Genomic DNA, 230686 nt, shown 5'->3' with positions numbered 1-230686 from the left:
ATTATCGTTTAGCAATGGTGTCGGCAATGCTCAATTAAGGCGTAACAGTGCAGGTAATGTCACTGTTGGTGTATCTGGATCTATTCCTACAGCGATCGCCTTCAATGATACGTTATGTAGCCATAATGGTGATGCTGGTCCATTTTCGACTAACAATTGCACCATCACTTTTGCTGACAGTGGTTTTATTTTGGATGTGCCGAATTCTTATGCCAATCAAACGGTAGCAGGAACCATTAAAGCGGTACGTAAAGACAATGTTTCGCAACAGTGTTTGCCTAGCTTCCAGAATGTACCGAAATCCGTTTCTTTTTGGAGTGATTACTTGAGTCCAAGTGCAGGGCAAGGTTTCACAGCTAACACCGTTGGAGTGAATAATGTTGCTGTAGGGCAATCATCAAATTCTTCGGTTCCGGTCACTCTCAATTTCAACCAAAATGGCGAGGCGAGCATTAGTGTCTCTTATCGTGACGCAGGTAGCCTCGCTTTAAATGCACGTTTTGATGGTAGTGGAGAAGAGCAGGATTTAACGCTCACAGGACAAGATAGTTTTGTTCGTGTCCCTCGTGCTTTAGTGCTCAGTGCAACTAATTATTATGGTGATGATGGAGCGTGTCCAAGTGCCGATATGAGCTGTAATATTTTTGCTAGGGCTGATGAAAACTTCAATCTGCACGTCAAGGCGGTAGCGGCTGAACCCGTTGAAGATAATGATTTCACCAATAATCTTGGTGTGACAAATTATCAGCAAACAAATATTGAGCTCTCGCATACACTAATAGAGCCGGCAACTGGCGTGCCGGGTAATCTTGGTGAAGTGGAATACAATCATCAATTGGGCAGTTCAACCACTGTGCTACAAAAAGTGAGTGAAGTTGGAGCATTTGATTTTTCTTTGCTGTCGCCGACTTCTTACCTTGGCGTTGATTTATTAGCGGAAAATTTACCAATTACTATGGTATCAACGGGGCCCGTTGGGCGTTTTATTCCCGCTTACTTTTCTCCAACCTCGGTTGTGGCAAGCCTAAAGGCTGAATGTAAGCTTACTTCTTCAAGCACGGAATCCTTTAGCTATTTAGGACAACCTTTTGGGTATCAAGAAAATCCTGGTGTCTACTTAAACCCAAGATCCGCGTTAGGCAGTAAAACGGTCAATTATTTTGACAGTACTTGGTGGCGTTATAACCAACAGTGGGATAATCGTGTCTATGAGGATACCGTGCATGATTTATCAATCAGCTTTGATAAAGATGCGACTAGCGTAAACCGAATTAACGCGGGGGATTCTCGTATTGAGCTTTTAGGCGAAGAGTTAATTTATCAAAAACCACCACAGGCGATTGTCCCTTTTAATAGCAAACTAGAGCTTACTCTCGCTGCGTCCGATCTTACTGATCTCGATGGTGTTTGTTATAGGGCGACGGCAAGCAGCCCTTGTATAGACTATACGATTGCCGATATTGATAACGAAATGAAACTGCGTTGGGGAAAACTGGTGATCCACGACACTTACGGCCCAGAAACCGCACCGTTATTGCAGCAGGTGGTGAGTGAATATTATTCGACAAATGGTTTTGTCATTAACAGTTTCGATAGTTGTACTCAGTTGCCAGACATTGCGAACTTCACTTTAACAGCGACGGATCTGACTTTAGGCTCGGGTGGGCCACCGGCTGTGGAGGCGACCTTAACGAATCGTACATTATCATCTGGTGTGACAACGATTAAATTTTCTGCTCCAGGTGCGGGGGAGCAAGGATTTATTGATACCTTACTCGATCTTGATGCCAATGGTTTACCCTGGTTACGCATCGATGAAAATCAAGATGGCAGTTTTGAAAACGACGTTTCGGGACGAGTTCAATTTGGTTTATACCGAGGTAGTGATCGCGTTATCTGGTGGCGCGAAAGAAATTAATCGAAGAATGAGTTCAATTTAGAGCGTTTTTTCCTACCTAAGTTAGGGATCTGTTAGAAATTACGGGTTTCGGTTCATGTTTATGTAGCAATGCCTTGCTGTGATGGCGAGGCATTGGTACATTTAGTGCAATTTTTTATCTTCTAATTCTTGCAGGACGAGCGAAGAATATGTTCAAAAAACTGCGTGGCATGTTTTCTAACGACCTATCGATCGATTTAGGTACCGCCAATACTCTTATTTACGTTAAAGGACAAGGTATTGTCCTCGACGAACCTTCCGTTGTTGCTATTCGTCAAGACAAAGGTCGTGGCGGTAAAAGCGTTGCTGCTGTCGGTCATGCGGCGAAGCAAATGCTAGGTCGTACACCGGGCAATATTTCTGCTATTCGTCCCATGAAAGACGGCGTTATTGCTGACTTCTATGTGACTGAAAAAATGCTGCAGCACTTTATCAAACAAGTGCATGACAACAGTGTCCTTAAACCAAGCCCTCGTGTTCTTGTGTGTGTACCTTGTGGTTCAACTCAAGTTGAGCGCCGTGCTATTCGTGAGTCTGCACTCGGTGCTGGTGCTCGTGAAGTTTATTTGATTGATGAGCCAATGGCGGCGGCAATCGGTGCTGGTCTACGCGTATCAGAGCCAACCGGTTCAATGGTGGTCGATATCGGTGGTGGTACGACCGAAGTTGCAGTTATCTCACTAAATGGTGTGGTTTACTCTTCTTCTGTACGGATCGGTGGTGACCGTTTTGACGAAGCTATCATCAACTATGTACGTCGTAACTACGGTAGTTTAATTGGTGAAGCAACAGCAGAAAAAATTAAGCATGAGATCGGTTCCGCTTACCCAGGTGATGAAGTAATGGAAATTGAAGTGCGTGGTCGTAACCTTGCTGAAGGTGTGCCGCGTAGCTTTACGTTGAATTCCAATGAGATCTTAGAAGCACTTCAAGAGCCTCTGAGCGGTATTGTTTCTGCAGTCATGGTTGCACTTGAGCAGTGTCCACCAGAGCTAGCTTCTGATATTTCAGAAAATGGTATGGTGCTGACTGGTGGTGGTGCACTACTGAAAGATATCGATCGTCTATTGATGGAAGAGACAGGTATTCCAGTGGTTGTCGCTGATGATCCTCTAACTTGTGTCGCCCTTGGTGGTGGTAAAGCGTTAGAAATGATCGACATGCACGGTGGCGACCTATTTAGCGAAGAATAATGGCTTTGAGAGCCATTGTGCTCTCATCATGAAATCTAGGATTTTTATAGAATGAAGCCAATATTTGGTCGAGGACCATCTCTTCAGCTACGTCTCTTTTTTGCTGTCATAATATCAGCCAGTTTAATGCTGGCTGATAGTCGTTTAGGCGCATTTTCTAACGTTCGGTTTTTTTTAAATAGTTTAGTTGCCCCCATTCAATATGCTGCCGACTTACCACGCAGTATGTTTGATGGCGTTTACGAGCGTTTTACGACACATCAACATCTTTTAGAATCCAATCAAAGACTGAAACGAGAAGCTTTGGGGCTGAAAAGTGATTTGATTTTATTTGACCAATACCGTGAAGAAAATCAGCGCTTGCGCAAACTACTTGGTTCTTCTTTTGTTCGTGATGAAAAGAAGGTCGTTACCGAAGTCATGGCGGTGGATACCTCACCTTATCGACATCAAGTTGTGATCGATAAGGGACGTATTGATGGTGTTTATGAAGGACAACCGGTTATCAACGATAAAGGCATTGTTGGGCAAGTTACGTTTGTTGCGGCACATAATAGCCGAGTGTTGCTGCTTACCGATTCCAATAGCGCAATTCCGGTGCAGATTATCCGCAACGACATACGGGTCATTGCTTCTGGTAATGGTCAGATTGACCGAATTCAGTTAGAGCACATACCAACTAGCACTGATGTTGAAGTGGGTGATTTATTAGTAACATCAGGTCTGGGTGGCGTTTATCCAGAAGGATACCCAGTGGCGCACGTTTCTGTTGTTGATAAAGACACGCAGCGCGAGTTTGCTTCCATCATTGCTGACCCTGTTGTCGATTTTGATCGGCTGCGGTACTTGTTACTTATTTGGCCTAATGAAGACCGCCAACATAAAGTATTACAAGCAACACCAGAGCAAATGTCAGAGGACGTAGAACATGGCCAATAGAGTATTTCGCGGTAAATTGGTTATTGGTGTTTCGTTTCTTTTCGCTCTGATTTTGCAAACTATTCCATGGCCTGGTGAATTAGATCTGATGCGCCCATCATGGTTATTGCTGGTTGCGTGTTATTGGGTGCTGGCTTTGCCGTATCGCATCAACGTCGGCACCGCATTAATCCTTGGTTTACTTTGGGATTTATTGCTCGGTTCTACACTCGGTATTCGCGGTATGATGATGGCGATCGTGATCTATTTGGTTGCGATCAACTTTTTAGTATTACGCAATATGGCGTTGTGGCAACAAGCGGTAGTGATTGGTTTGCTTTCGATGTTGCTAGATGTATTGATTTTCTGTGGTGAATATTTGATTCAAGATGTGACTTTCAATCCTCTTTCACTATGGAGTGGGTTGATTAACTGCATTTTATGGCCATGGATGTTTTTACTACTGCGTCGAGTTCGTCGCCATTGGCATGTGAAGTGATGAGTAAAAAAATTGTTTTAGCCTCTGGCTCGCCAAGACGCCGAGAATTGCTCGCCCAATTGGGTTATCAATTTGATATTAACGTACCGAATGTGGAAGAAACGCGACAAGCGAATGAAAGCCCGAGAGCTTACGTTGAGCGGCTCTCTCGTGATAAAGCGTTTGCTGGACTTAAACTGATTTCCTCAGATGCGATTGTTATCGGTTCAGATACCATCGTTGTGCAAGGTGATTCCGTACTGGAAAAACCTATTGATTTTAACCATGCTCAACAAATGTTACGCCATTTATCGGGGACAAAGCATCAAGTGATGACTGCTGTAACCGTAGCAACAAATGATCACTATAAATCCGTGGTTGTGACCACGGATGTTTGGTTTAAACCTCTGTCAGACAATGAAATAGAACAATATTGGCAGTCAGGAGAACCATGCGATAAAGCTGGCAGTTATGGCATTCAAGGATTGGGTGGACGATTTGTAACGAGGATCGAAGGCAGTTATTACGCCGTTGTAGGGTTACCGCTATTTGAAACTGACCAGCTCTTGCACGAATTCTTATAATTTAACATTGAGGTGTGCTCATGAGTGCAGAGTTGATACTAAATGTCACCCCGAGTGAAACTCGTGTGGCGATGATTGAAGGTGGAGTTCTTCAAGAGATCCATATTGAACGTGAAGCAAAGCGCGGTATTGTCGGTAATATTTACAAAGGTAAAGTCAGCCGGGTTTTACCTGGCATGCAAGCGGCTTTTGTTGATATTGGCTTAGATAAAGCCGCTTTCTTGCACGCATCCGACATCGTTCCTCATACCGAATGTGTTGCTGAAAACGAGAAACAGCAGTTTCAAGTACGTGATATTTCAGAGCTGGTTCGTCAAGGGCAAGATATTGTAGTACAAGTGGTGAAAGACCCTCTAGGTACCAAGGGCGCTCGTTTGACAACCGATATTACCATTCCTTCTCGCTATTTAGTGTTTATGCCCGGAGCGAGTCATGTGGGTGTTTCACAACGTATTGAAAGTGAATGTGAGCGTGAGCGGCTAAAAAAAGTAGTTTCACATTACTGTGATGAACATGGTGGCTTTATCATTCGCACGGCTGCGGAAGGGGCGGATGAAAAAGAGCTGTCGCAAGATGCTGCCTTTCTTAAACGCTTATGGTCGAAAGTGTTAGAACGACGTGTAAAGTACAAAACACGCACTACTTTGTACGGTGAATTAGGTCTATCTCAACGTATTTTACGAGATTTTGTCGGCACAGAACTGACTAAGATCCTCATTGACTCACGTCTTGAATTTGAAAACCTCAAAGAATTCACCTCTGAATACGTGCCAGAGCTTACCGAAAAGCTTGAACTATATGAAGGGGATAAACCAATTTTCGACATGTATGACACCGAAAATGAAATTCAACGCTCTCTAGAGAGAAAGGTTGAGCTTAAATCTGGTGGCTATCTGATCATTGATCAAACCGAAGCAATGACCACGGTTGATATTAATACCGGAGCATTTGTCGGTCGTCGTAACCTTGAAGAAACCATCTTTAACACCAACATTGAAGCAACCCAGGCGATCGCTCGTCAGCTTAGGTTACGTAATCTTGGTGGCATCATCATTATTGATTTTATCGATATGATGTCGGAAGAGCATCGTAAGCGGGTACTCGCTTCATTAGATGCTGCGTTATCTAAAGATCGTGTAAAAACCAACATCAACGGCTTTACGCAACTCGGATTGGTAGAGATGACGCGTAAACGCACACGCGAAAGTATTGAACATGTGCTCTGTTCTTCTTGTCCAACCTGTGAGGGTCGTGGCAGTGTGAAGACGGTTGAGACTGTTTGTTTTGAAATATTACGTGAAATTACACGCGTCAATCGCGCCTATGATTCGGATAAATTTGTGGTGTATGCATCGCCAGCTGTGGCAGAAAGTTTGCAAGGAGATGAGTCTCATGCTCTGGCTGAACTGGAAGTCTTTATTGGTAAAGAAGTGCGTATTCAGGCTGAGCCACTGTATGTTCAAGAGCAATTTGACGTTGTAATGATGTAGTAGGACCTTTGTGATATCACCTTTTACGCGCCTTTGGCGCATCGTGTTATGGCTACTAGTCAGTGCCATGGTGGTCTTAGCCATTGCTGTGACCACCTTGCGTGTTGCACTGCCACAAATGAATCGTTTTCAGGGCGAGATTCAGCATTGGATCAACCAAAACTCAGGCTTTGAATTTGAGCTCAGTGAGGTAAAGGGATTCTGGCGTAATACGCACCCTTCTATTGCCTTAAAAGGGCTACAAGCTAATTTACCCGATGGTTCGAAAATTTATTTTTCCGCCCAGCAAATTGATGTTGAGTTTGACCTTATTCAATCTCTGTTACAGTTACAGCCTGTCATTGCTGACCTAAGCGTACATCAACTCAAACTCGATATTCGTTCAGTAAATTGGTTAGAACTTAATAAAGATGATAATCCTCAAAATAACACTCAGAGCAGTGTCATTCATCGTTTAGATAACTTACTGCTACGGCAACTGGATGATTTTGCGTTGCTCGACTCCACTGTCTTTTATCAGTCGGTAGCGGGCGATATTCGTCAGTTGGATATAGAGCGTCTGCGTTGGCAAAATATTGGCGCTGAGCATAAAGCGGAAGGTGTGGTCAGTATTGCTGATACCAGTATCAACTCTTTGTTGGTGAGTGCTAACTTCGAAGACCATGGTTCATTGCTTGATATTTCCGGCAATTTCTATGTCAGTGCTGACAATATTAAAATCGGGCCTTGGTTAACACGTTACTTGAAAGATGAAACTGGGATTGAAAAAGGCAACATTAGCTTTGATGGTTGGCTAACGGCTCAACATAACCAGCCAGTCGATGGTTATGTTGAGCTAAAACCGTCAGAACTGGTGTGGCATGATGAACGTCAATATGATCTGCTATTAGAATCAGGAACGGTTAAGCTTTCTCCAGTGGATAACGGTTGGCAAGTAAATGCTTACTCACTGAAACTTCGTACGGATGATGATGCATGGCCAGATCTTGATGTCGCTTTTGATTGGCATCCTAGCCAATGGCGCTTAAACCTTTCTCAATTGGACATTAAAACACTGCTTCCGTTGGTCAAACTTGCACCTGATTCATCGAAAACCAACCAGCTTTTGCAACAGTTAAACTTGGGCGGCACACTGGAAGATATCCGGTTGAGTAAAGGCGAAACGCTAAATTCACTGAAATATTCTGCCAAATTGAATGACGGTTCAATGGCGCAATGGAAGTTATTGCCTGAAGTTCATCACCTGCAAGCTGCGATTTCTGGTAATACAGAACAAGCCAGAGCCAAGGTCACTTTAATTGACGATGTGTTACCGTATGGCGAAGTCTTCCAAGCGCCATTAAATATCCGCCAAGCTGAAGTTGATATTGTCTGGCAACAACAGGTTGACGGTTGGTCATTATGGGCCGATAAAGTCACTGCAGCAACGCCCGATCTACAAGTGCTTGGTGCATTTCGCCTCGATTTCCCTGAGCAAAAAAGCCCTTTGCTTTCCTTCTATGCGGAAGCGGATTTATACAACGCTGGTGAAACGTGGCGTTATTTACCAACGCTTGCGATGGGTCGTAGTTTAACCGATTATCTTTCAACGGCTATTCAAGCCGGTAAAGTCACTACTTCTAAACTACTGTGGTACGGTGAACTGGCAGATTTCCCTTACGATAAAAATAACGGCATGTTCCAGGCGTGGGTTGGATTAAAGCAAGCTAAGTTTAGTTTTGATACCGCATGGCCACCGATCACCGATTTGCAGCTTGATCTGTTATTTGAAAATGATGTGATGTATTTAGATTCACATTCTGCAACGTTAATGGATGTAGCAGCCAAAAGAATTACAGGTCGTATTCCCAAGCTTGCACCGGGTGGTCATATAGAAATTGAAGCCACGGCGATAGCGCAAGGCAACGCAGTTCGTGATTACATGACTTCCACACCGTTGGTTGATTCGGTTGGTGCGGCATTAACTGCTATTCAAGTGAGTGGGGAAGTTCAATCACAATTTCAGCTCAATATCCCTTTTGATCACGATAGAGAAGCCAGAGCGTGGGGTTGGGCTGACTTAAACAGTAACCATGTCCAAATTAATGCACCACCAATGACACTGGACGGGGTATCAGGACGAATTGAATTTGATAATGATGTCGTAACGGCGGCCGGTCTTTCCGCTGAACTGCTGACTCAGCCAATTTCTGTCGATTTTAAGGGTGAAAATGTCCCTCAAGGCTACTCAGTGAAGATTGATGCGCTAGGTGATTGGGACATAAAACCCTTGACCCCGTTTGTTGGTGAACGTTGGGTGAGTCGTTTAGGTGGTCATGCACCATGGCAAATGGGCGTTGATCTCCAGCTCAATGATATTGGTTTTACTTACCAAATTGATAGCACAGCAGATATGAAGATGATCGAAAGTGATTATCCATATCCATTGAAAAAAGCATCTAATGTGGCGGGTAAAGCGCGTTTGCAAGCCTCTGGAAATCAAGAGTCGATTACGGCTCGCTTACAATTGCCACAAGTTAAATACCAAGCGGAAATAGACATAACGCCTAATACACCAGTGCTTACCGCCACCAACCTAGTGGTTGGAAATGGAAATTTCAGAATTAGCCCTGTTGTGGGGCATCATGCTCAGATACGTAGTGATCAATTTGATTTTGATCAGTGGTTAAGTGTGGGCAGTGAGCCTCAGTCAAAAGCTGAAGCAGTGCTTGATAAAATGAACACGCCTACTATCCCCCAACCAGAAAAGATTAATGTTAACGTCAAGGAATTGATGTTAGCTGGGCTTGAATGGCACGATGTTGATTTTAGTGCAAGACGTAAAAACCTAGGGTGGTTGCTACAACTTGACAGTCAAGAAGTCAAAGGACAAGCCAGTTATATTGAGCCTTATGATTTGTCTGTCTCATTAGAACGTCTGCATGTTTACATTCCATCTTTAGATACTTTGTATGACGATAATAATAAAAACTTACTAGTGGATTCAGATCGTCAAGCCGAGCCTCTTATTTCTGATTTTGACCGCCAGTTTCATCAGTTGATGCCAAACTTAACCTTAGCTATCGATGATTTTTGGTTGCAAGGGTATAAAATTGGTCAGTTAAATATGGACTTCCAACGCCATGGTGACACGCTCGAATGGAAGAGCATTGACATCAATAGTGGTACTAACCAAGTCAATATAAATGGTACTTGGACGCTCAGCGAACAAACCAGTCACACTGTTTTTAACCTCAATATGAAAGGTGACAATAACAGTGATGTAATGGAACGTTTTGGTATTAGTTCCGGCATTCAGAGAGCACCTTTTGAATTGTCCTCTGAAAGTAATTGGGATGGCGCACCATGGTCAATGAAGATCAATACGCTACAAGGACAACTCAGAACTAAATTAGGAAAAGGTATCATTTCAGATGTAAGCGGCGCGGCGCGGTTACTTGGTTTGTTTAGTTTAGACTCGATCATCCGTAAGATGCAGCTCGATTTTAGCGACGTGTTTGATAAAGGTATGGCATTTAACTCGATTACCGGTAGCGGTGAAATTTCTCAAGGAGTATTTGTAACCAATGATATCGAGATGGATGCGGTCGCGGGTGACATGAAAATTAAAGGGTTAGCCAACCTTAATACACGGATTGTCGATGCTGAAGTTAACTTTGTGCCTGATATTACCTCTGGCATTCCAGTACTGACAGCATTTGCGGTAACGCCACAAACCGCGTTGTATGTATTGGCAATTACCACGGTCATTGCGCCCGTAGTGGAAGTGTTTAGCCAAGTGAACTATGAGGTTAAAGGGCCCATTAACGCTCCTGTCGTTAAAGAACTGTCACGTAGCAAAGGTGAATTCAAACTGCCCGAAAAACTGAGAAATATCGCAGAAAAATAAGGACACAAGCATGGATAGCGTAGGACTTATTCAAATGACTTCCGGTCCTTGGCCGGATTTGAATCTTGCTGATATCGAGCAACAAGTTAGTCAGTTGGCTGCTCAAGGCGCTCAATGGGTTGTCACACCAGAAAACTCAATTGTATTTGGTACTCGGCAAGATTATCACCAATATGCAGAGCCACTAGGGCAAGGTGATATTCAAGCTAAGTTAGCATCGATTGCGCGTCAGTATCGGGTCTGGTTGTTGGTTGGTAGTATGCCGATTAAGCAAGGTACTGCTGTGACGACAACATCGTTGCTGTTTGATGCGCAAGGCACACTTTGCGCACATTACGATAAGCTACATATGTTTGATGTTGATGTTACCGATGGCCATCAACGCTATCGAGAGTCTGAAACTTTTACCCCCGGCACAAAGCTGAATGTTGTTTCGACACCATTTGGTCAAATAGGTCTATCCATCTGTTATGATGTTCGCTTTCCTCATTTGTATTCTCAGCTTCGAAAACAAGGTGCGCAGATTTTAATAGTTCCCGCGGCTTTTACCGCTGTGACTGGACAAGCACATTGGGAAATTCTGCTGCGAGCGCGAGCGATAGAAAATCAGTGTTGGGTCGTTGCCGTCGGGCAAACGGGCGTTCATCCATGTGGGCGTGAAACTTGGGGGCATTCTATGGTTATCAATCCTTGGGGTGAAGTTGTCGCAAGCTTAGCCAACCAAGCTGATAACTTGGTGGTTGATATTGATTTAAGCATCGTTGAGCAGATTCGCCAACGTATGCCCATTGCCACACACACACGATTCACGAATCAATTTATAGATGATAAGAGCAAACTATGAGTATTAACCGCATTGAAGATGCACTATTAAAACCCGCTGGCTTAACTGAGCAAGATATTGCTGACACGCTAGCGAGCATTGCCACTCGCCAAATTGATTATGCCGATATCTATTTTCAATCTAGCTGGCATGAGTCATTGGTACTTGAAGACAGCATTATCAAAGATGGTTCATTTAATATCGACTGCGGTGTTGGCGTACGCGCTGTTACCGGAGAGAAAACGGGGTTTGCCTATTCAGACCAAATTCAACTTGAAGGGTTGAAACAAAGTGCTATGGCGGCGCGTGGTATTGCTCAGCAAGGTAAAAATGGCCGTGTTCAAGCATTTAAGCGAACCGATAACCAAGCCTTTTACTCTGCGGATAATCCATTAGAAAGCTGGCAAAAGCAGCAAAAAACAGATCTTCTCAAAGAGCTCGATGCTTACATCCGAACTAAAGAGCCAATGGTTCAGGAGGTGTCGGTTAGCTTAAGTGGTGTGCACGAACAAATGTTAGTCGCTGCCACTGATGGCACTTATGCTGGGGATATACGCCCATTGGTTCGTTTGTCTATCAGCGTATTGGCTCAAAAAGGTGACCGCCGTGAGCGCGGTAGTGCTGGTGGTGGTGGACGCTTTGGCTACGACTTTTTCTTGACTGAACAAGACGGAAGCAAAATTGCTTTCCAATTTGCAGATGAAGCGATTCGCCAAGCGTTAGTGAATTTAGAAGCGGTAGCCGCTCCCGCGGGCACTATGCCAGTGGTCTTGGGTTCTGGCTGGCCGGGTGTACTGCTTCACGAAGCGGTCGGACATGGTCTGGAAGGTGATTTCAACCGTAAAGGCTCATCGGTATTTTCCGGTAAGATCGGCCAAAAAGTGACGTCAGATCTTTGTACTATTGTTGATGATGGCACTTTGAAAGATTTGCGTGGTTCACTCAATGTTGATGATGAAGGGGTGAACGGCCAATACAATACCTTGATTGAAAAGGGCGTATTGAAAGGTTACATGCAAGATAAGCTTAATGCGCGCTTGATGGGCGTGAACCCGACCGGTAACGGTCGTCGTGAATCTTACGCACATTTGCCTATGCCGCGTATGACCAATACTTACATGTTGCCAGGTGAACACACACCAGAAGAGATCATTTCTACCGTTAAAAAAGGGGTGTATGCGCCTAACTTTGGCGGTGGTCAGGTCGATATTACATCTGGTAAGTTTGTTTTCTCAGCTTCAGAAGCTTACATGATTGAAAATGGTAAGATCACTCACCCAATTAAAGGTGCAACCTTGATTGGTTCAGGGATTGAAGCTATGCAGCAGGTGTCGATGGTCGGCAATGATCTAAGCATTGACCGTGGCGTTGGCGTGTGTGGTAAAGCAGGACAAAGTGTACCTGTGGGGGTCGGTCAGCCCACACTTAAACTTGATTCCTTGACGGTTGGCGGCACGGAATAAGCACTTTTGGGGTGGTTGAATTTACAAAAAGCGGCGATATGATTCGCCGCTTTTTTATGAGGCAATACTTACCAAGTTAGAAACGGTTAAATACCATCGCGTTCAATTGGGCAACTCATGCAGCGTGCTCCACCGCGACCGCGCCCAAGCTCATTTCCTGGAATAGTAAGTACTTCAATACCTGCTTTATCGTATTTTTCGTTGGTATACACATTGCGTTCGTAACCGATAACCACGCCTGGCTTTACTGTCAGTACGTTGTTAGCGTCATTCCACTGTTCACGCTCTGCTTCATAGCTGTCACCACCAGTGGTGATGATTTTAAGGTAATCAACCTCGAGGGCCGATTCAATGGCGTGAATATAACTGGGAACATTTTCTACCTGTATATCAGCATCGTTTTTTGGTGTTAAACGCCAGGTATCTAAGTCTTTACGCATAATTTCCGGATAGACAGAGAACGTATCAATATCCATATGTGTCATGACGGTATCTAGGTGCATGCAAGAGCGATGTTTGGGTAAATTCACCGCAATTACCTCTTTGGCTTGACCATGTTTGAATAGGTTCGCCGCTAAATTTTCTACACCTTGTGGTGTGGTTCGTTCTGAAATACCAATCAGAACCGCACCTTTACCAATCACCAGTACGTCACCACCCTCAATATTGGCATTATCGTAATGCAGATCTTCATCGCCAAAATATTTAATGAAATCTTGACCAGCAAAGACTGGGTGCCAGCGATAAATTGCACGCAGATGGTTAGTTTCACGTTGACGAGCCGGTTTCATCATTGGGTTGAGTGATACGCCACCGTATACCCAGCATGATGTATCACGAGTGAATAGGTGGTTGGGTAGAGGCTCAATCACAAAATCCAATGGTCTATGCATCTTTGGTAGCATCGATGATGAAGGTATCGGTAGTTCCGAATAGGCTAGCCCACCAAGTAAAATAGTGGCAAGGTGCTCGTTGTCCATCTCGGCTAGATAACGGCGAAGATCGCGAGCAAAGATCGGCCCGTAGCGAAAATCAGATATCTGAGTATCAAGTAGCCAGGTTTTTGCTTCTGCCACCGCTAATGTATCGACTAAAAGATCATGCAATAGCAATACTTCTACATCCTGCTTTCTTAGTGTATCAGCAAAAGCATCGTGCTCTTTTCCCGCATCTTCGACCGCGAGAACGTCATCAAACAGCAGTTCATGACAGTTCGAAGGGGTGAGATGGGTTAAGGCGCGTTCTGGTCGATTTAACAGTACTCTTCGTAAATGGCCTACTTCAGATCCCACGTACAACTTACTCATTTTGTATCCTTACTCTTATTCCTGAGGCTATTAATGACAAGCTTACCGTTAAGATGCAAGTTATCCTTCTGGCAATATAAACCAAAAAAATCAAAATGATTGGTTTTAAATTTTATTAATATTTACTTTAATGCTCATAAATTCCAATTTTGCATAAATAAGAGCTAGAATAGAAAATGCCTTATTATGCGCTTTTGCGTAAAATAGAAAGTAATCAAGCATGAACAATATATGCATAAAATTTCGCTTTTATGCGTTTTTTGTGAATAAAGGTCAGAGATTCTCGTAAGTTCTAATTTTCGAATATGCATGGATGATCGATAAATGGGCACTTTCAGGCGTAATTCACCAAAAACGATAGGCAGATAATCTGCTGAAGTGGTCAATTGAAAATAAATTGTTAAATTATGCTGTCTCGCCGCTTTACGAGAGTTTTAAGGTGAATGATCTTCTACAAAGATAACGATCTTAATGCTTTGTAGGTGGTAATTTTTAGCGATCCATGCCATATTTCGTCGCAATTCATTTAGATCTATTTTTGCCAAATCTGGAGCGCCTTATGTCTCAACCTCAACAAGATGATTACGTGTCCGTTGAAGAGTTAATTGAAATCCAAAAAGAGGATACTCGCGACATCATTCAAGCATTATTGGAAGATGGAAGTGATCCAGAAGCGTTATATGAGATTGAGCACCATCTGTTTGCTGAAGATTTTGACACGTTAGAAAAAGCGGTCGTTGAAGCATTTAAAATGGGTTTTGAAGTTCTTGAAGCTGAAGAAACTGAAGATGAAGATGGCAATAAATTACTGTGCTGTGATGCGACAATGCAGTCAACGCTTAATGCAGAAGCTATTGACGAACAAGCGGCTAAGCTTATCAATCTTGCTGAAAAATATGACATCATCTACGACGGATGGGGCACTTACTATGAAGGTGAAGATGCACTGTACGGTGACGACGACGAGGATGATGAAGAGTAATTCCTCAGTTAAAGAATGCCAGCCTTGTTGCTGGTATTTTTTTATCTGCAACTAGGGCAAGGTGCATTGATTTATCCAACATTTCATCTTTGCTTATCTTGGACTACAGAATAAATAGTTACCTGTAAGCGAACATTTGAGTGCTTTTTTTGTATATAATGCGACAAAATTGATCTGGCTCAAGTTTATTATGCAACTTTCTCTCGCTGGCTTTTGGCAGCTTTCACCGTTGACTGATTTGTCGATCCCTCAAGATGATCTGTGCTTTCCTGCTCCTCTTAGTCAAGTTTTGCCTGAAACAATGACAGAGCAGCAGATTGCCGAACAAGAATGGCACTTGATGCATGATATTGATGTCGATGAGTCTATGCTGGCGTTTGCCGCGGTAGATTTGGTATTGGAAGGGATCGATTTTTATGCCGAAATACGGTTAAACGGCGTGGCCCTTTTCGATTGTGATGGTAGCCAGTCTATCTATAAAAAAGATATTCGTCCTTTAATGCAGCTTGGGCGCAATCGTTTTGAGATTTTATTTCTCGAACAGGAAGAAGAGTGGTTGCTTGACGAAGAAGATGCGATTGAACTTTGTCCACTGGGCCATCATCAGGTTAAAAAGTACGATCAACGAATCGGTATTTGGCAGCAGCCGTATCTACAGTTTATTCGTCACGTTCGTTTAGAGCATGTGACCACTGAACAGATTTGGCACCACGGTGGTGGGTGTGAGTTTTTGGTCAATCTGCACTACAAAACCTACTCACCAGGTTTGGTGGCGGCGGTGGTTAAATTTAATGGTATGAGCTATCAGTTGCCGATCGATGTGCGCCAAGATCACATTAGCGCGCTATTTCAAGTTGAAGCCCCTAAATATGCTGATCTGAATAAGCTTGATCCGAGTGATCTTTACACGTTAACCGTGCAACTTGATGGACAGCAGCAATCATTTCATATCGCATTGAGTGAAGATTTATGTGTCACTCATTTTCCTTTGTAAGCCTTGCGCTGTGAAGTTGCTGATGGCGCTCAACTTTCCCAATTACCTTGTTTATAGCCATTGAGGGGCTTGTTTGCACCTCTACTGCAATTTCAAGACATTTTAGTGTGAATAATGGGCTGGGTGCCAAGTGGCTGCATGTTTGCGTTGCCAAAATTTCTCGTAGAAGTAGTAAGCACAAGTGTTAATACTTGGTTCGATCATCGCCATTACCCCACCAATTAAAAAGCTCCCTGTCATTAAGTAGGCGACCCCAAAGGCGACATTAAAATGTATGACAGCAAAACTGGTGGTTTTGATTGTGGCGGACTGAGCAAAGCGTTGCAACGGTGAATATTGAGCCCATAGCTTCTCATGGAAGTAAAAAGCAACTGTGTTGACCATAGGTTCAAGCATAGCAATCAAGCTACCGAGAATGATGTCACCGGTTAATAAATAAGCCACTGTAAACGCAATGCTAAAATGTATAGCTGCAAAGTTAAGTGTCTTTTTCATGTCGTATACCTATTGATTATCTATGGGATACAAACATTATTGATAACTATTCTCATAATTAAAAGGTGGAAATATCGATTAATGTGATAGTCGATTCCTAATGTAAAAAAGGCGCATTCAGCGCCTTTTTTCGGTGGGGATAAGGTTTTTAACCTTGTGGCTTTACAACCAACACGTTAATCGGTGAATGCTGCACGACTTTACTCGCCACTGAACCCAACATGACTTTATCGATCTTCGAACGTTTATGGCTTGGCATCACAATCAGATCCGCTCCGAGCTTTTCTGCATAATCTAAAATGGTCGCGTAGGTTTTACCTTCTGCTACGTGCAGTTTGTAAATAATTTCATCATCGATATGCTGATCAGCGAACTGTTTGAGCTGCTGCTTGACATCATTTTTCATTTTAGCTGCAGCATCTTTAGGGAAGTAAGTCGCGACCATCGACATGTGAATGCCAGGTAGTACATTTAATAGATGAATTTCAGCGTTTGAATATCTTGCATGCCAAACAGCAAGTTCAACGGCTTTATCTGCAAAGCCTTTATCGTTTAGGTCAACTGGAACAAGGATATGTTTATACATTATTGTTTATCTCATTGTGCGATATGGCGCTTTGGAGCACCTTGTTTCCGTTAAGTATATGCCTAGCTTTAGCTAGGCATATTGATTAAGCGCGTATTTTTTGTGTTCTGATGCGGCGTTTTTGATTCCATGCTAAAGCAATGACCAATAGTAGCGCAGGTAGGAATACCCACTCTTTCATTGGACGGTCACTATCAACCACGACTGAGCGAATTTCCCAATCGAAATCAATCCCTGATGCTTCTGCTGGACTACCAAATTCAATCATGTCGACAATCATACGGTTATTAATTTGCTTGAGTGTTAGCCCCATAGACTGAATACGCTCTTCAGCGCTTACTGCTTTATCATTAAAAGGTAGTAGTACCGTCTTTGAACGGAAATCTCCGTAAAGTGTTTCACCAGCAACGATCAGTTCAATAGACTCACCGACATTGAGCGCCTCAGTAATTTGAGCAATCTCAGTACCTGGGTGAATCTCGGTCGCTGGATAAATCATATCCCACCAAAAACCAGGGCGGAAGAATGAGAAAGTGAGCACCAGCAATAAGACGGTTTCCCACCATTTGCTGCGAGTAAACCACCACCCTTGAGTTGCTGCTGAGAAGAGTAGCATCGCCGTGATGGCTGAGAAGATGGTCAATGCTAAATGCCACCAAGTATCAATACCCATCAACAGTAGTTGTGTATTAAACACGAACATAAATGGCAAAATAGCGGTACGAATATCGTAGGCAAAACCTTGAATACCAGTACGAATCGGATCTGATTTGGCGATAGCCGCTGCGGCAAAGGCCGCGAGACCAACCGGTGGCGTATCATCTGCCAAAATACCGAAGTAGAACACAAATAGGTGGACTGCAATCAGTGGAATGATAAGGCCATGCGCCGCGCCTAAAGTAACAATCACCGGAGCCATTAACGTCGATACAACGATATAGTTAGCTGTTGTTGGTAGACCCATACCGAGGATCAGACTGATCACTGCGGTGAAGATCAACATCATGATCACGCTACCACCAGAGATGAACTCAACAAAGTCAGTCATGACGAGACCAATCCCCGTCAATGTGACGACACCGACGACAGTTCCTGCAGCCGCTGTTGCCACACCAATACCGATCATGTTGCGAGCGCCAGACACTAGGCTTTCACTTAAGTCGATAAAACCCGCTTTGATCTGGGTATTCACATCATTGGTTTTGTTAATGAGCGACATGAGAGGTCGTTGAGTGATCAAAATAAAGATCATAAACACGGTGGCCCAGAAGGCGGAAAGCCCTGGGGAAAAACGTTCTACCGTTAAGCACCAGACTAGAACCACAATTGGTAAGAGGTAATGAAGACCAGACTTTACCGTCGGACCCGGATCCGGAACTTCGGTCAGTTCGGCATCCATATCCATTGCCCCTTCAGCGGCATAGCTAGCAGAGATCTTAACTAAGGCGATATAGGTCAACAGTAATGCAATGGTAACGATAGGGGTTGCTGCTGCGCCGAATACGTCTTTAGTCCAGCCAATGCCGTAATAAACGACAGCGCTGATGACACACAGACCTAAAATTGTGCCGGTAAAAGAGAGCAAGCTGTGAAGCAAGGTCGGTGTATTACGACGAGGTAGTCCGGTCATACCGGCTTTACAGGCTTCTAAATGCACAATATAGATAAGCGCAATGTAAGAGATGAGTGCAGGCAGTAATGCGGCACGGATAACTTCAACGTACGAGATACCGACATATTCGACCATCAAAAATGCCGCCGCCCCCATGATTGGTGGCGTTAATTGTCCGTTGGTTGATGCCGCAACTTCTACCGCTCCGGCTTTAGTGCCCGGAAAGCCAACTCGTTTCATCAATGGAATGGTAAAGGTACCAGTTGTCACAACGTTGGCAATCGATGAGCCAGATACTAGGCCAGATAAACCTGATGCAACTACCGCGGCTTTTGCTGGACCACCACGCATATGGCCAAGCATTGAAAACGCGACTTTAATGAAATAAGCACCGGCTCCCGCACGCTCAAGCATGGCGCCAAATAAAACAAAGAGGAAGACAAAAGAAGTGGATACCCCTAACGCAACCCCAAATACCCCTTCGGTCGTTAGCCATAAATGCGACATTGCTTTATTTAAGCTTGCACCTTTATGAGCAATGACATCTGGCATGTATGGGCCGCCAAAGGTATAGAGCAAGAATATCGCAGCCACCATCATTAACGGTGGACCTAACGCTCTGCGTGTTGCTTCAAGAAGTAACACCATACCAATGACTGAAACGACGATGTCTAATATTGTCGGAGCTCCCGAACGCCCCGCCAACTCGGTATAAAAAAGGTAGATGTAGGCAGCCGAGAAACTTCCTGCTAGGGCCAATAGCCAGTCGATAAGAGGAATGCGATCTCGCGATGAACTCTTCATGGCGGGATAAGCGGTAAACGCGAGGAATACGGCAAAAGTAAGATGAATGGCTCGTGCTTGAGTATCGTTCAAGACAGCAAAATTGAAGATAAATGGTAGCGGTGATGCATACCAAAGTTGGAACAATGACCAACATAATGGAACAAACCATAGAATGCGCCCAGATAACCCACTTGGGTTTCTTGCGCCAGTATCGGATTGCGCCACCATTTCTTGCACATCGGTAGACTGAGTCGTTGTCTTCGTCATGTACGTTATCCTTATTATGTGATGGTCTGATCTGAAAAGTTTCCATACATCAGTGCATTCGGCATGAATGATTCATTGCCGTGAACAGATTAGTAGGGTTTTCAGGAATCGATCAAAGTTGGTTTTCTAATCATTGAAAACCAAAATACATCCCTAAGATATAGAGTTTTAACAGCTTGGCTAAACTCTAACGGTTTGGAATATATGAATGTGTTAATGAAAGGAGGCATGACACCTCCTTTCTGGTTCGCTAAGTTATGAGTTATCGCAGTGCGACATTATTTTAGCAGGCCAATTTCTTTGTAGTATTTTTCAGCGCCAGGGTGAAGAGGAATAGAGATCCCCGCTTTTACCATGTCTTCTTTTTTCAAGTTTGCGAAAGCAGGGTGTAGGCGTTTGAAGGTATCGAAATCTTCAAATACTGCTTTAGCTAAGTTGTAGGCAACATCGTCTGAAACGTCAGTGCTCGTCACTAATGTTGCCGCTACACCAAAGCTTTTCACATCTTGCTCTGTACCACGGTACATGCCAGCAGGTACTGTGCTGTACGCATAGTAAGGGTTACCTGCGACGATTTTTTCAATCTCAGGCCCTGTTGCAGAAACTAATTTCGCATCACAAGAAGTTGTTGCTTCTTTGATTGAACCATTTGGGTGCCCAACCATGTAGATGAAGGCATCAATTTTGTTATCACATAATGCTTGAGAACGCTCAGAACCTTTTAGTTCAGAGGCAAGTTTGAAGCTATCGTTAGTCCAACCCATCGCATCCATAACAACGCCCATGGTTGCGCGGTCACCAGAGCCTGGGTTACCAATGTTGACACGTTTACCTTTAAGGTCTGCTACGCCATTAATGCCAGAATCAGCACGCGCGATGATGTTAAAAGGTTCGGTATGAAGTGAGAAAACCGCGCGTAGTTTTTTGAATGGACCTTGCTCTTCAAATTTACTGGTACCATTGTAACCATGGTACTGCCAATCTGACTGAACGATACCGAAATCTAACTCACCAGCACGAATAGTGTTAACGTTGTAGATAGAGCCGCCAGTTGATTCTACAGAACAACGAATGTTGTGATCTTTACGTCCTTTGTTGACAAGTTTACAAATCGCACCGCCTGTTGGGTAGTAAACACCCGTCACCGAACCAGTACCAATTGTAATGAACTCTTGAGCATTGACCGCACCCGCGCCAATCACTGCAGCTGCAATCGCTCCAACTTTAATCAATTTATTCAATGCCATGAATTTTCCTTCCTTATCCATTATTAACCCCATAAATAATAGCAATATAGGGGGAGTTTCCTTAACTAGGAAACGTCGTCTTTTTCAATCCGTGTGTTGAAAAAGCGGCTAAATAATACCAAAAAATCGACACATAATTATAGGAATGTTAAAAAATATAGCGAAATAGGCTATATATTAGTGACTCCTTTAGTGTCAAATATATGACAATGGCTTGCCTATCAATGAGTTATTATCGCTTAATTAGTGATGTCTTATTTTTGAAGATGTGAACAGAGTCACGCCTCAATAAGCGGCACGACTCTGATAATGTTAGAAAATGAGCGGAGTTTGAGCTGAAGTTTAACCTGCGTATTCAAACAGATCGCAAACAGAATCAAATAGTTGCTTGGTTGTGACATTCAAAGTTGGGGTGATAAAAATCGTATCATCACCGGCTACTACGCCTAAAATACCTTCTGATTTCCCCAAAGAGTCGAGCAAGCGAGCAATAAGCTGCGCTGCGCCAGGGCCGGTATGGATCACAACCAGTGCAGCGTTATGGTCGATATCTAGCACCAGTTCGCGCAGTGAGCTTGATACAGTCGGAACCCCAAGCTCAGCAGGAAGGCAGTAAACCATTTCCATTTTTGCATTGCGAGTACGTACGGCACCAAACTTAGTGAGCATGCGAGAAACTTTAGATTGGTTGATATTCTCAAACCCTTCGTTACGCAGTGCATCAACGATGTCACCTTGAGAGCCGAATCGTTCTTCTTTTAGTAGGGCTTTAAAAGCACGAACTAGATTATCTTGCTTATCATTATTGCGCATAGTCATCGTCTTCGATTGAACATTTATTGCTGCATATTCTCGCATAGCTATGCAGTTATAGCCAAACTATCCTGCAAAAGTGTCTAAAAGGTCACTGTAAAGTTGACGTAAAACTTTGGTCGAATGGCTGCTTAAGCCTTTGTCAGTAAAGATAATAAGCGGCATAATCGCCACTGGTTTTGTGGCACGGTTTTTTGCGATTGCGCAAGGTCGCAAAGCTGACGTTAATTGATTGTAATCATATTGTGATTGCTATAGCGTTCTACCTTAAAAATACCCTACTAAAAACATTTATAAGAGATTAACTCTCAAGGAGAACTACGATGAAAGTAGCTGTTATTGGTGCCGCTGGTGGCATCGGTCAAGCCCTAGCACTTCTACTTAAAAACCGTCTTCCTGCTGGTTCAGATCTAGCATTATATGATATTGCACCAGTTACTCCTGGTGTTGCTGCTGATCTTAGCCATATCCCGACACCGGTATCGATCAAAGGTTATGCTGGAGAAGATCCAACACCAGCACTGGAAGGTGCGGATGTGGTTTTAGTTTCAGCAGGTGTTGCGCGTAAACCAGGTATGGATCGTGCTGATCTATTTAATGTTAACGCTGGCATTGTTAAAGCGTTGGCAGAAAAAATTGCTAAAGTGTGCCCTAAAGCTTGCGTTGGTATCATCACCAACCCAGTAAACACAACAGTGCCAATTGCGGCTGAAGTATTGAAAAAAGCGGGTGTGTACGACAAGCGTAAATTATTTGGTGTGACTACACTGGATGTTATTCGTTCTGAGACCTTTGTGGCAGCACTTAAAGATAAAGATCCAGGCCAGGTTCGTGTACCTGTTATTGGTGGTCACTCTGGTGTCACTATTTTGCCTCTTCTATCTCAAATTGAAGGCGTTGAGTTTAGCGCTGAAGAAGTCGAAGCTTTAACTAAGCGTATTCAAAACGCGGGTACTGAAGTGGTTGAAGCAAAAGCGGGTGGCGGTAGTGCGACACTTTCTATGGGACAAGCGGCTTGCCGTTTCGGTCTGTCTTTAGTGAAAGCACTGCAAGGTGAACCTGGTATTGTTGAGTGCGCTTACGTTGATGGTGGTAGCGAACATGCTTCTTTCTTTGCTCAACCAATCAAATTAGGCAAAGACGGCGTAGAAGAAGTATTAAGCTACGGTGTATTAAGTGCTTATGAGCAAGCTGCTTTAGACGGCATGCTTGAAACACTGCAAGGTGATATCGCTATTGGTGTTGAATTCGCTAAATAATCGCGAAATATCATTACGCTAAAAATGCTGCTCTTTTAAGAGCGGCATTTTTTATGGGCTAAATGTTTTCATAACAGCACTTTAATCGGTTTAGTATTTGTGTGTTTTAAGCGGTTTAATCGCTATATTTACCTATTTTTGTAATTAATTTTTAAGGCTAACTCAGTATTATTGTTTGAATTAATGCAACTTTTTATATTAAGACGCTTTTCTGTATGTAGAATGTGGAGTTTTTTACTGTTTGCATTGTTATTTTGATGATGAACTTACTATCTTTTTGATCCTCGGCAATGAAGTTGCCATCTTTATCACTATCTAGGTGATAAAGATCACTTTAGGGCTATGTCTTATCATATTGTTCTCTAAAATAGCGCCTTCTTCCTCGTATGTGTAGATACTCACAGGAACATCACCATGGATAATAAACTCGGTTTAGGCTCACTCACAGCGCTTGTCATTGGTTCAATGATTGGTGCTGGTGTATTTAGCCTGCCGCAAAATATGGCCTCTGTGGCTAGCCCTTTAGCCGTCATGATTGGATGGGGGATCACTGGTATAGGGATGATCTTTCTTGCGCTTTCTTTCCAACAATTAGCGATTCATAAGCCGCACATCAATAGCGGTGTGTTTGGTTTCGCCAGAGAGGGTTTTGGAGACTTTGCAGGTTTTTGTTCTGCTTGGGGTTATTGGTTTAGTGCCATGGTCGCCAATGTTTCTTACCTAGTCATCGTTTTTAGTACGTTAGGGATGTTTTTTGATAGCCCAGATAGCGTCATTTTCGGAGCAGGAAATACTTGGGTTTCTATTGCTAGTGCTTCGGTATTACTCTGGCTTGTGCATTTACTGGTGTTAAGGGGAGTGCAAACCGCAGCGTTTATTAACCTCATTACTACCTTTGCGAAAATGGTACCTTTAGTTCTGTTTATTCTTTGCGCTGCATTTGCCTTTAGTTGGGATAAATTTACGCTAGATTTTACTGGGCTCCATTTTGGCAGCGAACACGATCTGCTTACCCAAATTAAAAGCACAATGTTGATTACCGTATGGGTGTTCATTGGTATTGAAGGTGCTGTCGTCGTGTCTAGTCGAGCTCGTCATCGTGCTGATATTGGCAAAGCGACCATTCTCGGTTTGTTGACAGCTCTGACGATATATGTGCTGGTGACTTTGCTGTCAATGGGGGTAATTAAGCCGGTAGAACTGGCACAATATCAAAATCCATCAATGGCAAAAGTTCTGACCATGATTATTGGCCCATGGGGTGAGTACATCATTGGTATCGGTCTTATTATTTCTGTTTGTGGGGCATTTTTAAGCTGGACAGTGCTGGCATCTGAAGCGCCATTTTTATGTGCAAAAGATAAAGTGTTTCCTGCCATTTACGCTAAACAAAATGCAGCGGGCAGCCCGGTTAAGGCGTTGACGTTAACCAATATCTGTATCCAGTGTTCATTGATTTTAGTGATGTATGCAGGTAGTACCTATGACACATTGTTGATCTTTGCATCTGAAATGATCTTAGTGCCATATTTTTTGGTCGGTGCATTCACGCTTAAGCTGGCGATTGAACAGAAAAATCGTGGCAAGTTACTCATCATTGGTTTGTCGGCGACGATTTATGGGTTGTGGTTGCTGTACGCTTCTGGTTTGCATTATTTGATGCTCTCTGCATTGCTGTATCTGCCAGGGCTTTATTTCTACATCAAAGCTAAACGGGAGCAGGGCATTCATCCATTCCAAGGGAGAGAGAAGTTTGGCGCGTGTGCTTTGACCCTTGTTGCTGTTGTTGCTTGTGGGATGATTTGGCAAGGTGGGTTGTAGCTTAATGTTCAGTAGAATGATGAAGCGCCTTGATAGCAAGGCACTTCATCTCTGTTTGTCTAATGCTTGATTACTTGCGGGTAAAAAATAGAAGAACAAATCGCAAGTTATATCGAGCCATCATTATCGGTTACTTAGTGCGGTTCACTGCCATATGAGCCAGTGTAATCAACGCCTGCTTGTAATCGCTATCAGTAATTACAGCAAGTTCAGCTATCGCTTTATCGGCTTCTTGTTGCGCTTTTTGCGTTGTATATTCTAACGAACCTGTCTGCTTCATGACCGCTAGAATTTCATCTAAACGCTCCATGCCATTCGATTTTTCAATTGCCTCGCGGATCATGCTGGCTTGTTCTGGTGTACTATTTTGCATGGCATACAGCAGTGGTAAAGTGGGTTTACCTTCCGCTAGATCATCACCAACGTTCTTGCCCATCTCTTTTCCATCAGAGGTGTAATCCATCACGTCATCGATGAGCTGGAAAGCGGTGCCGAGGTATTTGCCGTAATTTTGTAAAGCTGTTTCGATCTCTTGAGGGGCATCGTTTAAGATAGCGCCAATTTGAGTTGCCGCTTCAAATAAACGTGCCGTTTTTGAGTAGATCACCTGCATATAACTTTCTTCGGTGGTGTCAGGATCATTACAGTTCATTAACTGCTGAACTTCACCTTCCGCAATGACGTTTACAGCATCGCTCATTAACTCGAGGATCCTTAATGATCCTAACTTAGTCATCATTTGGAATGAACGGGTGTAGATGAAGTCTCCGACCAACACGCTGGCGGCATTACCAAACGCGGCATTGGCAGTTGCTTTGCCACGACGCATGTCAGACTCATCGACGACATCATCGTGCAACAAGGTCGCAGTATGAATAAATTCGATAAATGCGGCTGCGGTTGTGTGCGCCTCTCCCTGATAACCGAGAGCACGAGCTGACAAGATGGCCAGCAGAGGGCGCAGGCGTTTACCTCCGCCACTGACAATATAAAACCCTAATTGGTTGATTAAAGATACATCAGAGTTGAGCTGAGCTTGAATTGTTTCATTCACTTTTGCCATGTCGTTGGCAGTAAGTGTTTGGATAGCGTTAAAATCCATGATTGATCCGGCTGAAGTTAGAACCTATAAGGTATTTTGTTCTTCTATAATTCTCGAATAATACACTAAAAAACGTTGATTAATACATGGCTTAAAGGCATGATTGCGGCACTTTTCATTGGCGATTAGCTTTTCGCCAATTTTTTCAAAATATGGCTTGTCTTAGGGTACTCATTCGCGTAGAATCTGCGCCCTATTGATGATTAGTTTAGCGCACACCCAAATTGCTCAAATAAAAAGCATACGGCTGTGCGGAAAGAGCGGAGTAAAATATGTACGCTGTTTTCCAATCTGGTGGTAAACAACACCGTGTAAGCGAAGGTCAAACTCTTCGTTTAGAGAAATTAGACGTTGAAACTGGTGCAACTGTTGAATTTGATAAAGTTCTTCTAGTTGCTAACGGTGAGGTTATCACTGTTGGTGCACCTCTTGTTGAAGGCGGTAAAATTACTGCTGAAGTAGTACAACACGGTCGTGGCGATAAAGTTAAAATCGTTAAGTTCCGTCGTCGTAAACACTCTCGTAAGCAGCAAGGCCACCGTCAGTGGTTCACTGAAGTGAAAATCACTGGCATCAACGCTTAAGTAATTTAGGAGAGTTTAACAATGGCACACAAAAAAGCTGGCGGTTCTACTCGTAACGGCCGCGATTCAGAAAGCAAACGTCTTGGTGTTAAGCGTTTCGGTGGTGAATCTGTTCTTGCAGGTAACATCATCGTTCGTCAACGTGGTACTAAGTTCCACGCAGGCACTAACGTTGGTATTGGTAAAGACCATACTCTTTTCGCTCTTACCGAAGGTAAAGTGAAGTTTGAGGTTAAAGGTTCTAAAAACCGTAAATTTGTTAGCATCGAAGCTGAATAAGTTTAGTACCTAGCTGAATTCAAAAGCCCTGCCGTTACGGTGGGGTTTTTTATTTATCAGTCGAACAGAAAAGAAGACACTCTAATCGCTAGAGTTTCTCCTTATGTGTTCCAATTGCAGGTGAAACAAAGGATGATCAAGGTCGATTCTGAGTCTGTATCTGCTAGAATTTATATCATTGTGTAACAGTGATATCGCAGCGCAAATAGTGCGGAGTAACAAATGAAATTCGTTGATGAAGCGGTAATTAAAGTCGAAGCGGGCGATGGCGGTAACGGTGTCGTTAGCTTTTGGCGTGAAAAATTCGTGGCGAAAGGTGGCCCTGACGGTGGCGATGGCGGTGATGGTGGTGACGTCTACATTCAAGCTGACGAAAACCTTAATACTCTAATTGACTACCGATTCCAGCGTTTCTACGCAGCTGAGCGTGGTAAAAATGGTAGTGGTGGTAACTGTACTGGTAAACGCGGTAAAGACATTACGCTAAAAGTCCCTGTCGGTACGCGTGCGGTTGATATCCATACCAATGAAGTGGTTGGTGAAGTTGCTGAGCATGGTAAAACCGTCATGGTCGCAAAAGGCGGTTGGCACGGTCTAGGAAACACTCGCTTTAAGTCCTCGGTTAACCGTGCTCCACGTCAAAAGACGATGGGTACTAAAGGTGAAGTCCGTGAGCTGCGTCTTGAGCTATTGCTGCTTGCTGATGTCGGTATGCTTGGTTTACCTAATGCGGGTAAGTCAACGTTCATTCGTTCTGTTTCCGCTGCAAAACCGAAAGTTGCCGATTATCCGTTTACAACCTTAATCCCAAGCTTAGGCGTGGTGAGTGTTGTCCCTGAGAAGAGTTTTGTGGTTGCCGATATTCCAGGCTTGATCGAAGGCGCTGCGGATGGTGCTGGCTTGGGTATTCGCTTCTTAAAACACCTAGAGCGTTGTCGCGTGTTGCTGCATATGATCGACATCATGCCGATTGATCAAAGTGATCCGGCGCAAAATGCACTAACTATCATTGATGAGCTCGAGCAATACAGCGAGAAAGTAGCACAAAAACCACGTTGGTTAGTGTTCAACAAAGTTGATCTTATGCTGGAAGAAGAAGCGGATGAAAAGATCCAAGAGATCTTGGAAGCATTGGCTTGGGAAGGTAAATACTTCAAAATTTCGGCTGTGAATAAGAAAGGCACCGCGGAGTTATGCCGTGAGCTGGCTGACTTTATGGAAACATTACCTCGTGAAAAAGAAGAGCTAAGCGAAGCGCAAAAAGTTGACTTCATGTGGGATGATTACCATAAAGATGCAATGAGTGGTCAGAACGTTATTACTGAAGATGACGATGATGATTGGGACGATTGGGATGACGAAGAAGATGACGGTCACGTTATCTATGTTCGTGATTAATTTTGTCCAAAGTATTGAGCCGCAATAGCAATTGCGGCTTTTTTGTGTCTAAATCAAATTTCAGATACTTATTTTCGTGCAAAATGTTGCACTTTTAGGACGTTAGGAAAGGAATCATGGCATCCAAACAGAGATCGGTTTCTCGATTAGTCGCCCAAGCAGGGCAGATGTTATTAGCGCATGGTGCTGAAAGCACTTTAGTGGGTGATATTATGCGTCGAATGGGCGCAGCCTGCGGAATGAGTGAAGTGGAAGTATCACTTTCCGCCAGTTCATTAGTGTTGACTACCGTTTATGATAGCCACTGTATTACGACCGCTCGTCGTTGCCCTGATCGTGGTATCAACATGCGAGTTGTGACTCAAGTGCAGCGCATTTGTATCATGATGGAGAAAGGAATTTTAGACTATTCTCTTGCGCAGAAGAAACTCAATCAAATAAGTCCAGAGCGCTATAATCGTTGGTTAGTGGTGGTGATGATCGGTCTTTCATGCGCGGCATTCGCTCGTTTGGCAGGCGGAGATTGGACCGTATTTGCAATGACTTTCATTGCTTCTGCTGTAGGCATGATCGTTCGCCAAGAAATAGGCCATCGCCACTTTAATCCGCTCGTCAACTTTGCGGTCACAGCATTTGTTACGTCTACCATTTCTACTCAAGCGGTCATTTACCAATTAGGTAATAAGCCGACCATTGTCATGGCTTCTTCGGTATTGATGTTAGTGCCTGGTTTTCCATTGATTAATGCGGTTGCTGATATGCTCAAAGGCTACATCAATATGGGCATTGCCCGTTTTGTCATGGCCAGCTTACTCACCTTGGCAACTAGTCTTGGGATTGTGGCTGCGATGAGTCTGACTGGCGTGTGGGGGTGGTAACATGGATTGGATGAATTTATTGATTGGCTTAGCTAATGATATGTTTTTTGCAGCGATTCCTGCGGTGGGTTTTGCTTTGGTATTCAATGTGCCCGTACCTGCGCTTAAGTACTGTGCTTTAGGTGGCGCGATTGGTCATGGCTCGCGTTATTTGATGATGCAATTTGGTATTCCAATTGAGTGGGCGACTTTTTTCGCCGCAACCATTGTTGGAATGGTGGGCGTTAATTGGTCGCATAAATTTTTGGCACACCCCAAAGTGTTCACTGTTGCGGCGTTAATCCCGATGGTACCTGGTGTCTTTGCTTTTAAAGCAATGATCGCCATGGTTGAAATTAACCATATTGGCTTCACCCCTGAACTGTTTTCGACGCTGATGGCTAATTTTCTGAAGGCAATGTTTATTATTGCCGGCTTAGCGGTTGGTCTCGCGGTACCAGGCTTGTTATTCTATCGCCGTAAACCCATTGTTTAGAACATTGAAAGCGGAATATCGTTTTCTCTCACTCCACTCTAGGATCTTATTTTATGATCATCAGTATGATTGCCGCGATGGCAGACAAGCGAGTTATTGGTAAAGATAATCAAATGCCATGGCATTTACCTGCTGATTTTGCGTGGTTTAAGCGCTGTACTTTAGGTAAACCTGTGATCATGGGGCGTAAAACCTATGAGTCGATTGGTCGTCCTCTACCTGGTCGCCATAATATCGTGATCAGCCGTGATGCTTCTCTGATGATTGAAGGAGTATGTGTTGCACCTTCCATAGATGAAGCAATCAAGGTTGCGGGTGATGTGGATGAAGTGATGATCATTGGTGGGGGTTCTATCTATCAAGCCTGTATGCCAAAAGCCAATAAGCTATATCTCACATTTATTGACTTAAATGTTGAGGGTGATACCCAATTTCCTGAATGGGGAAGTGAGTGGCAGGAAGTGCATCGTGAAGCGTATCAAGCGGATGAAAAAAATGCACACAACATGCAGTTTGTGATTTTCGATAAGAAATAACAGATTCCGGATCGCCATTAAGCGGTGATCCGGATGTTCTTATCCGCTAGCTTTTGTGTGCTAAAGCTGGCTGAATGAAATATTGTTGATCTTCCCAACGTAGCATGGTCAGAGTTCCTCCCCATACACAGCCAGTATCCAATCCAATGCAGTATTGACTGCGGTAGCCTTCCAATGCGGCCCAGTGACCAAATATGACGGTTTTATCTAAGGGAATTCGCTGAGGAACATCAAACCAAGGCACGAGTGCGTCATCGCTAACTTGTTGTGGCGGCAGCTTACACGCCATGTCTAGCCTTCCATCCGTAAAACAAAATCGCATACGGGTATAAGCATTGATGATGTAGCGATAACGCTCGATACCTTGCAGCTTGTGACTCCAGATATCGGGAGTGTTGCTATACATCTGCTCTATCAACCAGCGCCAGTTTTCACCTTGCAAAACAGCGGCGACTTCTTTTGCTGCTTCACGTGCTGTATTGAGATCCCACTGCGGTGAAATACCGGCATGACACATCACAAACTCGGGATGTTCAGCCATAAGTGGTTGATGGCGTAGCCACTCTAATAGTTCGTCAGCGTCATGAGCTTGAAGGATCGGCAGTGTTTTATCTCGAGATTTGGCCGGATGAATCCCAATAGATACCGCGAGTAAGTGAAGATCATGGTTACCTAACACGACGCGCGCTGAGTTACCTAGCGCTTTTACAAAGCGTAATGTTTCTAATGATTTTGGCCCCCGTGCGACTAAGTCACCCGCTAGCCAAAGCGTATCATGTTGTGGTTGAAATTTTACGGTAGCAAGCAGATGCTGAAGTTCATCAAAACAGCCTTGAATATCACCGACGATATAATTCGCCACGAGTACCTCATTAGTTTAAAACGTTAGGGATCGCGAGACGAAAAGGGGCTATCTCTACGATAAATTCATTCTGATCTTGATCAAGCATGACATAGTGACCTTGCATAACACCGACTGGTGTCTCTAAAGCCGTTCCACTGTGATAGGAGTATTCATCATTGGCTTGGATAATTGGTTGCTCTCCAACGACGCCATCGCCTTCAATCGACATTTGCTTACCATTAGAGTCAGTGATAAGCCAGCTGCGGCTCATAAGTTGAACTTGCTGTTTACTTAAGTTGGTGATGGTGATGAGGTAAGCGAATATATAGCGATGTAATTCAGGACTTGACTGTTCGGCAATGTATTTAGTTTGGACTTGGATTTTGATACAAGGTTGAGATACGTCCATGTTAACTCCTTGTTTTGATAGATGAGCGATAGACATTGAAAGTATATCGCTCAATCGTCATTAGGCGTGATTAGCGTCTAACCAGTTTGCCATAGCAACAAACTGTTCAAGTGTTAGGTTTTCTGGGCGCAAAGCAGGGTTAACACCAAGTTCTTCTAACGTTTCCGCTTCAATTAAACCTTTGTAGCAGTTACGTACCGTCTTACGACGTTGGTTAAAGCCATCACGACACACTCGTTCCAACCACTTCATATTGGTTGTTGGATGCGGCAGGACTTCATAAGGTACTAAACGTACAACGGCTGAATCTACTTTTGGTGGCGGTACAAATGCAGTGGGTGGTACTTCTAACACCGGTACCACTTTGCAGAAATACTGAGCCATAACGGTTAGACGACCGTATGCCTTGCTACCAGGGCCCGCAGCTAAACGATTAACCACTTCTTTTTGCAACATGAAGTGCATGTCTTGAATGTCTTTATGAAATTCAAATAAGTGGAACATTAACGGTGTTGAAATGTTATACGGCAAGTTGCCAAAAATACGCAGTTTATTATTTGGCTTCACTAATTGAGTGAAGTCGAAACGCATGGCATCGCCTTCATGAATTGTCAATTTACTTGATAATTCAGGGTGGTTACGGAGACGTTCGGCCAGGTCACGATCCAGCTCTATGACCGTAAATTTATCGACTTCACGGCCTACAGGTTCAGTGATGGCACCAAGACCAGGACCAATCTCAACCAGGTTTTGCCCTGGTAGTGGATTAATCGCAGAGACAATACCATCAATAATGTATGGATCGTTTAGGAAGTTTTGACCAAAACGTTTACGCGCTTTGTGTCCTAAGTGGACATCATTTCTCATAGTTTTCTCGAAATTAATTAGGTTTCTTTTCTACCAAGTCAATCGCGTAGGCGAGTGCTGTTCTAAAGCTCCCTGTATCCGCAACCCCTTTCCCTGCTAATTCGAGCGCGGTGCCATGATCGACCGATGTTCTTATAAAGGGTAGACCAAGAGTAATATTTACTGAACGACCAAAACCTTTGTATTTTAATACGGGTAAAACTTGGTCGTGATACATGCCTAAAACAGCGTCGGCATCTTGCAAGTATTTGTCGTTAAAGATGGTGTCGGCTGGTAGTGGGCCTATCAAATTAATGCCATCTTGTTGACGAATTTTTTCTAGTGTCGGCGTGATGGTTTCAATCTCTTCACGACCTAGGCAGCCATCTTCTCCTGCATGAGGATTTAATCCGCACACATAAATCTTCGGTTCTGTGATGGCAAATTTTTCCAGCAGATCCTTATGTAGGATCTCAATGATTTTTTCTAACCGCTCTTCTGTAACCGCTTTGGATACATACGCAAGTGGAATGTGAGTCGTCACCAGTGCCACTCTTAATCCTTCAGTTGCAAGCATCATCACGACTAATGGTGTATTTGACTTCTCAGCAAAAAACTCGGTGTGGCCACTAAAAGCAACGCCAGCACGGTTGATCACCCCTTTATGCACAGGGCCGGTGACAATAGCATCAAATTCATCATTCATACAGCCTAAAGCGGCTCTTTCTAATGTGTTTAATACATAATGACCGTTTGCTTCATCAAGCTTCCCCGCGACAACGGGGGTTGCGAGAGGAATGTGATCAACAACTAATGACCCCGCTTGTTGGGGAGTAGGTTCCGCACTTGAGTCATAATCTTCAAGTTTTACATTAATACCAAGCTGCTGCGCACGTTGTTCGAGTAACGTTTTATCAGCGCACACAATCAGTTGATGCGCCCAATTTTCTTTAGATAGCGCCAGTACTAAATCTGGACCAATACCTGCTGGCTCACCAGCCGTGACAACAATGCGCTTAATTGTCATCTTGCTCATCCTTTAAGATTTCCACAAATGCACTGGCGCGCATCTCTTGCAGCCAAGCACTTGCTTCTTCATTAAATTTGCGATTAAAAAGAATACGATAGGCTTTATTTTTAATTGCAGAATCGGTGCGGTCAACTTCACGGCGATCAAGTACTTCAACAATGTGCCAGCCATGCACTGTTTTAAAGGGCTCGCTGATTTGACCAACTGGCAAGATTTCAACTTGGTGTTTGAATTCTGGAACGTATAAGTCAGGTGTTTGGTAGCCTAATTCACCATTTTGCGCAGCTGAACCTGGGTCTTGGCTGTATTGTTGAGCGAGTTCGGCAAAGGTTGCTTCACCGGCATTAATGCGTCGGATGAAGTCATTTAGCTCTTTTTTAACTCCATCATCACTTAAAATAACCGTTGGTTTTATCAGAATATGACGCGCATTTACTTCGGTTACCGCAACGGTTTCTAAGCCTTTCACATCTTCGATTTTTAAAATATGAAAGCCAACACCACTACGAAATGGACCAATAATAGTGCCCTTATTTTGCATTTTGATTTGATCAGCAAAGATAGTTGGCATTTCTTCTTTACGCATCCAGCCCCAATCACCACCTTGCAGTGCCTTTGGACCTTTAGAGTAGGTATAAGCCATGGTACTAAAATCAGCACCTTGGTTTAGTTTTTCAGCTAATTCTTCGGCTTGTTTCTCAACAACGGTTTTATCTTGGTCATCACTAAAACGTAGCTGGATATGACCAATTTTATACTGAACGGTCGCATTGGTTTCTTGGGCAAGGATATCGGCTAGGTTATCGACTTCAGCAGGGAGAATATTGACTCGACGGCGTACAAGAGCATTGCGAGCTTCACTAGCAGCAATTTCTTTGCGCACTTGTTCGCGAAATTCTGCGTAAGTTAAATCTTCAGCGGCAACCGAAGTTGTCAGTTCGTCAATCGTTTGGTTGTTATTTTGAGCAATTTCATTGATGGCTTCATTAAGGCGATTATCATCGATCCGCACTCCAATACGCTCAGCTTCTTGTTGCTGAATGGTATCGATAACCAGCTTTTCTATCACTTGTTCGCGCAGGACCTTTTCATCAGGAAGTGTTTGGTTATTTTTCTTAGCATTGATGTACAGGGTTTTTATGGCGCTATTAATATCGCTTTGCAAAATAACGCCGCTATTGACGATAACGGCAACGCGATCAAGCTCAACGGGAGTCGCTGAAGCGGTTGCAATATTTAATGTTGCAACTAAGCCAATAAGGGTGTGTTTCCACAATTTCATTTGCAGTCCTATCAAAGATGAGAAAAGCCTACGTGATAGCATAGGCCAAATAAATTAGTTACTTAGAGTAAATGGGCGACCATAACCTAAAGCATTCCCAGCGTTATCAACTCCAGCTAAACCTGAACCTGCACCAATGGTGGTACCAAAGCCGACAATGCCGAAGTTTAGGCTAAAGTTATTTTCATAAACTGGGTCAGCATCCGGGTCAGTGATAAAGTTACCATTCCAACTTCTTAACTGATTGCTATAGGTAAAGCCGATATACCAACAATCAGAGGTATAGCTTAAGTTCGCCAGCCACTCCAAGCTTTCATCGGTCGTTAAATCGTAGAAGTACTGACCGCTCACATTCCATTTACGATTAATCTGGTAACCGCCTAATAAACCAGCCTGTGAAATGCCATCGACAGTAATTGAATTTACCGGAACGCTATCACCGACGGTGTTTTCGATATACTCTTTCGTTACATAACGATAGTTAGCTTGAATATATCCAGAGCCAGCACGGTACTCTAAGGTGCTGTTGGCGAGTTGCATCGCATTTGTATCAATGTCGTACTGAACGCCACCGTGGTAGAAAAGGTAATCGTCATAGTTGAAGTCCATTTCTACCGCCCAAGCTGAGTAGTTGGATTTAACCTCTTCCTTACTACTGCTATCCAGTCGGTTGCTTTTGTTAAGGTATAGAATTTGACCAAAAGAGATGTTCAAACGTTCTTTATATTGCTCATCAAAGAAGCGGGTTGATGCGCCGTAGCTAAATTGGTTTGCTGCCGCTATTTCATCAACACCACTGTATTTGCGGCTGCGGAAAAGCCCATAGTAATCGGTTTGCAGCAGCGTTGTATCGTATTTAGCAATGTTGTTTTGATTTTCTTTCGGTACATACAAGTACTGGAGTTGTGGTTCGAAAGTTTGTGTGTAGTCCTCGAAGATTGCGGTATTTCTTTCTAGGACAATTCCGGCATGAGAGCGAAATTCAGGTATAACGCGAGTGACGCTTTCTTCAAGATCTTTGTATTCACTTGCTGTAACACCATCGAGATCTTGCTGGTAATAAGTCCCTAACAGTCGGGCTTCAGTAGTCCAAGTCCCCCAGGTATTAGCTATAGGGATAGTAATGCCGGGTTCTATATGTACTCGTGTTGCGTCGGGCTTGCCCGTAGCGTCAGTTTCAAAGCGCGATATATGACTGATTAAGTCGAAGTCCATATAGGGCAGCAGCTCTGGTGCATAATAGTTAAACGCAAGCTGCGGCATTAAACGGTAAGGTTGATTGCCGTTATTTGTAAGAACTTGAAAGTCACGCACTAATATAGAGCCATCCCAGTTATTAGATCGATAGGTAGCTTGACCTTCTTGAATTAACTGCCCATCCTCACGGTTACCAATGTCAGAATCTAAATCGGAAAAGTAGCTAATGTCACTGACGCGAGAGTAATCAATATCAAATTTCCATACCTGGTTGAAAATACCGCTGTGTTCATATTGGAAACCCCAACGGTTTCCTTGTTCAGTGTATTTTTTATCGTCATGTAAATATTCAGATTTAATGCTACCGCTGCCGAAGTCACTCAGATAACGAAATTTGCTGTTTAACTGTGTGCCACGTTCTTGCATGTATTTTAACGTGGTTTCTAAGTCGTAGTTTGCTGCTAAGTTCCAATAAATAGGAACTTCGACTTCAAAGCCATCACTAGAGCCATAAGATACCGTTGGGTATAAAAAACCTGTCTTACGAGTGTCACCAATAGGGACGGTTAAATACGGCAGGTAAAAAATCGGCACATTTTGAATTTCAAAGCGAGGGTTGTAGAACGTTGCTTGTTCTTCGTTTTGGTCAACATCAATGCTCGATGCTTTCAAACGCCAAGCGTTATCGCCTTCGGGGCAAGAGGTAATCGAACCATCTTCAATTTCATAAACCGCTTTGCCTGTTTTTGAAACATAAACCGCTTCACCGCGTCCCGGTTCACACAAAAACTGATATTTTGTGTTTTCTAGCGTCATTAAGTCGGTATTAAGATCATTGGTCGCTTTGTCTGAAACGGTTTTTACTTCGCCATCACTAAAGTTTACATTGCCCTCAGCAACCACAATGTTTTCTTTTTGGTGAAGAGTCACTGTATCGGCCAAAATACGTTTTTTGCCTTGAACGACGACCACGTTACCTTTGTAGTTTGCGCGTTCGCCATTCACTGCTTCTAGCGTATCGGCTTCAACATTGATAGGCTGCTCATTAGCGCCTTCAGCTTCGGGTTCGTTGATCAAACATTGATCTATAGCGGGCAGTTCCTGCACACTATCGTCTAACATAGCTTCTGCTTGAGTCGGTGGCACAAAAAGAGCAGCGCTAATTGAAGCGGCTAGTATGGTGCGGGAAAAACATGACATCGAGTTGTACTATCCTGTTGAACTTGATTGATTCGGAATGTGAATGGCCGAATGTTAAATAAAACGTTTCCTATCATAAAGGAAATTGAAGCTCCCGGCACTATCAGACAGCTTCACTACTAAAAAATTCATAGATTGAGAGCACATAATGCATATTTTTGGCAAAATTCTTGGCGCTTTTTTTGGCTTCTTGTTTGGCGGGCCGTTTGGCGCAATGTTTGGTTTATTCCTCGGGCATCAATTTGATAAGGCTCGCCGCTTAAATCAAGCGGGTTTTAAAACTGGCGCATTTGGCTCTGGTCCAAGCCAAAGTGAGCGACAAGAAGAGTTTTTCAAAGCTGCATTTGCGGTTATGGGGCATGTAGCCAAAGCCAAAGGGCAGGTGACCAAAGAAGAGATTCAACTCGCCACAACGATGATGGAACGAATGAATCTGCATGGCGAGCAAAGAGCCGCAGCACAAGCAGCATTTCGTGATGGTAAAGAGCCACACTTTCCTCTTGATGAGGTACTTGAGCGAGTGCGCTTATCAACCGGTGGCCGTTTTGATTTGATGCAGTTTTTCCTTGAACTGCAAATATCCGCAGCGTTTGCTGATGGTTCTCTGCATCCGAGTGAACGTAGTGTACTGCACAAAATAGCCAACGGTTTGGGCTTTTCTTCAGCGCAATTAGAGCAACGTTTACGTATGCAAGAAGCGGCTTTCCGCTTTCAGCAAAATGGTGGTGGTTTTGGCGGACACCAAGGGCAGCAACAATCAGGTTCATGGCAGCAAGCTTCGCAAGGCGATCGCTTGTCAGACGCTTATGATGTTTTAGGAGTCGACGACAGCGCGGACTCCAAAGAAATTAAGCGAGCTTATCGCAAGCTGATGAATGAGCACCATCCAGATAAACTAATGGCCAAAGGCTTACCACCAGAAATGATGAATGTTGCGAAAGAAAAGTCACAACAAATCCAAAATGCTTATGACCTAATCAAAAAAGTGAAAGGTTTCAAATAAACTCGGTTTGAGTCGTAGATTTAAGAGTCAGTCGATACTGGCTCTTTTTTTATGATTCAGATATGAAAAAAGCCAAGTCATGCGACTTGGCTTTGGAAGGTGGCTCCCCCTGCAAGACTTGAACTTGCGACATACGGATTAACAGTCCGCCGTTCTACCGACTGAACTAAGGGGGAATTGATGCTTTTATCTCTCATCAAGAGAATGGTGCCGACTACCGGAATCGAACTGGTGACCTACTGATTACAAGTCAGTTGCTCTACCTACTGAGCTAAGTCGGCTCCGAATCAATAAGCTATGGCTCATTGATGAAAAGTGGCTCCCCCTGCAAGACTTGAACTTGCGACATACGGATTAACAGTCCGCCGTTCTACCGACTGAACTAAGGGGGAACAGGTTTTAAAGAATGGTGCCGACTACCGGAGTCGAACTGGTGACCTACTGATTACAAGTCAGTTGCTCTACCTACTGAGCTAAGTCGGCACATATTTTCTTTAATTTTATTGTCTGTGCTGAGCACCAACAATTTAGAAACTGTGGTGCCCGGAGGCGGAATCGAACCACCGACACGAGGATTTTCAATCCTCTGCTCTACCGACTGAGCTATCCGGGCGACGGGGTGTATTAAAAGGTTTTTCGCATTTAACGTCAACACTAAAATGCAAAAAAAATATCGTTTGTTGCTTTTCTATACTTAGTGACTCGTTTTTGCCCATTTAGGTTAAGAAATGGTAGCGGATTATGTAGGGATATGGATATCAGATAATAAAATAAGGCCATTTAATTAAAAGGAGAAAAAACAAAAGCACGTCGAAAACATGCTTTTGTTGAATTTGATGATGTGTGCTGAGCTATTGCTGTAATACAGAGAGCTAGTTTTTTATGGTGAATTTATTCACCCACAGTTCAAGTTCATTAGAGAGTGAAGTCAAAGTTTGGGTACTATTGTGACTTTCAGTAACCACCTGGCTAAGTTGTACACCACTTTCTTCGATCATATTAAGTCGCTTATACCCAAACAACTTCAAGTAGGAAGGGTAAAAAAACATCATCACCGACTTGGGTTTGTTTTGTCGCTATTCAATAAAGGGGGACGATAATATGGATGGTGGATATATGATGGGATGAAATCTATAGATACAAAAAAGCCAAGTCTTGCGACTTGGCTTTTAAAGTGGCTCCCCCTGCAAGACTTGAACTTGCGACATACGGATTAACAGTCCGCCGTTCTACCGACTGAACTAAGGGGGAATTATTCTTGTGTAAATGTCTTTATTAAACACTTGCACCAAATAATGGTGCCTCGAGGCGGAATCGAACCACCGACACGAGGATTTTCAATCCTCTGCTCTACCGACTGAGCTATCGAGGCAATAAATGGTGCCGACTACCGGAGTCGAACTGGTGACCTACTGATTACAAGTCAGTTGCTCTACCTACTGAGCTAAGTCGGCACACTTTATTTATTGCTTGCTGTTACTTAAGTTAAGCACCAACAATTTAATTTGTGGTGCCCGGAGGCGGAATCGAACCACCGACACGAGGATTTTCAATCCTCTGCTCTACCGACTGAGCTATCCGGGCAACGGAGCGCTATTAAACGGATTTTCCTCTCAATCGTCAACTGCTTTTTTAAAATATTTTCAAAAAAACGTTTGTTTGCTGTGAATTTAGACAAAAATACCTTTGCTAACCACTGGTGTTAAATTCCTTTTTAAACTTTGTTACTTTTTCTAAGTATCTTCTTGATTCTGAATTGGGGTGTTTTTTAGTGAGCGCCCAGTAAACTTGGTTGGGTTGCAGTGAGTTTAAGTCATTCATGGCTCGTTTTCTGTCTTTATTGAAGGTGTTGAGAACTCCGCCAGTGCCGCCGTTATAAGCCGAAATCATACTGTATTCGAGCGATGTTGGGTGCTTTACGTCCTTTAGGTAGCGATTTTTGAGGATATAAAAATAGGCTGTGCCGGTATCAATATTATTTTCTGGGTTAAATAGGTACTCAGGGCTAGGTTCACCTGGTTTCTTTTTCACCAAAGAAAAGACATCTCGGCCTGCTGTTTTAGGCACTACTTGCATTAAGCCGTAAGCATTGGCCCAACTGACAGCGTAAGGGTTAAAACTACTTTCTGTTTTGATGATCGCGTAGATCAAATCTTCGGGTATGTCATATTTCTTTGATGCTCGATGCACAATATCCGCGTACTTGTAGCTACGCTTTGATGCGTGGTCGACCACCATCGGAATTTGCACGTAATAGGCTTTTTTGAAATCTACATTTTTCGTTTTTAATTGATTTTCAATGAGATAATCAGCGTATCGATTAGCGCGCCAAGACCATTGGATTGGCTGTTTGTCTTGATCCAGAACTTGGTTGTACAAAAATGGCTGGCCTTTAAGTTCGATGTTTTGTGATGAAAAAAGGTCAACTTGGGCAGGATCATCAGGCGTCAATAAGGTGGTGATAATCGCATTACGCAGATGCTTTTTGGGGTCGGTCGGGGATACGGTTTCGACAATAATGATGCCATCAGAAAAGTTAACTTCAGAGCGGCTAAGGTAATTATCGATGTATTTTACATAGTTGCTTTTACCTGCAACTTTAATTTCTTTGCTACCCCAGCGTTTTTCGATGTTACCGGAGAAACTGCTAATTAACGCATCTAAGGCGGCGGTATCTTTGACAAACTGCCCAGGTAATTGCGCTAGGTTTTTCGCAAAGCGGTTGGTGGGCTCATAGTTAACGTCGTAAATACGTTCTATGAATTCTCGACTGCAGCCAGCCAGCAGCATTGCAATAAAAAAGTAAGTCAGCTTTCTCATTAGGTTCCCAATACAAAAATGACATCAGAGCGTCGACTATGATGTCATTGATTATCCTTGAAATAAATAAGGTTACTTTTATTTGCTTGGAGGCGTATAGCCTTCAATGTGGATTTCTTTTCCTTCAAATAGGAAATTGGTCATCTCGGTTTCGAGCAACTTACGATGTTCTGGATCCATCATATTGAGTTTTTTCTCGTTGATTAGCATGGTCTGTTTATGCTGCCATTGCGCCCATGCTTCTTTTGATATGTTATCAAAAATACGTTTACCCAATTCGCCTGGGTAAAGTTGAAAATCCAAACCGTCGGCTTCTTTATTTAGTCGAGCACAAAATACAGTGCGGCTCATAATGACTTCCTCTTAAGTTTTTAAGGGTTAATTTCAAATGGAAGGCTTTCTAATAGCTGCTTTACAGGGGCAGCTAAGCCGATTTGTTCTGGTTGCGATAAGTTATACCAAAGACCTTTGCTTCCTTCCATGATGATATTGGGTTGTTGAGACAGTTCAACCAATATTGGCGTAATGTCTAAGTGGTAGTGGCTAAATGTATGACGAAATGCGATCAAAGGACGAATTGAACGCACGGTACTTTCTTTTATTGCTCTGTGGTCAAGTTGATCTTCAATCGCGCTATTAGGGTTTTCTGGAAAGCAAAATAATCCCCCCCAAATACCGCTTTGAGGACGCTGTTCTAACCATACCTGATTATTATGATGGAGCATGATGAACCAAGTTTGCTTGGTTGGTTTTTCTGTTTTGGGTTTTTTACCCGGGTAATCGAGAGGGTTACCCTGCTTATTGGCGATACAAAAGGATTCAACTGGGCAGAGCGTGCACTTCGGTTTGCTACGAGTACAAACCATGGCTCCCATGTCCATCATAGCTTGGTTGTAGCTATCGACATCTTGACTGGGCGTATTGGTTTCGGCGTATTGCCACAATAAATTTTCGACTTTTTTCTGTCCCGGCCAGCCTTCTACAGCAAAACAGCGCGCTAATGTGCGTTTTACATTGCCATCTAAAATAGCGTGTGGCTGCTTATAAACCGAAGAGAGTACCGCTGCCGCTGTAGAGCGGCCAATACCCGGTAGAGCATTCATTTGCTCTATATCAAGGGGAAACTCTCCGCCATATTCACTCGCAACAATTTGAGCCGCTTTGTGAAGGTTACGCGCGCGCGCGTAATAACCAAGCCCTGTCCACAGATGCAAAACTTCGTCTTGCTCGGCGTTGGCTAAGTCAACCACGGTTGGAAAACGTTGCATAAAGCGTTCGAAATAGGGGATCACCGTGGTTACCTGGGTTTGCTGCAACATAATTTCAGACAGCCAAACGCTGTAAGCGGTTTTATTCTGTTGCCACGGTAAATGTTTGCGCCCATAGGCGTCATACCATTTTAAAATGGCTTTAGCGAAAGGTGTCACGACGTGCTCTTTAGTTTATAGTTTTGGTGGGGCAAAATTGCACCACATAAATGATGAGTTGTAAAACCGACAAACTGTGTGGGTTTATCCAGCAAGTTTATTTCGATAACACTTGCACCGAGAATGATTCTTTGGATAATCCCCGCTTTGATTAATCAATGTGCAGGCAAGATCAATGAGTGAAGTAACCACCAACGAATACACCGAAGAAGGCAAGATCCTACGCAGAATCCGTAGTTTTGTTCGTCGTGAAGGTCGATTAACTAAAGGCCAAGAAGCTGCGATGAATGAATGTTGGCCAACAATGGGTATTGATTACCAGCCACAATTACTTGATTGGAGCGCTGTTTTTGGCAATGACAATCCAGTAGTGTTGGAGATTGGTTTTGGTATGGGTGCCTCATTAGTTGAAATGGCTAAAAATGCACCTGAGAAAAATTTCTTTGGTATTGAAGTACACAGTCCAGGTGTTGGAGCGTGTTTAGCTTCTGCACGCGAAGCGGGTGTCACTAACTTACGTGTAATGTGTCATGATGCGGTTGAAGTTTTTGAGCACATGATCCCTGCGGGCAGCCTGCATACTTTGCAACTGTTCTTCCCAGACCCTTGGCATAAAAAGCGTCACCATAAACGCCGTATCGTACAGTTAGAATTTGCTGAAATGGTACGTCAAAAACTAAAAATGGAAGACGGTATCTTCCATATGGCGACAGACTGGGAAAATTATGCTGAGCATATGATTGAGATAATGAACCAAGCGCCAGGTTTTACCAATATTGCAACCGATGGTGACTATATTCCTCGCCCAGATGAACGACCACTGACTAAGTTTGAAGCGCGTGGACACCGTTTAGGTCATGGCGTGTGGGATATTAAATACAAGCGTATTGCATAAGGCGTGTTTGTATCACTACTACAAATGAAGTGCGTTTAGTCGTTATCCATTACCGCTAAGCATACTCGCTACAATAAACGATTAAATAAAAGCCAACATTATAGTAATGTTGGCTTTTTCGGCCTTAGCGCCCTACAAAACATCACCATTATAAAAATAGAGAAAGTACATTTCTCACCGAAGGTAAGGTCATCAATGAAACCGACACAAGCAATACTTGCGGACATCTTGGATGAGGTTCGCCCTCTTATCGGTCACGGCAAGGTCGCCAATTATATTCCTGCGTTGGCGAAAGTTTCGAATCAAAAACTGGCGATTGCGGTTTATACCAACCAAGGCGAAGTGATTAAAGCGGGAGATGCAGACCAAGGTTTTTCGATTCAGTCGATTTCAAAAGCACTGAGCTTAACATTGGCGATGATGTTGTATAAGCCAGAAGAGTTATGGATACGTGTTGGCAAAGAGCCCTCAGGCCAAGCGTTTAATTCGATGATTCAGCTTGAAATGGAACAGGGTATTCCTCGTAACCCTTTTATCAATGCAGGAGCAATAGTGGTAGCTGATATGCTGCATAGTCGCTTGTCTGCGCCTCGACAACGTTTACTTGAATTTGTGCGCCAGCTATCCGGTGAAGAGAGTATCGTGTACGACAAAGTGGTGGCTGCCTCTGAAATGATGCACAGTGACCGTAATGCCGCGATAGCCTACCTGATGCGCTCTTTTGGTAATTTTCACAACGAGGTTATTCCGGTTCTTCATAACTATTTTCACGCTTGTGCACTGAAAATGAGTTGTGTCCAGTTGGCGAAAACTTTTAGCTACCTAGCCAATAAAGGTGTGTCGGTACAGACGGGGGAAGCGATTGTGACGACCACTCAAAGCAAGCAAATTAATGCACTACTAGCCACATGTGGTTTGTACGATGGAGCGGGAGAGTTTGCTTATCGAGTGGGTATGCCGGGCAAGTCTGGCGTAGGCGGTGGTATTGTTGCCATTGTCCCGGGGGAAATGACGATTGCTGTATGGTCTCCAGAGCTCGATCCGTCGGGAAACTCTCTGGCTGGGACAAAAGCATTAGAGTTATTAGCAGAACGCATTGGCCGCTCTATCTTTTAATACATTGTTTTCGTTTGCAAACCGTTTTATACATTAATGACGCCCCTCTATGAGAGGCGTCTTAGCGTTACTCTTCATCAGCCATAAAGGCTTCTAACAAATCATTGAGGAACAATTTTCCTTTCTCGGTGATCTGCCAGTGTGTCGCGTTTTCACTTAAATATTGCTCTGCCAGTGCCCAATCAATGGTCGGCTTAATGATATCTAAACTTAAACCTGTGGTTTCGACAAAATCTTGTTTTGGGCAAGGCTCCATCAGTCGAAAACGGTTCATGAAAAATTCGAATGGGCGATCACTGTCAGCCACTTCCATTTCACTATCTAGATAAGGTTTAAGTAAGTTGAGATAGCCGCGAGGGTGTTTGACCTTGGTGGTACGTACAATTCGACCATCAGCAAAACTCAGTTTACCGTGAGCACCACAGCCAATACCGAGGTAGTCACCAAAGCGCCAGTAATTGAGGTTGTGCTGACATTGATAGCCGGGCTTGCTGTAGCCTGAAATTTCATATTGTACGTACCCAGCTGCCGCCAATTTTTGATGACCTAATTCAAAAATATCCCACAGTGCATCATCGTCAGGTAGTGTCGGTGGTTTGAAGTAGAACATGGTATTGGGCTCAATGGTTAGCTGATACCACGATAAGTGCGGAGGGTTAAGCTCTATCGCTTTGTCTAAATCTGCTAGTGCTTGTTCAGTGCTTTGATCCGGCAAACCATGCATCAAGTCAAGGTTAAAGCTATTGAGCCCAATTTGATGAGCTAAGTGGGCGGCATTGACGGCTTCTTGCTGACCATGGATACGACCTAGGCGCTCAAGTTTTTGTTGCTCAAAGCTTTGTACACCAATCGATATTCGGGTCACACCAGCTTGTCGGTAACCGACAAAGCGCTCGGCTTCTACCGTGCCAGGGTTCGCTTCCATAGTTATTTCAATATCAGGCTTAAACGCGATTCGTGCTTCAATGCCTTGCAGTAAGCGGGCAATACCTTGTGCGGAAAACAGGCTTGGTGTACCACCACCAATAAAAATAGAATGCAGTGGGCGAGGGGTGTCAGCCAGTTGATATTTGGCGATGTCGGTATCGAGATCTTCCAGTAACGCATCAATGTATTCACGCTCGGGAATATCATGTTTTAGCGCGTGTGAGTTAAAGTCACAATATGGGCATTTTTGTACACACCAAGGGATGTGTACATACAAGCTAAGTGCGGGTGGTTGCAGCATTATTATTTTTGCTCATTGATGGCTTGAAATAGCTTTTGCAGTGCTTTGCCGCGATGTGACAACTGCTTTTTACGCACAGGATCTAGTTCCGCTGAAGCACAGTTGTCTTCCGGTACAAAGAAGATTGGGTCATAGCCAAAACCATTGCTGCCATGTGCTTGATGGAGAATTCGCCCTTCCCATTTGCCATGGCAAACTAAAGGTGTTGGGTCGTTTTCGTGGCGCATTAAAACCAAAACACAATGAAAACGTGCGCAGCGTTGTTCATCTGGCACACCATCCATTGCTGCTAATAGTTTCTCTAAGTTTTGTTGGTCGCTTGCTTTCTCACCGGCGTAGCGAGCCGAGTAAATGCCCGGAGCACCTTGTAGGTAATCAACTTCTAAGCCTGAATCATCAGCGATCGCAGGTAAGCCTGTTTCTTTAGCGGCATGACGCGCTTTGATGATCGCATTTTCAATAAAAGTGGTGCCAGTTTCGGCGACTTCAGACACATTGAATTCGCTTTGCGCAACCACATCAAAGCCAAAATCAGAGAGGAGATCGGCCATTTCACGCACTTTGCCTTGGTTGCCGGTGGCTAAGACTATTTTTTTCATCTTCAATGTTTCTCTTTATTCTTCGACATAAAATTTTTGGGAAAATTTAAGTTTGCCAGCCCCTTTTAAGCCAGTATTAACATCAATATCAAAACTCAAATTTTCTTCATTGGTGATCGGGAATTGAGCAATGTAATAGATTGCATCTCCCTCTTTTACTTGTTTAAATTCTAGCTCACGTAAATTACCAATGAGGTTTTTGGCGTAACCGGTAATTTTCGCTTCGACCGCAGGTTTACCCAACGATGAGTTGTCCAGCACGCTGATGTTTAAAATCGCGGAATAGCCATTACGTTTGAGCTGGTAGCTGCGCGCCACTTGCGGTGTCAAAAAGGTGGAATTAAAGGCGGAGTAGTGCACTTCCACGTTTTTAATGGTCTTAAACTGCTCGGCTAGAGTGGGTAGTGAGAGGACTGCCATCAGTAGGGCGATAATCCATTTGCGCATGGTTTGCTCCTTATGCATGCAGGTTTACTAAATAAAAAGCCATCACAAGATGGCTTCAATAGGTGCTGGTATCACTTGTGGTGAATGGACTCTGACTTGTTTGTGACGGCCCAATTCTCCCTTTTCAATTTCTATTAAACTTTTAGCCACTTTAAATTGTTTGGCCAAAAACTTAGTTAAATGTGCATTAGCTTTACCATCGACCGGAGGTGCAGTGATGGCGACTTTCAGCTCCTCACCATGCAAGCCGACGATGCTATCGCGGCTTGCTTTAGGTTGAATGTAGAGCTTGAGAATTAAATCGTCGCCCTCTTGCCAAGCGGCAACTGACATTACAACTGGTGCCACACTGGGCCAATCAGATCGCCCATCAGGAAGTTGGCAAATTGAAGGCCAATAAAGAGCACTAATACGCTTAAATCAAAGCCACCCATTGCAGGTAAAATACGGCGAATAGGCGCCAGCATTGGTTCTGTCAATTGATGGAAAACGTATTCAATTGGACTACGGCCTTGGCTAACCCAGCTCAAAATAGCGCGGATCAACAATACCCAAAACAGTAAACCGCCCGCCGCTTTAATCAAAGATAGTAAGCCTAGGAATAAAAAGTCCACACTGAAGCTAACTGAACCGCCCGAGGCGATTAAGATCAATGCGACGAATTTAAGGACGCATAGTACATAAGCAAACAGTACGGTGGCTAAATCAAGACTGCCAATCGATGGGATTGCGCGGCGCAGTGGTCCCACAACTGGTTGTGTTGATTTAACGATAAATTGTGAAAATGGGTTATAGAAATCCGCACGCGCTGCTTGAAGCCAGATACGTAAGATCACAACCATGATATACAGATCAAACAGGGTGGATATCAAAAAACTCATTGAATTCATAAATGGCCCTTAATACGAGTAGTGTGTCGTTTGCGCTATAGCTTAGTGAAACGACACTAGGATTAAAACTGTTTTTCCATCTCTTGTGCACGTGCGACGGCTGCTTGCATCGCTCTTGCCACAATATCTGACAGCAGGTGGTCATTAAAAGTACGAATGGCTTCTGCGGTAGTGCCACCTTTGGAGGTTACCTGTTCACGCAGTGTGGATAGCTCAATATCTTGATTCGCTACCACCATTTCTGCGGCACCTAGCGCGGCTTGCTGAACCAACAAACGAGCGGTCGCTTGGTCAAAACCTTGTGCGATGGCTTCGGTTTGCATCGCTTCCATAAACAAGAAAAAATAGGCTGGCGCACTACCTGCAGCGGCGATTACTCCGTTAATACCCGACTCTTGTTCTACCCAACATACTTCGCCAACCGCTTGCATCAACTCAGCGGTAAAAGTTTTATCTTGCATAGAAACTCGTGGTGCTGCAAATAAGCCACTCATACCACGATTGACCAATGATGGTGTGTTCGGCATAACGCGCACGATGTTCAAATCGCTGGCTAGCATCTCGTTTAGGCGTGAAATTGAAACCCCTGCGGCAATCGAGATAACCAATTTGTTTGAAAAATCGATCACTTGTAATGGTTCACAAACGCTAGCCATCAGTTGTGGTTTCACCGACAGCACGACGACATCGGCTTGTTGCGCTGCACTCAAGTTGTCGCTAGTAGTCTGAATGCCATAATCGGCTTCAAGTGGCTTACGTCGAGTCTCTGATGGTGCAGTCGCGGTGATTTTATTCGCCGGATAACCACTAGCAACCAAGCCTGCAATGATGGCTTTCGCCATATTTCCCGCACCGATAAAAGCGATATTTTTGTGTTCCATTAAAAGATTCCTAACTTGTGATTGGTGCGCTCGTTACGATTGACTGTAGTCGCGTGCGCCAAAAATAGCGGTACCGATTCGTACCATGGTGCTGCCTGCTTCGATCGCGGCTTCCATGTCACCACTCATGCCCATCGATAACGTATCTAACCCTGAAAAACGTTCGGACAATTGTGCTTTTAACATGGCTAGTTTTTGGAATGCTGCCAGTTGAGAAGCATGGTCTGTCACATTTTCAGGTATTGACATTAACCCTCTTAACGTGAGGTTGGGTAGAGAGGATATCAACTCTGCCAGTTCAAATATTTCTTGTTCAGAAATACCTGATTTTGAGCTTTCACCGCTAGTGTTTACCTGAATTAACACCTGTAGTGGCGGCATGCTTGATGGGCGTTGGTCATTTAAACGTTGGGCAATTTTGTTTCTATCTACCGTGTGTACCCAGCTAAAATTTTCAGCGACTAAGCGTGATTTATTGGATTGAATCGGGCCAATAAAGTGCCATTCGAGGGCCAATTCAGGGTGCTGTGCAGCAAAGTATTGCACCTTATCGACCCCTTCTTGCACGTAATTTTCCCCGAATGCAGTCTGCCCAGCTTGCGCTGCTGCTAGAATGGCTTCGACAGGTTTGGTTTTACTGACTGCTAAAAGTTGCACTCTGTCTAGAGCGCGTCCACACTTTTGTTGTGCACTTTCAATTTGTGAAGTGATCTGTTCAATGTTTTGTTGAATACTACTCATAGCCTGACTTTACTAAGGAAATTAAATGGATATCGCTGAGCTACTGGATTTTAGTGTAAAGCACAACGCGTCAGATCTGCATCTTTCTGCAGGTGTTCCACCTATGGTACGTATAGATGGTGAAGTAAGAAAGCTTGGAGTGCCAGCTTTTACTCATGCAGATGTACATCGTTTGATTTTTGAGATCATGAACGATGCTCAACGTAGTGAATTTGAAGAGAAATTGGAAGTCGATTTTTCGTTTGAGTTACCCGATGTCGGGCGTTTTCGTGTCAACGCGTTTCATCAATCTCGCGGCTGCTCTGCTGTTTTTCGTACAATTCCAACCACAATTCCGACATTAGAAGAGCTGCAAACGCCAGATATTTTCAGCAAAATTGCCAACTACGAAAAGGGTTTGGTACTGGTAACTGGACCAACAGGGTCAGGTAAGTCAACCACGCTAGCGGCGATGGTCGATTACATTAATACTCATCACAACAAGCATATTTTGACGATTGAAGATCCGATTGAATTTGTGCATAGCAACAATAAATGTTTGGTCAATCAACGAGAAGTACACCGCGATACACACAGTTTCAAAGCGGCTTTGCGCTCGGCTCTGCGTGAAGACCCAGACGTTATTTTGGTCGGTGAATTACGTGACCAAGAAACCATTAGCTTAGCGTTAACTGCGGCGGAAACTGGCCACTTAGTGTTTGGCACTTTGCACACTAGCTCTGCGGCGAAAACCATTGATCGAATTATTGATGTGTTTCCCGGCAGCGATAAAGAGATGGTGCGTTCTATGCTGTCAGAGTCATTACGTGCGGTGATTGCGCAAAAACTGCTAAAAAGAATTGGTGGTGGCCGAGTTGCTTGTCATGAAATTATGTTGGGGACGCCTGCCATTCGTAACCTGATTCGCGAAGATAAAGTTGCTCAGATGTTTTCCATTATTCAGACTGGAGCGGCTCATGGGATGCAAACCATGGAACAAAATGCGAAGCAGCTCATTGCTCAAGGTATAGTTGACGCTGAAGAAGTGCAAACAAAGTTAGAATTGAACTCATCCCCGTTCTAAGAGACAACCCATGGAATTAAATCAATGCCTTGAGGGCATGTTAAATCAAAAAGCATCGGATCTTTATATTACGGTTGGTGCTCCGATTTTGTTTCGAGTTGATGGCGAATTGAGAGCGCAAGGTGAAAAGCTAACCACACCACAAGTGATTGATTTGCTCGATGCAATGATGGATAGCGAACGCCGTGAAGAGTTTAAGCACACTCATGAAGCTAACTTTGCGATTGTGCGTGATTTTGGGCGTTTTCGTGTCAGCGCCTTTTTTCAACGTGAATTACCGGGAGCGGTGATCCGTCGTATTGAAACCAATATTCCAACCTTTGATGACCTAAAGTTACCGGGAGTTTTACAGGATCTGTCGATTGCAAAGCGTGGTTTGGTTCTGGTCGTTGGGGCTACGGGGTCGGGTAAATCGACCACGATGGCTGCGATGACGGGGTATCGCAATACGCATCGAAGCGGGCATATTTTAACGGTGGAAGATCCGATCGAGTTTGTGCATGAGCATCAACGATGCATCGTCACGCAGCGTGAAGTTGGGTTAGATACCGAAAGCTACGAGGTGGCGCTGAAGAATTCACTTCGACAGGCGCCTGACATGATTTTGATTGGCGAAATACGTTCTCGAGAAACCATGCAGTATGCGATGACCTTTGCTGAAACGGGCCATTTATGCATGGCAACGTTACACGCTAATAATGCCAATCAAGCGTTAGAGCGAATTCTTCATTTGGTTCCTCAAGAGCAAAAAGATCAGCTTTTGTTTGATCTTTCAATGAACCTGAAAGGGGTGATTGGCCAGCAGTTGATCCGCGATAAAAACGGACAAGGGCGACATGGTGTGTTTGAGATCCTACTCAATAGTCCGCGCGTTTCTGATTTGATCCGCCGCGGTGAACTGCACGAACTGAAAGCCACCATGGGGAAATCACAACAGGTAGGTATGCAGACATTTGATCAAGCGCTTTACCAACTAGTGATTGATGGCAAGATCAGCGAGCAAGACGCACTTCATAGTGCCGATTCAGCCAATGATTTACGTTTGATGCTCAAAGCCAAACGCGGCGACCGTTATGGATCCGGCTCATTAGATAATGTTCAGATTGATATGGATTAACTTTTAGCTGCTGTAAAAAGAAAAATCCCAAAACTAGTTTGGGATTGGGTATTGGAGAGTGGTGCGATTATTCGCCCCACTGCGCCTCAAACCAACTCTCTAATATGACGACCGCCGATTGGCAGTCAACATTTCCTTTACTAAGCGCTTTGTAGCCACCCATCTCAAATAAGTCGGCGCGAGCTTCTCTGGTCGATAGGCGTTCATCGTGCATTTCAACTGGCAAGCCATAACGACCTTGTAGACGTTGAGCAAATTTTTTCGCTCTCGGCGTAATGGTTTCTAGTGCTTTGCCATGCAGATCAGTAGGGAGCCCAACTACGAGTAAGTTGGGCTGCCACTCTTTGATCAATTTTTCTATGTCATCCCAATTAGGGATGCCGTCATTGGCCTTAAAAGCCTTCAACGGTGAAGCCGTTCCTGTTACCTCTTGACCAATGGCACTGCCAATACTTTTGGTGCCAAAGTCAAAAGCCATAATGGTTCTTGAAGTCATAATTACGTTCTTGATCGGTTTACGCGTGTCCAGCCAGGCCAGACAGCTGTATCGGGTCGATGCCGAGTTTTTTAATCGCTTGGCTCCATTTATCATGGATTGGCGTATTAAAGATAACCTCAGGATCGGCTTCAATGGTCAGCCATGAATTTTCTGAAAGTTCCAGTTCGAGCTGACCAGGTTCCCACCCAGAATAGCCCAAGGCAACTAGATAGCTACTTGGTTCAGCATCAGTACCTAGTACGGATAGAATATCCTTCGAAGTGGTAACAGCAAGGTCATCACTCATACGAATACTCGACTCATAATGATCTTTTGGGCGATGCAAGATAAAACCGCGATCTTCTGCAACCGGTCCGCCATTTAAGACCGGCATTTTCAGGCTATCCACTTGGATTTGCGGATAACTTGGTTCGATGTTGACCTGCTTTAACATGCCCCCGACGGTGATATCTATCGGTGCATTGATCATTAGCCCCATCGCCCCTTCTTCATTATGTTCACAGATATAAATGACACTGTGCTTGAAGTAAGGATCTTGCATACTTGGCATGGCGACTAAAAAATGATTTGTAAGATTCATACTGCCTCCAACCCTTCCGCGAGTAATAGGGTAATGACTTACCCTATTAAACGTTACTTGTTGATACGACGCTCGATAGCATCCATCAACTTACCGGTAATTGAGATATCAAATGCCGCCTCAATCTCACGAATACAGGTTGGGCTTGTCACATTTATCTCAGTTAGCTTGTCGCCAATAACGTCAAGACCTACAAAAATTAAGCCTTTTTCTTTCAGTGTTGGAGCGATTGTCTGCGCAATTTTAATATCGGTTTCGCTCAGTGGACGAGCTTCACCACGACCACCAGCAGCTAGGTTACCGCGTGTTTCACCTTTCGCTGGGATACGAGCAAGGCAGTAAGGCATTGGTTCACCATCAACTACCAAAATACGTTTGTCGCCATTACTGATGTCTGGCACGAAGGTTTGCGCCATGCAGTAGTTTTGACCGTGGTTGGTCAATGTTTCAATGATCACCGAGACGTTAGGATCACCTTCTTTGACTCGGAATATTGAAGCGCCGCCCATTCCATCAAGTGGTTTTAAGATCACATCACCATGCTGCTCGCGGAAGGCTTTAATTTTCTCTGCTTTACGCGTAACAATTGTGGTTGGTGTCAGTTCTGGGAACCACGCAGTAAATAGCTTTTCATTACAGTCACGTAAGCTTTGTGGTTTGTTAACGATTAAAGTGCCTTCGTCTTCTGCGCGCTCTAAAATGTAGGTGGCGTAGATGTACTCGGTATCAAACGGAGGATCTTTACGCATCAATACTGCATCAAGTTCGGCTAATTTAATGGTTTGTTGTGATTTAAATTCATACCAGCCATTTGGATCTTCTTTCAGTTCGACGATTTTAGTATCGGCGACTGCGACGCCTTGATCTAAGTGTAGATCATTCATTTCCATATAGTGGATTTCATAACCACGGCGCTGTGCTTCAAGCAACATGGCAAAGCTGGAATCTTTTTTAATATTAATGGATGCAATGGGATCCATTACGATACCAAGTTTAATCATTGATTTTCTCCGGTTAGCCAAGGTCGCCGAAACGAACTTGAAGGGCAGTAATTGCAGTTAAGGCAGCCGTTTCAGTGCGAAGCACGCGTGGGCCTAACAGGGTTTCTTCAAATTGATATTCTTCCGTCATGCGGATCTCTTGTGCCGATAATCCGCCTTCAGGGCCAATCAATAAACGTACTTTAGTGACAGGCTCTGGCAAGGTGTTAATTGAATATTTAGCTCGTGGATGCAGGTTAAGTTTTAATGCATCACTTTGTTCTGCACACCAAGCTTCTAGCTGCATGATAGGACGAATCACCGGAACGGTGTTGCGGCCACATTGCTCACAGGCACTGATCGCAATTTTCTGCCACTGTTCGAGTTTTTTCTCGAATCGTTTAGCGTCAAGTTTAACGCCGCAACGTTCAGAAATCAGTGGTGTAATAGTATTCACCCCCAACTCAACCGATTTTTGGATGGTGAATTCCATTTTGTCACCACGAGAGATGACTTGTCCGAGGTGCAAATTTAATGGCGATTCACAGCTACTCTCTACGCGTTCTGCTGCTTCGACCAACACGCCTTTTTTCGTCACTTCGCTGATAGTTGCTGGAAATTCAGCGCCACTTCCATCAAATAGCAGCACTTCTTGACCAACTTGCATGCGTAACACTCGGCCAATATGTCCAGCCGCGTCATCACTTAACGCGATGGTGCCGAGCTGCGAAATTGGGGTCGGGTGATAAATTCTAGGGATGCGCATGGTAACTTCCTGCCTGACATTGAATAGCCACTAACATGGATGCTTTTAGCTGAAAAAACAAGGGGCAAGAATGAGTTTCAGCCATCAAGATTAAACGTTTCAACGGATTATGAACCACATTGCTTTTGAACAAATGGGTTGTGGTTGCCTTGTACTTTAGCAATGCGTTGGTCACGCTTACATTCCCATGAATCTGCCGGATATTGGCGATTCCATGCCTGCATTAGCTGAGTTTGTTGTTTTGATAGCTGAAAACCATATTCTTGGCTCATGTACAAGTAGGTACGAGCAATCGACCCGCGTGCTCTATCCGGTGGCATGACTTTACGTTGCTTGAAATTGACCTGCATTTCACAGCGACCATAGGTTTCACCATCCACTCCATTCCATTGACTGAAATTGTAGTTTGAGCGATCACCGTTAACTTCTCCGATTGCAGGGGTTAAGTTGTGTAGATCCGCCTCCATAGAACGAAAAGCGCTATCATTCTTGGTGCAATTTTTACGCCCGCCACTTTGCCAGCATTGACGCTGGTGACCAAATTGCCAAGCAGGAACCACATGCTCCCATTCAATACGGCTGGCGCGGGTTTGTTGTTTACGTACTTGATAGCCACAAGCTTGTAAGTCTGGTGTACCTTTACGACCTTGCCATTCAATGTCACAACCACAATAAAAACTAATTGGATGATCTTGATAGATCTTCAATGCTTCTTTCTTTGCTTTAGAAAATGAAGAGGGTGGTGCTGATAGTGCACTAAACGAGAGTAATGCTAAGAGCCCTGCGACAGACAATAAACGAAGATACGACATAATTTAGACTGATATAAGTGTGGTTTTTCTCAGTCTAACACTCAGGATGAGGAATTATAAATGATGTTTTTATCGTTATTTTTCGGGGATGGTCATCACGAAAAGCAGCGAATAGAACACTAATTTAAGAAAGCTGTACGCCTGTAAAGATCAGAGTTTGCGAACATTGTTGGCAGCGATAAGTGGCTTGATGGCGCAACACTTTGTTATGGCGACGAATAGTCAGAGGATAGCGAGTACAGTCGCAGCGATATTCAAAGGTTTTGCCTTGTACAGAAGAGACTTCAAACCGATGAGTGGTATTGGCGGGTAAATGAAAGACTTGATTCATCACACTCTGCCACTCTTTTCCGTGTGGACGGACTCGACCATAGCGTTGATAAGTAATGAGGTGAGCGATTTCATGTGCGATCACTTCATCTAAAAAAGCTTGTGTGTTTTCTGCAAATAAAATGGGATTTAAGCGAATTTCCCAACGTTGTAAGTAAGCTTTTCCAGCGACTTTGCCTCTGAGTTGGTAATTTAATGTTGGCAAAGGAAAGGGATGTCGAAAATGGTCGGATGCGATATCAATACATTGTTTAACTTTTGCTTGAGCGCGGTAATGTAACTCAAAGTTTTGCACGTATTTATTCCTAAAAAGCCCTTACTAAAAAGTAAGGGCTTGTGTATTTTTTATCTACAATGCAGTTGCTTATTTCAAGCCAGCGAATTCACGAAGAATAGCGGCTTTATCTGTTGCTTCCCAAGGGAATTCTTCACGACCAAAGTGGCCGTAAGCGGCAGTTTTCTTGTAGATTGGTTGTAGTAGGTTCAACATTTCTTGCAGGCCGTATGGGCGTAGGTCGAAGTGTTGACGTACTGCTTCGATAATGATCTCTTCTGAGACTTTTTCGGTACCAAATGTTTCAACCATGATAGATGTTGGATCAGCAACACCAATTGCATAAGAAAGTTGAATTTCACAACGGTCAGCAAGGCCTGCAGCGACGATGTTTTTCGCTACATAACGTGCTGCGTATGCTGCACTACGGTCTACTTTTGATGGATCTTTACCAGAGAATGCACCACCACCGTGACGCGCTGCGCCGCCGTAGGTGTCAACAATGATCTTACGACCAGTTAAACCACAGTCACCCATTGGTCCACCGATAACAAAACGGCCGGTTGGGTTAATAAAGAATTTGGTTTCTTTGCTGAGCCATTCTGTTGGCAATACTGGCTTGATGATCTCTTCCATTACCGCTTCGCGTAGGTCTGGTGTAGAGATAGAATCACAGTGTTGAGTTGAAAGAACGACTGCATCAATACCAACGATTTTTCCTTGGTCATATTGGAAAGTAACCTGAGATTTTGCATCAGGGCGTAACCAAGGAAGAGTACCGTTTTTACGAACTTCTGCTTGTCTTTGTACCAGACGATGAGAGTAGGTAATCGGTGCTGGCATTAGGATTTCTGTTTCGTTAGTTGCGTAACCAAACATGATACCTTGGTCACCAGCGCCTTGCTCTTTAGGATCGGCTTTATCAACACCTTGGTTGATGTCTGGAGACTGCTTACCGATAGTGTTCAATACGGCGCATGAGTTTGCATCGAAACCCATGTCTGAGTGCACATAACCGATTTCACGTACTGTTTGACGAGTTAATTCTTCAATATCAACCCATGCTGAAGTGGTCACTTCGCCACCAACCATCACCATGCCTGTTTTTACGTAAGTTTCACAAGCAACACGAGCTTTTGGATCTTGTTCTAAGATGGCGTCAAGGACAGCGTCAGAGATTTGGTCTGCAATTTTATCTGGATGACCTTCTGATACGGATTCAGAAGTAAACAGGTGCTTAGCCATGAGAGCTCCAATTTAAGTAGTTGGTCGGTGGCAAGTCGCTAGCAACTTACCACCTCAATTCATTAATTTATGTAGGTGTTTCTACATCTAGACGTCTATTCTAGTTTTGAATGGTCGAATTACAAGTAATTTTTTTCTGATCTGAAAGCCAAACGATTGCTTAAGTTTGCTCAAAATTTTTTGAATTTGGGTTAATATCCTAAAAATAAGCCACAAACAGCCGGATTTCCTCAGTAAAACGTTTGCAGTGATAAAAGTGCTTTGAGAGAATAGCCGCGCTGTTTTCAGCCCAATTTCGTTACTTTGAATTCGCTTAATGCACTCAGGAGCAGACATGTCTTCCCGTAACCTTCTTTCTAATAAAGAACTAGCCAATGCAATCCGCGCTCTTAGCATGGATGGTGTTCAACAAGCCAACTCTGGTCACCCAGGCGCACCAATGGGGATGGCTGATATCGCTGAAGTACTTTGGCGTTCTCACCTAAATCACAACCCACAAAACCCACAATGGGCAGACCGCGACCGTTTCGTTCTTTCCAACGGCCATGGCTCAATGTTGATTTACTCTTTGCTGCATCTAAGCGGTTACGAGTTATCGATTGATGATCTGAAAAACTTCCGTCAACTGCATTCAAAAACCCCGGGTCACCCAGAATATGGTTATGCACCGGGTGTTGAAACGACTACAGGTCCACTAGGCCAGGGCATTACCAACGCGGTTGGTATGGCAATGGCAGAGAAAGCACTAGCCGCACAATTTAATAAAGAAGGCCACGACATCGTCGACCACTTCACTTATGTATTCATGGGTGATGGCTGTTTGATGGAAGGTATTTCTCATGAAGCTTGTTCTTTAGCGGGTACGTTAGGTCTTGGCAAGCTGGTTGCTTTCTGGGATGACAACGGCATTTCTATTGATGGTCACGTTGAAGGTTGGTTCTCTGACGATACACCTAAACGTTTTGAAGCGTATGGTTGGCACGTTATTCCTGCGGTTGATGGCCACGATGCTGAAGCTATTAATGCGGCAATTGAAGCGGCGAAGGCTGAAACTGGTCGCCCAACTTTGATTTGTACTAAAACGATTATCGGTTTTGGTTCTCCAAATAAAGCGGGTTCACATGATTGTCATGGCGCGCCTCTTGGTGCGGAAGAAATTAAAGCTGCTCGTGAATTCCTAGGTTGGGAACACGGACCGTTTGAAATTCCTGCTGATATTTATGCACAGTGGGATGCAAAAGAAGCAGGTCAAGCAAAAGAATCCGCTTGGAACGACAAATTTAAAGCATACGCTGCGGCATACCCAGCGGAAGCGGCAGAACTGAAACGTCGTTTAAATGGTGATTTACCAGCACAGTGGGAAGAAAAAGCCAGCGCAATTATTGCCGACTTGCAAGCTAACCCTGCCAATATTGCATCACGTAAAGCGTCACAAAATGCGCTTGAAGCCTTTGGTGCAATGCTACCAGAATTTATGGGCGGCTCTGCTGACTTAGCACCTTCTAACCTTACTATGTGGTCTGGTTCTAAATCACTGACTGCGGAAGATTTCTCGGGTAACTACATTCACTACGGTGTGCGTGAATTCGGTATGACTGCCATCATGAACGGTATTGCACTTCATGGCGGTTTCGTTCCTTACGGCGCAACGTTCCTAATGTTTATGGAATACGCACGTAATGCAATGCGCATGGCCGCTCTGATGAAAATTCAGAACATTCAAGTGTACACGCACGACTCTATCGGTTTGGGTGAAGATGGCCCTACGCACCAACCGGTTGAGCAAATTGCTTCACTGCGTTTAACACCAAACATGAGCACATGGCGTCCATGTGACCAGGTGGAATCAGCGGTAGCTTGGAAACTGGCGATTGAGCGTAAAGATGGCCCATCTGCGCTTATCTTCTCTCGTCAGAACCTAGCACAGCAAGAGCGTACTGTTGAGCAAGTGGCTAACATTGCTAAGGGTGGTTACATCCTGAAAGACAGCGATGGTAAGCCTGAGCTAATCCTAATTGCGACAGGTTCAGAAGTTGAGCTAGCAGTGAAAGCCGCAGAGCAACTAACCGCAGAAGGTAAGAAAGTACGCGTGGTATCGATGCCTGCTACTGATGCATTCGATAAGCAAGATGCCGCTTACCGCGAAGCAGTATTGCCAGCAGACGTGACTAAGCGTATCGCGATTGAAGCGGGCATTGCAGATTTCTGGTACAAGTACGTTGGCTTTGGCGGCAAGATCATCGGTATGACCACCTTTGGTGAGTCAGCGCCTGCTGATCAGTTGTTCGAGATGTTTGGCTTCACTACTGAAAACGTAGTGAAAATAGCCAACGAGCTGCTTGCTTAATTGACTTTAGGCATACAATAAACAGAGCCTCGCTTGTTATAAGCGGGGCTTTTTTTATTGTCATCCCTAAACCACCGCCTTGGGCGGTGGTGATTGAACCTTGGGGCTATTGCCCGAATGAGTGCCCATGCTAGAAGTAAACCTCTTATTCACCATAAGTAAGAGGAAACTAAAAACATGGGCGATTATAGAAGTTCATCACATGTATATTGGCGTTGCAAATACCACATAGTTTGGACACCGAAATACAGATTTAAGATCTTGAAAGGGCGTTCAGTAATCCGCTTGTTTAACAAGTTCCCACATATAAGAAAGAAACCGTGGGGTAATCATTTTTGGGCAAGGGGATACTTTGTTGACACAGTTGGTGTGAATGAAGAAATCATCAGGCGTTACGTAAGGCACCAAGACAAGAAAGATCAAGAATATGAGGCGCAGTTAGAGTTGAAGATAAACTAGCAGCGCAGGGATGCCCCCTTATAGGGGGCTATAAACCAAAGCCGCCTTCTAAGAAGGCGGATTTTTACTTGCTCGACGTATCAACACTGTGAGTGAGAATCAAAGCGTTCAGGGAAATTCTATTTAACGTTTTATTAGGGTGTTGCTCTTAGCTGCTATCGGTTACTATTTGTGCCACTTAAAAAAGTTAAGATGATAGAAGAATGCTTAAAGTCGCAATCAATGGTTTTGGGCGTATCGGACGCAATGTATTACGTGCGATATATGAAAGTGGAAAGAATGAGCACATTAAAGTGGTTGCCGTGAACGAGTTGGCGCAGCCTGATGCGATGGCTCACCTTCTGCAATATGATACAAGTCATGGTCGATTTGGAAAAAAAATCAGCCATGATCAAGAGCACATCTATATCCACCATGACGCTTTGTCGCAAGCAAAGGGAAAATACGACTCGATTCGGATATTGCATCTTAGCGAAATTAAACTACTTCCTTGGCGCGATTTAGGCGTCGATATTGTTTTAGATTGTACGGGGGTGTATGGCTCTAAAGCTGATGGTCTAGAGCATATTGAAGCCGGTGCAAAGAAAGTGTTGTTTTCTCACCCGGGGGCGAATGATCTGGATAACACCATCATCTACGGTGTAAACCATGAAACGCTTCGTGCGGAACACCGCATAGTCTCTAACGGTTCTTGCACTACCAATTGCATTGTTCCTATCATCAAAGTGCTTGATGAAGCGTTTGGTATCGATTCGGGAACCATCACTACTATTCACTCTTCAATGAATGATCAACAAGTGATCGATGCTTACCACACAGACTTGCGTCGTACTCGTTCTGCCAGCCAATCTATCATCCCGGTTGATACCAAGTTGCATAAGGGGATTGAAAGGATCTTTCCGAAATTTTCTAACAAATTCGAAGCCATATCAGTGCGTGTACCGACAGTAAATGTGACGGCTATGGATTTAAGTGTCACAATTAATACAAATGTGAAAGTTAATGACGTAAATCAAACCATAGTTAACGCATCTCAGTGTACATTACAGGGCATTGTTGACTATACTGAAGCGCCGCTTGTTTCCATCGATTTCAACCATGATCCCCATAGTGCGATTGTTGATGGTTCACAAACAAGAGTAAGTAATGGGCAGTTAGTAAAAATGCTCGTTTGGTGTGATAACGAATGGGGCTTTGCGAATCGTATGCTGGATACGGCGCTCGCAATGCAAGCATCCGAGTAGTAGCAGGATGATGGAGAATTATTTATTTTTTTCCTTGAAATAAATAATGATAATCTCCATATCAATAACCAGTTTGAAGAATTAATAGGCTCGGCAAGGTTGCCGGGTTTCCAAAAACTTTATTTATTAATATTTGAGAGGACAAACCATGTCTGTAATCAAGATGACCGACCTGGACCTAGCAGGTAAACGCGTATTTATCCGTGCTGACCTAAACGTGCCAGTGAAAGATGGCAAAGTAACTTCTGATGCACGTATTCTTGCATCTCTACCAACAATTCAGCACTGTCTAGCGGCTGGCGCTAAAGTAATGGTTACTTCTCACCTAGGTCGTCCAACTGAAGGCGAATACGCGGAAGAGTTCTCTCTACTACCAGTTGTAAACTACCTAAACGACGCACTAGATTGCGAAGTTAAATTAGCAAAAGATTACCTAGATGGCCTAGAGCTGAACGCAGGTGAGCTTGTTGTTCTAGAAAACGTTCGCTTTAACAAAGGCGAGAAAAAGAACGAAGAAGAGCTTTCTAAGAAATACGCTGCACTATGTGACATCTTCGTCATGGATGCATTCGGTACGGCTCACCGTGCACAAGCGTCAACTCACGGTGTTGGTATGAACGCGCCTATCGCGTGTGCTGGTCCTCTACTTGCTGCTGAGCTAGAAGCGCTAGGCAAAGCAATGGATAACCCAGAACGCCCATTGGTTGCTATTGTTGGTGGTTCTAAAGTTTCAACGAAACTGACAGTTCTTGAGTCGCTATCTAAAATTGCTGACCAATTGGTTGTTGGCGGCGGCATTGCGAACACGTTTATCGCAGCATCTGGTCATAATGTTGGTAAGTCTTTGTACGAAGCTGACCTATTAGAAACTGCTAAAAAATTAATGGAAGAGTGTTCTATTCCAGTAGCCACTGACGTTGCATGTGCTAAAGCATTTGACGAAAACGCAGAAGCTGAAATCAAAAACGTTGCTGACGTTCAAGATGACGACATGATTTTCGACCTAGGCCCTGATTCAACGGCTCAACTTGCTGAAATCATTGCTAACGCAAAAACGATTCTTTGGAACGGCCCTGTAGGCGTATTTGAATTCAAAAACTTTGAAGCGGGTACGGCTGGTATTTCTAAAGCAATCGCTGAATCTGCAGGTTTCTCTGTAGCAGGTGGTGGTGACACACTAGCGGCTATCGACAAGTTCGGTATCAAAGCTGATGTTTCTTACATCTCTACTGGTGGTGGTGCTTTCCTTGAGTTTGTTGAAGGTAAAGTGTTACCAGCGGTTGAAATGCTAGAAGCGCGCGCTAAAGCATAATCATGAATGAGAGCGGGGGATTACTCCCGCTTTCTTGTTTGCTGCATAGGCGTTTTTATTCTGCTAGAATAGCGTCAGTTGTGAGCAAACGTTTGCAAGAATTTAAACTTAACTGTTTTATTTTTAAAACGACAGAATAAATAGGATCAAATCCATGTCTAAGATCTTCGATTTCGTAAAACCTGGTGTGATTTCTGGCGATGACGTACAGAAAGTATTTGAAGTAGCAAAAGAAAACAACTTTGCACTTCCTGCAGTAAACGTAGTAAACACTGATTCAATCAATGCGGTACTTGAAGCAGCATCAAAAGTAAAAGCACCAGTGGTTGTTCAGTTCTCTAACGGCGGCGCAGCTTTCTTTGCTGGTAAAGGCGTTAAACTTGAAGGTCAAGGCGCCCAAGTTCTTGGTGCTGTCGCTGGCGCGAAATACGTTCACGCAGTAGCGGAAACTTACGGTGTACCTGTTATTCTGCACACTGACCACGCGGCGAAGAAACTACTTCCTTGGATCGACGGTCTACTAGACGCGGGTGAAGAGTTCTTTGCTCAAACTGGTAAGCCTCTATTCTCTTCTCACATGCTAGACCTTTCTGAAGAGTCTCTAGAAGAGAACGTTGAAACTTGTGCGAAATACCTAGAGCGTATGGCTAAAATGGGTATGACTATCGAGATCGAACTAGGTTGTACTGGTGGTGAAGAAGACGGCGTTGATAACTCTGATATGGACGCATCTGAGCTTTACACTTCTCCTGAAGATGTTGCATACGCTTACGAAAAATTGAGTGCAGTTAGCCCACGTTTCACTATTGCGGCTTCTTTCGGTAACGTACACGGTGTTTACCAAGCTGGTAACGTTGTACTGACTCCAACTATCCTACGTGATTCTCAAGCATACTGTGCAGAGAAGTTTGGTATTGCGCCTAACGCTCTAAACTTCGTATTCCACGGCGGTTCTGGTTCTTCTGAAGCTGAAATCAAAGAATCAATCAGCTACGGTGTTATCAAAATGAACATCGATACTGATACACAGTGGGCGACTTGGGATGGTATCCGCAAGTACGAAGCAGAAAACCACGATTACCTACAAGGCCAAATTGGTAACCCTACTGGCGAATCTGCTCCGAACAAGAAGTACTATGATCCACGCGTATGGCTACGTGCTGGTCAAGCTTCAATGGTTGCTCGTTTAGAGAAAGCATTCGCTGACCTTAACGCGGTTGACGTACTATAATTTATTAAATTGAATACGATATTAGCCCGCTCATTGAGCGGGCTTTTTTGTTGTCAAAATTCAGTCTAAGTACTGGCGAATTATGAGAATATTGCTTAATCTGTAACAAGCTGATATCAAGTTTTGGGGTAAGTTTCTGTTTTGTCAGTCTTATCATTAAACTGGCTTTGCAAAATTATCAAAGTAAGATATTGTGCCAAAAAAATGACATCGCACGGTGAGTGTAAGTTTTTACTCTTGATGTTCAAATACAACAGCAAAATTATGACGATTTTATTTAGAGGATACGGAATATGGCTAGTGAATCTATGGGAATTGAAGTCCCATTGGTCGATGGTTTAGCGCAAGCGAATACTTGGTTAATGGATAACTCAGATCTTTTGGTGCAATACGGTGTCAATATTATCTCTGCGGTACTGATCCTGTTTATCGGTAATATCGTGGTCAAAGCCGTGGCGGGTAGTGTCGCGAAGGTTTTGAAAAAGAAGGAAATGGATAATGCGGTCGTTGAATTTATCCATGGTTTAGTCCGTTATTTGTTATTTGTTATTGTACTGATTGCTGCTTTAGGGCGCGTAGGCGTTGAAACCGCTTCAGTGGTTGCCGTTATCGGTGCAGCAGGCTTAGCTATTGGTTTAGCACTGCAAGGTTCACTTTCTAACTTTGCAGCAGGTGTGTTGATTGTCGCATTCCGCCCATTTAAATCCGGTGATTATGTTGAAATCAGCGGAGTGGCGGGTTCTGTTGAAGCTATTCAAATTTTCCAAACCATCCTAAAAACACCTGATAACAAAATGGTTGTCGTTCCTAACTCTGGTGTTATTGGTGGAGCCATTACTAACTATTCACGTCATGCAACTCGCCGTGTTGATATGGTGATCGGTGTTTCTTACAAAGCTGATCTGCAAAAAACCAAGCAAGTGTTACGTGCAACGTTGGAAAAAGATCCGCGTATCTTAAAAGATCCAGACATGACAATTGGTGTACTGGCGCTAGCTGATTCTTCTGTAAACTTTGTAGTACGTCCATGGGTAAAAACTGAAGATTACTGGGGTGTATACTTTGATTCAATGCAAGCTATTAAAGAAGCACTGGATGCCAATGGTATCGAGATTCCATTCCCACAAATGGATGTGCATTTAAACAAACTAGATTGATTCGGTTTGTAAGAATCCATTTTATTTAGATAAAGAAAAAGGCGTGAAATGAGTTATCATTTCACGCCTTTACTGTCATTAGCTTATCTATAAGGTATGGATTGTGTTTGGAAGTAGTGACAGCAACCGGTCTAAATCTTGCCCAGTAATACCGAATGTATATTCTGGATCGCCCGGCGTATACAGAAGCTCTTGATGCTTAAATAAGGTGCGATCAACAACCATGATAATGTGGGGCGGAAGTCCAAATGGGCAAACGGCACCTGGTACACAACCTAATTGTTCAATCATCTCTTCATCGCTACAAATAGAAGGACGTTTACCTAGCAACGCTTTAAGTTGCTTGCTGTCTAAGCGTTTGTCTTTCTCTGTCAAGTAGAGTACAAAGTCGCCATTTTTAAGTTTTAGAAATAGACTTTTACTGTGTGTGCCGATCCAATCCAATTGCTTCGCTATTTTTTCATCGGTCGCAAAATCTAGGATCGGTTCATGCCGCCATTGGTTAAAGGTGATTCCTGCCTGTGCTAATAAATCGAGATTTGCTTTAAATATGGCTTCTAGCCGAGTCATGTTTTACTCCTAAGAGGAATAGCTAAGAGCTAGTTCTTTGGTCAGCATAAAGGCAATGGCAAACATCATCACCGCTACCGCTATATCGATGCCTTTTTTTACTTTAGGCTTGGAAAGTGTTGGCCCTAATTTAGCCGCACCGATGGACAATGAATAGAACCAAACAAACGATGCCATCATAGTGCCTATGGCAAATAAAATCCGGTCGTTGCCTTCAAATTGACCGCCAATCGACCCTAATATGACGACAGTATCTAAATACAAATGTGGGTTCAATACTGTGACGGCCAATGCACCTAGAATGACGGTTCGCTTGCCACGAGCAATCACTTCACTGTTTGATTCCTGATTTTTCTGTGGGTTAAAAGCACTTCTTAAAGAAAGAAACCCGTAAAATGAGAGAAATGCGATTCCACCTAATGTCACTGCGGTGAGTAGTGACTCATTTTGTGACAAAATCGCGCCACCGCCAAATATGCCCAGAGCTATAAATAGCACATCTAAAAGACTACAGATGGTTGCGGTCGTTAAGTGGTGATTACGCTTAATACCTTGGTTGAGTACATACGCATTTTGTGCGCCGATAGGAATGATCATCGTCGCGCCTAAGCCAAACCCTTGTAGCAAAATCCAAAAATTCACATCCATCCTCATATTGTGAATAAAAAGTATGCGTGCAAGATAGCGGCAGTTTTAAAATAAGTATAATTAATGATTTTAATAATATATAAGGAAGTCTAATGAGATTTGAACATAAGGAGATAATTCATGAGAGGATTGGATTATAAATGGATCGAAGCACTGGATGCGGTATTAAAACAAGGCAGCTTTGAACGAGCGGCAGAAAATCTCTATATTTCTCAATCGGCTATTTCTCAGCGAATCAAACAACTTGAAAAGTTTGTTGCTCAACCTGTTTTAATTCGTGAACAGCCACCAAGGCCGACAATGATTGGTAAAAAACTACTAGGGCTCTATCGACGTGTTCTATTGTTAGAAAATGATCTCGTTCCTGAATTAATGAATGAAGAGTGCGCGCGTCCCATTTCGATTTCAATAGCGACTAATGCTGATAGTCTAGCGACGTGGCTGCTTCCTGCATTATCAAATATCATGAAAACTCGGCAAGTTGAGTTAAATTTAGCGATTTTTGGTGAGTCTCGAACCATTGATAAACTGAAAAGTGGTGAGGTTGCAGGAGCGATTAGCTTAGAGTCCCAACCCATTGCTGGCTGTAGTGCTGATTACCTTGGAAGAATGGATTATGTCTGTGTGGCCAATCCTGACTTTTATCAACGTTACTTCTCACAAGGCGTTAATTTTAATACCTTAAAAAAAGCGCCTGCTGTTTCCTATGATCAATATGACGATTTACATAAGAAATTTTTACATGATCACTTTAACGTTCCAAGAGATTCTGTTATCAATCATACGGTTGGAAGTTCTGAAGCTTTTGTAAAACTTGCGGTATCAGGTGCCGCCTATTGTTTGATCCCTCGTTTACAGATAGAAAAAGAGCTCGCTAAAGGGGCTCTCATCGATATCACTCCTGGTTTTATTTTGACCAACCGAATTTATTGGCATCATTGGCAATTAGAAACCGGCATATTGCAGGCAATCTCACAAGCGATCCTTGAATATGCTCGAACTGCCTTACCTCAATGATCAACGTCAGAGTTGTGTGATTTCGTTTTGCTGCTATTTGATTACTGCTGACATCGCCTATTATGTAGTCATGTAATTGAATTAGGGTAGAGACATGAAATTGATAACAAGTGTTGCCGTATTAACTGGATTAATGAGTTTTGGTTCGTGGGCGCAAGATATGAGCTTTCCTCACCTTTCCACCACTGGCTATGGTGAAGTGATTGCTGTACCAGACATGGCTGAATTCTCTGTAAAGGTCGTCGAGTCGACACTTACAGCGGAACAGGCTAAAGCAACGGTCGATAAGGTTGTTGAGTCGTTTGTAGCTCGCTTGAAAGAGTCTGGTGTTACTTCAATGCAGATTTCTAGCTCTAACCTCTACCTCGCACCGCAATACCATTATCCCAAATCTGGCAAACCAGAGTTAATCGGTTACCAAGCAACTCGTAGTGTGACGGTGGAAGTTTCTGATCTCAGTAAATTAAACCAATATTTAGATGTTGCACTGGGTGAAGGAATCAACCAAGTTGATAAGATTCAACTTAAAGTTCGTGAACAAGAAAAATACCAACAACAAGCACGATTAGCAGCGATTAAAGATGCCAATGCAAAAGCTCGTTCGTTGGCTGAGGGGTTTGAATTGAAGTTGGGTGAGGTATGGAAAATTGATTACAACACTCCTAGCACCCAGCCGATCATGATGAGAGCAATGGCTATGGATGCTAACTCTGAGTCTAATGGTTACCAAGATTCAACGTTGACTATTCGAGATAGGGTCAATGTTGTGTATAAAATAGAGGACTGAAAAATACAGACGATACTGTTTTTGTATCTTTATTGTTGAGGTCTATAGTGTTTAAAATCGCGGCTGTAGGGGTAGACTAAAGTCTAACTCCACAGCCGCGATTTTATAGACTTAAACCAAGGCAGCAAACGTTCTTACACAAATGTGCCGACATGGTTCGATATGAGTCAAAAACTTTGGGCGTAATCGTATCTTTGTGCCGCAGTAGTGATGGTATTGCGTGGTATCACGTTTTCCTCTCATCAAGACTAAAGTCTAATATCATTTTTCACTTGAGCTAAACTGAATAATAAGTAAACTGTTGCTTTTTTAATCACCAGTTTGCCCTGTTCTAAGCAGGAAGTTAGCTTTTTATTCATTTATTGAGTTAAAAGATAAGGAAATCATACGCTTCGGGCACGAGAGGCATAGTATGTATAATTATTTTCTAGTGAGATTGACCATCGGTTGTTTGGTCGTATTGGGAATAAAGCTTAGTGCGCTTTATTTTCTACCTATGGTGTTATTGCTTAACACCCATCACAAAGAGTTTTTTGGTTGGTAAATGCAAATACCTTGGTGAACAGCCTACATAATCCAAACCGCAGAAACAAAAAATCGGGGCAAGCCCCGATTTTTCTGTTTTTATTCGACGTTCGATTATAGAACGTGAACAGATGCAGTGTTTGTAGTACCTGAAGCAACAAGAGCACCAGAAACCATAACCACGATATCACCTTTTTTGCCTAGACCAGAAGTTAGAGCAATTTCTTTACCATTGATGTAGAAAGCGTCGGTGTTTTCGATGCTATCAACAACAACAGGAGTAACACCTTTAGTCAGCACTAGCTGAGCAGCTGTTTTCGCGTTAGTTGTTACTGCGATGATGTTCGCTGTTGGGAAGTATTTACGTACTGAACGTGCAGATTTACCTGCTTCAGTTGCAACAACGATAAGTGGTGCAGCTAGCTTCTCAGCTGTATCTACAGCGCCTTTACATACCGCTTCTGTGATACGTAGACGAGGGCTGTCTAGGCGTGAACCTAGTTCTGCTTTCAGAGCACTGTCGGTACGAGCACAGATTTGCGCCATAATAGTTACAGCTTCAACTGGGTATTTACCTTTAGCAGTTTCACCAGAAAGCATTACTGCATCGGTACCATCCATTACTGCGTTCGCAACGTCACCAGCTTCTGCGCGAGTTGGACGTGGGTTCTTGATCATAGAATCAAGCATTTGAGTTGCAGTAATAACGACTTTACGTGCGCGGTTACATTTTTCGATCATCATTTTCTGAGCGAAGATAACTTCTTCAGCTGGGATCTCTACACCTAGGTCGCCACGTGCAACCATGATGCCGTCAGAAAGCTCAAGAATTTCGTCAAAGTTATCAACGCCTTCTTGGTTTTCAATTTTAGAGATGATTTGGATGCTAGCGCCGCCGTTTGCTGTTAGCAGTTCGCGAATTTCACGTACATCGTCAGCTTTACGAATGAAAGAAGCAGCAACAAAGTCAACGCCTTGCTCACAACCAAATTTAAGGTCTGCTTTATCTTTTTCAGATAGTGCTGGTAGGTTTACTGAAACATTAGGTAAGTTAACACCTTTGTTTTCGCCTAGTGCACCATTGTTTAGAACTTTACACTTAACTTCAGTAGCTGTAGTCGCGATAACTTCCATTTCGATTAGGCCGTCATCAACAAGGATTGTATTGCCTACAGTTAGGTCGTTCGCAAAACCTGCGTAAGTAACAGCTACAGTGTCTTTGTTACCAACAACGCTAGTGTCAGTAGTAAATGTAAACTCTTGACCAGCAACTAGATCAACGTCATCGCCGTTTTCTAGTTTGATAGTACGGATTTCAGGGCCTTTAGTATCCAAAAGGATAGCTAGAGTCTTACCAGTATTTTCCATTACTTTACGGAAGTTCGAGATACGAGTACCGTGCTCTGCGAAGTCACCGTGAGAGAAGTTTAAACGCATAACGTTCATGCCAGCGTTTACTAGTTCAGTTAGTTTCTCTACAGATTCAGTTTTAGGGCCAATCGTACATACGATTTTGGTCTTTTTCATGGAAGGTTCTCTCCGGTAAATTTTATTACAATTTGAAAGTTAGTTTTGTGCTCTCAAGTCATCACAAGTGGCAATCTATTCTTATCTATTACCCTACATCAATTTCAGTGATTTTGTGACCAAAGAGCTGAAAGTCTTTCAACAGTTTAGTCATTTTATGACCAACTGTTGCGGATTTTGTGTCGTAATTCTGCCACTTATTTAGCCTAAACCCAGTAAGTTGCAAAAAAATAACGGTCAATTCTGTAATTTTTTTTCTTTTCGGCGCGAATTCTACCACCTAATGAGTTCAATATCACTGTCTAAGAATTGTCTTAGGACAAGGTTTTAGTGTGAATTATTAATTTTTTGGTTCGAAATAAATAGACAATAAAGTTTCGTTTCGGATATTATTTGTTTCGGTTCGTAATATTGAAAATAAATAAACATGTCGAAACGAAACACACAGCTTAGAAGACACACCATCGCTAACTTAGTGAATGAACAAGGTGAAGTCAGTGTTGAGGCTCTATCCGGTCAATTTGAAACCTCAGAGGTGACGATTAGAAAGGATTTGGCTTCTCTTGAAAAAAATGGTCAGTTGCTGCGTCGCTATGGCGGTGCCATCGCTTTGCCTAAAGAAGTGGTGAGTGATGAATTTAGCCCTAAAGTTTCGAACCGAAAGTTAAAGCTAGCAAGAGCCGCTGCAAAGCTGATCCGTGACCATAACCGCATCGTGATCGATTGTGGTAGCACTACAGCGGCATTAATTCAGCAGTTGAATGAAAAACGTGGTCTGGTAGTGATGACCAACTCATTAAATGTGGCGAATGCTCTGAACGAATTAGAAAGTGAACCTACATTATTAATGACCGGCGGGACTTGGGATGCTCATTCCGAATCTTTTCAAGGAAAGGTCGCCGAGTCAGTCTTGCGCTCTTACGATTTTGATCAACTCTTTATTGGTGCCGATGGTATCGACCTAGATCGCGGCACCACCACATTCAATGAATTAGTGGGGCTGAGCAAAGTGATGGCTGAAGTTTCCCGTGAAGTGATTGTCATGATTGAATCTGACAAGGTTGGACGCAAAATTCCTAATCTAGAGCTGGCATGGGAACACATCAACGTTCTGGTTACTGATAATGAACTGAGCGACGAAAAGGCTGCGCTGATTGAATCTCATCAAGTTCGAGTTATTCGCGCTTAACAACGTATTAAACGTCTCTAAGTTAAGCCTTTCGCTTGCGGCTTTAGGGATGAAACATAAATCTAAAATGGAGTGAAACCTTATGTGTGGAATCGTCGGTGCAGTAGCACAACGAGATGTGGCAGAAATTCTAGTTGAAGGACTGCGTCGTTTAGAATACCGAGGCTATGACTCTGCTGGTGTTGCCGTTGTTGATAGTGAAAGTAACCTCACTCGCGTACGTCGTTTAGGCAAAGTTCAAGAGCTTGCTGATGCCGTTGAAAAACAAAACGTTGTTGGTGGTACTGGTATTGCACATACTCGTTGGGCGACACACGGTGAACCTTCTGAGGCTAACGCCCATCCACACATGTCGGGCGACATCGCTGTTGTGCATAACGGCATTATTGAAAACTATGAACAATTACGTGAAATGTTACGTGAACGTGGCTACGTATTCGAATCTCAAACTGATACAGAAGTCATTGCACACCTAGTGGAGTGGGAGCTTCGTAGTTCTTCTTCTTTGCGTGAAGCGCTGCAAAAAACGGCTAAGCAACTAAGTGGTGCTTATGGTACGGTCGTGGTTGATCGTAAAGATCCGAGCCGTATTGTTGTCGCGCGTTCAGGTAGCCCTATCGTAATTGGCTTAGGGGTTGGTGAAAACTTCTTAGCTTCTGATCAATTGGCGCTTTTAAGCGTAACTCGTCGCTTTATATACCTTGAAGAAGGTGATGTTGCTGAAATCACTCGTCGTGAAGTCGCTATTTTTGATACCAATGGCAACCCAGTAGAGCGTGAAGAAACACAGTCTAATGCTGAACATGATGCTGGTGATAAAGGCAAATATCGTCACTTCATGCAAAAAGAGATCTTTGAGCAGCCAACAGCGCTGATCAATACGATGGAAGGGCGCATTTCAGCTGATTCTGTTATTACTAACGCCATTGGTGTCAATGCTGAAGAAATTCTCAACAAAGTGGAACACGTGCAGATCATCGCATGTGGGACATCTTATAACTCTGGCATGGCGGCTCGTTATTGGTTTGAATCACTTGCTGGCGTAAGTTGTGATGTTGAGATTGCATCAGAGTTCCGTTACCGTAAGTTTGTGACTCGTCCAAACAGTTTGTTAATTACCCTTTCTCAATCTGGTGAAACGGCCGATACTCTGGCTGCATTACGTCTAGCGAAAGAAAAAGGTTACATGGCAGCCATGACAGTCTGTAACGTCGCGGGTTCATCCTTGGTTCGTGAGTCTGATTTTGCCTTCATGACTCGTGCTGGCACCGAGATCGGTGTTGCATCAACCAAAGCCTTTACTACTCAATTAGCCGCTTTATTAATGATGGTTACCGCACTTGGCAAACAAAAAGGTGTGATTGGCCGTGAAAAAGAAGCAGAGATAGTAGAAGCATTGCATGCATTGCCAGCTCAAATTGAACAAGCCTTGTCATTTGATAAAGAAATTGAAGCGTTAGCGACAGATTTTGCCGACAAGCACCACACGCTATTCTTAGGTCGCGGTGAATTCTACCCGATTGCGATGGAAGCTTCGTTAAAACTGAAAGAGATTTCGTACATTCACGCAGAAGCCTATGCGGCCGGTGAATTGAAACATGGCCCGTTAGCATTAATTGACGCAGACATGCCAGTAGTCGTTGTTGCACCGAATAATGAACTGCTTGAAAAACTAAAATCAAACGTGGAAGAAGTTCGCGCACGTGGTGGCTTGTTGTATGTCTTTGCTGACGAAAAAGCAGGCTTTGAAGGTGATGAAAACATGAAAATCATCACCATGCCGCATGTCAGTGATATCACAGCACCTATCTATTACACCATACCAATGCAGCTACTTTCTTATCACGTTGCATTAATCAAAGGGACCGACGTGGATCAACCGCGTAACCTAGCGAAAGCGGTAACGGTTGAGTAATACTCTGTACGAATGATATGGGTTGTTGTGAGAGAGTAATAAAGTCTCATACCAAGTAATAAAGATTCATACTAAGTATTAAAGTATCATACTAAAATGGCAGCTAGCGCAGTCGATACGCTGCCATTTCTAAATCGAAAATGCCCCGAAGTTTGTTGTGGCTAGATTGGACCTGATTTCAAACATCTGTGTTTGGTTTACTTTTCCTCACGTTGAAGGTCGGACTTTGCGCCCAAATTTGCTAATCCACTACAATTTGACTTTTAATTATGATGTCAGTTCTTCCATTGGCCTATTTTTGTGCCTCTAGTTAGATGGTTGAAATTGGGAAAAAATGGAGGCCAGAGGCCTCCGAATGTGATCAAGGTGAATATTATTGAATTAGAAAGGAGGTGAGTGTAGATACTTGAAGGGGTATTCAATCTATCTGTTACTTTGAGCTTGAGAGTTCAGGTACGATACTGACCAAGTTATTCCTTCTTTTTGAATACAATAAATATAACAGTTGAGGAACTTGAAGAAAATAACGTGGCAATTTTTGCTGGAGCAGGTTTATCTTCTTCTGCTGGATATGTTAACTGGAAAGAACTAATTCGTCCTTTGGCCAAAGAGTTACAGTTGGATGTCGATCAAGAACATGATTTAGTTGGTATCGCTCAGTATTATTTTAATGAAAATGGCCGATATCGTATTAGCCAACAACTTATGGATGAAATTGCATCTGCGAAAAGCCCTACCGAAAATCACCGGATACTTTCAAGCTTGCCAATTAGCACATACTGGACAACTAATTACGATAAACTTATAGAGAAATCGCTAGAAGAAAATGGAAAAATTGTTGATGTAAAATATAGTAACAACCATTTGTCACTAACTAAGAAAAAGCGTGATGCAGTCGTCTATAAAATGCATGGGGATATTGATCATCCGGATACAGCTGTATTAACTAAAGATGACTATGAAAAATACTCAGTCAGAAAAGCTCCTTATATAACTGCACTCTCTGGAGATCTTGTCTCAAAAACGTTTTTGTTTTTAGGGTTTAGTTTTACTGATCCAAATTTAGATTACATTATGAGTCGAGTTAGAGCTTATTTTGAAGATCATCTAAGACAGCATTACTGTATTTTTAAAAAGTGCAGCAAATCAGATTATCCTAATGAGGATGAATTAAAAAATGCATTAGTTAAACAAAATTTGCTAATAAGAGATCTTCAAAGATTTAGAGTTAAAACACTTTTGGTTGATAATTATTCTGAGATAACGGTAATCTTGAAAAGAATTGATAACTTGTATCGAAGACGAACTATTTTCTTATCAGGGAGTGCAAGTGATTTTGGGAAGTGGGCAAAAGAAGATGTAGAAAGCTTTTTGTGTAAACTTGGTGCTATTTTAGTAGAAAGGAATTATAAAATATCTTCTGGTATCGGCTTGGGTATAGGTAATGCGTTTATAACTGGGGCAATCCAATCAGTGTACAGTTATCACAACGGAAAAGTTAGTGATTACTTAAATATGAAGCCTTTCCCACAATTTATAGACGATGCTAATTTAAGAAAAAGCACTTGGACTAAGTATAGACGAGAAATCATTGGTTCTTCTGGCATTGCATTATTTTTCATGGGAAATAAGTTTGTTAATAATGAAATTGTTAATGCTGATGGAATGGAAGAAGAGTTCGATATAGCTCGAGAGCTTGGATTACAAATTGTACCTATAGGTTGTAGCGGGTATAAAGCAAAAGAAATATGGGATCGTGTCAAGTCTCATCCAGATTATTATTTTGAACTAATATCCGATGAATTTATTCAGGCCTTGGATGATCTTGGAGAAGAGGTGGAAAAACCTGAGCACTTGATTTCCAAAATACTTCACTTTCTCGATTTAATATCAAAGGAATAAAATTATGGCAAAACGTGTTTTTTTTAGTTTTCACTACAATGATGTTATAGACTTTAGAGCAAACGTCGTGAGAAATCATTGGTTGACTAAACCCGATAGAGAGATATGTGGTTATTATGATGCATCCATTTGGGAAGAAGCAAAGAAACAAGGTGATATAGCACTGAAAAGGTTAATTAATAATGGATTAAAACAAACATCTAATACATGCGTTTTAATAGGTTCTGGTACTTACTTAAGACCATGGGTCAGATATGAGGTTTTAAAAAGTTTTAAAAAAGGAAACCATTTATTTGGTGTGCATATTAACTCTATAAAAAGTAAATCTCAGGAAACAAAAAAGAAAGGTCCAAACCCATTTGAGTATGTTGGCGTTACTTTTTCCGATTCTGGTAAAACGGTAACATTATGGGAAAAAATCAATGGGGAATGGATTAAATATGACAAGATTGATGGATCTGCCTCTTATCAATTGGATACCCCTATTAAACAAGAAATGCGAGGTAATGGATACAATCTTAGCCATTTTTATAGTGTTTATTGCTGGGTCGATGATAGTGGTTATCAAAACTTTTCCAACTGGGTAGGTTGATTTCAGATACCTCCTACTGCCTATGTTCATTATCTATCTACTTGTTAACAGCATAAGTTACTAGGCGTATCTTTATTGGATACGCCTAGTATGATACTTTATTACTTGGTTTTAAATAACTACTGTAATGCGGTGTGAATATATTATGATACTTTATTTTTAAACTGAAAATGGATGCCCATTATAGAATGGGATTTCAAATGATTTTTAGTATGAAACTTTATTCTCCTCCCACAGTTGTATGGGAGTAATGAAGTCTCATACTAAAATGGCAGCGTTCTCATCGGTACGCTGTCATTTCTAAATCAAAAATGTCGAGTAGACGACACCTGTTACCAAGTGTCGCCCCTCTAAGAACCCAGCGTGCAACTTTCACCGCACTAGGCTCAAGCCTTCACGAAGGCACCAGTTGGCACCCAGCAACTTACAAAGCAGTGAGAGCAGGCTCATGCCAAGAGTTGCGACTTTGCCTCTTTGACTTTCTCTTTGCCAAGTATTCTTGGTGTTGAGGATCAAAAGGTGTAGCGGCACTCCTGATTTTCACATGTCTCTCTATCGGCACTTTGGCTATTTGAAACAGATTGAACTGACAATCCATATTCATGATCTTCTGCCAACCGTGAAATTGCCATTGACCTTGACGGTTGATGAAGTATTTAAGAGCGACCCAAGTTCTAGACTTTGTTGGATGACGCCTTTTAGCCCAGTGCCATAACGCATGGAATAGCTTGTGACCTACATATCCGAATACCTGTTTAGCTACACAGTGTCGATAGTAATTCGACCAGCCCCTGAGTTTCGGATTTACCAACTTGATTAAATCGTTAACGGGGATAGTTGCGTGCTTTTTGATGAGTTCACGCAAGTTACTCAAGAACAGCAGTGTGTTGGATTTGCTCGGTTTAATGAGCAATTTCCCTTTGTACTTCCTATGATTAAAGCCTAAGAAGTCAAAACCACGGCTGATATGGGTAATGTGCGTTTTCTCTTCGGAGAGTGTTAAGCCTCTTTCTGCTAAGAAATCAGCAATCAACGGTTTAATATCGTTCTCCAGCACTTCCTTTGAAGCACAGGTGACGACGAAATCGTCGGCGTATCCAATAAAGTTGGCTCTAGCACCCTTTTTTAGTGCAGTAGACTTTATGCGTTGCTCAAGCCCTGCAAGAGTCATAAGCATCAAGGTCGGAGATATGACCCCACCTTGTGGTGTTCCCTCGTCAGTGCGATAGAACAACCCTTTGTCTATAAAACCAGACTTTAGCCATTGTTCCAACATACGTTTATCTACGGCAATGTTGTCCATAAGCCATTGATGTCCGATCTTGTCGAAACAGGCTTTGATGTCTCCCTCAAGAACCCATTGAGCTGATTTCTTTAATGCCAGACACTTGAAGCACTGTGCGACTGCATCGGCAGTGCTGCGGTTTGGTCTAAATCCATAGCTGTTAGGGCCGGCAAGTGTTTCTGATACAGGCTCCAGAGCAAGAAGATGAAGCGCTTGCTGCGCTCTATCGACCATGCAGGGGATACCCAGTGGTCTGAGCTTGCCATTTTTCTTGGGGATGTAGATACGCTTGAGCGGTTTGGCTTGATAAGCTTTTCTGCTCAATTGATTGACCGCTTTCATGCGGCGCGTATCTGTATTCCAGATAACGCCATCAATTCCAGGCGTTTTACTGCCTTTGTTTTGTGATACCCGCTTAACAGCAAGAAGTTTTGCCGAACGCGAGTGAGTCAGTATCCACTGCAACGCTTTCGCTTTGCTGTGTTTACCTTCTCGTGTTGCCTTTGCAATACGCATCTGAAGCTTTAAAACATGAGATTCAACGTCTTTCCAATTGGTGGATTGCCATTGAGCACTGTCAGGAGAGGCACTAATCTCTTTTGAAATCATCATTTGCGTTTCTCCTTGAATAAAGTTCTTCAAATTCTCTTGCAACGGAAGACCAGTCGGAAGTCAGCCCACTTTCGTGATCAGATATGAATCTGTATCTGCATCGTTACAATGCAGCCTTCGCTTTTTCCAACCTCCTATACCTGCATCACTATCGGCCACGAAGGCTTTCCCAGAGGGAGTGATACAGGCTTACCGTGTTCCGTATGTCGCGCAATGTCAGTGTAGATGCCCGCTATAGTGCGGAGAGTTCAACGATCACGAAAGAGCACGGGGCAATCTCTTTCCGACTCTCATGCCTTTTGGCCACAGCGTATTAACCACTTCCGCTGATTCATCATATAACGCACCTTATGCGGATTCACTTATGTTCATCATGCTGACTACCTAGCACTCACCCGATTGTGGTTATCAGGAGGATCGTTCTCTCGCGATTTAGATCCCGACTGGTGCATGACCAGCCTTCGTTACATTGTCAGACTCGCTACTTTATTCAGAGTCCTAGGTTCATCTGGTGATACAGATGGTTCACACATTAAGCGGTGAACAGCGCTTCATACGACCTCACGTCGCACGCCCCAAAATGAGTTGCAACCAGTGTCAAAGAGAATTATTTACAGGGTCACTAGATATCACACATTTTTGAGTCTGACCTCTATTAGACTCCATGGGTGTTTGTGGACATATGCATACTAGTTATGAGTAACGAATCCCAGTTCACCTATGGAATCCCTAACAGCCGCCATATCTTCTTTAGCGAGTAAATCGTGATCTAAAGCTAACACCAGCCTCTTTTTGGCACGAGTTAGAGCGACATAGATTTTTTTCCATTCTTTATTAAATCGATTTGCTTTGCTAATACCATTTTGAGTTAAGTATTTCAGGGTATTAGGGCTAAGTATGATTACACACACATCAGCATCCAATCCCTTGATAGATTCGATACTTTGGACTTTGAATTGAACATCATTTTTAGTGCATGAATTGCATAGCTCATGTAATTGGGCGAAGTGCTGTTTATTAAGAGCCAATGAATGCCGAGCAATGAGTTTACTTATGGCTTTCCTATTATCTTCATTGATCGCATCGTCCATAAAGTCAGAAAAAGCTGCTTTAACAAACAAAGCTTTGTCTTTCTTGTGGTTAGAATCACGAATCATTTCCTCGATCTCTCGTGGGAATGAGTGTTTATGTTTAGATGAAGTTGTATAGCGACCATTCTTTTTGTCGATACAAACAAGTTGTTTTGTATCTAAGTAGTTCGTTAGTAGATCGTCATATCGCCCGTCCGTCGATTCAATGTACATGAGTTCACCAACCATTTCTGATAGTGACTCTTGTTGCTGATTTTCATAACAGAAGCTGTTTGAGACAGTTAGTATCTCTCTGGGGACTCGCCTAGTTTGATTGTTGATCGGTAGTATGGTCGCGTATTTTTTTTGAGCTAATTTTTGAACGAAAGCATCAAGATCTTGAGGAAACTTGATTGCTTGTTTTGGATCTCCGATCATGTATATGTCAATATCGTTGCTGCCTAGAACTTCGAAAAAGCGAAGTGCATCTTTATCTAAGTCTTGGACTTCGTCGATGAATATCTTGTCAAAACAGCTTCCTAGAATAGCCAAAAGTCTGCGGACTTTATCTTTATTCGCTCTGTTGTTGTGCTTGCTGGTGGTTTCATCAACAATTTGTTTAGCGATGTTGTAGACGCTCTCGGCATGAATGATGTTTTTATCTTTTAATCGCTTTAAGTGCCAGTTTTTGAATCTAGCATCGCTCGGTAACATCATTATTGATGCGTCGTTATACACATCTCCGAGAGTGAATGACGAGAATGGGTAGATGATTTCGTTTAACAAGAAGCTATGTACGGTCTGTATACAGAGATTCGACGGAATAAAGCCATGTTGTTTGATTATCTCTTGCTCTATCTTCGCTGTTGCAGAGTTTGTGTACGTCAGTGCAAATGTCTTTTTGTGACTAGTACAAGCTTCGATGTGCTCTATCAAAGTCTTTGCTAAGCCATAAGTTTTTCCAGCACCTGCACCAGCAATCTGTACTTCTATCATGATACAGCCTCGATAACCTCAGCGATGTGAGCTGGTAACTTGATATCCAGTGGATTCTCTTCATCAACCATCGCATCACATACATCAAGCATTCTTGCTGTCTTACCATTAATCATGTGTTTGGATACTGCGTCGAGGTCGCCTTTCATTTCGAATAAACCATTTAGTAAAGCTAGGTTGTCTTCTGCTTCTACTAAATCAATTTCAAGTGTGTAGTTTGTTGTTGTTCTTACAGTGATATTCGCATGCGCTGTGTCATAGGCATCATGTTTGGCTTTAGCCGCATCTGAATTGTCATAATCACGGACAACACCAATTTTCTTGTTCTGGTTATCTTTGTTCAAGGCTAGCCATATATCTAAGAAAGTGGCGTAACCACGTTGACCAATTGGAATAATATCAATGTCGTTGAGGGCTGGTTGTTTAGACAGATAAGTGCTGATTAGCATTTCTTCAGTCGGACCCTCTACGAGAATGACTTTGTTCGTAAACAGCAGCTTTAAAATGTCGAAGTTAGGTCTCTTTCTTAGGTAGTCAACTAGCTTAGTTGGAGTATCAGACAGACTAATTGCTTTCTCGCCAGTAAACGCCAACACATTAGAGATCTTTAGCTTGTTGATGATCGATGGGTTATGGGTCGAAATGATAGTTTGTACAAGCGAGCCACTGTTGCTTGAGCTTTTCTCAATGAAGTCTCTTACTAAACGAAGGTTGTTAACGCTCAAGTGTGCTTCTGGTTCTTCTATACAGCACAAGTTGAATGTATCACCACATGACTTGTAGTAAGCAAACAGGATGAGTATGTAGATAAGATTTCGTTGTCCTAAGCCTTTTTGGTACAGAAATTCATTCCCGTATTTCAAAGTGATATTCGATAAGATGTTCTTCAAGTTAGGCAGGTTAGGAGTGCACTCCAGCTGTTTGATAATACTGTCGTAATTCTCAAAATCGTCATTAGTTCCAATGACTTTGTCGAATGTTTCAGTCTTTTCAATAGCACTAAAAAACTCAGAGTAGGCGGTATTGATCTGACCTTTGTCGTCATCGTTGAGAGTGTTCATAAGCAGTTTGGTGAAAATGCTATTGGACTTCATTGAACTGCTTTCAGAGAAGTCATCTCGCTCTGCATTGATGCTATGGAGACTGACGTGTTTTAAGTCACTGTATGCGATAGGCTTTTCATTGTTCACAGAAACGACTTGGTAGTCGTATAGCTCAACGGGTAGAGTAAACCAGTTAATATCATCTAAAGTCTTACCAGCGAGCGATTTCTTCACGACCTCAAGCAAATCTTTGTCGTCTTTAGGCTTAAAGTCGTATCTGATTTTGTAAGTTTCTTTATCTCCATCTGCAACAATCCACTTAGCTAACAGTGCTGTTTCATAAGCATCTTTCGGATCAGCGAACTCTACGGTTACTGATACTTTAGGGATCTTTTTAAGCTGATTCTCTTCGGTGTCATCATTGACAACGGACGTTAGAAAATCAATAACGGAATCTTTGTTGATATCAGAAACACTCAAACGCTTCTGGTTGAAGTCTATTAGGTTGCCGCTTAACGGTAACGAAAGTGCGGTGAAAAAGTTCGTCTTACCAGTATCGTTTTCACCAATAACAACTGTCAGTTGTTGAAGTATAGCTTCGAAAGTGCGGAAACTACGGTAGTTGTTAATCGTTACCTTTCTGATGTACATAGGAATTTCCCTAAAAAGCATACAAGCGCATATGCTGCTAATGTACTACAGGTTATGTGGTTATTGTATTCTTCCTACTACTTGTTGATGCCTAAGTGTGAACGCACGTAACTCACAAATGTTCAAAAATAATTTATAAATTGTTTACTATAGCCCCTGCATTAACCATTACACTAACTGTTGTAACTTACTCATACCAGCCGTCCTCATTGCTTCTCACGCTGTTTTCATCTTGGGAGGTTATTTGGCTATGTGGACGAACAAATAGGTTTAAGTCGATAAGGCGTAACGACAGTCCTACAATATCCATGAGGACGAGTACATTGGCAAAGGTGACACTAGTATCGCCTTTTTCTACCTTCATGACTGTTCTACTAGATAAATTGGCTTTTGAAGCGAGATCATCAATACGCCAGCCTCTATCGGTGCGCTTTGCGCGAATGGCGCTCCCTAGCGTTTCCATACTGAACTCGGTATTCAAATCAGGCATAGGTTGTGCCTTTACCATCTTGCCTTTTTTCATAAGTGCCTTTTAATGTACTTTTGTCGCTATTGGGTTCGTCTTAACATATAAGTTCACTATCATTCACTTTTGTGGTGGCTGTATAAGAAATCATCTATAAGTGCAATTTAAGTTACTTATGGTTGGTTTGCGAGTTTAATACCTCTCTTTGTTCTCTTTGTTCTCTTTGTTCTCTATGAGAGATATTTATTAGCCAGAAGGGCACATTTGGCAACAGCGTAGTATTCGGATTAGTATTGGAAGAAGACAGAGAAGAGTGCGTGATCGGGGCTTACCTGACCCAAAATCGTTAGGTACAAAAAAAGGTTAGTAAACACTACGCTTACTAACCTTCAAGAATTTGGTGGCCCCTCCCAGACTTGAACTGGGGACCAATCGATTATGAGTCGTGATTAGGCTCATTTCTATAGTATCTTGCACGTTCTCATATTAGTTTATTTTTATTGTTATTCAATGCCTTATGCTTGGTTTGTGATTTCATCTTTTCTCACGTTATCCCGTTCAGGTACACTACTGTTTGACTAAGTGTTTGACTAAAAAATTTTATAGTCAAACAACGTACAGTGGTTATACAGGGGTATAGGATGCTAACAGCGAGCGCAATAAAGGGACTCAAACCCAAAGAAAAACCTTACTATGAATGGGACAGTAATCAGGAGCGCGGAACAGGCAAGTTAGGCGTACAGGTTACACCAAAAGGTAGTAAGCGGTTTGTGTTTCGCTATTTCACCAACCGTAAAGCCAGCTTTATTCCGTTGGGGCAATTTCCAGAACTAACGCTCAATGATGCGCGAAGCAAACAAAAGGAATTAGGCGATTTATTGCTACAGGGTATCGATCCCAAGGACTACTTGGAAGCACAGCAAAAAGCTCAACAGCAAGCTAAAAGGGAAGAATCACGCAAAGGTAGCCTTAAACAGTTATTTGATGCCTACGTAGCGCAGATGGAAAAAGACGGCAAGCGAACTCACAAAGCTGTTCTTGCTTCACTGGAAAAGGAAGTCTATCCCCATATCCCACCAGCAACAAAAGCAAAAGATGTAACCAAAGAAGATGTTAAGTTTGTTCTCGCAGCCATGATAAGGCGAGGCGCTAAAACCCAATCAAACCGAGTTCGAAGCTATCTAATGGCAGCGTTTAACTATGGTCTAACTCATGATAACGATCCGGCAAACTACATTGATGAAGCTACATTTGGGCTAGATATTAATCCCGTGGCAGGTATCCCAAAACAAAAAGACGCTGAACGAGTCGGGGAGCATTACCTAAAAATGGGTGAGGTCATGATGTTAATTGATGATCTCAACAATGAATACCAGCGCTTTAAAATGGGCGAATCTATCCGTCACCTGATTTTATTGTGCCTTTTTACTGGTGGGCAAAGACCCTATGAACTGGCAGCCTCAAAATGGGAAGCGATTGACTGGCAGCAAAAAACGCTACTTATCACGCCTGATATATCCAAAAACAAGCGGCCTCACTTGCTACCGTTAACCGATAGCGCAATGGCGATATTGGAAAGGCAGCGTTTCAATAATGACAGCGAGTTTATTTTTCCGCACCGTTTACATTCTGGTGAGCATATCCGCCTAGATTCACTCTCACAAGGTATTGAGCGTTACCGCACCGCTACACCGCAGATCAAACCGTTTACGCCTAGAGACTTGCGCAGAACGTGTAAAACGTTAATGGGTGAGCTAGGGATCAGCAAAGATATTCGCGACCGTTTACAAAACCATGCGCTGAATGATGTGGCCTCCAAGCATTACGACCGTTACGAATACCTACCAGAAAAACGCAGGGCACTAGAGGCTTGGGAACAGAAATTGAATTTACAGGCAGTTGATAACGTTGTGGTATTTGGTGAGGTGGTTAGATGAGTGATTGGAAAAGAAGTAAGCGTAAAAATGGCATGGATGGTGGTTTTATTATAAAAAAAATAGACATTGTCACGGATGGTAGTTTTATTTTAAAAGGACAAGGGAGGAGTGACACATTAAATAATTACATAGGTGACTTTAGAGAACTGGCTGCTGATTTGCTCAAGTATTACGGGAAATTGAACGATACGGAATATCAAGAGACGTTGCAGGGGGATATTTTTGCAGTTAAAACGCTTCATATCTCTGATATTGACCCAAGAGTTTGTTTGTTCGCAAAAGAAATGTTGCTTCAGCTAAGTTCTGTAGAACAGCTAAGCGGCTTGGATAGTTGTCGAACAGAGTTACTTAATTTAGCTAAGTTAGCAAATACGGCTTACTTTTTGGGCGTTGGTCACTATGAAGATCAGATTGTTAAAGGTGTCGCAAGTAGTAATGGAACAAAAAAAGGAAATGAAGCTAAAACTATAAGCGCTAACGTTACTAAAGATATTGCTCAACGATTGGCAGATGGTATTTGGGCTGAATTTCCACACCTTAATAAGACACAGGTAGCCGAAAGGATATTGCCTAAGTTACCGATTAAAGGTAATGGTGACCCCTATAGCGTCATTCATGTAGCCAAAAGGTTCATAAAAAAGACAAAATGACTTAGGACATACGCTCTGTTTGTCCTCCCATTTGGCCTTATTGTCTTAACGTTAGTTCAAATTACCTAACGGGAGGACATATGAACAACACACCAAACCAATCACATCAATTTGACCGAGTCATTCCAATGGCAGAGGTTGCACAAATCCTTAACCGTTCAGTTAAGACACTGTGGCGTTGGCATTCGAAAGAAAAAATTATAGAACGCCCTTTAATGGTTAACGGGCGTGCTATCGGTTATCGCGCTAGTACGGTTGAAGAAATCCTAGCCAGCTTTCAAGGGGGCAAATAATGAACCCTCTTTATTCAGAAATTCCACAAAAGGCGATCCCTAAAATTGGCTCACCATGCCGAAGAATGCTTGATCTGTTTATGACAGGTGAAACCATTCTAGAGCAAAGGCTGTGCGATGAGTTCGGGCGCAATTACCGTAGTCACTTACAACGCTTGAGAGGTGATAGATTTCAATATTGGCGCTTTGTTGAAGTTAGAGAAAACGGAGTTATTGAAAGCCGTTATTTAGATCCAAGGCATTTATCGGGTGATCGCTATCTCGATGCCTTGGCGAGGGCAGAAAGGCGCAAGGAACTTAAAAAGTATAGCTTAACTGAAGCAATAAACGGAGCAGGTCGAACGCCTATCGCTTATGCCGAGTTAGAAGCGGCTAACGATGAACTAGAAGCCTTAAAAAACCAACGCGCCCAGCAAAAGCAAGGCGCATAGTTTAACCTTGAAAGGGCTATTAGTCTGAACTTGGTCGGGACGACTAGTAGCCCAATAGAGATTCTATCCTATGGAACATAAAAAACCAAAAGAACTATCCGAAAATTCGAAACGGATCTATGAGTCTATTACTGCAAAGCTTCGATTCCTTACAGCCGCAAAGAGAGTGTTGAGCGAGGGCGAGCAATGAGTACAGACATAAAAGGAATTGATCAATTTATGGAAACTTGTTCAGACCTAATTAACTTATGCCCTGATACTGGTATTGCGCGCTTTTCTAGTGAATTAGCAAAGAGCGCGAAAATGCCTCGCAATACAACATTTTTAACGGTGCTTAGTATTTTTAGTTCTGTAGCTTGTCGGGTTTATAAGGTTGATTACGAGCATGGGGGCGGCCAGCCTCTTAGTATTAACTTTTGTGGTGAACAGCCACCAGCAGCCGCTAAGAGTCGAGTATTGTCGGAAGCACAAAAACCTATCATCCAAGCAGTAAGAGCTGATAGATCTGCTATTTGTACTGAGTTGGATAAAAAACAGGCACAGATTGACAGCGCGAGTGACAAGGAACAGCAAAAAGCGTTAAAGGCTGAACTAAAACCAATACAACAAAAACTGAACGGACTATTTGAGTTTGTGACCGATACAACACCAGAAGCGCTAGATATGTGCTTAGTAAATACTAACGGCTATTACTCAATAGCGAGCGCAGAGCAGGGAGCTATCAATACACTAATGGGGATCTCATACAGTGATAGTAAAGGCGTATCTAACCGTGATTTAGTATTGAAAGGCTGGAACGGTGAATGGCACAGCTCAAAACGCAAAGGACGCGAGAGTTACAGGGGGTACGTTGTAGGCTCCATTACCGCGATTGCGCAGGATGGTATGATAGAAAACCTATTGAAAGCATCGGATACTAGCGGAGTTGTTGAGCGCTTTATATTGTGGGCTGAGGGAACCTTATTGGGTGAACGAGACCACACTCAATACCATAAGATGGACGAACAGATAGTTAATGACTATCACAATGCGCTGGTGGCGCTATATCGGAAAATACCTAATCGAGACTATTTTGATTTACTTTCGTTATCTCTGAGTGTGCGAGCGTGGGAAAAAATACAATATAGGCGCAATGAGTTAGAGCCCACAATTGCCAATGATGGAGAACATGCCAGCACGTTATTAAGGGGGCTTATTGGCAAGTACGACATTTATGTGATGAAAATATCCACCTGTTTGCACTTGAGCAATACCCAAGATGGTTTATTGGTACATGATGATCGAGTTGCGGAAGCAATGGCAATAGTGGATATGTATATATTGCACTTAAGAGGTCTGATTAAGGAATCAGCTATACAGGCATTTAGCGAACGAGAAAAAGCCGTTTTAGAATACGTTAAAGCCAAACCTAGGGTTATCGGTTCAACGGTTATCAATGCGTTGTCTAGAAGAAAGTGCTTCACAAAAGGGCGAAGCTCTAGAGATGCTCAAGCAGTTAAGGAAACAATAGAAAAATTAAGTGAACGTGAGTTATTAAGTATCACCAATAAACCAAGCGCTACACTTGCTGAGGCAGTGATAAAAGCAATTTAACATTAGTGTTACGATAAGCCGCCTGATAATAGGCGGTTTTTTATTTAGTGGTGTCAATAGTGTCAATGGGGTGTCAGTTAACTGACAGCGCGAAAGCCTTGCAGCGCATAGGATAGAGAAGAAAGTGTCAATAATGTCAGTTTTTTTCTTTCTCTTTTTATTCTTTTCCTTTCCCTTGTGTGGTTCTCACTTTTATCTCTCACTTTCCATCATAGTGACAGAAGTGACAAAACTGACACTTTTTACTTAAGGTATTGATTTTAAATGCTTTACTTGTGTCAGTTGGGCGACCTAAGAGTGACACCTTAGTGACAGTAAGAAATTGCTTTTCCCTCTAAGGTGCTTTTATGATTTTTTGCGGCTACGTAGCACACACAAGGCGGTAAATTATGGCGGATAAGCAAAACTCAATAGAACCGATAGCATACGTAGAAACGGCACTGGCTGAATTTTGGGAACAGATTTACCCTAATTTGGAGCATATCCCCATAGAGCGAAAGGGCGATATTTACCGATACGCAAAGCAGAAAGCAATCGCCAGCGTGAGAGCGTCTAGAATAGCTTATAAGATCGTTTAGGCAACTGGTCGAACATTCCCACCAGCAACAGAAACCATTCAACAGGGGCGCTTATGCGCTCTTTTTATGGACTCTAACAATGCGAACCAGTAAGACGAAACAAGATATAAGCTTGAGTTTCCGGAAGTCATAAGGGGGGGGTAACTTTGAATAATTGGAAGTCACATAGTAATGAAGTGACATTTTCTAATGCGCGAAGCTGGTGGGTAGTTTGTCGTTGTTTGACTAACTGTTTGACTAAATTTTAAGAGGTATAAAAAAAGGTTAGTGACTACTATCGTCCCAACCCTTGTAAAATATGGTGGCCCCTCCCAGACTTGAACTGGGGACCAATCGATTATGAGTCGAGTGCTCTAACCACTGAGCTAAGGGGCCAAATTAGGTGAACGATTATAGGGGATGCATTTCGGAGTGTCTACCCGCAAAGTAGGGTAAATGCGCTTAGTTTTTATCCACTTAAACCATTTTATACAAAAAAGGTGAGCCCATGCTCACCTTTTGTATTCTAAATGCTCTGCTTACTCGTCTAAGAAGCTGCGCAGTGTTTCCGAGCGGCTTGGATGACGAAGTTTACGCAATGCTTTTGCTTCGATCTGACGGATACGTTCACGTGTTACATCGAACTGTTTGCCCACCTCTTCAAGAGTGTGGTCAGTATTCATGTCAATACCAAAGCGCATACGCAGTACTTTTGCTTCACGAGGGGTTAAACCTGCAAGAACATCATGAGTTGCTGCTCTTAGACTTGTTGCTGTCGCTGAGTCAAGAGGCAGTTCAAGCGTTGTATCCTCAATAAAGTCACCTAGATGCGAATCTTCATCGTCACCAATTGGTGTCTCCATCGAGATTGGCTCTTTAGCGATTTTCAGTACTTTACGAATTTTATCTTCAGGCATTTGCATGCGTTCTGCTAATTCTTCTGGCAGAGGCTCACGTCCCATTTCTTGCAGCATTTGACGTGAAATTCGATTCAGCTTGTTGATCGTTTCGATCATGTGAACTGGAATACGAATGGTACGCGCTTGGTCTGCAATTGAACGAGTGATTGCCTGACGGATCCACCATGTCGCATAAGTTGAAAACTTGTAACCACGACGGTATTCAAATTTATCAACCGCTTTCATCAAGCCGATGTTACCTTCTTGAATAAGATCCAAGAACTGTAAACCACGGTTGGTGTATTTTTTCGCGATCGAAATAACCAGACGTAAGTTAGCTTCAACCATCTCTTTCTTCGCACGACGAGCTTTCGCTTCACCGATTGACATGCGACGGCTAATATCTTTAATGCTTTGAACCGTTAAAGAAGTTTCTTGTTCGATGATGCGCAATTTTTGGATTGAACGGCGAATATCTTCTTCATTTTGTTTAATTTTGTCGGCGTAAGGTTTGTCTGAAGCTAATACTTCATCAAACCATGCATCGCTCGACTCATTACCGGTAAATAGCGCAACAAACGATTTCTTCGGCATTTTGCCATATTCAACCGTATGCTTCATGATCAAGCGTTCTTGAGTACGCACACGTTCCATTGACTTACGTAGTTCATTGACTAAATAGTCAAATTGCTTTGGCGTTAAACGGAATTCACGGAAGATATCGAGCATTAGCTCTGTTGCTTGAGCGGCTTTCGCGCTATCGTTTCCGTGTTCGTTTTTCGCTAGCTGAAGATTTTGATAGGTGTTGCGTAGCTCAGTGAATTTTTCTAAAGCAAGTTCAGGATCAATACCTGTGTCTACTTCTTCCTCTTCACTATCATCTTTATCTTCGTCGTCTTCATCTTCGTCGTCATCTTCATCAGCAAGATCAGACTCAGCAAGTTCCGAACCGATATGCGTTGCTGTCGGTGCGCTGGTTCCGTCATCGTCTGGATCAACGAAACCAGAAATAAGATCCGTTAAGCGAAGTTCTTCAGCTTGAACTTTATCAAATTGTTCTAGGATGTATGGAATGGTGCCTGGATATTCAGCAACCGCACTTTGAACTTGGTTAATACCATCTTCAATGCGTTTTGCGATATCGATTTCACCTTCGCGAGTCAGCAGTTCTACGGTACCCATTTCACGCATGTACATGCGTACTGGGTCTGTAGTACGACCAATTTCGCTTTCTACACTGGATAATGCAGCTGCAGCAGCTTCTGCCGCATCTTCATCGGTGATTGCGTTGTCATCATTAAGAGCAAGATCATCAGCATCTGGGGCAGTTTCTACTACCTTGATACCCATGTCGTTGATCATCTGAATGATATCTTCTACCTGTTCAGAATCTACAATTTCTGCAGGTAGATGGTCATTTACTTCGGCGTAGGTCAGATAGCCTTGCTCTTTGCCTTTAATAACAAGTAGTTTTAGCTGTGACTGCGGATTTTGATCCATAGACGGTATCCAACTTCATATCTGGTGAAGGAATTAGTATGCGAAATGCAAACCACATATACTAACAAATTTATTCATTGCTGACTATTTAAACTGGGTTACGCTTTTAAATCTAGCATGAGTGCTAGCAGCTCCCGTCTTTCCTCGGTTGATAAACCGACGCTTCTTTCTTTGGCCTGCAGGTTTTCAATTTGTTTTTCGATGCACTGAGCAAGAATTTTGTCCAATGAATCTAAAAATAGTTCTTCTTGATTGTCTTCAACGAGAGGGATTTCCCAACTAGCAAGACGAGACAGAAGGGCCTCATGTTTACTATTACGCCAGTGCTCAAGCAGTTGGCCTGTTGTAATATTGGGGTACTCTTGACAATTCTCAAGTACTTCTATCAATAAACTTATCCCGGGTATGGGAAGGGTTTTGACACTTGAAAGGTCAGGTACCATATCAGCATAGCTTGGATTTTGAATAAGCAAAGCGATCACTTCACGCATTGGTGTTCGTTTTAGCTCTTTGTGTGGCTGTGGTCTAGTTTCTGCTCTTTTTTGACGTCGCTGTCTAAGGTGATTATCGAAGCCTGTGCGTTCATCAAGCAACTTCTCAAGTAACTCTTGAAAATAAGGGTCAGGGATCTTATTTATCAAGGCGCTAGCATGAGCACGAAGTGCTGATTTACCTTCGTTGTTACCTAAATTGAGTTTATGAATTTCGATTAGATTATCAAATAGATAGCTAGACAACGGTGTCGCTTGTTCAATTTGTTGTTCGAAGGCAGCCTTGCCATATTTACGAACATAGCTATCAGGGTCTTCACCATCAGGCAAAAATAGAAATTTGAGTGTATTGCCGGTTTTTAAATACTGAAGAGCATTTTCTAAGGCTCGCCACGCGGCTTCTCGACCAGCTCGGTCACCATCATAGCAACACACCACAGTATTGGTTTGGCGAAATAATAGCTGGATGTGATCACCGGTGGTCGAAGTACCCAGTGAGGCTACTGAATAATCAACACCATACTGTGCGAGTGCTACCACATCCATATAACCTTCGACGACCAATATTTGAGGCGGTTCACGGTAGGCTTGCATGACTTCATATAAGCCATACAACTCTTTTCCTTTGTGGAAAATGGGCGTTTCAGGAGAGTTGAGATACTTAGGTGTTCCGTCACCTATTACTCGTCCACCAAAGCCAATTACACGCCCACGGCGGTCGCGGATGGGGAACATTACTCGGCCACGAAAGCGATCATAACGATTGCCTTTGTCGTTTTCGATCAGCATGCCGCCAGTCACGAGCATCTCTTGAGCATCACGCTGTTGGCCGAAGTTTTTACGAACCAAATCCCATTCATCAGCAATAAAGCCGATACCAAATTTCTGAACGATTTCTCCTGAGAGTCCTCGATCTTTCAAATAGTCGATAGCATGGCGGTTGGCTGCCACTTTAAGTTGATTGCGATAAAACTGCGCAATGCTGCCCATCAAATCATAAAGGGTACGTTTTTCTTCGCTATTGGCTTTGGGGGCCGATGAAAACCCACCGCCACTGCGTTGTTCTCGGGGCACATCAAGGCCAACAAACGAGGCGAGCTCTTCAATGGCATCAACGAATTCTAGGCGTTCATACTCCATCATGAAATCAATGGCATTACCATGCACACCACAACCAAAGCAGTGATAGAACTGCTTTTCTTGGCTTACACTAAATGAGGGCGTTTTTTCATTATGGAATGGGCAACATGCACCGTAGTTCTTGCCTTTTTTCTTAAGTTTCACACGTGCGTCTATGATGTCGACAATATCAAGTCGAGCGAGGAGATCATCAATAAAACTGCGAGGGATGTGTCCTGCCATAAAACCTAAAAGAAAAGACCAAAACGAATGATTAGATACAAACAAGCCGTGCGTTCCAGAGGATAGCACGGCTTGATGCAATTTGATGCGGGCATTTAAGCGAGTTTAGTTCGAACTAATCCGCTGACTTTACCCATATCTGCACGCCCTTGAATTTGCGGTTTCAAGACAGCCATTACTTTCCCCATGTCTTGCATGCCAACTGCGCCAGATTCTGTCATTGCATTGTCAATCAATGCAGAAACTTCATCATCGCTCAGTGGTTGAGGCATAAACGCCTCAAGGATAGTAATTTCTGCTTGCTCAGCATCTGCGAGATCTTGACGATTTGCAGCTTCATATTGAGCGACAGAGTCGCGACGTTGTTTAACCATTTTAACCAGCACGGCAAGAATATCGTCATCGTTCAGAGTTATCTGTTCGTCGACTTCACGCTGTTTAATTGCTGATAGGGCTAAACGAATAGTGCCAAGGCGTATTTTATCCTTGGCTTTCATCGCTAATTTTTGCTCTTCTTTGAGAATATCAATCAGAGCCATAACTCTTATTCCTTAGTGGAAAAGGGTTATTAGTACAGGCGAACGCGACGTGCGTTTTCGCGAGCTAGCTTCTTAGCGTGACGCTTTTGAGCTGCTGCTTTAGCGCGTTTGCGAACGGTAGTTGGTTTTTCATAGTGCTCACGACGACGCACTTCAGAAAGGATACCTGCTTTTTCGCAAGAGCGCTTGAAACGACGTAATGCAACATCGAACGGTTCGTTTTCACGTACTTTAACTATTGGCATATGCCTTTCACCTCAGGGGTTATTCGTTAATGCTGATATTTTGAGACCTAAACCACAAGATTTCTTGTCGGCTTGCCCTGTAATCAGCTTGATCAAAAATGGTGCGGAATTTTAATCCGATCGCAATGGCTTTGTAAAGCCTTTTGTCGATTATAGTCTGTACAAAATTTGTTTACGAAGCCAAGGCAAGGTAACATGGCGGCCATTTCCAATTGTTGATGAAAGCGTGCTGAGAAAAATATGCGCATTATTGGTATTGAAACCTCGTGTGACGAGACTGGCATCGCCATTTATGACGATGAGAAAGGGTTGCTTTCCCACAAGCTGTATAGCCAAGTAAAATTGCATGCTGATTACGGTGGTGTGGTGCCAGAGCTTGCTTCTCGCGACCATGTAAAGAAAACAATTCCGCTAATTAAAGCTGCGATGGCAGAAGCGAATTTGACACCTGCCGACATTGATGGCGTTGCTTATACCGCAGGCCCTGGTTTGGTCGGAGCTTTGTTAGTTGGCGCGACGATTGGCCGTAGTTTAGCGTATGCGTGGAATGTGCCGGCTGTGCCTGTCCATCATATGGAAGGGCATCTTTTAGCGCCGATGTTGGAAGATAACCCGCCTCCATTTCCATTTGTTGCCGTTCTCGTTTCTGGTGGCCATTCAATGATGGTGGAAGTTAAGGGGATTGGGGAATACAAAATTCTTGGTGAGTCGATTGATGATGCGGCAGGCGAAGCGTTTGATAAAACCGCTAAATTAATGGGCCTTGATTACCCTGGTGGTCCGCTGCTTGCTCGCTTGGCAGAAAAAGGCACCCCAGGCCGTTTTAAATTCCCACGTCCAATGACTGATCGCCCTGGTTTGGATATGAGTTTTTCTGGTCTTAAAACGTTTACGGCCAATACTATCGCGTCAAATGATAACGATGAGCAGACTCGAGCGGACATCGCTTATGCATTCCAAGAAGCTGTGTGCGAAACTTTGGTGATCAAATGTCGCCGTGCATTAGAGCAGACTGGCATGAAGCGTATTGTTATTGCGGGGGGTGTGAGTGCAAACAAACAGTTGCGTGAATCGTTAGCCACGCTGGCTAATAAAATCGGTGGTGAGGTGTATTATCCTCGAACTGAGTTTTGTACCGATAACGGTGCAATGATTGCGTATGCTGGTATGCAGCGTCTGAAAAATGGTGAAGTGGTGGACTTAGCAGTACAAGCCACACCGCGTTGGCCGATTGATCAGCTAAAACCAATTGCTTAGTGTTTATACCCTTCAAGTGGTTTGGATATAGTGCGCTTTAACTTCTTTATAACGGTTGCTTTATTAGCAGCCGTTTCTTTTATTTATCATTAAGTTAATTAGTAGATTCTTAAATTCTGCTCAGAGCTGTTATTGGGCTTATCAATGATAAAGTCGCCAATTACGATATTAAATGGATAGTTCTCATGAAAACATTTGCCGTTGATGGCCAAAATATGTGTTACCTCGATAGTGGGGAAGGTGAGGTTCTTGTTTTTGGACATAGTTACTTGTGGGATAGCGCCATGTGGGCACCACAAGTTGAGATATTGAGCCAACATTATCGTTGTATTGTGCCTGAACTATGGGCACATGGTCAGTCTGATTTCGCGCCACAATCGATGACAACACTTAAAGATTATGCGCAGCATATTCTCGATCTTATGGATCACCTACACATAGAACAGTTTTCTGTTATTGGTTTATCTGTGGGTGGCATGTGGGGAACTGAGTTGACAGCTTTAGCACCAGCGCGTGTTAAATCTTTGGTGATGATGGATACTTTTGTTGGCTTAGAACCAGAAGTGACCCACAAAAAATATTTTGCCATGCTGGATGCGATTAGCACCGCTCAGTCAGTTCCTGAACCTATCGCTGAGGTTGTCGTGCCGATGTTTTTTGCAAAAGAAGCTGCGACACAATCGCCTCAACTAATCACCGCTTTTAAGCAGTATTTAATCGGCCTATCAGGCCAGCAAGCGGTGGAAGTGGCACGTATTGGTAGAATGATCTTTGGTCGCCGTGACATGATTGAAGAGGTTGAGAAATTCGCATTACCTGTGTTGATTGCTGTCGGGGCTGAAGATATTCCACGACCAGTGCTTGAATCCTTTTTAATGAAGGATTGTATTACAGGTAGTCAATTGGAGATCATCCCGAGTGCCGGACATATTAGTAGTTTGGAACAGCCTGAATATGTAACGGATATTTTGCACAAGTTTTTAGCTAACGTCTATCAATAGCCGCTAAGCTCACTTCATCTTAGGTAAGGTCTCGAAAGAGGCCTTATTTTTGATCGCTCATTCACGATTCGAGCGATTTTTTCTCGCCGAATTTGGGTTCCGTACCCGTAAAAAGGCGTTTAATATTTTGGTGATGACGAAACACAATTAAACAGCACAGCATAGCAACGGGAAGTGTGTATTGTGGTTTGATCAACCAAGTATAAAAAGGGGTCAGTAGCACAGTGACCAAAGCGGCGAGAGATGAATAGCGAAACAGCAGTGCAACGACGACCCAAGTAAGCATGATGAGCCCAGTAAGGTCCAAACCAATTGGAGCAATGGCTCCTAACGCAGTCGCAACGCCTTTTCCTCCTTTGAAATGGAAGAAGATCGGGTACATATGACCAAGACAAGCGGTGATGGCAACTAGGCCTAATAGAATCGGATCAATGCCAAGATAGTAGCCAACCCAAACAGGAATAGTGCCTTTTAACATGTCAAAGAGCAAAACGGCAATCGCTGCTTTTTTCCCCCCAATACGTAACACATTAGTGGCACCAGGGTTGTTTGAGCCAACATCTCTTGGGTCTGATAGGCGTAAAACACGACAGATCAACACAGCACTAGAGATCGACCCTAATAAATAGGCGAAGATGATCATACTTAGTGCCAATGGAGTCATAAATGCCTCTGCGCTGTTAAGGGCCAAAAATAGGTTGTAAGTCCTTGTTAACCAAGATTAAAAGCAAAAAAATGGATCGGATTTCGCATCTTGGCTCGGTTTGGGTATATGATATCGCGATTGACCGAAATAGTACGATTTTTTACTCAATTAGGGTATCCGACCTCTAGAGGGATAGACACAAAGCATGGATAAAGTATTTATTGAACAGTTAAGCGTGATCACCACCATTGGCGTGTATGACTGGGAACAAGAGATCAAACAAAAGCTTGTTTTGGATATTGAAATGGCGCACAACAACCGACCTGCTGGCAAAAGTGATGATGTCAATGATGCATTGGATTATTCACAAGTGAGTCAAGCGGTGATTGAGCATATTCAAAATGGACGCTTTTTATTAGTCGAGCGTGTTGCCGAGGAAGTGGCAGAGTTGATCATGCAGCGTTTTTCGGTTCCATGGATAAAAATCCGTTTAACAAAACCAGGAGCGGTTGCGCAAGCAAGTGGTGTTGGTGTCGTTATTGAACGAGGTCATGCATGATCACCGCTTATGTTGGTGTCGGTTCTAACATTGACAGGCACAAACATGTTGAAGCTGCGGTACGTGAATTGTCGCAAATCGGAGACAATCTGCGTATATCCACCATCTATGAGTGCGCTTCGGTAGGTTTCAACAGCGGTGCATTTTATAATTTGGTAGTAGCACTGGATACCACACTGACATTAAGCGAGTTTGCTTTACAACTTCGAGATATTGAACATCGATGGGGACGAGATCTTCAAGCGAAGAAATTCCAAGATCGCACCTTAGATCTCGATATCATTTTGTTTGGCGAAGAAGTTTCAGCACAAGATCCAGAGCTACCACGCAGCGATATCTTTAAATATCCGTTTGTCATACAACCACTTTATGATTTATCACCGGAACTGGTTATTCCCAATGATGATCGCAGTGTGCGTCAAATATGGCAACAATCGATCAATTTAGGATCTCTCAATTCCGTTGAGCTATGGTTCAACATTTAAATTAATAAGAGTCAGTAATGAGTTACTTAGAAGCGTTTTTTTTGGCTTTGATCCAAGGCTTAACCGAGTTTTTGCCTATTTCTAGTTCTGCCCATTTGATCTTACCTTCGGCTATTTTAGGTTGGGAAGATCAAGGTTTGGCGTTTGATGTGGCAGTACATGTCGGCACATTGGCTGCGGTTGTTATCTACTTTCGCCGTGAAGTAGTGACATTACTGCGCGCGTTTTTCTGCTCTATTTTTCAAGGAGAGCGTAGCAAAGAATCAAAATTGGCGTGGATGATTGTTTTGGCGACTATCCCTGCTTGTATCTTCGGCTTCTTCATGAAAGATATCGTCGAGCTTTACCTTCGCAGTGCGTGGGTGATTGCCACCACGACAATTATTTTTGGTTTATTACTGTGGTATGTAGATAAAAACTCTCGATTATCAGATGACGAATATCAGGCAGATTGGAAGAAGTCGTTGTTTATTGGTTTGGCGCAGGCCATTGCTGTCATTCCTGGCACGTCTCGTTCTGGTGCCACCATCACTGCCGCGTTGTATTTAGGTTTTACCCGTGAAGCGGCGGCGCGTTTCTCATTTCTAATGTCTATCCCAATCATTGTATTAGCTGGTGGTTATTTAGGCCTAAAACTAGTCACTAGTGGTGAACCGATTCATTTTGGCTTCCTAATGACGGGCATTATTACTTCATTTATCAGTGCTTATATTTGTATTCACTTCTTCTTGAAGCTGATATCAAAAATGGGCATGACTCCATTTGTTATTTATCGCCTACTGTTGGGTGGTGGTTTATTTGCATTCCTAATGATGAGTTAACTACTTGCTTATGGTATAAATGCTCATCTTTTTATCGTGCTGTTGCAAGGTGTTCGTCGCCTAAACAGCACGTTTATCTTTTATAGTTATAGGTATTATGCGCATTTTTGCTGTGATATTAACTTTGTTGTTTGCCTTGCTACAATACGACTTGTGGTTGGGGAAAAATGGCATAGCAGATTTCCGGACAATTTTGGATGAAATTGAAGTTCAGCAGCAAGTTAATGAGAACTTAAAACTGCGAAATTCAGAGATGTTTGCTGAGATTGATGATTTACGTCAAGGGCTTGATGCGATAGAAGAAAGAGCGCGTCATGAATTGGGTATGATCAAAGAAGGCGAAACCTTTTACCGATTAGTCGGTGAGGATGCGCTATAAATGCAAGCTAATACTCTATCTATTACCGCAATAGTGCCAGCCGCTGGCGTTGGTAAGCGTATGCAAGCCGACCGCCCCAAGCAATATTTAACCTTGCATGGCAAAACCGTGCTTGAGCACACGGTTGAAAAATTACTCACTCACCCAGCGATTGAACGAGTAATTGTCGCTGTTAGCGAAGGCGACCCTTATTATCCAGAGCTTGCACTGGTTGATCATCCTAACGTTATACGGGTTAATGGTGGTCAAGAGCGAGCAGATTCGGTGCTTTCTGCATTGAAGTATGCCCAAGCTAATCCTCTCAGTGAGTGGGTGATGGTACATGATGCCGCTCGTCCTTGTATTACCTTAAATGATATTGATCAGTTGATTGCCACCTCAGTTTCACACCCAGTCGGTGGCATTTTAGCTACGCCTGTGCGTGATACCATGAAACGGGCTGATGCGCAGGACAATATTGACCACACAGTCGAGCGTGTGGCGTTATGGCATGCACTGACCCCACAAATGTTTAACCTTGAGCTGCTATGCGAGGCGTTGTCTGCTGCATTAGCAGAGCAAATAACGATTACTGATGAAGCCTCCGCTTTAGAATGGAAAGGCCTACGTCCAGCTTTGGTGCTTGGGCGAGCGGACAACATTAAAATTACCCAACCAGAAGATCTCGCCTTAGCTGAGTTTTATTTAGCTCGTCTTTAGCGATAAACACCTTAGTAAGGAACCACAATGATTAGAATTGGCCACGGTTTTGATGTGCATAAATTTGGTGGTGAAGGGCCAGTAATTATTGGCGGTGTTGCCGTGCCTTATGAGCAAGGTTTAGTCGCTCATTCTGATGGTGATGTTGCACTGCATGCTTTGTGCGATGCACTATTAGGTGCGATTGCCGCAGGTGATATTGGTCGACATTTCCCAGATACAGATGATAAGTGGAAAGGCGCAGATAGCCGTGAACTATTAAAAGACGTATACCGCAGAGTGGTCGAACAAGGTTACCGCTTGGGGAATGCTGATATTACTATCATGGCTCAAGCGCCCAAAATGGCCCCTCATATTGAAGCCATGTGCGCTGCGATTGCGCATGATCTCAACACCGATTTACACAACGTCAATGTAAAAGCAACAACCACTGAACGTTTAGGGTTTACAGGACGCAAAGAAGGCATCGCTTGTGAAGCGGTTGTCTTACTTATGAAAGCATAATTGCTGCGTAGTCGTAGCCATTTTTATTATTACCGCCAACTCGCGTCAGCGATGGACAAAAACATGTCAGATATTCTATCTTCATTGGCTTACCTATGTGGTAAGCCAGCCGCAAAAGCTAAGTTAAAAGCCAAACCAGAACACTTCAAGGTAATCGAAGACTTGGGGTTTGAATTTACTGGAAGTGGTGAGCACTTAATGGTGCATATTCGCAAGACAGGAGAAAATACCAGTTTTGTAGCGAATGAATTGGCGAAAGTCTGCGGCGTAAAGTCAAAAGATGTGAGTTGGGCTGGCCTAAAAGATCGCCATGCTGTAACGCAGCAATGGCTGAGTGTGCATTTACCCAAAGGCGAAACGCCAGATTTCACGGCTTTTCTTGCACAATATCCAAGCATTGAAATTCTTGAAACGACACGTCATAACAAAAAGTTACGACCTGGTGACTTGGTGGGCAACCATTTTGAAATCACACTTTCTGAAGTGACGGACACTGAAGAAGTGTTAAAGCGGTTAGAACATGTTGCTAAGTTAGGTGTGCCAAACTATTTTGGTAGTCAGCGTTTTGGTAATCATGGTAATAACTTGAGTGAGGCTCGTCGTTGGGGCAAGGAAAATGTCCGCTCGCGTAACCAAAATCAACGCAGTTTATATCTCTCTGCCGCGCGCTCTTGGATCTTCAACCAGATCGTTTCAGCACGTCTTGAACATAATATTTTTAATCAATTGATTGACGGTGATATTGCATTCACTGATGAACAGCAGACCGTTGTTACGGCAAGCACAGTTGATGAATTCAACCAACTTCTCGCAGCTGGCAAAGTTCAGATCAGCGCCGCATTAGCGGGGGATAATGCTCTACCAACGCAAAATGCAGCACTAGAGCTTGAACAGCGTTATGTTGATGCAGAGCCTGATCTAATGGCTTTAATTCGTAGTAACCGTATGCGTCATGAGCGCCGTGCGGTCATGCTGAAACCACAAAACCTGACTTGGCAAGCCGAGCAAGATACAGTAACACTATGTTTTGATCTTGATGCAGGCAGCTTTGCCACTTCAATTGTCCGCGAACTGGTGGAAGAGATCCCCGTTGAGCGTGAGTTCTAAGGAGAGAGCTCGATGAAGATTTTATTGAGCAATGATGATGGTGTGCATGCAGAAGGCATACACGCATTAGCGAAAATGTTGGCCGATTTAGCCGAAATAGTAATAGTCGCTCCTGATCGTAATCGTTCTGGAGCCTCTAATTCTTTAACGTTAGAACAGCCATTACGTGTTAATTGCATTGCTCCAAATACTTATTCAGTACAGGGCACCCCAACAGATTGTGTGCACTTTGCACTCAATGAATTATTGAAAGATGACATGCCTGACTTAGTTTTAACGGGCATTAATCATGGGGCCAATCTTGGTGATGACGTTTTGTATTCAGGCACCGTTGCAGCTGCGATGGAAGGGCATTTCTTAGGCGTGCAATCCATCGCATTCTCTTTGGTGGGGAAGGCACATTTTAACACTGCAGCACAGATCGCTCGTCAATTAGTTGAGCAGCATTGTAGTGCGCCTATTCCAACTAATCGCTTACTTAATGTTAACGTCCCTGATGTTCCCTTTGAGCGTTTAGCGGGTATTCAGGTAACGCGTTTAGGTGCTCGTCATCACGCAGAAAGTATGATTAAGCAGAAAGATCCGCGTGGACATGATATTTATTGGCTAGGGCCGCCAGGGAAAGAGCAAGACGCCGGTCAAGGAACCGATTTTTATGCCATTGAGCATGGTTTTGTTTCGTTGACACCGTTGCAGGTTGATCTCACTGCCCATGAGTCACTTGGTAGTATGGACAATTGGTTAAAGGAAAAAGCGTAATGGCTAACCCACATGCCGACAGATTAATTGAATTTCTGGTCGCGAATGGTATTCAAGACAACGACGTTTTGAGTGCCATTCATTATTTGCCGAGAGAAAGCTTCGTTTCTCAAGCAATGATGCATCAAGCCTATGACAATAATGCGTTACCAATAGGGCAAGGGCAGACAATCTCACAGCCCTACATTGTCGCTAAAATGACTGAACTTTTAGAGCTTGAACGAAGTAGTAAAGTTCTGGAAGTTGGCACTGGTTCTGGCTACCAAACAGCAGTTTTGGCTCAATTGGTTGATCACGTTTATTCCATCGAACGAATCAAATCATTGCAGTGGGATGCCAAGCGCCGATTGAAACAACTCGATATTTATAATATTTCGACTAAACATGGTGATGGTTGGCTCGGTTGGGAAACAAAAGCGCCTTTTGATGCCATCATCGTCACTGCTGCGGCAGAGTCTGTTCCTCAAGCATTACTTGAACAATTAGCTGAAGGTGGACGCTTAGTCATTCCCGTAGGCGACAATGAGCAATATTTATTGAAGATTGTGCGTCAAGGTGACGCATTTGTCTCCACTACTATTGAGACTGTCCGTTTCGTCCCTTTAATTGCTGGTGATTTAGCGTAGTGATGGTGTGTAGTCTGCGAAAGCTTCTCGTTATGGTATTCATTAGCCAACTGCTTATAGGCTGTGCGGCAAATTTTCCTGCGCCAGTTTCTGGGCTCAACAAAGACTACAATTCCATTCCTCGTGGTAGCTATAAAGGTAGTTACTATGAAGTACAAAAAGGCGATACGCTGTATTTTATATCTTATGTCACAGATAAAGATGTAAATGACCTGATCCGTTTCAATAATCTTAGCAAGCCTTACACTATTCGCCCTGGGCAAAAATTAAAATTATGGATTCCTAACTACACACCACCCGCTTATGGAGGGAATGGTGTAAGCGAAACAGTTGCGGTTGCAGCCACAACTGGTGCGGCTTCCAGTGTTTCATCAGCACCTATTCCGACTGTTAATTCGAGTAAAAACTCTAATGATAACAAGACCTATAATGCCACAAGTCAGTCGACTAAAGTGGCAAAAAAAGATCCGCCAAAGGTAGTTGATCAATCGAAATCAAAGGAGTATGTTGATTCAAAAGGTAAGCAGAATGTTAATGCTAATGTAACATCTGCTAAACCAAAGGATGAGAAGGTTGCAAAATGGCTATGGCCAACAAAAGGGAGAGTAATTAAGAACTTTTCAGCAGGCGATCAAGGAAATAAGGGTATCGACATCGCAGGACAGCGTGGTCAGCCCATAGTATCAACTGCAGCAGGAACCGTTGTCTATTCAGGAAATGCATTAAGAGGTTACGGCAATCTCGTGATTGTGAAACACAATGATAATTACCTCAGTGCTTATGCTCATAACGATCGGTTACTGGTACAAGAAGGACAAAGTGTCAAAGCTGGCCAAAAGATAGCAACCATGGGCAGCTCTGGAACGAGCAGTGTTCGTTTGCACTTTGAAATTCGATATCAAGGTAAGTCAGTGAATCCAAAGCGCTACTTGCCATAACATACTTGAAAGAGTCATGTAGCGACATTAGAAAGTAGTAATGTCTTGCTAGCTCGCCAGGGGGAGGCGCTATGAGTATCAGCAATGCAGTAACGAAAGTCGAAGAGTTTGAAGACCAAGATGTAATGGATACAGTCGAGGTTACAGAAGAGCTCACTACCACCAACAAGAAAGCCAGTCGTGCTCAAACTGAAGATGTAAAAGAGGAGTTTGATGCTTCAACGAAAACCTTAGATGCGACACAAATGTATCTAGGCGAAATTGGTTTTTCTCCTTTGTTAACCGCCGAAGAAGAAGTGCTTTATGCTCGTCGCGCATTGAGGGGTGATGAAGCTGCTCGTAAGCGAATGATAGAAAGCAACTTGCGCTTAGTGGTGAAAATTTCACGCCGTTATAGTAATCGTGGCCTAGCCCTACTTGATCTTATTGAAGAGGGGAATTTAGGTTTGATCCGTGCGGTGGAAAAATTTGACCCAGAACGCGGTTTTAGATTCTCAACTTATGCTACGTGGTGGATCCGTCAAACCATTGAGCGTGCGTTGATGAACCAAACTCGTACTATACGTCTTCCTATTCACGTGGTGAAAGAGCTTAATATTTATCTCCGTACCGCACGTGAATTGTCACAGAAACTTGACCACGAACCGACAGCGGAAGAGATAGCTTTTCAGTTGGATAAGCCGGTCGATGATGTCAGTAAAATGCTTCGTCTCAATGAGCGTATTAGCTCAGTAGATACACCGATTGGTGGCGATGGCGATAAGGCACTATTGGATATCATCCCAGATGCAAACAATTCTGATCCTGAAATCTCTACGCAAGATGATGATATTCGAAACTCATTGATTAATTGGCTCAATGAGCTCAATCCAAAACAAAAAGAAGTATTGGCACGTCGTTTTGGTCTATTAGGTTATGAGCCGTCAACACTGGAAGAAGTGGGCCGCGAGATTAACCTAACGCGTGAACGGGTTCGCCAAATTCAAGTGGAAGGATTACGTCGTTTAAGAGAGATCCTCGTTAAACAAGGTCTCAACATGGAATCGTTGTTTAACATTGAAAATGATTAGTGGTTACTAACAAAAACATATAAGGGCACGGTGTTGAAACCGTGCCTTTTTTGTTGTCATCCCTAAACCACCGCCTTGGGCGGTGGTGATTGAACCTTGGGGCTATTGCCCGAATGAGTGCCCATGCTAGAAGTAAACCTCTTATTCACCATAAGTAAGAGGAAACTAAAAACATGGGCGATTATAGAAGTTCATCACATGTATATTGGCGTTGCAAATACCACATAGTTTGGACACCGAAATACAGATTTAAGATCTTGAAAGGGCGTTCAGTAATCCGCTTGTTTAACAAGTTCCCACATATAAGAAAGAAACCGTGGGGTAATCATTTTTGGGCAAGGGGATACTTTGTTGACACAGTTGGTGTGAATGAAGAAATCATCAGGCGTTACGTAAGGCACCAAGACAAGAAAGATCAAGAATATGAGGCGCAGTTAGAGTTGAAGATAAACTAGCAGCGCAGGGATGCCCCCTTATAGGGGGCTATAAACCAAAGCCGCCTTCTAAGAAGGCGGATTTTTACTTGTTACGTCGATTTTAGCTTGATACTTCTATAGCAGTTTCTTTAAGCGATATAGTTCTTCCAATGCTTGGCGAGGCGTTAGATCATCTGGAATGATGTTCGCTAATGCTTGCTCAACCTCACTCGGTTCCGGGATTAAGCTAAGTTGGTTTGCAATATCAACCGTTGTGCTTTTCGTCGTGAGCGACTGTTGGCTCATTAACTCTAATTGTGACAATTTTGCCCGTGCATTTTTTATGACGGTTTTTGGTACACCCGCTAAGCCTGCAACCGCCAGTCCGTAAGATTTACTTGCCGCACCTTCTTGGACAGCATGCATAAAGGCAATGCTTTCACCATGTTCGATGGCATCCAAGTGGACGTTGGCTAAATGAGGCAGTTGGTTAGGCAACTCGGTTAATTCAAAGTAGTGAGTGGCAAACAATGTGAGGGCACCAATTTTAGTCGCTAACCATTCCGCACTGGCCCAGGCTAAAGATAAACCATCATAAGTGCTCGTACCGCGGCCAATTTCATCCATCAATACTAAGCTGTTTGCTGTCGCATTGTGCAATATATTGGCCGTTTCTGTCATTTCCACCATGAATGTAGAACGACCAGAAGCCAGATCATCCGAGGCTCCAATACGGGTAAAAATACGATCAATCGAGCCAATTTTTGCCGATTCGGCGGGAACATAAGAACCAATATGTGCTAATAAGGTGATTAACGCCGTTTGACGCATATAAGTTGATTTACCGCCCATGTTAGGGCCGGTAATGATCAACATTTTACGTTGTGGGGTTAGCTCGATAGGATTAGCAATAAATGGGTCACTCATTACTTGCTCTACAACCGGGTGACGACCCGCTTGAATATGTATGGCGGGCTCATTACTTAATGTTGGGCGGCAGTAGTCTAAACTGTCAGCACGCTCTGCCAGGTTTTGCAGTACATCGATTTGAGATAACGATGACGCCAAGTTTTGCATCTGCTCAAGGTGAGGTAGCAATAAATCGAACAGCTCTTCCCAAAGTTGTTTTTCTACTGCTAATGCTTTTGATTTGGAATTAAGCACCTTATCTTCATGAGCTTTTAACTCAGGGATAATATAGCGTTCTGCATTTTTTAACGTTTGGCGGCGTATATAATGAGGAGGTACAAGGTGGCTTTGGCCTCGGCTCACTTGAATATAGAAACCGTGGACAGCGTTGTATCCGACTTTCAGCGTATCAATACCGTGGCGTTCACGCTCTTCCGCTTCCATTTTTTCAAGATATTCAGTCGCACCATTGGCTAAGTTGCGCCATTCGTCGAGTTCTGCGCTATAGCCGTCGGCAATAACGCCACCGTCACGGATCACAACCGGCGGATTTTCTTTAATCGCTTTTTCAAGTAATTCACATAACTCACCCAGCGGTTGAGCATATTGAGTGAGCTTCACTAAATAAGGTTGCGATAAATTTTGTAGCACCTCGTTGAGTTCTGGCAGTTGCTGCATTGCATGACGAAGGCGAGCCATATCTCGTGGGCGTGCTGAACGAAGGGCAAGTCGTGCCAAAATACGTTCAATGTCGCCAATTTGTTTGAGCACGGGTTGCAAATCAGTAAATAGTGTCTGTTGTTTGATTTCACCAATTGCATCAAGGCGTTGGTTTAGCGTGTCCGTACAGCGCATTGGTTGATGTAACCAACGTTTTAGCATACGACTGCCCATCGGCGTTGCACAATGATCGAGTACTTCGGACAGTGTATTGTCAAAACCACCAGCAAGGTTTTGGGTGATTTCCAAATTACGGCGCGTTGCGGCATCTAAGATCACAGAGTGATCTTGGCGATCAAAGGTTAATGAGCGAATATGTGGTAGTGCGGTTCGCTGAGTATCTTTCACGTATTGGATCAAACAACCTGCAGCGCATAGCCCAAGCTGGGCATGCTCTACCCCAAAACCAATTAGATCTCGTGTTGCAAATTGTTGATTAAGTTGCTGCTTTGCGGTTTCTAGCTCAAATTCCCACACTGGTCGGCGGCGGTTACCTTTGCGGTTTGCCATCAGTGATACCGGCTCAAAATCTTCCGGAAACAATAATTCACGAGGCGCAGTGCGTTGTAATTCCGCCATCATCGCTTCATCGGTTTCTGGTTCGGTTAATTGAAAACGACCAGAGGTGATATCTAATGTTGCGTAACCAAATTTTCCATTTTGATGATAGATAGCTGCAATTAGGTTATCCACTCGTTCTGACAGTAGTGCTTCATCAGTCACTGTGCCGGGTGTCACGATGCGTACTACTTTACGTTCAACCGGCCCTTTACTGGTTGCCGGGTCACCAATTTGTTCACAAATAGCGACTGATTCACCCTGCTGTACTAATTTTGCCAAGTAACCTTCTACAGCGTGATAAGGGACACCAGCCATTGGGATCGGTTCACCGGCAGAAGCTCCTCGCTTAGTGAGTGAAATATCTAATAGTTGAGAAGCACGTTTCGCATCATCGTAAAAAAGCTCGTAGAAATCGCCCATTCGATAGAACAACAAAATATCTGGGTTTTCGGCTTTTAAACGAAGATATTGTTGCATCATCGGCGTATGTGAGCTTTTCAATTGTTGATTTTTATTCGGCTTTTCTTTCATTTTTTAGATTCAATCGGTTACGAGATGGGTATATCTCTAAAGTCCCACGCTATGCGGAAGAATTCCAGCATAAAACAGTAAAAGGGCTGTCAAATTAATTAGGAGGAAGAATAGCAAACCTATTACAGATAGAGCAATTGAGATGCGGGTATGAGGACAAGTTCTGCTCTTTTCGAGCGCGAATCAAAGCGTTAATGTTGTTTATTATATTAATAATCACTAGGGCGTGTTGAAGCTTCGTGCTGTTGCCCATGAGTTTTAAGCATTGGGAGAGTGTAAGGCTTGATGTCATTGAGCACTTCAATGTCAGTTGCTCGATAGCTTGATATGAAATTCTTGAGTTTGTGAAACTGATCTTGATGCGAAATCAAACTTAATGAATAAAGCCACCAGTCATAAAAATGGCTGGTGGCTTTTTTGCTACTTTTACTATGTAGTTTTACTGTGGGTTCAAGCCCAGAAGAGTCAATACTTTCTTGAAGTTAGCACGACGCTCTTTAACATTGTGCACCTCGCCAGTATCACACACTAGGTCAGGACAACCACGGTTAACAATACCGGATACATCATCAATAAACTTCGTGCCTTTCATGCCGTTGTCGACATAAGTTTTTAGCTCATTGTAGTAGTTCCAGTCACCGTATTTACCGCTTTCATCCGGATAGGCTTGTACTGAAGTGACCCAGTAGAAGAGGCCAGCAATCCACTTAATCTCTTTATTTTCCTCTGAGCTACAGATGAGCCCTGGGTTAGAACAGAAATCAAGTTCCGCGTATAGTGGGTTCTCTGGTGGAGCTTCTACTGTTAGTCCATCAATTGTTTGACCAATTTTGCTTGGGTCTACATGAGAACGACCTAAGTAATGGTTCAGAGTACCGAAGTTTTGGCGACCTGTGGTTTGAATGACCCCACGTCCCCACCAACCACAGCCTTGAACGCTTTCTCGGCTACTACCATTCCAAACAAATTTACCTGCTTGTTGACCTACGTAAACATGACATTCATCGCGTTCCCATACTTGCTTTGAAGTATCAACCGTTGTTGGCACTTCTGAATTACAATGTTCGGTGTTATTCCATTGGCCCGCAAAACCATTGACTAATAAGCCACGTTCTTCGAGTACTGCATCAGGTGCTGCGAATACTGGAGCCGGAGCGCCATACCATTGCGCATGAGTCAAAGCACTGACTTCCATCTTGTCGTCACGAGGACAAGAATAACCATGATCTAAGCCAGAAATAGGGTTCACACCGTAGTCGGCATATTTCTGACCTAGCTGGCCACAACTTGCTGACATAGGGTAGTTTACAAAACCATTGAATCTCTCTTCTGACCAGTTGTTCTCATCACAGGCATTGTAGCGAATCGTTTCCTGCATACTTTGCGCTAAGAATGCAGCGATAGCGACTTTGGCATACTTGATGTTTGTCTCTTCATCAGCATTTTCATCGATCAGCCAGAATTTATTTCCTGCAACACCAATGTTATGCATTGCATTTACAGCATCAAGGAAGTCTGCCCATTTATATACAGTTGATGGGATCCAGCCACTGGTTGGTGTTTCGAACAAGAAGGCTTCATTATTCATCACATCTTCAGCTGCGATGAGTTGTCGGTTCAACTCTTCAATCTCTGTTAACGGGCCGTCATGAGAATCTTCACCCACGTAATAGAGAGGAACTTGAGCATTTTGGTACTCATTGATCTTGCTGGTTAAATCAGAACTGTCTTGATCAAATTGAATAGCAAAAACATTACTATACGCTGCTTTACGAAGTTGGCGTTCTGCTGTTGTTTTACCCATAAAGTAATCAGCAGCTTGAGCTGTTGGGATATCAGCTAACATGACTGGAGTATCAACGTAGTCACTTACTTGCTTAACGTACTCAAGAGCGTTGTGCCATTGGTCACTATTAAGAGCTGGTGTTTCACCCGATTTAGTATAAACAAGGAAATCCGCTTTAACGCTTGATTCTAAATCGTAAAGCTCAAAATCACGCAGCATATCTGCAGAGTACTTTGATGCAGAATCCCAAACAGATTGGCGACCTGAATGTGTGTTAAAAGCAAAGTCACCAATACTTACTGTCCAACCGAATGTCGCTTTTGGCGCAACGCTTGAAATTACTAAGTTATATGCTTGAGCCCAGCCTTTGGCATCATCGCTCAATGCATTAACGTCAGCGATATCGATGTTAGTATTACCTGTAATATCGATCGCTTGAGTTAAAGCTTGTTTTACTGCAATAGAACCTAATGCTTTTCCTTTGTCCATTGTTGCCTTATCAAGCACATCACCTTTGATGATAATTGATGACGACATTGCACTTTCACTTGCGTTAATTAACGCAACGAAGCTGCTGGTTAATTTTGCAAGATCGGCAATCTCATCACTATTTACCGTATCAATAACTATTGAGCTAGGTGCTGCTGTTGATGATGTTGACGGGCTAGCGACCACTAATTTATTTGGCCAACCTGCGACTTCTAATCGAACAGGATCCATAGGATTAGGCAGTGAAAGTAGAGGCGCAGTTCCTGGTTCTGTACCATCACAATTCAAATGATGAGCCCAAGAACTATCGCTGCCTGGTGTAGATTGAGTCCACCAGATTGCCTCATAAGCGATATTGTTGTGCACCATGATGTCACCACCACCAGCATGATCGCCACGAGTCCAGTCTGGGTAAACATTAAAATCATCACATAATTCACCAACAGGCGGAGCTACCGGTGGCTTACCTGGTATACCAGGCTCTAATGGTACGTCAGGATCTTGTGGTCTTGCCGGTGTTCCATTTGGATCATCTGGATCAGTTGGTGGAAGAATTGGGGTTCCTTCAACCGGAGGTAATACAATTGGTTCACCTGGTATACCTGGCTCTAATGGTACGTCAGGGTCTTGTGGTCTCGCCGGTGTTCCAATTGGCTCATCTGGCTCTTCTGGTGGAAGAACAGGGGTTCCTCCAACCGGAGGTAATATTACAGGAGGAGTAGTACCTTCGTCTGGACAATCGACTGAATCCCAGAACCAAGAGCCAGCGGATGGCGTTTCCCAAACGCCTGGATTGTTTTTAGCAATAAAGCACTCACCATTGTAAGAGACCATGTCGCCATTATTTACTTTGGTTTGTCCCGGAATAAATGGCGTCACATCACCAGGCTCTGGACCTGGACCTGGCTCTGGCTCTGGCGTCGGATCTGTATCACCAATCAGTTTCCATGGTGAATCCCATTCATTAGCATAGTCATCTGTTGGGCTCTGGCCTGGGTTTGCCCACCACTTAGCTTCATACAATTTACCACTTACACTAACCTGAGAGCCACCAGAGTATGACTTACTGCTGTCATAAGGTTCAGCGGCGTACAAATAGCCGCTAAATAGCACGCCAGCTAATACAGCGGCTAATTTACTTTTCTTAAGCATATTGTTATTCCCTTCATTACTATGAATACGTCTTATGGACGAAATTTAGTTGATAAGAGATGCTGCGTTTAAACAGCATCTCTTAGCGATGATTTAGTTGTGAGAAATCATTTCGTTGAAGTATTCAACTTGCTCTTGCATAGAGAGGCCTTCGCTATTTGAGCCTAATGTCCAAATAAAGAAACCACCGTATCCTTGAGCTTTCTGCCATTTTGAACGATCAATATTATTTTCACGAGTTTCAACAAATTGGCCAGCTGGGCCCCATTGTTTATTGATTGTCGCACCTAGCACGATTTTTGATGGGTCACCAACGTGTTTGGCATAGTTCGCCATAGCAATGTCATACTTGAAGTTTTGACCTGCGTCGTAAGCCATTACGTTGAAGAAATCAATGCTATCTTTAGTGTTCTGAAGAAGCGAGATAACTTCACCATTGTGGCTAGAACGATCTGGCTCGATGTATGAACAGTTTTCAAAGACGCTTGGATTATCACACTCAACAGGGTCAGCACCTACGTGGTAAGTCGTCAAAGAGAGGATCTTACTCATACCGACTTTGTTACGAATCAAATCAATCAAGGCTTCTAGGTTACGGTTCTCTTGCTCAGTAAGGCGTGCAGCTTTTTCGTAATCGAAATCGATACCATCAATGCTGACATAGCCGGCAAGTTGGTATTTACTGTAATCACATTCACCAGACCAGGTAGTCGCAAGACATTCACCCACCATCTCTTCTGGTTTTAGGTTCTTTTTGTATACTGGGTATGGCTTGTTCATCATTTCAACAAGGCCATTAGCAATCGCTTCGCGTGTAGCAGGATTTGCCATATGAGCCCACATGCCTTCATGGGTTTGTCCACCAAATGCAACCATCATGGTTTTATTTGGGTGGCTATGTTTCAGCTCAGTCCATGACTGGTAGCCGGGAGCCATCCAAGACTCGTTGTAACTTGGCTCAATCATTCCATCCGTTACTTGAATGTTACCGTTCGAGTCCCACTTACCAAAAGACAAGAAGTATGCGTCACCTTGAGAATTTTGAAGTTGTTCAATATCTTTCAGTCCCCACGATGTCAAATAAGTAATTGAACGGTCGGGGTTATCACGTAAACCTGTCTCTGGTTTCGCTTCTTGTACTTTAATAGTCGAAACTGGGCTTGCTAGCGTGTCACCCTCAGTATTGACGGCAATAGCCTCAATGGTGTGAGTACCTACTTGTGCACCAATCCACTCATATTCGTATGGTGCTTTATTCAGTGTGACTAGCTCAGTTCCATTTGCTTTGAAGGTCACTGACTGAATAGAACCAACGAAGCTTTCTGCGTCAGCGGCAATTTTAATGCTACGACCTTGAGTAAATGCTGAACCATCCACTGGCGATGTAAGACCGACAAAAAGATCGCGATCGGTAATCGCTAGTGTAATTGGTGCTGTTGCCGCTGATGCACCTTTGTCATCATAAGCTGCAGTGACCAATTCATAAGCGCCTTCTGCCTGACCTGGAACTGTCAGTTTGTATTGATCGCCTGATGTTGGTTGTGTTGCTGTGGCTACAACCTTACCGTTAAGCAGTGCTTCTACTTTTACGACTTCGCCATCTTCATCAGTCGCATTAACAATCACGTCAAAAGGTTTATTTGGAGATAGGCGATCACCGTTAGAAGGTGTCTCTAAACCAATTTCAGGTACCATGTTTGGATCACATTGACCTTCTGATTGCCAAGCATCCTTCCATGCATCAGGATAGTTAGGGTGTCCAGTGCCTGGTGCCCATACTGGGTTACCACACCAGCCAAATACTTTACATGAGAAGACTTCACCAACATTCGAAACGCGATCGCCAACTTGGTAGCTGATCCCATCTTGATATGGTGCGACATCACCGCAGCTGTTGTTCGATTCAGTTACAGTGATTTGTACACTTGTGGTGCTTGTCAGTTTTTGCTCATCGGTGGCCGTGGCACTCAATGTTACACTACCCGTTTGTGAAGGCTGCCAATCACAATCAAATTGATCGACTTGTTTAGCATCAAATTCACAAATTTGAGCGTTATTGGCTTTGATGACCACTGAGGTTAAGTCATCATCAGAATCGAACGCATCAACAGAGATCGATACCGTTTCTGTTTTCTTAAAAGTCGAGCCATTTTCTGGTGTAATAAAGCGAACTTCTGGTGCTGAGAACTCGTGATCAGATTCAACCTGTACACTGACAGATTTCTGCTCAATTTTTTGACCTTTTTCATCAAAGATCAGTACGTTAATACTGGTATCGCCTAGTTCGCTTGGTGTCCAAGATTGCGAATAATGAGTAATATCTTGTTCGATGCTCTGTTCTGCAAGCTTAGTGCTGTTAACCCAAAATTCAACTTTAGATGCAAGCTCACCTTCAACAGAAATATTAATCTCTGTCGCTTCATTGATTACTAATTGCTGGCCATCAATAGGAGAAAGAATTGATAACTCTAATTCTGGGATGGGTGGTTGTTCACTACCTGAACCATTAAATTTAATCGACTTTTCAAATGCCGCGAGATCATCAAGTTGACCACTAAGTCCAAAGGAAAGAGTAAATGTTGCCCCAGCAGGGAGTGAGCTTTTAACCCATTCGCCGTTATCAAATTTATAGGTTATCTTGTGATGAACCCCTTCAGCAGTGAATTCATGCTCAATACTCCAGCTCGGGTAGGAAAGTGCAGAAGATGAAAAATTAACATCGTTTATAGCATATGGCAGTAAAAACTCTACCGTAGACGCCTTCATATCAATTGCTTGAATTGACGTATTCTTAATTTCAACGCTATAGGTGCTCCACCACTGGCTTTCATTTGCAGAAACATCAATATTTACATTATTTACATTTTCAGCAACCGCTGCAGCAATAGGGCTAAAACTAAATCCAGCAGCAATAAGCATTGCTGCACCTAATGTTTTTTTCATGGTATATCCTTTGGAATTAACCTTGTTTAGGTTGTGTTGACTGTTATAGGTAATGATATTTTTATTATTGGTATTTTTAATGTTTATTGTGTTACTCATTATTTTGGTTAGTGATTATTTGGCGAAGAGCTGTTGATTAAACTATTTTATTAATTAGAACGCTTAATTTATTAATATGGATTTTAATTATATAGTCAGCTTTAAAGGTGGCTCTTTTTTATGAATTTTTATTCATTCACCCTTGTGCTGCTCGGTTGCTTTTTGCAATGACTTTATAATTATGATGAGTAAAAGCACAAAGGCGCAAGTAGGATAATTCTTACCAAAGAATGTTGTTAATCTTTTATGAATCATTATGCATTTTGTTTGTTTGAGGAAGGTTGGAGTGTGGCGGTGTTTTAAATTGTGATGTTTTGCCAGAAAAAATATCAAAACGTATCTTGATAATAAAAATATTAATGTTTTTTTTAATTAAATATCACTTGTTATACGTTATTGTTGTGTTCCTTTTTTGTTAAAAACAATCATATCTAGCTCGTTGGGTTTTAAGTGACTTAATTTTTTTGAAATATTTTGTTACCATTTGCCAGCTATATGTTTTTATAAATTGAACTAAATAAGAAATTTTTAATGAAATTATTATTTGATGAAGTTATCCACAATATCCCAATTAAAAATTATTGCGAATCAAGTTGAGTATTGATGTGTTTGCGAGTCAAAACATTATTGTTATGGTGAATGAATTGTGTGGTTACCACTTTTGTTTATTAAGATAGCGGCATAGGATAGAAGTACTCTATTTCTATTAAAAAGGCGTAGCGGGGATTAAGCATGGAATCACAGCAGCAACTGAGTCAAGATGTCGGTCAACTTTTATTCGCACATAAACTGGTATTAGCGACAGCTGAATCATGTACTGGTGGTGGGGTAGCAACTGCTATCACCGATATAGCGGGTAGTTCAGCATGGTTTGACAGAGCTTTTGTTACCTACAGTAATGAAGCTAAAATTGAGATGGTAGGAGTTAGTCCTGCCACCTTAGAAAAATATGGCGCGGTGAGTGAACCTATCGTTATTGAAATGGTTCATGGGGCTCTGAAACACTCGCGTGCAACCATCGGGGTTTCTATCAGCGGTATTGCAGGACCAAGCGGTGGCAGTGATGAAAAACCTGTAGGTACAGTATGCTTTGCTTGGGCGGATAAGCAAGGTTGGCTAAAAGTCGAAACTCAACATTTTATTGGTGATAGAACAGCAGTACGAACTCAAGCGATTGCTCATGCATTGCAAGCGTTACATGATCACCTAGTGTGATGATGTGTGAGAAATGTTCGTTGATTGAGAAAAAATATCACACAGCTATAGACACTGTATGAATCAACAGTATAATTAATCCCAATTGACGACGTAAGAGTCGATAAAAAATAACGCACCGCAACCAAGAGCGAAAGTTTGGAGAAAGTAATGGACGAAAATAAACAGAAGGCGTTGGCCGCAGCATTAGGTCAAATTGAAAAGCAATTCGGTAAAGGTTCGATCATGCGCCTAGGTGATAACCGTACGATGGATGTTGAAACCATCTCTACTGGTTCACTTTCTCTGGATATTGCATTGGGTGCTGGTGGCTTACCAATGGGGCGTATTGTTGAAGTCTATGGCCCTGAATCGTCAGGTAAAACAACGCTGACATTAGAACTGATTGCTGCAGCTCAACGTGTGGGAAAAACATGTGCCTTTATCGATGCTGAGCACGCTCTTGATCCAATCTACGCTAAAAAGCTTGGTGTAGATATTGATGCTCTGCTTGTTTCTCAGCCTGATACTGGCGAGCAAGCATTAGAAATTTGTGATGCATTAGCTCGTTCCGGTGCGATTGACGTGATTGTTGTCGACTCGGTCGCAGCATTAACACCTAAAGCTGAAATTGAAGGCGAGATGGGCGATAGCCATATGGGTCTTCAAGCTCGTATGCTTTCGCAAGCAATGCGCAAGCTTACGGGTAATCTCAAGCAGTCAAACTGTATGTGCATCTTCATTAACCAAATTCGTATGAAGATTGGCGTCATGTTTGGTAACCCAGAAACGACAACTGGTGGTAATGCGCTTAAATTCTATGCATCTGTACGTTTAGATATTCGTCGTACCGGCTCTATCAAAGAGGGCGAAGAAGTGGTTGGTAACGAAACGCGCATTAAAGTTGTGAAGAACAAAATTGCAGCGCCATTTAAACAAGCTGAGACCCAGATCCTATATGGACAAGGCTTTAACCGCGAAGGTGAGCTGGTTGATCTTGGTGTTAAGAACAAGTTGGTAGAAAAAGCAGGTGCTTGGTATAGCTACAATGGCGATAAAATTGGCCAAGGTAAGGCTAACGCTTGTAAGTATCTACGTGAGAATCCAACAGCTGCAGCTGCGATAGACGCTAAGCTTCGTGAAATGCTGCTTAGCCCAACAGAGCTTGTAGCGGAAGAAGCTGAGATCGCTGAGTTGCCGAAAGAAGAAGAATTTTAACCATCACTAAATGTGAATTAAGCCCTGCATGCAGGGCTTTTTTTATCTGCGCTGTTTAAGGATTAGTATGTACCCATCAAGCTCGAAACTCACATCGTCCTGCAAAGAAAGTGCACTACAACTGCTGAGCAGACGTGATCATGGTGAATATGAGTTGTACCAGAAACTACTCTTAAAAGGCTTTGAGATAGAAAAAGTCGATGAAGCAATGACTTATTGTCGAGAGCATCAATACTTAGATGATTTACGATACGCGAAAAGTCAGGTCAGACAGCATGTAGCTAAAGGCCATGGTGAAAGACGAATTTGCCAAGAATTAAACCAAAAGCGTGTCAGTAGCGAAATTGTTGAACAAGCGTTAGAGCAAGAACCTCAAGATTGGTTTGAATTGGCAAAAGCAGCTGCTGAAAAAAAATTCAGAGAACCTGCGGCAAAAGGCTCAAAAGAATATGCAAAACAAGTTCGGTTTTTGCAATATCGAGGTTTTAGCTTTGAACATATAAGCTACGCGCTGTCAGAATTAGAAATGTAACCCCCTCATTTTTAATAGCGTCTTGAGGTTAACTATCAATCTATCGGCTATCCCCAAGTAACTTGAGGTTACTTGGGGATATTTATCTTTCCGCTTCGCTAACTAGTGCTAGAGATTGGTTGTTTATGGTCTCTTGCCTTTTCCATAAGAAAACTAGTCGAATACTTGTCCATGCTTTACAATAACGCAAAATTCTAACTTGAGTATTTCAGGAAGAGCTGCATGTTTATGAGCACTGATGAGGTTCGCCGCGCGTTTCTCTCGTTCTTTGAAAATAAAGGACACCAAATTGTTGATAGTTCATCATTAGTACCGACTAATGATCCAACTCTGTTATTCACAAATGCAGGGATGAACCAATTTAAAGATTGTTTTCTAGGTTTAGAAAAACGTGCCTATACGCGTGCCACAACTGCACAGCGTTGCGTGCGAGCCGGTGGTAAACATAACGATTTAGAAAACGTTGGTTTCACTGCTCGTCACCATACATTCTTTGAAATGTTGGGTAACTTCAGCTTTGGTGATTATTTCAAAGATGATGCGATTGCATACGCGTGGGAGTTTTTGACTGAAACACTAAAATTGCCAGCCGAGCGTCTACTTGTCACCGTATATGAAACCGATGATGAAGCCTTTGATATTTGGAATAAGAAAGTAGGTGTACCTGCTGAGCGTATCATTCGTATCGGCGACAAAAAGGGTGGTAAAGCTTACGAGTCAGATAACTTCTGGCAAATGGGTGACACAGGTCCTTGTGGGCCTTGTACTGAAATTTTTTACGATCATGGTGATCATATCTGGGGCGGTCCTCCGGGGTCTCCAGAAGAAGACGGTGATCGCTTTATCGAAATTTGGAACAACGTATTCATGCAATTCAACCGTCATGCTGATGGCACGATGGAACCTTTGCCTAAACCGTCAGTGGATACCGGAATGGGGATTGAGCGTATTTCTGCCATCATGCAGGGCGTTCATTCAAACTATGAAATCGATGTATTCCAAACTCTGATTAAAGCTGCCGCGGAAGTAACGGGTTATGAGGATCTTTCTAATCAATCTTTGCGCGTTGTTGCTGATCATATTCGTTCGTGTGCTTTTTTGATTGTTGATGGTGTTATGCCATCCAATGAAGGCCGTGGATATGTGCTTCGTCGTATAATTCGCCGTGCTGTCCGTCATGGAAATAAACTGGGTGCCCAAGGTGCATTTTTCCACAAACTGGTGGGGCCTTTAGCTGAAGTGATGGGAACCGCTGGTGAAGAGCTTAAGAAGCAGCAAGCGCTCGTTGAAAAAGTATTGCGTATTGAAGAAGAAAACTTTGGTCGCACGCTTGAGCGTGGTATGGCGATTCTAAACGATGCTCTGGATAGTTTAGATGGCAAAGTTCTCGACGGTGAAACTGCATTCAAACTATATGATACCTACGGTTTCCCTGCTGATTTAACTAATGATGTTGCACGTGAGCGTGGTCTGTCTATTGATGAAGAAGGCTTTGAAAAAGCGATGGACGCACAGCGCCAACGTGCACGAGAAGCTGGTCAATTCGGCACCGATTACAACACATTAATTAAAGTCGATACGCATACTGATTTTTGTGGTTACAGCTCAACAAAAGGTGAAAGCCACGTTGAAGCTATTTTTGTTGAAGGTACGCAAGTTGACTCACTTTCTGCCGGAGATAAAGCAATTATCGTATTGGCTGAAACGCCGTTTTATGCTGAATCTGGTGGTCAGTGTGGCGATGCCGGTGTTATCAAAACGGATTCCGGTCTGTTTAAAGTTGAAGATACACAAAAATTAGGTAGTGCTATTGCTCACCACGGTGAATTAGTGGAAGGCGTGTTGGCAAGCGGTGATAGCGTAGAAGCGTTAGTCGATGAAAAACGCCGTGCAGCCATTTCACTGAACCACTCAGCCACTCACTTATTACATGCTGCGCTTCGCCAAGTATTGGGTTCACATGTAGCACAGAAAGGGTCGTTGGTTAAAGCTGAAAACTTGCGTTTCGACTTTTCACACCTAGAAGCGGTAACACCAGCTGAACTAAAAGAAGTTGAACGCCTGGTGAATGCTCAAATTCGACGTAACCATACGATTGAAACTAACATCATGGATATTGAATCAGCGAAAGAAAAAGGCGCAATGGCACTTTTCGGTGAGAAATATGATGATGAAGTACGCGTGTTGTCGATGGGTGAATTCTCAACTGAGCTTTGCGGTGGTATTCATGCCAATAGCACTGGTGATATCGGCCTATTTAAGATTGTTTCAGAAGGTGGTATTGCAGCCGGAATTCGACGTATTGAGGCGGTAACTGGTGAAGGTGCTCTTGATTTACTGGATCATCAGCATGCTCAATATGAAGCGAAAATGGTTGACATGGCACTCAAGGCCAAGTCGCTTGAAAAAGAATTGCAGCAGATGAAAGATAAACTTGCTGCAAAAGAAAGCGCAAATCTCATCAGTAATGTCAAAGAGATTGCTGGAGTGAAAGTTTTAGTTGCTCAACTTGATGGCGCAGACAACAAAGCGTTGCGTGGGATGGTTGATGAACTGAAGAATCAGTTGGGTAGCGGCATCATCATGCTTGGTAACGTAGCAGATGATAAAGTTGGCCTAATTGCTGGTGTGACAAAAGATCTTACCGCTAAAGTGAAGGCTGGCGAGCTAGTTAATATGGTTGCTTTGCAGGTTGGCGGTAAAGGTGGCGGTCGCCCGGATATGGCTCAAGCTGGTGGTAGTGACGCAAAAGCGCTACCTAAAGCACTTGAGTCAGTAGACGTTTGGATCGCTGAGCGCCTATAACCGATGTAATTAATCTCGCTCAATTGATATTTTTTGATTGGGCGTAATTTTATTTGTCTAACCAAGTGGTTTAATTGGCTTAAAATCATACAAAGCCAATTATCTGCTTGGTTTTATTTTTGTAACTACTAAATCGATAGTCAACTGGTTTATTAGCTATTGGTTTGGTCCGAATGAGACTTTGGTCTTGGGAAGGTGAAGATCGGTGAAAAAGCCCCTTATCGTGCAAAAGTTTGGCGGAACCTCGGTAGGTTCAATTGAAAGAATTCATACCGTCGCTGAACACATCATTAAGGCGAAGAATGATGGTAATCAAGTTGTTGTCGTGGTTTCTGCTATGTCTGGAGAGACAAATCGATTACTGGGCCTAGCCCAACAAGTCGACAGTGTACCAACGGCAAGAGAACTTGATGTTTTGCTCTCTGCTGGTGAGCAAGTGTCTATGGCACTTTTAGCAATGACGTTGAATAAATTAGGTCATGCTGCGCGCTCACTAACCGGAGCTCAAGCGAATATTGTGACAGACAATCAGCACAATGACGCAACGATTAAAACTATTGATACTCGAACGATTACTGAGTTACTAGCACAAGAGCAAATTGTTGTCGTTGCCGGTTTTCAGGGTATGAATGAGAATGGGGATATCACCACTTTAGGACGTGGAGGCTCTGATACTAGTGCTGTGACACTGGCAGGAGCTCTCAAAGCCGATGAGTGCCAAATATTTACCGATGTCGATGGAGTTTACACATGTGATCCACGTGTCGTTCCAACGGCTCAGAAGTTAGATATTGTCGATTTTCCATCAATGGAAGAAATGGCGCGTAAGGGTGCAAAAGTATTGCATTTACCTTGTGTTCAATATGCTTGGGAAAATGAAGTACCGCTGCGAGTTCTTTCTACATTTGATTTAAATTCAGGTAGTCTAATTAAAGGGCAGCAGTGTAATAAAGCCGTTTGCGGTATTGCGATACAGCGAGAGATGGCATTAATTACCGTTCAGCCGGAGCACTTTTCAAGTCTAACTAAGCAATGTCAAATGCTGGGTATTGAAGTGTGGAGTGTGATCGAGGAAACAGAATGGACAGGTGTCATTATAAAACAGGATGCCTGCGCTAAATTAGCTCTGGTTTTCGATGACAAAATCCGTAATAGTGAGCAGGTTAGTTTATTAACCACGGTAGGTTTACTAGCTCAGGATCTGGTTGAACGTTCATGTGAGCTATTGGCAGATCACGGCGTTGGGGTGAGCTATCTTTCAGTAGGTAAGCAATCTTTAATGTTGGTTGTAGAACCACAATATGTAAATAAAGCGGCAAATATTCTGCACGATGCCTATATAACGTCGGACGAACTATTAGACTTTCACCCGAAACAAGCATTTTTAGGGTGATCAGACACCAATGAGAGTTTACGAAAATATAACTTTTGGTGGATAATAGCCTAGTTGCAAGATAATACAGAGATTACTCAAGGAGCAAAGAATGCTAATTTTGACTCGCCGCGTTGGCGAAACACTAATGATCGGTGATGAAGTGACAGTAACAGTACTTGGTGTAAAAGGTAACCAAGTACGCATAGGTGTAAATGCCCCGAAAGAGGTTTCTGTTCACCGTGAAGAAATCTACATGCGCATTCAAGCTGAAAAAGGTAATGGTAACGTTGCACCTGGCAACTACTAATTATCAGATTAAGGCTAGCGAATTTCGTTAGCCTTTTTTATGCACCAAAGTCCTTAATATGGCGAGTAGCAATCGTAGTAAATGATTGGATATCCTAGCTTGTTAAAACACTTGATGACGGTGTTAGATTTTTGATTGTAGAATAACTACTTATCGAAAAACCCTGCCTTGTTCTCAAGCTTTTTTGTACGCTATTTCTGAGCACTTATTTACGTTGATTGATATAAAAAGTTCAAATTCACAGCGCTTTGATTAAATAGCCAACGTTTGACTTGTTTTTTGTTGTTTTTACCAAGAAAATGTTTGACATATTTTTGGTAAAAAGTAATATGTGCCTCCGCAAGACGGTGAGGTGGCCGAGAGGCCGAAGGCGCTCCCCTGCTAAGGGAGTATACGGTTTGTAGCCGTATCGAGGGTTCGAATCCCTCCCTCACCGCCATTCTTGCTTGTTTGGTTTTGCACCCAAATAAAGATCAATGTGCGTCCTTAGCTCAGCTGGATAGAGTACCTGGCTACGAACCAGGCGGTCGGAGGTTCGAATCCTCCAGGACGCGCCATATTCTTTCTTTAGATTGAATGTGAAAATGCGGTGAGGTGGCCGAGAGGCCGAAGGCGCTCCCCTGCTAAGGGAGTATACGGTTTGTAGCCGTATCGAGGGTTCGAATCCCTCCCTCACCGCCATTTATTGACCTTCGGTCAATTTTTTTGTTCCGAAATAAATAATTTGTGATATAGTTCACAAACTTACGCGTCCTTAGCTCAGCTGGATAGAGTACCTGGCTACGAACCAGGCGGTCGGAGGTTCGAATCCTCCAGGACGCGCCACTTATTAAGGGTCAATGATCCTAACATTGAAGGTTATTTATAATTACTCAGTGTTGAAACCTTGTGCGTCCTTAGCTCAGCTGGATAGAGTACCTGGCTACGAACCAGGCGGTCGGAGGTTCGAATCCTCCAGGACGCGCCACTTATTAAGGGTCAATGATCCTAACATTGAAGGTTATTTATATAATTACTCAGTGTTGAAACCTTGCGCGTCCTTAGCTCAGCTGGATAGAGTACCTGGCTACGAACCAGGCGGTCGGAGGTTCGAATCCTCCAGGACGCGCCACTTTTAAGGGTCAATGATCCTAACATTGAAGGTTATTTATAATTACTCAGTGTTGAAACCTTGCGCGTCCTTAGCTCAGCTGGATAGAGTACCTGGCTACGAACCAGGCGGTCGGAGGTTCGAATCCTCCAGGACGCGCCACTTATTAAGGGTCAATGATCCTAACATTGAAGGTTATTTATAATTACTCAGTGTTGAAACCTTGTGCGTCCTTAGCTCAGCTGGATAGAGTACCTGGCTACGAACCAGGCGGTCGGAGGTTCGAATCCTCCAGGACGCGCCATCAATTGAAAGCCTCGCATCATGCGGGGCTTTTTTGTTTAAAAATTGTTGCCATTTTGTTAATTTGGTTTTTACAACTGATTGTTTTTCCTGATTAATTGGCAATGTTTTAACTTCCTCCCAGTATTAGCCCTCTTTTTTGATTAACGTAGCCATATTGGTTAGTTAAATGCTTGCCAAAATGCGAATAATTCAGAGTTTTGTTGTTTGTGTGACGCTTTATTCACCGTTTTTGTGTGTTATCTACAAGAGTTCCTTAAACAAAATTGACAATTATTAACCAATCGAGATAATCCTAGTCCGCTTGTCAGGATCGTATTTGCTGAAATCCTCGACAATTGTTGTCAGGATGACACAGAAAGGAAGCAACATGACTAATATTGGAAGCCTGTTAGTTGACGCAGCAACCCTTATGGTGACGGGGATGGCTGTTGTCTTTATTTTCCTAACAATTCTTGTTTATCTCGTTCGGTTAATGTCCAAACTGGTACCAGAAGAAGTACCACAGCCGATCGCAGCACCTACTCAGAACCGAAAGGTTCAATCAAACCCTTCAGCTGTTAGCCCTCAGGTAGTAGCGGCGATTTCCGCTGCGGTACATCAGTATCGTTCAGCTTCAGCCAAATAGTTTTTAAAGTATTAAAAGGAGTTAATGAGCATGTCTAAACCACTAGCGATTACCGATGTGGTCCTTCGTGATGCGCATCAGTCACTATTTGCCACTCGTATGCGTATCGAAGATATGCTGCCTATTGCGGCAGAGCTGGATAAAATTGGTTACTGGTCTTTAGAGACTTGGGGGGGCGCAACATTTGATGCTTGTATTCGTTATCTTGGGGAGGACCCATGGGAGCGTTTGCGAGCACTGAAAAAAGCGATGCCAAATACACCCATGCAAATGCTATTGCGCGGACAAAACCTGCTAGGTTACCGCCACTATGCAGATGATGTTGTCGAGAAATTTGTTGAACGTGCCCATGCCAATGGTATGGACGTATTTCGTATTTTTGATGCGATGAATGATGTTCGTAACTTCGAGAAAGCGGTTAAGGCAACCATCGATGTTGGTGCTCATGCGCAAGGAACCTTATCCTACACGACGAGCCCTGTTCACAATGCTGATACTTGGGTTGATCTCGCTAAGCGTTTGGAAGACCTTGGTTGCCATTCTTTGTGTATCAAAGATATGTCTGGTTTGCTTAAGCCTTATGAAGCAGAAGAGCTCATTACTCGAATTAAAGCCTCTTGTCATGTGCCATTAGCGTTGCACAGCCATGCGACAACTGGCCTGTCTGCGGCTACGGCTGTCAAAGCTGTTGAGGCGGGCATTGATATTCTCGACACCGCTATCTCTTCAATGAGCCAAACCTATGGTCATACCCCAACAGAAACCGTGATAGCGATGCTAGAGGGTACTGAGCGTGATACCGGCCTTAGCTTGACTCAACTTGAACCGATCGCAACTTATTTCCGCGAAGTACGTAAAAAATACGCAAAGTGGGAAGGTCAATTAAAGGGTGTCGACTCACGTATCCTTATCGCTCAGGTTCCTGGTGGTATGCTAACCAACATGGAAGGTCAACTTAAAGAGCAAGGAGCTGCTGCTCGCCTTGATGAGGTGTTGGAAGAAATTCCACGCGTACGTAAAGATTTAGGATTTATCCCATTGGTTACACCGACTTCTCAAATTGTCGGTACTCAAGCGGTTATCAACGTGCTCACTGGCGAGCGTTATAAAAGTATCACTAAAGAAACAGCAGGTGTGCTAAAAGGTGAATATGGCGCAACGCCAGCAGAAGTAAATAAAGCGCTGCAAGAAAAAGTGCTTGGTAACCTTGCACCTATCACTTGTCGTCCTGCTGACTTACTTGATGCTGAAATGGATCTATTAACCACAGAACTTCTAGAAAAAGCGAAAGTGGAAGGTATCTCTTTAGCTGAAGATACAGTGGATGATGTGCTGACTTATGCCCTGTTTCCTCAAGTGGGCCTGAAGTTCCTGAAAAATCGTCATAACCCAGATGCTTTTGAACCTGCGCCAACATTAGAGTCTGCTCAACCAGCACCGGTTGCGGCTGTTACTGCTTGTGGTGGTATTGAATCCTACAGCGTGAAAGTGGATGGACAAGTCTACGATGTTGAAGTCGGTCCTCAAGGGCAGTTAACTTCAGTGACGCCTTCTCAAAACCAGCAGCCGCAAACAGCACCAGCTGCTGCATCTTCTAGTGATGCAGAAGCCGTACCTTCTCCATTAGCGGGTAATATTTTCAAGGTTAATGTGCAGGCGGGCTCTGAAGTGCTTGAAGGAGATGTATTGGTTATTCTTGAAGCGATGAAGATGGAAACTGAAATTCGCGCTGCTCGTGGTGGTGTGGTGCAGGATCTTCATGTTAAAGAAGGCGATGCAGTCACTGTTGGCGCACCACTACTAAGCTTAGCGTAAGGGAGTACCATGGAAGGACTACTGATCTTATGGTCTGAAACGGGCATTGCTAACTTTCAGTTAGGCCAGTTGTGCATGATTGCCGTCGGTTGTTTGCTGTTGTTTTTGGCTATCCGCAAGGGGTTTGAGCCTTTGTTACTGTTGCCGATTGGTTTTGGTGCAATATTAGCGAATATTCCTAATGCAGGTTTTACCGAGCCGGGTGGGCTGCTTTATTACGTTTATCACGTAGGTATTGAGACCGGGGTCTTCCCGTTACTCATATTTATGGGAGTAGGCGCAATGACAGACTTCGGAGCATTAATTGCTAACCCGAAAACCTTATGGTTAGGGGCGGCGGCTCAGTTTGGTATCTTTGCTACCTTGTTTGGGGCGATCATGCTGAACTATATTCCGGGGATGGAATTTAGCATGGCAGACGCCTCCTCCATTGCAATTATCGGTGGGGCAGATGGTCCAACGGCTATCTTCTTGGCCAGTCGATTGTCCCCCGATCTATTAGGTGCCATTGCGGTTGCTGCATATAGCTACATGGCGTTAGTGCCGATTATTCAGCCACCAATAATGAAAGCTTTGACGACGCCAGAAGAGCGTAAAATTAAGATGGCTCAGCTTCGTCATGTTGGAAAGGCAGAGAAAATTCTCTTTCCGATGGCCGTACTAATGATGACAGTTCTCTTTTTGCCTTCTGCGACACCTTTGGTGGGGATGTTCTGTTTGGGTAACTTGATGCGTGAGGCGGGCGTAGTTGATCGCCTTTCTAAAACCGCGCAAAACGAGTTGATCAACATTGTAACGATCTTCCTAGGGCTTGGTGTTGGCTCCAAATTGCAAGCGGATAAATTTCTTAACCTAGAGACATTAGGAATTTTGGCACTCGGTGCGGCGGCATTCAGTATTGGTACTGCAGGCGGTGTGTTGATGGCTAAACTATTGAATCGATACTCTAAAGAGGATATTAACCCATTAATTGGTGCGGCTGGGGTATCGGCTGTGCCAATGGCCGCTCGAGTCGTCAATAAAGTTGGTCTTGAGGCGAATCCTCAAAACTTCCTACTAATGCATGCAATGGGACCAAACGTAGCAGGAGTGCTTGGTTCGGCAGTCGCTGCGGGCGTTTTGCTTGCTCTTGTGGGGTAATTATTGAAAGTGTGGATGGTTATTTTGCGAGCTAAAAAGTAACCAGAAACAATAAAATGGTATATATTCAAAGGGATGCTGAGGCATCCCTTTTTTTATCAATAGGGAAGTTTGAAATGAAAAATAAACAGATCGCAATTACTGAGTTTGGTGGACCTGATGTTCTCGCTATTCAGACCAATGACCTGCCTCACCCCAAAGCTGGAGAAGTTCTGGTTAAAGTTGCCTTTTCAGGTGTCAATCCTATTGATGTTAAAACTCGGGCGGGCCTTGGTTGGGCTGCCGCACAAAATAAAGATAATCTGCCTTGGGTTCCTGGGTATGATATTGCTGGTTGCATTATCCAAGTAGGTGAGCAAAGCCAACGCTTTCAGGTGGGGGATAATGTTGCAGGCTTTGTTGGTTTTCCACTCCGTGGTGGTGGTTATAGCCAATATATTTGTGTAGCGGAAACCGAGCTGAGTTTAGTACCTGACGCTGTTACTTTAGAGGCTGCAGCGGTGTTGCCGTTATCTGGGCAGACTGCGGCGCAAGCCTTAAATAAAGCTCAAGTTAAAGAAGGCGATAGGGTGCTTATCTTAGCCGGTGCTGGTGGGGTTGGTCATCTCGCGGTACAAATTGCATTAGCTGCAAAAGCGGAAGTTTATACCACTTGCAGCGAGTCTAATCTCGACTATTTGGCGACATTAGGTGCCCATGCCATCAATTATAATTTTGCACCAGTTTCTCAGCGTTTAGAAGAAGTGGATGTATTGATTGATTTAGTCGGCGGTGATGCCGCTTTGGATGCACTGAAGTGCTTAAAAGATGAAGCGCGTGTGGTTACGGTGCCGACTTTAAGCGCCGAGTTGATTTGTGAAAAAGCCAAATTATTGGGTTTTGAAGCAACTGGAATGCTCGTTGACCCTAATCCAGAGCAGCTAGACACTATGCTATATATGGTTAGTGTTGGCCTACTCAAAACTGAAATTCAACATATTTATCCACTAGATGAGGCGGTGGCTGCTCATCAACAAATCGAGACTGGTCATACACGAGGCAAGGTGCTACTTGATATGCAATGCTAGAGTTTTTTAACTCATGGTTTGAACAGATTGCTCTATGGTTTTCTGACTCAGCGCTTTGGGTCATGTTCATTGGTGGCTTTTTAAGTGCCACGTTATTGCCCGGTGGTTCTGAGGCTGGCCTTATTGCAACGCTAAGCCTCAATCAATTCTCTCCTTTTGTGGTTATTTCTGTGGCGACATTGGGAAATACCTTAGGCGGTTTAACCAATTATTGGCTTGGATTTTGGCTACCCAATCGAACTGATAGCGAGAAACATGGTCATAAAGCTTTAGCTTGGCTGAATAAGCACGGTTATTGGGCTTTATTACTCAGTTGGTTACCGATTATTGGTGACCCTATTTGTCTTGCTGCCGGTTGGTTACGAATGCGATTTTTCCCCACACTGATGATGATTTTGATTGGTAAGGCTCTTCGTTATACCCTGCTGACCGCAATTTATTATGGTTTTTTCTAAGGAGATGTTATGAGAAAAATTTGGCTGGGTGCCTTTTCTCTTATCGCCGTTTATGGCTGTACTTCCACGACTGCACCCGTATCTTTTTTTTCATCAATACCTGAAGGGGTTACTTTGGTTGAGCAAGTCGATGCGCAACCTGGAAAGGTGATGATCCCTTACTCAAAATATCGTCTCGATAATGGCTTAACAGTGGTGCTCTCACCAGATCATTCCGATCCTTTAGTGCATGTCGATGTGACTTATCACGTGGGTTCTGCCCGTGAAGAAGTCGGTAAATCGGGTTTTGCGCACTTCTTTGAGCACATGATGTTCCAAGGATCAGAGCATGTCGGTGACCAAGAACATTTCCGAATTGTCACTGAAGCTGGAGGAACCTTAAACGGCTCAACCAACCGTGACCGAACGAATTACTATGAAACTGTGCCTGCCAATCAACTTGAGAAAATGTTGTGGTTAGAGTCCGATCGAATGGGTTTTTTGCTTGATGCAGTTTCGCAGCGTAAGTTTGAAATTCAGCGCGATACGGTAAAAAATGAACGCGCGCAGAATTATGACAACCGTCCTTATGGGTTGATGTGGGAAAAAATCGGTGAGGCAATGTACCCTGAAGGTCATCCATATTCATGGCAGACCATAGGTTATGTCGAGGATCTTGATCGAGTCGATGTTAATGATCTTAAAGCCTTTTTCCTTCGTTGGTATGGGCCAAATAACGCGGTGTTAACCATCGGTGGCGATATCGATGTTGACCAAACATTAGAGTGGATAAATAAATACTTTGGTTCAATTCCAAAGGGGCCAGATGTAGAAAATGCGCCTAAACAACCGGTAACTTTGTCGCAAGATCGTTTCATTACTTTAGAAGATCGCATTCAGCAACCGATGGTTGTTGTTGGTTGGCCGACCGAGTATCGCGGCTCTTCCAGCCAGCCTTCATTAGATGCATTGGCGAAAGTATTGGGCAGTGGTACCAATAGTGTTCTTTACCAAGATCTAGTGAAGAGCCAAAAAGCGGTGGATGCCGGAGCATTCCAAGAGTGCGCCGAATTGGCGTGTACATTTTATGTTTATGCGATGGCTCCATCGGGTGATAAAGCTCAACTCGCTTCTTTATATCAAGAGTTGATGCAAAGCCTCGACAAATTTAATCAACAAGGTGTTGAGCAAAGCCGTTTAGATCAAATAACCGGTATGGCGGAAGCCAATGCGGTGTTTGCACTGCAAAGTGTCGCTGGTAAAGTGACGCAATTGGCTTCCAATGAAACTTTCTATGGGCAGCCCGACCGCATTGAAGAGCAACTTGCCCAGCTCCACGCAGTATCACCACAATCTGTGCAAGCGGCTTATCAGAATTTCCTAGCCAGTAAAGCCAAAGTAACCTTGAGTGTTGTGCCTAAAAATCGCATTGATTTAGCGGTTCAAAAAGCGAATTTTACGACACCGAATAGAACCTTGCCTGAGCATCTGAAAATCAGTGATGACCAACTTGATTATCGTCAGGTTGAGGATGACTTTGATCGTTCAATCATGCCGCAAGTGGCGCAAGGCGTGAAAGCACAAATGCCACCGTTGTATGAGCTCTATTTTGACAATGGCACTGAGTTACTTGGAACGGAGACTAGTGAAACACCAACAGTGTTGATTGCTATCAACTTACCGGCAGGTGAGCGACATGTTGCTCGTGGCAAAGAGGGATTAGCTAATTTAACCGCAGCACTATTAGAAGAAGGGTCAACTAAGCGGTCGGTGGAAACCATTCAAGCTCAGTTAGATCAACTTGGTTCAACCATCAGTGTTAATGCGAATGAATATTCAACGAGTATCGTGATTTCGAGCTTGAAGAAAAACGTACCAGCGACATTGGATGTGGTTGAAGAAGTATTATTCCATCCGGCTTTTAAAGAGAGTGATTTTGAACGTCTAAAGAAACAGATGCTTGAAGGTTTGGTTTATCAACATCAAAAACCAAGTTGGTTGGCGTCACAAGCCACTCGCCAAGTGCTATTTGGTCAATCGATTTTTGCGCGCTCAAGTGAAGGTACGCAGCAGTCTTTATCTGACCTGACATTGGCGGATGTTAAACGCTTTTACGCAAAGCATTACACACCACATGGTGCGCAGATTGTTGTTGTGGGTGATATCACCAAGCAAGAAGTGGCTAATGAACTTGTCTTTTTTAAACAATGGCGTGGTGAGGCGTCACCATTACTTCGACCTCAGATCGTCACTCCACTTGAAACACAAAAAATCTATTTAGTGGATAAGCCCGATTCTCCGCAAAGCGTGGTTCGTTTTGTTCGTAAAGGTTTACCTTTTGATGCAACGGATGAGTTATTTCTTAGTCAACTTGCTAACTTTAATTTAGCGGGTAACTTCAATAGCAGAATTAATCAGAACCTGCGTGAAGATAAAGGCTATACCTATGGCGCTAGCGGCCATTTTGCAAGTAACCGTGAGGTGGGTTTAATCGTTTTTAATGCTCAGGTGAGAGCGAATGCAACCATTGCGTCGATTATTGAAATGCAAAAAGAGATGCAAAAATTCAGTCAAAGTGGATTAACTGATCAAGAAATGAAATTTATGCGCCTTGCGGTCGGTCAACAAGATGCACTAACTTATGAAACACCAGCCCAAAAAGCACAACTGTTGAGCAGTATACTGACCTACAGTTTAGATGATGACTATTTACAACAGCGCAACGAGTTGGTCGAAAGCGTTAAAAAATCAACGCTCAATCAATTAGCAGCGAAATGGTTCTCACCTACGGATTATCAAATAATTGTGGTTGGCGATGCGAAAACGCTAAAGCCTCAATTAGAAAAGTTAGATATTCCCGTGGAAGAGCTTGAAATCATCCGTTAGAGTACACATAAATAGGAGGCAGATTTTTATTTGCCTCCATTCTAATCTCTCCATGAGTTAGAGCCACTTCCATTCGGATCATTACACATATAAGCGAATCATTATTTTGACTAATTTTGCCGCACGACTTGAACAAGTCACCAAGAACCCTGAAGTGTTTAAGCAGTTTGGCCGAGGCGTTGAACGTGAAACGTTGCGCTACACTCCGGAGGGATCCATCGCTCTGACTCCTCATCCTGAATCTCTCGGTTCTGCATTAACTAACCGTTGGATTACCACAGATTTTGCAGAGTCGTTGCTTGAATTTATTACCCCTGTTTCGAATGATGTTTCGACATTACTGGCCCAACTTTCGGATCTTCACCACTTTACTCAAACTAAGTTAGGTGATGAAAAGCTATGGCCATTGTCGATGCCTTGCTATGTCGGTAGTGAAGAGGATATTCAACTGGCACAATACGGTTCATCTAACTCAGGTAAGATGAAAACCTTGTACCGTGAAGGCTTAAAGCGTCGCTACGGTAGCTTGATGCAGATTATTTCAGGGGTACATTTTAATTTCTCTTTTCCAGAGTCATTTTGGGATGCATTGTACGGACAACAAGCTGAATCAGAACGTGAAGCGACGAAATCAGACGCTTATTTTGGTGTTATCCGCAATTACTATCGTTTTGGTTGGTTGATCCCGTATTTCTTCGGTGCTTCACCGGCACTGTGTTCATCATTCATTCGCGATCGTGAAACCAAACTACCCTTTGAAAATATAGGTAAAACCCTATATCTCCCTTATTCGACCTCACTACGTTTGAGTGACCTTGGCTATACAAACAGTGCACAAAGTGGTTTGAAAATTGGTTTTAATAGCCTTGAGCAATATCTAGAAGGTCTAAACCAAGCGATTCGAACACCTTCTAGCGAGTTTGCGAAACTGGGCGTGAAAGTCGGTTCTGAATATCGTCAATTAAACAGCAATGTATTGCAGATTGAAAACGAACTGTATGCGCCTATTCGTCCGAAGCGAGTGGCGAAGAGTGGCGAGAAACCATCGGAAGCGTTAGCGCGAGGTGGTGTTGAATATATTGAAGTTCGCTCGTTAGATGTAAATCCATTCAGCCCAATAGGTATTACGGAAGATCAAGTTCGTTTCTTAGATCTTTTCCTTACGTGGACGGCATTATCCGATTCAGATCCTATGGATAATTGTGAGCTTGCCTGCTGGCGAGACAATTGGAATAAAGTCATTTTAGAAGGGCGTAAACCAGGCTTGCAATTACAAATTGGTTGCCGTGGTGAAAAATTGACATTACAAGCATGGGCACATCGCGTGTTTGATGATCTCGTGAAGATCGCAGAGCTGATGGATTCGGCACAGAATGGAACGGCATACCAAGATGTATGTGCTAAGTTGAGAACGTGGATTGATGATCCGTCTTTGACATTTTCAGCGCAACTTCTTGAGCAAACAAAGCAGTTTGGTGGTCTTGGTAAGGTAGGGGCGGCATTAGGCAATGAGTATCGCCAAGCCAACTTAAACCATGACTATCATATTTATTCTGAAGCGATAATGGAACAAGAAGTTAAAGGGTCGCGTGCAGCGCAGCAAAACGTTGAGCAAAGTGACACTCAAAGCTTTGATGACTTTCTTGAAAGTTACTTTTCATATCTAAAGTAATATGAAAAAAGGACTTGTTGGCGTCGTCGTCGGGAGCGCTACTTTGCTTGCAGGCTGTGCCAGTGCTCCACCTCAGCAGCAACATAATTTGTGCGATATCTTTCGTGAAAAACCGAAATGGTATGAAGATGCGCTCGATATGCAAGAGAAATGGGGAACCCCGATTAATGTTGCGATGGCGATTGTGAAGCAAGAGAGTAGCTTTCGCCATAATGCTCGACCACCTAAAGATTATCTATTAGGTTTTATTCCATGGGGAAGAGTCAGCAGTGCCTACGGTTATGCTCAGGCTCAAGATCCTGCATGGGCGGATTTTCAAAAAGCGACGAATAATGGTGGTTCTCGTACTAATTTTGATGATTCATTGATGTTTATTGGTTGGTACACGACGGAAACTCAACGGACTCTAGGAATTTCTAAGTGGGATCCATACAACCAGTATTTGGCTTATCATGAAGGGCGTGGTGGCTATAAACGCAAGAGTTACCAAGCCAAGCCGTCGCTGATAAAAGTTGCGCGAAAAGTTGAACAGCAAGCAAAAGATTACGGATGGCAGTTGAAACAATGCCGCCAGGAATTAGAAAACAATAGAAGCTGGTTTTTTTAATCAGCAAGGAGAAGGAAATGCCACTACTCGATAGTTTTACCGTTGATCATACACGAATGAATGCACCGGCTGTACGCGTGGCGAAAACCATGCAAACCCCTAAAGGGGATACGATCACCGTGTTTGATCTTCGTTTTACGGCACCGAATAAGGATATTCTTTCAGAGAAAGGTATTCATACTTTAGAGCACCTATACGCAGGTTTCATGCGTGCGCATTTGAATGGTCGTGATGTTGAGATTATCGATATTTCACCGATGGGCTGCCGTACTGGTTTTTACATGAGCTTGATTGGTACGCCAACAGAAGCACAGGTTGCGCAAGCGTGGTTGGCAGCGATGCAAGATGTACTTAAAGTCGAAAGCCAAGACAAAATACCAGAACTCAACGAATATCAATGTGGTACCGCATCCATGCACTCACTGATTGAAGCGAAAGAAATTGCTAATGCAATTATTGCTGCTGGTATTTCAGTGAATAAAAATGATGAGTTAGCATTGCCCGAATCAATGCTAAAAGAACTTAAAGTCGATTAATTTGCTTAGTTTTTTGAGCATGTAAAAAAGGGCTTAGTCGCAGACTAAGCCCTTTTTCTATTGACCAGTGATTGCTATCAATAATTGATGTTATACCAATCGTAGTAAATAACTGTTCATCCTAGCTGGTTAAAATGCTCGATAACTGCGTTAGAATTTTTGATTGTAGAATAACTACTTATCGAAAAATCCTGCCTTGTTCTCAAGCCTTTTTCCTGCGCTATTTCTGATCACTATTTACTGTGATTGGTATTATTTTTTGGCTTTACGTGGGAATACTTTGACCTGTTTTATGCGGTTTTCTTCGACATCCAATATCTCCATGGCATGACCGGATACTCGGACGCTAAGGTGGCTGCTAGGGATATCTTGTAGGTGTTCCAAGATTAAGCCATTGAGCGTTCTTGGACCATCGGTTGGCAGTTTCCACTTTAAGCCTTTGTTGATATCACGGATATTAGCACTGCCTTCTATTAAGAAACTGCCATCGCTTTGTGGTGTAATTTCATCGGCAAGGCTCGGTGCCATCGAGGTGGTAAATTCACCAACGATCTCTTCAAGAATATCTTCCAAAGTGATGAGGCCATTAATATCGCCATATTCATCAACAATCAAACCAATGCGCTCTTTATTACGTTGGAACTTAAGGAGCTGAACATTAAGTGGGGTTGATTCTGGAATAAAATAGACTTCATCGGCGGCGCGCAAAATCATTTCTTTCGTAAATTCGTTCTTTTCCATCATGATTCGGGACGCATCGCGCAGGCGTAGAATACCGACAACTTGGTCGATATTGTCACGGTACAATACGACACGTCCATGCGGTGAGTGAGTAAGCTGACGAATAATCGACTTCCAGTCATCGTTAATGTTAATACCAGTAATTTCATTACGAGGTACCATAATGTCATTGACGGTGACGTGCTCTAAATCAAGGATAGACAGCAGCATATCTTGGTGGCGACGAGGAATAAGCCCACCCGCTTCATTTACCACCGTGCGTAATTCTTCAGAGCTGAGGTGATCATCACCACCATGTGTTGCTTTTACGCCTAGCAAACGGATAAAGCCATTGGTGATAAAATTTATAAACATCACTAACGGTGAGAGTACCTTCATCAAAATCGTTAGTAGGACGCTGCTGGCATATGAGACGCGTTCAGGATACAGCGCAGCCAAAGTTTTTGGTGTGACTTCAGCAAAGACCAGTACAACTAATGTTAAAGCACCGGTGGCAATGGCGACACCTAAGTCGCCATACAAGCGCATACCAATAATAGTCGCAATTGCTGATGCTAAAATGTTGACTAGGTTGTTACCGATAAGGATTAAACCGATAAGGCGATCTGGACGATTAAGGAGCTTTTCTACACGCTTTGCTCCTTTATGGCCTGTATTGGCTAGGTGCTTTAAGCGGTAGCGGTTCAAGGACATCATGCCTGTTTCTGAACCTGAAAAATAACCCGAAATTACGATGAGACCCGCGAGTAGTGCAAACAAGATACCCGTTGAAATGTCGTCCAAAACGTATAGTTTCCTTATTAGAGTGTGTTTAATTAATGACCGAATAGGGTCTTGGTGTCAATTAAGAATTTATACCATCAGTATAAATTCATTAGTTTAAGATTATCTCTCTAACAAAACGGCTGCCAAAATAAGCCAGTGTTAGTAGGGTTGCTCCTGCAACTGCAAACCAGGTGACTTTTCTACCACGCCAACCTTTATGGTAGTGTCCCCACAGTAAGACCGAGTAAACAATCCAAGCGATGAAAGATAAAATACCTTTGTGAGCTTTACCTTGTGCGAACATATCTTGCACAAAGCCAAATCCGGTAATTAAGGTCCCGGTTAGTAATACATTACCGATTAAGATGATTTTAAACAGCTGCCGTTCGACCATTAACAGTGGTGGTAAGTTAGGGTTGATGGTCAGCATTTTCTTTTTCTTCAGTTTGTAATCAAGCCAAGCGAGTTGCACTGCATATAGTGCACCGATAGAAAGCGTTGAATAAGAAAATAGAGCCAGTGAAATATGCACCAACAATTTTGGGTTGTGTTCCAAATGTGTGATGAAAGTACTCGGTAAAAATGCAGCCGCACTTAAATTTATTGCAGCAAAGCTATAAACCACTGGCAGTAAAAACCATAAGCGAGTTTTGAGCATAGCAGCGCTCATCACTAAAGAGATGATAAAGCTAATCAATGATGCCACATTGAGCATACTTAAGTTTTGCCCACTGGTATCTAGTATTAAGTCACTTAATAACCATGCATGAAAAGCAAGCGCACATACGGCAGTAAGCAGCACGGTTTTTGTTCTAATACCGGTTTGATTTACCAAACCAGGAACAATGGTCGCGATGGATAAAAAATACAAAACAGCGGCAACTATTGCGATTAAGTTTTCCATACATCTCACAAAATGGTTTCTGAATTAATGAATTATACCTTGCATCACGATAATGGGCTATGACGGATCTTGATTGATTTGTTATATCGCTATCCCATTTTATATTACAGCCTTATGGATATTGCAGTGTGCAGGTTTTCGCCTCTATGGTTTTGCGCTCATTGAAAAGTCAATTTCCACCCCCCAATATTGAATATTAGGCATTCAAGTCACTCATCACGAGACTTCAATGGGTATGACTATTAGATTGGCTAAGGTATACTCACATTCATTAATCGCCGAATTAGCGAAGAGACAAAGATGTTTGAGAATTTAACGGATCGACTATCCAAATCGCTGAAAAATATCAGCGGTAAAGGCCGTCTAACAGAAGACAATATTAAAGAAACGTTGCGCGAAGTACGCATGGCGTTGCTTGAAGCTGACGTTGCACTACCAGTTGTGCGCGATTTCGTGGCGCGCGTTAAAGAAGGTGCGGTTGGTGTTGAAGTATCAAAGTCACTCACACCAGGCCAAGAATTCATAAAGATTGTTCAAGCTGAACTTGAAGCTGTGATGGGAGAATCGAATGAAGCTCTCAACCTAGCGGCTCAGCCACCAGCTGTTATTTTAATGGCGGGTTTACAAGGTGCAGGTAAAACAACCAGCGTTGCGAAGCTCTCTAAATTATTAAAAGAGCGTGATAAGAAGAAAGTACTGGTTGTATCTGCTGACGTTTATCGCCCTGCTGCGATTAAACAGTTAGAAACCTTAGCCTCTGAACTCGGTGTTGATTTCTTCCCTTCATCTGCTGATCAAAAGCCAATTGATATTGCTAATGCCGCTATTGATCATGCTAAGAAACAGTTTTTTGATGTACTGATCGTCGATACCGCAGGTCGCTTGGCGATTGATGAACAGATGATGGGGGAGATCAAAGAGCTTCATGCTGCTATTACCCCAGTAGAAACACTGTTTGTCGTTGACGCCATGACAGGTCAAGATGCTGCCAATACCGCGAAAGCGTTTGGTGATGCTCTACCATTAACCGGTGTGATTCTTACTAAAGTCGATGGTGACGCCCGTGGTGGTGCAGCGCTTTCTGTTCGTCATATTACTGGTAAACCGATTAAATTCTTGGGTGTCGGTGAGAAAACCGATGCACTTGAACCTTTCCACCCTGACCGTATTGCATCACGCATTTTGGGGATGGGGGATGTCCTTTCTCTGATTGAAGATTTGCAGCGCAATGTCGATCATGAAAAAGCAGAGAAGCTTGCGAAGAAATTCAAAGAGAAAAAAGGCTTTGATTTAGAAGACTTTCGTGAACAGCTTGGTCAAATGCAAAACATGGGCGGCATGATGGGCATGCTCGATAAACTTCCTGGCATGGCAAATCTTCCTGCTAATGTAAAAGATAACGTCGATGACAAAGCTTTCAAACAGATGGAAGCAATCATTAACTCAATGACGATGAAAGAGCGCCAACATCCGGACATGATCAAAGGTTCGCGCAAGAAACGGATTGCAGCGGGTTCTGGTACGCAGGTACAAGATGTCAATCGCTTGCTAAAACAGTTCACTCAAATGCAGAAAATGATGAAGAAAATGCAAAAGGGTGGCATGAAAGGCATGATGCGCAACATGCAAGGTATGATGGGCGGAATGGGTGGTATGGGCGGAGGCGGCTTCTTCGGTCGCTAATCTAACTAACTGCTACGCTTAAAATTTCTAAAGCGTGATATGAATCACTGCAAAAGCTAAACGCTTCTGCTGGTGAAAAAATAGCTAAACCCCTTGCAAAGCCTCGGAATAAGAGTAAAATTCCGAGGCTTTATTTTGGCACGAGACCCCAGACTGTTTTTCGTGAATAGTTATTGGGGTTAATTTTATTATTGAGAAAGCAAAGAGGACGACATGGTAACCATTCGTTTGGCACGTCACGGCGCTAAAAAGCGTCCATTTTATCAAATCGTAGTTGCGGATAGCCGTAACGCTGCAACTGGCCGTTTCATCGAGAAAGTAGGTTTCTTTAACCCTACTGCTACTGGTCAAGAAGAAGGTCTACGTGTAGATCTAGAGCGCGTTAACCACTGGGTTAGCCAAGGCGCATCTGTATCTGATCGCGTAGCTAAGCTAGTAAAAGACGCTCAAAAAGCGGCTTAATTCTTACTTTTATAGAAGAAAATTAGCTTATGTCGATGAAAGGTAAAGAAACAATGAGCAAAGAAAACGAAAAGATTGTTATGGGCAAGTTTGGTGCTACCTATGGCATTCGTGGCTGGCTCAAAGTTTTTTCCTACACAGACGAAGCTGAAAGCATTTTTGATTACAGCCCGTGGTTTATTAACCAAAAAGGGCAGTGGGTCGAGTACAAAGTAGAAAGCTGGAAGCGCCATAACAAGAGTATGGTGGTAAAGCTTGAAGGTTTAGATGTTCGCGAAAACGCACATCTACTCACCAACTTTGAAATTGCTGTTGATCCCGCATCATTACCTGAATTGTCAGAAGATGAGTTCTACTGGCGTGAATTGTTTGGTATGCAAGTTATTACCACTAAGGGCTATAACCTTGGTGAGGTCACTGACCTATTAGAAACTGGCTCCAACGATGTTTTGGTTGTGAAAGCGAATCTAAAAGATGCTTTTGGCCAAAAGGAACGGTTGATACCGTACCTTGAAGAGCAAGTGATCAAGAAAGTTGATCGCGAAGCTCAACGGATCGAAGTTGACTGGGATCCGGCATTCTAACTCTAAAATTTCAGAGCGAGAGAACACATGTGGGTTGGCGTAATTAGCCTATTTCCTGAAATGTTCCGTTCTGTTACTGATTTTGGAGTAACAGGTCAAGCGGTTAAAAAAGGTTTACTGTCTATTGAGACTTGGAATCCTCGTGATTTCACTCATGACAAGCATCGCACTGTCGATGATAGACCTTACGGTGGTGGTCCTGGAATGCTCATGATGGTTCAGCCTTTGCGCGATGCCATTCATGCAGCAAAACAAGCCGCACCGGGAAAGACGAAAGTCATTTATCTTTCTCCTCAAGGTCGAAAGCTCGACCAACAAGGAGTAGAGGAACTGGCAACTAATCAGAACTTAGTTCTTATTTGTGGCCGTTACGAAGGGATAGATGAGCGTGTCATCCAATCTGAAGTTGACGAAGAATGGTCAATTGGGGATTTTGTTATGACAGGTGGTGAACTGCCAGCCATGACGTTGATTGATTCCGTTTCTCGGTTTGTTCCGGGGGTACTAGGAGATTTCGCGTCCGCAGAAGAAGACTCTTTTGCGAATGGTCTGTTAGATTGTCCACACTACACGCGTCCTGAAGTATTAGATGGAATAGAAGTACCAGCGGTACTGAAATCCGGTAATCATAAGGATATTCGTCGCTGGCGACTTAAGCAGTCGTTGGGCCGAACTTGGCATAGAAGGCCAGAGCTCCTGGAAAACCTAGCTCTGACTGACGAACAGGAACAATTACTGGTTGAGTACATTAAAGAAGCTCAGACTCAGTAACCTATTTAATTTAGTATCAGTTTATTCTAGGAATTTTTAAAATGAGTAACATCATCAAGGCTCTTGAAGAAGAGCAAATGAAGCAAGACCTACCTAAATTCGCACCAGGTGACACTGTTGTGGTTCAAGTTAAGGTAAAAGAAGGTGACCGTGAGCGTCTACAGGCTTTCGAAGGCGTTGTAATCGCAATCCGTAACCGTGGTCTACACTCTGCATTCACTGTTCGTAAGATCTCTAACGGTGAAGGTGTTGAGCGTACGTTCCAAACTCACTCTCCAGTGGTTGATAGCATTGAAGTTAAACGCCGCGGTGCAGTACGTCGTGCCAAACTGTACTACCTACGTGAGCGTTCTGGTAAGTCAGCTCGTATCAAAGAGAAACTTACTAAGAAGTAATGCTATTACTAGCGTTCTCATAGAGAAAACGGAGCCATTTGGCTCCGTTTTTTTATCGGTTTAATTAGTTCAGTACACGTTAAATTTAGATGAAGTGGTCAATATTGATCTTCTGACCAACCATCGCTGTCTGACATGTCAGGGGCGCCGGCAATCGATTTCTCTTCATCAGCCCATTCGCCAAAGTCGATCATCTGACACTGTTTTGAGCAAAAAGGTCGATAGGGGCTCTGTTCCCCCCATTCCACATCAGTTTTACATTGTGGGCATTTAACGATAGTGATTTTCTTGGTCATAACATACTGCGCTTAACGAATTGATGAGCGTAAGTGTATTATTTAACGGCATCGAAAGTAAGGGCAAAGAGAGAATTGGTTAGTAAATGGTTTAGCAACAAACGGCGAGATCAAATTCAACATCACGGCTACTTGCTTGCCCAGATTGAAAGTCAATAAACTTAATCGCAAATCGATTTTTATGGCCGGATATCATTGGGTAGACACCATAATCAAGAGGGATCGATAAGCGTAAGATATTAGCGTCTTCAGCATCACTTTGGTAAAAGCCAGAGCTTGCTAAGCGAGTTTTAAAATGCCCTGTTTCACGCGTTAGCCTGAGCCAAAGTTGCAGCGCCTTAGATAACGGTCGCAATGTCTCCATCCATTGGTGCGCGTCCTGTGTTTTCTTTTCCAATGGAATATGTAGCCAGTAGTGTAGAGCTGGTAAGTCAAAACAGCATGAACCACCGGGTAAGTTGAAGCGCTGACGGATGGTGCTTAGGAAACGATCCTCTTTTAAAGATTGGCCAAAACGTTCTGCAGCCATCAAATTTCGATGAACGTCATCAACATCTTCTAGCAGTGATAGCAGCATGGCTTGATCAACGCCATCGACATTCAACCAACTTCGATAAGCCAGACGCTGCTTTTCGATATCTTTAGCGAGTTCACTCTTTAGTTGGATCTGCTCAAATATTTCCAGAAGATCAAACAAAGAACGAAAGAACAATTGGTGTTGAATACCATCACGAAATTGAGCCGAATGCATGAGCTGATTAAGCAGTGCTTCGACTCTTAAATAGATACGAGTTTTTTCGTTGAGTGGATGTTCAAACTTATGCGTGGTCATCTAGCTAGCCTTACGTTCGGTCTTAGTTATTCTCACCGATTTTGCCCACAGATGGCTAGATACTTTTGATGCAATTCTGTGATTTGCGGCAAAAGTTTCTGGTTTTCTGCGCTATTTTTAACCACATCGTCAGCTTGTGCGAGTCTTTGCTCACGGCTCGCTTGTGCAGCTAAGATGGCTCGGACTTGTTGTTCTGAGACATTATCTCTTGCCATTGTGCGGGAGATTTGCGTTTCAGTATCGACATCAACCACTAAAATTCGGTTTGCGAGCGATTGCAGGTTGTTTTCTATTAATAAAGGCACCACCAATAATGCGTAAGGTGAGGTTGTGCTCGATAGCTGTTCAAGCATTTTTTCGCGGATCATTGGGTGGAGTAAATTGTTGAGCCAGGCTTTTTGCGTTTCATCTGCGAAGATTTTAGATCTTAGAGTCGCGCGATCCAACTGACCATTAGCGTGCAAAATCTTATGACCAAAATGCTCTTCAATCGCTTTTAAACCCTTAGATCCAACTTCAACCACTTGTCTTGCTATGACGTCTGCATCAACAATATCAATCCCAAAATGCTGGTGGAATATATTGGCGACGGTCGTTTTACCACTCGCGATACCACCCGTTAAACCTACTACAAATGTCATTAATTTAACCCCACTACTGAGCCTATATACCACCCCATGATATCGCTACCCCAAATGAGGGTTAGCCAGCCTGCAATTGCAAGGTAAGGGCCAAAAGGGAAAGCTTTGTCGATGCCTTTCTTTTGTAAACGAAGCTGAATGATGCCGAAGACTAAACCAACCAGTGATGACATTAAAATGATCATCGGTAAATATTGCCAGCCAAGCCAAGCGCCTAAAGCGGCAAGTAACTTAAAGTCACCGTAGCCCATTCCCTCTTTACCAGTGGCTAGTTTAAACAACCAGTAAACCGACCATAGGCTTAGGTAGCCAGCCATTGCTCCAATCACTGCATCGTTAAGGCTAACTGGGCTAACCTGTAATAAGGATAAGGCCAACCCAGCCCAAAGCAACGGTAAGGTTAGTTGATCGGGTAGTAGCATGGTATCTAGGTCGATAAAAGTGGCGGCAATTAATATGAAGGTGAAAAACAGTAATGCTACGGAAAAATAGCTAAAACCAAAATGGGTAGCAATCAGTAAGCTTAGACTTGCCGTTAGCAGTTCAATGGCTGGGTAACGCACACTGATAGGGCTTTTACAGTGCGAGCATTTGCCTCTCAGAAATAGCCAGCTGAACAATGGAATATTGTCGATGACGCGGATCGGAGTGTTGCAATGTGGGCACGTTGAGCGAGGAATACTAAGCGTCAGTTGCCCTTCTGGCGGTGCAATATGATATTCAGGAAATGAGTCTGCACATTCTTGTTGCCATTCTCGCTCCATTATTTTTGGGAGACGATAAATAACGACATTGAGAAAGCTACCGACAATCAAGCCAAATAAGCAGGCAAATAGTGGGAATAGCCAAGGGTAATAGTCAAAAACTTCCATGCAAGGACTCGAGTAATAAAATAATTCGCGGGGATTATACTATCCCAATACACTCATTAAGTTAAAGATTGGTAAATACATTGCCACAACTAGTCCACCGACGACAGTACCGAGGAAAATAATTATCAGTGGTTCGAGGATTTTACCAAGATTATCAACGGTGTTATCGACTTCAAATTCATAAATAGTCGCCACTTTGTTGAGCATGTCATCGAGTTTACCTGACTCTTCGCCAATCATTACCATTTGCAGCACCATTTCAGGGAAGGCATTGGTATTGCGCATAGCGATGTACATTGGCATACCTGCCGCTGTATCTCGATAAACACCTTGAATCGCTGTCTCGAAATGGATATTACCAGCGGTTTTCGCGGTCGATTTTAAACAGGTCAGAATGGGAATTCCGGCGCTAAAACTGGTTGCCAATGTTCGACAGAATTTAGCGATGGAAGCTTTGCCGATAACAGCACCAAGAATGGGTAATCTCAAACTTAATTGACTGGTTTTAAGACGAATTGAAAACGATTTTTTACGCACAGCTTTAACGCTACTGATAATAAGTAACACGCTAGCGAACCCCCAAAGGCTGTAGTTTTGTACCCAATGTGAGAGCTGTAAAACTTGCTGAGTAAACCAAGGCAGCTCTGCACCGAAGCCTTTAAACATGACTTCAAATTCAGGGATCACAAGCGTGAGCATTAAATAAGCAACGGCCAAAGCGACAAAGACGACCATTGTTGGGTAAATGAGCGCTTTGATAACTTTGGCATGTAATTGCTCACTTTTTTCTCTGTAGGTGGCTAAACGCTCAAAGACCTCGGCCAAGTTGCCGGATTGTTCACCGCTATAAACTAAATCAACATACAGTTGGTCAAAATAGGTGCTTGCTGTGCTCATTGATTTTGAAATAGGAGTGCCGGCCTCAACCCCTTTTGTTACTTGCGCTAGAATCGATTTCATCTCCGCCTTACGATGATTGTGTCCAACCAATTTTAATGCCTGAACGATAGGAACCCCGGTGCTGAGCATGGTTGCTAATTGGCGAGTTAACAAGGTAATGTCTTTAGCTTTAACACGATGAGTGAGGTGAGCGATGAGAGAAAGACGGCCTTTTTTCACTCTCCTAAGTTCAATATGCTGATCTTGTAGTTTGCCGCGCACTTCTAACTCATCCAAAGCCAGTATTTGCCCGTAGACTTTTTTACCTGAGCTATTTATCCCTTTCCAACGGTAATGCTTAAGCTTTGTTGTTGATGTTTTCATTATTTGCGCTCAATCAGTGAGTTATCGTTGAGTTAGAAATAAAGAACACGTTGTAACTCTTTAACGCTGGTTACTCCAAGTTTCAGTTTTTCGATGCCTGATTCTTGGAGGGTTTGCATACCGTTGGCTTTAGCGAGTTGTTCTATTTGTAATATGCTGGCCTTGTGCATGATAGCCTGTGTTAATTGAGGGGTGAATTCCATCATTTCGTAGATGCCCACTCTTCCTGCATAGCCATTGGTACACTCATTACAGCCACGAGGGTTTGCCTCATAAATAACGTCTTGATCAGAAAGATTAAATTTCCGCAGCAAGCTGGGCGTTGCACTAGTTGCTCTTTTGCAATGTGGGCAAAGTCGTCTTGCTAGCCTCTGAGCAACAATAAGACTCAATGAGGACGCTAGGTTAAACGCCTCAATTCCCATGCTACTTAAGCGGATCACGGTTTCAGCGGCGGAGTTAGTGTGTAAGGTTGAAAGGACTAAGTGGCCAGTTTGCGCTGCTTTGACCGCAATTTCAGCCGTTTCTGTATCTCGAATTTCACCGACCATTACAATGTCGGGGTCTTGGCGTAAAAATGAACGTAATGCTTGTGCAAATCCAAAACCAATCTTTGGCTGTACCTGAACCTGGTTAATGCCTGATAGGTTGATCTCGACAGGATCTTCCGCGGTAGAGATATTGACATCGGTAGTATTGAGCAGGCGTAACCCAGCATAAAGTGAAACGGTTTTTCCGCTGCCAGTAGGGCCTGTCATTAAGATCATTCCTTGCGGCCTTTTTAGTGCCTGTAAGTAGAGTTGTTTTTGCTTATCGTTGTAACCTAGTTTGCCTATATCGAGGTGGGAGGCACTGCTATCGAGTAAGCGTAATACGATTTTTTCACCCCATAAGGTAGGTAGTGTTGAAACACGCATATCAATGGCTGTGTCTTGGTTTAAACGCAATTTTATCCGTCCATCTTGTGGAAGGCGCCGCTCGGCAATATCAAGTTTAGAGAGGATTTTTATCCGCGCAGCAAGGCGGCGACCTAAATGACTGGCTGGCTGTTGGGTTTCGACTAACATACCGTCACAACGTAAGCGAACTCGGTAGAGCGTTTCGTAGGGTTCAAAGTGAATATCGGATGCGCCTTTACGTATCGCATCTAATAAAATTTGATTGATGAAACGACTAACGGGAGAATTATCTTGGCTAAGATCTTCTACCGACTGAATTTCATCGTCAGCGAGTTGAACTAAATTTGCCAGTTGATCTTGGTTGATCTCTCTTTCCGTGCTTAATGATTCTTGCATTGCTCGCCCATACAGGCGACGAATTGCGGCTTGTAAAGTTTTATAGTCAGCCAACACCAATTCAATTTTCAAACCCGTTGCGAAGCGAAAATCATCTTCTATTTGCAAATGGGTTGGGTCGGAAACTGCAATGGTCAGGGTTTGGCCTTTTCTTAAAATTGGTAGTGCTTGGTAGCGGGTAATGAGTTCTCGCAAGCCCAATTGTTGACACAATGTGTGGTAGTCATAACCCGTTAGGTCAGTGTCGGGCAAACCGAAAATAGAGCTTAAATGTTCGGTTAACTCGTAATGATGAAATAAACCTAAAGTGAGAAGAGCCTCTAGCACACTATCACCAGAAGCTTCAATATGTTCTATAACCGTTTGCTCTTGCGCAAGGCTAATAAGATTTGCTTGCCGAAGAATTGCGGGGAGATTGGTGAGCATATTTTTTACTAGAACGTGCCTGCCACACAGCTCTTTAATGTTTGTGCTGTATCGTGTTGGCAGCTCCAACCTGATGAACCTTTAGTAAAGCGAACAATTTTATTTTGCATCGTCGATTGGCTACCAAACTTAAACTGAATTGCAGAAGATACGCCGGAGGGAAATTCAAGTGTACCAAGAGTATTCATGGCACTTGATGCACCAATATTGGTCAAATCTGAAGGAAAAGATCCGGTTTCTTGAGCTTCTATATCAATATTGGTTAGTAATGCGCTTAGCGTACTTAAAGCGACTGTGGCTTCAGATTTTTTGACATGATTTTTATACGCAGGCACCGCTATCGCAGACAGCACACCAATAATGGCCACTACAATCATCAATTCAATTAAGGTAAATCCGTTTTGTTTTCTGTTGCTATTGGTGTTCATTGCCTTCTCCAGTTGAATACATTCCAATGACTGAGCATAAGAATCTTGTTGAGTAGAAGGAATGCGTAAAATAGGGCTGCGCGAGTGATTTAGAGTTTTTATTTATCGTATTGCATACAGAACATGAAAAAATACGACTCAGTTAAAAACGAAGCTTTTTTGATATGAGTGTCATTAAAAAGGAAGCTGATTTAGCTTCCTTAGTCAAAAATGTAATAAGTAGATGTGGATTGATCTATTTGAAACGCATGGATAAATCCATCGCCTTTAAGTGCTTAGTCAAAGCGCCCACTGAAATGTAATCAACACCGGTTTGTGCGTATTCACGAATGGTCTCAAGCGTTACATTGCCAGAGTTTTCAAGTGCCGCACGACCTGCATTAATTTTTACTGCTTCACGCATCATATCGGTGCTGAAGTTATCTAGCATGATAATATCGGCGCCAGCTTCAATCGCTTCGACTAACTCTTCCAAGCTTTCGGTTTCAACTTCTACCGGTTTTCCTGGGTTTAGCTTTTTCGCCTCACCGATCGCCTGTGTGATGCCACCGCAAGCAATAATGTGATTTTCTTTAATGAGGTAGGCATCGAATACCCCAATACGATGGTTAAAACCACCACCACACGCGACGGCATATTTCAGTGCGCTGCGTAAGCCAGGAATGGTTTTACGGGTATCAAGCAAGCGGCAATCAGTACCTGCAAGCTGTTTGGCGTATTGCGCAGTTGTTGTGGCGCAGCCAGACAAGGTTTGAATAAAGTTCATCGCATTACGTTCACCAGTTAATAGCGCGCGAGCTGGGCCGGAAAGGGTACATAATGTTTGATTAGGCTCTACGCTGTCACCGTCTTGTACATGCCAGTCAATGGTGACTTCACCACCGAGCTGTTTAAAGACTTCATCAGCCCATGCTTGTCCACAAAATACACCCTGTTCACGAGTGATAATGGTGGCAACGTTGTGAGCGTCTGCTGGAATTAGACTTGCGGTGATATCAGATGTGGCATCAAGAGTACCACCAAGATCTTCTTTAAGTGTCTCGGCCACGGCACGAGTAATTTCAAGAGGAAGCTGTTGTTTTAGATAATCAAGGCGTTGTTGGCTATTGTGTGTATTTTTCATCGCAAATCTAATATTGTGTTGAACAGAAGTGGGAATGATACGCTGACTCAACAGCAAATTCAGCCATTAATCGCTAATTTCTAATAGCGATACGGAAAATCATCACTATACCCAATAGAGAGCCTTTGAATATGGCGTATAACTTAACTATCCCAAGTAGCGAAGTCACGAAAAACACAGCGATTGTTGACGGTTGGTACCAACATGCCCGCCGTGTTGTCTCGCCTTTTTTTGATGAGCGTAGTGATGAGGACGATATTTCATTGCTGGTGCTGCATAACATCAGTTTACCGCCCGGAAAGTTTGGTGGCCCCTATATTGAGCAGTTTTTTACTGGTCGATTGGATCCCAATGCCCATCCTTTTTTTAAGACGATTCATACTATGGGTGTTTCGGCGCATTGTCTGATTTGTCGAAATGGCCAGGTGATACAATTTGTGCCATTTAATGCCAGAGCTTGGCATGCTGGGCAATCAAGCTTTGCTGGCAGAGCAAAATGCAATGACTACTCGATAGGTATTGAATTGGAAGGGAGCGATTTCGTTGCCTACACTCAGGCACAATATCAAGCGCTTACGGATTTAAGCAAGGCGTTAATGATGCATTATCCGAAGATCACCACTGAGCGTATTACCGGGCACCAGTATATTGCACCGCTGCGCAAAACCGACCCCGGTTTAGTCTTTGACTGGCGTCGATTTAGGGCGCAGCTCAAGCAAGATTAAATCTTGTCGTGGAACTCCACTAAAATTTGCTCAACCCAGGTTTGAATGCGTTCGTCACTGAACTCGTATTGCGAATCTTCATCCAACGCTAAACCGACAAAATGGGATCCATCTTCAGTCAGTGCTTTCGATGCTTCAAATTGGTAGCCTTGGTTTGGCCAATAGCCAATAAATTGGGCACCAACTTGTTTTAGCTCATCATGTAGCATCCCCATCGCATCGAGGTACCATTCGCCATAACCTTCTTGATCGCCTAACCCGAACAATGCGACGTACTTGTCGTTTAGTGACACGCCATCGATTTGATCCCATATTGCGCTCCAATCTTCTTGGATTTCGCCAAAGTCCCAGGTTGAAATACCGAGTATTAAAAGATCATAGTCGCTCATCAAAGAAAGTGGTGTCTCTTTCACATTGTGAATGTCGACTAAATCTTCACCGATGATGGCGCGGATCTTTTCTGCTGCCATTTCGGTATAACAAGTGGTTGAGCCGTAAAACAGACCGATCTTCATAATTTTTTGTCGTTTAAAGTCAGAATGGTGAATTCTAACCATAAATTGACGCGCTTTGCAGCGATTATCCTGCTAACCCTGTTTTTTTATGGTATTAAACTCGTGGCTCACTTAACCTGAGCAAGGTTATTTTTACTACTGAGGTTTGATGTGGCTGAGCATTTTTCTCCTGACCAAGGAATTGTCGAACAATTTTTAGATGCGATGTGGATGGAACGCGGTTTATCAGAAAATACGCTCTCTTCGTATCGCAATGATCTGACGAAACTATTGCAGTGGATGCAGCACGATAACTATCGCCTCGATTTTATTAGTTTGTCTGGGTTACAACAGTATCAAGCGTGGCTTGCTGACCAAGACTACAAGCAAACTTCACGGGCGCGTATGCTCTCGGCGATTCGTCGTTTGTTTCAATATCTGCACCGAGAGAAAATTCGCGCCGATGATCCGAGTGCTTTGTTGGTCAGCCCTAAGCTGCCGCAACGTTTACCAAAAGATCTGTCAGAGCAGCAGGTGGATGCGCTGCTTAATGCGCCAGATACCAACAATCCGCTCGAATTGCGCGACAGAGCCATGCTTGAACTATTGTATGCCACCGGGCTGCGTGTCACTGAATTAGTGTCACTCACCATGGAAAACATCAGTTTGCGCCAAGGTGTCGTGCGAGTGATTGGTAAAGGCGGAAAAGAGCGTTTGGTTCCAATGGGAGAAAATGCGGTGGATTGGATTGAAACTTTTCTCCACCAAGGGCGGTCTGCATTATTAGGGGAGCAGACATCCGATATCGTTTTTCCGAGCAAACGCGCACGGCAGATGACTCGCCAAACATTTTGGCATCGGATTAAACACTATGCAGTGATCGCGGAAATTGACGTTGAAAAACTCTCGCCGCACGTATTAAGGCACGCTTTTGCCACTCATTTGCTCAATTACGGAGCAGATCTACGGGTTGTGCAAATGCTGCTTGGACATAGTGACTTATCAACCACGCAAATTTATACTCACGTCGCCACAGAGCGACTCAAACAATTGCATAGCGAGCACCATCCAAGGGCTTGAATAAAGGTGAACTTACATGAGCGTATTACGCCAATTGACTCTACTTACATTGCCATTTTTCGTTGCAGCGTGTAACGCTGAAGAAACCACCACAGCCCCACAAACGGCACAAATCAAGCAAGTACAATCTATTGATAAAGGCGTTTTTGAACAACGTTTTTCAAAATTAGGTTTGCAAGTGGTTGATGTTAAAGCCTCTGATGTCGAAGGTTTAGTTGAAGTGCAAACTTCGGGCGGAATTTTATTTGCTTCGCCTGATGGTCGTCATTTTATTGCAGGAACATTGTATCAATTAGATGAAAATGGTGGTTATGTCGATGTATTGGCAAAGCGTCAAGCACCGCTGAACGCGGCTAAAATTGAAACTTTCAAAAACAGCATGATCGAGTACAAAGCGGCAGATGAAAAATACATTGTGACAGTATTTACTGACATTACTTGTGGCTACTGCACACGTCTGCACAGCCAAATGGCAGGCTATAACGAGCTTGGTATTACTGTGCGCTACATGGCTTTCCCTCGCCAAGGCGCGACTGGTCAAGTTGCCGAACAAATGGCCGTCATTTGGAGTGCCGATGATAAAGCGGCTGCGATGAATGAAGCGAAAACGAATCGTGGCGCGCCTCAAGCCGGTGAAAATATCGATCAGGCGAAGCAGACGATAGCGCAGCATTATCAGCTTGGACGTGAATTGGGTATCAGCGGTACACCAGCGATATTCTTACCGAATGGTGAAATGGTCGGAGGCTATTTGCCGCCAGCTCAACTATTGCAACGCCTTCAACAGCTTTAATAACTTAGGAGTCAGGCTTGAGTTTACTCAAGCCTGCTGATTTATGATTGAGATAAAACGCAGACCTGAACCAGACCTTTCACAACTTCCCGATACTCTCCCTTCCTTGCTGAAACGCATTTACATCAGTCGCGGTATTACCAGTGTCGAGCAACTGGATAAAGCTGCCAAAGCCTTACATTCTTACCAGAAATTAGGGGGAATTGAAGAAGCGGTCGAATTACTGTTTAACGCGATTCAGCAACAACAGCGCATTATTGTCGTTGGGGATTTCGACGCTGATGGGGCAACCAGTTCGGCGCTTTCGGTTTTAGCACTGCGCATGCTTGGTAGTCATAATGTGGATTACCTAGTACCTAACCGTTTTGAAGATGGATATGGCTTAAGCCCTGAAGTGGTTGATCAAGCGATTGAGTTGGGCGCGCAGGTGATCATGACCGTGGATAATGGTGTTTCATCAATCGAAGGTGTGCGCTATGCCAAACAACAAGGGTTAACCGTATTAGTGACGGATCATCACTTGCCTGGGCATGTCTTGCCGGAAGTCGATGCAATGGTTAACCCCAACTTACAAAGCTGTGCGTTTCCATCGAAAGCTTTGGCAGGGGTTGGTGTTGCGTTTTATTTGATGATGGCATTGTGTGTTCACATGCGTAAATCAGGCTGGTTTAGTGAGCAAGGAATGGCTGAGCCGAAATTGATGGAGTTGATCGATCTCGTCGCGCTTGGCACCGTTGCTGACGTGGTACCGCTTGATGAAAATAACCGTATTCTCGTGCATCAAGGTTTACAGCGTATTCGTGCTGGGCACGCAAGGCCGGGGATCCAAGCTTTGATCGAAGTAGCCAAGCGTGATGCGCGACGTTTGGTTGCCTCTGACTTTGGTTTTGCATTAGGCCCAAGGATCAACGCTGCTGGTCGTTTGGATGATATGTCTTTCGGTGTCGAGTTATTGATGAGTAATAACATTCACGCGGCACGCCGGATGGCGAATGAGCTTGATGGCTTAAATCAAACGCGCAAAGAAATCGAAGAAGGCATGAAACAAGAAGCGTTGGCTTTTTGTGAACGCTTACAGCTTGGCGAAAATACACAATTACCTCATGGGGTAGTACTGTTTCAACGAGATTGGCACCAAGGTGTGATTGGTATTTTAGCTTCGCGCATCAAAGATAAATATCACCGACCTGTGATTGCGTTTGCGGATGGTGGCGATGGCAATATCAAGGGGTCATGTCGCTCTGTGGCTGGCTTACACATGCGCGATGCTTTGGATCGGATTGATACGCAACACCCCGGTTTAATTGCCAAATTTGGTGGTCATGCAATGGCGGCAGGTTTAACCATTGCCGAAAAAGATTTTGAACGCTTTGCGAGTTTGTTTGATCAGGTGGTGCGAGAAGAGTTAGATGAGGCGGCATTAAAAGGTGTGATTTTGTCTGACGGTGAATTAAAACCTGAAGAATTCTCTATGCATACCGCTGAAATGCTGCGTGCTGGTGGGCCGTGGGGACAAGCGTTTCCTGAACCGCTCTTTGATGGTGAATTTAAACTCTTGCATCAAAAGTTGGTCGGAGAAAAGCATTTAAAATTAATGCTTGAACCGTTATTCAAAGGTCATCCGACCAATATTATGATCGATGGTATTGCGTTCAATGTTGATTTAAGACGTTGGCCAGATGCATCTGTGAAAACCGTTCGGCTTGCTTATAAGCTCGATATCAATGAATTTCGTGGTAATCAATCGCTGCAATTGATGATTGATCATCTAGAAGCGAAGTAATGTCGACTACTGATGCCGCGTCACTGTGGCATCAGTAGTGATTGATTATATTCAGCTTTTTTATTCTCTTTATACTGCCTTTCCCAAGCTTTTTGTTCTTGAGCAACGATCTGTAGTGAATCAACGACCCTCAACCTAATTTATTTATCGTGTGATTGGGTATAGTAGCCCGTTCATTCCCCATCTGTATTGATTATGTAATTGGTCTGACCATTATCTTTTCTGTTTTAACTTATTAATGTTATCAGTGTGTTTAAACGTGACCTGTTCTATGATTTAGGTCAAGTTTTGGCTGGACATCCGCGTTTTAATTATGTTAATTTCTGCACCAACTTGAAATTGGTATTACCAATTGACTGCAAAGAGTAGAAGAATAATAAATTATGGCTTATCAAAGGATTCGTCAGCCAAAACTCTCCGATGTTATCGAACAGGAGTTGGAAAGGTTGATAGTGGAAGGAACACTCTCTCCGGGGCAACAATTGCCACCAGAGCGAGAACTGGCAAAGCAGTTCGAAGTGTCGCGTCCCTCTATCCGAGAAGCTATTCAACGTTTAGAAGCCAAGCGCCTATTAACTCGGCGTCAAGGTGGTGGAACGTTTGTTAGCGAGAATATCTGGAAAAGTTTTTCTGATCCTCTGCTAAATTTATTGTCTAGCCACTCTGAAACTCAGCTCGATTTACTTGAATCGCGACACGCGATGGAGGGTATTTCTGCCTATTTTGCAGCCTTGCGTGGTACTGAGGAAGATTTTGCTCGAATTCAATCCTGCTTAGCTAGAATTGGTGAGCAACAAGCAAAGAAAGAGATTGAAGCAGAAGCGTCCGCGGTGGTTGAGTTTTTAGTCGCTCTCACTGAAGCTGCACACAATGTGGTGCTTTTGCATATTGTCCGTAGCCTTGCTCCATTGCTTGAGCAAAATGTTCTACAGAATTTAAAGCTATTACACCGCCGCCATGAAGTGGTGGAGAAAGTAAGTAAACACCGAGCTAATATCGTGGATGCGATTGTTTCTGGTCAGCCGGAAAAGGCGCGTGAAATGTCACATTCTCACTTAGCTTATATCGAAGAAACATTGTTGGATTTGACCAAAGAAGAGTCTCGCCGTGAGCGTTCTTTACGTCGAATTCAACAGGGTAATGAGTCGTAAATTAGCGACTAATTGCTTGTTTATAGATCCAACCAACAGAAGGATAGATCTCCATGTCTGACATGAAGCATGACGTAGATGCACTGGAAACTCAGGAATGGCTAGCAGCCCTTGAGTCAGTTGTACGTGAAGAAGGTGTAGAGCGTGCTCAGTTTTTACTAGAGCAAGTTTTAGACAAAGCACGTCTAGACGGTGTTGATATGCCAACTGGTATTACTACCAACTACATCAACACGATTCCTGCAGCACAAGAGCCAGCTTACCCAGGTGACACAACGCTTGAGCGTCGTATTCGCTCAATCATCCGTTGGAACGCGATCATGATCGTTCTACGTGCATCGAAAAAAGACCTTGAGCTTGGCGGCCACATGGCGTCATTCCAGTCTTCTGCTGCGTTCTACGAAACATGTTTTAACCACTTCTTCCGTGCCCCTAACGAAAAAGATGGTGGCGACTTGGTTTATTACCAAGGTCACATCTCTCCTGGGATCTACGCACGTGCTTTTGTTGAAGGCCGTTTAACTGCTGAACAGCTAGACAACTTCCGTCAAGAAGTGGATGGCAAGGGTATCCCTTCATATCCTCACCCTAAATTGATGCCTGAGTTCTGGCAATTCCCGACTGTATCTATGGGACTAGGTCCGATCTCTGCTATTTATCAAGCTCGCTTCCTTAAATACCTAGATGGCCGTGGTATGAAAGATACCAAAGAGCAACGTGTTTACGCGTTCCTAGGTGATGGTGAAATGGACGAGCCAGAATCACGCGGTGCAATCTCGTTTGCCGCTCGTGAAAAACTCGATAATCTATGTTTCCTAATCAACTGTAACCTACAGCGTCTAGATGGCCCTGTTATGGGTAACGGCAGCATCATCCAAGAACTAGAAGGCCTATTTAAAGGCGCTGGTTGGAATGTGGTTAAAGTTATCTGGGGTAGTAACTGGGATTCACTACTGGCAAAAGACACATCTGGTAAGCTTCTTCAACTAATGAATGAAACTATCGATGGTGACTACCAAACATTCAAATCTAAAGATGGCGCGTACGTACGTGAGCACTTCTTTGGTAAATACCCAGAAACTGCAGCACTTGTTGCAGACATGACTGATGATGAGATCTTCGCGCTTAAGCGTGGTGGTCATGATTCATCTAAACTGTACGCGGCATTTAAAAATGCACAAGAAACCAATGGTCGTCCTACTGTTATCCTAGCGAAAACAGTAAAAGGTTACGGCATGGGTGAAGCGGCAGAAGGTAAGAATATCGCACACCAAGTTAAGAAGATGGACATGACTCACGTACTTCATCTACGTGATCGTCTAGGCCTACAAGATCTGCTAACTGACGAAGCGGTAAAAGAACTGCCATACCTAACGCTGGAAGAAGGCTCTAAAGAGCACGAATATCTACATGCTCGTCGTAAAGCACTAAAAGGTTACACGCCACAGCGTTTGCCTAAATTCACAGAAGAATTAGTGATTCCACCAGTTGATGAATTCAAGCCACTACTTGAAGAGCAGAAGCGTGATATTTCAACAACAATGGCATTTGTTCGTGCATTGAACGTTCTGCTTAAAGATAAAAATATTGGTAAGAACATTGTGCCAATTATTGCCGATGAAGCGCGTACATTTGGTATGGAAGGTCTATTCCGTCAAATCGGTATTTACAATCCACACGGCCAGAACTACACCCCTCAAGATCGCGATATCGTTTCTTACTATAAAGAAGCAACATCAGGTCAGGTACTACAAGAAGGTATCAATGAGCTAGGTGCTATGTCTTCATGGGTTGCGGCTGCAACATCATACAGCACCAACAACCTGCCAATGATTCCGTTCTACATCTATTACTCCATGTTTGGTTTCCAACGTGTAGGTGATATGGCGTGGATGGCGGGCGATCAACAAGCTCGTGGTTTCTTACTAGGTGCAACAGCTGGTCGTACAACGCTTAACGGCGAAGGTCTACAGCACGAAGATGGCCACTCGCACATCATGGCGGGTACGGTTCCTAACTGTATTTCTTACGATCCAACCTTCGCTTATGAAGTGGCGGTAATCATGCAAGACGGTATCCGTCGTATGTATGGTGATCAAGAGAACGTGTTCTACTACCTAACTCTGATGAACGAAAACTACGCAATGCCAGCAATGCCAGAAGGCGCTGAAGAAGGCATTCGTAAGGGTATCTATAAGCTAGAAACTTACACTGGTTCGAAAGGTAAAGTTCAGCTAATGAGCTCTGGTACTATCATGAACGAAGTGCGTAAAGCGGCTCAAATCTTAAGTGATGAGTACGGTATTGCTTCTGATGTTTACTCGGTAACGTCATTCAACGAAGTAACTCGTGATGGCCAAGCTTGTGAACGTTACAACATGCTTCACCCTGAAGCGCAGGCACACGTTCCTTACATTCAAACGGTAATGGGTAGCGAACCTGCAATTGCAGCAACGGATTACATGAAAAACTACGCCGAGCAAGTGCGTGCGTTTATCCCTGCTGAGTCTTTCAAAGTGTTGGGTACGGATGGTTTTGGTCGTTCAGACAGCCGCGAAAACTTACGTCGTCATTTCGAAGTGAACGCAGGTTATGTTGTGGTTGCAGCGTTAACTGAACTAGCGAAACGTGGCGAAGTTGAGAAATCTGTCATTGCGCAAGCAATTAAGAAATTCAACATCGATACTGAAAAAACAAACCCGCTATACGCTTAATTGAAGGTAGGAAAGAATAATGGCAATCGAAATAAATGTACCTGACATTGGTGCGGATGAGGTTGAAGTTACTGAAATTCTTGTCAGCGTTGGCGACAAGGTTGAAGAAGAACAGTCTCTTATTACTGTAGAAGGCGATAAGGCTTCTATGGAGGTTCCTGCCTCTCAAGCAGGTATTGTTAAAGAAATCAAAATCGCTGAAGGTGATAAAGTCTCTACTGGTTCATTGATTATGATCTTTGAAGCAGAAGGTGCAGCAGCGCCTGCTCCAGCGGCAGAAGCGGCTCCTGCTCCGGCAGCAGCACCTGCAGCGGTTGAACTTAAAGAAGTTAACGTTCCAGATATCGGTGGTGACGAAGTAGAAGTCACTGAAATCATGGTCGCTATCGGTGATGCAATCGAAGAAGAGCAATCTCTATTGACGGTTGAAGGCGACAAAGCTTCTATGGAAGTTCCAGCGCCATTCGCAGGTACGCTGAAAGAGATCAAAGTAGCAGCAGGCGATAAAGTAACGACTGGCTCTCTAATCATGGTATTTGAAGTTGCAGGTTCAGGCGTAGCCGCGGCTCCTGCTGCTGTAGCGGCACCAATGGCGGCAGCTCCTACCGCTTCTGCAGCGAAAGAAGTCAACGTTCCAGATATCGGTGGTGATGAAGTAGAAGTGACTGAAATCATGGTTGCCGTTGGCGATACCGTGGAAGAAGAGCAATCTCTAATCACTGTTGAAGGTGACAAAGCTTCAATGGAAGTGCCTGCACCGTTTGCCGGTGTAGTGAAAGAAATCAAGATTGCAACAGGCGATAAAGTATCGACTGGCTCGTTAATCATGGTCTTTGAAGTAGCAGGTGCAGCACCAGTTGCAGCTCCTGCTCAAGCAGCGGCACCAGTAGCACCAAAAGCTGAAGTGACTAAACCAGCGACAGTAGCAACCGCTGAGTTTGAAGAGAACAATGAGTATTCTCATGCTTCTCCAGTTGTTCGTCGTCTTGCACGTGAATTTGGCGTTAATCTATCTAAGGTGAAAGGTTCTGGTCGTAAGAGCCGTATCCTAAAAGAAGATGTGCAAAATTATGTGAAAGAAGCACTTAAGCGTCTTGAATCTGGTTCGGCAGCAGCGGCTTCTGGTAAAGGTGATGGCGCAGCACTTGGCCTCCTACCTTGGCCAAAAGTTGATTTCAGCAAGTTTGGTGAAACTGAAGTTCAGCCACTTTCTCGTATCAAGAAGATCTCGGGTGCTAACTTGCACCGTAACTGGGTGATGATCCCACACGTTACCCAATGGGATAACGCTGATATCACCGAGCTTGAGAACTTCCGTAAAGAGCAAAATGCGATTGAAGCGAAGAAAGATACAGGCATGAAGATCACGCCACTCGTGTTCATCATGAAAGCTGTAGCGAAAGCTCTAGAAGCGTTCCCAGCATTTAACTCTTCACTTTCTGACGATGGCGAAAGCTTGATTCTGAAGAAATACGTAAACGTGGGTATTGCGGTTGATACGCCAAATGGTCTCGTTGTTCCTGTCTTCAAAGATGTGAACAAAAAAGGCATTTACGAGCTATCAGCTGAGCTTGCTGAAGTATCGAAGAAAGCACGTGCTGGTAAACTGACAGCGGCAGATATGCAGGGTGGTTGTTTCACTATCTCTAGCCTAGGTGGCATTGGTGGTACTGCATTTACGCCAATCGTCAATGCGCCAGAAGTGGGTATTCTTGGTGTGTCTAAATCAGAGATCAAGCCTGTGTGGAACGGCAAAGAGTTCGAACCACGCCTACAACTTCCACTCTCTCTATCATACGACCACCGTGTGATCGATGGTGCGGAAGGTGCACGCTTCATCACTTTCCTAAATGGTGCATTATCAGACATTCGCCGTCTGGTTTTGTAAGCCAAGTTTAGTTAATGATAGGGCGGCGATTAAGCCGCCCTCGTTAACACGAATAACAAGATGATTGGATTACGAACACTTTTTCCTAATCGAATTGTCGTCTAGCTCACAGGCTAAATGGATTTACTTTTCACACCATTAACATCTCTGTAAACTGTTGCGGTCTGAAAAATATCTCGTTTTAAGTAATTCGTTTTTAATAACAAAACAAATAGATAGAACACCCACTCAGCCTGTTAGGGATAATGACTACAAGAGGTCAAAATGAGCAAAGAAATCAAAGCCCAAGTGGTAGTGCTTGGTGCCGGTCCTGCTGGTTACTCCGCTGCATTCCGCTGTGCAGACTTAGGTCTTGAAACAGTACTTATTGAACGTTACAGCACCCTTGGCGGTGTGTGTTTGAACGTGGGTTGTATCCCATCTAAAGCACTACTTCACGTAGCGAAAGTTATTGAAGAAGCGAAAGCGCTTGCTGAGCATGGTATCGTATTTGGTGAACCACAAACTGACATCGACAAAATTCGTCTTTGGAAAGAAAAAGTGATCAACCAACTGACAGGCGGTCTTGGCGGTATGGCTAAGATGCGTAAAGTTACCGTTGTTAACGGTTTTGGTAAATTTACTGGCCCTAATGCTATCGAAGTTGAAGGTGAAGACGGCAAAACCGTAGTTAATTTCGATAACGCTATCGTTGCAGCGGGTTCTCGCCCAATTAAACTACCATTCATTCCTCATGAAGACCCACGCATTTGGGATTCAACTGATGCACTTGAACTGAAAGAAGTTCCTGGAAAGCTGTTGATCATGGGTGGCGGTATTATCGGTTTGGAAATGGCGACGGTTTACCACTCGCTTGGTTCTAAAATTGATGTGGTTGAAATGTTTGACCAACTTATCCCAGCGGCGGATAAAGACATGGTTAAAGTTTACACCAAACGTATTAAAGACAAATTTAACCTGATGCTTGAAACGAAAGTGACGGCTGTTGAAGCGAAAGAAGATGGTATCTACGTTTCAATGGAAGGCAAAAAAGCACCAGCGGAAGCTGAGCGTTATGATGCAGTCCTTGTTGCTATCGGCCGTGTACCAAATGGTAAGCTGATGGATGCTGAAAAAGCAGGTATTGAAGTGGATGAGCGTGGCTTTATCAATGTAGATAAGCAAATGCGCACGAACGTTCCTCATATCTTCGCTATTGGTGATATTGTTGGTCAACCAATGTTGGCTCACAAAGGTGTACATGAAGGTCACGTAGCGGCAGAAGTTATTTCAGGTAAGAAACACTACTTTGACCCTAAAGTTATCCCTTCAATTGCGTACACTGAGCCAGAAGTAGCTTGGGTTGGTAAAACTGAAAAAGAAGCGAAAGCAGAAGGTATTAACTACGAAGTAGCGACATTCCCTTGGGCTGCTTCTGGTCGTGCAATCGCTTCTGATTGTGCAGACGGTATGACCAAGCTTATTTTTGATAAAGAGACTCATCGCGTTATTGGTGGTGCTATCGTTGGTACTAACGGTGGTGAACTACTGGGTGAAATTGGTCTTGCTATCGAGATGGGTTGTGATGCTGAAGATATCGCATTGACGATTCATGCTCACCCAACGCTACACGAGTCTGTTGGTCTTGCGGCTGAAGTGTTTGAAGGTACGATTACTGACCTTCCAAACGCAAAAGCGAAAAAGAAAAAGTAATGACCTAATCATCAGATAAAGAAAAACCGCTGAAGCCAGCGGTTTTTTTATGTTCTTATCGATCAGATATTAGTGCTCTTTTTTGTAGATGCACAGCATATTTAGGTAGCTTTTCACTAACGTGCACATGCTTTCTTCATTCGGTAGGCGATTGGCCTGAATAAAGAGCGAGTAGCAGATACCGTGGAAAAGTGTCGCCAGATCTTCAGGATCATGTTCGTTGCATACTTCACCACGTTCGATAGCCTTAATAAACATATTCTTGACTAGTAATTGATTGGTGCGGTTTGTAGAAACAAACAGTGGCCAAACTTCTTCACGTGTCGAAGCACTCCACTCAAACCACACTTTTAACCAGTGGCAGTCATTAACCACAAGACTAACCATGGCGGTAGTAATGTTGGTTAAGTTCTCTTTTGCGTGCAGATCAAGGTCGATATTATCAGCGAGAAAGTTAGAAAATTGGCATACAACGTGCGTTAATACGTCATCCACTAAGTCTTCGCGAGTTGGGAAGTAATTGAACACCGTTGCAACAGAAACCTGTGCAATTTCAGCGATATCGGCATGACCACCACGGCCAATGCCTCGTTTTGCAAACACTTCAAGAGCGATTTCCATCAATTGAAGTTTACGCTTTTGTGGTGATAAGCGCGTTCTGGGGCGTTTCTCTATAGATGCGTCCATAATTTTTTAATCCTTACCATTTGACGTTTTGTATTGAGCTTTCCGCTCTAATGATTATTTTGTTAATTGCTTTTAAAGCTTCATGAGTGTACTGCTGCATATGATGTGGGTCAAATAATATGAGCCTGTTTTTTGTTCAATTGCGTTAAATGCAATCAGATTCAAATGTTTTTATTGTTCAAATTAAAAATAACGGTCAATCGGTACAAAGCAAGCCTCATTTAACTATCCCGTACAGCGATGGTACTATATGTACCAAGCTAGTTACGCGACGCCATCATTACGTAAAACAGTGATCGTAAAGCGTGTCGCATCACCTAAAAAGAGAACAGTATGAAGCATACAGTTGAAGTGATGATTTCTGAGGAAATTGTTCAGGAACGAATTCGTGAATTAGGCAAACAGATCACCGAACATTATCAGGGCAGTGAAGATTTGGTCATGGTTGGCTTGCTACGCGGTTCATTTGTATTTATGGCAGACCTTGCTCGTAACATTGATTTGGTTCACCAAGTTGATTTTATGACGGCATCTAGCTATGGCAATACGATGGAAAGCTCACGTGATGTTCGTATCTTAAAAGATCTGGACGATGACATTAAAGGCAAAGATGTATTGTTGGTTGAAGATATTATCGATACGGGTAATACCTTGAACAAAGTAAAAGAGATCCTTTCGCTGCGTGAACCTAAGTCCATCCACATTTGTACTTTGCTTGATAAGCCTTCACGCCGTGAAGTACCTGTTGATGTAAAATGGATTGGTTTCGAAATCCCTGATGAGTTTGTGGTTGGGGTCGGTATCGATTACGCACAAAAATATCGTCATTTGCCGTTTATTGGCAAAGTTGTGCCACAAGAGTAAGTTAACGAAGATATGATACCAATTGTAGTAAATAACTGTTCATCCTGGCTGGTTAAAATGCTCGATAACTGCGTTAGAATTTTTGATTGTAGAATAACTACTTATCGAAAAATTCTGCCTTGTTCTCAAGCCTTTTTCCTGCGCTATTTCTGATCACTTATTTACTGTGATTGGTATGATAAAGAGCCCACTATTGAGTGGGCTCTTGGTATTTTAGCGACATAATAGCTCGTGATTGGGGTTCAGGATTTTTTCCATCGCCTTTTGATAAGTGTCATTCACCCGTTCGCGTGAATTGCAACGTACGCCAAGATATTCTAAGCGTCCATCTTCAATACCGTACACCACGCCATGCAGTTCTACATCTTGACCGCGCTCCCACGCGTTTTGTAGGACCGTGGAGTTGCCCAAGTTATACACTTGTTCAGCAACATTGATTTCACAAAGCTTGTCGGCTTTATTTTGTTCCGGTATGGCATCTAAATAGGTGCGATGTTTCAGGTATAAGTCACGAACATGCAGTAACCAGTTGTTGATCAACCCTAGTTGTGGATTATCAATCGCTGCATTCACACCCCCACAGTCATAGTGTCCGCAGATAATGATGTGTTTTACTTTCAATACATCAACCGCATATTGCACCACAGAAAGACAATTCAAGTCGGTATGAATTACCTGGTTTGCGACGTTGCGATGCACAAACAGTTCACCCGAATAAAGCCCGGTTAAACGTTCCGCAGGCACGCGACTGTCAGAGCAACCAATCCAGAGAAAATCAGGGTCTTGCCCTTGAGCTAGCTTTGCAAAGTACTCAGGACGTTCTGCTTTAATCGATTCAGACCAGCGCGAGTTATTTTCAAAAAGCTGTTTAAGTTCTGGCATCTCACTTCCCTTAAAATAGACCAAATTGCATCAATAGTAATGCTCAAGAATAAATCTGACTATACACAATGTTACAATTTCATTCTCTTATAAAATGAAGAAAAAGGCACTCATCTGACGAGTTCTCGTATGAAAAATCATGAACTTAGCTAGTTCCCATTTTTTTAGTCAAGATTGGCTAAAATTGTCGTTAATTAACGGTTAATAATTGTGATTAACATTTGCTACAGTGATGTGATTTTGGTTTTTTACAAGGAGCGCATAAGTGTTTGGGAGTCGTTTTGCCAATATTGATTTGAAAGGTGATTTGTTTGGTGGAGTGACAACGGCCATTATATCACTGCCTTTGGCGTTAGCTTTTGGTGTTGCTTCGGGCGCTGGTGCGGAAGCTGGGCTTTGGGGCGCGATCATGGTCGGGTTATTTGCTGCTTTATTTGGCGGCTCATCAACCTTGATATCAGAGCCTACCGGACCGATGACGGTCATTATGACTGCAGTCTTAACCAGCATGGTCGCTAGCTACCCAGAAACTGGACTGGCTATGACCTTTACTGTTGTGATGATGGCGGGGGCATTTCAGATATTGCTTGGAACCCTCAAGCTTGGAAAATACATTACATTAATGCCATACAGTGTGATATCTGGCTTCATGTCGGGCATTGGTGTCATCCTCATTATTTTGCAACTTTCACCACTGCTTGGTCAGGCAGCCCCTGCGGGTGGGGTGATGGGAACATTGTCTGCATTGCCAGATATCATCAGCAACATGAAGTTTAATGAACTGTTTTTGGGTTTACTCACTCTTGGTATTCTATTCTTCTTGCCCAATAAATACCGAAAATACGTTCCCGCACAACTGGTTGCTTTAGTGGCAGTGACGTTAATTTCTGTATTGCTATTTAACCCTGAAGATATCCGACGCATTGGCGTGATACCGGCTGGTTTGCCTTCACTGGTGATCCCTACTTTTAATGTTGAAATCTTCACAACCATGGTGATTGATGCGTTAGTGCTAGGCACACTAGGTTGTATTGATACCTTACTGACCGCGGTGATTGGTGACTCTTTAACACGCAAAGAGCATGACTCAGATAAGGAGTTAAGAGGGCAAGGGCTTGCCAATATGGTTTCAGGATTATTTGGTGCGTTACCGGGCGCAGGGGCAACGATGGGGACGGTGACTAACATTCAAGTTGGAGCGCGTTCACCTTTATCAGGAGTTGCTCGTGCTTTGGTGTTGGCGTTAGTTGTGTTAGTGGCTGGTGGTTTAACCGAACCTATCCCGATGGCGGTTTTAGCGGGTATTGCTGTCTATGTCGGGTTCAACATTCTCGATTGGAGTTTCATTCAACGCGCGCATAAAGTCAGCGTGCAAGGCATGGCTATTATGTATGGCGTAATGCTGCTGACGGTGTTTGTTGATTTGATTGTGGCGGTTGGCTTAGGTGTATTTATCTCTAATATCTTAATCATTGAACGTTTGAGCCGCGAGCAAGCGCGTCAGGTTAAAGCGATCAGTGATGCTGATGAGAACGATGTGCCTTTGACTGACAGCGAGCGCTCTTTGCTTGAGAAAGCCAATGGTAAAGTGCTGTTCTTTTATCTCTCCGGACCAATGATCTTTAGTGTTTCTAAAGCGATATCTCGTCAGCATAACCACATTAGTGACTATGAAGCGATGATCCTTGACCTTACCGATGTGCCGATGATTGATGTGACGGTTGGTTTAGCGTTAGAAAATGCGATCAGAGATGCGTTAGATGCGAAATGTGCGGTTTATCTGTTGTGTCCGAATATACAAACCAAACAACAGCTAGAGAAGTTCCACATCTTAGATTTAGTGCCGAGTGAGCAGACTTACTCTTTCCGCTATGAAGCGTTAAATGCGGCTGTAAGGCATGTAACCCCATCTAACTAGTTTAGGGTGATAACCTTAAGAGCGCAGATCACTTGGTCTGCGTTTTTTATTTCATTAATTTCTAATGTTGGGTTGAAAAATGGTGGGTTAAGTGGCACATCTAACAAGTTAAAGTCACAAAGAGTGATCATTGAATGTACGCATTAGAAATAGAACAACTACGCAAAACCTACGCAGGTGGTTTCGAGGCCCTAAAAGGGGTGAGCTTGCAGGTAAGAAAGGGTGATTTTTACGCACTACTTGGACCTAATGGGGCTGGAAAATCGACAACTATCGGTATTATTTCATCCTTGGTCAATAAGACTTCCGGTAACGTAAAGGTTTTTGGCTACGATATTGATAAAGATCTGGAACTTGCGAAGCAAAATATTGGCTTGGTTCCTCAAGAATTCAATTTCAACCAATTTGAAAGCGTTGAGCAGATTGTAATGCAGCAGGCTGGTTATTACGGTGTTGCTAAATCGCTAGCGAAAGAAAGAGCGGAAAAGTATTTATCTAAGCTCGATCTGTGGGAAAAACGTAAAGAACGTGCACGAAATCTTTCTGGTGGTATGAAACGCCGCTTAATGATTGCTCGCGCTTTGATGCATGAACCCAAACTGCTCATTTTAGATGAACCGACGGCTGGTGTGGATATTGAGCTCCGTCGTTCAATGTGGGAATTTCTTAAAGAGATCAATGCACAAGGCATTACCATTATTTTGACCACGCACTATTTAGAAGAGGCTGAAATGCTGTGCCGTAACATCGGCATTATCAACCGTGGTGAGTTAATCGAAAATACCTCAATGAAAGATCTGCTCGCGAAACTGCAGTTTGAGACCTTTATTTTGGATTTGGCTGACGATTCACCGTTGCCTCAGTTAGCTGGCGTTGTTTCACAAACCATGGTTAACGGTTCGTTAGAAATCGAGTTAGAGAAAACCAGAGGGTTGAATTCAGTGTTCGAGCAACTAACGCAGCAAGGCGTGACAGTATTGTCAATGCGCAATAAAGCTAACCGCTTGGAAGAGCTGTTTGTCAGTATTGTGCAACAACAGAGTCGAGGTCAGTAATTATGTATCGTTTGTATTGGACGGCTTTTTGTAGCTTGTTGACCAAGGAAATAAACCGCTTTACGCGAATTTGGGTGCAGACCTTAGTGCCACCAGCTATTACCATGACGCTTTATTTCATCATTTTTGGTAACTTGATTGGTTCGCGAATTGGTCAAATGAATGGTTTTAGCTATATGGAATATATTGTGCCGGGCTTAATCATGATGTCGGTGATCACCAACTCTTATTCCAATGTTGCTTCTTCTTTCTTTAGCGCGAAATTTCAAAAAAATATTGAAGAGTTACTGGTTGCTCCCGTTCCCAATTACGTGATTATTGCAGGGTTCGTTATGGGGGGCGTAGTGCGAGGTTTATTAGTCGGAGCCATCGTGACTTTTGTTTCGTTGTTTTTTGTTGATCTACAAGTGGATCATTGGGGCATTATTGTTGCGACGGTATTTCTCACGTCAGTAGTGTTTGCTTTAGGCGGCATGATTAACGCGGTGTTTGCTAAGACATTTGACGATATTTCGATTATTCCGACTTTTATACTCACGCCATTAACTTATTTAGGTGGAGTCTTTTATTCGATCAGCCTGCTGCCGGATTTTTGGCAAGGAGTATCGAAAATCAACCCAATTGTTTATATGGTTAATGCGTTTCGCTATGGTTTTCTTGGGGTTTCTGATGTGGGTATCGTGACTTCCTTTAGCGTACTGGGGGTTTTTGTGGTCGCGTTGTATGCGGTTGCTCACTATCTTGTATCACGTGGTATTGGTCTGAGAAGCTAGTACCAATCGTAGTCAATAATTGCTAATAAAAAGGTCGACGCATTGTCGACCTTTTTTAGTTCAGTAGGTTGGAGATTATTCTTCTTCAGGATCGGCTTTGCTTTCTACATTGAAATCTACGATTTGGTTATCAATCAAACGGGCTTGGCCTAAAAAAGCTGAAACTAAAATCACTGCTTGAGTTGTCTCGGCTGAGATAACTTGCAGAGTTTTAGCATCGCGAATGAAGATCTCATCCGGTTGTAAGCCAGCAGCGCGCAGTTGATCACTCGCATCTTCAATGATCGATGCATAGTCATCACGTCCACCACGCATTGCACTACTGATCCAACGCATAGTGCGTGCTAGCACTGGAGCGCGTTGGCGTTGATCGAGTGTAAGCAGGCCATTGCGTGAGCTCATGGCTAACCCGTCCATTTCGCGCACGGTTGGAACACCAATAATTTCAATATCCATACATAGGTCATTAACCATCTGACGAATAATGGCCAATTGCTGGAAATCTTTTTCCCCAAAACAAGCGACATTAGGCTGAACAATATTGAATAGTTTAGCGACAATGGTTGCTACACCACGAAAATGTCCTGGTCTTGAAGCGCCTTCGAGCATATGCGATAGCCCTGGTACTTCAATAAAGGTTTGTTTGTCTAAACCTTGTGGATACATTACTTCTGGGGTTGGAGTAAAGACAAAATCAACGCCTTCCGCGTTAAGTTTACTTAAGTCTTCATCTAATGTTCTTGGGTAGTTATTTAAGTCATCTGCACGATCAAATTGCATTGGATTGACAAAAATACTGACCACGACCACATTTCCCTCTTCACGAGCTTTACGCACTAGGGTTAAGTGGCCTTCATGTAAGTTGCCCATGGTTGGCACAAAAGCGACTCGGCGACCATCACGCTTATACTGTTTGATCTGCTCGCGAAGAGCTGAAATGTCAGCAAAAGTTTGCATGAATATCTCCTTTAGGCAATGGTATGAGCATCATCAGGGAAGGCTGCACTTTCTACATCTTGGATGTATTGTGCAACGGCTTTACGCATATCACCTGTTTCAGCAAGGAAGTTTTTCGAGAATTTTGGCATGTAGTTCGCCGAAATTCCAAACATATCGTGCATTACTAAAATTTGACCATCTGTTACATTACCTGCACCAATACCAATTACTGGTACCTCTAGGACTTCGGTAATGCGCGCGGCAAGGCTAGCAGGAACACATTCTAGTAATACAATTTGAGCGCCGGCATCTTGTAGTGCTAATGCATCTTTTACCATGCGATCGGCTTTTTCTTGATCTCGGCCTTGTACTTTATAACCGCCAAAAATATTGACTGATTGAGGGGTTAAACCCAAGTGAGCACAAACTGGAACCGCGCGCTCTGTCAGCATTTTCACGGTATCCACTAACCAGTCGCCACCTTCAATTTTCACCATGTTTGCACCGGCTTGCATGATTTTGGCTGCATTTTCGCATGCTTGCTCTGGTGTGGCGTAACTCATGAAAGGCATGTCGGCCATCAGTAAGCTGTTTGGGCTGCCTGCACGCACACTGCGAGTGTGGTAGGCGATCTCATCGACCGTGACGGGCAGAGTATCAGTTTTACCTTGCAGTACCATTCCTAACGAGTCACCGACGAGTAAAACGGGCATTTCTTGGCTTTCAAAAAGTTGTGCAAAACTGGCGTCATAAGCGGTCACTGACGCAAATTTACGACCTTGTTGTTTCCATTGAATTAGGTCGTTGATCGTAATTTTTTTCATTTGATGTCCTTACTAGGCGTTGGCGATTGCCAAATACTGAGCCCATTACGATCGACTTGGTTTAAAAGTTCGTTGAGCTCAGCCCCATCAGGGAGTTGTAAATTTGGTGCGATTTCAGCGAGCGGGTAAAGTACGAATTCTCGTACTTTCATTCCATAATGAGGAATGGTTAGACGCTCGGAATCGATCACCTCATTGCCGTAAAGAAGAATATCTAAGTCGAGAGTTCTTGGCCCCCAACGTTCATCTTTACGGACGCGCCCCTGTTCCAACTCGATACGTTGTGTGCAATCAAGCAGTTCAAGTGGCGTTAATTCAGTTTGGACTTTAACGACAGCATTGATGTAATCGGGTTGATTTTGCGGCCCCATTGGCGTGCTGCTGTAAAGTTCAGATGTTGCAATAAATTCAGACTTCGGTAGACATTTTAGGGCATCAATTGCTTGTTTTGCTTGTGTGACGGGATCGCCTAAATTGCTACCAACCGCAATGTAAACCTCGATCATGATTCAGGTTTACTCTTCTTCGTATTGCGTGGGCTTTTGCGGCGACGGAAGCTAGGTTTACTGGTACTGCCACCTAAATCGTTTGCCATCGCTTGGCGCATATCACGACCCGCGCTTTCAAAAGTTGCCCACCAATCAGCTAGTTTCTTCGTTTCTCCGCCTTCAATTTCACCACGCATTTGTAGGAAATCAAACCCTGCTCGGAACTTATTGAGTTCCATTAAGCGGAAAGCACGCTTGCCATTGCGACGAGGTAGTCGTAGCTGAAGCTGCCAAATCTCGCGGATAGTTGCCGTATGACGGCGAGGTATGGCCAGTGTTTTGACCACTTGATCAAGAATCAAATTGCTCGCTTCCATTACCGCATCGTAATAAGCAAAATTACGTTGTTCCATTAACTCTTCGGCCAGCTGCACGGTTGGATACCAGAAAATAGCCGCGAACATAAAGGCTGGATTAATGCGTTTACCTTCTTCAATGCGTAGGTCGGTAGAGTCCAAGACGAGATCAAGCATTTGCTCTGTCTGTGAGTCGTATTCCGGCGTGAAATACTGAGCAATGACTGGAAACAACTGTTGGAACAAGTTGTACTCACGCATTAAGTGATAAGTCTCTAAACCATGACCCGTTTGTAGCATTTTGAGTGATTCTTCGTACAGACGTGCTGCCGGAATATCTCTCAGTAAGGGGGCAAGGTGTTCGATTGGATCGGCGGTATCTTCTTCAATATCAAAGTCGAGCTTGGCCGCAAAGCGTATAGCACGCAACATGCGAACTGGATCTTCGCGATAGCGAGTCTCAGGGTCACCAATTAAACGAATCAGCTTATCTTCTAAGTCATCAACGCCGCCAGCATAATCGTGAATGCTGTAATCTGCGATGCTGTAGTACATGGCGTTGATGGTGAAATCACGACGTTCGGCATCTTCATCAATCGTGCCGTAGACGTTATCACGCAAAAGCATACCTGCTTCCGATTGTGCGGAAACATTTTGCGTCGGCTCTTGGTGATGGCCGCGGAAGGTTGCTACTTCGATAATATCTCGGCCAAACATAATATGCGCTAAACGGAAGCGACGACCTATTAATCGGCAGTTACGAAACAGATGGCGAATTTGTTCTGGCGTTGCATTGGTGGCGATATCAAAATCTTTTGGTGTTTCACCAAGCAGTAAATCACGTACTCCGCCACCGACTAGGTACGCGTCAAAACCTGCGCCATGAAGTCGGTATAGCACCTTTAGCGCATTATCGCTGATTTGCTTGCGCGAAATATTGTGCTCTTGACGAGTGATAATATTTAGAGCTAAGTCTTGGTAAACGCGGTTTTCGCGTGGTGTATAGTCGTTTTTATTCATGTGCATCTGGCAATGATTGGTTTTGGCCAACCTTGCTTTTTAAAGTAAAAGTGCCCGATAGGGACGATTTTGCGGCTAATAATAGCGTAAGGATAGCCTTTTGAGAATCACGGTGTGATCTCGATCTCCCGAGGGAGTTGTTCAATATGCCAATTTTGGCAGCCCCATTGGATGATTTCTTCGATTGAGGCGTCGCTAATCTCTTGTTTTATACTGAACCCTAAGAATCGCATTGCATTTAGTAATGTGGGTTTAGGATTCTGAATATCAATCGCCATGGCATGATTTTGTTTCGATAATTTATTACCGCTTCCGTCCATGGCTAATGGAAGGTGTAGATAGCTTACCGGAGTTTTATGTAAGCAATGATACAAGCTGATTTGTCGTCCCGTTGGCTCAATTAAATCCGCGCCGCGTACCACTTCAGTTACTCCTTGATCGATATCATCAAGGACAACGGCTAGATTATAAGCGAATAAACCGTCTCGTCGCTTAATAATGAAGTCTTCTTCTGCTAATGCCTTAGGAATGTGAATTTCGCCATGTTTTTGATCGAAAAATGATTCTATCGGCATGTCGACGCGCAATCTTACCGAGCAATCGCTAGCGAATGAAAGCTTTTTATGACGACAGGAGCCTAAATAGAAGCCACCTGCTTGTTTAATTTGCTTACGTGTACATTGACAGTAATAGGCTTGTCCAGTCGTTAACCAGAGATCAATTTGGCTTTGATATAACGCATGGCGTTGGCTTTGGTAGACGACTTCACCATCCCAGAGTAGTCCATAAGCTTCAATGGCTTGCAATATTAATGAGGCTGCACCGGGCATTTCTCTTGGTGGATCCAGATCTTCAATACGAACCAGCCATTGGCCGTGTTGGGATTTTGCTTGAAAATAGCTACCTAGCGCTGCGATCAGCGAGCCAAAATGCAGTGGACCAGAAGGTGAAGGGGCAAATCGTCCAATATAGTTCATCGCGATTCATCCAAGTGGGAAGGGGATAAAACAAAAAGGGAGCTTAAGCTCCCTTCATTAACATTGCTAGGATTAACCTTGCATCTGTTTTTCTTTAAGCTCTGCAAGCGTTTTACAGTCAATGCAAAGGTCTGCGGTTGGGCGAGCTTCTAGGCGACGTACGCCAATTTCAACGCCACAAGACTCACAGAAGCCGTAGTCATCTTCTTCAATCTTGTTCAGTGTTTTTTCAATTTTCTTGATCAAACGACGTTCGCGGTCACGGTTACGCAGTTCTAAACTGAACTCTTCTTCTTGAGATGCGCGATCAACAGGATCTGGAAAGTTTGCCGCTTCATCTTTCATGTGGTTAACCGTGCGTTCAACTTCGTCACGAAGTTGGCTACGCCAAGCGCCTAAAATTTTTGTAAAGTGAGCCATCTGCTCAGGTGACATATACTCTTCACCTGGTTTTTCCTGGTACGGCTCAACACCTGCAATGGCTAGGATGCCTATCGCTTTTTTCTTCTCTGGCATACAGCGTCTCCTACTAACACCTAGTCAACTGCGTGAGCAGCTAATTTGAGGCGGGTATCTATAGCAAAAAGAAGTATGGTAGGCAAACACTGAATCGTAAACTTGTTGTCAATGTGAAGACGCCATCAACTTTTTATCATGAATAGGCGAATTCTACAGCTTTAACCAGTTTGATTTCATTTTCAGAAAGCACAGCCTTGTAGCACAGTACTTCCACCCCTTCTTTTTGCGCCTGTTTAAGTAATTGTGAATAGTTCGCGTCTATATGGTGCGCTGGCGACACTTTTTCAATCCCTGAATGTAAAACAGTGAATAAAAGTACGGCTCTACTTCCATTTTTAGCCATTTCTGTTAGTTCGCGTAAATGCTTTTGCCCGCGCGTTGTGATCGCATCAGGAAAATAACCTTGTCCAGGGTTGTACTCAGCGGTCTCTGCTGTGGAGTGGGATTCATCTAATAAGGTGACACTCTTCACTTCTATATAGCATTTTGGTTTGGATTCTGATTTGAGCAAGATATCAATTCGACTATTTTCTTGGCCGTATTTCACTTCTGTTTGTAAGTGATCGTAGCCTACCAGCTCTTTAATCACGCCATTTTCAATCGCTTCAACAGCTAATTGATTAGCGCGAGCAGTATTAACGCAAATGCGATCTCCTTGTGTGGTTTCGCTGATTTCCCAGCTGTGGGGATATTTGCGTTTTGGGTTATCGGAAGTGGAAAACCACACACGATTACCTGTATCAGCACAACCGGTCATGGCACCGGTATTGGCGCAATGAATCGTACGTGTTGTACCGTCGTCCATTGTGATATCAGCCAGAAAGCGTTTATAGCGCTGAATCAAGACCGCGGATTGAAGTGGAGGATTGAACTGCATTTATCTACTGTTTTTATGTACAATGTTGCCGCCATTTAAACACAAGGACTGCACATTGTCACAATTGCCCATTCAAGCTGTGATGCCCAAGCTACTGGCTGGGATACAACGCTCCCCTCAGTTAATTGTTAAAGCGACACCGGGGGCGGGTAAATCGACGTATTTTCCTCTGCAATTACTTAAGTCGGGCATCTTAACTGGCAAGATCATTATGCTCGAACCTCGACGTTTAGCAGCCCGCAACATTGCAAGCTACATTGCTCTGCAGTTAGGTGAGCGTGTCGGGCAAACTGTTGGCTATCGAGTGCGTGGTGATAGCAAAGTCAGTGCTTGTACTCAGCTCGAAGTTGTGACTGAAGGTATTATGACGCGGATGATTCAAGCCGATCCGGAACTTTCAGGTGTGCAGTTGCTGATTTTCGATGAATTTCATGAACGTAGTATTCATGCTGATACCGCTTTAGCATTGAGTTTGGAGGTGCAGTCGGCCTTACGCGATGACTTAAAGTTGGTGGTGATGTCTGCAACGTTAGATCAGCACACCTTACAGTCATTATTGCCGCTGGCCGAATACGTTGAATCAGATGGTCGCTCATACCCGGTTGATATTCGTTACGCACCGTTAAAAGCGAATCAGTACCTGATTCCAACCTTGGGTAAACATATTGACTCATTGATGCGTTCTGAAAGTGGTTCATTGCTGGCTTTTTTGCCGGGTGTTTCCGCTATTAAGCAGTTAGAACAACAATTGTCTAACCTTGCTGATGATATTGACGTTTGCCCTTTGTATGGGCAGTTGAGTAGTGAAATGCAGCAACAGGCGATTACACCCGCTAAAGCAGGGCGACGTAAAGTAGTATTGGCGACTAATATTGCCGAGACTTCTTTGACGATTGAAGGTATTCGTATCGTGGTCGATTCAGGGCTGGAGCGTGTCGCCAAGTTTGACTTAAAAACTGGCATTACTCGTTTAGAACAAGTGAAAATCGCCCAATCATCGGCCGACCAGCGTGCCGGTCGTGCTGGTCGTTTAGAGCCTGGAATCGCTTTACGTCTGTATAGTGAAGCTCAGTATAAACAGCAGCCTCAAGTTTCATCCCCTGAAATTTTACACACAGATTTAGCGCCACTGGCGATGGAGTTAGCCCAGTGGGGCGTGGCTTCAGTCAATGAATTGCCGTGGTTGGATGTGCCACCACAACCAGCTATGCAACAAGCATGGCAACTGCTTAATGCGCTTGACTTAATGGACTGCAAGCAGCAGCTTTCTGCATTGGGGCAAGAGGCTCAATATCTAGGCGTTGAGCCTCGACTCGCCAGTATGTTACTAAAAACTAAAGCGCATAGCGACGCGATGCTCAATAGTGCATTGGCCGTCGCTGCGTTGCTTGAAGAGCCGGAACGTCATGTCTTAGATGTCCAACATGGCTTATTTCGCTGGCAGCAAGGTAAGCACAATAAAGCTCAAACCATGCACAAACGTGCCATGAGTTTGGCCAACAAATTAGGGACTACATTCGCTCTTACCTCAGTCGATGAATCACTGGTTGCCATAGTGCTAAGCCTTGCGTTTCCTGATCGTATTGCAGCGCTACGCGATAGTCGCCAAGCTGGGCAATTTTTATTGGCGAATGGTCATGGTGCTCAAGTGTGTGAAGAAGAGCGATTAGCTCATGCTCCCTATTTGGTTGCGGTGGATTTAATGCGCACTCGCGTTGGTGCGAGTCAGATCTTTAGCGCTGCAGAGTTGGATATGCATGCTTTGCAATCTCACTTTCCTGAGTTATTTCATAGCGATGAATTTGTGGATTGGGATGAAAAATCGGGTCGCTTAAGCGCTGAAAAGCAGTTGCGTTGCGGTAAGTTAATTATTGAACGCCAAGTGTTACCAGAGCCGGCTCAAGATAAAATCACGCAAGCTTTACTTAATTATGTTCGTCGTAAGGGGTTATCGGTATTACAGTGGAGCGATGATGTGCAAGCATTACTCACCCGTCTTAGGTGTGCCGTACAATGGTTACCCGAAGAAGACTGGCCTGCCTGTGATGATGACAGCTTACTTGAGCAGTTGGAGGTTTGGTTAGCCCCGTACCTCAATGGTATTAAATCGGCTAAAGGACTGCGCCAAATCTCGGTTGAGGATGCTTTAGATGCTTACTTAGGATGGCCATTGAATAACTATTTGGCTCAATGGTTACCGACTCACCATACTTTGCCTACCGGTAATCGAGCGCCAATTCGTTATCAGCAACATGGTGAGCCAATGCTCTCCGCGAGGATGCAAGAAGTATTTGGTGAGCACGATTCACCTTGCATCGCGAAAGGGCGTAAAAAATTGGTAATGGAGTTACTTTCTCCAGCTCAACGCCCGTTACAAGTGACTCAAGATCTGGCGGCTTTCTGGGCGGGTGCGTACAAAGAAGTACAAAAAGAGATGAAAGGGCGTTATCCCAAGCATGTATGGCCAGATGATCCCGCCACTCATATCGCCACGACAAAAACCAAACGACAGTTAACGAAATGACAACCAATAATAAAAAGCCAGCAGTGAAGAAAACGACAAAGAAAGCAAGCACTCCACGTCGTGCACCACAACGTAAAACCAAAGCTAAAAAAACGCCGTCTCAACACAAAAGCTGGCTAAAAATAGTGTGGGGAATCAGTTGGAAGCTAGGTGTGGCATTAGCCGCGGTACTGCTATTTGTTGGTATTTACCTTGATACGTTAGTCAAACAGCGTTTTGAAGGGCAATTATTTGATCTTCCAACGGTGGTGTATGCCCGTATTTTAAACCTTGAACCTGGTGATAGCACCACTATCCAAGAACTGCGCAATGAATTGGATGTGCTTAATTATCGCAAGGTAAGTCAACCGCGTTATGCGGGAGAGTATTCTTCTTCTTCCACTAAAATCGAAATTATTCGCCGTCCTTTTGAGTTTGCCGATGGTCCGGAGGCTGACCGTCATGCCATGTTGTATTTTGATGAGAATGGATTATCGCGAATCCAATCCTTAGAGCAGAAAGGGGATTTAGGCTATTTGCGTATTGAACCTAAAATGTTGGGGATGTTAGAAAAAGGCAACGATGAACAGCGCCTTTTTTTACGTCGAGAGCAATTTCCAGAAGTGATGGTTGATGCTTTATTGGCCACTGAAGATCGCTATTTTTATCAACATGACGGTGTTTCTCCTTTTGCCATTATTCGAGCTCTGGTCGCTAATATTAAAGCGGGACGAACGGTGCAGGGTGGTAGTACATTGACCCAGCAATTGGCCAAGAATATTTTTCTGTCTAGCGACAGAACGTTATGGCGTAAATTAAGAGAAGCGTATATCGCGCTTATTCTTGATCACCGTTACAGCAAAGATCGCATTTTAGAAGCGTATTTGAATGAAGTGTATTTAGGTCAAAGTGGTGGTGAAGCGATTCATGGTTTTGGTTTAGCCTCGCGTCTTTATTTCGGTCAGCCTTTACAGGAATTGCGCATTGATCAGCTTGCTTTACTGGTTGGTATGGTCAAAGGTCCCTCCTATTACAACCCAGCCCGTTACCCAGATCGAGCCAAAGAGCGCCGAGATTTGGTTCTTAAGCTGATGATGCAGCAAAATATTTTGACAGCTAACCAGTTTGAACAAGCGGCCAGTCGGCCTTTAGATGTGCAGAAAACTCCACATATTGCGAGTCGCCAACCTGCCTATTTTCAACAGTTGAGTATCGAGTTGAAAGAGAAGGTTGGTGATGCTTTTAAATCCGATGTTGGCTTAAGAGTGTTTACTTCGTTAGATCCTGTTTCACAAGCAAAACTGGAACAAGCGATTGATATTCAAATTCCAACCTTGGCTAAGACCGCAGGTAAAGACTTGGAAGCCGCGGCGATTGCAGTTGATCGAAATAGCGGTGAAATTCGTGCCATGGTTGGTGGTAAACGTACAGGTTATGACGGTTTTAACCGAGCGTTAAACGCCAGTCGTCCGATTGGCTCGTTAGTCAAACCTGCGGTTTATCTCACGGCTTTGCAACAGCCAGAACAATACAGCTTAGCAACGACGTTAATGGATAAGCCTATTACGCTTAAAGGCAGTCAAGGTAATGTGTGGTCACCGCGTAATTATGATCGTCAGTTTCGTGGTGAAGTTCCATTATATGTAGCATTGGCTAAATCACTGAATGTCCCAACTGTTCAGCTTGGTATGCAGTTGGGCATTGATAATGTATCAAAAACATTGCAGCGTTTAGGCATCGATAAAAATGAAATTCGCCCTGTACCTTCGATGTTCTTAGGCGCATTCTCGCTAACACCTTATCAAGTTGCACAAATGTACCAAACGCTAACCAATTCTGGCAAAAAAGCTTCCTTGTCAGCATTGCGTTCGGTGTTAGATTTGGATGGTAATGTACTTTATCAATCAATGCCGAAAGTGTCTCAAGCTGTCGACCAACAAGCGGCGTGGCTGACGACCTATGCGATGAAGCGTGGCGTGCTTGAAGGTACTGGACGTTATCTAAATAACCAGTTTGCTTGGGCGGCCTTAGCAGGTAAAACGGGAACAACCAATGATAACCGTGACAGTTGGTTTGTCGGTATAGATGGGCGTGAAGTGACCACTGTTTGGCTTGGACGTGATGATAACCAGCCGATTAAGTTGACGGGGTCCAGTGGTGCTTTGCGTGTTTACGCAGAATATTTGAAGCACCGTATTCCCGAAAAATTAGAGCTGCCTTGGCCGCAAGGTATTACCACGGTCGGGTTTGCAAAAGATCAAAATGGTGAGTTGGTGCTTGACTGTAACAATGAATTTAAGTTGCCAATTTGGGATAAAAGTGGCTCAATCAAACAAGGTTGTGACAAGCCGCCGGGACAATGGTTTAAAAAACTCTTCCAGTGGTAATTATGGACGTTTATATTAAGCTGATTTTAAAGGTATTTAAGGAAGAATCGTGAACCGTTTTGTGACTGGCATATTGTGCTTGCTACTCGTGTTACCCTCGGTTTCTGCATTAGCAGGTGACTCAAAAGCTAAGGAAACGGCAGTTCCTTCTCGCCCCAAAATTGCTTTGGTCTTGGCGGGAGGTGGAGCCAAAGGTGCAGCGCATATTGGTGTTTTAAAAGCGCTGGAAGAGCTCCACATTCCCATCGATTATATTACCGGTACCAGTATGGGCGCTTATGTTGGTGGTTTGTACGCTAGTGGAATGAGCGCTGAAGAAATTGAAAGCCTTATCTATAGTGTGGATTGGAACAGTGGATACCGAGATCGAGTCAGTCGCAGTCAGCGCCGAGTGAGAGATAAAGAATATGAAGACCGTTATCAATTAAAAACCGATCTTGGGGTAGGAAAGGGCGGAGTACGCTCACCTAAAGGTGTGGTGCAAGGACAAAATATGTTGCGGATCTTACGAGAAACGTCAGGTAATTTGTCTGAGTTTCAATCGTTTGATGATCTTGTTATTCCTTATCGTGCGGTTGCAACCGATATCATTGAGCTACAACAAGTGGTGATCGATCATGGTTATTTGGTCGATGCCATGATGGCGAGCATGTCTGTACCTGGTGCTCTGCCTCCTTATGAATTAGAAGGGCGTTGGTTAGTTGATGGTGGTGTGATTAATAACATGCCAGTTGATGTTGCTCGTCAATTAGGGGCTGATATTGTGATTGCCGTTGATATCAGCACCGATTATAAATCTCAGGAAGACTTCACCTCTTTTTTGACGGTGGCTAATCAACTTACCAATTATTTGGTTCAGCGAAGTACCCATGCACAAGCGAGTTTATTAACAAGCGATGACGTGCTATTAAACCCTGAAGTTGGGGCGATGGAAACAACCGAGTTCGATAAAATGCCAGCAGCATTTGATAAAGGTTATGAAGTCGTTATGGCTAACCAATCGATGTTGTCCAAGCTCGCGTTATCTACTGCTGACTACCAAAACCATATCAACCATAAGCAATCTCGACGTAAGCAACTTACTTATGGTGATGAGATTAGAGTTGATGAAATTGTTCTTAATAATCAAACCCACTATAGTGATTCCCTCCTCAAAAACCGTTTGAATTTAGCGGTGGGTGAAGTGCTGTCTACCGAAAAAATTGAGTCGAGTATTCAAGAGCTGTACGTGTTGGACCGTTTTGAACTGGTGACTTATCAACACCGAGTGCAGGAAGGGAAAAATCAACTGGTGATTAATGTAAAAGAAAAATCGTGGGGGCCGAATTACGTCAACTTTCGTTTTTTCTTAGAAGATGATTTTCATACTGATAGTCAATATGCGTTAGGTATATCAACCAATTTTACTGATCTTAATGCTCATGGTGCCGAACTGCGTTTGGACGTTGAAATAGGAACAGATAAACTATTCAAAGCTGAACTATTTTCTCCATGGTTTTCGGGACAGAAAGTTTTCACTACTGGTTTTATCGAATTTAGTCATAATAATAGTGTTGTTCCCTTGGACGGTTTTGAAGATACATCACTGGAAGCCACACAAGATTACTTGCCAATTGTTTACAACGAGTGGGTTGGGGAGATCGCGGTTGGCTATCAATATACCCTTTGGCAAGAGTTTCAATTAGGCGCTCGATATACAGATGGTGAGGCAGAAGTGTCAAACCTTCAGTCGTTCGGAGGTATGGACTATAGTCGTACTGGTGTATTCGCTAGGTATCGACTTGATACGTTAGATAGTTTTAGCTTGCCAAGAAAAGGGGTTTATTTAGATCTTGAATACCTAATTTCACATGACAATAGTACTGATGTTGAGAGTGTAGGTATCGATGAAATTTCAGATACAACTTATGAAGTTTCAGCGGAATTTATTGGCGCTTACAGTATTGAACGCCATACTTTGGTCGCTAATTTAGACTACGGTGTGGTGTACAGTAAAAATTCACTTCAGCCACTTGATCCTCAAACTATTGGTGGTTTTTTAAACTTATCAGGGATTCCTCGTAATAGTTTAATTGGTCAAAATAAGGTATTTACTAGCTTAGTCTACCGCTATCGTTGGTTTGATAATGACTTTGGGCTATTTACTTCCCCTTTTTATGTTGGGGGCTCAATAGAATATGGTGGTGTTTGGTCTGACCCTGATATTCGTTTGGATAGCGCGCCATTATATAGAGCTGGTTCGCTCTTTGTTGGCATCGATTCTCCAATTGGACCCATTATGTTTGGTTATGGTCGTACAGAAGATAATTTTGACTCGATATATTTGAGTATCGGAACCGATTTTTGATGGAAAATATTGGTTAAGTTACTTAAAAATCGTAGAACTTTAGTCTTAAGTTGCTATGTTGGTCAAAATGATAAGATTTTAATTTAAAGTTAAATTTGCTATTCTGCGTCCCACAGTTTGGCCTCTCTGCCGCTGATCATGCTTAAGGTGTTTGGCAACGGAGAGCCAAGTTTCCAAGGATGTTTACTCGTCATTTTTATAACAGTAGAGTAAACCGCAATGAGAGGAAAAAGTCGTGCTTGAAGCCTACCGTAAACACGTCGCAGAGCGTGCTGCTGAAGGAGTTGTTCCTAGACCCCTAGATGCTGAACAAGTCGTTGGACTTGTTGAACTATTAAAAAATCCCCCTCAAGGTGAAGAAGAATTTATTCTTGATCTGCTTGAAAATCGTATTCCTCCTGGTGTTGATGAAGCAGCGTATGTCAAAGCAGGCTTTCTAACCGCAATCACTAAAGGTGAGGTTTCATCACCACTGGTCAGCCGTGAAAAAGCGGCTCAATTGCTAGGTACAATGCAAGGCGGTTATAACATTGAGCCACTGGTTTCTTTGCTTGATGATGAAAAGCTCGCTCCTATTGCCGTTAAAGCGTTATCTCACACGCTATTGATGTTCGATGCGTTCTACGATGTTGAAGAAAAAGCTAAAGCAGGTAATGTCTATGCACAGCAAGTGCTACAGGCTTGGGCTGATGCCGATTGGTTTACCTCTAAAGAAAAAGTAGCGGAAAAAATCACCGTTAAAGTATTTAAAGTGACCGGTGAAACCAACACCGATGACTTATCTCCAGCGCCTGATGCTTGGTCACGTCCTGATATCCCAGTTCATGCGAAAGCAATGCTGAAAATGGAACGTGATGGTATCAACCCAGACCAACCAGGCAGCGTTGGTCCAATTAGTCAAATTGAAGAACTGCAAAAAGAGGGCATTCCACTCGCTTACGTTGGTGATGTTGTCGGTACCGGTTCTTCACGTAAATCCGCCACAAACTCAGTGCTTTGGTTTATGGGGGAAGATATCCCTTATGTACCTAATAAGCGCACTGGTGGTATTTGTTTAGGTGGCAAGATCGCACCAATTTTCTATAACACAATGGAAGATTCAGGCGCTCTACCAATTGAACTGAACGTACAAGAAATGCATATGGGTGATGTGATTGACATCTATCCATATGAAGGCGTTGTGCGCAAAGACGGTATTGAGATTTCAAGCTTCAAACTGAGCAGCGTACTGCTTGATGAAGTGCGCGCTGGTGGTCGTATTCCACTAATTATTGGCCGTGGATTAACAAGTCGTGCTCGCGCATCTCTTGGTCTAGCAGAGTCTGAGTTATTTGCTAAGCCTGTTGATCCTTTAGCATCAGAAAAAGGTTATACACTTGCGCAGAAAATGGTCGGTAAAGCGTGTGGTGTTGAAGGTGTGCGTGCAGGTCAATACTGTGAGCCTAAGATGACGACCGTAGGTTCTCAAGACACAACCGGACCAATGACGCGCGATGAGCTAAAAGACTTAGCGTGTTTAGGTTTCTCTGCAGATCTAGTCATGCAGTCATTCTGTCACACCTCGGCTTATCCAAAACCAGTTGATGTTAATACACACCATACTCTGCCAGATTTCATTATGAACCGTGGCGGTGTTTCTTTACGCCCTGGTGATGGTGTTATTCACTCATGGCTAAACCGTATGCTATTACCAGATACCGTTGGTACTGGTGGTGACTCACATACTCGTTTCCCATTGGGTATTTCATTCCCAGCAGGTTCTGGTTTAGTAGCGTTTGCTGCCGCCACCGGTGTGATGCCTTTGGATATGCCAGAGTCTATTTTGGTGCGCTTCAAAGGTGAGATGAAACCGGGCATCACGTTACGTGATCTGGTTCATGCCATTCCTTATTACGGTATCAAGCAAGGTCTACTTACTGTAGAGAAAGCGGGTAAGATTAACGAGTTCTCTGGCCGCGTGCTGGAAATCGAAGGAGTTGAGCACCTGACGGTCGAGCAGGCATTTGAGCTATCAGATGCATCAGCAGAGCGCAGTGCCGCGGGCTGTACGGTTAAGCTTTCTCAAGAATCGATTGCTGAATACTTAAATTCAAACATCGTGATGCTGAAGTGGATGATCGCTGAAGGTTACGGCGATCGTCGTACTATTGAACGCCGCATCACCGCTATGCAAGAGTGGCTAGCGAACCCAGAGTTAATGGAAGCGGACAAAGACGCAGAATACGCTCATGTGATTGAAATTGATCTGGCGGAAATCGATCAGCCAATTTTATGTGCACCGAACGATCCTGATGACGCTCGCTTGTTGTCTGATGTACAAGGTACCAAAATTGATGAAGTGTTCATTGGTTCTTGTATGACCAACATTGGTCACTTCCGTGCCGCTGGTAAGCTGCTTGAGAAATTTAATGGGCAGCTTGATACTCGTTTGTGGGTTGCTCCACCAACGAAGATGGACAAGGATCAATTGACCGAAGAGGGCTATTACGGCATCTTTGGCCGGGCTGGAGTTCGTATTGAAACGCCAGGATGTTCGTTGTGCATGGGTAACCAAGCGCGAGTTGCCGATAAAGCAACCGTGATGTCAACATCAACTCGTAATTTCCCGAACCGTTTGGGTACAGGTGCGAATGTTTATCTTGCTTCTGCTGAGCTGTCAGCGGTAGGGGCTATTTTAGGTCGTATTCCAACTAAGGAAGAATACTTAGAGTATGCACAGCAAATAAATGCGACAGCAGCGGATACTTACCGTTACTTGAACTTCCATAAAATGGATCAGTACACCAAGAAAGCGGCGGAAGTCATCTTCCAAGAACCTGCATAAGGTTAGTTGTTATCAAAAAAAACCGCAGGTATAAATACCTGCGGTTTTTTTTCGCCTAATGGTTTTCGCCATCTACCGAGTTCATCTGGATGACTCGACCAGAATAGAATGGCTAAAATTGCATTTTTAGTGTAGCCGCAACGTTACGTGCGGTTAGTTCGATATTTTGTGCTGCTTCTGCAAGTGCCGTTGGCAAATCCACTGAACGGTTAACGACGGCAAATACCGAATCGATACCATACTCGTGCACTACGCCGCAGTCGGTAGATAGACAGCCAGCGATACCGATAACTGGTAGATTGTATTGTTTAGCGATACGCGCCACACCAATCGGTGTTTTACCATGGATGGTTTGGCTATCAATACGACCTTCACCGGTGATGACCAAGTCAGCATCAGCAACCACGTTAGCCAAATCTACAGCATCCATCACGATATTGATCCCAGGTCGTAGTTCTGCGCCTAATAGTCCAACTAACGCCGCGCCGAGACCACCTGCCGCACCAGCGCCCGGCATATTGACGACGTCTTTATTCAGTTGCTGTTTCATGATATTTGCATAATGCGCTAGGTTCGCATCAAGCAACTCAACCATTTCTGGTGTCGCCCCTTTTTGTGGGCCAAATACGTGAGATGCGCCTTTCGGGCCACACAATGGGTTATCTACGTCACAAGCCACTTCCAGGCGCACCGTACTTAAGCGAGGGTCCAGGTTGCTCAGATCAATAGTTGCCAGCTTCGCGAGCTCGCCACCACCAAAACCAAGTTCATTGCCGTCAATGTCGAGCATGCGAATACCCAAAGATTGCGCCATACCTAGACCACCATCATTGGTTGCACTGCCACCAATCCCGATGATGATGTGCTTAACGCCTTTGTCTAACACAGCCTTGATAAGTTCGCCTGTGCCGTAAGTTGTCGTTTTAAGTGGGTTGCGTTGTTCTGGCTTGACTAAATCTAGGCCGGAAGCTGCTGCCATCTCAATAATTGCGGTTTCACCATCGCCCATCAGGCCATAGAAACCTTCAACCACTTCACCTAAAGGACCAATCACGGGATGATGAACAATAGTGCCATTAGTCGCATCGACCAAAGACTGCACTGTACCTTCGCCACCATCAGCCATCGGTAACTTAACGTATTCTGCATTTGGCAGAACTTGTTTAAACCCATCTTCAATCGCTTGAGCAACACCCATCGCGGTGAGGCTTTCTTTGTATGAGTCAGGAGCAATTACAATTTTCATTTTTTTTAACCTTACCGAAATTAAACAAATAGACCAAACACACCAAATATCATCACCGATACAAAGGCGATCATTAAGCCAACAGCAGATTCATAAGGGATCAGCTTGAGGCGTTCACGAATGTCCATATGAACCGCGCCGCCGGTAGCATGGAAAAAGCTACCATGTGGCATATGGTCTAAAACTGTCGCACCCGAGTGAATCATGGCCGCCCCAGCTAAAGCAGGTACACCAAGTTCTAAAATAGTGGTGCTAAATACACTTGCAGCAACGGCTGTACCTGCCGTGGTTGAAGCGGTGGCAAGTGACATCATTGCACCAGAGATAGGAGCAAGTAGGAAAGATGGCAGACCAGACAGAGCAAGCAGATCAATCAAACCATCTTTTAATCCAGAGTTGGCTACGATGCCGGCTAAAGTACCAGTACCCATCAACAAGACAGCAACGGGGGCCATACGGTTCAGACCTGATACAGCAAAACGGTTGGTTTCTTGGAAACGTCCCATAGCGATCGCACCAAGCAAACCACCAAGTGGCAACGCAATAAGAGGGTCAACATTGATGCCTGCGATTGGGCGCAGTGCTAGCAGGGCAATCGCTACTAGTGGTGCAACGATTGCTGTTGTGAAAGAAGGCAATTTGCTGTGATCAACCGCGACCACTTCAGTTTCAGAAACTTTGTTACCCTTATTTACTAGACGTTTAGCAATAAAATAAGCAAGCAACAAACCACATAAACCAGGGATCACGCCCGCAGCCATAACTGAAGTTAGCGGTACATTGAAAGCATCCGCCGCCGCAATGGCGTTAGGGTTTGGAGACATTACGTTGCCCGCTTTACCGCCACCGACCATCGCCAATAAAATCGCGGTTTTTGAAATGTCCGCACGACGTGCAATTGCCAAAGCGATTGGAGAAACGGTGATCACTGCAACATCGACAAACACACCGACTGAAGTCAAGATCATGGTTGCAAGTGCCAAAGCAAGGAGTGCTCGAGTCTCACCAACCTTTTTTACAATATTTTCAGCGATAGAAGTTGCTGCGCCGGATTCAATCAATACCCCAGCAAGAACACCAGCTGCAAGAATACGCAGCACAGCGGTTACGATGCCTTGAGCACCACCAATCATTAAGGCAACTGTATCGGTTAACGAAACACCGCCGATCACACCGCCGACCAACGCACCAATGATCATGCCATAAGCGGGTGGAACTTTTTTGAGAATTAAGCCGATGGCAACGACAAGTGCAGCCAAAGCGCCAAGCGTAGAAACTTCAATCATGTTCAATATCCGTACTAGTTAATCTGTATTTGGCTGCAATATATGCAGCCAATAGTGAGTAGTCTTTAGCTATCTGTACGAATTTTAAGGAAGGAATAAGAGGGTTATTTGTGCGTTTGCACAATTTTAATGTTTATTTAAAACAAGAAAAAGCCAGATAAAGATGAGTGATATCATTTAACTTATTGAATTTTAAAGAGGTAACTTGTTCTATCTTCTCTAGCCGGTAGCGTAGGGTATTACGATGAATATGAAGTACTTGGCAAGTTTGATGTACATCGCAGTTTTGAGCAAAATAACTCTCAAGCGTCTTCATCAGAATGCCTTTGGTGTCATATGACTCTAGTAGTGTGTAAGGCTGACGTAATTGATCACTTCGCCACTGCTCATCTTTAATGCTGTTAAGTAACACGGGGAGTTTGTCATCTTGATAGAAGAATACTTGGCCAGGCTTATTATCTGAAGCTTGCATGGTAAGCTTGGCGGTCTGGTAGGATTTTGCCAAACCAGCGAGTGTTGGAAAATAATCACCCAAGGCAATTTTTATAGTGAATTTGCCCTCTTTCTTGATTCGTTTGAGGAGTTGGTTAACTCGTTTTGCTTCGATTTCTTGCGACCATCCTTTATGAGTTAATGAGATCGGCTTTAGCACCACCACTTCATTTAACGAGACCGAGATAATTCCGACCAAGTTGTCGCGTTCTGGGTATTCTAGTAAATGGACAAGTTGTTGTAGATGTTCCAAAGAGAGCGCCGTATCTTTTTCAGGTATGACTTTAACTACCGCGGCTATACGCGGCTGAGAAAGGTCTAGCCCCAAACGTTCGGCAATTGAGTTGAGCTGTGTTTCATTGAGAGTTGAGCCTTGGATCAATTGCAATAATAACTCTTCACGGTGGCGTTTATTCCATTGAACCTGAGCCATCAATGCCGCTTGCTCAACAATAAGCTCAGCCGTCATTTTAACTAACTCACCGTAATGGCGCACTTCACTCGGTGCGCCTGAAATACCCACAACACCAATGACTTGCTCTTGGTAAATAATAGGTAGATTAATTCCCGGTTTTACACCCTTAAGGTATCCAGATGTGGCCTTATCAATCTCGACGACGCGGTTTTCATTGATCGCCAGAATTGCCCCTTCGTGCTTTTGGTGTAAACGTGCAGAGTCGCCAGAGCCAATAATGCGTCCTTTGTCATCCATTACATTGATCGAATAACTGATGATCTTCATGGCTCGCTCAACTATTTGTCGGGCGATGGTTTCGGTGATCTGCATAATCTCAAGTGGTTTCGCTAGGAATAATCACCGATAATAACAAAGTTGACGATATCACCAAGCAGCAATCTGCAGAGAATTTAGATGGATTACGAATTTAAAAAAAATACCCTTGATGGCAGTTATTACTGCGCTTTCTCTATGGGGCACGAAATCATTGGGCGCTGGTTGCAAGAAGAGATTAATAAGGATCACACCAAAATAGGTCAAGTATTGCAGTTGATCGAAACGGCACAAAATGAAGCCAGCCGAGAAGTGACGCTTGAAGGATGCGAAATCAGTCTCATCATTTTATCTGACGAGGTAACGGTGCAAGAAAACGTGTTATCTCATGCAGATGAATTAGATACAGACAGCGAGTTTGATTTTTATGATTGTGAGAGCACCGCGAGCTGTGGCATTGATGATTTTGTTTTAATGATGGATAAATGGTGTCAATTTATCGGTTACCACCGCTAAGTTGCACAATACTGGTGAAGCTTAAGCGTTTCGCCTTATTTTCGGGAAAGGGCTGCACCTAATTGGTGCGGCCCTTTTGTTTTTTTATCGGGAATTTAATTTAAATCATTTAAAATCAACAGATTAAAAAGTTGGCACGTACCTTGGATTTAATTAATCGTAAACGGACTACAGCTTCAGAGAGGATGCGATGAAACTAATAAACGCGATAATTAAACCATTTAAGTTAGATGATGTGCGTGAAGCACTGGCAGATGTTGGCATCGAAGGGATGACAGTATCAGAAGTTAAAGGTTTTGGCCGTCAAAAAGGCCATACCGAACTATACCGAGGTGCAGAGTACCAAGTGGACTTTTTACCAAAAGTGAAACTGGAGATAGCGACACAGTCAGAAAATGTTGATCGTGTGGTTGAAGCGATTATTAAGGCTGCGCATACCGGTAAGATCGGTGATGGCAAAATTTTTGTGTATGACTTAAGCCAGGCGGTTCGTATTCGTACGGGTGAAATGGATACAGAAGCACTATAAAAGATTCAAAGGATTGGAGAAAACTATTATGGAATTATCAGCAACAGTAACAGAGTTACGTTACGCTCTAGATACGTTCTTTTTCTTAATTTCGGGCGCATTAGTGATGTGGATGGCAGCCGGTTTTGCCATGTTAGAAGCGGGCTTAGTACGTTCGAAAAATACAACCGAAATTTTAACTAAGAACTTTTGTTTGTACGCTATTGCATGTACGACTTACTTAGTGGTTGGTTACAACATTATGTATGTCGACAACGCTGAAGCGGGTTGGTTACCATCATTTGGTTCACTGATTGGTAGCCAAGGTGAAGGTGCTGATCACTCACTAGAATCAGATTTCTTCTTCCAAGTGGTCTTCGTTGCAACTGCGATGTCTGTGGTTTCTGGCGCGGTCGCAGAACGAATGAAATTGTGGTCTTTCCTTATTTTCTCTGCCATTTTGACTGCATTTATCTACCCAATGGAAGGCTACTGGACATGGGGCGGAGGTTTCCTCGCTGATGCTGGATTTAGTGATTTCGCAGGTTCAGGTATTGTACACATGGCAGGTGCTTCTGCCGCGTTAGCTGGTGTATTACTGCTGGGTGCTCGTAAGGGTAAATACGGCAAAAATGGTGAGATATACCCAATCCCTGGTTCAAACATGCCATTGGCAACGCTAGGTACCTTTATCCTTTGGTTTGGTTGGTTTGGATTTAACGGCGGTTCACAATTGATGCTGTCTGATTTCGAAAATGCAACTGCTGTAGGTCAAATTTTCTTGAACACTAACGCTGCGGCTGCGGCAGGTTCAATTGCGGCGCTACTTGTTTGTAAGACCACATGGGGTAAAGCGGATTTAACGATGATCCTTAACGGTGCGTTGGCTGGTCTAGTAGCTATCACAGCAGACCCTCTCTCGCCATCACCACTCTATTCTGTTGCTATCGGTGCTGTTGCTGGTGTACTCGTGGTGTTTAGCATTATTGCTCTAGACAAAGTGAAAATTGATGATCCAGTTGGTGCGATTTCAGTACACGGTGTGTGCGGTTTCTTCGGCCTAATGGTTGTGCCAATCAGTAACAGTGACGCAAGCTTTGGCTCACAGTTATTGGGTGCCGCTGTCATTTTTGCTTGGGTATTTGGTGCTAGTCTAGTGGTTTGGGCGATATTGAAAGCAACCATCGGCATTCGAGTAACCGAAGAAGAAGAGCTAGAAGGTATGGATATGCATGACTGTGGCGTAGGAGCTTATCCTGAGTTTGTCACTGTGAAATAATATTTCCTTACAAATAAAATCCTGAAGAACCTGCCATAATCGGCAGGTTTTTTTTCGATTAATGATTGTTTTAAGATTAAGCATGAATATAATAACGAAACTGATAAACATTATCATTACCAATTCAAAGGAACGAGACAATGAAGAAACTGCTTACTCTTTCTGCAATCGCTTGTAGTGTACTGGCTCCATCAGCGATGGCTGCGGAAGAAGTTAATGTTTACTCTTACCGCCAACCATTTTTGATTGAACCTATGTTCAAAGAATTCACTAAAGAGACTGGTATTAAGGTCAATGTGAAGTTTGCAAAAGAAGGTATTGCTGAAAAATTGGCACAAGAAGGCGAATACAGCCCTGCTGATGTGATCTTAACTTCTGAGTTTAGCCGTTTATTTGAATTGTCTGAAAAAGGTTTAGTGCAGGCAGTCGACAACGACACTATCGACAGTAATATTCCAGCGCAATACCGTGACAGCGCGGATGAATGGTTCGCATTAACAGTGCGTACTCGCAGCGTTTATTCTTCACGTGACCGTGTTGGAAAGTTGGGTGATGACTTTAATTATGCCGACCTCGCTAAGCCTGAATTCAAAGGAAAAGTTTGTACACGCAGCGGCAAGCATCCTTATAACGTTGCTCTTGTTGCTTCAATGATTGCGGAACAAGGTGAAGCGACAACCAAAGCTTGGCTTGAAGGCGTGAAAGCAAACTTAGCCCGTAAACCACAAGGTAATGATCGCGACCAAGTTAAAGCGATCAAAGAAGGGCTATGTGACGTTTCGCTGGGTAACAGCTACTACCTAGGTAAAATGATCAACGATCCTAAGCAGAAGTCTTGGGCCGATTCGGTTTACATCAATTTCCCAGGCCAAAATGAGCAAGGTACTCACGTCAATGTCAGCGGAATGGCGTTAGCGAAATATGCACCAAATAAAGAGAATGCCGTTAAATTAATGGAATTTTTAACTAGCGACAGCGCGCAGCACATGTACGCAGAAGTGAATTTTGAATACCCAGTGAAAGCGGGTGTAGAGCGTTCAGAACTTGTTGCTTCTTGGGGGGAGTTCAAAGCGGATACATTGCCACTAGAGAAAATTGCAGACAATCACGCTGCGGCTATTAAACTGCTAGATGAAGTCAAATTTGACCTTTAATTGACTTTAGGGGTATAACCATACCCCTATTCTAATAAAGGGATATGAGATGTATTTGCACTTGTATTTGAATTTCATAAGGCCTTGTTGTAATTAGGCGATGAAAGAAAAAAATTTATTATGGAAAACCAGTAGTGCCTCACTTGCGGTATTACTGGTTTTGCCGATCTTAGCGATCTTTTATACGGCTGTTGGACAAACTGATGATGTTTTTTCTCATCTGATGTCGACAGTGATGCCTACCTATACCTTTAATACCATCGTTCTGACCTTGAGTGTGATGGGGTTGTCATTATTATTTGGCATTCCTAGCGCTTGGATCATGGCTATGTGCCAGCTTCCAGGCGAGCGTATCTTACAATGGGCGTTAGTCCTGCCATTGGCGATGCCCGCTTATATTGTTGGCTATATTTTTACCGGGTGGTTTGATTATGCCGGACCAATCCAAATTCTACTGCGTGATTTGACCGGATGGGGTGTCGGTGACTATTGGTTCCCGGATCTTCGCTCTTTAACGGGTGCTAGCATTGTGTTGGCGTTGGTGCTTTACCCTTATGTGTATTTACTGTGTCGAGCCGCTTTTATGGAGCAAAATGTCTCTTTACTGCAATCGGCGCGGTTACTGAAATGTACTCCATGGGAAAGTTTTCGACGTATCTCGTTACCGTTAGTTCGTCCTTCAATGGCGGTTGGCTTGTCGCTTGTCGCGATGGAGACGGTGGGTGATTTTGGCACGATGAGCTATTTCGCGGTCAACACCTTAACCACGGCGGTTTATGATACTTGGCTTGGTTATTCCAATTTAAATGCTGCTGCGAAGATATCGGCGGTGATGTTGGTGATTGTTATTTTGTTATTAAGCGCGGAACGTTACAGTCGGCGCAAACAAAAATTGTTCCAAAGCCAGTTCAATAGCCATGAAGATTTCCGATATCAGTTACAAGGTTGGAAAAAATGGGGAGCATTAATGTGGTGTTGGGGGTTGGTGGCTATTGCCTTTATTTTGCCACTGATGCAACTGCTGTCTTACGCTTATCATTATTTTGAGCAGAGTTTTACGGTTGAGTTTCGTGAATACGCAATCAACAGTTTTACGGTTTCCTTTAGCGCAGCGATATTGGCCGTGTTTGTCGCGCTGGTGGTCAATTTCTGTTATCGCTTAGCTCCCAATCGCAGTAATTTGAGCTTTATGCGTCTCTCTTCAATGGGTTACGCAGTACCCGGAACTGTGCTGGCGATTGGCATTATGTTGCCCGTACTATTTATGGATCATCTCGTGAATGACATTGCCAAATATATGCAGTGGGGACGCCCGGGATTAGTTTTTTCTGGTTCAATGTTTGCCATTATTTTTGCTTTAGTGGTACGTTTTTCTGCGGTTGCAATTGGCAGTATCGAAAGCAGCCTCAATAAAATTTCGCCTTCCTTAGATATGGCCGCGCGCACCATGGGTTGTAAAACAAACGGTATGTTGTGGCGGGTACATCTTCCATTGATCCGCCGAGGTGCACTCATTGCTGGTTTATTGGTTTTTATTGAGTCAATGAAAGAGTTGAATGCTGCTCTGTTGCTGCGTCCATTTAATTTTGAAACGCTGGCGACTTATGTTTACAACTATGCCTCTGATGAGCATTTGGAGTTGGCTGCGTTACCTGCCGTTTTATTAGTTTTAGTGGGCTTAATTCCGCTTGTTATCGTTAACCGTTCTCTGGAGCAAAATCACTGATGAGCTGTGCACTCTCTATTCATAATTTGACTTGTAAGTATGAATCTCAAACGGTGCTTAAATCGTTGACTCTGGATGTCGAGCACGGTGAAATAGTTTGCTTGTTAGGAGCCAGTGGCTGCGGTAAAACCACCTTACTGAAAGCGATTGCGGGTTTATTGCCTCTGAGCTCTGGTGTGATGAGCTTAAATTGCGTGACTATTGATGATGGCGAACATTGGCTGCCACCAGAAGAGCGTAATATCGGCATGATTTTTCAAGATTATGCGCTTTTCCCTCATCTCACGGTGGCTGAGAATGTCGCATTTGGTTTACGACACATACCACAGCTTGAGCGTGCCAACAAAGTTTCAGAGATGTTGGAACTGGTCCATTTGTCTGGTTTGGATGAGCGCTATCCGCATCAATTGTCCGGTGGTCAACAGCAACGAGTTGCGATAGCTCGTTCATTGGCTTACAAACCGGATCTGCTGTTACTCGATGAGCCGTTCTCTAATATTGATACCCAAGTCCGTCATGAATTGATTGCTGAAATTCGTAAGATCTTCAAAAAGCAGGGAGTGACAGCTATTTTTGTGACTCACAGCCGCGAAGAAGCATTTGCGTTTGCCGATAAAATGGCAGTCATGAACCATGGTGTGATCGAACAATATGGTACGGCATCAGAATTGTATTATCAGCCATCGAGTAAATTTGTTGCTGATTTTCTTGGTGGAGGAAGTTACCTCGCGGCAACGCGTCTTTCTGATTATCAGTTTAAAACGGAATTGGGCGTGGTCGAGGCGATTGCGCAACAAAATATACCACTGAACGCTGCGTGTGAGCTGTTATTGCGTCCGCAACATGTGCAGATTTCAGCTCAAGATGAAAGCAGTATTCATGTTATTGAGCAGCAGTTTATGGGTGATCACTGTCGCTATGTGATTGAAGTCAACGGCAGTAAATTATTAGCCACGTCTTCTCAAGCCTTGCTTATTGGTCAAAGTGTTTCGGTGAATATTGATACCCAAGGGGTATTGGCATTTTAGAAAAAAGCCCGGCCAAAAATGCCGGGCAAATGTCTTCACCTATAGGGAACTCATTTTAGCGAAGGTGGTTACCTTTCCTACTTGAAGTGGTTGCGGTGTTAACTATGCTCGCTTATCCCTAATCACATAGTTTGCTGATGTGCATGGGAATAAGCTTACTTATTGCCTACCTACAGCTCCAAGTAGTTTGGGTATCAAAGTTACAACGACAGGAATTCTTTTACCTGTAGAAGAACGCGTTCTGCGGTTTCTTTATCGGCCATTTCGGCAAAAATTCGCAGCAATGGTTCAGTGCCTGAAAAACGAGCAATAACCCATCCGCCATTTTTGAAATAGACCTTAGCGCCATCTTCGTAGCTGACTTTTTCAATCTCATATTCAAATTGAGGCAATTGTTTCTCGACATAGATCTTGTTGTAGAGTGCTTCTTTCTCGGAAGACTTAAACTTACAATCTCCCTCTGCAGTGTAGGCGTAGCCGTACTTACCATAGATTTCAGCTAACAGTTCTGACAATTTTTTACCAGTTACGCTGATCATTTCAACTAGTAGACTTGAAGCAAAAACGCCATCTTTGCCTTTAATATGTCCACGAATGGTTAAACCACCCGAGCTTTCACCTCCGATCAAAGAGTCATCCGCTTCCATTTGTGAACTGATGTGTTTGAAGCCAACGGGCACTTCAAAACATTTTTCGCCATGATCTTGCGCGACTTTATCAAGCAGGTGAGTGGTAGCGATATTGCGCACGACCGACCCTTTCCAACCTTTGTATTCCAATAGGTAGTAGTAAAGCAAGATAAGCACTTCGTTGGGGTGAATGAAGTTACCTTTCTCATCGATAATACCTAAGCGGTCTGCATCACCATCGGTACCGATGCCGATATCATAACCTTCCGCCGCTACAAGGTGCTTAAGTCGATACAATGTTGCTGCGCTCGGCGAAGGCATTAAACCACCGAAATCGGGGTTTTTACCGTCGTTGATCACATCAACATCACAGCGCCCATTGATCAATACGGTTTGCAGTGCATTTTTAGCCACCCCAAACATAGGATCAATCAAGACACGTAAATTCGCTTTTTTGATGGCTTCAATATCAATGAAGTTGATGATTGAATCGACAAACTCGTTCATTGGATTGATGATTTCAATGGTTTTATCATTAATCGCTTGTTCGAAATCAACCCTTTTTACATCTGCAAGGGTTAGGTGCGCAATTTGTTGCTCAATCTTTTGCGTGATGATTTCATCCGCATCCCGTCCACCTTCGATGAATACTTTAATTCCGTTGTAGTCTGCTGGGTTATGCGATGCCGTAATACAAGCAGAATAAGCACAGCCCATTTCTTTGGCTTTGAACATGACGATAGGGGTTGGAACAAACTTATCAATGAAGCTAACAGGTACGCTATTTGCCGCTAATACTTCAGAGAACCAACGGCCAGCTTTATCTGATAAAAAGCGACGGTCGTAGCCTATAACAAAACCTTTATCTGCCACTTGTTCATTATTGATGATGTTGGCAAGAGCTTGAGCTACAAGACATACATTGTCTTTTGTGAACTCTTCACCAATAAAAGCGCGCCAACCACCTGTACCAAATTTGATCATAATTTCATCCTTTGGGATTCACTATAATTTGCTCCCTAATCTCATTAAGGGAGCAAATATCCCCTTCCTACTTGCAGCTACAGTGGTGTTGGCTACGTTTGCTCACCCCAATCACATCGTTTATCTATGCTCATGGGGAGAAACTCACTTGCTACCTACCTGCAACTTCAAGTGCTTTGGGGATCGAGTTGTCTGTTGACCTTAACCAAGCACTACGACTACGTCATTGACACTACCAGCTTCAAGTACTGGAATAACGCCTTCAATGACTTTGCCGTTCACCGTGATAGATTTCACGCCTTTGCTTACCGAACTAGGGTTTTCAACTTTGATGTTGTAAGTCGCACCACGCCATTGACGAGTCACTTCAAAACCTGGCCAATTCGTTGGAATACAAGGATCTACCGTCAGCCCTTCAAACCCAGTACGAACACCGAGAATAAAGTTTGTCACCGCGAAATATGCCCAGCCAGAAGTGCCGGTTAGCCATGGGTGGTTGGCGCGACCATGATCTTGATGATCGCGTCCCATGATGAACTGCACGTAAGAATACGGTTCAGCAATGCGCTTTTCGATAATGTCATTTTGGTTATACGGGTTTAGTGCGTCATAGAATTTCATTGCACGATCACCACGGCCTAATTTAGCTTCAGCCACCCATGCCCAAGGGTTTGGATGTGAGAAGATAGCACCGTTCTCTTTTACCCCTTGATATACACGAGTCACAAATCCAATGTCGTCGTTTGGTGTTGAGAAAGAAGGCGCATTCAGGTGCAGACCATATTCACAGAATAGGTTTTCATCAACCGCATCCATCGCTTTCTCACCACGCTCTTGCGATACGGCACCAGAAAGTACCGCTAGCGTATTGGATTCAAGGTGAACTCGACCTTCAGTTTGTTGGGCTGTACCAATTTTGTCGCCATTTTTGGTGAGGCCTCGAATATACCAACCACCTTCATCGTCCCACAGGTGAGTTTCACAAGCTTCGCGTACGTTGGCTGCCATTTCTGTATATTTCGCTACATCAGCCTCATTTTTACGGAACTTGGCAAGGTCGATAAACTCTTGTAGTGCCCAGAAATGAAGGAAAGATACCATTGATGACTCACCACCGCCTAAATTTAGGCAGTCGTTCCAGTCAGCGCGTAGACCTTTACAGATGCCGGTTTGTCCGACGTATTCTGCAGAGAAATCTAATGCCGCTTTCATGTGCTCGTAAACGGTTGCATTGCCACCGTCAGCGTATGGGATCTCTTCATCAAAAAAGCTGGTTTCACCTGTTTCCATCACGTATTTGCAAATGGTAGGTACTATCCATAAGTGGTCATCAGAGCAGGTATCTTCGATGCCGTGGATCTTGTCTTCATCACTTGGCGTTGGCACCACAGTTGGTGACTTAGATGGTTTAACGTCAGCTTTTTCTGGATCAAACCAGTCAGGATCAAAGAGGTGTAAACCGTAACCGGCTTTCACTTGGCCTCGTAGTAAATCAACCAGACGTTTACGTGTCATTTTCGGGTTCGCATGAGGCACAGAAATAGCGTCTTGCGCGGTATCACGGTAGCCAAGACCTGTACGCCCACCGACTTCAATAAATGAAGCAAAACGCGACCAAACTACACATGTTTCGGCTTGATAGAGTGTCCAAGTGTTGATCATTGTATCCAACCCTTGGTTAGGTGATTTCACTTGGAATTTATTGCAGCGTTCATCCCAGTGCGCTTTGATATCAGCAAAAGCGGCATCAACGTTGGCAATATCTTGATATTTTTCACGTAGACGAGCGCCATTCCCTTTGCCGATACCGAGAATGTAAGCAAAACGAACTTCTTCGCCCGGTTGAATAACAAATTGCTTATGTAAAGAACCACAATGGTTGTAGCAAGTTTGCGCGCTGTTTGAACAGCGACCTTTTTCAACTGCAATTGGGTTCGCTTCGTCACGGTATAGCCCTAAGAAGCTGTCGCGTTGGCCGTCATATGAATCAGGATCAAATGTTGAAGCTAAGTAGTAGAAACCTTCAAAATCATTGGTGTTGTAGTAAAGGTCGTATTCAATAACACCCGCATCGTAAGCTGTACCAGCCGAGTACAGTGACATTTGGTGATTTTGGTTGTCAGATTGAATATGGCTAAATGAGAATTCAACGAATGAAAAGGCGCTGATTGTTCGAGGTTGATCAGAATCGTTTTTGATCACGACATCCCAAATTTCTGCATCTTCCCCTTTTGGTATAAACAAGGTTTTGCTGGCGCTAATACCATTGTATTCACACTTAAATTTTGAATAAGAAAGACCGTGGCGAACTTCGTAGTTTGCTTCGTCTAGGCTTTTTGCTACCGGTTGCCATGAAATGGACCAGTAATCACCAGTTGCATCATCACGCAGATACACATAGTGCCCTGGACGATCAAACGATGCGTTAGGGCGGAATTTAGTCACACGGTTATACTCTGGCGAGTTATAGAATGAGTAACCGCCAGCATTATGGGAAATGACCGTACAGAATTTTTCTGTTCCTAGGTAGTTTGTCCAAGGTGCCGGTACGTCTGGGCGTGTAATGACATATTCACGATTGTCGTTATCGAAATAGCCGTATTTCATTGTTCTTTCCTTTTAAACACACTGCGTATTGTGCAGCGAAAATTAATGCTAGTGAAAACGGTGGAGAGAAGTGAACTCTCCCTGCTTCATGTTATTTCCAAGGTGATCGGTAGCCTATTTCTTGTTTGTCTAACAAGGGAAGGTGACCTTTCAGCCGTGATAGATAGTCTTGCCAATCACGATGGGATTTTTGAGTCCATCCTGCTTCAGCGAGTGCGGTTAAGCGTGGGAATATCATGTAGTCCATACGCTGTTGGTTATTGACCAGTTCGCACCAAAGTGCGCATTGAATACCGAGAATACGTTTACGAAGTGGATCGTCATCAGGCACTTCAGCCAAAGGCTCGTAGCGATACGCTTTTTCTAAAGGGGTAACGCCAGCCCAATCAACGCCAGGTTCTTCCGGTGCATAGTCTTGAGCGATATCTAAATAGGTATATTGACCCGGTTGTAAGATCACATCGAAGCCTTGTTTGGCGCAGTTCAGTGCCGCTTCTTCCGATAACCAGGAATAAATAACCGTATCTTTACTGACTTTATTACCGTGTTGCGCTTCTTCCCAACCGACCATGCGTTTACCTAATGCACGAAGTTTTTGTTCGGCGTAACGCAGTAGGTGGCCTTGCAATTCTTTGGCGTCGGTATAGTGGTTTTCCGCCATCAATTGCTGGCATTTTGAGCTGTTAACCCATACACCATCAGGGACTTCATCGGCACCAATATGGATAAACTGAGAAGGAAACAGCGCTGCTACTTCTTCCAACACGGCATCTAAAAATTGGTAGGTTCCAGGAAGTGCAGGGGAGAGCACGTTGTCGTTGTAGTATTGAATACTGCGATATTGAGATTGGTCTTCATCATCCACCAATAGGTGCGGTAGCGATTTAATTGCCGCGCGGCTGTGTCCTGGAATATCTATTTCTGGAATGATGGTGATTCCACGTTGATTGGCATAGTCAATGACGTGTTTGATCTCTTGCTGGGTATAAAAACCACCGTGACGCTGAGTGAGCAAACTGTATTGTGGTTCAAGAACCTCACCGGTTCCGCGCCAAGCACCGATAGTGGTTAATTCAGGGAAGGCTTTAATCTCGATACGCCAGCCTTCATCATCGGTCAAATGCCAATGGAAGGTGTTGAATTTATAGTGGGCAAGTTGATTGATTAAGCGTTTGACGCGATCAACCCCATGAAAATGACGGGCGCAGTCAAGCATCATGCCGCGATATTTAAAACGAGGGGCATCGCTAATTTTAACGTAAGGAATAATCAGTGCTGTATCTTGTTGCTGGATAAGCTGTAACAAGGTCGCACAAGCATGAATGAAACCAATGTGTCCACTGGCTTCTAAGCGCACGCCGCTTCGGTCGACAAGCAGATAATATGTGCCTTCGTCGAAGGTCGGGTTGGTTCTTAAGACAATATCAGCACTGCCAATGGGTTTCACTTGCCAATCAAAGAGAGAGTTAAGCTCTTGCTGTAGCCAGGTTGCTGCCATTTCAGCACACGATGATTGTAATGTGATTTGACTTGATGCTGTCAGGGTAAAATGCCCATCAAATGTTTCAACTTTGTTCGGTTTGGGAATTAGGCACATTGCTGCGGTGTCAGTTTCCGCTACGATGCTACGTTCACGATAAGGTGAGGCTAGTGCAATCGGTGTAACGGTCACATCGTGTTGAACTTGAATTCCTAATTCATTGGTTCGAACAAATGCGTGTTTGACACCGTCGGTGTAGTAATGGAACGGTGCAGTTTTTATGCTGAATTCACAGTAAAAATTTGAATTTGCAGGTAAGCATTTACTATCTGGTTCAAGTGAGCAAAAACTACCTACTTGAGTGACTTCACCGTGTGTCACACTGTCGGGTTGGATAAAGCGATCTATCACAAAATGCAGTGACCAGTCGTTTAAATCTTGATCACTTAAATTGTGAAAAGTTAACCCAAAACGGCAAAATTGTTTTTGTTCAGAGAGAACCGCGAAGTCAATTCGATAGCTCATAAGTATTCCTTAATACAAATTATGCTCGGCTTTGCCGGCAAACATAATCGCGCCTTCGATAGCGTCGAATTGAGGTTGAACAATCCATTGTTGTACTGGCGGGGATAACCAACAAACAATGCGCTCGGCAATGCTGCCCATTAGGCAAATGCGATGAGCTCCCTTGTTATTCAAAGCGATTAGCAACATTTCAATATCTGAAGCGGTGTGTTTTAGCATCTCAATCGCTAGGTAATCCCCTTGGTGAGCGAGAGCGAAAATTACTGGTGAAAATTGAGCATAATCGCGTGGTAAGGCACTTTTTGACCAAGTAACAATGTGGTCGATATCATTATTGAAGTGCTGCATAACGTGTCGACTTAATTCGCAATGCTCTCCAATACCATCTTGAATTAACAATACTTTTTGAATCAAGCGTAGCCCCATGACGGCCCCACCACCTTGGTCGGAAATTGGAAACTCTCGTCCACCAACCACATATTGTTGACCGTTTTTAAGTAAGATGCCGCACGAACCAGTTCCTGCAATCATGATTGCACCATCATCACCATGGTGAGCGCCAATACAGGCTCCATAAGCATCGGTGTTTAACGTCAATGATGCGAAAGGATGTGCTTGCTGCATAAAGTCATGCCAAGCTGATTTTTGTTCTGCGCCAGCTAAAGCAAGGCCAAGATGCATTTGGGGAAAATGCGCTGATGATAAACCACCTTGATGAGCGGCTTGCGTAATTGCCTCGATAATGGACGCCATGGCGATCTCAACGCCCAGTAAAATATTGGCACTGCCACTTTTTGCTTCCCCAATCAGCACGCCTTGTTCATCTCGGATCCGCGCTCTACAAGAGGTACCGCCACCATCAATACCAACGTAAAAATAGGTCATGTTATTGCTCTCCTTTTAAAGAAGAGAAATGATCAAACTGCTGGATAATGGCTAATAAATACCAAGCTCCATGAGGGATCCATTGTTCCCCCCAGCGCCAGTTTTGTAACATGTCATCTTTTTGTGCTGGTGGATTAAAGGCGATGTCTTCTTCATCGTCGAAGCCACCAGTAATGCCATTACAAACTCCACCTTTGGCATTGAAAAAGCCTAACTGTGGCAGGTAGTCTGGGTTGTTATGACCATGTCCATCAAGCATGCACATGTTGTATGGGTTAAGGCCAACAATCCAGTTCAAAGTATTCTGCGCAAAAGTGAGCAATTGCTGGTGCAGCTGTGGGGATACATGAGGTTTCACACTGTAGGCTAATGTTGCCAGCGAGCCTAAACGTGCATTTTCGCCTTGCCACCAGTAGCCTGATTCATTGTCGTGAGCGACAAAAAATGCCGTTCGTTTTTCGCCGTTGACTGACTTTACATACTGACGAGGGTAGCCAAATGGGTTGGTGACTTGTTGGGTTATATTCAGCTCAAAATGACAGGCATTTTCTACGACAGAAATGATGGCTGATTTTTTATCGTCTTGGTGCTCAATCGTTAGATATTCACACAGTGCAATAACAGGTAAGCCCGCTTCGGCTGCGTGATAATAAGGCCGGCTACCATCGTGATTGGCTGACCAGTAGTGAGAGATTTCGTCATCACTCATTTGGCGAGCTGATAATCTTTCAGCCCATAGACGGCTTTCTTGCAAATAACGCTCTTGGCGAGTTGAGCGATAGAGCTCAACACTCGCTAATAGAGCACAATACTCATCTATAATATTTTCTTGGCCATCATTAACATAACGAGTGTTGTACTCTTTGAGGTGCCAATAACCATGTTCGGCTGCTGCAAGGTAGTGCTCGGAGGTAAAATCGCCGTATACATCTAATCGAGCCGCAGCGGCGAGAGCTGCAATTGATATGCCACCACCTTGGCGAAAAGCCGCTTGGTAGTCATCAGACTTGTCGCCTTGTTGATGGCTATAGGCACAAATCTCGCGTTGTTTGATGTCTTTGCTCCATTTGTCAAAGACTGTTGAATAAAAAAATCCCTCGGAATTTTGCATGCGAACAAGAAAATCCGCGCCAAATAAGGCCTCTTCCTTAAGGCGAGTACGTGAAAACGCAGCAAAATCCGAGTGATGCTCTAAAATTGCTAACCCTTTTAACATATTCCAAACCACCATTGGGGTTTGCTGAGGATTTAAATAGTTAGCATAAGAAAGGTGACTTAAATATTTGCTAACGTCACCAGAAGCGTCGTACCACCCACCATGTACATCGGCAGTGGTTGATGTACCTAGCAGTGGTACGCGCTTATCTTGCTTATCGAAAAGACCGCCACAACGTTGAGACTTGAAATAGTGCAGCACATCAGAAAAAGTTTTCTGCATTAGCACTGCTGTGCCTATTTCGAAAGTCTCGGAGCGAGTATTTTCGAAACGTAAATAGTATCTTCCTTGAGTGGTAAATTCAGAGAAATCGATAGTGTAAAAGTTACCCACATGCCAATTGGCGACACAACCTTGTGCTTTGATCTCTAAAGTTGTGACCGTTTGGTGTTTATCTGCACAAACCAATAAAGCCATATACGAAGACAAACGCTTACTGCTGGTTGTCAAAATGGCTTGTTTAGGGCCTTGAGATTCATAGCCAATATGGTTAGTGAGTAATTGCATTCAGTCTCTCCAGGTCAATCAATGTGTTGTCGTCAACGTACCGTCTGTTTTGGTATCTTCCCATCAAGCTTGAAGTTGCGGCTTGGCTAGCGTGGTTGTTGTGCTGCAACTTCAAGTGCTTGATGGTTGATTGAGTTAAATAGTTATTGTTTTAGTTGGTGATTACTTACTGCTCATAGAGATAACAACGAACAAAGTGGTTATCAGACAGTTGAGTAACAGCAGGTAATTGTTCACGACATTTTGCAGTGGCATGAGTACAACGACCTGCAAATGGGCACCCGACAGAGTCTGGCGTCCATAGCGGTATTTCACCTTTGTTGCCTTTTAATGGCTCGTGGATCGACTTGCTTGGATCTGGAACGGCTGAAACCAAGAGTTGAGTATATGGGTGTTGAGGATCGTGGATGATCTCTTCGGTGTCTCCCCATTCAACCATGTGGCCTACGTACATTACAGCAAGATCTTCGGCAATATAACGTGCGGTCGCGATATCGTGGGTGATGTATAGAAGTGACATTTGTTTTTCAAACTTCATCTCTTCCATCAGGTTTAAAACACCGGCACGAATTGATACATCTAGCATTGACGTTGGTTCATCAGCAAGTACAACTTCAGCCCCCACCGCAATATTACGTGCTAAGTTAACGCGTTGACGCTGGCCACCAGAAAGTTGGTGCGGGTATTTAGCTGCCGTCTCTTTTGGCGGGATCAGCCCAACTTGTTCGAGAAGATCGTGAACTCGTTCTTCCAGTTCCTTCTTATTGCCAGACGTCACTTTTTTGTGGATCAACAGTGGACGCGCAATATGATGGAAAATCGTATGCGTTGGGTTTAAAGAGCCAAATGGGTCTTGCCATACCATTTGTACACCTTCACGGTAGTGCATTAGATCGCTACGTGATGTTATTTCTTGAATGTTGCGGCCTTTGTACTCGATGATGCCATCGGTTGGAGCGTACATTTTAGCTATCATTTTGGCGGTAGTTGACTTGCCTGAACCAGACTCACCTACGACAGATAAACCACGACTTTTATACATTTTGAATGATACGTCGTTAATGGCTCGCATCATCGGTTGTTTAAGGGCGTTACTGTTGAGTGGAAAATCCTTAATCAGATTTTTACCTTCTACCAGTAATTGACCAAGCTCTTTGCTCATAATTGTCTCCAGAAATTCTTTTAATACAGCACTTGTTCTACAGCTTCATTTGAGCAATTGGTTCACCGTAAAGGTGGCAATTGGAGAAGCGACTAGGCTCTATTTGGCGCAAAGCCGTTGGTATTTTTGTACACGCTTCATGGACGCGATCACAGCGAGCCTGAAAGCGACAACCATGAGGAATATCTAGCAAGTTAAGTGGATTGCCAGGAATACCAGTTAGCTTTGTTTTTGGGCCAGTTAATGGAGGGAAAGAGCTTCCCAACCCTTTTGTGTAAGGGTGGTAAGGGCTTTGCAAAATTTGCTTAGAAGGTGCAACCTCAATTAATTCGCCTGAATACATGATGCCAATGCGGTCTGAGAACTCGACCATCAAAGACAAGTCATGAGTGATAAACAAAATTGAGAATCCAAACTCTTCTTTCAGAGCGTAGATTTTTTGCAAAATTTCACGTTGAACCACGACATCTAGTGCAGTGGTCGGCTCATCCATAATGATCATTTTAGGGTTGAGTGCGAGCGCAATCGCGATGACCAAGCGTTGGCGCATGCCACCAGAGAACTGGTGTGGGTAATCGTTCAAGCGGCTAGGGTGAATATCAACGATTTCCAACAACCCTTCAGCACGGCGTTTCGCTTGTTCACGTGTCATGTTGGTGTGACGCATAATCACATCACAGAACTGTTCTTCCATGGTCAATACTGGGTTTAATGCGTTCATTGCACTTTGGAATACCATCGACATCTGGCTCCAACGAAATGATTGCATGCGTTCATCACTGTATTGGATGATGTCTTCGCCATTGAAGATCACTTCGCCACCAGTAATAAATGCGGGCGGCTTATGCAGACGCATTAAAGAGAATGCAACGGTTGATTTACCACAGCCAGACTCTCCCGCTAAGCCAAAAACCTCGCCTGGTGCAATATCGAAGCTGACATTATTACAAGCGCGGACATCGCCCGCGTCAGTAATGTAGTCTACGCATAGGTTACGGATTGAAATAAGTGGTGATGTCATAATTATTTATCTCCGCTCCAAAGTGCATTGTTTTGTGGTGGTAGTTGTTCTTCAGGCTTGCGCTCTTTTTTGTCTTGAGCTGCCAGTTTTTTCCAACGTTTCATGCCTTTGTGTGAACGTAACTGAGGGTTCGCAATTTCATCGACGGCAAAGTTAAGCAGTGCAAGCCCTGTAACTAGAAGCGTCAAAGCAATACATGGAGCGAGCAGTTCCCACCAAGCGCCAATCAGCATTGAAGATGAGGTTTGTACGTTGTACAGCATGATGCCCCAACTGATGGTGTTGGGATCGCCTAGACCAAGGAATGAAATGGTTGCTTCCATCATGATGGCGTACATCACTGAACCAATGAAACTTGCGCCAACGATAGAGATAAGGTTTGGCAAAATTTCAATGAAAATGATGCGCCAGGAGGATTCACCGAGCACTTCAGCTGCTTTGACAAACTCTTTCTCACGTAATGCGAGTGTTTGCGATCGAACAACACGTGCGCCCCATGCCCAGGAGGTGCAACCGATGATTAGCGCGATGGTCAATGGCCCGGCCTCCCCAATGAAGGCGGCGACCACAAATAAAAGTGGGTACTGAGGAATAACCAGCATGATATTCATCGCTGCGGTTAAAAAATCATCGATCTTTCCGCCAAAGTAGCCAGCAGAAACACCGATTACGGTTGCTAAGAAACAGACGGTAATACCGGCACCAAAACCAACCGCTAGGGAAACGCGTGCGCCATAAACAACTTGTGACCAGATGTCACGGCCCATACGTGATGTACCAAGTACGTGATCAGCTTTTTTTGACATTAACAGCGTACGGCGGTCTGTTGCTAGGTTTTCAGCGACCCAACCATTTGGATCAGCTTTGGCTGCTTTTACGACAAATGATGGATATTCATGTGGATTACCCGTGCGTTTATCTGGAGCGTGGCTTGTGATAAGCGGTGCTGCTAAAGCGATAAATAAGAATGCACTGAGAATCACCACGCCAACCATGGCAACGGTATTACCACGAACAAGTTTAATAAGATCTTTCATGATTATTTACCTCCCTTACGTAGGCGAGGGTCAAGAACGACGTACAGCATGTCTGCTAGTAGGTTAAAGAACAGCATAAACAGAGTCATAATTAACAATTGGCCTTGCAGTACTTGGTAGTCACGAGCGTTGATAGCGTTAAAGAGAACCGTACCAAGACCTGGGTAGTTAAAGATAATTTCGATGATGAGCTGGCCACCAATCGCCATACCAAGAGACATCGACAGTGCCGTTACACTTGGTAATAGAGCATTACGTGCAGCGTAGTTAAAGACTACGCGGTTTTCGCTTAAGCCCTTACCTTTTGCCATAGTGATGTAGTCTTCTGCCAACAAGTTAATCATGTTGTTACGCATGTTGACCAAGAACCCACCGATTTGGACTAACGAAGCACAAACCAGAGGAAGGAAAGCGTGGTAAGCCACATCTTTAATGAATGTCCAACTGGTCCAATCTGGCGTTACTCCTGCAGTATAGGCGTAGCCTGTAGGGAACCACTGTAAGCCAATAGCAAAGGTAAACATGGCGATCATCGCGATAACGACCTGTGGAACCGCCTGAATAACTAACATGCCTGGGGTAACGAAAGTGTCATAGCGACTACCACGCTTCCATGCAGCGAAAATACCTAAAATGGAACCGATGGAGAAAGAGATAACTACCGCCGTGCCAGCTAGAAATAGTGACCAACCAAAAGCACTACCAAGTAACTCATTAACACTCAAAGGGTAAAATTTAATCGATGTACCTAGCTCCCAGCTTAAAATGCTTTTTATGTAGGTTACATATTGAACTAAATATCCACCATCAACGAAGCCAAGAAGCTGTTTCATGGCTGCAATTCGCTCTGGTGTTACTTGTGTTGTTGCATTCGCGAACATCATGGTAACTGGATCACCTGGCATCGCTCGCGGAATAATAAAGTTTAAAGTTGCTGCGACTAGCAACGCGATAAAATAGAACGACAAACGTCTTAAAAAATAACCCATAACTCACACCTTACTCACCCAGTTTTATCCTGTATCTGGTTTCAGGTCGCTCCTAGCGAAATTTAGAGCGATAAATCCCCTAACGACGAGCGCTATACTTTTAATAGGTATTGAAGGGGATTTTTATCAGCGGCGTACAAGGTACGCCGCAAGGATTGAACTTCTACTTATTTAACTGGTTTTAGGTCCAGTACATGCAATAGACGCTCTGGGATACCAGCCCAAATGTTTGGACGGCCTTTTGGATTTTCTTCGTTCCACCAACCAGTGAAGCGAGTTGTATTGTACTGGTACATATATGCACCAGACATTACAGGAACCGTTACTTGATTTTCAGCGATGATTTGCTGAATACCATGAGCGATTTCTAGCTGCTCGTTCTTATCGGCTGTTTTGTAGAAGCTATCAAGTAAGTTATCTAGCTTCTCATTTTTGAAGAAGTGCATCGCGAAACGAGGCATACCGTCACCACCTTGCAGTGCTGAGTTGTAAGCACTGTTCCAGTATAGATGTGGATCGGCACCGTGGAAGTAGTTGGTGTACGCGACATCGTAAGTACCTTCAAGCATGGCTTGGTTGTATACTGCGAATTCTGGTGTACGCGCACGTGCTTTAATGCCAACTTCACCAAGTTGCTCTACAGCTAGCTGTACGGTGTTGTTAAAGTCAGTCCAACCGTTTGGAGACTGAACTAGTAGCTCAAAAGACTTGCCTGATGGTGTATCAACAAAACCATCGTTGTTTACGTCTTTGAAGCCAGCTTTAGCTAGTAGTTTCTTGGCACCTTCTACATCGTATGTGTTGAAGCCTTTGTATTTATTATGAATACTTTCATCTGACCAAGCTTCAAATGCGTAACCTAAGCCTGATGCGAAGTCATTGACAGTACCGCCACCGTAAAATGCGATATCGATAATGGTTTGACGATCAAGAGCCATAGAGAATGCGCGGCGGAAGTCTACGTTTGTTAACGCTTCATTTTTCGCTGCATCTGGATTCTTGAAGTTAATCATAAATGCTTGAGTGCCCGCTGCAGGGTACCAGTAATGGTGATTTGGACTTGCTGCTGCATAAGTACGATCGATATCTGGAACGAATGATGATGTCCAATCAAGCTCAGAGTTTACGATCTTACCTAGAAGTTGGTCATTGTTTGCAATTTGAGGAACACGTAGACAGTCTACCTCAAGGCTTGCTGCATCCCAGTAATTCGGGTTACGACATTGGATGTAAAGCTGAGGAGTGAATGTGTCTATCTCGGTAAATGGACCAGTACCTACAGGGTTTTCATTGGTAAAGGTTGTTGGATCTTTCACATCTTTCCATACGTGCTCAGCAACGATAGGAACCAGAGAGATCTCATAAGGTACGTTAGAGTTTGCTTCTGTTAGGCGGAAACGAACTTGGTACTCGTTTAATTTCTCAACGCTAGTTACCCATTTATTGATACCACGTTGGTCAAGTTCTGGCTTGCCTTGTAAAAGGGCATAAGAGAACACAACGTCATCAGCTGTAAATGCTTGGCCGTCAGACCATTTAACACCTTTACGGATATCAAATGTAACGCTCATCAAGTCATCAGACATTTTAAAGCCTTCAGCAAGACGCATTACCGGAGTATTACCGTGCATTTCATTAAATACTACAAGAGGTTCGTAGATGAAGTCAGTTGTAGTACGTAGGTTTGTTGCTAGGTACGGGTTAAAGTTGCGCACCATTGTAGGGTAGAAATCCGGTACGATAGTTAGCTCACTACGTGCTGCTGCTGGAGCTGAAACACTCGTTGCTGCAGCGGCGATTACTGCTGCGGCTAGTGCTGTTTTTTTTATATTGGCAAGCATAGCTTTTCCTTACTATTTGCTTTCATTTCACTAATGGATTTGAATGTTATCAATTGATAAACACTCTCCAAGGCCTACCTCATTATCTGTTAACAAACCGGAGGAGTGAGTCAACTTGAGTGGCCTGTAGACCTTTGGTAGGAGTAAGAAGACACCTTGCAGAGAAAATTATCAATTCCAATTCCCGTTAAAAACGTCAAAACATGACACTTTGACGTCATAAACGTCAATATTATCGATTTTCTCTCAATGTTGTTCAATTTATCGACAGTGATCAACCTCTCGAATAACTATAAGTATTCCACTTTATGTAAGTGTTCACTACGCATTTTAGCCTTTATTTAAAAGGTTTTTTTTGATTTTCTTGTAAGTGGAGATCTTGCTCACGCCTTCGATTTTTCGTTAATTTGCGTACCTAAATTAAATCTGCCGAATTGTTGTGATTCGGTTCGCAATCTCTATCTTTACTCAATACTATTGGTGATTTTTCACTGTTGAATGAGAATCCTCTGACTCTTTAACGGGAATCTTTATGTTGTTTTCACCTCTTTTTTTCTTTTGTAAAGCAAGGTTTTTGCCTGCCAATACTCGGTTAAAATTTTAAGCCACTAAACAACATCAGACACTAGAAAAGCGTTTTGGAGATAGGTAATACCAATCGTAGTAAATAACTGTTCATCCTAGCTGGTTAAAATACTCGATAACTGCGTTAGAATTTTTGATTGTAGAATAACTACTTATCGAAAAATCCTGCCTTGTTCTCAAGTCTTTTTCCTGCGCTATTTCTGATCACTCATTTACTGTGATTGGTATAAGAGAGATTATGTGGCCATCGCTGATGCCTTGGCTAGCGGTAATAAAAAACCCGCACTAGGCGGGTTTGTGTAGACAATATAGCATTAGCTAGTCAGCAGCTTTTGTAGTTTGTCACGCTGAGTTTCGATATGAGCCCGTTCCGGTCCTTGCTCTTGGCAGTGCTCTAAAATGTAATCTAAAGAGTTTAGAACTGTCCGCCAACGAGGGGTTTTTGGTAGTGTCTCTATTCGCAAGTATTTATCTAATGTCCTTGTCTGCAGAGTGCTTCTATCAAGATACACCCGCCACAAGCCACTTTGTTCGGCGAAGGTAAACTTGCTTTGGCTAGTCACTCTCTCCCAGTAATCTAAAGCACAAGTCATGGCCTCTACGAGGACTTCACGCATCAGATCTTGCTTTGATTGGTTATCTCCCGATACCTTGTCAGCAATACGGGTAAACTCCCCACCGAGCTCTTTTAATTGTTGAAGTTTCTCTCTATCACCTTCAAAAGCATAACTCGAGAGTGCTTCGATGGCGGTTTCCAGATTATTAATGCGAGCGGCGTTAATGTTTCCCCCAACATTAAAAATATACATAGCTTGCAGCCCAGAGCCTTCTGGTAATCGTAGAATATCGGCTGACATATGCTGACGAGTATCATCGACGTAAATATCGATATTGCCGCAATAGTGTTCTTGATCGACAACTAAGTATTTTGGTGCGATCAATTCATCTGCATTAGAGCGTTTTAACTGCTCCTGGCTGCGCCTGAATAACCTAGCGGCGGCCTCATTAGCAAAACGTACTTTATGGTCATCTCGAATGCAGATAATTGCCTCTGGTGCTGACTCTAGTTGTTCAAGAAGGCGCCCTTGTGTTTCTAGTAAGCTGGCTTCGACCATGGCCCGATGTTTAAGTTCTTGCTGTAGTTGTTTGTTTTCGATGCGGCGCTGCTCTGCCTTACTAGCAGATAGATGAGCCACGATACGAGCTGCTAATTCATGTTTATTAAATGGTTTTGATAGGTAATCATTAGCACCAGCATCAAAGCCACGAACACGATCATCAGTCTGATTTAATGCGGTAAGCATAATGATAGGCAGCTCAGCGTGGTCGTACTGTTCTCTGAGTTTTTCACAAACTTGATAACCGCTAAGACCTGGCATCATGATATCGAGTAGCAACAGTTCTGGTTTTTGTTGTTCAACGGCCGCCAATACTTCATTGCCATCTTTTACTGTGCGGACTTGATAGCCCTCTAAGCGTAAGAAACTGTCTAACACTCGTAAATTGACGGGTTCATCATCAGCGACTAGAAGCAGTGGACCAGAATTATTATCAGGGAGAGTGCTCGCTTCTGGCTGCTCTATTTCTGCAATTTCAGGTGCTTGGAAGTGGCGCGGCTCTATATGACTGGCAAATTGGATCTCTTGGTCTGAGGCTATCGGTAGGGTAAAGCTAAAGGTAGTACCTACCATAGGCTGGCTGCTGACATACAGCGTACCGTGCATCAGTTCAATCAGTTGACGGCTAATCGAAAGCCCAAGTCCAGCACCTTGACGGTAGCGACTTGCATCTTGTCCTGCTTGAATAAGAGGTTCAAAAATATGCTCAAGCTGTTCTGCTGGAATTCCTTGCCCAGTATCGACGACTTGCACACGAATCTTGTCATCGACGACATTGGCTGAAATAACAATTTTACCTTCAGTCGTATATTTAATCGCATTACCGATTAAGTTATAGAGTACCTGCTCGAGTCTTTGTGGATCGGCTGAAACCCAAACACATTCATCAGGGACTTGGTTAATAATGCGTATTGGTTTTTTACCCAGTAGGTGGCTTGAAAGCTCTAACACTAAACGGGTTGCGCTAGAGAGATCAACAGCACAGCGGTTGATATCCAAACTGCCATAACGCATTTTATGGTAGTCCAATAGGTCATCAACTAAGTTTGCTAAGCGTTGTCCACTGCTGATGATAATGCCTAATTGGTAACGATGATCAGCCGTAATCGGGCCATTGGCCCCAGAGACTAAGGCTTCTGCAATCCCCACCATACCGTGCAAAGGTGTTCTTAATTCGTGTGAGGTGGTCGCGAGAAATTCATCTTTTAATTTATTGGCTAAGTGTAGTTCTTCATTTTGTTTGCGGATCAGTTGGATATTACTTTCAAGTTCTTTGTTTTGCGATTTGATCAACTGCATTTTTTCACGAATAGAACGTTGCATGCGTTCAAAGCTAACCGCCAAACGGCCGATCTCATCTTTGCGTTCAGTATTGATGACGTTTTCATCCAGATCACCTGCGGATACTTTTTCGGCTGCCCATGTCAGCTTCAATAGTGGAGACGTAATGAAGTTGGATAAGTAGTGAGAGGCGATGACCACTAAAATAATGGCTGTCAGCATGGCAAAAATAAACAGTTTTTCTAGCTGGTGGACTCGTGCGTAAGCTTCTTTCTCTGGAAGTTCAACGACTAAAGCCCACTGCAGGCCAGTGGTGATAATCGGAGTGTAGGCCGCGATGGTTTTTTCATCCAAGGTATTGGTGTAGGTGCCAACTGAACTGATTCCTGAGAGCGCTTGGTTAATGACCTTTTGGCTTTTGTCGATTTCTACTTGCTCATATTCCAAGGTGCGGGATAGATGATCTTGACCAACCAGTAAGGTTCTTATTTGTGAGGTTTTGTTGGTATCTGCCACCAGTTTTGTAATGCCATTATTTGGCAAACGGAACATGGCATAACTGTGCAGATAACCTTGTTGAATGATAGGTGCTCCTAGCCACGCGATTTGCTTACCATCTTGTGGTGAAAAATCTGAAACGATGACCGGAGTATATTCACCATTACTTTTATGATGCTCGTTGACTTCCTGTGTCAAACGGCGGAAAGTTTTTCCTATATTGGAGTCTTTATATTTTCCGGTGAGTAGGTTCGTTCCGTAGTTATCATGTTTATAGACTGAATAAACCACATCACCAGCAATGTCGACTAATAAAATATCATCAAAATCCGATCGTTTTAGTAATTCTAAATAAGCCCAGTGATATCGTTTATGCAACAAACGATATCTTTCACTGCCCACATAACTACTTGATTGAGGCAAAATTGACGTTTTTATTTGATCGCCAGAACCTGGGATGTAGCGCTGCTGTGCATGTTCTCGTGCTTGTTTGATGTCAGGTCCAAGTCTTTGAAATGCATTAACTAAACCGTAAAATCGCCCACCACTGGCATAGGCAAGTTCTGAGCGAACAAAGCCCATCACTTCCGATTCTTTGGCCGCGAAGTAGTCGAATAATTGCTGCTGCTTATTATCACGAACGGAAAGTAAGTGAGAGGTGCTTTGTTCTTGCAGGTCTTGACTGTGTGATTGGAGAAAAAAGATGGCCATCACCGTCAAAGGGGTGATACTTAGTACAAGAAAAGCCAGCATCAATGTATTTTGCAGGCGTTTAAATTTTTGCTTACGAGAGAACCTAAACATAGAAAAAAGCGTTACTTTCTGTGAGGCTTTAACTGTTTCCAGTTAAAGCAAATGAAAAACAAAGAAAACTTAAAGCAACGAAATTAACAAGTTTTTTTACTTTGACAAGTAAGTCCTATTGAAAGTGTTGTCATCAACGCAAAATTAGCTATAACGGTATGCGCCAATGTCGTGGTTAGGTGGATTTAACTGCTAAGGTGAAATGTTTTAAGACTTCTTAGCATGATAAATGACAAATTTATTGGTCTTATTTATCGTCTCACAATTACCATAGGCGTGATTGATAATGGGAGCATATTTTAGAAAACTATTGGCGACGATAAATAATTCACCATTTGATGTTTGATGGCTAGGTGCATCCGCGAGTAAAGTTTCTGTGGCGCTATAGCTAGTCTCTAAACCTGAGTGGAATGGTGGGTTGCTGACGATGAACTGGTAGTTGCTGTTTGTGTCAGAGTAGACATCTGAGGCAAATACTTTTCCGCTTAAACCATTAGCGGCTAAAGTTGCTTTGCTTGATTCAATAGCCAGCGCGCTAATATCACACATTTCCAGTTCAATATCGCTATTGAGTGTTGCCATGACTGTACCGAGTACACCAGCACCACAACCGAAATCGAGCACTTTACCTCTGAGGTTCGGTAGTGTGTCGAGCAATAACTGGCTACCGAGATCAAACTCACCATGGCTGAATACACCCGGTAGGCTTTTGACAATCAATGAATGTTGTTGATATTGAACTTGATAGGTTTTGAACCAGTCATTGATGTCAAAGGTGGCTGGTTGTTCGATACATTGCCCCCAATAAAAAGAACAACGACGCGCAGAGTCATACTTTTTTACTATGCCGTAGGGTTGGAACATTTTTTCGATGCTCTTTACACCAGAGCGATTTTCACCAACAACCACGATCTCGGTATTTTTACCCAATTTAGCAAGTAACATTGCAAGCAGATACTCCGCTTCTAACTTAGCTTTAGGCCAGTAAAGTAAAATCAGATCAGCGTTGGTTTCTGCTACAAATTGAGCGCCAAAATATCGTTGTATCTGGCTATGAGCGTTTAACTGGCGATAGTAACCATAATGGGTAGTGAACACCGAAACTGAACGGCAATGATGAGTTAATTCAACCGGAAATAGGTCTTCAACCTCTCCGGCAACTAAAACATGCTTATCGGCGAAATAAGCGAGTTGACGTTGGGCAATTTGACTCGGTGCGGTGTAAGTTAACATGGGGAACTCTACGCTAAAAAATAGGGGGCGATTTTCGCATAATCGCCCCCTTGCTTGAAGTTATTTCTGCTGTATTTAGCTGTTGTCTTGCTGGTTTAGAAACTCTTTAAATTCTTCTTCATAGATGTTGAACAGCACCATGGTAATGGCAAAAATCAATGGACCATAAATTAAGCCAATCAAACCAAATAGCTGAATACCACCTAGCAATGAAAAGAAAATCAGTAAAGTATTCATACCTGAGCTGCCTTGCATTAATAGTGGGCGAAGTAGGTTATCGATAGAGCCGACAATTGCAATGCTCCAAACCGCAAGGAAAATAGCCCAAGTAGTATCACCTATCAAAAATAAATAAGCGGTGGCTGGAATCCAAATTAATGCTGTACCAACGACTGGAATGAATGAGGCAAAGCCCATCATGGTTCCCCAAAATAGGCCAGGAAAACCTGCAAGCCACATCCCCAAACCACCAGCGAAACCTTGTGCTATCGCTGTCAAAAATGACCCCATTACTGCTGATTTAGAGACTTGCTCAATTTCAGATAGTAGCTTGTCTTCTTGGGTGCGTGAAAATGGCAGTATGTGCCGGATGGCATTGATGATTTTGTCGTGATCGCGTAATAAAAAGAACAACACGAACAGCATCAAAAAGAAATCCATCAAAAAGTTGGTGGCATCGCCAAGGATTTTTGCACTAATACTGACCAGATTCGAGCCAAATGAAGTGGCAAATTGTCCTACTCTTTGTGCGATCTGTTGTGGCTGTATTTCATCAAAAGGTAAGTATTGGTTAGCGATCGATAACCCTTTAACCACCCAAGGATGAGCAAAAACGGTTTGGATGCCGCCATGAGTCACCCATTGATACATATTTTGAGAAAATAAAGAGCCTTGTTGGACAATTGCCGCGAAAACAAATAGCAATGGAATCACAATAATAAAAGTTAAGATCACACAGGAAATGAGCGAAACAGTATTTTTATGTTTCGGCATTTTGCGTTCAAGCCATTCGTGAATAGGGAACATCAATAACGAAATAATAAAGGCCATCATAATGGAGTTAATGTAAGGCTCAACTAGTAGATAGCACGCTATTGAAGAAGCCAGTAATGTAAAGACTAGCACCCAATGACTGGAGGTTATTTTTATTTTTTCAGGCACGTTTTATTCTCACAAAATAAGATATTGGTTTTATAATGGCTGTAAATCAGCGCGTTATCAATGAGGAACTCTGAATATGGGCTGTTGCAACAATGAAAAAGGGTGCAGTGGAAAGTCACATCAGCGGCGTAAAGTGCCTTGGTTTACCCTCACTTTGCTCGTTCTTGGTATGTTAGTTGCGCTAAATTGGCAATAAAAAAGGCTGCGTGTGCAGCCTTTATGCTAGGTGTCCCTAACGATAGGGACACAAAAGATAGTGTTTAAGCTTCAGATGCAATAATCGCTAAGCTGCGATCAGCCGCTTCTAGTGTTGCTTCAATCTCTTTAGTGCCATGAGCTAATGAAGTAAAGCTCGCTTCAAAAGCAGAAGGCGCTAGGTATACACCGTGCTCAAGCATTAAATGGAAGAAGCGTTTAAAGCGTTCAACATCGCACTTTGTTACTTCTTCATAGCATGTCACACGTTCTTGTTCGGTAAAGAAGAAGCCGAACATGCCGCCCACTTGGTTAACCACCATTGGAATACCGTGTTTGTCTGCTAATTCTTTAAACCCATCAGCTAACTGCTTAGTTTTCGAATTTAGGCGTTTTTCATTGCCTTCTTCTTTCAGTAGCGATAAACATGCATAACCAGCTGCCATTGCCACTGGGTTTCCTGATAGCGTCCCCGCTTGGTAAACAGGCCCGGTCGGTGCGATATATTGCATCACTTCTTTACGTCCACCAAATGCGCCAACAGGCATTCCACCGCCAATCACTTTACCTAGCGTCGTTAAATCAGGTTTTATGTTGTAGTGTGCTTGGGCGCCACCTAAAGCAACACGGAAACCAGTCATGACTTCATCAAAAATCAGTAGTGCGCCTTCTTGATCACAGATTTCACGTAGCCCTTCATGAAAGCCTTCAACTGGTGGAATACAGTTCATGTTGCCAGCAACAGGTTCAACGATAATACAGGCAATTTCACCTTTATTTGCGGCAAATAGCTCACGGACTGAATCTAAATCATTAAACGTTGCGGTTAAGGTATGCTTAGCAAAGTCAGCCGGAACACCTGGAGAGCTTGGTTGACCCAAAGTCAGTGCGCCAGAACCAGCTTTTACCAGCAAGCTATCAGCGTGGCCATGGTAGCAGCCTTCGAATTTCATGATTTTATCGCGGCCAGTATATCCACGAGCTAAACGAATCGCGCTCATAGTAGCTTCAGTACCTGAACTAACCATGCGCAGTTGTTCCATCGATGGCACCAGTTCAGAGACCAGTTCTGCCATATCAATTTCCATTTCAGTGGGGGCACCGAAGCTTAGGCCGCGCTGTGCTGCGCTGATCACTGCTTCACGGATAACCACGTGGTTATGGCCTAAAATCATTGGCCCCCAAGAACCAACGTAATCGATATAGGCTTTGCCATCGGCATCAAAAATTAAAGGGCCATCTGCGCGGTCGATAAAAATCGGCGAGCCGCCAACACCATTAAAAGCACGGACTGGAGAATTAACACCGCCAGGAATAGATCGTTGTGCTTTTTGGTAAAGCTCTGCTGATTTGGTCATGGATTTATCCTCTTTTGCTCGTTCGGACCAGTTGCGGGGCATTGTATACCCAAATGGACCAAAGACACTTTTTTTCACTGATTTTCTGAGCGCTTTCACAGCCAACGGTGTTAAATGTGGTGTACAAGCGATGATACAACCACTAGTTTGCTGTTCACTCTCTGTAAAATCAGAGTTTAAGTTAAGTGATGGTGAATACTTGAACGAATAGGTCAGGTATTGGATAATCGACCCATTATTAAAAAAGAGTCACCTTTGCAGGTATGAATTGATCATAATATACCCAAACAACTTGCAGTTGCAGCTAGGCTGCTGGTGAGCTAACCCTTATGAGCATAGATAAACGATGTGATGGGGTGAGCGAACGTAGCCAATTCCGCTGTAGTTTCAAGTTGGAAAGGTATAAACCTGACGGGTATTTACACGAGTGAGAGAGGTCATCGTGAGTGAAGTAAACGTACCATTGTCGTTTTCTGATACAGCTGCAAAACGCGTTCAAATGTTAATTGCTGAAGAAGAAAATCCTGCATTAAAGCTGCGTGTATACATTACAGGTGGTGGTTGTAGCGGTTTCCAGTATGGTTTTACCTTTGATGAAAATGTCAACGAAGGTGATACCACTATTGTTAATAGCGGTGTAACCCTAGTGGTTGACCCTATGAGCTTACAATATCTCATTGGCGGTGTTGTTGATTATACCGAAGGGTTGGAAGGTTCACGTTTTTTTGTGAATAACCCTAATGCCACAACAACATGCGGTTGTGGTGCATCATTTAGCGTATAAATGATGCATATTTAGCTAGACAAATAAACTAGTTAACAAGCCCTACGTATGAGGATGTTTCGTAGGGCTTTGCCGTTCAGGCAATAACATAATAAGGGATTATCTATGCCAGATACTCAGGCGAGCAACCGACAGTTTGGTGGCTTTTTTACGCAAAGACCATGGCTTATTTCTACTTTTTTCATCCTGCTTCTTGCTCTTTGGCTAGGACTTGGTTCATTGAAAGCCGAAGAACCTCGCCAGAAATCCGTCACAACAATTCCCTTAGCTAAAGTTGTTTACCAATCATTTCAAGCACAACAAACCGATAAACGCATTGATTTATACGGTCGAACGGCACCGGATCGCGTAGCAACGATTGGCGCTGAAATTGCGGGGAAAATTACTCAATTAACAGCTACTAAAGGTCAATCAATCACCAAAGGGCAACCAATCGTTACCATTGATAAAGGTGATTTAGCCGCACAACTAGACAGCGCTCAAGCGCTTTTACAAGTGAAGCAAAAAGAGTTTAAAGCCGCGCAGTCATTGAAAAATCGAGGTTTGCAAGGTGAGGTGGCGTTTGCTACCGCGCAGGCGGCTTTAGCCGATGCCAAGGCGATGGAAAGCCGTGCAAAATTAGCGTTGCGTAATACCTCGGTGGTTGCTCCTTTTGACGGTATTGTTGAAAACCTTTTGGTAGAAAAGGGTGACTTTGTTGGTATCGGTGATCCGATAGTGACGTTTATTGATTTAGGTAAATTAGTCATCGAAGCAGATGTGAGCGAGAGACATATCCAGAAAATAAAACAAGATCAGCTCGCCACAATTCGTTTTATTGATGGTTCAACGGTAGAAGGTCGGGTGAGGTATATTTCACGGGTTTCTTCACCGACCACCAATACTTTTGCTATTGAAGTTGAATTGGCTAACCCAAATCAGGCCATTCCAGCCGGCGTTAGCGCAGAGGTCGAGCTCAGTCTAGAAACACAACTTGCTGTGAAAATAACACCAGCCATGCTTGCTTTGGATGCTGATGGCAACCTTGGCGTTAAAACCTTAGTTGAAGATCGCGTCCGTTTTATGCCTATCAATCTCGTCAAAGCAGAGCAAGACGGAGTATGGCTAACTGGGCTTGGTGAGAAGGTTGATATTATCACCGTTGGGCAAGGTTTTGTGCGAGATGGCGATCAAGTGATTGCGGTCAAGCAAGCAAACGCTGATGCACAGTAGGAGGCGCGATGTTTTCCATTATTGATGCGGCGCTATCACGTTCGCGAACCATGCTGTCATTACTGCTGCTGATCTTAATTGCGGGGGTTGCAACCTATTTTACCATTCCGAAAGAGTCTAGCCCTGACATAACTATTCCCATTATCTACGTTTCTGTCAGCCATCAAGGTATTTCACCGAGTGATGCCGAGCGTCTTATCGTACGCCCTTTAGAGCAAGAAATGCGCTCGATTGAGGGAGTAAAAGAGATGACTTCTAATGCTTCTGAAGGACATGCTTCGGTGGTGTTGGAGTTTAATGTTGGCGTTAATCTAGATAAAGCAATGGCAGATGTTCGAGATGCGGTTAACTTAGCGGAACCCAAACTACCAGCAGACAGTGATGAGCCAACGGTCAATGAAGTGACGCTAGCTTCTGAGCAGCCGGTATTGTCAGTGGTGTTGTATGGTACTGTTCCTGAAAGAACAATTGTGCAAATTGCGCGTCAACTTCGAGATAAATTAGAGAGTTATCGTCAAGTGCTGGAAGTTGATATTGCAGGGGATCGTGACGATATTGTTGAGATCATCGTCGATCCGTTGTTAATGGAGAGCTACGGTTTAGACCAAGGTGATATCTATAACTTAATTGCGCTCAATAACCGAGTAGTTGCTGCCGGATTTGTAGATACTGGTTATGGTCGCTTTTCGGTGAAGGTCCCTTCAGTATTTGACTCACTGAAAGATGTATTAGAGCTTCCAGTTAAGGTTGATGGTAAGCAAGTGATCACTTTTGGTGATATTGCTACGGTCCGGCGGGCATTTCGTGACCCAGAAAGTTTTGCGCGTTTAGATGGTAAGTCTGCGGTGGTTTTGGATGTTAAAAAGCGGGCGGGCGAAAATATTATTGATACTGTGGAGCTAGTCAAAGCGGTAATGAACGAAGCGCAAAAGCGAGAGGAATGGCCAAGCAACTTACTAGTCAAATACACATGGGATGAATCCAAAGATGTGGAGATCATGCTCAATGATCTACAAAACAATATTCTTTCTGCCATTATTTTGGTGGTAATTGTTATCATCGCGATTTTGGGGATGAGAACCGCCCTATTGGTCGGCATTTCGATCCCTGGATCATTTCTAACTGGGTTGTTGGTTCTGTCGCTGTTTGGTTTAACCGTTAACATTATCGTACTGTTTTCATTGATTATGGCCGTTGGCATGTTGGTTGATGGGGCGATAGTCGTCACTGAATTCGCTGATCGCCGCATGCAAGAAGGTACGCCTCGTAAACAGGCGTATCGAGATGCAGCAAAACGTATGGCATGGCCGATAACCGCTTCAACGGCCACGACACTTGCTGCTTTTGCTCCCTTGCTTTTTTGGCCAGATGTTACCGGTGAGTTCATGAAGTACTTACCTTTAACTTTGATAGCAACACTAGCTGCCTCTTTGGTTATGGCGCTGTTGTTTGTGCCAGTACTCGGCAGTTTAATCGGTCGGCCACAATATGTATCCGCGCAAAGTCAGGCCCGAATGCTGGCATTGCATGATGGTGACTTCACACAAGCAACGGGTATCACTAAGCTTTACTACCATACTCTTGCCATTGCGATTAAGCACCCATTGAAAATTTTGCTCAGTGCTATTTTATTGGCGATCGCGATTGGTTTTACCTATGCCAAGGCTGGGCTCGGGGCAGAGTTTTTCCCTGAAGTTGATCCGCCCTATTTTAATGTCAAAGTACGATCTTATGGCGATCTTTCTATTCAAGAGAAAGATGTGATCATGCAGGAAATCGAGCAAGTGATGCTCGGCCATGAGGAGTTTGAAAGCGTTTATACTCGCACTGGTGGTGAAGATGAAATCGGTCAAATTCAAATAACCCCTGTTGATTGGCAATACCGACGTAGCGTAAAAGCTATCATTGAAGATCTCAAATCTGTGACCAATCAATTTGCTGGTGTAGAAATTGAGTATAAATTTCCCGATGCAGGACCACCGGTTGAGAATGATCTGGTGATCGAAATGTCGGCTCGCACACCGGAAAACCTTGAAGTTGCGGCTAAAATAGTCAGGCAATGGGCGGATAATAATCCTGCCTTAACTAATATTAGTGACACTTCGAGCAAAGCGGGGATTGACTGGCGTATTGATATTCGTCGCGATGATGCCTCGCGTTTTTCCGCAGACGCCACCTTGGTTGGCAATACCGTTCAGTTTGTCACTAATGGCTTAAAAATTGGTGATTACTTGCCTGATGATGCGAATGAAGAAGTCGACATCTTGGTTCGTTATCCTGAAGAGAAGCGAGATATAGGTCGCTTTGATCAACTACGAGTCAACACGCCAGTTGGCCTTGTGCCGATAACCAACTTTGCTCAGATCAAGCCTGACCATAAACAAGATACCATCAAGCGTATTGATGGACGGCGTGTTATCGACATTATGGCGGATCTCAACGAAGGCTATAACCTTGCGTTAGAGTTACCGAAAGTGACTCAAGCTTTGTCTGAGCTAAACTTACCTAGCGGTGTTGAATTTAAGTTGCGTGGTCAAAATGAAGAGCAGGAGCATTCATCTGCATTCCTGCAAAATGCATTTTTGATTGCCTTAGCGGTCATGGCGCTGATTCTAGTCACGCAATTTAACAGTTTCTATCAAGCGTTCCTTATTCTGAGTGCGGTGCTGTTTTCAACGGTCGGCGTTTTTGCTGGGCTACTTATCTTCCAAAAACCTTTTGGCATCATTATGTCAGGAATTGGTGTAATTGCGTTGGCTGGTATTGTGGTGAATAACAATATTGTACTGATTGATACTTACAACCAACTGTTAGGCCGAGGTTTATCAAAGCAAGAAGCGATCTTACGTACTGGTGTTCAGCGCTTAAGGCCAGTAATGCTTACCACCGTGACGACAATTCTTGGCTTATTGCCCATGGTTCTTGAAATGAACATTGACCTGATTAACCAAAAAATTGAGTTTGGTGCACCAAGTACGCAGTGGTGGTCACAGCTTGCAACGGCAGTTGCTGGTGGGTTGACCTTTGCAACGGTGTTAACCTTAGTATTGACGCCTTGTTTACTGATGCTTGGTCGACAACGAGTGCAGACCGATAGTGAAAGTACCTAAAGCGATAAAGATAAAGCTCATATTTGTGGGCTTTATCTTTAGTTATACTCTGCAGACTTGAAGTTGCAGCGGTGTTGGCTATGTTCGCTCACCCCAATCACATCGTTTATCTATGCTCATGGGGATGAACTTACTTGCTGTCTACCTGCAACTTCAAGTGGTTTGGGTATATCAATGAGCGACATATTATTTGCTCGCGTACAGCAGTTCACTATAGCGTTCCAATTTCCCCATACGAATTTTAGCATTAGCAATGAAGGTCGCTTTCGCTTTACCCGTTAGTGATTTTGATTGTGGTAAAGAGACGGTTCTGGGGTTTTTATGCACTCCGTTAACGAGAAATTCATAGTGCAAGTGCGGGCCGGTAACTCGCCCTGTGCCCCCCAAAGTACCAATGGTTTGTCCTTGTTTGACACGCTGACCTGTTTTGACCATGCGACGTTGTAAGTGCAAATATTTTGTGATGTAGGTATTGCTATGGCGTATAAATACATAATTACCATTAAATTGGTTATAGCTCGATTTCTCGACAACGCCATCACCAGCGGCCCAAATTGGCGTGCCGACAGGAGCGGCGTAATCGGTACCTCGATGGGCGGTTACTTTACCTGTAACGGGGTGACGGCGCGTTGGGTTGAAGTTTGAAGTCACGCGACGAAAATCGATAGGCGAGCGTAAGAAGGCTTTTTTCATTGCTCGGCCATTTTCGTCGTAATAATTGCCAGTGCTGTCATCAAGAATGGCCGTGAACTGCGTACCTTGGTTGGTAAAGGTGGCGGCAATAATATTGCCTCTGCCAATGATTTCACCTTCAACCACTTTTTCTTGATAGAGCAATTTGAATTGGTCACCTTCACGAATATCGAGCGCAAAGTCGATGTCCCAGCCAAATATCCCCGCCAATTCCATAATTTGGTTCGCTGTTAGGCCCGCGGATATCGCAGCATTCCAGAAATTAGAGGTAATGCTCGCTTCAGCATAATTGTATTGGTACATCACCTCTTTTTTGTCAAATTCAGAGGTGAAACTGTCCCCAGACTTGGTAATGCGGAAGCTTTCAAATGCATTAATTTTTCGTTTAAGTTGAATCAACTCATTATTTTCATCAAATCCGAACTGCAGTTCATCACCAGGGTTCAAGCGTGATAATTGGTGGTTAATATCATCGTTAGTCGATGTAAGTTGATAAAGTAAACGCGAAGAAAGTCCAATCCGCTGAAACAGTACGGCGGTGCTTTCGCCAGGGCGAACCTGATATGTTTCCCAACGCAGTACCGCTGATGGGGCGATAGACATGCCGGGAGAGAGTGCTTCAGCGTTTATTGTCAGTGGATAATGCCGACCAATTTCCAAGCGTTCTTGATCTCTCGATAGGTCTTTTGGATCGGGCAGAAAAAACAGAGCAAATACAATGATGGCACTGAGAAAAGCGATAAGGGCTCTGTGTATCCAAGGAAGACGAGCAAAAATAGACAGCATATTCAGGTTCGTTTAGTAAATTATAAAAAAATTGGTCAGTTCGTTAGTCTAACTGGTTTCAAAAAGCATCGCTATTCAAGTAAGATGTTCAACTATTAAATTTTGCCAAATCTGTAGGAGTGAACAAGAATGGCGAGTATTGAAGCGGCTTTAGCTGAGATTAAACGCGGCGTTGAAGAGCTAATCCCAGAAGAAGAATTAATCGCGAAGCTAAAAGAAGGTCGCCCACTACGCATTAAGTTAGGCGCAGATCCAACGGCACCAGACATTCACCTTGGCCACACGGTGATTTTAAACAAACTTCGTACTTTCCAAGACCTTGGTCATGAAGTCACGTTTTTGATCGGTGATTTCACCGGTATGGTTGGTGATCCAAGTGGTAAAAATACCACTCGTCCACCGTTGACGCGTGAAGACGTATTGCGTAACGCTGAAACCTATAAAACACAGGTGTTTAAAATCTTAGACCCAGCTAAAACTAAGATTCAGTTTAACTCGGAATGGTTATCGCAATTGGGCGCAGAAGGTATGATTCGCCTTGCATCAAACCAAACCGTGGCTCGTATGTTAGAGCGTGATGACTTTAAAAAGCGTTATGCGAACGGCCAACCTATTGCTATTCATGAATTTATGTATCCACTCCTACAGGGTTATGATTCAGTAGCAATGGAAACGGACGTTGAGCTAGGTGGTACTGACCAAAAATTCAACCTACTGATGGGGCGTGAATTACAAAAAGCCAATGGTCAGAAGCCACAAATTGTGTTGATGATGCCATTGCTTGTCGGCTTAGACGGTGAGAAAAAAATGTCTAAGTCTGCGCACAACTACATTGGTGTTAGCGAATCACCAAGTGAAATGTTCGGTAAGATCATGTCGATCTCCGACACCTTGATGTGGAGCTACTATGAACTGCTTTCATTCCGTCCATTAGCGGAAATTGAACAGTTTAAAATGGATGTCGAAAGTGGTACTAACCCTCGCGATATTAAGATCTTACTTGCTAAAGAAATTATTGCTCGCTTCCATTCAGAAGCCGATGCCGATGCGGCTGAGCAAGAATTCATTAACCGTTTCCAAAAAGGCGCAATGCCTGACGAAATGCCAGAGTTTGAATTTGATGCCGGTATTGCAATTACCAACTTGTTAAAAGATGCAGGCCTAGTTGGCTCAACGTCTGATGCAATGCGAATGATTAAGCAAGGCGGCGCAAAGCAAGACGGTGAGAAAATCGAAGATACTAAGTATCTACCAACCGCTGGCACGTACGTCTATCAAGTTGGTAAGCGTAAGTTTGCACGAGTTACGATAAAATAAGCCTATTGTTAACGTTAAAGCGCCTGCGGGCGCTTTTTTATTGTCATCCCTAAACCACCGCCTTGGGCGGTGGTGATTGAACCTTGGGGCTATTGCCCGAATGAGTGCCCATGCTAGAAGTAAACCTCTTATTCACCATAAGTAAGAGGAAACTAAAAACATGGGCGATTATAGAAGTTCATCACATGTATATTGGCGTTGCAAATACCACATAGTTTGGACACCGAAATACAGATTTAAGATCTTGAAAGGGCGTTCAGTAATCCGCTTGTTTAACAAGTTCCCACATATAAGAAAGAAACCGTGGGGTAATCATTTTTGGGCAAGGGGATACTTTGTTGACACAGTTGGTGTGAATGAAGAAATCATCAGGCGTTACGTAAGGCACCAAGACAAGAAAGATCAAGAATATGAGGCGCAGTTAGAGTTGAAGATAAACTAGCAGCGCAGGGATGCCCCCTTATAGGGGGCTATAAACCAAAGCCGCCTTCTAAGAAGGCGGATTTTTACTGGTTGCCTATTTATTCTATTTTTATGATTACTTATCAATAAGTTGAAATGAATTAAAAACTTTAAAATCAGGCTGTATTTTAGTTTTACTTTTGGTAGACTCTCGCCACTGCTAATTGGGCAGTACCTTCGGAGATTTATATGAACAATACCGACCATCCCCCTAGTATGAAGGGAGAAAAATAACCGCTTTCGGTATTGGCGATCTTCGTTCCTACCTTAGGTGGTAGGGCATTCCTTTTCTATTCAGTCCTTTCTATATTTTTCTCCTTATCTCTAGATTGAGATGAAAATCACTGATCAACGTTTTTATGACTGCAGCATTATTCGCTGCTGTGATATTGGGTTGTTTGGGGTTCATTTCGGTGGTCGTTACCTTTGCCAATCGGGAGATTCGCCATGACGGTAATGAGCAACATCTATATTGAAAATTCACCAAGCTTTTCTCAAGAAGAGATCGGTGCAGCACGTAATGCATTTTTACAGTATGAGCAGGAGAAACAGGTACATTTACTCACCGTAATGCCTATTGAAGAGGCTGTCGCTATTTTGCGTCATTGCTCGGTGGGGTATGTGCAACAACTATTAACTGAATTAGACAAAGATGGTCATGACATGTGTGCACGTCACTATGCTAACCAACTTGGTTTTATTTATTCAGAGGTCGAAACCTCACAAAGCTATTTAACTACTAGTGTGCTCGAACACGTCAAACAACGTATTGGTTGGATCATTGTGTTAGCGCTATTAGGCATCGTATCAGGGCTTATTATTACCCAATACGAAGATACTTTAAGTCAACTAGTGTTATTAGCCGTGTACATGCCAGTCATCGCGGCGGCGGGCGGCAATACTGGCTCGCAAGCCGCGACATTGGTTGTACGCGCGTTAGCGGTTGGGGAATTAAAAAAGCGTCAATGGTTACTTGTGCTGTGGAAAGAGAGCCGGGTAGCTGTTTGCCTTGCTGTGGCGATTTCTGCGGTGATGGTCGCGCGCATTATGCTATTTAGTGATGCCAATTCAGCGGGTGGCTTTAGCTTGCAAAGTATTGCCTTGGCAATAGCAGTGGCGTTGTTTATCCAAGTGACTATTTCGACCACTATTGGCGGTATATTGCCGATCATTGCGCGAGTGTTTAAATTAGACCCCGCCGTGCTCGTCAGCCCTGTGCTGGCCTCTATGGTTGATATTTCTGGTATGTGGATCTATTTCAATGTGGTTAACTCCTTCTTAGGATTAAGCTGACTGAATTTGACCACATCTTGGAAAAAAAGCGTCTCAAATTGAGTAATAGGAGCAGTAACATTAGGTTGGCTGCTTCTATTATTTGGGTAGTAATCGGTCACAAACTGGACGAATAGAGTACTCGGCTTGCCCTGTTTGTCTAAGCCAAACCCCGCCATGTTATAACTGCCGTATAACGAACCACTCTTGGCAACTAACTGCCCTTTAACATCTTGCCCGCGCATGCTAGAACGATAGCGTAAAGTGCCTGATTCGCCTGCTTTGGGCATTATCGCAATTAAGCCTAGTGTGTGATCATTTTGCCAAATGTAGTTGAGGATATTAGCCATACTGTCGATTGAAAGTCGATTATTTCGTGATAAACCGGAACCGTCAGCAAGTTGAGCATGTTCGAGATTGACCCCAGTGCGAGAGAAGATGATCTGTTTAATTGCCTCGGTACCATTATTAAAGCTGCCCGGTTGAATGAAAAAGTGGTGCCCCAATGTTTTTGTGAGGCTATCAGCGATCAAATTGTCCGATTCTTTGAGCATGATCTCTAGCAATACCTCAAGTGGCTGGGACTGGTGCTTTGCAATAACACGTCCTTTTTCTGTATGGTTGCTGCCCACTTTCACTTCACCTTCTAAGCTAATTCCGACCTGTTTTAGCTGTTTATAGATCATTCGAGTGGTATACAAGTTAGGATCTTGCACGGCAAATTTGAGCGGTAGCGGTTTACTCCGCTCGGCTAAGCAGCCATTTAATTGGTAATTATTTTGCTCAGAGGTGGTTAGTTCTAAATCGCAACGGGTACTTTCTTGTTCGAGTTTGCTAACCGTTTGTGCATTAGTCGTTACATGAATCGGGTACTGCTCAGGAACGTAGACGCGGGTTTTTCCATCATCTTGAGTATAGATAGAAGCTTGTACACAGTTGCCATCTAAGGTGATGGCTGTAGATGGGGCGCTATAGCATACCCCTAGAATATCCCACGGCGAACCGACTGCGCGGTCGTAACCGCTAAAAGTGGAATTATCTAACCAGAGATCACCACTAATTCTACTTAATCCTTGTTTTTTGAGGGTGGTAAGTAGATTTTTGAGATCTTGGTTGGTTAATGTTGGATCGCCAGAAAAGCGAATGATGATGTCATTGCCACTGTGCGTGAGCGTAGTTGAAAAACGATATTGATCGCCGAGCTCCAGTTTGGCTGCTAGGGCAGTAACCAGCTTTAATGTGCTGGCTGGTGGAAAATAAAGACCGAGATTATCTGTTTGCTGGAAAATATGTTCAGAACCTAATGGCTTTACTAGCAGCCCGACACGGCTGCCTTGAGGCAAGGCTTCAAGTGGCGAGTAGGCAAAGGCTGTAAAGGTAGAACTACTGAGTAGCAGCACAAAAGAAACAAGTGAGATAAAGCGGCGATGCAGTAGTGACATAATCAGTATTTCAAAACAGAGTGTGACTGACAGTATAGCGAGATACAAAAACGCCTGCTAGTCAGCAGGCGTTTGGCATCTAAGACATTAAGTCAATAGATTAGAAGTCGTAACGTAGACCTAGAGCTAGCTCATCTTCAGCTTGTGCTTTAGTGGCTGATGTACCAGTGATATTACCAACTTTACCGATGATATCACCTTCATCAATCAGGTTGAAGTTGTAAGAGATGTAAGTACGGAAGTTAGGTTTGAAGTAGTAAGTGTAGTCAATTGCAAAGTTATTTGCAGAAGTCTCATCGTTGGTTTCAGCGTTGTTGTACGTTGCTGTAATTGCAGATGAGCCTGGTAGTTTGTAACCGAATGCAACTTCATAACCAGTGTAATCACCGTTAGTCTCTGCTTTTTCACCATCAGTGTAAATAGCAGCGATATAGGCATCAGAGATAGCTAAAGATGCTGCAACCATGTACTCGTTTTGTTCATCTTGGTCTGCGTAGCCAACACCTAGTTTGAAACCAGTGTCAAAAAACGCGTAGGTACCAGAGATTGAGTAACCGTCGGCACCGTTATCATCATAAGAAACAACAGTATCATCAACTTCTTGCTCTGTGCGGTCAGCAAAGCGGTAGCTTGCTTTTAGACCAAAGTCAGCAAATTGACCTTTGTACGACAGCATGTTGTCAGAACGGTCTGCAACAGCGATTTTATCTGCCGCAGAGTTACCGTGGTAAGACATGATATCTGTGAAATCTGTGATAACACCTAGTGCACCGTCGTTTTTACCGTAAGTTATTTCACCGAAGTTACCACCGATACCAGCGTAACCGTAACGGTTAGTTAGATTGCTCTCACCGCTGTCAGTTTCACCGCCCATATCAGCTGTTGTGAATTCACCTTCGTAGAAACCAACACCGTATAGGCTATCGTTGATCGCAACTTTACCTAGGAAGTTCAAACGTACGCGAGAAGCATCCTTTACTTTGCCATCTTTAGCAGATAGACGCGCTTCAGCACGACCACCGATTTCTATAGAGTTGCCTTGAGAGCTGTATACTGTAGAGCCAGCACGGTCACTGCTTTGGTTTATGCCTTCTGCGTTTACGCCTGTAGCCACTGCTGCGGCTGATACTGCTAGAGCAATCAGAGTTTTGTTCATCTTATTTAGTCCTAATTTATTGTCCATAAATTTTTATTTCCGACGTATGTATCGTCCTAAGGGAAACAATAAGCTCCAAATGTGTTGCATATGTCAGGTTTATGTAAAACCTTAAATAATATACGACAAGGTGCTTTAATATTTCTTGTGCTACTTTTTACCCTTAAGTTCCCTTATTAGTTAGTAAAATGATATAAATCGGACTTATGAACGATGCTTTATTTGTGGTAAATAAATATCAAGACCTTGTTTTATTTGAAATAAAATTGGTTTTTTAAGTTGGTTTGATCTGTTCTGTTTTTATTTTTTTTTAGTGAGATGGGTCGGTTTTATGCGCGAAATGATTTGCCTTGTAGTATGGCAGTGAGTGTTTTACTGCCGTTTTTTTTGGTTCAATTGACAAAAGATGATCAAAGAGTCACTTGATTTCAGGTGATTTAGTCACAAAGTTTGATTACACTAATCAGTAATTATGTTGTTCCATCTACTACCTAGCCTAACAGGTTGGGTAGTTTTGTTTTGCCCAAAGAAAGCTTTGGCATATGAGGTGTAAAATGGAAAAAGTTCCAATGACAGTACGTGGTGAACAGCTACTGCGTACCGAGCTAGATAGGCTATTAAAACTGCGCCCACAAATTTCAGAAGCTATCGCAACCGCGCGTGAGCTTGGCGATTTAAAAGAGAATGCTGAATATCATGCCGCTCGTGAAGAGCAGGGCATTTGCGAAGCTCAAATTCGCGATATCGAATACAAGCTTTCTGTTGCTCAAGTGATTGATGTCACTAAAATGGAAAATACGGGTAAAGTAATTTTTGGTTCGACAGTAACAGTGATCGATGTCAATACCGACGAAGAAAAGCGTTATCAAATTGTCGGTGAAGATGAAGCTAATATTAAATTGGGCCGAATTTCTGTTAGTTCTCCGATTGCACGCGGTTTGATCGGTAAAATGGAAGGCGATGAAGTGATTATTGCCACCCCAGGTGGCGATAAAGATTTCGAAATTGACAAAGTTGAATACATTTAGCTGAAGGTCAGAAATCAAAAAGGTCGCGTTTTGCGACCTTTTTTGTCTTTATCCATGACTAAATAGAGAATAACGATAGACTCTATTTGCGAGGAATTTCGATTTTACGCTGCTCTGATTGGCGGAACAGTACAAGAATATTACCGATAGTCTGTACTTTTTCTGCGCCAGTTTCACGAACAACGGCATCAATGATCAACTGTTTAGTTTCGCGATCTTCTGATGCCACTTTAACTTTAATCAGTTCGTGGTGGTTCAGTGCAATTTCGATTTCCGCTAGAACAGCCTCAGTGAGTCCATTTGCGCCCATAAGCACAACAGGTTTTAGACTGTGTGCTAGGCCTTTAAGATGCTGCTTTTGTTTGGTGCTTAGGTTCATTACGCGGCCAATTTTATTTAATATAAGGGTTGAAAAACGCTATTTTAACGCCATCTATGCTTGAAGACTATATTTTATACCATACTTTCTTGGATAGAAGCATTTCAGTTAGGAATCGAATGAGTAAACAGAAGCATTCAGCGAGCTCTGGCCGTTGGTTGAAAGAACACTTTGATGACAAGTATGTGAATGAAGCCAAGAAGAAAGGTTACCGTTCTCGTGCTATCTTCAAAATTGAAGAAATTCAAAATAAAGATAAATTGCTGAAATCGGGAATGACCGTCGTTGATTTGGGTGCAGCCCCTGGTGGTTGGTCTCAATATGCGGCAGGTATTGTCGGTGATGAAGGGCAAGTTATCGCATGTGATATCTTACCAATGGATTCCATCGCAGGCGTTGCCTTTCTACAAGGTGATTTCCGTGAAGAATCTGTGTTAGAAGCACTATTAGAACGCATCCAGCCAGACATGGTAGATGTAGTGATGTCTGATATGGCCCCTAATATGGCAGGCAATTTATCGGTTGACCAACCCAGAGCAATGTACTTAGTTGAACTTGCTTTAGATATGTGTCGACAAGTTCTTGCCCCAAATGGTAGTTTTGTGGTCAAAGTATTCCAAGGCGAAGGGTTCGACCAATATGTTAAGGATATCCGAGACATGTTCAAGGCCGTAAAGATTCGCAAACCCGACTCATCGAGAGCTCGCTCTCGAGAAGTGTACATTGTAGCCACTGGTTACAAAGGTTAACGTTTTTGCTGTGCAAAGCATGAGTTAACACTATGGCTACAGGTTACAAACTGTAGTACCCTACCTTTAATTACAACTAGTTATCGCGAGGCTTACACCTTGAGTGATATGGCAAAAAATTTAATTCTGTGGCTAGTTATCGCTGTTGTTTTAATGTCGGTGTTCCAGAGCTTCGGCCCTGGTGATAGTAACGGCAAAGCAGTTGATTACACCACGTTTGTACAGGAAGTTGGCCAAGGCCAGATTCAAGATGCTCAATTTAACAACAGTGAAATTACCTTTACTCGTAGAGGTGGTGGTGCTCGTTATGTAACTTACATGCCAGTGTATGATCAAAAGCTACTTGATGACTTGATCAACCAAAACGTGAAAGTACAAGGAACACCTCCAGAAGAGCAAAGCTTGCTCGGAACTATTTTCATCTCTTGGTTCCCAATGATTCTATTGATTGGGGTTTGGATTTTCTTCATGCGTCAAATGCAAGGCGGCGGCGGTAAAGGCGCTATGTCATTTGGTAAGAGCAAAGCTCGTATGATGAGTGAAGAGCAAATTAAAACTAACTTTGGTGACGTTGCTGGCTGCGATGAAGCGAAAGAAGATGTGAAAGAGCTGGTTGACTACTTGCGTGATCCAAGTCGCTTCCAAAAACTGGGCGGGAAAATACCAACAGGTATCTTAATGGTTGGTCCTCCTGGTACGGGTAAAACGCTGCTTGCCAAAGCAATTGCAGGTGAAGCGAAAGTACCGTTCTTTACCATTTCAGGTTCTGACTTCGTTGAAATGTTTGTTGGTGTTGGTGCATCTCGTGTGCGTGACATGTTTGAACAAGCAAAGAAAGCGGCACCTTGTATCATCTTTATCGATGAAATCGATGCGGTTGGTCGTCAACGTGGTGCTGGTGTCGGTGGTGGTCACGATGAACGTGAACAAACACTAAACCAAATGCTGGTTGAGATGGATGGTTTCGAAGGTAACGAAGGTATCATCGTCATCGCTGCAACGAACCGTCCGGATGTTTTAGACCCTGCCTTGCTTCGTCCTGGTCGTTTTGACCGTCAAGTGGTTGTTGGCTTGCCTGATGTACGCGGCCGTGAACAAATATTGAAAGTTCATATGCGTAAAGTGCCGCTAGCGGGTGATGTTGAACCATCATTGATTGCACGTGGTACACCTGGTTTCTCTGGTGCAGACCTTGCGAACCTTGTAAACGAAGCGGCATTGTTTGCGGCTCGTGGTAACAAGCGTAATGTTTCTATGGTTGAATTCGAATTAGCCAAAGACAAAATTATGATGGGTGCTGAGCGCCGTTCAATGGTGATGTCTGAAGAAACCAAAGCGTCAACCGCGTACCATGAAGCTGGCCACGCCATCGTTGGACGTTTAGTACCAGAGCATGATCCAGTATACAAAGTATCAATTATCCCTCGTGGCCGAGCGTTAGGTGTGACTATGTATCTGCCTGAGCAAGATCGTGTCAGCATGTCGAAACTACATCTAGAGTCGATGATTTCTAGCTTGTATGGCGGCCGTTTAGCTGAAGAGCTAATTTATGGTAAGGATAACGTATCAACAGGCGCTTCTAACGACATTGAACGTGCCACGGATATCGCTCGTAAGATGGTGACACAATGGGGCTTCTCAGAAAAACTGGGTCCATTGCTTTACGCTGAAGATGAAGGTGAAGTATTCCTTGGTCGTAGCGTAACTCAAACCAAGCACGTGTCGAACGACACCGCTAAGCTTATTGATGATGAAGTTCGTAAGATTATCGATCGCAACTACGACCGAGCGCGTAAAATCCTTGAAGATAACATGGATATTATGCACTCAATGAAAGATGCATTGATGAAATATGAAACTATCGATGCTGGTCAAATTGATGATCTAATGGAACGTAAAACTGAAATCCGGGAGCCTGCAGGTTGGGGCGATCAAGCAAAGGCAAAAGCCGATGATGCGGAAGTCAGTACTGAAGCGGAAAAAGCTCAAGAGCAAACCAAAGAGCCTGCTGCTGAAGCGACACCAGATGAATCCTCAGAAAAGAAAGATGCTGAGTAATCATTAATCCTTTAATTAAACCCCGAGTTCACTCGGGGTTTTTGTGTTTTAGAGCAAAATGAAGATTCAAACTCCAACGAAAACGCTGATTCTCGACCGTCCACATGTTATGGGCATACTTAATGTAACGCCAGATTCATTTTCAGATGGCGGTAAATTTAATTCACTTGAACTGGCTATAGAGCGCGCAGAAAAAATGATCGCAGCCGGTGTTAGCATTATTGACATTGGTGGCGAGTCAACAAGACCGGGTGCGCCTGAAGTGACATTAGAGGATGAGCTACAACGCGTTGTTCCAGTCATTAAAGCGATTCGAGCGAAACATAATGTATGGATATCGATAGATACCAGTAAAGCTGAAGTGATGAGGCAGGCGGTTAATGCCGGTGCCGATCTGATCAATGATGTACGAGCATTACAAGAGCCAGGAGCATTAGAGGTAGCAGCCAAGGCTGGTGTGTCTATCTGTTTAATGCATATGCAAGGCCAACCAAGAACCATGCAAATGAGCCCTTGTTATCAAGATGTTCTTACCGATGTAAAGGCATTTCTTCAAGAGCGCGTTGCTGCGTGTGAGAATGTAGGTATTGCTCGTGAACAAATTATTCTTGATCCCGGTTTTGGATTTGGAAAAACACTCGAGCACAATTATCATCTTCTGGCACACCTTGAAGCCTTTCATCAGCTAGGTTTTCCTATTTTGGCGGGAATGTCTCGGAAATCTATGATTTTTAAGCTGCTAGAAAAAAATCCAGCAGACTGTATGGTAGCGAGCGTAACCTGTGCGACGGTAGCAGCGATGAAAGGTGCGCAAATTATTCGGGTTCATGATGTTGATGAAACTCTTGAGGCAATGAAAATTGTGCAAACCATTATTCAAAATAGTTAAAAATAATAATTAAGGAAGAATCATGTCTGACAAAAGACGTTACTTTGGTACAGATGGTGTCCGCGGTAAAGTTGGACAATACCCTATCACTCCTGATTTCGTATTAAAGCTAGGCTGGGCTGCTGGACGCGTACTAGCAAAACAAGGCACAAAAAAAGTTATCATTGGTAAAGATACACGTATTTCTGGTTATATGCTTGAATCAGCTTTAGAAGCGGGTTTGGCAGCAGCTGGACTAAAAGCGACACTGACTGGCCCAATGCCAACACCAGCAGTAGCATACTTAACACAAACTTTCCGCGCAGAAGCGGGGATTGTTATTTCGGCGTCACATAACCCTTATTACGATAATGGAATTAAATTTTTCTCATCAGAAGGCACAAAATTGCCAGATGATATC

At 43.5% G+C, this 230686-nt stretch carries 194 protein-coding genes and 18 tRNA genes (2 of these 212 only partly in view); 116 read left to right on the top strand and 96 right to left on the bottom strand.

Annotated elements, in window-relative coordinates; genetic code table 11:
* From MCT08_RS13645 to tldD, 9 genes are all read left to right on the top strand, one after another.
* Window positions 1-1918, top strand: the 3' portion of a protein-coding gene (locus MCT08_RS13645; protein WP_274678616.1) for a DUF6701 domain-containing protein. Its footprint begins 2489 nt before the window's first position; only the last 1918 of its 4407 coding nucleotides appear in the window; its start codon lies off the left edge, out of view; its stop codon occupies window positions 1916-1918.
* A 170-nt stretch (window positions 1919-2088) separates the two neighbouring features.
* Window positions 2089-3132, top strand: coding sequence for a rod shape-determining protein (locus MCT08_RS13640; RefSeq protein ID WP_053308813.1), 1044 nt, complete (start codon window positions 2089-2091; stop codon window positions 3130-3132).
* 51 nt (window positions 3133-3183) lie between these two features.
* Complete coding sequence (gene mreC, locus MCT08_RS13635) at window positions 3184-4071, top strand: rod shape-determining protein MreC (RefSeq protein WP_053308812.1); 888 nt, start codon at window positions 3184-3186, stop codon at window positions 4069-4071.
* Window positions 4061-4549 carry a rod shape-determining protein MreD gene (gene mreD / locus MCT08_RS13630; protein ID WP_053308811.1) on the top strand — a complete coding sequence of 163 codons (489 nt, stop codon included), beginning with the start codon at window positions 4061-4063 and terminating at the stop codon, window positions 4547-4549. The genes mreC and mreD overlap by 11 nt, the downstream gene beginning before the upstream one ends.
* Entirely contained in the window at window positions 4549-5112 is a 564-nt protein-coding gene (locus tag MCT08_RS13625; protein WP_422640821.1) for a Maf family protein, read from the top strand. The genes mreD and MCT08_RS13625 overlap by 1 nt, the downstream gene beginning before the upstream one ends.
* A 20-nt stretch (window positions 5113-5132) precedes the next feature.
* Window positions 5133-6602 (top strand): ribonuclease G, encoded by a 1470-nt coding sequence (rng, locus tag MCT08_RS13620; protein ID WP_274678613.1) that lies wholly within the window; start codon window positions 5133-5135, stop codon window positions 6600-6602.
* 10 nt (window positions 6603-6612) lie between these two features.
* Entirely contained in the window at window positions 6613-10491 is a 3879-nt protein-coding gene (locus MCT08_RS13615; protein WP_274678612.1) for a YhdP family protein, read from the top strand.
* A 10-nt stretch (window positions 10492-10501) separates the two neighbouring features.
* Complete coding sequence (locus MCT08_RS13610; RefSeq protein ID WP_274678611.1) at window positions 10502-11335, top strand: carbon-nitrogen hydrolase family protein; 834 nt, start codon at window positions 10502-10504, stop codon at window positions 11333-11335.
* A complete protein-coding gene (gene tldD / locus MCT08_RS13605) occupies window positions 11332-12777 on the top strand; it encodes a metalloprotease TldD (RefSeq protein ID WP_168523484.1) in 1446 nt (481 codons plus the stop codon). Before MCT08_RS13610 ends, tldD begins: the two co-directional genes overlap by 4 nt.
* Window positions 12778-12863: 86 nt before the next feature.
* Here the strand turns inward: tldD and arcA are convergent, their stop codons facing one another.
* Complete coding sequence (gene arcA, locus MCT08_RS13600; protein ID WP_053308805.1) at window positions 12864-14084, bottom strand: arginine deiminase; 1221 nt, start codon at window positions 14082-14084, stop codon at window positions 12864-12866.
* 559 nt (window positions 14085-14643) lie between these two features.
* On the opposite strand from arcA, the gene rraB reads away from it, so the two are divergent.
* Both rraB and MCT08_RS13590 read left to right on the top strand, forming a co-directional pair.
* Window positions 14644-15066 carry a ribonuclease E inhibitor RraB gene (gene rraB, locus MCT08_RS13595; RefSeq protein WP_168523479.1) on the top strand — a complete coding sequence of 141 codons (423 nt, stop codon included), beginning with the start codon at window positions 14644-14646 and terminating at the stop codon, window positions 15064-15066.
* 190 nt (window positions 15067-15256) lie between these two features.
* Window positions 15257-16060, top strand: coding sequence for a glycosyl hydrolase 2 galactose-binding domain-containing protein (locus tag MCT08_RS13590; RefSeq protein ID WP_274678610.1), 804 nt, complete (start codon window positions 15257-15259; stop codon window positions 16058-16060).
* 102 nt (window positions 16061-16162) lie between these two features.
* Here the strand turns inward: MCT08_RS13590 and MCT08_RS13585 are convergent, their stop codons facing one another.
* The 5 genes from MCT08_RS13585 to argR all read right to left on the bottom strand — a co-directional run bounded on the left by MCT08_RS13585 (window position 16163) and on the right by argR (window position 21866).
* Window positions 16163-16555 carry a DUF2061 domain-containing protein gene (locus MCT08_RS13585; protein WP_274678608.1) on the bottom strand — a complete coding sequence of 131 codons (393 nt, stop codon included), beginning with the start codon at window positions 16553-16555 and terminating at the stop codon, window positions 16163-16165.
* Window positions 16556-16703: 148 nt separating this feature from the next.
* A complete protein-coding gene (locus MCT08_RS13580; protein ID WP_274678606.1) occupies window positions 16704-17141 on the bottom strand; it encodes a universal stress protein in 438 nt (145 codons plus the stop codon).
* An 85-nt stretch (window positions 17142-17226) separates the two neighbouring features.
* Window positions 17227-19806 carry a TRAP transporter permease gene (locus tag MCT08_RS13575; RefSeq protein WP_274678604.1) on the bottom strand — a complete coding sequence of 860 codons (2580 nt, stop codon included), beginning with the start codon at window positions 19804-19806 and terminating at the stop codon, window positions 17227-17229.
* Between the two features lie 278 nt (window positions 19807-20084).
* A complete protein-coding gene (locus MCT08_RS13570) occupies window positions 20085-21053 on the bottom strand; it encodes a TAXI family TRAP transporter solute-binding subunit (RefSeq protein ID WP_168523473.1) in 969 nt (322 codons plus the stop codon).
* A gap of 342 nt (window positions 21054-21395) precedes the next feature.
* Complete coding sequence (gene argR / locus MCT08_RS13565; RefSeq protein ID WP_053308838.1) at window positions 21396-21866, bottom strand: transcriptional regulator ArgR; 471 nt, start codon at window positions 21864-21866, stop codon at window positions 21396-21398.
* A 323-nt stretch (window positions 21867-22189) separates the two neighbouring features.
* On the opposite strand from argR, the gene mdh reads away from it, so the two are divergent.
* Together mdh and MCT08_RS13555 are read left to right on the top strand one after the other, a co-directional pair.
* Window positions 22190-23125 (top strand): malate dehydrogenase, encoded by a 936-nt coding sequence (mdh, locus tag MCT08_RS13560; RefSeq protein ID WP_274678602.1) that lies wholly within the window; start codon window positions 22190-22192, stop codon window positions 23123-23125.
* 414 nt (window positions 23126-23539) lie between these two features.
* Window positions 23540-24946 (top strand): basic amino acid/polyamine antiporter, encoded by a 1407-nt coding sequence (locus tag MCT08_RS13555; protein ID WP_274678601.1) that lies wholly within the window; start codon window positions 23540-23542, stop codon window positions 24944-24946.
* A 130-nt stretch (window positions 24947-25076) separates the two neighbouring features.
* Here MCT08_RS13555 and ispB read toward each other — a convergent pair whose 3' ends face one another.
* On the bottom strand, window positions 25077-26048 hold the full coding sequence (ispB, locus tag MCT08_RS13550; protein ID WP_261918165.1) for an octaprenyl diphosphate synthase: 972 nt from the start codon (window positions 26046-26048) through the stop codon (window positions 25077-25079).
* 272 nt (window positions 26049-26320) lie between these two features.
* Between ispB and rplU the strand changes: the two genes are divergently transcribed.
* From rplU to folA, 6 genes are all read left to right on the top strand, one after another.
* A complete protein-coding gene (rplU, locus tag MCT08_RS13545) occupies window positions 26321-26632 on the top strand; it encodes a 50S ribosomal protein L21 (RefSeq protein WP_053308762.1) in 312 nt (103 codons plus the stop codon).
* 21 nt (window positions 26633-26653) lie between these two features.
* Entirely contained in the window at window positions 26654-26911 is a 258-nt protein-coding gene (rpmA, locus tag MCT08_RS13540; protein ID WP_053308761.1) for a 50S ribosomal protein L27, read from the top strand.
* Window positions 26912-27133: 222 nt separating this feature from the next.
* Complete coding sequence (cgtA, locus tag MCT08_RS13535) at window positions 27134-28309, top strand: Obg family GTPase CgtA (protein ID WP_053308760.1); 1176 nt, start codon at window positions 27134-27136, stop codon at window positions 28307-28309.
* Window positions 28310-28425: 116 nt separating this feature from the next.
* On the top strand, window positions 28426-29187 hold the full coding sequence (locus MCT08_RS13530; protein ID WP_053308759.1) for a threonine/serine exporter family protein: 762 nt from the start codon (window positions 28426-28428) through the stop codon (window positions 29185-29187).
* A 1-nt stretch (window position 29188) separates the two neighbouring features.
* Window positions 29189-29662, top strand: a complete 474-nt coding sequence (locus MCT08_RS13525) for a threonine/serine exporter family protein (protein ID WP_274678600.1) — start codon at window positions 29189-29191, stop codon at window positions 29660-29662.
* Window positions 29663-29715: 53 nt separating this feature from the next.
* A complete protein-coding gene (gene folA / locus MCT08_RS13520) occupies window positions 29716-30198 on the top strand; it encodes a type 3 dihydrofolate reductase (protein WP_053308757.1) in 483 nt (160 codons plus the stop codon).
* A gap of 46 nt (window positions 30199-30244) precedes the next feature.
* Here the strand turns inward: folA and apaH are convergent, their stop codons facing one another.
* From apaH to lptD, 6 genes are read right to left on the bottom strand one after another with little or no spacing between them, the layout of a single operon-like run.
* Window positions 30245-31060 (bottom strand): bis(5'-nucleosyl)-tetraphosphatase (symmetrical) ApaH, encoded by an 816-nt coding sequence (apaH, locus tag MCT08_RS13515; protein ID WP_274678599.1) that lies wholly within the window; start codon window positions 31058-31060, stop codon window positions 30245-30247.
* A 10-nt stretch (window positions 31061-31070) separates the two neighbouring features.
* Window positions 31071-31451 (bottom strand): Co2+/Mg2+ efflux protein ApaG, encoded by a 381-nt coding sequence (apaG, locus tag MCT08_RS13510; protein WP_274678598.1) that lies wholly within the window; start codon window positions 31449-31451, stop codon window positions 31071-31073.
* 60 nt (window positions 31452-31511) lie between these two features.
* Complete coding sequence (rsmA, locus tag MCT08_RS13505; protein ID WP_053308754.1) at window positions 31512-32318, bottom strand: 16S rRNA (adenine(1518)-N(6)/adenine(1519)-N(6))-dimethyltransferase RsmA; 807 nt, start codon at window positions 32316-32318, stop codon at window positions 31512-31514.
* A gap of 13 nt (window positions 32319-32331) precedes the next feature.
* Entirely contained in the window at window positions 32332-33324 is a 993-nt protein-coding gene (gene pdxA, locus MCT08_RS13500) for a 4-hydroxythreonine-4-phosphate dehydrogenase PdxA (protein WP_420911148.1), read from the bottom strand.
* Complete coding sequence (gene surA, locus MCT08_RS13495; RefSeq protein ID WP_274678595.1) at window positions 33314-34609, bottom strand: peptidylprolyl isomerase SurA; 1296 nt, start codon at window positions 34607-34609, stop codon at window positions 33314-33316. Before surA ends, pdxA begins: the two co-directional genes overlap by 11 nt.
* A gap of 54 nt (window positions 34610-34663) precedes the next feature.
* Entirely contained in the window at window positions 34664-37006 is a 2343-nt protein-coding gene (gene lptD, locus MCT08_RS13490; RefSeq protein WP_168523463.1) for an LPS assembly protein LptD, read from the bottom strand.
* A gap of 148 nt (window positions 37007-37154) precedes the next feature.
* Between lptD and djlA the strand changes: the two genes are divergently transcribed.
* Window positions 37155-38009 carry a co-chaperone DjlA gene (gene djlA / locus MCT08_RS13485; protein ID WP_274673302.1) on the top strand — a complete coding sequence of 285 codons (855 nt, stop codon included), beginning with the start codon at window positions 37155-37157 and terminating at the stop codon, window positions 38007-38009.
* A 100-nt stretch (window positions 38010-38109) separates the two neighbouring features.
* Here the strand turns inward: djlA and MCT08_RS13480 are convergent.
* From MCT08_RS13480 to mutY, 12 genes are all read right to left on the bottom strand, one after another.
* Window positions 38110-38185: transfer RNA gene (locus MCT08_RS13480), tRNA-Asn, on the bottom strand.
* A 29-nt stretch (window positions 38186-38214) separates the two neighbouring features.
* Window positions 38215-38290, bottom strand: a tRNA-Thr gene (locus MCT08_RS13475).
* A gap of 35 nt (window positions 38291-38325) precedes the next feature.
* Window positions 38326-38401: transfer RNA gene (locus MCT08_RS13470), tRNA-Asn, on the bottom strand.
* Window positions 38402-38416: 15 nt separating this feature from the next.
* A tRNA-Thr gene (locus MCT08_RS13465) sits at window positions 38417-38492 on the bottom strand.
* Between the two features lie 54 nt (window positions 38493-38546).
* A tRNA-Phe gene (locus MCT08_RS13460) sits at window positions 38547-38622 on the bottom strand.
* Between the two features lie 562 nt (window positions 38623-39184).
* A tRNA-Asn gene (locus MCT08_RS13455) sits at window positions 39185-39260 on the bottom strand.
* Window positions 39261-39305: 45 nt separating this feature from the next.
* A tRNA-Phe gene (locus tag MCT08_RS13450) sits at window positions 39306-39381 on the bottom strand.
* 6 nt (window positions 39382-39387) lie between these two features.
* A tRNA-Thr gene (locus MCT08_RS13445) sits at window positions 39388-39463 on the bottom strand.
* Window positions 39464-39517: 54 nt separating this feature from the next.
* A tRNA-Phe gene (locus tag MCT08_RS13440) sits at window positions 39518-39593 on the bottom strand.
* A 105-nt stretch (window positions 39594-39698) separates the two neighbouring features.
* Window positions 39699-40829, bottom strand: coding sequence for a membrane-bound lytic murein transglycosylase MltC (gene mltC, locus MCT08_RS13435; protein WP_274678593.1), 1131 nt, complete (start codon window positions 40827-40829; stop codon window positions 39699-39701).
* A gap of 78 nt (window positions 40830-40907) precedes the next feature.
* A complete protein-coding gene (locus MCT08_RS13430) occupies window positions 40908-41180 on the bottom strand; it encodes an oxidative damage protection protein (RefSeq protein ID WP_274678591.1) in 273 nt (90 codons plus the stop codon).
* 20 nt (window positions 41181-41200) lie between these two features.
* Complete coding sequence (gene mutY, locus MCT08_RS13425) at window positions 41201-42256, bottom strand: A/G-specific adenine glycosylase (RefSeq protein ID WP_261915848.1); 1056 nt, start codon at window positions 42254-42256, stop codon at window positions 41201-41203.
* Between the two features lie 175 nt (window positions 42257-42431).
* On the opposite strand from mutY, the gene trmB reads away from it, so the two are divergent.
* A complete protein-coding gene (gene trmB / locus MCT08_RS13420) occupies window positions 42432-43151 on the top strand; it encodes a tRNA (guanosine(46)-N7)-methyltransferase TrmB (RefSeq protein ID WP_053308746.1) in 720 nt (239 codons plus the stop codon).
* Window positions 43152-43346: 195 nt separating this feature from the next.
* Window positions 43347-44267: a glutaminase B gene (gene glsB, locus MCT08_RS13415; RefSeq protein ID WP_053308745.1), complete on the top strand. Its 921-nt coding sequence runs from the start codon at window positions 43347-43349 to the stop codon at window positions 44265-44267.
* Window positions 44268-44334: 67 nt separating this feature from the next.
* On the opposite strand, the gene hemW is transcribed toward glsB, so the two are convergent.
* From hemW to MCT08_RS13380, 7 genes are all read right to left on the bottom strand, one after another.
* Window positions 44335-45495 carry a radical SAM family heme chaperone HemW gene (hemW, locus tag MCT08_RS13410; protein WP_053308744.1) on the bottom strand — a complete coding sequence of 387 codons (1161 nt, stop codon included), beginning with the start codon at window positions 45493-45495 and terminating at the stop codon, window positions 44335-44337.
* A 2-nt stretch (window positions 45496-45497) separates the two neighbouring features.
* Window positions 45498-46094 (bottom strand): XTP/dITP diphosphatase, encoded by a 597-nt coding sequence (locus tag MCT08_RS13405; protein WP_274678589.1) that lies wholly within the window; start codon window positions 46092-46094, stop codon window positions 45498-45500.
* 15 nt (window positions 46095-46109) lie between these two features.
* Window positions 46110-46541: a DUF4426 domain-containing protein gene (locus tag MCT08_RS13400; protein WP_168523454.1), complete on the bottom strand. Its 432-nt coding sequence runs from the start codon at window positions 46539-46541 to the stop codon at window positions 46110-46112.
* Window positions 46542-46583: 42 nt separating this feature from the next.
* Window positions 46584-46874: a DUF167 family protein YggU gene (gene yggU, locus MCT08_RS13395; RefSeq protein WP_053308741.1), complete on the bottom strand. Its 291-nt coding sequence runs from the start codon at window positions 46872-46874 to the stop codon at window positions 46584-46586.
* Window positions 46874-47431 (bottom strand): YggT family protein, encoded by a 558-nt coding sequence (locus tag MCT08_RS13390; protein WP_053308740.1) that lies wholly within the window; start codon window positions 47429-47431, stop codon window positions 46874-46876. The genes yggU and MCT08_RS13390 overlap by 1 nt, the downstream gene beginning before the upstream one ends.
* A gap of 62 nt (window positions 47432-47493) precedes the next feature.
* Window positions 47494-48312 carry a pyrroline-5-carboxylate reductase gene (gene proC / locus MCT08_RS13385; protein WP_274678587.1) on the bottom strand — a complete coding sequence of 273 codons (819 nt, stop codon included), beginning with the start codon at window positions 48310-48312 and terminating at the stop codon, window positions 47494-47496.
* A 33-nt stretch (window positions 48313-48345) separates the two neighbouring features.
* Window positions 48346-49053 (bottom strand): YggS family pyridoxal phosphate-dependent enzyme, encoded by a 708-nt coding sequence (locus MCT08_RS13380; RefSeq protein WP_053308738.1) that lies wholly within the window; start codon window positions 49051-49053, stop codon window positions 48346-48348.
* A gap of 25 nt (window positions 49054-49078) precedes the next feature.
* Between MCT08_RS13380 and MCT08_RS13375 the strand changes: the two genes are divergently transcribed.
* Together MCT08_RS13375 and MCT08_RS13370 are read left to right on the top strand one after the other, a co-directional pair.
* Window positions 49079-50116: a type IV pilus twitching motility protein PilT gene (locus tag MCT08_RS13375; RefSeq protein WP_053308737.1), complete on the top strand. Its 1038-nt coding sequence runs from the start codon at window positions 49079-49081 to the stop codon at window positions 50114-50116.
* Window positions 50117-50126: 10 nt separating this feature from the next.
* Entirely contained in the window at window positions 50127-51233 is a 1107-nt protein-coding gene (locus MCT08_RS13370) for a PilT/PilU family type 4a pilus ATPase (protein WP_171979667.1), read from the top strand.
* A gap of 67 nt (window positions 51234-51300) precedes the next feature.
* Here the strand turns inward: MCT08_RS13370 and ruvX are convergent, their stop codons facing one another.
* The 7 genes from ruvX to metK all read right to left on the bottom strand — a co-directional run bounded on the left by ruvX (window position 51301) and on the right by metK (window position 56719).
* Window positions 51301-51729 (bottom strand): Holliday junction resolvase RuvX, encoded by a 429-nt coding sequence (gene ruvX, locus MCT08_RS13365; protein ID WP_053308735.1) that lies wholly within the window; start codon window positions 51727-51729, stop codon window positions 51301-51303.
* Window positions 51730-51748: 19 nt separating this feature from the next.
* Window positions 51749-52312: a YqgE/AlgH family protein gene (locus MCT08_RS13360; protein ID WP_053308734.1), complete on the bottom strand. Its 564-nt coding sequence runs from the start codon at window positions 52310-52312 to the stop codon at window positions 51749-51751.
* A gap of 53 nt (window positions 52313-52365) precedes the next feature.
* Entirely contained in the window at window positions 52366-53313 is a 948-nt protein-coding gene (gene gshB, locus MCT08_RS13355; protein WP_053308733.1) for a glutathione synthase, read from the bottom strand.
* 13 nt (window positions 53314-53326) lie between these two features.
* Entirely contained in the window at window positions 53327-54058 is a 732-nt protein-coding gene (gene rsmE, locus MCT08_RS13350) for a 16S rRNA (uracil(1498)-N(3))-methyltransferase (protein ID WP_261915843.1), read from the bottom strand.
* Window positions 54059-54165: 107 nt separating this feature from the next.
* Window positions 54166-54870 (bottom strand): endonuclease, encoded by a 705-nt coding sequence (locus MCT08_RS13345; RefSeq protein ID WP_274678585.1) that lies wholly within the window; start codon window positions 54868-54870, stop codon window positions 54166-54168.
* Between the two features lie 124 nt (window positions 54871-54994).
* On the bottom strand, window positions 54995-55495 hold the full coding sequence (locus tag MCT08_RS13340; RefSeq protein WP_176313234.1) for a SprT family zinc-dependent metalloprotease: 501 nt from the start codon (window positions 55493-55495) through the stop codon (window positions 54995-54997).
* Window positions 55496-55564: 69 nt separating this feature from the next.
* Window positions 55565-56719 (bottom strand): methionine adenosyltransferase, encoded by a 1155-nt coding sequence (gene metK, locus MCT08_RS13335; RefSeq protein WP_053308729.1) that lies wholly within the window; start codon window positions 56717-56719, stop codon window positions 55565-55567.
* 334 nt (window positions 56720-57053) lie between these two features.
* Between metK and tkt the strand changes: the two genes are divergently transcribed.
* The 6 genes from tkt to mscS all read left to right on the top strand — a co-directional run bounded on the left by tkt (window position 57054) and on the right by mscS (window position 64469).
* Window positions 57054-59066, top strand: coding sequence for a transketolase (gene tkt, locus MCT08_RS13330; RefSeq protein WP_274678583.1), 2013 nt, complete (start codon window positions 57054-57056; stop codon window positions 59064-59066).
* A 177-nt stretch (window positions 59067-59243) separates the two neighbouring features.
* Window positions 59244-59525, top strand: coding sequence for a transposase (locus tag MCT08_RS13325; protein ID WP_168520798.1), 282 nt, complete (start codon window positions 59244-59246; stop codon window positions 59523-59525).
* Window positions 59526-59728: 203 nt separating this feature from the next.
* Window positions 59729-60769, top strand: a complete 1041-nt coding sequence (epd, locus tag MCT08_RS13320) for an erythrose-4-phosphate dehydrogenase (RefSeq protein WP_053311393.1) — start codon at window positions 59729-59731, stop codon at window positions 60767-60769.
* Window positions 60770-60917: 148 nt separating this feature from the next.
* A complete protein-coding gene (locus tag MCT08_RS13315) occupies window positions 60918-62081 on the top strand; it encodes a phosphoglycerate kinase (RefSeq protein ID WP_053311392.1) in 1164 nt (387 codons plus the stop codon).
* Window positions 62082-62235: 154 nt separating this feature from the next.
* Complete coding sequence (fbaA, locus tag MCT08_RS13310; RefSeq protein WP_053311391.1) at window positions 62236-63312, top strand: class II fructose-bisphosphate aldolase; 1077 nt, start codon at window positions 62236-62238, stop codon at window positions 63310-63312.
* Window positions 63313-63605: 293 nt separating this feature from the next.
* Window positions 63606-64469, top strand: a complete 864-nt coding sequence (gene mscS, locus MCT08_RS13305) for a small-conductance mechanosensitive channel MscS (RefSeq protein WP_168523440.1) — start codon at window positions 63606-63608, stop codon at window positions 64467-64469.
* Between the two features lie 87 nt (window positions 64470-64556).
* Here the strand turns inward: mscS and MCT08_RS13300 are convergent, their stop codons facing one another.
* Together MCT08_RS13300 and MCT08_RS13295 are read right to left on the bottom strand one after the other, a co-directional pair.
* Window positions 64557-65039 carry a YbaK/EbsC family protein gene (locus MCT08_RS13300; RefSeq protein ID WP_053311389.1) on the bottom strand — a complete coding sequence of 161 codons (483 nt, stop codon included), beginning with the start codon at window positions 65037-65039 and terminating at the stop codon, window positions 64557-64559.
* Window positions 65040-65048: 9 nt separating this feature from the next.
* Complete coding sequence (locus MCT08_RS13295; RefSeq protein WP_053311399.1) at window positions 65049-65681, bottom strand: LysE/ArgO family amino acid transporter; 633 nt, start codon at window positions 65679-65681, stop codon at window positions 65049-65051.
* A gap of 126 nt (window positions 65682-65807) precedes the next feature.
* Here MCT08_RS13295 and MCT08_RS13290 point away from each other — a divergent pair, with 126 nt between their 5' ends.
* Entirely contained in the window at window positions 65808-66704 is an 897-nt protein-coding gene (locus tag MCT08_RS13290; RefSeq protein ID WP_053311388.1) for a LysR family transcriptional regulator ArgP, read from the top strand.
* 94 nt (window positions 66705-66798) lie between these two features.
* Window positions 66799-67491, top strand: a complete 693-nt coding sequence (locus MCT08_RS13285) for an oxidative stress defense protein (protein ID WP_274678582.1) — start codon at window positions 66799-66801, stop codon at window positions 67489-67491.
* A gap of 639 nt (window positions 67492-68130) precedes the next feature.
* Here MCT08_RS13285 and pykF read toward each other — a convergent pair.
* Window positions 68131-69543 carry a pyruvate kinase PykF gene (gene pykF / locus MCT08_RS13280; RefSeq protein WP_053311386.1) on the bottom strand — a complete coding sequence of 471 codons (1413 nt, stop codon included), beginning with the start codon at window positions 69541-69543 and terminating at the stop codon, window positions 68131-68133.
* Window positions 69544-69970: 427 nt separating this feature from the next.
* Here pykF and MCT08_RS13275 point away from each other — a divergent pair, with 427 nt between their 5' ends.
* From MCT08_RS13275 to MCT08_RS13260, 4 genes are all read left to right on the top strand, one after another.
* Window positions 69971-70732 carry a DeoR/GlpR family DNA-binding transcription regulator gene (locus MCT08_RS13275; RefSeq protein WP_053311384.1) on the top strand — a complete coding sequence of 254 codons (762 nt, stop codon included), beginning with the start codon at window positions 69971-69973 and terminating at the stop codon, window positions 70730-70732.
* An 82-nt stretch (window positions 70733-70814) separates the two neighbouring features.
* The gene (glmS, locus tag MCT08_RS13270; RefSeq protein ID WP_053311383.1) at window positions 70815-72647 is read left to right on the top strand and encodes a glutamine--fructose-6-phosphate transaminase (isomerizing); all 1833 of its coding nucleotides are present in this window, start codon (window positions 70815-70817) and stop codon (window positions 72645-72647) included.
* Between the two features lie 528 nt (window positions 72648-73175).
* Window positions 73176-74549 carry an SIR2 family protein gene (locus tag MCT08_RS13265; RefSeq protein ID WP_274678581.1) on the top strand — a complete coding sequence of 458 codons (1374 nt, stop codon included), beginning with the start codon at window positions 73176-73178 and terminating at the stop codon, window positions 74547-74549.
* 4 nt (window positions 74550-74553) lie between these two features.
* On the top strand, window positions 74554-75141 hold the full coding sequence (locus MCT08_RS13260; protein ID WP_274678580.1) for a TIR domain-containing protein: 588 nt from the start codon (window positions 74554-74556) through the stop codon (window positions 75139-75141).
* A gap of 424 nt (window positions 75142-75565) precedes the next feature.
* On the opposite strand, the gene ltrA is transcribed toward MCT08_RS13260, so the two are convergent.
* The 4 genes from ltrA to MCT08_RS13240 form a co-directional block, all read right to left on the bottom strand.
* Window positions 75566-77038 (bottom strand): group II intron reverse transcriptase/maturase, encoded by a 1473-nt coding sequence (gene ltrA, locus MCT08_RS13255; protein WP_274678579.1) that lies wholly within the window; start codon window positions 77036-77038, stop codon window positions 75566-75568.
* Between the two features lie 689 nt (window positions 77039-77727).
* On the bottom strand, window positions 77728-79104 hold the full coding sequence (locus MCT08_RS13250; RefSeq protein ID WP_274678578.1) for a UvrD-helicase domain-containing protein: 1377 nt from the start codon (window positions 79102-79104) through the stop codon (window positions 77728-77730).
* Window positions 79101-80798 (bottom strand): ATP-dependent nuclease, encoded by a 1698-nt coding sequence (locus tag MCT08_RS13245; protein ID WP_274678577.1) that lies wholly within the window; start codon window positions 80796-80798, stop codon window positions 79101-79103. The genes MCT08_RS13250 and MCT08_RS13245 overlap by 4 nt, the downstream gene beginning before the upstream one ends.
* A 187-nt stretch (window positions 80799-80985) precedes the next feature.
* Window positions 80986-81321, bottom strand: coding sequence for a helix-turn-helix domain-containing protein (locus MCT08_RS13240; RefSeq protein WP_274678575.1), 336 nt, complete (start codon window positions 81319-81321; stop codon window positions 80986-80988).
* A 584-nt stretch (window positions 81322-81905) separates the two neighbouring features.
* Here MCT08_RS13240 and MCT08_RS13235 point away from each other — a divergent pair.
* From MCT08_RS13235 to MCT08_RS13215, 5 genes are all read left to right on the top strand, one after another.
* Entirely contained in the window at window positions 81906-83201 is a 1296-nt protein-coding gene (locus tag MCT08_RS13235) for a tyrosine-type recombinase/integrase (RefSeq protein ID WP_274678573.1), read from the top strand.
* Window positions 83198-83851 carry a hypothetical protein gene (locus MCT08_RS13230; protein ID WP_274678571.1) on the top strand — a complete coding sequence of 218 codons (654 nt, stop codon included), beginning with the start codon at window positions 83198-83200 and terminating at the stop codon, window positions 83849-83851. The genes MCT08_RS13235 and MCT08_RS13230 overlap by 4 nt, the downstream gene beginning before the upstream one ends.
* Before the next feature lie 80 nt (window positions 83852-83931).
* Window positions 83932-84144 carry a helix-turn-helix transcriptional regulator gene (locus tag MCT08_RS13225; RefSeq protein WP_274678569.1) on the top strand — a complete coding sequence of 71 codons (213 nt, stop codon included), beginning with the start codon at window positions 83932-83934 and terminating at the stop codon, window positions 84142-84144.
* On the top strand, window positions 84144-84575 hold the full coding sequence (locus tag MCT08_RS13220) for a hypothetical protein (protein ID WP_274678568.1): 432 nt from the start codon (window positions 84144-84146) through the stop codon (window positions 84573-84575). Before MCT08_RS13225 ends, MCT08_RS13220 begins: the two co-directional genes overlap by 1 nt.
* A 186-nt stretch (window positions 84576-84761) precedes the next feature.
* Window positions 84762-86168 carry a DUF3987 domain-containing protein gene (locus MCT08_RS13215; protein WP_274678567.1) on the top strand — a complete coding sequence of 469 codons (1407 nt, stop codon included), beginning with the start codon at window positions 84762-84764 and terminating at the stop codon, window positions 86166-86168.
* An 877-nt stretch (window positions 86169-87045) separates the two neighbouring features.
* On the opposite strand, the gene MCT08_RS13210 is transcribed toward MCT08_RS13215, so the two are convergent.
* The 5 genes from MCT08_RS13210 to rpsU form a co-directional block, all read right to left on the bottom strand.
* A tRNA-Ile gene (locus MCT08_RS13210) sits at window positions 87046-87121 on the bottom strand.
* A gap of 143 nt (window positions 87122-87264) precedes the next feature.
* Window positions 87265-89124 carry an RNA polymerase sigma factor RpoD gene (gene rpoD, locus MCT08_RS13205; protein ID WP_172532060.1) on the bottom strand — a complete coding sequence of 620 codons (1860 nt, stop codon included), beginning with the start codon at window positions 89122-89124 and terminating at the stop codon, window positions 87265-87267.
* Window positions 89125-89222: 98 nt separating this feature from the next.
* Window positions 89223-90977: a DNA primase gene (gene dnaG / locus MCT08_RS13200; RefSeq protein WP_168523363.1), complete on the bottom strand. Its 1755-nt coding sequence runs from the start codon at window positions 90975-90977 to the stop codon at window positions 89223-89225.
* Window positions 90978-91072: 95 nt separating this feature from the next.
* A complete protein-coding gene (locus tag MCT08_RS13195; RefSeq protein ID WP_053311377.1) occupies window positions 91073-91516 on the bottom strand; it encodes a GatB/YqeY domain-containing protein in 444 nt (147 codons plus the stop codon).
* 29 nt (window positions 91517-91545) lie between these two features.
* Window positions 91546-91761 (bottom strand): 30S ribosomal protein S21, encoded by a 216-nt coding sequence (gene rpsU, locus MCT08_RS13190; RefSeq protein WP_004396009.1) that lies wholly within the window; start codon window positions 91759-91761, stop codon window positions 91546-91548.
* Window positions 91762-92001: 240 nt separating this feature from the next.
* On the opposite strand from rpsU, the gene tsaD reads away from it, so the two are divergent.
* A complete protein-coding gene (gene tsaD, locus MCT08_RS13185; protein ID WP_274676930.1) occupies window positions 92002-93018 on the top strand; it encodes a tRNA (adenosine(37)-N6)-threonylcarbamoyltransferase complex transferase subunit TsaD in 1017 nt (338 codons plus the stop codon).
* A gap of 185 nt (window positions 93019-93203) precedes the next feature.
* Window positions 93204-94019, top strand: a complete 816-nt coding sequence (locus tag MCT08_RS13180) for an alpha/beta fold hydrolase (RefSeq protein ID WP_274678566.1) — start codon at window positions 93204-93206, stop codon at window positions 94017-94019.
* A 61-nt stretch (window positions 94020-94080) separates the two neighbouring features.
* Here the strand turns inward: MCT08_RS13180 and plsY are convergent, their stop codons facing one another.
* Window positions 94081-94683 carry a glycerol-3-phosphate 1-O-acyltransferase PlsY gene (gene plsY, locus MCT08_RS13175; RefSeq protein WP_168523359.1) on the bottom strand — a complete coding sequence of 201 codons (603 nt, stop codon included), beginning with the start codon at window positions 94681-94683 and terminating at the stop codon, window positions 94081-94083.
* Between the two features lie 187 nt (window positions 94684-94870).
* On the opposite strand from plsY, the gene folB reads away from it, so the two are divergent.
* From folB to MCT08_RS13115, 12 genes are all read left to right on the top strand, one after another.
* Complete coding sequence (folB, locus tag MCT08_RS13170; protein ID WP_053311373.1) at window positions 94871-95224, top strand: bifunctional dihydroneopterin aldolase/7,8-dihydroneopterin epimerase; 354 nt, start codon at window positions 94871-94873, stop codon at window positions 95222-95224.
* Window positions 95221-95709, top strand: coding sequence for a 2-amino-4-hydroxy-6-hydroxymethyldihydropteridine diphosphokinase (gene folK, locus MCT08_RS13165; RefSeq protein WP_274678565.1), 489 nt, complete (start codon window positions 95221-95223; stop codon window positions 95707-95709). Before folB ends, folK (MCT08_RS13165) begins: the two co-directional genes overlap by 4 nt.
* A 17-nt stretch (window positions 95710-95726) precedes the next feature.
* Window positions 95727-96530, top strand: coding sequence for an undecaprenyl-diphosphate phosphatase (locus tag MCT08_RS13160; protein ID WP_171981398.1), 804 nt, complete (start codon window positions 95727-95729; stop codon window positions 96528-96530).
* 97 nt (window positions 96531-96627) lie between these two features.
* Entirely contained in the window at window positions 96628-96909 is a 282-nt protein-coding gene (ftsB, locus tag MCT08_RS13155) for a cell division protein FtsB (protein WP_274678564.1), read from the top strand.
* A complete protein-coding gene (gene ispD / locus MCT08_RS13150; protein WP_274678563.1) occupies window positions 96910-97608 on the top strand; it encodes a 2-C-methyl-D-erythritol 4-phosphate cytidylyltransferase in 699 nt (232 codons plus the stop codon).
* A 27-nt stretch (window positions 97609-97635) separates the two neighbouring features.
* On the top strand, window positions 97636-98112 hold the full coding sequence (gene ispF / locus MCT08_RS13145; protein ID WP_053311368.1) for a 2-C-methyl-D-erythritol 2,4-cyclodiphosphate synthase: 477 nt from the start codon (window positions 97636-97638) through the stop codon (window positions 98110-98112).
* 63 nt (window positions 98113-98175) lie between these two features.
* Entirely contained in the window at window positions 98176-99219 is a 1044-nt protein-coding gene (gene truD, locus MCT08_RS13140; RefSeq protein ID WP_053311398.1) for a tRNA pseudouridine(13) synthase TruD, read from the top strand.
* 12 nt (window positions 99220-99231) lie between these two features.
* The gene (surE, locus tag MCT08_RS13135; protein ID WP_172532050.1) at window positions 99232-99978 is read left to right on the top strand and encodes a 5'/3'-nucleotidase SurE; all 747 of its coding nucleotides are present in this window, start codon (window positions 99232-99234) and stop codon (window positions 99976-99978) included.
* Window positions 99978-100604 carry a protein-L-isoaspartate(D-aspartate) O-methyltransferase gene (locus tag MCT08_RS13130; protein WP_274678562.1) on the top strand — a complete coding sequence of 209 codons (627 nt, stop codon included), beginning with the start codon at window positions 99978-99980 and terminating at the stop codon, window positions 100602-100604. Before surE ends, MCT08_RS13130 begins: the two co-directional genes overlap by 1 nt.
* A 2-nt stretch (window positions 100605-100606) precedes the next feature.
* Complete coding sequence (gene nlpD / locus MCT08_RS13125) at window positions 100607-101542, top strand: murein hydrolase activator NlpD (protein ID WP_274678561.1); 936 nt, start codon at window positions 100607-100609, stop codon at window positions 101540-101542.
* Window positions 101543-101613: 71 nt separating this feature from the next.
* The gene (gene rpoS, locus MCT08_RS13120; protein WP_168523346.1) at window positions 101614-102612 is read left to right on the top strand and encodes an RNA polymerase sigma factor RpoS; all 999 of its coding nucleotides are present in this window, start codon (window positions 101614-101616) and stop codon (window positions 102610-102612) included.
* 173 nt (window positions 102613-102785) lie between these two features.
* Window positions 102786-103067, top strand: coding sequence for a transposase (locus MCT08_RS13115; protein ID WP_168520798.1), 282 nt, complete (start codon window positions 102786-102788; stop codon window positions 103065-103067).
* A gap of 96 nt (window positions 103068-103163) precedes the next feature.
* Here the strand turns inward: MCT08_RS13115 and mutS are convergent, their stop codons facing one another.
* From mutS to MCT08_RS13100, 3 genes are all read right to left on the bottom strand, one after another.
* On the bottom strand, window positions 103164-105749 hold the full coding sequence (gene mutS, locus MCT08_RS13110; RefSeq protein ID WP_274678560.1) for a DNA mismatch repair protein MutS: 2586 nt from the start codon (window positions 105747-105749) through the stop codon (window positions 103164-103166).
* A 439-nt stretch (window positions 105750-106188) separates the two neighbouring features.
* Window positions 106189-109176, bottom strand: a complete 2988-nt coding sequence (locus tag MCT08_RS13105) for a cellulose-binding domain-containing protein (protein ID WP_274678559.1) — start codon at window positions 109174-109176, stop codon at window positions 106189-106191.
* A 93-nt stretch (window positions 109177-109269) separates the two neighbouring features.
* On the bottom strand, window positions 109270-112119 hold the full coding sequence (locus MCT08_RS13100; RefSeq protein WP_274678558.1) for an Ig-like domain-containing protein: 2850 nt from the start codon (window positions 112117-112119) through the stop codon (window positions 109270-109272).
* A gap of 831 nt (window positions 112120-112950) precedes the next feature.
* Between MCT08_RS13100 and pncC the strand changes: the two genes are divergently transcribed.
* The 23 genes from pncC to luxS all read left to right on the top strand — a co-directional run bounded on the left by pncC (window position 112951) and on the right by luxS (window position 131827).
* The gene (gene pncC / locus MCT08_RS13095; RefSeq protein WP_274678557.1) at window positions 112951-113433 is read left to right on the top strand and encodes a nicotinamide-nucleotide amidase; all 483 of its coding nucleotides are present in this window, start codon (window positions 112951-112953) and stop codon (window positions 113431-113433) included.
* Window positions 113434-113583: 150 nt separating this feature from the next.
* The gene (recA, locus tag MCT08_RS13090) at window positions 113584-114630 is read left to right on the top strand and encodes a recombinase RecA (protein WP_274678556.1); all 1047 of its coding nucleotides are present in this window, start codon (window positions 113584-113586) and stop codon (window positions 114628-114630) included.
* Window positions 114631-114697: 67 nt separating this feature from the next.
* Window positions 114698-115162: a recombination regulator RecX gene (gene recX, locus MCT08_RS13085; RefSeq protein ID WP_274678555.1), complete on the top strand. Its 465-nt coding sequence runs from the start codon at window positions 114698-114700 to the stop codon at window positions 115160-115162.
* 222 nt (window positions 115163-115384) lie between these two features.
* Window positions 115385-117967, top strand: a complete 2583-nt coding sequence (alaS, locus tag MCT08_RS13080) for an alanine--tRNA ligase (RefSeq protein WP_274678554.1) — start codon at window positions 115385-115387, stop codon at window positions 117965-117967.
* Between the two features lie 205 nt (window positions 117968-118172).
* Window positions 118173-119360, top strand: coding sequence for an aspartate kinase (locus tag MCT08_RS13075; protein ID WP_274678553.1), 1188 nt, complete (start codon window positions 118173-118175; stop codon window positions 119358-119360).
* Between the two features lie 91 nt (window positions 119361-119451).
* The gene (gene csrA / locus MCT08_RS13070) at window positions 119452-119649 is read left to right on the top strand and encodes a carbon storage regulator CsrA (protein ID WP_009847619.1); all 198 of its coding nucleotides are present in this window, start codon (window positions 119452-119454) and stop codon (window positions 119647-119649) included.
* A 346-nt stretch (window positions 119650-119995) separates the two neighbouring features.
* Window positions 119996-120088 (top strand) — tRNA-Ser (locus MCT08_RS13065).
* A 41-nt stretch (window positions 120089-120129) separates the two neighbouring features.
* Window positions 120130-120206 (top strand) — tRNA-Arg (locus MCT08_RS13060).
* A gap of 31 nt (window positions 120207-120237) precedes the next feature.
* Window positions 120238-120330, top strand: a tRNA-Ser gene (locus MCT08_RS13055).
* Window positions 120331-120397: 67 nt separating this feature from the next.
* Window positions 120398-120474: transfer RNA gene (locus tag MCT08_RS13050), tRNA-Arg, on the top strand.
* Between the two features lie 65 nt (window positions 120475-120539).
* Window positions 120540-120616 (top strand) — tRNA-Arg (locus tag MCT08_RS13045).
* Window positions 120617-120683: 67 nt separating this feature from the next.
* Window positions 120684-120760 (top strand) — tRNA-Arg (locus tag MCT08_RS13040).
* A 64-nt stretch (window positions 120761-120824) separates the two neighbouring features.
* Window positions 120825-120901, top strand: a tRNA-Arg gene (locus MCT08_RS13035).
* Window positions 120902-120966: 65 nt separating this feature from the next.
* Window positions 120967-121043 (top strand) — tRNA-Arg (locus tag MCT08_RS13030).
* A gap of 369 nt (window positions 121044-121412) precedes the next feature.
* Complete coding sequence (locus MCT08_RS13025) at window positions 121413-121670, top strand: oxaloacetate decarboxylase subunit gamma (RefSeq protein WP_053311355.1); 258 nt, start codon at window positions 121413-121415, stop codon at window positions 121668-121670.
* A gap of 30 nt (window positions 121671-121700) precedes the next feature.
* The gene (gene oadA, locus MCT08_RS13020) at window positions 121701-123485 is read left to right on the top strand and encodes a sodium-extruding oxaloacetate decarboxylase subunit alpha (RefSeq protein ID WP_274678552.1); all 1785 of its coding nucleotides are present in this window, start codon (window positions 121701-121703) and stop codon (window positions 123483-123485) included.
* Between the two features lie 9 nt (window positions 123486-123494).
* Complete coding sequence (locus tag MCT08_RS13015) at window positions 123495-124625, top strand: sodium ion-translocating decarboxylase subunit beta (RefSeq protein ID WP_053311353.1); 1131 nt, start codon at window positions 123495-123497, stop codon at window positions 124623-124625.
* A 116-nt stretch (window positions 124626-124741) separates the two neighbouring features.
* A complete protein-coding gene (locus MCT08_RS13010) occupies window positions 124742-125692 on the top strand; it encodes an NADP-dependent oxidoreductase (RefSeq protein ID WP_168523335.1) in 951 nt (316 codons plus the stop codon).
* The gene (locus MCT08_RS13005; protein ID WP_053311351.1) at window positions 125686-126147 is read left to right on the top strand and encodes a YqaA family protein; all 462 of its coding nucleotides are present in this window, start codon (window positions 125686-125688) and stop codon (window positions 126145-126147) included. Before MCT08_RS13010 ends, MCT08_RS13005 begins: the two co-directional genes overlap by 7 nt.
* 9 nt (window positions 126148-126156) lie before the next feature.
* On the top strand, window positions 126157-129012 hold the full coding sequence (locus MCT08_RS13000; RefSeq protein ID WP_274678550.1) for a M16 family metallopeptidase: 2856 nt from the start codon (window positions 126157-126159) through the stop codon (window positions 129010-129012).
* A 106-nt stretch (window positions 129013-129118) separates the two neighbouring features.
* The gene (gene gshA / locus MCT08_RS12995) at window positions 129119-130684 is read left to right on the top strand and encodes a glutamate--cysteine ligase (protein ID WP_274678549.1); all 1566 of its coding nucleotides are present in this window, start codon (window positions 129119-129121) and stop codon (window positions 130682-130684) included.
* A gap of 1 nt (window position 130685) precedes the next feature.
* Window positions 130686-131291, top strand: coding sequence for a transglycosylase SLT domain-containing protein (locus tag MCT08_RS12990; protein WP_171979599.1), 606 nt, complete (start codon window positions 130686-130688; stop codon window positions 131289-131291).
* Between the two features lie 17 nt (window positions 131292-131308).
* Window positions 131309-131827 (top strand): S-ribosylhomocysteine lyase, encoded by a 519-nt coding sequence (luxS, locus tag MCT08_RS12985; protein WP_053311347.1) that lies wholly within the window; start codon window positions 131309-131311, stop codon window positions 131825-131827.
* A gap of 252 nt (window positions 131828-132079) precedes the next feature.
* Here luxS and MCT08_RS12980 read toward each other — a convergent pair whose 3' ends face one another.
* Window positions 132080-133351, bottom strand: a complete 1272-nt coding sequence (locus tag MCT08_RS12980) for an HlyC/CorC family transporter (RefSeq protein ID WP_168523329.1) — start codon at window positions 133349-133351, stop codon at window positions 132080-132082.
* A 91-nt stretch (window positions 133352-133442) separates the two neighbouring features.
* Window positions 133443-134237 carry a cytochrome C assembly family protein gene (locus tag MCT08_RS12975; RefSeq protein WP_274678548.1) on the bottom strand — a complete coding sequence of 265 codons (795 nt, stop codon included), beginning with the start codon at window positions 134235-134237 and terminating at the stop codon, window positions 133443-133445.
* A gap of 300 nt (window positions 134238-134537) precedes the next feature.
* On the opposite strand from MCT08_RS12975, the gene ffh reads away from it, so the two are divergent.
* The 5 genes from ffh to rplS all read left to right on the top strand — a co-directional run bounded on the left by ffh (window position 134538) and on the right by rplS (window position 138132).
* Window positions 134538-135920, top strand: a complete 1383-nt coding sequence (ffh, locus tag MCT08_RS12970; RefSeq protein ID WP_053311344.1) for a signal recognition particle protein — start codon at window positions 134538-134540, stop codon at window positions 135918-135920.
* A 213-nt stretch (window positions 135921-136133) separates the two neighbouring features.
* Window positions 136134-136382, top strand: a complete 249-nt coding sequence (rpsP, locus tag MCT08_RS12965; RefSeq protein WP_053311343.1) for a 30S ribosomal protein S16 — start codon at window positions 136134-136136, stop codon at window positions 136380-136382.
* Window positions 136383-136411: 29 nt separating this feature from the next.
* Complete coding sequence (gene rimM / locus MCT08_RS12960; protein WP_053311342.1) at window positions 136412-136966, top strand: ribosome maturation factor RimM; 555 nt, start codon at window positions 136412-136414, stop codon at window positions 136964-136966.
* A gap of 27 nt (window positions 136967-136993) precedes the next feature.
* Window positions 136994-137737, top strand: a complete 744-nt coding sequence (trmD, locus tag MCT08_RS12955) for a tRNA (guanosine(37)-N1)-methyltransferase TrmD (protein ID WP_053311341.1) — start codon at window positions 136994-136996, stop codon at window positions 137735-137737.
* A 41-nt stretch (window positions 137738-137778) separates the two neighbouring features.
* The gene (gene rplS, locus MCT08_RS12950) at window positions 137779-138132 is read left to right on the top strand and encodes a 50S ribosomal protein L19 (protein ID WP_053311340.1); all 354 of its coding nucleotides are present in this window, start codon (window positions 137779-137781) and stop codon (window positions 138130-138132) included.
* A gap of 98 nt (window positions 138133-138230) precedes the next feature.
* On the opposite strand, the gene yacG is transcribed toward rplS, so the two are convergent.
* The 8 genes from yacG to nadC form a co-directional block, all read right to left on the bottom strand.
* Window positions 138231-138428 (bottom strand): DNA gyrase inhibitor YacG, encoded by a 198-nt coding sequence (yacG, locus tag MCT08_RS12945; protein ID WP_053311339.1) that lies wholly within the window; start codon window positions 138426-138428, stop codon window positions 138231-138233.
* Window positions 138429-138519: 91 nt separating this feature from the next.
* Window positions 138520-139260: a cell division protein ZapD gene (gene zapD, locus MCT08_RS12940; RefSeq protein WP_053311338.1), complete on the bottom strand. Its 741-nt coding sequence runs from the start codon at window positions 139258-139260 to the stop codon at window positions 138520-138522.
* A gap of 32 nt (window positions 139261-139292) precedes the next feature.
* Entirely contained in the window at window positions 139293-139901 is a 609-nt protein-coding gene (coaE, locus tag MCT08_RS12935) for a dephospho-CoA kinase (RefSeq protein ID WP_274678547.1), read from the bottom strand.
* On the bottom strand, window positions 139901-140773 hold the full coding sequence (locus tag MCT08_RS12930; protein WP_168523319.1) for a prepilin peptidase: 873 nt from the start codon (window positions 140771-140773) through the stop codon (window positions 139901-139903). Before MCT08_RS12930 ends, coaE begins: the two co-directional genes overlap by 1 nt.
* 39 nt (window positions 140774-140812) lie before the next feature.
* Complete coding sequence (locus tag MCT08_RS12925; protein WP_274678546.1) at window positions 140813-142036, bottom strand: type II secretion system F family protein; 1224 nt, start codon at window positions 142034-142036, stop codon at window positions 140813-140815.
* A gap of 32 nt (window positions 142037-142068) precedes the next feature.
* A complete protein-coding gene (pilB, locus tag MCT08_RS12920; protein WP_274678545.1) occupies window positions 142069-143757 on the bottom strand; it encodes a type IV-A pilus assembly ATPase PilB in 1689 nt (562 codons plus the stop codon).
* 8 nt (window positions 143758-143765) lie between these two features.
* Window positions 143766-144185, bottom strand: a complete 420-nt coding sequence (locus MCT08_RS12915) for a type IV pilin protein (RefSeq protein WP_274678544.1) — start codon at window positions 144183-144185, stop codon at window positions 143766-143768.
* A gap of 235 nt (window positions 144186-144420) precedes the next feature.
* Entirely contained in the window at window positions 144421-145308 is an 888-nt protein-coding gene (nadC, locus tag MCT08_RS12910; protein WP_053311332.1) for a carboxylating nicotinate-nucleotide diphosphorylase, read from the bottom strand.
* A gap of 131 nt (window positions 145309-145439) precedes the next feature.
* Between nadC and ampD the strand changes: the two genes are divergently transcribed.
* Entirely contained in the window at window positions 145440-146033 is a 594-nt protein-coding gene (gene ampD, locus MCT08_RS12905) for a 1,6-anhydro-N-acetylmuramyl-L-alanine amidase AmpD (protein ID WP_274678543.1), read from the top strand.
* Here ampD and fldB read toward each other — a convergent pair.
* On the bottom strand, window positions 146030-146548 hold the full coding sequence (gene fldB / locus MCT08_RS12900) for a flavodoxin FldB (RefSeq protein WP_172531759.1): 519 nt from the start codon (window positions 146546-146548) through the stop codon (window positions 146030-146032). The two genes, ampD and fldB, sit on opposite strands and share 4 nt — an antisense overlap.
* Window positions 146549-146698: 150 nt before the next feature.
* On the opposite strand from fldB, the gene xerD reads away from it, so the two are divergent.
* The 7 genes from xerD (at window position 146699) to lpdA (ending at window position 157628) form a co-directional block, all read left to right on the top strand.
* A complete protein-coding gene (gene xerD / locus MCT08_RS12895) occupies window positions 146699-147607 on the top strand; it encodes a site-specific tyrosine recombinase XerD (protein ID WP_053311329.1) in 909 nt (302 codons plus the stop codon).
* 16 nt (window positions 147608-147623) lie between these two features.
* Window positions 147624-148400, top strand: coding sequence for a bifunctional protein-disulfide isomerase/oxidoreductase DsbC (gene dsbC, locus MCT08_RS12890; RefSeq protein ID WP_274672554.1), 777 nt, complete (start codon window positions 147624-147626; stop codon window positions 148398-148400).
* A gap of 43 nt (window positions 148401-148443) precedes the next feature.
* Window positions 148444-150183, top strand: coding sequence for a single-stranded-DNA-specific exonuclease RecJ (gene recJ, locus MCT08_RS12885; RefSeq protein WP_274678542.1), 1740 nt, complete (start codon window positions 148444-148446; stop codon window positions 150181-150183).
* A 383-nt stretch (window positions 150184-150566) separates the two neighbouring features.
* Window positions 150567-151334: a pyruvate dehydrogenase complex transcriptional repressor PdhR gene (gene pdhR, locus MCT08_RS12880; RefSeq protein ID WP_053311326.1), complete on the top strand. Its 768-nt coding sequence runs from the start codon at window positions 150567-150569 to the stop codon at window positions 151332-151334.
* A gap of 53 nt (window positions 151335-151387) precedes the next feature.
* The gene (gene aceE, locus MCT08_RS12875; RefSeq protein WP_274678541.1) at window positions 151388-154048 is read left to right on the top strand and encodes a pyruvate dehydrogenase (acetyl-transferring), homodimeric type; all 2661 of its coding nucleotides are present in this window, start codon (window positions 151388-151390) and stop codon (window positions 154046-154048) included.
* 19 nt (window positions 154049-154067) lie between these two features.
* Window positions 154068-155936, top strand: a complete 1869-nt coding sequence (aceF, locus tag MCT08_RS12870) for a pyruvate dehydrogenase complex dihydrolipoyllysine-residue acetyltransferase (RefSeq protein ID WP_274678540.1) — start codon at window positions 154068-154070, stop codon at window positions 155934-155936.
* 264 nt (window positions 155937-156200) lie between these two features.
* Window positions 156201-157628, top strand: a complete 1428-nt coding sequence (gene lpdA / locus MCT08_RS12865; RefSeq protein WP_053311323.1) for a dihydrolipoyl dehydrogenase — start codon at window positions 156201-156203, stop codon at window positions 157626-157628.
* Window positions 157629-157697: 69 nt separating this feature from the next.
* On the opposite strand, the gene MCT08_RS12860 is transcribed toward lpdA, so the two are convergent.
* The gene (locus tag MCT08_RS12860; RefSeq protein ID WP_168523294.1) at window positions 157698-158315 is read right to left on the bottom strand and encodes a LuxR/HapR/OpaR family quorum-sensing transcriptional regulator; all 618 of its coding nucleotides are present in this window, start codon (window positions 158313-158315) and stop codon (window positions 157698-157700) included.
* A 333-nt stretch (window positions 158316-158648) separates the two neighbouring features.
* Here MCT08_RS12860 and hpt point away from each other — a divergent pair, with 333 nt between their 5' ends.
* On the top strand, window positions 158649-159179 hold the full coding sequence (gene hpt / locus MCT08_RS12855) for a hypoxanthine phosphoribosyltransferase (RefSeq protein ID WP_053311321.1): 531 nt from the start codon (window positions 158649-158651) through the stop codon (window positions 159177-159179).
* A 213-nt stretch (window positions 159180-159392) separates the two neighbouring features.
* Here the strand turns inward: hpt and can are convergent, their stop codons facing one another.
* Window positions 159393-160061, bottom strand: coding sequence for a carbonate dehydratase (can, locus tag MCT08_RS12850; RefSeq protein WP_053311320.1), 669 nt, complete (start codon window positions 160059-160061; stop codon window positions 159393-159395).
* A gap of 265 nt (window positions 160062-160326) precedes the next feature.
* Here can and MCT08_RS12845 point away from each other — a divergent pair, with 265 nt between their 5' ends.
* The 3 genes from MCT08_RS12845 (at window position 160327) to MCT08_RS12835 (ending at window position 163807) form a co-directional block, all read left to right on the top strand.
* Window positions 160327-161979: a SulP family inorganic anion transporter gene (locus tag MCT08_RS12845; RefSeq protein WP_274678539.1), complete on the top strand. Its 1653-nt coding sequence runs from the start codon at window positions 160327-160329 to the stop codon at window positions 161977-161979.
* A gap of 134 nt (window positions 161980-162113) precedes the next feature.
* Entirely contained in the window at window positions 162114-163034 is a 921-nt protein-coding gene (locus tag MCT08_RS12840) for an ABC transporter ATP-binding protein (RefSeq protein WP_053311318.1), read from the top strand.
* A gap of 2 nt (window positions 163035-163036) precedes the next feature.
* A complete protein-coding gene (locus MCT08_RS12835) occupies window positions 163037-163807 on the top strand; it encodes an ABC transporter permease (RefSeq protein ID WP_053311317.1) in 771 nt (256 codons plus the stop codon).
* A 75-nt stretch (window positions 163808-163882) separates the two neighbouring features.
* On the opposite strand, the gene panC is transcribed toward MCT08_RS12835, so the two are convergent.
* From panC to sfsA, 7 genes are all read right to left on the bottom strand, one after another.
* Window positions 163883-164764 (bottom strand): pantoate--beta-alanine ligase, encoded by an 882-nt coding sequence (gene panC / locus MCT08_RS12830; RefSeq protein ID WP_053311316.1) that lies wholly within the window; start codon window positions 164762-164764, stop codon window positions 163883-163885.
* A gap of 11 nt (window positions 164765-164775) precedes the next feature.
* A complete protein-coding gene (gene panB / locus MCT08_RS12825; protein WP_176245387.1) occupies window positions 164776-165570 on the bottom strand; it encodes a 3-methyl-2-oxobutanoate hydroxymethyltransferase in 795 nt (264 codons plus the stop codon).
* The gene (gene folK / locus MCT08_RS12820) at window positions 165567-166076 is read right to left on the bottom strand and encodes a 2-amino-4-hydroxy-6-hydroxymethyldihydropteridine diphosphokinase (protein WP_053311314.1); all 510 of its coding nucleotides are present in this window, start codon (window positions 166074-166076) and stop codon (window positions 165567-165569) included. Before folK (MCT08_RS12820) ends, panB begins: the two co-directional genes overlap by 4 nt.
* On the bottom strand, window positions 166073-167434 hold the full coding sequence (gene pcnB / locus MCT08_RS12815) for a polynucleotide adenylyltransferase PcnB (RefSeq protein ID WP_171375412.1): 1362 nt from the start codon (window positions 167432-167434) through the stop codon (window positions 166073-166075). The genes folK (MCT08_RS12820) and pcnB overlap by 4 nt, the downstream gene beginning before the upstream one ends.
* 107 nt (window positions 167435-167541) lie before the next feature.
* Complete coding sequence (gene gluQRS / locus MCT08_RS12810) at window positions 167542-168411, bottom strand: tRNA glutamyl-Q(34) synthetase GluQRS (protein WP_168523287.1); 870 nt, start codon at window positions 168409-168411, stop codon at window positions 167542-167544.
* Between the two features lie 72 nt (window positions 168412-168483).
* Window positions 168484-168927: an RNA polymerase-binding protein DksA gene (gene dksA / locus MCT08_RS12805; RefSeq protein WP_053311311.1), complete on the bottom strand. Its 444-nt coding sequence runs from the start codon at window positions 168925-168927 to the stop codon at window positions 168484-168486.
* 136 nt (window positions 168928-169063) lie between these two features.
* The gene (gene sfsA / locus MCT08_RS12800) at window positions 169064-169807 is read right to left on the bottom strand and encodes a DNA/RNA nuclease SfsA (protein WP_274678538.1); all 744 of its coding nucleotides are present in this window, start codon (window positions 169805-169807) and stop codon (window positions 169064-169066) included.
* A 55-nt stretch (window positions 169808-169862) separates the two neighbouring features.
* On the opposite strand from sfsA, the gene hrpB reads away from it, so the two are divergent.
* The 4 genes from hrpB to acnB all read left to right on the top strand — a co-directional run bounded on the left by hrpB (window position 169863) and on the right by acnB (window position 179868).
* The gene (gene hrpB / locus MCT08_RS12795) at window positions 169863-172331 is read left to right on the top strand and encodes an ATP-dependent helicase HrpB (protein ID WP_274678537.1); all 2469 of its coding nucleotides are present in this window, start codon (window positions 169863-169865) and stop codon (window positions 172329-172331) included.
* Entirely contained in the window at window positions 172328-174697 is a 2370-nt protein-coding gene (mrcB, locus tag MCT08_RS12790) for a penicillin-binding protein 1B (protein ID WP_274678536.1), read from the top strand. The genes hrpB and mrcB overlap by 4 nt, the downstream gene beginning before the upstream one ends.
* Before the next feature lie 88 nt (window positions 174698-174785).
* The gene (locus tag MCT08_RS12785; RefSeq protein WP_425609358.1) at window positions 174786-177044 is read left to right on the top strand and encodes a patatin-like phospholipase family protein; all 2259 of its coding nucleotides are present in this window, start codon (window positions 174786-174788) and stop codon (window positions 177042-177044) included.
* 235 nt (window positions 177045-177279) lie between these two features.
* Window positions 177280-179868: a bifunctional aconitate hydratase 2/2-methylisocitrate dehydratase gene (gene acnB, locus MCT08_RS12780; RefSeq protein ID WP_274678534.1), complete on the top strand. Its 2589-nt coding sequence runs from the start codon at window positions 177280-177282 to the stop codon at window positions 179866-179868.
* Window positions 179869-179980: 112 nt separating this feature from the next.
* Here the strand turns inward: acnB and MCT08_RS12775 are convergent, their stop codons facing one another.
* The 3 genes from MCT08_RS12775 to MCT08_RS12765 form a co-directional block, all read right to left on the bottom strand.
* Window positions 179981-181114: a glycerate kinase gene (locus tag MCT08_RS12775; protein WP_274672562.1), complete on the bottom strand. Its 1134-nt coding sequence runs from the start codon at window positions 181112-181114 to the stop codon at window positions 179981-179983.
* Window positions 181115-181134: 20 nt separating this feature from the next.
* Entirely contained in the window at window positions 181135-182400 is a 1266-nt protein-coding gene (locus MCT08_RS12770; RefSeq protein ID WP_053311304.1) for a GntP family permease, read from the bottom strand.
* 133 nt (window positions 182401-182533) lie between these two features.
* Window positions 182534-183679 (bottom strand): sugar diacid recognition domain-containing protein, encoded by a 1146-nt coding sequence (locus tag MCT08_RS12765; protein WP_171979571.1) that lies wholly within the window; start codon window positions 183677-183679, stop codon window positions 182534-182536.
* 84 nt (window positions 183680-183763) lie between these two features.
* On the opposite strand from MCT08_RS12765, the gene MCT08_RS12760 reads away from it, so the two are divergent.
* The 6 genes from MCT08_RS12760 (at window position 183764) to MCT08_RS12735 (ending at window position 189833) form a co-directional block, all read left to right on the top strand.
* Window positions 183764-184138, top strand: a complete 375-nt coding sequence (locus tag MCT08_RS12760; RefSeq protein WP_053311302.1) for a YacL family protein — start codon at window positions 183764-183766, stop codon at window positions 184136-184138.
* 190 nt (window positions 184139-184328) lie between these two features.
* Window positions 184329-184667: a P-II family nitrogen regulator gene (locus tag MCT08_RS12755; RefSeq protein WP_053311301.1), complete on the top strand. Its 339-nt coding sequence runs from the start codon at window positions 184329-184331 to the stop codon at window positions 184665-184667.
* A 28-nt stretch (window positions 184668-184695) separates the two neighbouring features.
* On the top strand, window positions 184696-185925 hold the full coding sequence (locus tag MCT08_RS12750) for an ammonium transporter (protein ID WP_176245396.1): 1230 nt from the start codon (window positions 184696-184698) through the stop codon (window positions 185923-185925).
* 140 nt (window positions 185926-186065) lie between these two features.
* Window positions 186066-187079 carry a Fe(3+) ABC transporter substrate-binding protein gene (locus MCT08_RS12745; protein WP_274678533.1) on the top strand — a complete coding sequence of 338 codons (1014 nt, stop codon included), beginning with the start codon at window positions 186066-186068 and terminating at the stop codon, window positions 187077-187079.
* Between the two features lie 100 nt (window positions 187080-187179).
* Window positions 187180-188805, top strand: a complete 1626-nt coding sequence (locus MCT08_RS12740) for an ABC transporter permease (protein ID WP_053311298.1) — start codon at window positions 187180-187182, stop codon at window positions 188803-188805.
* Window positions 188805-189833, top strand: coding sequence for an ABC transporter ATP-binding protein (locus MCT08_RS12735; RefSeq protein ID WP_274678532.1), 1029 nt, complete (start codon window positions 188805-188807; stop codon window positions 189831-189833). Before MCT08_RS12740 ends, MCT08_RS12735 begins: the two co-directional genes overlap by 1 nt.
* Window positions 189834-190033: 200 nt before the next feature.
* Here MCT08_RS12735 and MCT08_RS12730 read toward each other — a convergent pair whose 3' ends face one another.
* The 14 genes from MCT08_RS12730 to hemL all read right to left on the bottom strand — a co-directional run bounded on the left by MCT08_RS12730 (window position 190034) and on the right by hemL (window position 212949).
* Entirely contained in the window at window positions 190034-191446 is a 1413-nt protein-coding gene (locus MCT08_RS12730; protein WP_274678531.1) for a phosphoglucomutase/phosphomannomutase family protein, read from the bottom strand.
* Between the two features lie 201 nt (window positions 191447-191647).
* Window positions 191648-194053 carry a glycoside hydrolase family 94 protein gene (locus tag MCT08_RS12725; RefSeq protein WP_168523267.1) on the bottom strand — a complete coding sequence of 802 codons (2406 nt, stop codon included), beginning with the start codon at window positions 194051-194053 and terminating at the stop codon, window positions 191648-191650.
* 91 nt (window positions 194054-194144) lie between these two features.
* Window positions 194145-196058 carry a beta-N-acetylhexosaminidase gene (locus tag MCT08_RS12720; protein WP_274678530.1) on the bottom strand — a complete coding sequence of 638 codons (1914 nt, stop codon included), beginning with the start codon at window positions 196056-196058 and terminating at the stop codon, window positions 194145-194147.
* Window positions 196059-196067: 9 nt separating this feature from the next.
* Window positions 196068-196943 (bottom strand): glucosamine kinase nucleotide-binding domain-containing protein, encoded by an 876-nt coding sequence (locus tag MCT08_RS12715; RefSeq protein WP_274678529.1) that lies wholly within the window; start codon window positions 196941-196943, stop codon window positions 196068-196070.
* A 1-nt stretch (window position 196944) separates the two neighbouring features.
* Window positions 196945-198666 carry a glycoside hydrolase family 9 protein gene (locus MCT08_RS12710; RefSeq protein ID WP_176245399.1) on the bottom strand — a complete coding sequence of 574 codons (1722 nt, stop codon included), beginning with the start codon at window positions 198664-198666 and terminating at the stop codon, window positions 196945-196947.
* A gap of 166 nt (window positions 198667-198832) precedes the next feature.
* Window positions 198833-199828 (bottom strand): ABC transporter ATP-binding protein, encoded by a 996-nt coding sequence (locus MCT08_RS12705; RefSeq protein ID WP_261915802.1) that lies wholly within the window; start codon window positions 199826-199828, stop codon window positions 198833-198835.
* Between the two features lie 37 nt (window positions 199829-199865).
* Window positions 199866-200849: an ABC transporter ATP-binding protein gene (locus MCT08_RS12700; protein WP_053311290.1), complete on the bottom strand. Its 984-nt coding sequence runs from the start codon at window positions 200847-200849 to the stop codon at window positions 199866-199868.
* 2 nt (window positions 200850-200851) lie between these two features.
* Window positions 200852-201886: an ABC transporter permease gene (locus MCT08_RS12695; protein ID WP_053311289.1), complete on the bottom strand. Its 1035-nt coding sequence runs from the start codon at window positions 201884-201886 to the stop codon at window positions 200852-200854.
* A 2-nt stretch (window positions 201887-201888) separates the two neighbouring features.
* Window positions 201889-202875: an ABC transporter permease gene (locus MCT08_RS12690; protein WP_053311288.1), complete on the bottom strand. Its 987-nt coding sequence runs from the start codon at window positions 202873-202875 to the stop codon at window positions 201889-201891.
* A 167-nt stretch (window positions 202876-203042) separates the two neighbouring features.
* Entirely contained in the window at window positions 203043-204716 is a 1674-nt protein-coding gene (locus tag MCT08_RS12685) for an ABC transporter substrate-binding protein (RefSeq protein WP_168523259.1), read from the bottom strand.
* 899 nt (window positions 204717-205615) lie between these two features.
* Window positions 205616-209002 (bottom strand): hybrid sensor histidine kinase/response regulator, encoded by a 3387-nt coding sequence (locus MCT08_RS12680; RefSeq protein ID WP_274678528.1) that lies wholly within the window; start codon window positions 209000-209002, stop codon window positions 205616-205618.
* A 207-nt stretch (window positions 209003-209209) separates the two neighbouring features.
* Window positions 209210-210235 (bottom strand): 16S rRNA (guanine(1207)-N(2))-methyltransferase RsmC, encoded by a 1026-nt coding sequence (gene rsmC / locus MCT08_RS12675; protein ID WP_053311285.1) that lies wholly within the window; start codon window positions 210233-210235, stop codon window positions 209210-209212.
* A 75-nt stretch (window positions 210236-210310) separates the two neighbouring features.
* Window positions 210311-211396, bottom strand: a complete 1086-nt coding sequence (locus MCT08_RS12670) for an AI-2E family transporter (protein WP_168523254.1) — start codon at window positions 211394-211396, stop codon at window positions 210311-210313.
* A 260-nt stretch (window positions 211397-211656) separates the two neighbouring features.
* Window positions 211657-212949 (bottom strand): glutamate-1-semialdehyde 2,1-aminomutase, encoded by a 1293-nt coding sequence (hemL, locus tag MCT08_RS12665; protein WP_261918091.1) that lies wholly within the window; start codon window positions 212947-212949, stop codon window positions 211657-211659.
* Window positions 212950-213391: 442 nt separating this feature from the next.
* Between hemL and erpA the strand changes: the two genes are divergently transcribed.
* The 3 genes from erpA (at window position 213392) to MCT08_RS12650 (ending at window position 218055) form a co-directional block, all read left to right on the top strand.
* Entirely contained in the window at window positions 213392-213733 is a 342-nt protein-coding gene (erpA, locus tag MCT08_RS12660) for an iron-sulfur cluster insertion protein ErpA (protein ID WP_053311281.1), read from the top strand.
* Between the two features lie 105 nt (window positions 213734-213838).
* Window positions 213839-214945 carry an efflux RND transporter periplasmic adaptor subunit gene (locus tag MCT08_RS12655; protein ID WP_274678527.1) on the top strand — a complete coding sequence of 369 codons (1107 nt, stop codon included), beginning with the start codon at window positions 213839-213841 and terminating at the stop codon, window positions 214943-214945.
* A gap of 8 nt (window positions 214946-214953) precedes the next feature.
* Window positions 214954-218055, top strand: a complete 3102-nt coding sequence (locus MCT08_RS12650; protein ID WP_274678526.1) for an efflux RND transporter permease subunit — start codon at window positions 214954-214956, stop codon at window positions 218053-218055.
* Between the two features lie 186 nt (window positions 218056-218241).
* On the opposite strand, the gene shyC is transcribed toward MCT08_RS12650, so the two are convergent.
* Complete coding sequence (shyC, locus tag MCT08_RS12645) at window positions 218242-219534, bottom strand: peptidoglycan DD-endopeptidase ShyC (RefSeq protein ID WP_274678525.1); 1293 nt, start codon at window positions 219532-219534, stop codon at window positions 218242-218244.
* A gap of 129 nt (window positions 219535-219663) precedes the next feature.
* Here shyC and tyrS point away from each other — a divergent pair, with 129 nt between their 5' ends.
* From tyrS to MCT08_RS12630, 3 genes are all read left to right on the top strand, one after another.
* On the top strand, window positions 219664-220851 hold the full coding sequence (tyrS, locus tag MCT08_RS12640) for a tyrosine--tRNA ligase (RefSeq protein WP_172531792.1): 1188 nt from the start codon (window positions 219664-219666) through the stop codon (window positions 220849-220851).
* Window positions 220852-221011: 160 nt separating this feature from the next.
* Entirely contained in the window at window positions 221012-221293 is a 282-nt protein-coding gene (locus tag MCT08_RS12635; protein ID WP_168520798.1) for a transposase, read from the top strand.
* 467 nt (window positions 221294-221760) lie between these two features.
* A complete protein-coding gene (locus MCT08_RS12630) occupies window positions 221761-222606 on the top strand; it encodes a magnesium transporter (protein WP_274678524.1) in 846 nt (281 codons plus the stop codon).
* On the opposite strand, the gene dacB is transcribed toward MCT08_RS12630, so the two are convergent.
* Window positions 222567-224027 (bottom strand): serine-type D-Ala-D-Ala carboxypeptidase, encoded by a 1461-nt coding sequence (gene dacB / locus MCT08_RS12625; RefSeq protein ID WP_274678523.1) that lies wholly within the window; start codon window positions 224025-224027, stop codon window positions 222567-222569. The genes MCT08_RS12630 and dacB overlap by 40 nt on opposite strands.
* 100 nt (window positions 224028-224127) lie before the next feature.
* On the bottom strand, window positions 224128-225183 hold the full coding sequence (locus MCT08_RS12620) for a porin (protein ID WP_274678522.1): 1056 nt from the start codon (window positions 225181-225183) through the stop codon (window positions 224128-224130).
* 554 nt (window positions 225184-225737) lie between these two features.
* On the opposite strand from MCT08_RS12620, the gene greA reads away from it, so the two are divergent.
* Entirely contained in the window at window positions 225738-226211 is a 474-nt protein-coding gene (gene greA / locus MCT08_RS12615) for a transcription elongation factor GreA (protein WP_053311273.1), read from the top strand.
* 82 nt (window positions 226212-226293) lie between these two features.
* On the opposite strand, the gene yhbY is transcribed toward greA, so the two are convergent.
* On the bottom strand, window positions 226294-226590 hold the full coding sequence (gene yhbY / locus MCT08_RS12610; protein WP_053311272.1) for a ribosome assembly RNA-binding protein YhbY: 297 nt from the start codon (window positions 226588-226590) through the stop codon (window positions 226294-226296).
* A 119-nt stretch (window positions 226591-226709) separates the two neighbouring features.
* On the opposite strand from yhbY, the gene rlmE reads away from it, so the two are divergent.
* From rlmE to glmM, 4 genes are all read left to right on the top strand, one after another.
* A complete protein-coding gene (gene rlmE, locus MCT08_RS12605) occupies window positions 226710-227339 on the top strand; it encodes a 23S rRNA (uridine(2552)-2'-O)-methyltransferase RlmE (RefSeq protein WP_053311271.1) in 630 nt (209 codons plus the stop codon).
* Window positions 227340-227438: 99 nt separating this feature from the next.
* Window positions 227439-229397, top strand: a complete 1959-nt coding sequence (ftsH, locus tag MCT08_RS12600) for an ATP-dependent zinc metalloprotease FtsH (protein WP_168523221.1) — start codon at window positions 227439-227441, stop codon at window positions 229395-229397.
* Between the two features lie 58 nt (window positions 229398-229455).
* Window positions 229456-230286 (top strand): dihydropteroate synthase, encoded by an 831-nt coding sequence (folP, locus tag MCT08_RS12595; RefSeq protein ID WP_274678521.1) that lies wholly within the window; start codon window positions 229456-229458, stop codon window positions 230284-230286.
* A gap of 22 nt (window positions 230287-230308) precedes the next feature.
* Window positions 230309-230686 carry the 5' end (the start) of a phosphoglucosamine mutase gene (gene glmM, locus MCT08_RS12590; protein ID WP_176312904.1) on the top strand. It continues 963 nt past the right edge of the window, so only the first 378 of its 1341 coding nucleotides appear in the window; the start codon lies at window positions 230309-230311; the stop codon falls past the right edge of the window.

Origin of the sequence: Vibrio aestuarianus, from assembly GCF_028858425.1 — a bacterium.
GTDB classification, from domain to species: Bacteria; Pseudomonadota; Gammaproteobacteria; order Enterobacterales; family Vibrionaceae; genus Vibrio; species Vibrio aestuarianus.
This window is presented reverse-complemented; position numbering and strand designations above follow the sequence as displayed.

Coding starts and splice junctions, on each gene's coding strand:
- MCT08_RS13640 (WP_053308813.1), top strand. CDS start 2,089: ATGTTCAAAAAACTGCGTGGCATGTTTTCTAACGACCTATCGATCGAT.
- mreC (WP_053308812.1), top strand. CDS start 3,184: ATGAAGCCAATATTTGGTCGAGGACCATCTCTTCAGCTACGTCTCTTT.
- mreD (WP_053308811.1), top strand. CDS start 4,061: ATGGCCAATAGAGTATTTCGCGGTAAATTGGTTATTGGTGTTTCGTTT.
- MCT08_RS13625 (WP_422640821.1), top strand. CDS start 4,549: ATGAGTAAAAAAATTGTTTTAGCCTCTGGCTCGCCAAGACGCCGAGAA.
- rng (WP_274678613.1), top strand. CDS start 5,133: ATGAGTGCAGAGTTGATACTAAATGTCACCCCGAGTGAAACTCGTGTG.
- MCT08_RS13610 (WP_274678611.1), top strand. CDS start 10,502: ATGGATAGCGTAGGACTTATTCAAATGACTTCCGGTCCTTGGCCGGAT.
- tldD (WP_168523484.1), top strand. CDS start 11,332: ATGAGTATTAACCGCATTGAAGATGCACTATTAAAACCCGCTGGCTTA.
- arcA (WP_053308805.1), bottom strand. CDS start 14,084: ATGAGTAAGTTGTACGTGGGATCTGAAGTAGGCCATTTACGAAGAGTA.
- rraB (WP_168523479.1), top strand. CDS start 14,644: ATGTCTCAACCTCAACAAGATGATTACGTGTCCGTTGAAGAGTTAATT.
- MCT08_RS13590 (WP_274678610.1), top strand. CDS start 15,257: ATGCAACTTTCTCTCGCTGGCTTTTGGCAGCTTTCACCGTTGACTGAT.
- MCT08_RS13585 (WP_274678608.1), bottom strand. CDS start 16,555: ATGAAAAAGACACTTAACTTTGCAGCTATACATTTTAGCATTGCGTTT.
- MCT08_RS13580 (WP_274678606.1), bottom strand. CDS start 17,141: ATGTATAAACATATCCTTGTTCCAGTTGACCTAAACGATAAAGGCTTT.
- MCT08_RS13575 (WP_274678604.1), bottom strand. CDS start 19,806: ATGACGAAGACAACGACTCAGTCTACCGATGTGCAAGAAATGGTGGCG.
- MCT08_RS13570 (WP_168523473.1), bottom strand. CDS start 21,053: ATGGCATTGAATAAATTGATTAAAGTTGGAGCGATTGCAGCTGCAGTG.
- argR (WP_053308838.1), bottom strand. CDS start 21,866: ATGCGCAATAATGATAAGCAAGATAATCTAGTTCGTGCTTTTAAAGCC.
- mdh (WP_274678602.1), top strand. CDS start 22,190: ATGAAAGTAGCTGTTATTGGTGCCGCTGGTGGCATCGGTCAAGCCCTA.
- MCT08_RS13555 (WP_274678601.1), top strand. CDS start 23,540: ATGGATAATAAACTCGGTTTAGGCTCACTCACAGCGCTTGTCATTGGT.
- ispB (WP_261918165.1), bottom strand. CDS start 26,048: ATGGATTTTAACGCTATCCAAACACTTACTGCCAACGACATGGCAAAA.
- rplU (WP_053308762.1), top strand. CDS start 26,321: ATGTACGCTGTTTTCCAATCTGGTGGTAAACAACACCGTGTAAGCGAA.
- rpmA (WP_053308761.1), top strand. CDS start 26,654: ATGGCACACAAAAAAGCTGGCGGTTCTACTCGTAACGGCCGCGATTCA.
- cgtA (WP_053308760.1), top strand. CDS start 27,134: ATGAAATTCGTTGATGAAGCGGTAATTAAAGTCGAAGCGGGCGATGGC.
- MCT08_RS13530 (WP_053308759.1), top strand. CDS start 28,426: ATGGCATCCAAACAGAGATCGGTTTCTCGATTAGTCGCCCAAGCAGGG.
- MCT08_RS13525 (WP_274678600.1), top strand. CDS start 29,189: ATGGATTGGATGAATTTATTGATTGGCTTAGCTAATGATATGTTTTTT.
- folA (WP_053308757.1), top strand. CDS start 29,716: ATGATCATCAGTATGATTGCCGCGATGGCAGACAAGCGAGTTATTGGT.
- apaG (WP_274678598.1), bottom strand. CDS start 31,451: ATGGACGTATCTCAACCTTGTATCAAAATCCAAGTCCAAACTAAATAC.
- rsmA (WP_053308754.1), bottom strand. CDS start 32,318: ATGAGAAATGATGTCCACTTAGGACACAAAGCGCGTAAACGTTTTGGT.
- pdxA (WP_420911148.1), bottom strand. CDS start 33,324: ATGACAATTAAGCGCATTGTTGTCACGGCTGGTGAGCCAGCAGGTATT.
- surA (WP_274678595.1), bottom strand. CDS start 34,609: ATGAAATTGTGGAAACACACCCTTATTGGCTTAGTTGCAACATTAAAT.
- lptD (WP_168523463.1), bottom strand. CDS start 37,006: ATGTCATGTTTTTCCCGCACCATACTAGCCGCTTCAATTAGCGCTGCT.
- djlA (WP_274673302.1), top strand. CDS start 37,155: ATGCATATTTTTGGCAAAATTCTTGGCGCTTTTTTTGGCTTCTTGTTT.
- mltC (WP_274678593.1), bottom strand. CDS start 40,829: ATGAGAAAGCTGACTTACTTTTTTATTGCAATGCTGCTGGCTGGCTGC.
- MCT08_RS13430 (WP_274678591.1), bottom strand. CDS start 41,180: ATGAGCCGCACTGTATTTTGTGCTCGACTAAATAAAGAAGCCGACGGT.
- trmB (WP_053308746.1), top strand. CDS start 42,432: ATGAGTGAAGTAACCACCAACGAATACACCGAAGAAGGCAAGATCCTA.
- glsB (WP_053308745.1), top strand. CDS start 43,347: ATGAAACCGACACAAGCAATACTTGCGGACATCTTGGATGAGGTTCGC.
- hemW (WP_053308744.1), bottom strand. CDS start 45,495: ATGCTGCAACCACCCGCACTTAGCTTGTATGTACACATCCCTTGGTGT.
- MCT08_RS13405 (WP_274678589.1), bottom strand. CDS start 46,094: ATGAAAAAAATAGTCTTAGCCACCGGCAACCAAGGCAAAGTGCGTGAA.
- MCT08_RS13400 (WP_168523454.1), bottom strand. CDS start 46,541: ATGCGCAAATGGATTATCGCCCTACTGATGGCAGTCCTCTCACTACCC.
- yggU (WP_053308741.1), bottom strand. CDS start 46,874: ATGTCAGTTGCCGCTTGGCAAGAGGGCGACGATTTAATTCTCAAGCTC.
- MCT08_RS13390 (WP_053308740.1), bottom strand. CDS start 47,431: ATGAATTCAATGAGTTTTTTGATATCCACCCTGTTTGATCTGTATATC.
- proC (WP_274678587.1), bottom strand. CDS start 48,312: ATGGAACACAAAAATATCGCTTTTATCGGTGCGGGAAATATGGCGAAA.
- MCT08_RS13380 (WP_053308738.1), bottom strand. CDS start 49,053: ATGAGTAGTATTCAACAAAACATTGAACAGATCACTTCACAAATTGAA.
- MCT08_RS13375 (WP_053308737.1), top strand. CDS start 49,079: ATGGATATCGCTGAGCTACTGGATTTTAGTGTAAAGCACAACGCGTCA.
- MCT08_RS13370 (WP_171979667.1), top strand. CDS start 50,127: ATGGAATTAAATCAATGCCTTGAGGGCATGTTAAATCAAAAAGCATCG.
- ruvX (WP_053308735.1), bottom strand. CDS start 51,729: ATGACTTCAAGAACCATTATGGCTTTTGACTTTGGCACCAAAAGTATT.
- MCT08_RS13360 (WP_053308734.1), bottom strand. CDS start 52,312: ATGAATCTTACAAATCATTTTTTAGTCGCCATGCCAAGTATGCAAGAT.
- gshB (WP_053308733.1), bottom strand. CDS start 53,313: ATGATTAAACTTGGTATCGTAATGGATCCCATTGCATCCATTAATATT.
- rsmE (WP_261915843.1), bottom strand. CDS start 54,058: ATGCGCATCCCTAGAATTTATCACCCGACCCCAATTTCGCAGCTCGGC.
- MCT08_RS13345 (WP_274678585.1), bottom strand. CDS start 54,870: ATGTCGTATCTTCGTTTATTGTCTGTCGCAGGGCTCTTAGCATTACTC.
- metK (WP_053308729.1), bottom strand. CDS start 56,719: ATGGCTAAGCACCTGTTTACTTCTGAATCCGTATCAGAAGGTCATCCA.
- tkt (WP_274678583.1), top strand. CDS start 57,054: ATGTCTTCCCGTAACCTTCTTTCTAATAAAGAACTAGCCAATGCAATC.
- MCT08_RS13325 (WP_168520798.1), top strand. CDS start 59,244: ATGGGCGATTATAGAAGTTCATCACATGTATATTGGCGTTGCAAATAC.
- epd (WP_053311393.1), top strand. CDS start 59,729: ATGCTTAAAGTCGCAATCAATGGTTTTGGGCGTATCGGACGCAATGTA.
- MCT08_RS13315 (WP_053311392.1), top strand. CDS start 60,918: ATGTCTGTAATCAAGATGACCGACCTGGACCTAGCAGGTAAACGCGTA.
- fbaA (WP_053311391.1), top strand. CDS start 62,236: ATGTCTAAGATCTTCGATTTCGTAAAACCTGGTGTGATTTCTGGCGAT.
- mscS (WP_168523440.1), top strand. CDS start 63,606: ATGGCTAGTGAATCTATGGGAATTGAAGTCCCATTGGTCGATGGTTTA.
- MCT08_RS13300 (WP_053311389.1), bottom strand. CDS start 65,039: ATGACTCGGCTAGAAGCCATATTTAAAGCAAATCTCGATTTATTAGCA.
- MCT08_RS13290 (WP_053311388.1), top strand. CDS start 65,808: ATGAGAGGATTGGATTATAAATGGATCGAAGCACTGGATGCGGTATTA.
- MCT08_RS13285 (WP_274678582.1), top strand. CDS start 66,799: ATGAAATTGATAACAAGTGTTGCCGTATTAACTGGATTAATGAGTTTT.
- pykF (WP_053311386.1), bottom strand. CDS start 69,543: ATGAAAAAGACCAAAATCGTATGTACGATTGGCCCTAAAACTGAATCT.
- MCT08_RS13275 (WP_053311384.1), top strand. CDS start 69,971: ATGTCGAAACGAAACACACAGCTTAGAAGACACACCATCGCTAACTTA.
- glmS (WP_053311383.1), top strand. CDS start 70,815: ATGTGTGGAATCGTCGGTGCAGTAGCACAACGAGATGTGGCAGAAATT.
- MCT08_RS13260 (WP_274678580.1), top strand. CDS start 74,554: ATGGCAAAACGTGTTTTTTTTAGTTTTCACTACAATGATGTTATAGAC.
- ltrA (WP_274678579.1), bottom strand. CDS start 77,038: ATGATGATTTCAAAAGAGATTAGTGCCTCTCCTGACAGTGCTCAATGG.
- MCT08_RS13250 (WP_274678578.1), bottom strand. CDS start 79,104: ATGATAGAAGTACAGATTGCTGGTGCAGGTGCTGGAAAAACTTATGGC.
- MCT08_RS13245 (WP_274678577.1), bottom strand. CDS start 80,798: ATGTACATCAGAAAGGTAACGATTAACAACTACCGTAGTTTCCGCACT.
- MCT08_RS13240 (WP_274678575.1), bottom strand. CDS start 81,321: ATGAAAAAAGGCAAGATGGTAAAGGCACAACCTATGCCTGATTTGAAT.
- MCT08_RS13235 (WP_274678573.1), top strand. CDS start 81,906: ATGCTAACAGCGAGCGCAATAAAGGGACTCAAACCCAAAGAAAAACCT.
- MCT08_RS13230 (WP_274678571.1), top strand. CDS start 83,198: ATGAGTGATTGGAAAAGAAGTAAGCGTAAAAATGGCATGGATGGTGGT.
- MCT08_RS13225 (WP_274678569.1), top strand. CDS start 83,932: ATGAACAACACACCAAACCAATCACATCAATTTGACCGAGTCATTCCA.
- MCT08_RS13220 (WP_274678568.1), top strand. CDS start 84,144: ATGAACCCTCTTTATTCAGAAATTCCACAAAAGGCGATCCCTAAAATT.
- MCT08_RS13215 (WP_274678567.1), top strand. CDS start 84,762: ATGAGTACAGACATAAAAGGAATTGATCAATTTATGGAAACTTGTTCA.
- rpoD (WP_172532060.1), bottom strand. CDS start 89,124: ATGGATCAAAATCCGCAGTCACAGCTAAAACTACTTGTTATTAAAGGC.
- dnaG (WP_168523363.1), bottom strand. CDS start 90,977: ATGGCAGGACACATCCCTCGCAGTTTTATTGATGATCTCCTCGCTCGA.
- MCT08_RS13195 (WP_053311377.1), bottom strand. CDS start 91,516: ATGGCTCTGATTGATATTCTCAAAGAAGAGCAAAAATTAGCGATGAAA.
- rpsU (WP_004396009.1), bottom strand. CDS start 91,761: ATGCCAATAGTTAAAGTACGTGAAAACGAACCGTTCGATGTTGCATTA.
- tsaD (WP_274676930.1), top strand. CDS start 92,002: ATGCGCATTATTGGTATTGAAACCTCGTGTGACGAGACTGGCATCGCC.
- MCT08_RS13180 (WP_274678566.1), top strand. CDS start 93,204: ATGAAAACATTTGCCGTTGATGGCCAAAATATGTGTTACCTCGATAGT.
- plsY (WP_168523359.1), bottom strand. CDS start 94,683: ATGACTCCATTGGCACTAAGTATGATCATCTTCGCCTATTTATTAGGG.
- folB (WP_053311373.1), top strand. CDS start 94,871: ATGGATAAAGTATTTATTGAACAGTTAAGCGTGATCACCACCATTGGC.
- folK (WP_274678565.1), top strand. CDS start 95,221: ATGATCACCGCTTATGTTGGTGTCGGTTCTAACATTGACAGGCACAAA.
- MCT08_RS13160 (WP_171981398.1), top strand. CDS start 95,727: ATGAGTTACTTAGAAGCGTTTTTTTTGGCTTTGATCCAAGGCTTAACC.
- ftsB (WP_274678564.1), top strand. CDS start 96,628: ATGCGCATTTTTGCTGTGATATTAACTTTGTTGTTTGCCTTGCTACAA.
- ispD (WP_274678563.1), top strand. CDS start 96,910: ATGCAAGCTAATACTCTATCTATTACCGCAATAGTGCCAGCCGCTGGC.
- ispF (WP_053311368.1), top strand. CDS start 97,636: ATGATTAGAATTGGCCACGGTTTTGATGTGCATAAATTTGGTGGTGAA.
- truD (WP_053311398.1), top strand. CDS start 98,176: ATGTCAGATATTCTATCTTCATTGGCTTACCTATGTGGTAAGCCAGCC.
- surE (WP_172532050.1), top strand. CDS start 99,232: ATGAAGATTTTATTGAGCAATGATGATGGTGTGCATGCAGAAGGCATA.
- MCT08_RS13130 (WP_274678562.1), top strand. CDS start 99,978: ATGGCTAACCCACATGCCGACAGATTAATTGAATTTCTGGTCGCGAAT.
- nlpD (WP_274678561.1), top strand. CDS start 100,607: ATGGTGTGTAGTCTGCGAAAGCTTCTCGTTATGGTATTCATTAGCCAA.
- rpoS (WP_168523346.1), top strand. CDS start 101,614: ATGAGTATCAGCAATGCAGTAACGAAAGTCGAAGAGTTTGAAGACCAA.
- MCT08_RS13115 (WP_168520798.1), top strand. CDS start 102,786: ATGGGCGATTATAGAAGTTCATCACATGTATATTGGCGTTGCAAATAC.
- mutS (WP_274678560.1), bottom strand. CDS start 105,749: ATGAAAGAAAAGCCGAATAAAAATCAACAATTGAAAAGCTCACATACG.
- MCT08_RS13105 (WP_274678559.1), bottom strand. CDS start 109,176: ATGCTTAAGAAAAGTAAATTAGCCGCTGTATTAGCTGGCGTGCTATTT.
- MCT08_RS13100 (WP_274678558.1), bottom strand. CDS start 112,119: ATGAAAAAAACATTAGGTGCAGCAATGCTTATTGCTGCTGGATTTAGT.
- pncC (WP_274678557.1), top strand. CDS start 112,951: ATGGAATCACAGCAGCAACTGAGTCAAGATGTCGGTCAACTTTTATTC.
- recA (WP_274678556.1), top strand. CDS start 113,584: ATGGACGAAAATAAACAGAAGGCGTTGGCCGCAGCATTAGGTCAAATT.
- recX (WP_274678555.1), top strand. CDS start 114,698: ATGTACCCATCAAGCTCGAAACTCACATCGTCCTGCAAAGAAAGTGCA.
- alaS (WP_274678554.1), top strand. CDS start 115,385: ATGTTTATGAGCACTGATGAGGTTCGCCGCGCGTTTCTCTCGTTCTTT.
- csrA (WP_009847619.1), top strand. CDS start 119,452: ATGCTAATTTTGACTCGCCGCGTTGGCGAAACACTAATGATCGGTGAT.
- MCT08_RS13025 (WP_053311355.1), top strand. CDS start 121,413: ATGACTAATATTGGAAGCCTGTTAGTTGACGCAGCAACCCTTATGGTG.
- oadA (WP_274678552.1), top strand. CDS start 121,701: ATGTCTAAACCACTAGCGATTACCGATGTGGTCCTTCGTGATGCGCAT.
- MCT08_RS13015 (WP_053311353.1), top strand. CDS start 123,495: ATGGAAGGACTACTGATCTTATGGTCTGAAACGGGCATTGCTAACTTT.
- MCT08_RS13010 (WP_168523335.1), top strand. CDS start 124,742: ATGAAAAATAAACAGATCGCAATTACTGAGTTTGGTGGACCTGATGTT.
- MCT08_RS13005 (WP_053311351.1), top strand. CDS start 125,686: ATGCTAGAGTTTTTTAACTCATGGTTTGAACAGATTGCTCTATGGTTT.
- MCT08_RS13000 (WP_274678550.1), top strand. CDS start 126,157: ATGAGAAAAATTTGGCTGGGTGCCTTTTCTCTTATCGCCGTTTATGGC.
- MCT08_RS12990 (WP_171979599.1), top strand. CDS start 130,686: ATGAAAAAAGGACTTGTTGGCGTCGTCGTCGGGAGCGCTACTTTGCTT.
- luxS (WP_053311347.1), top strand. CDS start 131,309: ATGCCACTACTCGATAGTTTTACCGTTGATCATACACGAATGAATGCA.
- MCT08_RS12975 (WP_274678548.1), bottom strand. CDS start 134,237: ATGGAAAACTTAATCGCAATAGTTGCCGCTGTTTTGTATTTTTTATCC.
- ffh (WP_053311344.1), top strand. CDS start 134,538: ATGTTTGAGAATTTAACGGATCGACTATCCAAATCGCTGAAAAATATC.
- rpsP (WP_053311343.1), top strand. CDS start 136,134: ATGGTAACCATTCGTTTGGCACGTCACGGCGCTAAAAAGCGTCCATTT.
- rimM (WP_053311342.1), top strand. CDS start 136,412: ATGTCGATGAAAGGTAAAGAAACAATGAGCAAAGAAAACGAAAAGATT.
- trmD (WP_053311341.1), top strand. CDS start 136,994: ATGTGGGTTGGCGTAATTAGCCTATTTCCTGAAATGTTCCGTTCTGTT.
- rplS (WP_053311340.1), top strand. CDS start 137,779: ATGAGTAACATCATCAAGGCTCTTGAAGAAGAGCAAATGAAGCAAGAC.
- yacG (WP_053311339.1), bottom strand. CDS start 138,428: ATGACCAAGAAAATCACTATCGTTAAATGCCCACAATGTAAAACTGAT.
- zapD (WP_053311338.1), bottom strand. CDS start 139,260: ATGACCACGCATAAGTTTGAACATCCACTCAACGAAAAAACTCGTATC.
- coaE (WP_274678547.1), bottom strand. CDS start 139,901: ATGACATTTGTAGTAGGTTTAACGGGTGGTATCGCGAGTGGTAAAACG.
- MCT08_RS12930 (WP_168523319.1), bottom strand. CDS start 140,773: ATGGAAGTTTTTGACTATTACCCTTGGCTATTCCCACTATTTGCCTGC.
- MCT08_RS12925 (WP_274678546.1), bottom strand. CDS start 142,036: ATGAAAACATCAACAACAAAGCTTAAGCATTACCGTTGGAAAGGGATA.
- pilB (WP_274678545.1), bottom strand. CDS start 143,757: ATGCTCACCAATCTCCCCGCAATTCTTCGGCAAGCAAATCTTATTAGC.
- MCT08_RS12915 (WP_274678544.1), bottom strand. CDS start 144,185: ATGAACACCAATAGCAACAGAAAACAAAACGGATTTACCTTAATTGAA.
- nadC (WP_053311332.1), bottom strand. CDS start 145,308: ATGAAAAATACACACAATAGCCAACAACGCCTTGATTATCTAAAACAA.
- ampD (WP_274678543.1), top strand. CDS start 145,440: ATGGCGTATAACTTAACTATCCCAAGTAGCGAAGTCACGAAAAACACA.
- fldB (WP_172531759.1), bottom strand. CDS start 146,548: ATGAAGATCGGTCTGTTTTACGGCTCAACCACTTGTTATACCGAAATG.
- dsbC (WP_274672554.1), top strand. CDS start 147,624: ATGAGCGTATTACGCCAATTGACTCTACTTACATTGCCATTTTTCGTT.
- recJ (WP_274678542.1), top strand. CDS start 148,444: ATGATTGAGATAAAACGCAGACCTGAACCAGACCTTTCACAACTTCCC.
- pdhR (WP_053311326.1), top strand. CDS start 150,567: ATGGCTTATCAAAGGATTCGTCAGCCAAAACTCTCCGATGTTATCGAA.
- aceE (WP_274678541.1), top strand. CDS start 151,388: ATGTCTGACATGAAGCATGACGTAGATGCACTGGAAACTCAGGAATGG.
- aceF (WP_274678540.1), top strand. CDS start 154,068: ATGGCAATCGAAATAAATGTACCTGACATTGGTGCGGATGAGGTTGAA.
- lpdA (WP_053311323.1), top strand. CDS start 156,201: ATGAGCAAAGAAATCAAAGCCCAAGTGGTAGTGCTTGGTGCCGGTCCT.
- MCT08_RS12860 (WP_168523294.1), bottom strand. CDS start 158,315: ATGGACGCATCTATAGAGAAACGCCCCAGAACGCGCTTATCACCACAA.
- hpt (WP_053311321.1), top strand. CDS start 158,649: ATGAAGCATACAGTTGAAGTGATGATTTCTGAGGAAATTGTTCAGGAA.
- can (WP_053311320.1), bottom strand. CDS start 160,061: ATGCCAGAACTTAAACAGCTTTTTGAAAATAACTCGCGCTGGTCTGAA.
- MCT08_RS12840 (WP_053311318.1), top strand. CDS start 162,114: ATGTACGCATTAGAAATAGAACAACTACGCAAAACCTACGCAGGTGGT.
- MCT08_RS12835 (WP_053311317.1), top strand. CDS start 163,037: ATGTATCGTTTGTATTGGACGGCTTTTTGTAGCTTGTTGACCAAGGAA.
- panC (WP_053311316.1), bottom strand. CDS start 164,764: ATGCAAACTTTTGCTGACATTTCAGCTCTTCGCGAGCAGATCAAACAG.
- panB (WP_176245387.1), bottom strand. CDS start 165,570: ATGAAAAAAATTACGATCAACGACCTAATTCAATGGAAACAACAAGGT.
- folK (WP_053311314.1), bottom strand. CDS start 166,076: ATGATCGAGGTTTACATTGCGGTTGGTAGCAATTTAGGCGATCCCGTC.
- pcnB (WP_171375412.1), bottom strand. CDS start 167,434: ATGAATAAAAACGACTATACACCACGCGAAAACCGCGTTTACCAAGAC.
- gluQRS (WP_168523287.1), bottom strand. CDS start 168,411: ATGAACTATATTGGACGATTTGCCCCTTCACCTTCTGGTCCACTGCAT.
- dksA (WP_053311311.1), bottom strand. CDS start 168,927: ATGCCAGAGAAGAAAAAAGCGATAGGCATCCTAGCCATTGCAGGTGTT.
- sfsA (WP_274678538.1), bottom strand. CDS start 169,807: ATGCAGTTCAATCCTCCACTTCAATCCGCGGTCTTGATTCAGCGCTAT.
- mrcB (WP_274678536.1), top strand. CDS start 172,328: ATGACAACCAATAATAAAAAGCCAGCAGTGAAGAAAACGACAAAGAAA.
- MCT08_RS12775 (WP_274672562.1), bottom strand. CDS start 181,114: ATGAAAATTGTAATTGCTCCTGACTCATACAAAGAAAGCCTCACCGCG.
- MCT08_RS12770 (WP_053311304.1), bottom strand. CDS start 182,400: ATGATTGAAGTTTCTACGCTTGGCGCTTTGGCTGCACTTGTCGTTGCC.
- MCT08_RS12765 (WP_171979571.1), bottom strand. CDS start 183,679: ATGCAGATCACCGAAACCATCGCCCGACAAATAGTTGAGCGAGCCATG.
- MCT08_RS12760 (WP_053311302.1), top strand. CDS start 183,764: ATGGATTACGAATTTAAAAAAAATACCCTTGATGGCAGTTATTACTGC.
- MCT08_RS12755 (WP_053311301.1), top strand. CDS start 184,329: ATGAAACTAATAAACGCGATAATTAAACCATTTAAGTTAGATGATGTG.
- MCT08_RS12750 (WP_176245396.1), top strand. CDS start 184,696: ATGGAATTATCAGCAACAGTAACAGAGTTACGTTACGCTCTAGATACG.
- MCT08_RS12745 (WP_274678533.1), top strand. CDS start 186,066: ATGAAGAAACTGCTTACTCTTTCTGCAATCGCTTGTAGTGTACTGGCT.
- MCT08_RS12740 (WP_053311298.1), top strand. CDS start 187,180: ATGAAAGAAAAAAATTTATTATGGAAAACCAGTAGTGCCTCACTTGCG.
- MCT08_RS12735 (WP_274678532.1), top strand. CDS start 188,805: ATGAGCTGTGCACTCTCTATTCATAATTTGACTTGTAAGTATGAATCT.
- MCT08_RS12730 (WP_274678531.1), bottom strand. CDS start 191,446: ATGATCAAATTTGGTACAGGTGGTTGGCGCGCTTTTATTGGTGAAGAG.
- MCT08_RS12725 (WP_168523267.1), bottom strand. CDS start 194,053: ATGAAATACGGCTATTTCGATAACGACAATCGTGAATATGTCATTACA.
- MCT08_RS12720 (WP_274678530.1), bottom strand. CDS start 196,058: ATGAGCTATCGAATTGACTTCGCGGTTCTCTCTGAACAAAAACAATTT.
- MCT08_RS12715 (WP_274678529.1), bottom strand. CDS start 196,943: ATGACCTATTTTTACGTTGGTATTGATGGTGGCGGTACCTCTTGTAGA.
- MCT08_RS12710 (WP_176245399.1), bottom strand. CDS start 198,666: ATGCAATTACTCACTAACCATATTGGCTATGAATCTCAAGGCCCTAAA.
- MCT08_RS12705 (WP_261915802.1), bottom strand. CDS start 199,828: ATGAGCAAAGAGCTTGGTCAATTACTGGTAGAAGGTAAAAATCTGATT.
- MCT08_RS12700 (WP_053311290.1), bottom strand. CDS start 200,849: ATGACATCACCACTTATTTCAATCCGTAACCTATGCGTAGACTACATT.
- MCT08_RS12695 (WP_053311289.1), bottom strand. CDS start 201,886: ATGAAAGATCTTATTAAACTTGTTCGTGGTAATACCGTTGCCATGGTT.
- MCT08_RS12690 (WP_053311288.1), bottom strand. CDS start 202,875: ATGGGTTATTTTTTAAGACGTTTGTCGTTCTATTTTATCGCGTTGCTA.
- MCT08_RS12685 (WP_168523259.1), bottom strand. CDS start 204,716: ATGCTTGCCAATATAAAAAAAACAGCACTAGCCGCAGCAGTAATCGCC.
- MCT08_RS12680 (WP_274678528.1), bottom strand. CDS start 209,002: ATGTTTAGGTTCTCTCGTAAGCAAAAATTTAAACGCCTGCAAAATACA.
- rsmC (WP_053311285.1), bottom strand. CDS start 210,235: ATGTTAACTTACACCGCACCGAGTCAAATTGCCCAACGTCAACTCGCT.
- hemL (WP_261918091.1), bottom strand. CDS start 212,949: ATGACCAAATCAGCAGAGCTTTACCAAAAAGCACAACGATCTATTCCT.
- MCT08_RS12655 (WP_274678527.1), top strand. CDS start 213,839: ATGCCAGATACTCAGGCGAGCAACCGACAGTTTGGTGGCTTTTTTACG.
- MCT08_RS12650 (WP_274678526.1), top strand. CDS start 214,954: ATGTTTTCCATTATTGATGCGGCGCTATCACGTTCGCGAACCATGCTG.
- shyC (WP_274678525.1), bottom strand. CDS start 219,534: ATGCTGTCTATTTTTGCTCGTCTTCCTTGGATACACAGAGCCCTTATC.
- tyrS (WP_172531792.1), top strand. CDS start 219,664: ATGGCGAGTATTGAAGCGGCTTTAGCTGAGATTAAACGCGGCGTTGAA.
- MCT08_RS12635 (WP_168520798.1), top strand. CDS start 221,012: ATGGGCGATTATAGAAGTTCATCACATGTATATTGGCGTTGCAAATAC.
- MCT08_RS12630 (WP_274678524.1), top strand. CDS start 221,761: ATGACGGTAATGAGCAACATCTATATTGAAAATTCACCAAGCTTTTCT.
- dacB (WP_274678523.1), bottom strand. CDS start 224,027: ATGTCACTACTGCATCGCCGCTTTATCTCACTTGTTTCTTTTGTGCTG.
- MCT08_RS12620 (WP_274678522.1), bottom strand. CDS start 225,183: ATGAACAAAACTCTGATTGCTCTAGCAGTATCAGCCGCAGCAGTGGCT.
- greA (WP_053311273.1), top strand. CDS start 225,738: ATGGAAAAAGTTCCAATGACAGTACGTGGTGAACAGCTACTGCGTACC.
- yhbY (WP_053311272.1), bottom strand. CDS start 226,590: ATGAACCTAAGCACCAAACAAAAGCAGCATCTTAAAGGCCTAGCACAC.
- rlmE (WP_053311271.1), top strand. CDS start 226,710: ATGAGTAAACAGAAGCATTCAGCGAGCTCTGGCCGTTGGTTGAAAGAA.
- folP (WP_274678521.1), top strand. CDS start 229,456: ATGAAGATTCAAACTCCAACGAAAACGCTGATTCTCGACCGTCCACAT.